The following is a 230,686-nucleotide window of genomic DNA, read 5'->3' as shown; positions in this document are numbered from 1 at the left end:
CTTCTGCTGCCACGATATCGTGGGTTGCCGAGTCCACCGCCAGATGTAACTTGCGCCACACTCGCCGCTTCTCGGCGCCGTGTTTTCTGACCTTCCCTCGCCTTCGCCAAATACCTTCAGGCCAGTAGAGTCGATGACCAGGGAACTGGGAACGATTCATACGCCCCTTGGCGGGTTGTCGATAGGCCACCGTCACCGTGCGTGCTCGCTTGCTGACACATAGCTATAGTCCGGCGCGCACAGCGGTAAGTTCATCAACTCGGACAAGGAGTCGAGTAGCCCCTGAGTTGCGCGAAGCTTGAGGCTGAAAATCCCTTTGGGCATCAGGAAAGTAGGGATAGTTTGGTCGGTGTAGAGCTGGCTGCGTCCCCGTCGTCAGTGATGGGGTGAAGCGATGCGCCCATGATGCAGAGTTGAAGAGGGATGGTAGTGATCAGATCACAGAGCCCTAAGTTAGTTCCATTCAATCTGCATCAATTTGGGCAACAACTCCGACTGGCTGGAATGCCAGGCATGACTAATGATGGCCCTCTGAGATGCGGCTCCGTATGAGTGTCAACATCTTATGTCAGATACTTGTTTACACCTTTCTTAGCTCCTGAGGTATCGGCCAATTTTCCTTAAAATCCATAAATTCGGCAACAAACGAAGCCATCAGGCTCTTAACAAATTCATCATATACGGATTGATTGATAGTAACATGTAGGAATGACTCCACTCTCAAGGAATCTCCTACTGCGGCTAGGAAATCCGCATCTTGAAAGGTTAGTGTCACTGTGCCACTTTTTTGATTCTGGCTCAGAACGATCTGCTGATTAGACATTTTCCACCTCAGAATGATGCTTATATGCAGTGTCATTATATGCGTGTACTCACAGCCGTGTACAGTGCGCCGTATAACGTAGACCATAGATCCTCTAGTGAGGAGATAAAATGGATTCTGACGAGTTTGAGCTGGCGATGCTCGCAACTGCATTCGGTAAAAATGTACGAGAACTGCGGTCTGCACGAGGTATGCAACAGGAAAAACTAGCGCTAATTGCTGGTATAGACCGTGGTCATATGGGAAAAATCGAACGTGGGGAGACTAGGGTAACCTTGGAGAAAGTTTATCTGATCGCCAAAGCCCTTGGGGTCTCGCCTGCATCATTGCTGCCATAGCCATAGCCATAGCCATAGCCATAGCCATAGCCATAGCATGGCTGTTGCTCTTACCCAATGGCCCGCCCTGGATTTGCAATAAACTCGAACACGTCAAACACCTCACCTTATCACTGCATACAAACCGCCCTGAGCTGGTTTGGTACAGTTTCAGCTCTAGGCAGACCCATACGAAACCACACTCGTTGTCATCAGACGCATCAGGGAGATGCGTCACATTCGGCCAGAAGTTTGCCCACAAACGCTACATCCGGTGCTCCGTCGACCCTCACAGAGTAGCGATGATACTAGGCAGTCCTCTCATGAGGCCTGTAGGGAAAGGAGACCTTATTTAGGAAATCGTCGGTGTCACAACTCACAAACGCATCGCCCAGACAGCCGATTAGGAAGCCAGCAGGTATCTCAATCCTCTCGTTGTGACTACAACAAAACCGTTGAAAACAACAACCCTGTGCCTGGGAGATATTCTGAAAAAATCGCTGATACCGAGATTGATGTACTGTAAGCATTTCACGATACTTATAATGCAAATGCCTGCGGGCATTGATGTACTGATCACTCCGTTGTCAGCTGACAATCGCCATCGCTGGACAGGACGAGTTCCATCTCACGCTACCGATAATCCATCTGCCAGAAAGCACCGAGCCGAAGATCGGCCAGCAGCCAGGATTTCATTTCACGATACCGATAATGGGGTCGCCAGCGACTACTGAGGTGCAGATCACCTCGTTGTCAGCTGACAATCGCTGCCAGCCAGCAGCTTGGTTTCCATTTCACGATACTTATAATGCAGATGACTGCGGGCACTGATGTACTGATCACTCCGTTGTCAGCTGACAACAATCGCCATCGCTGGACAAGCCGAGTTCCATTTCACGCTACCGATAATCCATCTGCCAGAAAGCACCGAGCCGAAGATCGGCCAGCAGCCAAGCTGATAGCTATCTTAGCAGGCGTTACGCCGCAGTTCCCGATAGACAGTGGAACGATAACACCAATGGAGTGAGCCATGGCGGCAACGGATATCCTTTGCCGATATCTGGTATCGTTGCCCTTCAGTCACCTGCTGATAACTCATGGTGATACTGCTTCTACTTTGGCGAGCTGAAGCGTACCACCGTCAGCAGTTGACTACCTCTCACCGCTTAACCATGAGTGTCGCACTTATTATCTGAATTCCCGGGCAGCTGCCTTGAAAAAATGCCTGAGGGTGGTAGAAATACCCGCTATCAGATCAAAATTTCTCTGTAACCGTTTTCGCCATCCTTACCGATAAAATCAATTTAAAAATGACCATTTATTACGGTCAAAAAATGAGTGATCACGCCACTGACATAGCTATCATCAAAACTAAAATTACGAACCTAGAAATTTACTCAAAAATAACTTTTCAAAAATCAATAATAATTTCATTGGAAGGGTTGATATCATTTTTATAATTTGCAATAATTAAAACAAGATTATTGATTTAGACTTTTCCTTGTAGCTTAACATCAATATTTATGACAGATTACACTTAAATTATTATGTTCTTGATAATTTTCCTTACCAGCTATATTTAGGTGGCTACTTATCTGGTCTTATTGTTCACAGATAGGCACAAAAACACTAATAACAACTATAAGAAGGTGTTTATGATAAAAAGGCAAAAATGGGGTAGACCCCCAAAAATAGACTCAGACAAACGCACCCTGCGAGTTCGAGTTTCGTTTACAGCGGACGAATATCAGAAATTACAGGCACGATGCCATGCATCCGGGGTAGCTAAAATTAGCGAACTCGTTCGCGCAATTGCACTCAACGAGAAACACATAGACTCGGAACCAGCTATCCGTCATGTAGAATTGATCCATTGGTTAGCTCAGCTAAATAGGCTGGCGGCAGATATCAACGAATTCATTTTGGAGTGTAGACTCCATTTACATTCTGATGAGGTCAAAAATAATCACTCCAAAAATGTTTTGATCCTCCAGAAAATCCAATCCGTCTATAAATTACTGATAAATATTTCAGGCGTAGCACATGCGGAGGGCAAACATGATCGGTGAGGTTTTTGATCTGACGCCAGGTTTTTCTGGGAGACTAAATTATATATTCAGGAATTCTCCATTCAAAAATCCTAACAACAAAAAGAAAGACCATAAAAAACAGACCCCAACACAGATAAATTATCTTGGCGGAAATGTATTCAGCTACCCAGAGTTGGCGCTCACTGAAAGCGGTAAAAACTATAATGTCAGTGGGCTGCTCACAGAACTAGAGCAGCAGGCGAATTTGTATTTGGGTTCTGGAGAAATGAAATGTGCGCATTATTCAATTTCGTTACCTGCTGGTGATAGCCTCAGCCCATATCACTGGTTCATGTCAGCTCGAATTTTCATGGATCGGATGGGATATGGAAATGACACGAAATGGACCTCTGTAATACACAATGACGCTCATTGCCAACATATCCATATCGTTGCATGTCGCGTAAAACTAGATCGCACTCTAGTCAATACCTACAACGATTATGACCGTTGCATACAGGCGGTACGAGATATAGAAAAAATTCTTGGCCTCGTTAAACAAAAAAATCCTAATGAAAACTGGGGAATTGAATATTCTATCACAGACATGAAAACCGGCATTGGTAGAGGAACATTGTCAGCCCAGCAAGATCCAAAAAATCTTATAAGATCTGTTTTAGATAGAGTGTTTGAATGTAGACCGAGCACCATCTCAGGACTCGTAAAAAAATTGCGGTGCTATAATGTGATGGTTACCGTGCGTAGAAAAAATGGTGTCCCAACAGGCATTATGTACAGTGTTGATGGACTGATATGGATTTCAGGAACGCATGTTAAACGCCGCCGTGCGGCCTGGGGCAGGCTATTAGAACAGGGTATTACATACTCACCAACTAGAGATGATAAAATTTTAGAGTTACGTACTCACAATTTAGAGGAACAAAAAATAAAAATTGAACTTCAAAAATACAATAAAATTTCACCAGAGCCAAATTTACATTTAAAACAAACCATCCCTATAGCATCAAAGGTTAGTTTAAATGAAAGAAAACATAACCAAAAATCACTAACATCTAAATGTGACACTTATATAGAAAATTTCATAGCATTGGTTCGCTGTACTCAAAAGCAATATAAGAAAATTATAGGTAGGGTTAAGTCATACATATACAGGGATAAACGATTTAACGCTCATAGCCTGCTACAACTGAATTTTTCATGTGAATGGAAAGAAAAACCTTCCGATTCAGTGATTGAGGAGTTCTTAGCCGCGATAACGGCTGCATTAAAACGTATATTCAAGAATGGTTTTGAGTCAGTTAATCACGGATTGGAACCAAATCTACCCGATGGGTACGTTATGGATGCAGAGACACAGGCGCCAAACATCGTTGTGATTACATCATCCAATCAGGAGAAGTTAGTCACGTCAATTCACAACGCTAACAAATGGATTGATGATTGGACTGGAAGAACCATCCCAAATGGCATTGAGTTATTAAAGATAAAATAATAAAAACAATAAATTATGAGGTTAGTTATATGGCAATAGCAAGATTGAATTCAAATTTAAAAACAATCACATTCAGTACAACAATCAGCATTCAAGAAAATTTAGAACTCAAGGACGGAACCATTAGGTCAATATATAAATCCAAACATGAGCACCTTGGCACTGTTGATATAAACTCTGATTACTCACTCATTTCAAGTCTAACACAGGATGAAGTGATAAAATTTACCGAATGGGCTAAACAGCAACAAAATGACGTTAAAAATTCCTATCTCGCGAATCATGCCAGAGGGTTTTGGGGTGGTTATCCCGTTATAAAAAGATCAGTTTCCGATGATGAAAAATATCGCGATGAATTTGGGTTTATTCAAAATAGACGTATAGGTGAGTTCATAGGTGTTATTGCTGATCCGATAAAAATAAACCACCTCCCCTCGACATCAGAAAATGGTAATTCATTAAATTTCCACCTTATACGTAAGGATGGGACACTGGTCGACATGCTAAGTCCGTTGTGTGATGAAATTATCAGATCTCACAAAAAAACAAAATTAAACATTGAGGAAGCTAAGAATATTTTCCAGGGATTGAAACCCATTACCTACCTGATAACTGAGGTTATTGGATTTAAACAATCCGACCTAGAAAAAAAACTACCTCCTGGTTACAGAGCAAAAACTGTATCATTGTTAAAAAATAAAACTAACGGTAAGTTTGGATAGTAAATACCGATAACAGGTCTGTCTAAAAACTAAAAAAATGATGAACAACGGATTGTATGTACGCAGGCATATTAAAATAATAGTATTTTATTATACTGGCATCCTGCCGTTGACTAACGGCAATTTAAAAAATTCTACACTGTGGGCATAGCGTCAAAACTTGCCCACTATTCAGCTGACAGACGGCGATTGTTAGGGAAGGTGCGAACAAGTCCCTGATATGAGATCATGTTTGTCATCTGGAGCCATGAAAAAGGGTTCATCATGAGTCATCAGCTCACCTTCGCCGACAGTGAATTCAGCAGTAAGCGCCGTCAGACCAGAAAAGAGATTTTCTTGTCCCGCATGGAGCAGATTCTGCCATGGCAAAACATGGTGGAAGTCATCGAGCCGTTTTATCCCAAGGCTGGTAATGGCCGGCGACCTTATCCGCTGGAAACCATGCTACGCATTCACTGCATGCAGCATTGGTACAACCTGAGCGATGGCGCGATGGAAGATGCTCTGTACGAAATCGCCTCCATGCGTCTGTTTGCCCGGTTATCCCTGGATAGCGCCTTGCCGGACCGCACCACCATCATGAATTTCCGCCACCTGCTGGAGCAGCATCAACTGGCCCGCCAATTGTTCAAGACCATCAATCGCTGGCTGGCCGAAGCAGGCGTCATGATGACTCAAGGCACCTTGGTCGATGCCACCATCATTGAGGCACCCACCTTGGCTTCAATTCCAGAGCCTATTCAACGTGCTGTAGGGGGTTATCCTTGCACACCTTTCCCTGTTGGTCAGCCTGCTCCTATGCATCCTCTAAAGCCCAATGAGCTCGCCTGGGGAGTGGTCATATCTCTAAATCCGATTTAACTGAATAAACTGATGCGTTTTTATACATAGAACCATTTGTGGATAGGATAGAGATGGCAAGAATCCTGATGACTCCCGCCCTTGATGGCCACGGTCATATCTACGATTCTCGAGAATGTCAAACTGTCTCTGACCAAGTGGTTTCTGGGAAAGCCGCGTGAAAAGATTTAACGGTATCAACGTTATTTTAAGCCTAACCGTTTAGCCAGTTTATGTAAATTACTTGGGTCAAGAACTAACCGACGAGCCACATTAGCCCAATTGCCCTGACAGGCATCCAAAGTCTGACTTATAACCTTACGCTGATAACCATCCACGGCAATCTTTAGCGATACAGTCTGTTCATCATGCGAAACCTGTGACAACAGTATATGTTCGGTTTTTGTCGAACAAATCGCGTTGGCATCCAATGCCAGATGCTCTGGTTCCAATGTGACAATTTCTGTTCTGACAGCTCCCCGACTGAGTGCACGCAAAGCAGCCCGGCTGATCACATGCTCTAGTTCGCGTACATTGCCCGGCCAGTCATAAGTAAACAAAGCCTGTTCTGCTTCGCGTGATAATCGCAGGCTACGAAAACCAAGACGGGCACGGTTTAGCTCTAGAAAATTCCCTGCCAGTAATAACACATCGTTATCACGCTTCCGCAGTGGAGGGATCGGCACTGGATAAACCGACAACCGATGGTACAAATCAGCCCGGAATTGCCCTTCTCTTACCTGCTCATGCAACTGTCGATTGGTTGCCGCAATGATCCGAACATCGACTTTCTGCTGCTGATCTGTACCGAGTCGTTGGATCTCGCCATTCTGTAACGTGCGTAGCAATTTAGCCTGCACAGTCAGTGGTAATTCACCAACCTCATCGAGAAAAAGCGTACCGCCATGTGCTGCTTCAAATCGACCGGGGCGATCGCTTATCGCACCAGAAAATGCACCTTTAACATGACCAAACAGTTCACTTTCCGCGAGTGACTCTGGTAATGCCGCACAATTGACATGGATCAGCGGTGCAATATGTCGTGGTGATTTACTGTGTAAGCGGCGAGCAAATAGCTCTTTTCCTACACCAGTCTCGCCCAGCAACAACACGGGAAGTTCGGAATCTGCTACCACATCCAGCTCATGCAATAACTTCAGCAAAATCGCACTTTGCCCAATGATTTCACCATCACTAGTATTTTGTTCACCCAGCAATAACGCTTCTGATGCTCGATTACCAACTCGTAACGCTAGAATCTCTTCTTCTAAACGGCTCATACGTATCACCACTTCAGTCAGAGAAGCACTGTGCGTTAATTTATCAACTGCTTCATCGTCAAAAACAAAACCCTCAAAAGCATCTAGCGTTAATGCGCCCCACAATTGCCCTCCTAGATAGAGGCTGATCCCCATGCAATCATGTACGGGTAATGGCAGCCCACGTTGTGAGTCCAGTAAACCATCATATGGATCAGGTAACAGACTTTCCGGTTCAAATCGCACTGCTGAACGACTGGATAAAATAGTGGCCAGACGAGGGTGCTGTGCCACGACAAAACGGCGCCCCAATGTTTCATGCACTAAGCCATCCACTGCCACAGGACAAAGGCAATCACCATCCAATTTCAATAAACCAACTGCACTACAACCAAAATTAGTTCGAATCGCGGAAACCAGCCGCTCCTGTCGAACGGAACGCGGTAGTTCAGTAGTGAGATCAAGTAACAATGATGTTTCAAACATGGTATTTATTACCAGAAATGGTTTTTTTAACCCTATCAGGAGATGGTAAAAAACACCACAAAAATATATAATCCATATATTTCAATGTGTTAGATATGGCATGATTTATGCTTTTACTTATCGAGATAAAATTACTCTATTATTTATCAAGGAGCGCTTTCATGGTCTTACTCGAACAAACTATTGCCAATATTGCTTGTGAAATTCCTGGTGCAACACGAGTATTCCACAAATTTAAACTAGATTTTTGCTGCGGTGGTCAACAACCGTTAAAAGATGCCATCGCTCACCGTAACCTCGATGCCACGCTGGTTATTACTGAATTAGAGCAAGTACAACAGTTACCAAGCCACGAAATTGATTGGCGTACTGCAACACCTTCTGCGCTAATTGATTTTATCCTGGAACGCTTCCATGCTCAGCATCGAATTCAATTACCAGAACTGATCCGCCTTACAAATCGAGTGGAACATGTCCATGCGGATAAAATAGGCTGTCCGTTAGGTCTGGGGGCTCATCTGGTTGATATGCTGCGGGAGCTGGAAGGTCACATGCAGAAAGAAGAGCAGATCCTATTCCCTATGCTGAAAAAGGGTCTTAACAACTCAGTACAAGGCCCAATTGCTATGATGCGTATTGAACATGAACAGCATGGTGAATGTTTGGACGAAATAATGCACCTGACCAATGACATTACGCCTCCGGTAGACGCTTGCGTGACATGGCGTGCACTCTATACCGGCCTGACACAATTGCGAGAAGACCTGATGCAACATATTCATTTGGAAAATAATATTTTATTCGCAAACGCCACCACCAATTAATGACCAGTCATCTATTATTCTCGGGGATATCTGCATATCCCCGTGGATTTGGTAGTCGCGTATTTTGGTTATGTTGACTTTGTGAGAAAATAAGAGAAAGCATTTGTTCAATGCATGTTCATCCATAATATCGAACTTAAAAATAGGTTTAATCGGAAACGAGAATTAAGGTTGGCAGCAAGAATCTCTTGTGGTCTCTTGTGGTAGTTATTGTTCATAAAGTAGGTAATGTTTACGATCCATCTTTTTTATCTATCAGTATCGCTCATAAACACACTTGCTTATATTGTCAACAAAAATATATATCTAATCAACTAATATGTTTATCACATTTGAATCCGTGCTGTATTAAAAATCACCCTACCTGGGCGGCTTCTGGATAGGCTGGAACCCATTTTTATTGTTTAGAACGCGCATAAATCACTTCATTTTATCTACGTTTCATAGTTTAATTGGCAACGTGAATGTTTTTAAATGCGCATTATTTTTTTCGAGGTAACTTATGTTTGGCTTAAAGCTTAAACAACAATATCAGATCTTATCTGATGAAAATCAGATGCTAAAAGAAGAGATAGAGCAGTTACAATCCAGCTATAAGATAGCATGCGAAGAAAGTCAAGAAATTCAGATAAGGCTAAGGAATACACAATCTAGAGAGCGATTTTTCCTTGGAATGTTTACCAATATTGCAAATTTTGGGCAATCACTACATGGGCTCGGTGATTCTTTTTTGGGCCTAGCTGTACAGCTGAATCAACAAAAAATAACTGCTATTTCATCCTCTCGGGAATCAGAAACAAATCGTCTTGCTTTTCAGCAAATGGCTAACAATCTGCACACGATGTTTGAACAAATTACGGCAGCCTCAGAAAATGTGGCCTCGCTACATGAGCGCGCTAGTCAAATCAATGGTATTGTTCAATTAATAAAAGGTATTGCCGATCAAACAAATTTATTAGCGTTAAATGCAGCAATTGAAGCCGCCCGCGCTGGCGAACAAGGGCGCGGATTTGCTGTAGTGGCTGATGAGGTTAGAAGTCTGGCGGAGCGGACCAGCAAAGCGACAACAGAAATTGCTGGGTTGGTGAGCGAAATCCAGTCCGATACCCAACAGGCCAAAAACGTTATGGAACAAGGCGCCATCAATGCTCGTCGTTACAGTGCAGATAGTCTTTCTGCAACTAATGGCATGTCGCAATTAACGGAGCTTTCGCAAAATTTAGAGCAATCAATTACAGGAGCTTCGCTGCTTTCCAATGCGGAATTAGCCAATCTGGAAGAACTCAGTCTTAAATTAGAAGTGTATAAAGTATTAATGGGATTATCCAACCTAACTGCGGAGCAGCTTCCTGATTACACTGAGTGTCGACTCGGCCAGTGGTATTACGCTGGTGAAGGTAAAGCCAGTTTCTCTAAATCATCAGGTTATCGCGAGATGGAAAAACCACATCAAGCTGTACATGACAATGCCAGAAATGCGGTAGCTCGTTTCCATAGTGGCGATTACGATGGGGCACTTTCTGCTTTAGCTGCAATGGAGCAGGCAAATATAACGGTCATGAAGGGTATGAGCCATTTTCTAAAATTATAACTCTAACAACGATTCCTGATTACCCATGATTAGCAGTCACTCCGAACGGCGTTGCTTCCCAAATCAGTCGTAAAAACGTAGCTTCCCCAGCCCCAAGTGACCGTTACACTTGGGCTTTCTGACCGGCAGGCCAAGGTCGTCAGTTTGTTTATCACACTCACATACGCCATCACTTCCCCCACTTGGTCGTTGTAGTTTCGTTGACTGATTCTTCCCACCATCAGCTGTTTGAACCGGGACATCGCCGTCTCTACCAACGAGCGACGGAGATCTCGCCTGGATGCTCAAGCACAAGCTGCTGCAAGCGATGAAGGAGTCTGACGACAAGCATCCCATCAGCGGTATCATTCAACTCGATGATGTCTACTGGGGCAGTGAACGCCGTGGTGGCAAGCGGGGTTGTGGTACCGTTTGCAAGACACCTTTGTGGCGGCAGTGTCCCTGAAGAAGGAAAGAAATCCAATCAAAATGTGGATGACGGTGGTTGATGGGTTCAAAACTAAGACCATTGGCAAGTGGGCTAAACGACATCTTGCTAACGGGAGTGCCGTGATATCTGATGAGTTATCCCGTTTCAGGGCAGTCAAGGAAGCCAACTGTGAGTACCTGAGTGTCGTCACTGGAGGCAACCTGGATTTACTGGAGCATCTTGCGTTCAACTGGGTAAGCACGATAATAGGGAATGTGCAGAACTCGCTGCGGAGCAGTTGCCATACGCTTGGAACCAAGCCTCTACCAAATCATCTGACGGAATGATGCTTCCGATTTAAGCATCGTTTTGGCATCAAGAGCATGCTGGTTGAATTGAACCACACGATAGAGGAAATCCATCTGATACCATATCGGGAAGATCATGGGTAATCGGATAGGTGGTGACCCCATATCTATAGCCACGTATGAATAATACATACCGATAAATTTGAGGAGCAACCTCTTATAGAAGAGTTAATAACTGTGCGATTTCAAAAACAAGCCTATCCGCTTCATCAGAATCAAAATCTGTTTTCTGAAGTTTTTTGACTCCATGCTCATTCAATAAGACATGATTTGTAGGAGTGAGATTGTGAATAGCCAAACAACTTTTGACACATTGTAAAGGACATCCATCGATAGCAATGATCGATCTACCAGACTTTGCTATACGGACTAAATGCTTTACGTTTCCACCAACACCTGCAATGCAGGACATTTCTGCATCACCTCGTTTATCTAGCTGAATAGCCATATAGTTTGCCATCTGCGCTGCACTTGAACAACCAGAGCATGAATAAACCAATGGTAAAGAACGTAAACATTCACTCATAAAACATCCTTTAAAAATCATAGTCCCATGAAGATGCCCTTAATAAATAGGGCATCTGCGAAATCAATTATCAAATTTAAAGTTTCTACCAATAGCGCTGGTAATTCCGTGGTAACTCCTGAAATTATAAATCAGAGGGCTCCACAAATCCGCGTCAATAACGTCATCTTTTTTAAGTAAAGATGCATCTGCATGCACATGAGTGGCTCGCAATTCAACGATAGCAAAATTATTGCGCTTTGTTATATGTTCAACTACACACTCGACCTGAATTAAACATTCTTGGATACGAGATGGTTTAACGGTACAGGACGCCAGCTCTGTAAATCCACCAAGAGCAAATTTATTACCACAATAACTGAAACCTATCTTTTCAGATGGGACAGGATCCTTTCCGGTCAATTTGGCAATAGATTCAATTCTATCCGAAAGGTTGTCTGATGCAACATTCAATACGACTTCTGGACAATTCTCAATGTTTTCGATAGCCTTTGAATTTAGACTGAGGCCGATGACAATATTATTCGAAAGAGACCAACTCGATGATATTGGTGTAATGTTAGTTGTATCAGTATCATCGATGGTACTCAGTAGAATTACGGTGTTTCCCCAATAAAGTGATTTTGGGTGAACTTGCTTATGCATTGCCATCTCCTTTGTAACAGAAACACTACAAATTATATATCACAATGTGATATAATTGAACTTATTGTATTTCACCTAAGAAGTCAACAACCGAGTAAGCTATGTTAACAAAAGCTCAATTTGAGGCACTTTCTGAGTTTCGCTATCAGTTAAAGCGTTTTCTTCACTTCAGTGAAACTGCGGCCAAGGAGCTCGGGCTCACACCATTACAGTATTTATCCCTCCTGCACATTCAAGGATACCCAGGGCGCAACTGGGCAAGCGTGGGTGAACTAGCGGAAAGGTTACAAATGAGTCATCACGCTACCGTAGCTTTACTTACGCGATGTGAGGAGTTGGATCTCGTTGAACGGCGGAAAAATGAAAATGACAAGCGCAAAGTAGATGTGCATCTAACAGATAAAGGGAGAGAATATTTACAGCAATTGGCACAGCAGCATAAAACAGAATTGCAATCGCTTCAAAATACTTTCCAAGTGGCACGTATTACAGCACTGAATGAAAACTATGATGCTGACCAATAAAAACCTTATTTACTAAAAGTATGAGCAAGTGAATTGCTCATACTTAATGGTCAGAATACTCTAGTCATAATTCACATTGAACTGTTTACAATAAAATATGACTTGTGAATATATTTTTTCGTGGTCTTCAAAAAGAATTAAGTCAATAGTTTCGTTATCAGGAAGTATATGTAGCACTCTAGAGCCAGGCTTGCTTTCAATTAACTTAATTAAAGATATTTGGCGCCATGAGAAAAAAAGGTGTTTTTTATGGCAATGAAACTCAATGCCACTGAAACTCAATTCTAATTTTACTTTTCTTGCGATATAAATGTATCTTATATCTATTGCCGCCGTAATAATGAATATTAGCAATGAGAATAAAATTGTATTGCGATATAACTCTTCGGTTATTGGTAAACCAGTAACTTCAGATGCCAACAACAGCAGAGTTGGCCAGAAAATTGCGACAAAGAAAGGTTCGACTAACTTAGTCACAAACTGCTTATTTGATACGTGATATACCATACTACACCTGATAAATAGTAGTCGCAGTTTACACTGCGACTACTACCCTAATCATGTTACCGACGAGACCTTACGATCTGGATGCGTCTAGTTAAATATTCGAGCGGTACACTCCAAACGTGTACCAATCGACAGAATGGAAAGACAACAAACAAAGTCATACCTAAAATCATATGAATTTTGTAGATAAACGATACCCCTTCTAAATTTTTAGATGCCCCTGTTTGGAACGTTACAACATCTTGTGCCCAACTTACGAGCTTCATCATGACACTTCCATCAAGATGGAAAGCAGAAAATGGAATTGTCAGAAGACCAAGCGCTGCCTGGGAAACTAATAGCACTAAAATCAAAATATCCGCAGTCGATGATGTTGCTCTGATCCTTACGTTTGTCAGACGCCGCTTTAAGAGCAGATAACCACCGTACAACGTCATTGCACCAAAGATACCGCCAGCACACATCGCTATGAGTTGTTTTGCTTGCAATGATAAGAATGACTCATATACCCAGTGAGGTGTCAGCAAGCCAAAAAAGTGGCCGAAGATGATACCAAGAATGCCAATGTGGAACAGTCCAGATGCCAGCCTCATATTCGAGTTATCAAGCAACTGGCTTGATCCTGCTCGCCAAGTGTACTGCCCATAATCGTAACGAACCCAACTACCAAGTAGAAAAATGGTAACTGCAATATATGGGTATATATCAAAGAAGAAGCTATGAATATAGTTCATTTGTTTGCCTCACCAATTTCAAGGTACTGTGGTACGACTGCATTCTTAAATCGGTTGCTATGAATCGATTGAATTGAACTGGGACATGATTCTCCTCCTAAAAACTTCACCTGCTCTTCCTCCCAAACAGCATCTAACGCAGCGGGTGTTGCATCATCAGCCTCTTTCATAACTTGTGTGCTTATAAGAGCGCTATCGTACTCTGTCATGGATAGATCAATTAGAACCCCAAATAGAACATGATATTTGCTTTCTCTTTTGAGTAGCCTCTCTTTAAGCAACCCCAAGATCGGAGTGATAAAACACAACCCCTCTATAATTTCAGCGTTATTTCTTGTTGAAAGGTATTCCAAGTAAACAGGAAGAAAATCCGGTAATTCTCTTTTGTTAAGAGAAAATCCTGCATCTTCATATTGCTTAAGCAGGTCTACCATTGCTTGTCCGCGATCACGCGACTCACCATGAACATGCTCAAAAAGAAGCAGAGAGGTGGAACGGCCACGGTCGAAGATATCACAATATATTTCTTGGAATGAAAGTAGAGAACGATCAAACGCATATGTTACAAAATCACATATTGATGATTTTTGTGCCGATGTCAGCTCATTACATTCAGCTATGCAATCAAAGATTTCATCCTTGTTTTCCCACAGATCAATATCTGGGTAGTCCAAGAGGATTGATATGATCTTTAAAGATTTCATTTTTTATCCTCACTTGGATTTGTAGATACATTAATGGCATTAATTCTCTGGCTATTAAACAGGTTGTACTTAGTGTCGCTACCTTTACAACCATCACCAAAGCTAAAGCCACACCCTTTAGCTTCAGGAAATGCTTCTCGTGCTAGCTCGCGATGACTGGAAGGAACTACAAAGCGGTCTTCATAGTTAGCTATAGCCAAATAACGATACATTTCCTGCGCTTGGTGTTCAGTTAAACCAACCTGCTCTAATGCGCTGGTATCCACCTTTTTATCTACAGTTTCAGCTCGCTTATAATGACGCATTGCCAACATACGATTCAGTGCACTCTTAACAGGTGCTATATCGCCAGCGGTCAACAGATTCGCCAAATACTGTAAAGGAATTCGCAAGCTAGAAATATCTGGTAGAACACCATCATCACCTAAATAGCCTGCATCTTTGGCTGATTGGATAGGGGAAAGAGGTGGTACATACCATACCATCGGTAACGTGCGATACTCTGGGTGTAATGGGAGTGCAAGCTTCCATTCCATCGCCATCTTGTACACAGGTGACTTCTGAGCAGCATCTAGAACATTTTGAGTGATGCCTTGCTTTAAGGCTTCTTCAATGATAGCAGGATCATGTGGATTTAAGAAAATCTCCAACTGCTTGTTGTATAAATCCTTGTCATTTTCAGTTGATGCTGCTTGCTCAATACGATCTGCATCATAAAGGATTACTCCCAGATATCTAATTCGTCCTACACATGTTTCAGAGCAGACGGTTGGTTGACCAGACTCAATTCTGGGGTAGCAGAAGATACATTTTTCAGATTTACCACTTTTCCAGTTAAAGTAAATCTTCTTGTAGGGGCAACCAGTAAGACACATACGCCAACCACGACATTTGTCTTGGTCAATAAGGACAATGCCATCTTCTTCACGTTTATATATTGCCCCACTAGGGCAAGTAGCCACACATGCAGGATTCAAGCAATGCTCACAAAGCCGAGGGAGATACATCATGAACGTATTTTCAAACTGTCCATACATCTCCTTTTGGATGTGGTTGAAATTGTAGTCTTGTGAACGCTTAGTGAATTCCCCGCCCAAGATTTCTTCCCAGTTTGGGCCATTGTTGATCTTGTCCATACGTTGACCAGTGATCAGTGAACGTGGACGTGCTATTGGCTGATGCGCACCTTGTTTAGCATTATGTAAATGCTCATAGTCAAAGGTGAAAGGCTCATAATAGTCATCAATAGTCGGCATGTCAGGGTTGTTAAAAATCTTGGCTAAAACGCCAATCCGGTTACCCATTCTTGGAACGATTTTTCCATTGATATTTCGAACCCAGCCACCCTTCCATTTATCCTGATTTTCCCAATCGTTTGGATAGCCCACGCCTGGCTTGCTTTCTACGTTATTAAACCAGGCGTATTCCATTCCCTCGCGACTTGTCCATACGTTCTTACAAGTAACAGAGCAAGTATGACATCCGATGCATTTATCGAGGTTTAGCACCATTCCAATTTGCGCACGAATTTTCATTTTTACTTCTCCCCTGCCTTGTTACTGTACATATTGTCAGCCTGTGTATAGTCATTATTTTCGTCATCAAGCCATTTAACCTGATTCATGCGGCGGACGACAACAAACTCATCACGGTTAGAGCCCACTGTGCCATAATAGTTGAACCCATAAGCCTGATGTGCATATCCGCCAATCATATGAGTTGGTTTAGGACAGACACGAGTAACGGAGTTATGAATCCCACCACGTTGTCCTGTTATTTCGGAGCCTGGAATATTCACCAGGCGCTCTTGAGCGTGATACATCATTACCATTCCAGCAGGGACGCGCTGACTCACCACTGCACGAGCAGTTAATGAACCATTGATATTAAATGCCTCTATCCAGTCGTTATCCTCAATTTTTAGATCTTTAGCATCATCTTCACTTATCCAAACAATTGGCCCACCCCGAGACAGTGTAAGCATCAACAAGTTTTCGCTGTATGTTGAGTGGATACCCCATTTCTGGTGCGGAGTGATCCAGTTCAGAGCTTTCTCTTTGTTACCGTTACCCTTCTTACCCATAATATTTTTAATAGTCTGGGTATTGATTGGTGGTCGATATGAAATGAGACTTTCGCCAAAATCACGCATCCATTGGTGATCCTGATACAGCTGTTGACGACCAGTAATGGTTCGCCATGGAATTAGCTCATGAACGTTTGTATAACCTGCGTTATACGAGACATGCTCGTCTTCCAAACCAGACCATGTTGGGCTAGATATGATTTTTCTCGGCTGAGCCTGAATGTCACGGAAACGAATTTTTTCCTCTTCCTTGTTGATAGCAAGATGTGCATGTTCTCGGCCAGTCAGCTTACTTAATGCATTCCAAGCCTTAACAGCCACATGACCATTAGTCTCTGGGGCTAAAGTAAGAATTACTTCAGCCGCATCAATTGCAGTGTCAATCTTTGGCCGCCCAGCATTCGCGCCATCATGGTGTGTGTAGTTAAGTTTTTTAAGAAGGTCTACTTCGGTTTCTGTGTTCCAATTAATACCCTTGCCACCATTTCCTTGCTTATCAAGGAGTGGGCCTAACGATGTAAATCTTGCGTAGGTGTTAGGATAATCGCGCTCAACGGTCATTATATGTGGTGCAGTTTTTCCTGGAATGAGATCACATTCACCCAATTTCCAGTCTTTTACTTCAAACGCTTGGGCTATTTCTGCTGGAGAGTCATGCTGCATTGGCAATGTAACCACATCGGTTTCAACGCCAAGATGTCCTTTACAGAGCTCAGAAAACGCTTTTGCAATTGCCTTATAAATTTCCCAGTCGGATTTTGCTTCCCAGGCTGGATCTACAGCTGCTGACAATGGATGGATGAATGGATGCATATCCGAGGTATTCATATCATCTTTTTCATACCAGGTTGCAGTAGGCAACACGATGTCTGAAAACAGACAGGTACTCGACATCCGAAAATCTAGAGTCACAACGAGATCAAGCTTGCCTTGGGTTGGGGTATCTTTCCAATCAACTTCAGATGGTTTGCTATCACTGAATGAGCCGAGATCTTTTCCTTGAATGCCATGTTCTGTGCCCAACAGGTACTTGAGCATGTATTCATGACCTTTACCTGAAGACCCAAGAAGGTTTGATCTCCAAATAAACATATTGCGTGGATAATGATCTTCGGGACACTCAGCAGCAAAACGAATACTGCCGTCCTTCAGCGAGTTAACCGTGAACTCTACAGGGCTTACCCCAAGCGCTTTTGCCTGTTCAGCAATACTCAGTGGATTAGTATTCAGCTGAGGGCTTGAAGGAAGCCAACCCAGCCGCTCTGCTTTCACGTTCATATCAATGAGATGCTTACTATATTTACTTGCATCAGCTAAAGGTGAAAGCAATTCTTGGGCATCTAACTTCTCATATCGCCATTGACTAGAGTGGTTATAGAAGAAAGACGTACCATTCATGTGGCGTGGAGGCTTTTGCCAATCTAGGCCAAATGCCAACGGTTGCCAGCCCGTCTGGGGACGAAGCTTCTCTTGCCCTACGTAGTGAGCCCATCCACCACCGCTCTGTCCTACGCAACCACAGAATACCAGCATGTTAATCAAACCACGGTAATTCATATCCATGTGATACCAGTGGTTCATGCCTGCACCAACGATGATCATTGAGCGCCCATGTGTTTTGGCTGCATTGTCAGCAAACTCACGAGCGATGCGGATAATCTCATCTTGTGGTACACCCGTTATTTTTTCTGCCCAAGCGGGTGAATATGCCTTCACTTCCTTATAGGTATGTGCGCTGCTAGGGTCATCAAACCCTCTTTCTACACCATAGTTAGCCACGGTGAGATCGTAGACGGTGGTCACAAATTCTTGGCTTCCATCTGCCAACACGATGGATTTAGCTGGAATTTTTCTTCTGATAACTTCTTCTAATTCAACAGGTGTGAAATGCTCACTTTCCAATCCACCAAAATATGGGAAAGCCACCTCAACTAAATGTTGAGGTTCCTTTATTCCAACAGACAAAGTGACTGGTGTCTTGGACTGCCCAGCGGTCTCTTCAAGATTCCACTTTCCATCCTCTCCCCATCTATAGCCAATCGACCCTTGTGGCGCGACCAGATCACCAGAAACCTCATCAATCGCTATGGTCTTCCATTCAGGGTTGTTCTGTTCACCTATGTTATTGACCAAATCTGATGCTCTCAGGAAGCGTCCTGCTTCATAGCTACCATCTGGTCGTTTGGTCAATCTGACCAACATCGGAAAATCGGTATATTTCCTTGCGTAACTAACAAAATATTCATTTTTATGTTGAACGTGGAACTCGTTCAAAATGACATGGCCCATAGCCAATGCTAACGCGCTGTCTGTACCTTGTTTGGGGTTAAGCCAGTGATCACAAAGCTTAGCTACTTCAGCATAATCTGGAGTTATGGCGACAGTTTTGGTGCCTTTGTATCTAACTTCAGTAAAGAAGTGAGCATCAGGAGTACGAGTCTGAGGAATATTTGAGCCCCAGGCTATGATGTATGAGGAGTTGTACCAATCTGCTGACTCTGGTACGTCTGTTTGCTCTCCCCAAGTCATCGGTGATGCGGGAGGAAGATCACAATACCAGTCATAGAAGCTAAGGCAAGAGCCACCGATGAGCGATAAATATCTTGCACCTGCGGCATAGGAAACCATAGACATCGCTGGAATTGGTGAGAAGCCAACAACGCGATCTGGGCCGTGCTCTTTTACGGTGTAAACGTTTGCCGCTCCAATGATCTCATTAACTTCATTCCAGGTGCTACGAACAAAACCGCCTCTACCTCGGGCAGCCTTATACTTTTTGGATACATTCTGATCGGAAGCAATCGCACCCCATGCTAGAACAGGGTCTTTGTGCTTACTTTTTGCGTCTCGCCAAAGTTCAATCAACGCTTTCCTGACCATTGGGTACTTCAGTCGATTGGCGCTGTACAGATACCACGAGTAGCTTGCCCCTCTTGGGCAGCCGCGAGGCTCATGGTTTGGGAGATCTGGCCTGGTCCTAGGGTAATCAGTTTGCTGCGTTTCCCATGTAACCAAGCCGTTTTTTACATAGATTTTCCAACTACATGAACCAGTACAGTTCACGCCATGTGTTGAGCGTACAATTTTGTCATGTTGCCAGCGGTCTCTGTAACCATCTTCCCAATCTCTGTTCGTATTGTACGTTTGGCCGTGTTCACCAGAAAACTTTTCACCTAATGTCTTTAAATAGTTAAACCTGTCAAGAAACTTGCTCATTTTACTGCTCCATATGCATATGCATTAATAGTAACATTCTATTTATTGAGTTCTTTTCCATATACAAACCATGTTATTAGCCCACAAATAACATAGAAGACTAAAAAAGCTTTCATCGCATTAATTGGTGTTCCGCTGAGAGCTATTGATAAGCCGAATGCGTTTGGAATAAAGAAACCACCAATTGCACCTATTGCTGAGATGAACCCTAATGCTGTTGCTGTATCATTTGCTGATTTTTTTAAGGCTTGAGCTTCTGAATCATATCGCTGTAGATTCCTTTTTATCATCATCCCCCTAAACAAAACGGCGATCATTTGAAATGTAGAACCACTCCCAACTCCTGCGCATGAGAACAAAGCCATAAAGACAGCTAGAAAATAGGTGAAGTTGCCATGCCCTGCATCTGATGGAAGAGTTGAAAACAAAAACGCAACTAACGTAGCCATTAAGCAAAAGCTAACAAAGGTGACTTTAACACCGCCCAGCTTATCTGATAAAACGCCACCAACTGGCCTCATCAATGCGCCGAATAATGGCCCTATGAAAGCATATTTCATTATTTCAATATCAGGGAATTGAGTTTTAGCGAGCATTGCAAACCCCGCAGAGAATCCAATGAATGAACCAAAGGCAGCCAAATATAAAACACTCAAAATCCAAAGATGTTTTTGTTTTAACACTACCCATTGCTCTTTAAACGAGGCTTTGGGTGCTGCAATATCATTCATAAAATGCCACGCTGCAATACTCAATATCAATATTACTGGTATCCATATTAAGGATGCATTGCTGAGCCATATTGATGCATCAGGATTTCCTTGACCTAAACCGAAAGGGCCAAAGATATTTACAGAAATTACGATAGGTACAAGCATCTGCATGACACTGACACCCAAGTTACCTAGCCCCCCATTTAAACCAAGAGCCTTTCCTTGTTGAGTTTTTGGATAAAACAAGCTGATGTTAGCCATACTAGATGCAAAGTTGGCACCACCAAACCCACATAACAAAGAAATTATTAGAAATGTTGAATACGGCGTTGTGGTGTCTTGCACTGCAATGGTCAACCATGACATAGGTATCATAAGCAACAAGGTACTGAATGCTGTCCATCTCCGGCCACCAAAAACTGGGATCACAAATGAGTAAGGAATCCGTCCTAAAGCTCCAGTAAGTGACGGGAGTGCAGTCAGCAGAAACAGCTGGTCTGTTGTAAAGGTGAAACCAGCTAAAGGCAAATTCATTGCTACTACGCTGAATATCATCCACACAGAGAATGAGATCAGTAGACAAGGGATAGATATCAGTAGGTTTCTTCTGGCAATATGAGAACCATTCTCAATCCAAAAGCACTTGTCATCAGGATTCCAGTCAACGAGCGTTTTGCTGTTATTTCTTTTATTTGTGTGACTGTCTTCACATCCATCTTTGTATTTTTGATATATGGACATTTTGCTCACCGGTAAGTGTTGGGGTACACAATGTCCAATAAACAATTTAAATGGATATTTTTTATTGACTTAGATCAACTGAACATATGTATTACAAAAGATGAATATTTCGATAACTACCTATTACAGGGGGGGCGGGTTGAAATTAACCACAACAAAATCATGCACTTAGCTTCAACAAGACTTTCTTTATCATGAGCTGGCTAATGTCTGGAATATTGTAGGTATTTACTTTGAGGTATTTTTATTAGGGTATCTAAAAGGTATAAACATCAGTAGTGACAATCTTAGGAAGTGTCAAATTCGTGAACATACTATTGAAGTATTGGAAGAAACTGTCTATTACAATTTCTATAACGTCAATTATATGTACACTATGCCTCATATCTATATTTAATATGAGTGCATCGATTTATTTGTCATCAAGCATCCAAGGGAATGCATATGTGATAAATAGTATTGGTTCAATTAGAATGAAAGTCTATGCACTCCTCTCAGGAACACTGTCTGTTGATGAAAAAGTGCAAGCGGTTAATAGCGTTGAATCAATTCTGCATGATCCTTTTTTTATTAACACGGCTGAAAAGCACAACCTTAATAAAGAATACATACAACTCAACAGTTTGTGGGATCCAAAATTAAAAAACATTCTTTCCCACTTAAAATCTGGTGATGTAGCAACACCATTAAGCATTAACCGCTCTAAAGAGTTTATTAGTTTGCTACAGAAGATAATCAAAAGCATTGAGAACAAAACAGAATCTAAGATCGTAGTGATTAATGGCCTTCAAAAAGCATCTTCTTTTATTGTTATATTGTTTTCCTTCATCGCAATTTATAGCTTAAATAAGCGTTTCTTTAGACCGTGGTCAAAATTATTGTTAATGGCTAAAAACATTCAGCATGGTGATTTTAGTTCAAAATTTGATTCTGAATCACATGATTACCGCGATGAGATGTGGCAGCTTGGCAATGCATTAAACAATATGTCAGAGGTTGTTAAGCATACCTACAGCGATCTGGAACAGATGGTAGCTGAAAAAACGCATAAACTTAACTTGCAGAATTTGCATTTAGAATTCCTTTATCGCAGTTGTAGATTATTTCAAAATCAAGAATTCAACTGCAAAGTTTTAGCTCCTTTCATGAAAGAATTAATCGGATACACTGGGGCTGGAAAAATAAAAGTATATATTCATGATCCACATAAAAATTCGGTCAAACATTTATACACCTTTGGTGAGAACGTGAGGCCATTACATTGTGCCTCTATGCGTTGCTCATTATGTATTAATAATGCAGATGTCACATCCCCTATTGAGAGTGAATATAATAATAGGTTATGGAACATTGGAGATGCGCATAATGATTATGGTTACATAGAATTTTTCTTTTCAAATGAAGTCACTATATTACATGATACAGAACAATTAATATTTGCATTTTGCAACTTGCTGTCTCAATCCTTATCTCTTTACTACAAAGAGCAACAACAACAACAACTATTATTATTTAAAGAAAGAAACACAATTGCTCAAACACTTCATGATTCGATAGCACAGTCTTTATCATACTTAAAGATAAAGATTAGCCTTCTTCAAAGGGATCCAATCATCATTAGTTCTTCTCAGGTTGATAATGTTTCAGAGATGAGGTGTGAGTTAAATGAAGCTTACTCAAACATCAGAAAACTAATTTCTACTTTTAGAATTCCATATAAGAAAATCGAAACGTTAATTTTATTAAAAGATGCGATAGCAATATTTAATGACACATATGGTTTTAACATTAGGTTGGAATATAAAGATTTTTATGAGGACTATTCGCATGAGCAGGAAATACTCATACTGAACTTCTTCAATAAATTATTCGAATGTTTAAGGATAAGTATGCCTCCATCACGGATTGAGCTGCATATAAAATCCCTAGCTGAATATGTCATTATCATCCTGAAGGGTGAAGCTGAGTTCGAGGATTCAATATCGAGCTTAGTTGTTTTTCTAAAATCAGAAAATATTTCATTCATTAATGAACGGACGCAAGTGAAAATTGATCTTCACGTAGTTTGAGGAACACACATGGAAAAAGCTTTAACAACCAACGCAGATGTTTTTTCAATTTTACTAATTGATGATCATCCTGTCCTACGGAGCGGGATTAAGCAACTTTTACGTACAAATCCCTTTTTAACTATTGTAGCTGAAGCCAGTACAGGACAAGATGGTGTTCAGCTAGCATTAGATTATGAACCTGACTTAATTTTGTTAGATCTTAATATGCCTGAGTTTAGTGGTATAGACACATTAAAGTCATTACGAGCGCATAATGTATCTAGCAGAATCGTAATCTTCACAGTATCAGATTATGAAGATGATGTTTCGGATGCTATCCTTGCTGGAGCAGATGGTTATCTACTCAAAGACATGGAACCTGAAGACCTGATTAGCTCGATTGAACAGGCGTGCATGGGAAAACTTGTGATAAGCCCAAAACTAACTGCAATCCTTATTGAAAGTATGCAGTCAAGAAGAAAAAACCGCCTTAAAGACAAAAATCTCCAAGTGTTAAGCCATCGCGAAATAGATGTTTTGAAATTTATTGCTCAAGGCTTGCCTAATAAGGTTATATCAAGACGTTTATTTATTTCTGAAGGAACAGTTAAAGTTCATGTAAAAAACATTCTTAAAAAATTAAATCTTCATTCAAGAATTGAAGTTGCAGTGTGGGTTCATAATGAGAAGATTATTTTCGACTAGTAGTGATAACTATTGCGTTATTGAATCATTTGCAGAAATAAAGCGTCACCGAAAAGTGGCGCTTTAATAACTATCACTCTAATGTGAAAGGCCAGGAAGGATTTCCAATAGATAACGGCGCTGTTCTAATGGTGTGTTGCTTGTCCAAAAATCGAAAATCACATGAGCTAGCAATGGCATTAAGAGAAGTAAAACACACAACATTGCAAGTAGCGTTCTTGCAGAAATCTTTTTATTCGCAGTGCCAAAATGAATAGCATTAGCTTGTTTTGGGCATGCAGAGATACAAGTTAAACAGTTTGTACACTCAAGATTTCTGACTGATATAAGTTCATGAACCTGTATACTTGATGGACATGCTCTACTGCATTTATCACAATCGTATCCCTTGCTTCGTAAACAGCTGCTGGAAGACCTGCGAATACGTAATGGTGTCAGAAGCCCCAGCAAGGAAAGCCATCCACCATAAGGGCATAGGTATCTACAGAAGCCTTGCTTGAAAAACATCGTGATACTTAATACCCAAACAACAAAAATACCTGATATAAAGTTCAAGTTGAAAAAGAAGGCTCCCATTTTCATGTCAGCAGCTTGGTGATAATGGCTCATCAAGTACCCTGGCAGTGCAACATTTGGAACAGCAAGAATAACTATGAACATCAGAAATGATAGAACTAGAAATTTCTGAGATTTGAGCAGTAGGTCTAACCATTTTGGCGGAGCCCACTCACCTGGTAGCAGCAAATTTCGAAAATGATGCAGCCATTCACCGACAACCCCAAGAGGGCAAAACCATGAGCAGAAGGCACGACCTAAAATGAGTCCAGATAAGGAAATAACCAAGACTGTGATTGTTGCAGCTGGATGGTGGTAATCAGTAATGCCCAAACTCAACAACGCCCGCAAGCCAAGACCGCCCGCTATAGGTAGAAAGCCATCTACGATATCAGGTCTAGACAGCCAAGGTAGGTCACCCTGGTGGAGTTGAAAAATATAAACACCATACTGTATTGTTACAAATCCCCACGATGTAACTAAGAAATATCTAACTAAACTACGAAGTTGTTGATCTCTTGAATCATAAAATGCGGATATTAATTTATATCTATAAAGCATGACAATAGCGACAGCAAGCACGATTAAACTACTTAGTGGTGGCTTGGCTGCTACCGTCAACCATACAGCGGCGGTTAGCATCAGGGACAGCTGCCAAGACCAACCTGAACGCTCATGCCACTGGAACAACAACAGATACACCAAGCCACTCAGCATGGTTATGGTTTCAATCCCACTCATCTAGCCAACTCCCATCGCAAAAACAGCCAATCATAAACAACATTACAGTTATTCATTTTGATCTGGATGGGCAGTTGGCCTAGTTTGTGGCGATGACAAGATTGTAATTTATTCTCTTGTCTTAATGAGTGGGGTGTCTGAGCTTACGTTTTCAGCCCAAAAATGGATATTGAATCTAGCATCTTCAGACAGTTCAACCCTGTGCCAATACTGAGGTGGGCTGGTTGCAAACTCTCCGGCTCGGATTACAAGCGTAATTTCAGGTATCTCCGCTGTTTCATCAGCAAAACCGTAATATGTTACCGTCCCCTCCATTACACATAACTGACCGAATACGCCAGCAGCTGTATTGTGATGGGTTAATAGAGCCTGTGGTACGTTTTCATTTGTAAAGAATGGGGTTGAACGGCGAACAACCCAATGAGCTGGTATACTATGCAGTAGCGACATGTTTTATCCTTAATAATCTATGAAATTAAGTAAGGCTGAGCATATGCTCAGCCAGCAATTATTCATCTAGAAAGAAGGCGTAGAAGTGGGAATGCAGCTCCCATTTGGTCTCCACCTACGACAAAGCCGCACATTTCACCATCCTCGCTGCGAGCTTCTGCGACCATTCCATTTTTATTCCACTTAAACTGCCATGAAAGGTCTGTACCTTTTGTTCTACCAGCTAACTGCAAAGGATATTGAAGTGTTTTTACCTTCACTAGCATTGGAGGAAGCGTTAGTGGTGTTGGCTTACCAATCAGAGTTTTAGATAATGCATTGGCACCGAGAACAATTGGCTGCAAAAAGGGGCGTAATTCACCTTTCCACTCAACGCAATCACCAAGCGCATAAATGTGCTCACTCGATGTTCTCAGGTATTCATCCACTACAATTCCACGCCTTACAGCCAGTCCCGCATTCATCGCTAAGGATAGATTCGGTTGTAGACCTATAGCTGAAATGACAAGATCCTGTTCACTGAAACTGCTGTCAGTGAGCTCTATCGTAAAGGATTCGTTGGCATCTCCTCTTTGTATCGACTTGATACCTCGACCAAGTTTTAGGTCAACCCCCTGCTCCCGTAAGGCTTGCAGTAACGGTTGACTCAATGCAGCTGGCATTAATGTACTTAGGGGGCTGTCCGCCAGATCTACAAGCGTCACAATTCGGTCTTGGCCCACCATATCCATAGCCAACTCACAGCCGATCAAACCTGCTCCGAGTACCATAATGCGTTTTGCATTCTTAATTAATTGTTCGGCATTGGCATAATCATTTTGGCTATTGAGGGTTACCATTTTATCCGAGTTGGGAACGGGAGGCAGTATAGAACTGGCCCCAGTTGCCAGCACTAGCTGGCCATAAGAAAAATCGCCATTATTTGTGTGTACCATTTTGTTATTCGGACTAATGCTATGCACAATCGTATTAGGTGACAGAATGATACGTTGCTGTTCAGCAAATTGAGCCCCCGTCAACTTTGTCATTGCGCTGGCGGTGTAACCACGACTGACCACATGACTCAAGTCCGGTTTGTTATATTCATTGCCATTATCAGCGGTAATAAGACGGATCGGTCTTTCACCATCTAATTTACGCAAGCTTTTTACCAACTGCTGAGCGGCAAAGCCGCTACCGATGATGACTATATCCTGGCTGGAACCAGCATAATGCTCATTTAATGCGCTCATACACATGCCTCCACTGCGCATGGTTCGAATACCTCCTTGCCGATGCCGCAGCCAGGGCAAAGGAAACTCTCCGGTACAAGGCTCCAGGGAGTGCCAACCGCAACCAATTGATCCGGTTCACCTAAGGCGGGGTCATAAACCCACTGGCAGACTGTGCAAAGCATTGCTTGCTCATCGTCTACTCCGGCTACAACTGACTGTGTGGTCTCCTCTACAGGGGAGATATCAACAGTGAATGGCACTTGATGGGCTGCTTTTTCTGGGCGAGGCACCTCAATAGGATGTAACGCCCATTGACGAGCGAGCTGGCGTCCATGCTCTCGGCACTCTGCCAGTGCAGAACCATCTGGTCGCCATTTGGCTTTCAGAGAAATGCTGATATCAAAGCCTGCATCCATCAATCGGGTCTGGATACGATCTACTGCACCACCAGTCCAGCCGTAACTGCCGAATGCAGAAGCACGCTTGTTTCTAAAGCGCAGGCCAGTTATCTCCTCCAGCATGCCTGCCACCTTAGGCATCATGACGTTGTTCATTGTGGATGAGCCCACGAGTATTCCCTTGGAGCGGAACACTTGTGTCAGGATCTCGTTCTTATCGTGGCGGGCTACGTTGTAGATCTTGACTGCGACCCCAGGGTCAACTTCGTGAATACCCTGTGCGATGGCATCGGCCATCATACGGGTGTTGTTTGACATCGAGTCATAGAACAGGGTGATACGATCTTCTTGGTAGTGGTCTGCCCACTCCAGATACTTGAGAATAATTTGGGTCGGATCCTCACGCCAGACAATACCGTGGGAGGTTGCCACCATGCTTACTGGCAGGTTGAATCCAAGCACCTCTTTGATTTTAGCTGTCACAAGTGGGCTGAATGGGGTGAGGATATTTGCGTAGTACCGTTGGCACTGCTCCATCAATTCGGTTTGATCTACTTCGTCATTGAACAGATGCTCATCACAATAGTGTTGACCGAAGGCATCGTTAGAAAACAACACTGCGTCCTCAGTCATGTAGGTCATCATGCTGTCGGGCCAGTGCAGCATAGGTGTTTCAATGAACACCAGCTGCTTGCCATTACCGATGTCGAGACTGTCGCCTGTTTTGACTGGATGGAAGTTCCATTCAGGATGATGATGGTGTCCCGTGATTGAGTCGATAGCGTTGTGAGTGCAGTAAATCGGAGTGCCTGGGATACGAGCCATCAATTCGGTCAGTGCCCCTGCGTGATCTTCCTCAGCATGGTTGATCACCACATAATCGATAAGGTTTAGGTCGATCTCTGCTGCAAGGTTTTGAACGAACTCTCGGCTGAACTTATGATCGACTGTATCAATCAGCACGTTCTTCCCTTCACGGATGAGATAGCTGTTGTAGCTCGTCCCCTTGTTTGTCTTGTACTCAGTACCATGAAAATCTCGAACTTCCCAGTCCCGTTGGCCGACCCAGTGAATGTTGTTTTTGACATGAATGGTCATCTGGCAATTCCTCAGTATGTAATAGTTGGTATTTCTTGATATCAACTATTGCAGCTAACATGCCAACTCATAACTCATTGTTTTTATGAGACTTAGTTTATTTTCTTGTTAAAATGACATAGTATTGATATTGTTTAAATGACAGCATCAATGTCATTTGGACACTAACAATGATTTCGACAGACAGTTTGGCTCGTATTGCTATAGACATACAGCTGGGGATTTCACATCAAGACAGATTCCACCGCCTTATCCAGAGTATTCGCAGCCTACTGAACTCAGATGCGTCAGCCTTGCTACGGTACGAAGGAGGCCAGTTCATCCCGCTCGCCATCGATGGCTTAATGCAGGACGTATTAGGACGCCGTTTCGCCATCAAGGAGCACCCACGCATGGAGGCAATTGCCCGTGCTGGTGACGTAGTACGCTTTCCGGCAGATAGTAGCTTGCCAGACCCCTATGATGGCTTGATCCCTGATCATGCAGAATTTAAGGTGCATGCTTGTGTTGGTTTGCCTCTGTTCTCCGATCAAGTCTTGATTGGTGCATTGACCATAGATGGAATGAATCCTGCTCAGTTTGATGACATTAGCGATGAAGAGTTGCGTTTAATTGGTGCGCTAGCGGCAGCGGCGTTAAGTAACTCATTACTACTAGAGCGTTTAGCTCGCCAGAGCAGTGAGCCATTAATACCTTCAACACCAACAGGTGCAGATAGGTTCGAGATAATCGGGCATTCTCAGGCGATGCAGCAGCTAAAGCATGAGGTAGATATAGTTGCTAATACTGATTTAAACGTCCTGATTTTGGGCGAAACGGGTGTAGGTAAGGAGTTAATAGCAAAAGCTGTACATCTTGGCTCGCCACGTACAGATCGAAAATTGGTATATCTCAATTGCGCAGCCCTACCGGAATCAGTAGCAGAGAGTGAACTATTTGGGCATGTAAAGGGAGCGTTTACAGGCGCTATTCATAACCGTGCGGGTAAATTTGAACTAGCGGATAAAGGCACGTTGTTCCTGGATGAAGTTGGAGAATTATCCTTATCATTGCAGGCAAAATTGCTACGTGTCATTCAATATGGAGACTTGCAGCGGATTGGTGATGATACCCCACTGAAAGTCAATGTACGTGTGCTTGCTGCAACGAATCGAGACTTGAAGAAAGCGGTCATCAATGGCGAGTTTCGATCAGACCTCTATCATCGCCTGAGTGTTTTCCCTATACATGTACCAGCCCTGAGAGACAGAGAGGATGACATCTCCTTGTTGGCTGGTTACTTTTGCGAATGCTGTCGAGTGAGTATGGGATTAGAGCAACTGCGGATCCAACCTCAAGCACTGCATCTTTTGAAGGGCTATGGCTGGCCTGGTAATGTGCGCGAACTGGAGCATGCCATTCATCGTGGTGCTGTATTGGCGAGAGCAGAGCAACGAAGTTCGGTTCTGACGCTTGCAACCCATCACTTCAGTATAGCTATACCACCAATGCCTCAATCTGGCATAAGTCCTACCGAAAATATTGATGACTTCGCCACTAACCAAATGGGTTTGAGAGCATCAACGGATGCATTTCAGTCTGCGCTAATTACAAAGGTACTAGCAGATCATAATGATAATTGGGCTGCAACAGCACGAGCCTTAGATATTGATTGTGGTAATTTACACCGCCTAGCCAAGCGGTTGGGACTGAAGTAAATATCAGTATTTTTTACATTTTTGAAATTTCGATTTGAAATCAGAGCATTAATAATATAATAGAGCCCTAGTTATGGATAACATTGAATCAAACAGACCACCATCGCCACTAAAAACTTTATTGATTGATGATCATTCCATTCTACGCAGTGGAATAAAAGAGCTTTTATCTACAGATCCTGACATTAAAGTCGTTGCAGAAGCAGGTGATGGCCAACAAGGGCTAGAGCTGGCAATTACTTACGAGCCGGATGTAATAATATTAGATCTTGATATGCCCATACTGAACGGTCTTGAAACGTTAAAAAAAATAAAGGCACATGGGTTGAAATGCAAAGTCATAATTTTCACATGTTCCGACCTTGAAATGGATGTAATTGAGACTTTCAGGGCAGGAGCAGATGGATATTTGCTCAAAGACATAGAGCCATCTGATTTTATAATGTCAATAAGATCAATTTATTCTATTTCATTTGTGGCGAGCCCTTCAATATTAAAGATTTGTAATTCAGATCATTATATTAAGCAATCAAAAAAAGCAGCTAACTCGATAAATTCTTTAAGCCATAGAGAAATAGATGTGCTAAAGCTTATGTCAAACGGTTTTTCAAACAAGCTAATCGCTCAAGAATTATTTATATCTGTAGGAACAGTCAAAATTCACGTGAAAAATATACTAAAAAAATTAAGCTTGAAATCAAGAGTGGAAGTGGCAGTGTGGGCACATAATCGAACTATAAACTAGGTGTATGGGATAGCCCCCTATATTTCCTATAAAATATCACATCATATGTATGCCTTGTATTGGGTTAAGAAGAAATCACCACTTGGCATACATAATATTATGCACCAAGTGATGATTTATCTAACATTGCTTTTATTAGTTTCATTATAACTTTAATACAACCATCCTGTTCTGAATGAAACGCCTACAAAAACGAATAGGATAGATATGATCGTCACTGCTCGAATGTGCCATCCCATTAAAGCTAAATTAGACTCATTTAAATTCGGAATTACACGAAATCTAGCATTTATTGCAAAACAGGTAGTGAGTGTAAGTAATGCCAATTTAATGAGAATAACATTTGTAACCCTGTTATCAACGTTAAACCAATTTAGTACATCACTCTCAATGTTCAATGCCAGGTAAATACCCGTGACTATCTGCGTTATTAAGGCAGGCATTCCAATTCTCTCGTATACAGATTCAAAGTCTAGTAATATTTTCGTTGACGATTCCTTTAGTGCTTTAGGGAGAACTATTAGAGCGAGTATAATATGCCCGCCAGTCCAGATTGTTGCACCTAAAATATGCAAAAATAACGCAACTCCATGCATGTCAAACACCTTCGATGTTACACATTAAATTGGCATTCAGGATGTTCATTAAAGCACTTTTTGCTAATGATTTCTACTAAAAAAATTCAGTAGTTAGTAACTGATTTAATTAAAATCACAGTAAGTGTGATGCATTATTATTGATGCTCTACATCACAATGCAAGATGTCTCTGAAAGATACATCTTGCATTTGGATGCAATGTATTTAATTGCACTCTTGATTTATATTTTTATATGATGGAAAAAAATTTTTATATTAAAGTGGGATTACATTATCAAATGAGATCTTTGCCATTTTCTTTTAATATTCAAAATAAAATTAATACGGCTAGATTTATAACAAAACCACCTACACAAAGGAATAGAAATAGTATGGCAGCAAGAATCAAAGGTTTTACACCCGCTTGATGTATTGCACCAATGTGAGTACGTAATCCAAGAGCGGCCATAGCCATTGCAAGCAATATACTGTCGATATCAATCAAGTAATTGACAATGTGTGGAGGTATAATGTTAAGGGAATTTATTCCACTGGCGACAATAAATAATACCGCAAACCATGGTATAGTAATGCTATTGCTTTTATGGGACGTATCATGAGTCTCTTTACCGATGCATGTAGATAATACTATTAAAAATGGTGCGAGCATCATGACACGAATCATCTTAACAATCACGGCCGTATTTGCTGCATCCTCGCTGACACTACGGCCTGCTGCCACTACCTGTGCGACTTCATGAATTGTTGAACCAGCAAACATGCCGTATTGTTCAGCACTTATATCTAAATAGGGATAAATTAGTGGGTATAGAAACATAGCAATAGTTCCAAATACAACCACCGTAGCAACAGCAACTGAAACCTTATGAGCTTGGCCCTTGATCACAGGTTCAGCAGCCATTATCGCAGCTGCACCACAAATGGAACTTCCTGCACCAATTAGCATTGTTGTCTGTTTATCAAGTCTTAATAGTTTTGTTCCAATATAATAAGCCAAGATAAACGTACAGCTGATCATTAATATGTCTATGATAATTCCTGCCCAGCCTATCCCCTCTATTTGCTGGAAGGTTATTCTGAAGCCATAAAGAACAATGCCAACTCTAAGTAATTTATTTTTAGCATAATCTACACCTATAGCAGTATGATTTGCTACACGAGGGAAGAAGGTGTTTCCAATAAAAATCCCAAATACAATAGCCAAAGTAAGCGCACTAAGGCCCATATGAGTTGCAACATCCAGTTTACTAGCTAAAATACTCATTGCGGCAATTATCGCTACGAGTATGATGCCTAGCCACCACTGGTAGCTTTTTAGGCTACTTTTCAAAAACGAATTATTATCATGTACAACAGACGAATGAGGCATTGAGTGGTCTTCTATACTTATTTACTGTGTTATAGCATTATATGCCTTGATAATTGATAATAAAAATACATAATAATTAACAATGGATAACCTACAGTTATGGTTATAAACCTACACCTTTTGCGCATTTTTTATACGGTTTCAAGTGAGGGCGGTTTTTCCAATGCAGCCACACATCTTTGTATTAGCCAGCCAGCGGTATCAAAAGCAGTTAGTGAGTTAGAGCGTCAGATAGGGCTTCCATTACTAGAAAGAGGTTCAGGTAGAAGCCGAAAAGGGATTCATTTGACTGAGCATGGGCAAGTGCTATTTGACCATGCGCATGCAATATACATGTTAGAGCGTGCTGCCATTGATGATATGCAAGCCAGAATTGGAATGAAGAAAGGGCGCTTGACAATTGGAGCAAGTAGCACAATTGCTGGGTATTGGTTTCGACCATATTTATCAAAACTTATACAACGTTTTCCTGATATTGACCTAAAAATAACTACGGGAAATACGCAGTATATAGGACAGCAGTTATTAGACTGTCAAATCGATATCGGATTGGTCGAAGGAACACTGAGTGATCCTCGCCTCTTATCATGTCATTGGCATGATGATGAGCTTTGTCTTATTACATCCCTAACATCAGATACATATGAACATGATTGGGCACAACACACTTGGTTGTTAAGAGAACCTGGTTCAGGAACGAGAGAAGCAACAGAGTTATGGTTAGAAAATCAAGGCATTATCCCTATACGGTGCATTGAATATGGTAGTACTGAAGGAATAGTCAGAGCTGTTGCTGAGGGACTAGGAGTTTCGCTGGTGTCTTCTCGGGTGGTGCGTGAATCAGGATATGCTGATGATGTTTCTGTTATGCCTATTTCTATTAGATTTCGCCCATTATTTATCGTTTTATTGAAAGACAGGCCGATTTCTCCTCTTGTAGAAAAATGTTATAATATCTTGATGAGTCAAAGTTGATATGTAATCTTCAAGCTAATAAGCGTTGTAGAATTTCCTACTCTATCTGCGTTGACGATTTTTCTAAAAGAAATAATCTATCGCATAAAGAAATCCATATTTCAATCCAAGGTGTGATTTGAGCCGGAATATATAGTCATTACTGCTATTTCAAGATCTTTTAGGTGGTTTTTTAGCTTCATGCGGACTGTAACATCTAATATGATATAAGTAGATATGTATACTTATTGGAAAGCTGCTTATAGATACTAATTTTCTATAGCTTGCATTTCTAGACTAATTCCATGTCTTAAATTCAGTATCACCGCACTTAATCACACTATATTATTTTGTTTTTTTAGTTTCTCTACAATCCATGCGCAGGCTTCATCAATTCTTAAAAAACTTTTTACTTCATGCAGCTTAAGTGACGGGAGCCTACTTATCGAAATTGAGTACAACGTTGGTGAGGATATTACATGCGCCTGGCACACTAGCATGCTATTTCCCAACCATTGATGAAAACTATCTGCCGCTTCAAGGGCGTCTTCTGTCGCACCAGCATAATGTCTTACATCAATAAGTAGGCCAAATGGTTTTTCTTTTATTGTTTCAATAGTCGAATGCATTTCTAAAATCCATGCTGCCACACCCTCCTTATTGAATGTACCTATTAACTCACATATGACGATACAATCAGCATGAAGCTCTATTGAATAACGTCCGTGTTCGAGTTTTTTAGACATAATATCTCCAATGCATGAAACACCACTTTATGCGTTTTACACTAAGTAATTGCATTTGCAAACGGTTATTAAGAGGGGACATGCGATACTTATCAAATTGTTAGGTACAACAGTCAAAGATAGCATATCCTGATCTCGTGCTAGTATGGTAAATATGTACTATTAGGAATCCATATAGAATAGGAATTATTTATAATATCCGTAATGTAAGAGATGAGTGGTTGTTCCACTCATCCTTTTTGTATTTAGCGCACGACTAACTATCTTAACAGCAGTATGCTTCTTTCCGCCATTTTTAAAATGGCCGTTGTCGTACTTCCAACAATAAATTGCCTAATGCGCGAGTGACCGTAAGCCCCCATCACAATAAGGTCGCAGCCTACCTCTTCTGCATGCTGGCAAACAACTGGCACCACCTCTCCTTGCAGCAGCATTGCTTCAACCCTGATACCCGCACTCTTCAACAACTGTTTGGCTTGTGCCAGCTGGCGCTCGTGCTCATCACTCGGTTCGCCGACCATCACCAAGTCACACTCCAGCCCCTTGAGCAGAGGACTGCTTGCGATCAATTCCAGCACCTTCTTGGTGGTCGGGCTGGCGTCATAGGCAAACAGGAAGCGGCTTGGGGCCTGAAAGCCCGGCTGCACTACCATGATGGGATTAGCCAAGGTACGGATGACGTTCTCGATATTGCTGCCAATCAGTTCGTGGGCATGGGCGGTGCCCTGCTTGCCCATGATCAACATCCGCATACCGGATGAGAGTTCCAGGGTCGTCTCGACCAACTGGCCGTGGCGTTGCAGGGCCTCGACCCCTGACACCCCCAAGCCAGCCAGATATTCCTTGCCACTGTCCAGCAGAATGCGCCCCTGTTCATGGGCGAGACGGCTGCGTTGGTGATCCAGCTCGGCGAGCTCCTTGAGCAAATGCTCGCGGCTGCCCAGGCCGATGTTGCCGGAGAGATCGGCTTGTCCTTCAAACTCATTTTTTTCCAATACGTGCAGTAGAGTGACAGGTAACCCAGTGTTGGCTGCGGCCCATGCCGCAGCATCACACACAGCTGTCATGGCAGGTGAACCATCGATACAGGCAAAAATGTTTGTCATGGTAAATTCCTTCTTGTGATCAGTGTCCAGCCAGCAGCTTTTCAACTTCTTCCGGTTTATCGTGAACGCCAAAGCGGTCAACGATAGTGGTACTCGCTTCGTTCAAGCCAATCAGCTCGACTTCGGTGCCCTCGCGGCGGAACTTGATGACCACCTTGTCCAGTGCGGTGACAGCGGTGATATCCCAGAAGTGGGCATGGGTGAGGTCGATCACCACTTTCTCTACCACCTCCTTGAAGTCGAATCCGGCAAAGAACTGTTCGGCACTGGCGAAGAACACCTGGCCCCGAACCAGATAGGTACGCACCTCACCTTTGCGCTCGCAGTCGCTCTTGACCAGCATGAAACGGGCAACCTTGTTGGCAAAGAACAAGGAGGCGAGCAGTACCCCGACAAATACCCCAAGTGCCAGGTTATGGGTAGCAACGACCACAGCCACTGTTGCCACCATCACGATATTGGTGGAGAGCGGGTGCTTTTTGAGGTTACGCAGTGAATCCCATGAAAACGTTCCGATAGAAACCATGATCATCACGGCCACCAATGCGGCCATGGGGATTTGGCGGATCCACTCATCCATGAAGACAACCATCAGAATGAGTAATGTGCCTGCGACAAAGGTAGAGAGGCGGCCACGACCACCGGATTTGATGTTGATGATGGACTGACCAATCATGGCGCAGCCCGCCATGCCACCCATCAGGCCCGCACCAATATTGGCGATCCCCTGGCCCTTGCATTCGCGATTGCGGTCGCTGCTGGTATCCGTCAGGTCATCGACAATGGCCGCCGTCATCATGGATTCGAGCAGACCGACCACAGCCAGACCTGCGGAGTATGGGAAGATGATCGCCAGCGTCTCCAGATTGAGCGGCACTTCGGGCCACAGGAAGATGGGCAGAGTATCGGGCAGCTCGCCCATATCGCCTACAGTACGGATATCGATGCCCATGGTGATGGCGACTGCCGTCAGGATGACGATGCAGAGCAGCGGAGAAGGCACTAGCTTGCCAACCACCGGAATAAGCGGGAACAGATAGATGATGCCAAGACCAGCTGCTGTCATGGCATAGACCTGCCAGGTGACGTTGGTGAGCTCAGGCAACTGGGCCATAAAGATGAGGATCGCCAGCGCATTGACGAAGCCGGTGACCACGGAACGGGAGACAAACCGCATCAGGCTGCCGAGCTTCAAGTAACCAGCCGCGATCTGGAGTACCCCAGTGAGCAGAGTTGCTGCCAGCAGATATTGCAGGCCATGCTCTTTGACCAGGGTCACCATCAGGAGTGCCATTGCGCCTGTGGCTGCCGAGATCATGCCTGGACGACCGCCAACAAAGGCTATGACCACGGCGATACAGAAGGAGGCATAGAGGCCGACTTTGGGGTCTACTCCAGCAATAATGGAGAAGGCGATGGCTTCTGGGATCAGCGCCAGGGCGACCACGATTCCGGCTAACAGGTCACCACGGATGTTGGAGAACCATTCTTGTCTTGCACGTTCTAGCATGGGGAGATTTTCTCGCTTGTTTAGGATCCATAGCACAACGCACCCATCGGCTTGGGGGTCAGATGGAGTTCGGGCAGGATCAGATTGTTGTATTGGGATCTAATGGGTGTAAGAAAGCGCTCCGGTTGTGACAACCAGAGTCAGGCGGCAGGAGCCGCAGAGGGAGGGGTTAGGGCAGCGTTACAGTCACACCAGTATGCGATTTGTTCATGGGCTGCGGATGATAGCAGAGAAGCGCTTGCACAGGTAGGTTTATCATGCTTTGCAAAAACGCCTTTTTAATTTTCCGCCCTACAGGGCGAATATAGCCACATTTTTATTATGCTTTAACTTCTATTTTCTGCTTTCTGTTTTCTGTTTTCTGTTTATATGAATATAATTTATTACTGAGTGATGGAGCATTGATGTCTTAAGCCAAGTTAAGGAACTTTAATTTATCAGTGCTCTTTAAATTTAATTTATTTAATAAAATAGCTTATAGGGGGTAATAAAACTGGTTTCTCTTCGCTGCGCAGCAGCGGAATGTTGAAATGGAAAAAATTAATTTATAGCTCTCATAATTAGTAAATGGACAGTTTTCCGAATTTTTCAAGTGGGGGGATGTGAAAAAGTTTGAAAATAATTCTGTTTGGTGGAAATTTGGCCAATCTGGATGGTTTTATTCTCACCGCCCCCCGACTTATTGCTTATACGCACACCCCATGCTGAATCCGTCCCACCAAATTCACAACAGCCTGAACCCCCATCGGTGTATTCAGCAATGTGGCTGGAGCCACGCCACCGAGGCCCCAGGCTGGTCTGTTTAGCCATGACAACGCCTTGGCAGTATCGTTCTTGTTGAGGGATAGTGCCGCATCGAGGGCCTGTACAACGCCGTATACCCTGGCACCCTGAGAGATTGATAGGGGAGCCCCAATCCTCAGCTTGCGAGCAACAGTGTGGCGGCTAATGCTTACTAAGCGGCATATCAAACCTATGTCTGCACTCATCAATTCAGCCAGTCGATGAATGCTGCCAGGAGCTACGCCAGCCACGATCCATAGATGTGCCCCCAACGGGTCACTCGGTATGCCAAGAGAGTCAAATATTGTCTTAGTAGAGGCCGTAGCCTTACCTGGATGATAACTCGCATAGGACATGATGAAATTTCCCCTGAACCTACGATACCAGATTACCTTATCCTATCTGTTCCATGTGGCGATGGCGATGGGTCTGAGGACTTTGTTGGATGAGGCACAGGATACAGAGGTTGAAGCGCCCCATTCGGGCAATACCAACTTTTTCGTGAATCTCTGGGCATAATTCTATCTGGGGTCTTTATGAGACTTGAATTCTCATATATTTACTATGCTATAACCAAGCTAGCTAGCCGAGAGAACATTCAGTGACCATCAATTTTGATTATCGTTGTGGAATCTTAGAGGCAGCCGACACAAAAACTGGCCGAGAATGGTGTTGGTACAAATGCGACCCCGAGGTTACCAGAACTGAAAATGGCGAGTTATTGAGTTCGATAGATGTTCCTATCGGTGCCACTGTTGTCGAGGTGAAAGCTCTCATTCGCATGGATACCAAAAAGTAACTAAAAACAGGTTGCACCATATATAGTCAGTCCGCGTATGATAACTCCTATTCTCATCAGATTAGGAGCTTAGCATGCTCGTAAAAGAAATTGTGCCAACAGAACAGGTCGTTGACATTCTCTGTGATGTCTGTGGTCGTAGTACAAAAACGAATTTTGGAACCAATCAATACGGCTCGTTATCGGCGGATTTTGGCTATGGTTCCTGTCACGATGGTGAGCGTTATCTGGTGCATCTGTGTGAAATGTGTTTTTTCGGTATACTCGCAACAATGAGGGAGATGCATCGCGGGGATCATATGTTTGACGATGACTATGAGGCCGCAGACCCAAATACATTTGGGCGTGATTATTCTAATAGGGAGATAATCTGAATAGTATGCCCCTATATTCGAGGTTGTGTGGAGAGAACTATTTCCTATCATCGACTCATTCTGTGAGCCAATGATATTCTCCAATCGGCTCATTTCGTGAGCCGATCAAGATCGTTCATCGGCTCATCTGGTGAGGTGGTCTCAACGCTCACTACCACCTAGATTTAATTTTTGGTTACATAGTTTCATTGCAGGTTGGAGCTAGGCCACTAAACAGATCCGAACGCGATTTCGCTCACGTCTTTTTGAATAATGCTACTTCTACAATCGTCTTGGTGCCAAAAACAGTGGTGCTAATGCTGGGGTTGAGAGATAATTTCACTGATATAAAAGTGTGATACATGAGGATAAAAATGAACGATTTTTTGAAAACTTTGTTGAATATCCGTAGTCTGCGAGCTGCATTGCGTGAGTTGTCATTTGAGCAACTGGTCGAAGTTAAAGAAAAATTGGATGAGGTTTTTGCTGAGCGTGAGCAGCAAGAAACCAAATTGAGAGAGGAATCTGCCGAGCGCCTGCAAAAACTGGCTGAGTTTGCCGAGCTGCTGAAAGGCGCTGGCATAGATCCGAGTGAGCTGGTTGGTACTGCAACCACTGCAAAAGCAGAGGGTACAGTAAAGAGCAAGCGCGCTCCCCGTCCTGCAAAATACAAATACATCGAAGATGGCCAGGAAAAGACCTGGACTGGTCAGGGCCGCATGCCCAAGACCATCTCAGAAGCAGTGGCTAATGGTCGAGCATTGGAAGAGTTCTTGATCTAGTGCTGAGAGCCCATGCCTGCTCGGCGTGGGCCTTTAATTCTATCTGTAGTAGGAGCACCGTATGGGGAGGACATTAGAGGATATCATCGAGTCGGAATCATCCGAGGTAGTCCAGAGAGCCAAGGAGCATGCCGAAGAGCTGCGAGTTCGTATCGCTGTGACCAAACTGCTTTCAAATATCGGGGCGGGTGATGTTCCTGAAATTGATGCCGATGTTCTAAATAGTTTATTGTCGCTCAAAAGGTCTGTTGAGAGATATGACTGTCGGCTGAGTTTACTCGTTCATATGCCTGACGGCACTCATCATGGTGTCAACATTTAACTAAAGAGCGTCATTGGTACGTCAATCGCAGATCTCATCTACCAAATGAAATTAACGCCCCCATGGCGATGCTTTTTCAAACCCCCTCAGTGTGCAAGCGGATCTGGTAGCGTGTATTGCGTCCGCCACCAGGTAATTTCTCAATGCACCCCCTCTCCACCAATTCAGCCAGATGGCGTGTAGCCGTCGCCTTGCTGACTCCGGCGACTTTTTGATATTGACTGGCGTTGATGCCATTTTCAAAACCCTGTTGGCCGCCATCCAATAAACGGTTAACAACCTTGGTTTGCTCTGGACTGAGACCGTCATGACCTTAACCATCCCCTCATATGAGCGAGGCGTGGCGCGGCTTCTGAGGTATGATCGCCATCCTTGACCAGCTAATACCCAACAGACTATCCCCATGTTTAACCACGAACTAATCCTCAACCACATCGACGATATATTTGGACAGGACATGCATGCTAAGCGTGTTCTTTCCCTCGCCAATGCTACCCTCGGGGTTATCGAGTCAGGTTCACTGGCCATCCACGCCATCGGTAGTGGCCTCTCCTTGGCCAACGGTCTCGAACGTAAACATGCGGTTAAACAGGTGGATCGCCTGCTCACTAACACCAAGCTCAATGTCTGGAGCCTCTTTGACGATTGGGTGCCCTATGTGGTCGGTGAACGTACCGAGATCGTAGTCTCCATGGACTGGACCGAATTCGATGCCGATGATCACAGTACCTTGGTTATCAGCCTGCAAACCAACCACGGTCGCAGTACTCCGCTGCTGTGGAAAACCCATCGGAAATCGTTGCTCAAAGGGCAACGCAATGCCCATGAGAAAGAGCTGCTCACCAAGCTCAAGCAGACGTTGCCAGAGGGTATCTTCGTGACGGTAGTAGCTGACCGCGGCTTTGGTTACATGGAGCTGTTCGAACGCCTGGAGCAAGAGCTAGGCTTTGCTTATCTCATTAGATTTAAAGGAAATGTTTTGGTTGGTTACCCTGGTGTAGAGCAGGTTCCAGCTCGGGACTGGCTAACGCCGACCGGGCGCACCCGAACCCTCAAAGCGGTGGAGCTAACTGGGCAGCGACAGCCTGTCGAACGGGTCTATTGTTGTCATAAGAGTGGCATGAAAGACGCGTGGTTTCTGGCCAGTAACCGGACCGACCTGAGCGCCGCCAAGGCGTTGCAACTATACGGCCAGCGCTGGGGTATCGAGACCAGTTTTCGTGATATCAAAGATTACAAATTCGGCATGGGTATGGGAGATGTGCACATCAGTAATCCGGTCCGGCGCGACCGACTGTTTTTATTCAGTGCCCTGGCCATCGTCTTGCTGACGCTGCTGGGTAAGGCTGGAGACAGTGTCGGTCTAGAGAGAACGATCAAGGTCAATACCAGCAAGAGCCGAACCTATTCGTTCTTTCGGCAAGGGGTCATCTATTACCAGTTGTTACCTAAAATGAAAGAAGCCAATGCGGTCTTGTTGATGGATAAATTTATCTACTACCTGAAGCAACACCGCTTATATACCCGCACACTTGGAATTATTTGAGTCTCTAAAAATGAGGGGATCTCTGAGCGTCATGACAGTGCCGCAACCAGAAATGTGTCTTGGCAAGAGAACGGTCAATAACCTGTAATGCCAGTTCTAGGGTGTAATCCAGCGTATCGAGAAACCAACAGATCCAGGAGGTAATATCTAGCGAGCCCCTCTGCGCTGACTCAAGCGCTCGATAGTAGTCACCCCGCAGCTCTAGAATCGCAACTGACATGGCATACAGCCGGATGCTGTGGCTGTCAGCCTGTGACAGCGCGAGATCGGTCAATGCCCGCGTGAGCCGCCCATTGCCATCATCAACGGGATGCAGGGTCACGAACCAGAAATGACAGATCGCCGCACGAAGCAGTGGATCCATCGTGGGGTCATGCTGAGTCTGGTTAAACCAGGGGATGAACTCGGCCAGTTGATCGTCCAGAGCGGCTCTGGGTGGAGCCTCAAAATGCACGGTAGGGCGATCAACACGCCCAGAGACAACCAGCATCGGCTCATCTCCTCGCAACTGCCCTACGTTCATTGGCTGTACCGACCATTCGTTGACAGGGAACAGCCAACGATGCCATTGGTAAAGTCGTTCAATTGTCAGTGGTTGTTCATGGTTGTCGATGGCATCCAGCATCATGGCCGCGAGCCCCTCTGAGCGCTCTGATACTGGATAGGACTGAGTTTGTGAGCTCCCTAACCGCCTAGCCAGGGAAGATCGCACGGATTGGGCATTGAGACGTTCGCCTTCGATAGCGGACGAGGCGATGATGTTAGCCAATAACGTGTCCAACGTTTGGTCGGGGTTCCCCAACCTGGAATGACTACCGATTAGAATTCCCTGTCTGCGTTGAACCTGCCGTAATCTGGGCAATATCTCGCTATCCCGCCAACGAAAATGGGGCCAGTCGGCTTGTTGCCAAATCCAAAATGGTTCCATCATTTCCTCATTCAACGTGCCAGGGTTTCAATAATGAGCCGACCCCGCCCATCATTCAACTCAATGTTTGAGCCGAATATAACACATGCAGCAGACCAACAGAGCTGGTAGTGATGATGCAGTCCCAGGGAAAACTCAGGCCGTCTGGTTGTGTATAGCAATAGGGACACACAGGGCAATCTGGTAGCAGGTCATTAATGGGAGGGGCAAACTGGGCTGCTGCAACCGCGCTGAGCAATATGTCTTTGTCGAACAAAGAGTTGTGGGAACAGGGTAAGGAGATGTTGGAAAACTTGGGTATCCATGATGAATGCCCTCAAGGTGATGACCTATTCCAAGACTAGCCTTCCAACACGTAATTGGGACTGTGCCTAATTTTAATGCCTAGAATCATATGAAAAAATCAGTATTGAGGCCATCATGAAAGACGACCTTAATATGAAGTAAGTATTATGCTTGCACTGTAACAGGTACGTGGACTGGTAGTTGATTATGAACCCAGTTATTCAACTGTAACGCCCTAATCCCGTCAGAATGGACATTAGGATCGCCATCTAGAGACCTTAGTGTAACGATAATTGAAACAGGCAAAGCATCTTTTAGAGGTGCTTCAAAAGCTCGTAATGTTAGTCCTGCTTGAAGAGCCCAGTTTTCCCCTTCACACCCTCTTGGGAACCTTTTTCTATGAATTTTAACTGGAGACCACTTTCCTCCATGCTCAATCTGAGCGATCTCGTAACCACTGTCACCATCCTCTCCTTCCATTGGAACCCTTCCCGTTATATTGTCGCCATCTAAAACACCAAAGCTTAGCTCAACATTCGCTCTAACATATTCACTCCCTGCACTAGGGTCTAGAGGTGGTGCATAAGTGGCAGTTATAACTATTTCCCCACGAAACTTTCCATCTTTTATTAGTGAGGATGGGATAGGATAATTTGGTTTTCGCCATCTCATTCCAGGAATAAGATTTGCTTCGAACACAAGGGTGAAACTGTCGTCACTATCAAAAAGTACACCCATAATGTCATCTGGTCTACCAGAGCCGAAGTATCGGCGTTCAAAAGGGCTATAATCTGGTGATGATAATTGAGCTGAGTGAATCATCAATGCTTTGATTAATGAAGGGTTAGGAGTTAACTCCGGATGCTCAGAAATGGCTTGCCATGCATGTGCCGCCATGCTGGAAGCAACAGGTGCAGCAAAGCTAGTACCAAAATTACCTGCGAGTTGATTGTATGGTGTTAACACATTCAAGCTGCTTGAGCCAACAGTCCATGGGGTGTGTACCCCACCGCCCACATGACATATATCAGGTTTAGGTGTAAATACTGGACCAGGACCACGACGTGAATAGGGTGCCGGTTCTCCAACCATGGATAATGCTCCAGAACCATCAGCATGTGTTATTGATGCAACCGTCAATGCCCTCACTGACTCACCAGGGCTTGATACTCGATCAGTTTTTATCGCAGGATTAGGCCAACTTCGGCGAGGAATATCAATATAATTCCCCGCAGCAACGACAAATAAAATCCCATATTCATCACTGAGTTCGTCAAGTAACATAGAAAAATCACTAAACTCAGTCTCGCTGCAAGCCTGTGCGCCGAGAGACAAATTCCAGACCTTTATTTCTGGTTTTTTTCGTACTGCATCACGTAAACGAAGCTCAAGATCACTCATGGAAGATCCATTTACTTCCAGTGCAATAACATCATGTACTGTACACTGAGTATTCGGGAGCCAAGAATTTCCTTTATTAAAATGAGAACCCGCAGATACCAAAGACGCAACTGCTGTACCATGAGCATAATCAGTATCTGGCGGAAGAATATATGTATCTTTAGATATAATCCAATCTGATATAGCGCTCGCATTAGGGCTAACACCAGTATCAAAAACTGCAACAGTAGGTGTCATTGACAAATTAGGTATTGATGAACCTGCTTTCAGGTCAGCATTAAAATCATTAGATGTAACCGTTGACGACCTAAAGATTGGCTCAGCAATAATCTGCCTCATTCCTGGATATGTTAGAAGAAACTCAAGTTTATCTTTATCTAAAAGATCTAGTTTATCCACAGAGAAAAGTGGAAGCCCACGGTGACGTTGCAATTCACAACCCTTTATCCCCAGATAACGGAATAGGCTAATAGCTCCATTGTAATTACTTACGTTAAAATCATCCTTCGCATACTGAAACAGTCTTATTATCGCCCGCCCTCTTTCTAACAAATAGTCAACGCCTTCTGGGTTGCGTTTCTGACGAGTCCAAGGTTCAATGGTCTCAATAGCACTCAGATTTGCTTGAATCGCTTTGGTATTTCTCTTAAGAATTACATTTCTTAATTTATCAAGCGACTCTCTACCACCCGAAACTAGCATTTCATTTAATGCAGCATGACCTGCTGAGGCAAGTCCTGACTCAGCAGTTACGGTTATAGGTCTATGAGTCTTAGCTATACCAATATCTCTGAGTTTAAAAATAATAGTAGACTGATATCCTGGGTGCTGCCTTTGTTCATCCAAAAGATGACCTGCTGCGATATCCAAGCTTTTGGCAAGATTCTGTCTATAGTTATCATTTATCTCAACGAGAATCTTTCCACCACCGCCACCACCTCGATCAATTGAACCAAGGTCTTGGCTTGAAAAGGGAATATGTATAAATGGGTTTTCTACTTTTGCTTTCAACCCTTCTCTAGACGGTGGAGCAGATTTCTTCGCCATTTAAGTTCATCTCCTTAAGAACATTGGTAACATGGCGAGTGGAGATCTTATAGAGTTTAGCTAGACTCCTATAGGAAAATCTCTTTGAATCCCAAGCTCTCAGCCATCTAATTTCAGACTCAATTGTTGATAAGAGAATTCCATTAGCTAGTGCAATCGTCAATCCCAAGCGACGAAAAAGTTGAGCTTCATCAATTTCTGATGCTCCAGAAAGAACTACATTACGTTTTACATCTAAGCATATCTGCTCGATATTGGCACCAGTAACTCCTTCGGAAGCAACTACAAGCCCATCCATGTCTAATCCAGTTGGTGCAAATGGCTTCAAAAATTGCTCCCATAGCAGACATCTTAGTGAGTCATCAGGAGCTGGCATTGGAATGCGAAAGCCAAAACGCCGCCAAATGGCTGGGTCTAGTAACTGATCATGATTTGTGGCAGCAACCAAGATTGTTGAATCAGGAAGGGCATCAATATTCTGCAACAAAGCAATGACTACTCGTTGTAGTTCACCAACATCCCTTTCATTACCGCGAGCTCCAGCGAGTGCATCAAACTCATCGAGAAAGAGGATGCATGGAGATTGCTGGGAATATTCAAACACTCTGCGTAAGTTACGGCTTGTTTGTCCCAGTAGGCTACTAACCAATGTATCGCACCGAACAGTTAGAAGAGGAAGTTCAAGCCGTGCAGCAACATAACGAGCGAGTCTAGTTTTCCCTGTGCCTGGAGGGCCGTACACAAGCAGCCTGCTCGGCATTGCTACTCCAGCTTTAGCCAAGTCATCATAGTGATTGATATTGACTAAATATTCAGATACTCGTTCTTCAATTGCACTGGGGAGCAACAAATTCGTCTCGCCTAGTATCGGATGGCTAACGTCAACAGTGTGTAAGCGACTTTCCCCATCAACTGGCAAGTTACCAAAGCTGATCCCTCTAGATGCATCCTGAGCACTTGCAAGAGCTGCTGGAGCCCGCGCTAGTCGCTCTCTTATCATGAGAGCTTGGCGAGTCTCTCCACTCTGCTCAAGTTTATCAGCCAATAAGCCCGCATAGTTTGTAGCCATACTTGCATTTGCTTTCAGCGCTCCATCCAGAATTTTAAGAATCTCAGATAAATGTTCCATAACAAATGAATCTCAGTCGTCGTATCGTTTCATTGTAGCGCACTCCTGCCACGAAATTCTCGGATTTTGTTTCAGTTTTTCTGTGTTTTGTTTCGAATTTTGGCTTGATAGTTCCGCTTGAGTGACATCGGCTGGAGCAGGCTAATCCTAGACACTCAGCTTACAGGCACATCAAACAAGCCTCGATTAAGGCTCTCCATCGATCTAGAAGCTTTTTATTGACCAGAAAGTCACGAGAGCTTGAAGGTTAGGACTTGACAAACACGCCAAAAATAAGAATTGCTGTGATAAGAATGAAGGCTACTTGATTTAGAGCATGATAAGGAATATCGCGTCTTTCGAGGCCGGTTAGCCGTCGTGGAGGATATGCTGAAGTATTGATTTACTAGGGACCTAGTTCAGACATAGGTTGTGAGACGAGCCATTTAGTGGATACTCATTTTCGTTTCGGAGGATTCTTGTGATCTTGCAGCTTACGCTGCATGGGGCCACACCCAAGAGACTGCCATTAGGGTATCTCTTGTCCCCCATAACTACCTGTCGTTGTCACATTTCAGTTTAACTCACTGTCCGCAAAAACAAATATTGACCCTACCCATGAGACTAATCGTGCCTGTTGATCTCGAATCAGCTAGTTACTCCTTTCCAAATAGCTCATGGTTGTCGGTGATGATGAGCTGATGAATCAGGATAGCACGGAGGGACTCACACAGACCCACTCATCATGTCATGTTGCGACCTAACGCTCTGCTAGTACAGTTGCACCGAAATCAACTCAGCAAAGCTGTGTACTGTTGGGTTTGGTGGTAAAATATTTATGGTTTGGAAACCCCCGACTACACACGGCTATACACTATAAAAAATACGTGATAAGCCATTGTTTAATAGGAACTATTAGGTAGTTCCGTCCTGATTTGCAATCAGATATAAAGAGTCCGCCATGTTTAAACCAGAATTGCTCTCCCCCGCAGGTTCCCTCAAGAACATGCGTTACGCCTACGCCTATGGCGCCGATGCCGTCTATGCCGGCCAGCCCCGCTACAGCCTGCGGGTGCGCAACAACGAATTCGATCACGAAAACCTGCAGCTGGGCATCAACGAAGCCCATGCACTGGGCAAGCAGTTCTATGTGGTGGCCAACATCCAGCCCCACAACTCCAAGCTCAAGACCTTTATCCGCGACATGCGCCCTGTGGTGGAGATGAAGCCGGATGCGCTGATCATGTCCGACCCAGGTCTCATCATGATGATGCGTGAAGCCTTCCCGGATATGCCCATTCACCTCTCGGTGCAGGCCAACGCGGTCAACTGGGCCACGGTGAAGTTCTGGCATCAAATGGGCCTGACCCGCGCCATCCTCTCCCGCGAGCTGTCGCTGGACGAGATCGAAGAGATCCGCATGCAGGTACCGGAGATGGAGCTGGAAGTGTTCGTTCACGGCGCGCTGTGCATGGCCTACTCCGGCCGCTGCCTACTCTCCGGCTATATCAACAAGCGTGACCCCAACCAGGGCACCTGCACCAACTCCTGCCGCTGGGAGTACAAGGTGCACGAAGGTAAAGAAGATGACGTGGGCCAGATCGTCCACCGTCAGGAACCCATCGCAGTGCGTCCGGACAACACGCTAGGCCTTGGCAAGCCGACCGATGCCCTGGTGCTGCTGGAAGAGTCCAACCGCCCGGGCGAGTACATGAGCGCGTTCGAGGACGAACACGGCACCTACATCATGAACTCCAAGGACTTGCGCGCGGTCGAGCACGTCGAGCGACTGACCAAGATGGGCGTTCACTCCCTGAAAATCGAAGGGCGCACCAAATCCTTCTACTACTGCGCACGTACCGCTCAGGTTTACCGCAAGGCCATCGACGATGCGGTAGCGGGTCGTCCGTTCGACCGCAGCCTGATGGGCACCCTCGAAAATCTGGCCCACCGCGGCTATACCGAGGGCTTCCTGCGCCGTCACAACCACAGCGAATACCAGAACTACGACTACGGCTACTCCGTCTCCGACACCCAGCAGTTTGTCGGCGAGATCACCGGTCGCAAAGGTGACATGGTCGAGGTCGAGGTGAAGAACAAGTTCCTGGTGGGCAACAACCTGGAGCTGATGACCCCGCAGGGCAACGTCCGTTTCAATCTGGAGCAGATGGAGAACCGCAAAGGGGAGCTTATCGACACCGCGCCGGGCAACGGTCACGTAGTCTATGTGCCGGTCCCGAAAGATCTGGATGTGAACTACGGCATCCTGCTGCGCAATCTGGGCGACAGCCAGGATACCCGCAACCCGCACACGGCGGCCTGAAATGGCGCTGCTCATCACCGACAAGTGCATCAACTGTGACATGTGCGATCCCGAGTGCCCCAACCAGGCTATCAGCCTGGGTGAGGAGATCTACGAGATCGACCCCAGTCGCTGCACCGAGTGCGTCGGTCACTATGAGAAGCCGACCTGCATCAGTGTCTGCCCTATCGACTGCATCATCTGGGATCCAGCTCATGTGGAAACCGAAGATCAGCTGATGGAGAAGTTTGTGCGGATGCACAGGCAATAAAACGAAAAAAGGCCGAGCAATCGGCCTTTTTTGATCCTGCGTGCAGCGGCTGGCCATCACTTGCCGACCAGCCGGATCAGTTTGTCCAGCTCCCGCTGGGCCTCCAGCATCCGGGTCTGGGACTCCTCCAGCCTGGCCTGCCGCTTGGCAATCTTCTCCGGTTTGCCACTGACTCTCGCCTCCTGCAGCTCGAGCAGACGCTCATCCACCTCGCCACGCAGTTTGTTAACCCGCTCTTTCTGCTCCTTGAGCAGACCTTCATCGGTACAGTTGGCCTTGATATTGCGCGCGGCCTGTTCCAGCCCGGCAATCTGCCCGGCATTGTTGTGTGCTTTGGCAAACACCAGCTGGTCGTTGACGGCCTGCAGACGGGCCTTGCAACCGACCGCCTCACTGCCAAAGGCCTGACCCGCCAACAGCAGCAAGCCGGCTCCCAATACTTTCCACATCTCGATTCATCCGGTCTTGTTTGCGAGCTGACCATAAAAACCTCGATCAGCAGCAGGGTCAAGCAAGCGGGAAAAAGGTGCGACAGAAGTTGTGCAACATCACGCAATTGGCACCCTGTTGGTTCTACAATGGCGCTCTTTCCAATCGGGAGTCTGTTATGAATCAACAAATTGTGGTCATTGCCAACGGTGCCCCCTATGGCAGCGAATCCCTGTTCAACGCCCTGCGTCTCGCTATCGCCCTCAACGAACAGGGTGGTGCCAGCCTGAAGCTGTTCCTGATGTCCGATGCGGTGAGTGCAGCACTGGCCGGTCAGGCACCGGCCGAGGGATACAACCTGCGCCAGATGCTGGAGATCCTGCTGGCGCAAGGCGTCACCATTCGCCTGTGCAAGACCTGCACCGATGCCCGTGGCATCACCGCCCTGCCGCTGATCGAGGGCATTGAGATCGGCACCCTGCCGATGCTGGCCCAATGGACCTTGGCGGCCGACAAGGTGCTGACGTTCTGACCTCCCCCTCCGGATCTCTTGCCCCTTTAGCCCTCATCTGACCCTCCATGGCCCCCGCCATACGGGGGCATTGCGCGCGCCGCCAGCCTCACTGACTACACTATCAGTTGCCACGCCTGCTTGTTTGTCCCACCTCACGGACAGCGTAACGCCCAGTAATAAACCGAGGACGACGATGAATCCGACCGAACAGACCCTGCTTGAGCAGATGAGGATCACCGACTTCGAAATTGCCCATCGCAAGGAGTTATTGCTGCTCAATGAGCAGGATGTGGCGCGGCTGGCGAGTTATTGCAGCAAGATAGAACCACGGATCGACGCCCTGGTGGATCGCTTCTACCAGCAGCAGACGGCCATCACCGAAATCGCCCTGTTGATCGGGGATGCTGATACCCTCATACGGTTGCGCACCGCGCAACGGCGCTATGTGCTCGATCTCTTCAGCGGCCATTACGATCTGGAGTACGTCAACAACCGGCTGCGGATCGGGTTGGTTCACAAGCGGATCGGGGTCGAACCCAAGCTCTATCTGGCCGCCATCAACACCCTCAAAGCCCTGCTGATCGAGGATATGTTCGAGCAGATCCACGATGAGCCGGAGCGCCTCGTCATGCTGGCCGCACTGGACAAACTCTTTCTGTTCGACATCACTCTGGTCTTCGAAACCTACATTCGCAGTCTGGTGTCGGAAATAGAGTCCTCCAGAGAGAAGTCGGAGAACTATGCCAAGAGTCTGGAGCAGAAAGTACGCGAGCGTACCAAACAACTGGAGGAGCTGAACCGCACCGATGCCCTGACCGGATTGCTCAACGTTCGCCACCTCAACGAGCTGTTGCTGCTGAGCCTGCGCACCTGTCAGCGCCGTGCCGAACCCATGGCCATCGCCTATCTCGATATCGACAACTTCAAGCAAATCAACGATACCGAAGGTCATCAGCGCGGAGACGAGATCCTGCGCATCGTTGGCAACTGCATCCGTCAGGTCTTTCGCGCCGAAGACAGCTGCTTTCGTTATGGCGGAGATGAATTCTGCCTGATCCTGCCCAACTGCAACGAGAGTCAGGCGCGGGATATCTATCTCAAACGATTGATCAACACCGTCAAGGAGCAGCTGGGCGATCTCACCCTCAGTATCGGCATAGTGCAAACCGGGCCGGAGCACTACGACGACGGGCTAAACCTGATCCGGCTCGCCGACGAGAGGATGTACGCAGCCAAGAAGGCGCTCAAAGAGAAGACGCCGGGTAGCACGCACTGAACATTCAGCATCACAGATCCCCGCATTAACCGGGTCAGCTCCGCTCAACCACAGACGAGGCCACAGCGGGACGCTGTACTCTGGCCCCCCACTCATAGAGCGCAAAAATCGCCACACAAAGCAGCGCCATCAGCACATAGAGCAACTGCCCGCTCCACTGCTCGAGGATCCAGCCTCCCAGCAGGGCGCCTGCGGCCCCTCCCAACCCGGCCAGTGCGCTGGCACCAAAGTAGCTCCCCTTGAGGTGGGTAGGAGCCATCTGGTCGATCAGCACGTTGAGCAGGGGGAAGAGGATGGTCTCGCCGATGCTGAGCAACAGCACGGCACCAAACCAGTGGCTGCGCACCATCGGGTCCCCCAGCGCGAAGAGCAGCTGGGCCGCCAGAAAGAGCGCCATGCCGATATGAAGCCGCACCCGCACCGGCCAGCGTGACAACAACCGCAGCAGCGGAAACTGCAGCAGCACCACGGTCAGGGCATTGGTCGCCACCAGCAGGGCAACCAGCTCGGCCACCTGCGGCATACCGGCCCTAGTCAGGTATTGCACCAGCGGCGAGTGAAACTGGGAGTAGACCAGCACCATCAGGAGATTGGCCATCACCAGCAGCAGGAAGGCGCGATCCGCCAGCAACACCTTGATGGCATCCCGCAAGCCGGGCCCGGCAGTCCCCGGCTTGCCTGTGCTGCCAGCCCGGCAAAAGCCCCAGCCAAAGGCCAGCGCCAGCAGCAGATAGCTCACCACCAGAAACAGGAAGGTCTCCTGCTGGGCGTTGATCCCGAGGGTCACCCCGAGCAGCGGCCCCAACGCAGCCCCCAGGTTGAGCAGAAAATAGCGCAGGTGCAGTGCCAGCTCCCGCGCCTTGGCCGAGGCCAGACTGTCGGCCATCAGTGCCTTTCCGGGGGCATCGATGAGCCCTGACGAGAGGCCGCTGCCCATCACCCCAACCCCGAGCCAGAACACCTCGTGCGAAAAACCGAGCAGGCCGAAACAGATCATCGCCACCAGACAACCGGCCAGCAGTATGCTGCGCAGCCCGAAGCGATCAGAGAGCCAGCCGCCGTAGAAGCTGACCAGGGTAGAGAGGGCCATTGAGCCCCCCAGCAACAGGCCAATGAAGGTGGCCGAAAGGTCATACTCCCGATAGAGCAGAATGGAGAGGAAGGGCCACACCATGTAGTAGCTGGTACGCACCATAAAGGTGCCCAGAATGACGATCCAGACCAGCGGGGTAAATTGCCTGAAGGTGCTCCATGACATCGCTATGCTCCATGCCCCGCAGCTCTTACCACAAGATCCTGTCATAAACGGGGAAAGCATTCAGTTGTAACAGAGGGCCTCAATAGAAACAACCCTCGCTCACCAGCAAGGTGCAACCGGATGCAAAAAGGCCAGCCGGTGGGCATCGGCTGGCCTTTTTATCGCGGGATTTCCCTCTGGCTAACGCCAGAGGGCCAGGCTTAGCGCCAGGGGCTCTGCTGCCACAGCTGCCCTAATCCCGCTTCGAGCGCCTGCGCACCCTGCTGCCCCAGCTTCTGGGTCAGGCTTTTTGGCTTGCGATAGCTGATGCCGATCACCTTGTGGTGGCTGGCCTGCGCCAGCAGATAGTCATCGCTGGTGCAGAGGGTATCCACCAACCCCAGCCCCTTGGCCTGACTTGCCAGCCAGTGTTCACCGGTCGTGACCTGATCGATATCGAGTTGCGGGCGATGTTCGGCCACAAAGGCCTTGAAGCGCTCGTGGATCGCCGCCAGCTCCTCACGAAACTTCTCGCGCCCCAGATCATCGTTCTCGCCGAACATGGTGATGGTGCGCTTGTACTGCCCTGCGGTGTGCATCTCGAATTCGATATCGTGCTTTTTTAGCAACTTGTTGAAGTTCGGCAGCTGGGCGATCACCCCGATGGAGCCGACGATGGCAAAGGGGGCAGCCAGGATCTTGTCCGCCACACAGGCCATCATGTAGCCACCGCTCGCTGCCACCTTGTCGATAGCCACGGTGAGCTTGATGTCACGATCGCGCAGACGCTGCAGCTGGGAAGCGGCCAAGCCGTAACCATGCACCACGCCGCCACCAGATTCGAGCCGCAGCAGCACCTCGTCGCCGGGCTGGGCGACGCCAATCACCGCGCTCACCTCCTCGCGCAGGGAGGCCACCTCTTTGGCATCCATGCTGCCATTGAAATCGAGCACAAACAGGCGACTGCGCTCATCCCCCGCCTTGGCGCGCTTCTTCTGCTCCTCTTTCTGCTGCTTTTCCATCACCTTGCGCTCGGCCTTGCTGGCGAGCGCGCTATTGAGCGCAAACTGCCCCTGCTCCAGCTCGCTCGAGAGATCGGTCACCACCAGCTCACCCTTGCGCGCTTTCGGCTGGCGAGTGCTGACAATCATCAGGATGATGGCGCCGATGGCCAGCAGGAAGGTCACTGTCTTGGCCAGAAACAGGCCATATTCGGTCAGAAATGTCACGATGGACTCCAGAATGGATCGGTTTTCGTCACATTCTAGGGAGTTTGGTGAATGCGCGCAAAAAATCGCAGCCAGTGCCCGGAAAAACCAACCCGAGCATCACAACCTCTCTATTTTCTTCACATTTTTCTTGCCGCTGGCTGGTCAAACAGGCGCGCGGATCAGTACACTTGGCGCCGATTGCCATGCACTTATGGCCGGAATTTGTTAACAGGAGTTGTCATGCTCGATTATCAGGCGCCCCGCGATCTGCTCAAGGATAAAGTCATTCTGGTCACAGGTGCCGGCGACGGGATCGGCCGCGAAGCCGCCCTCACCTACGCCGCTCACGGTGCCACCGTGATCCTGCTCGGCCGCACCAGCGCCAAACTCGAAGCCGTGTATGACCAGATTGAAGCGGCCGGTTATCCGCTGCCAGCCATCGTGCCGGTGGATCTGAAAGGGGCCACCGCCGCCCACTACCGCGGCATGGCCGAAACCTTCGCCCAGCAGTTTGGCCGCCTCGACGGCGTGCTGTTCAACGCCGGTCTGCTCGGCACCCTCTCTCCGTTTGAACACATTCAGGAGAAGGAGTGGGACGAGGTGATGCAGGTCAACGTCAAATCGGAATTCCTGCTGACCCAGGCGCTGCTGCCGCTGCTGCGCCAGACCGCCAAGGCGCAGGGCGATGCCTCCATCGTCTACACCTCCTCCAGCGTGGGGCGCAAGGGGCGCGCCTACTGGGGCTCCTATGCCATCTCCAAATTTGCCATCGAGGGGATGATGGAAGTGCTGGCCGACGAGCTTGAGAACACCGGTGTGCGGGTCAATACCCTCAATCCGGGCGGTACCCGTACCAAGATGCGCGCCAGCGCCTTCCCGGCGGAAGATCCCATGAACCTCAAGACTCCGGCCGACCTGATGCCGCTCTACCTCTACCTGATGGGGTCGGACAGCCGCGGCAAAACCGGTCAGACCTTTGTGGCTCAGCCAAAATAAACAGGCGGCTCAGCCCAAATAAATCAATAAAATACCCAGAGTGTTGTGCGGCAGGGGTTAAATTGAATAGGGGGCACAGGCTCCCTGTTCGAACCACTGACCATCCTATCTCCAATCAGGTTGAACTATGTTTCGTCCCAAGAGCACGTTTGAGCAATGGCGGATCTTTCAGGCGGTGGTCGACTGCGGCGGCTACGCCCAGGCGGCCGAGGCGCTGAACAAGAGCCAGTCCTCCCTCAATCATGCGGTTGCAAAGTTGCAGCAGAGTCTGGGGGTGCCCTTGCTGGAGGTGCGCGGCCGCAAGGCGGTGCTGACGCCGGCGGGCGAGATCTTCCTCAAGCGGGCCCGTCAGTTGAGCCAACAGGTGGAAGAGCTGGAAAATCTGGCCAACAACCTGGAGCGGCAGTGGGAGCCGCAGATCAACCTCTATGTCTCGGCGCTGCAGCCAAGGGATCGCCTCTATCGGGCGCTGGCCAGCTTCTATCCTCGCAGTCGGGGTTGCCGGGTCAACCTGCACGAACGCATTCACTGCCACTTCAACGCCCTGCAACCGGGGGATCTGATGCTCTCCGAGCACCTGCCCGGCGATCGCACCGGTCTGCTGCTGGACGAGGTGTGCCTGCTGCCGCTCTGCGCCGCCAGCCATCCGCTGGCACAGGAGGAGGGGGCCATCCGCAGCGATGTGCTGACCGGCCACAACCAGATCAGCCTGCATCCCCCCATTCACCGCTCGGTGGACTGGAACGATGCGGATGACACCGGCTGGAAGGCGACCCACTACCACGAAGTGCTCGCCATGCTGCGCCTTGGCCTCGGCTATGCCTGGCTGCCGCGCCATCTGGTAGAGCGGGAGCTGGCAGAAGGGTCACTCATACAGCTGGATCTGGAGAGCGGCAACGAGCGCCACCTCTACACCTACTTGCTGACCCTCTCCCCCGAATCCCTCGGCCCAGCGACCGAGCTGCTGCTGCGCTGCCTGCGCAACGAATATCAGGGCGAATCATCGCTACTCCCGCACGCCCAGCCCCAGCACGACAAATAACAGCCAGCCCCCCGTCAGACGTTGGGCACCCGCCAGCTGGCGGCCAGTGCTACCAGTGCCAATCCCAGCGCAACCATAAAGACCCCGTGGAAACTCCACACCTCCGCCACCACACCGGCGATGGCCCCCGCCATGATGGAGCCGGTGCGGATGCTGTTGGCAAACAGGGTGGTCGCTACCCCGGCCCGCCCCGGCATCAGATCCTGAAAATAAGACATGCCGATCCCCGCCACGATACCAATGAAGATGGCGTTGAACAGCTGCAAGGCGATCAGGGCGTATTGATCGGTGAGGGTCACCAGACCGGTGTAAAAGGCCGCGCCAGCCAATACCGCCAGCAACATCATGGGGCGCTTGCCAAAGCGCGCCGTGTAATAACCCGCCAGCAGCATGAAGGGGATCTCCAGCGCCGCCGCCGTACCCATCAGGATGCCGGCAAGCTTCTCATCCATCCCCAGTTCCCGGGTGATATAGAGCGGCATATTGATGAGGTACATGCTGTTGCAGGTCCACATCAGGGTGGAGGCGATAAAGAGCGCCCGCACCGCCGGATCCCGCCAGCTGCTGACCCGCTCTGTCTCTTCGGCCATTTTGGGCAGCGGCAGAGAGGGCAGCCAGCGCCACACCACCAGGGCGCAGAGCACGTAGGCCAGTGCCGAGGCCAGATACATCAACTCAAAACCGTAGCCGATGGCCAGCGCAAAGGCGATGGGCGGGCCTATGACCCAGGCCAGCGAAAATTGGGCTCGCATCACCGAGCTGAACATGTCCGCCCGTCGGTTGCGGCTGTCGGAGTACTCCCGCGCCAGCGCAAACAACTGGGGGCTGGCAGTGGCCGCCAGCGCCGCCAACATGACCCCCAGACTCGCCAGTAGCCAGTAGTTGCGGTTCCAGGCAAACAGCAAGGAGAGCGCCACCCCGGCAAAGCAGCAGCGCAGGATCAGTCGCTTGCGATCCCCCTTGTTGTCGGAGCGGTGGCCCAGCCATTGGCTGACCAGAATGCCCACCACCGCATTGATGGTATAGAAGAGCCCGACCAGAAAGGGGCGCACCTGCACCTCTTCGGCCAGAAACAGACTTAAGGTAGGCACCTGCAGTGCCACCGCGACGCCGGTCATAAAGGTCACGGCAAGAAATGAAAGAGAGACGGGGTCCGGGCGTTTGACCGCCGCTATCGACAAGCTCATAGGGTTACCACTGATTGGAAGGACGATACGGGCTAACGGGCGGCAGCCGTATGAAAATTCGGCGCCTATCTTATGTCACTATCAAGAGCGGGCTCAAGGATGGCATAAGCGGGTGTGCGCCTTGCGAGGGAGGCCGCGACCCCGTAGAGTGAAAGCCCATCCTGCCAGCACAAGGAGTTCGCATGTTTGATTTTGATCAGGAAGTAGACCGCAGTGGCACCATGAGCCTGAAATGGGACAAGTACAAGGGTCAGGATGTGCTGCCCATGTGGGTTGCCGATACCGACTTTGTCTCCCCCCGTCCGTGATCGAGGCGTTGACCAAACGGGTTGCACACGGCATTTTCGGCTATTCACGCCCCTCGCCGCGCCTGATCGAACTCATTATCGAACGGATGGCGACCCGCTATGGCTGGACCATCGAGCCCGAATGGCTGGTATTCCTGCCCGGTGTGGTGCCGGGGCTCAACCTTGCCTGCAAGGCGTGGAGCCAGCATGGCCGCGGTATCATCACCCCCAAGCCGGTCTACTACCCCTTCCTGCAGGCGCCGGGCTTCAATGATCGCCCCCTACTCACCGTGCCGATGATTGAAGAGGCCGGTCGTTGGGTGCTGGATCTTGAAGAGCTGGAGCGTCAGGCTCCCGCCGCAGACCTGCTGCTGCTCTGCAACCCCCACAACCCGGGCGGCACCATCTTCACCCGTGACGAGCTGCTGGCCATCGATGCCATCGCTGCGCGCCACAATCTGGTAATCTGCTCCGATGAAATCCACTGCGATCTGCTGCTGGATAAAAACGCCCGCCACATTCCCTACGGCGCCATCAGTGCACAAGCGGCCGAGCGCTGCGCGGTGATGATGGCCCCGAGCAAGACTTTCAATATCGCCGGTCTCTGCTGCTCCTTCGCCATTATCCCCAACGCCCGTCTGCGCTTCAGGCTGCAGCAGGCGATGCGCGGCATCAGCGCCGACGTCAACCTGCTGGGCTTTGTCGCCGCCGAAGCGGCCTATGAGGGTGGCGAACAGTGGCTGACCGAGCAGCTCGACTATCTGGCGGCCAATCTGGCCCTGATCCAGCAGGCGGTTGCCCGCTGGCCCGGCGTCAAGCTGGCCAACCATCAGGCGACGTATCTGGCCTGGATCGATGTGAGCGCCCTTGGCCTTGCCGATCCCATCGCCTTCTTCGAGCAGGCCGGCGTTGGTCTCTCCCCCGGCGCCCAGTTTGGCGACGGTCAGTTCGTGCGGCTCAACTTCGGCTGCACCAGGGCACGGCTGACCGACGCGCTGGCGCGGATGGAGCGGGCAATCCTCAATAACAAGCCCTGATCAGCCAGCAACGGGATGGGCAAGCCCCATCCCTTTTTCCCTGTGTCACCAGCCAGCGGTCAACTCAGTCAACGGTCAATTATGTCTCTACGGATCTTGCATCACCTTCTGCTCCCCCTCTGTGCACTCTCTGCGCTGCTCTCCTTTGGCAGCCAGGCGCTGACTATCGGAACGGGCCCGCTCAATGGGGTCTACTACCCGACCGGTGGCGCCATCTGCCGGGTGCTCAATGCCGGCCATGCCCTGCATGGGGACAGCTGCACCGTGCAGAGCACCCGTGGCTCGATGGCCAACCTCAAGGCACTCGACAAGGGGGACGTACAGCTGGCGCTGGTGCAGTCCGATGTGTTGCACCACGCCCTGCACGGCACCGGCCCCTTCAGCGGGCAGGGGGCCAACAATGAGCTGCGCAGCCTGTTTCGCCTCTATCAGGAATCGTTGACCCTGCTGGCCGCCCCCAATAGCGGCATCACCACCCTGGCAGATATCGAAGGGAAGCGGGTCTATCCCGGCAACAAGGGCGCCGGTGAGCAGATCACCAGCCAGGCCCTGATGGCAGCCATGGGATGGCAACCCGGGCAGTTTGCTGCCTATCAACTCAAGTCGGACAGCGAACCGCTGGAAGGGCTGTGCGATGGCTCGCTGGATGCCGCTTTTGTGGTGGCCGGTCACCCCAGTCTGGCGGTCGGCGACCTGATCAGCCGCTGCAAGGTGCGCCTCATCCCCATCGAAGGGGAGCAGATCGACACGCTGCTCAAGCAACACCCCTATTACCAGCGCAGCCGCATCGCCGCCAACCTCTATCCGGGACAGACCACCGCCATCAACAATATCGGGATGAGTGCCGAACTGGTGGCGCTGGCCAGTCTGCCGGATCCCATCGTCCGTACCGTGCGAGATACCCTGCTGGCCCGGGTCAAACAGTTCAGCCGGCTGCATCCGGCCCTGAGCAAGGTGACCCCCGAGCAGTTGCAGGCGCAAACCGAGCTTCCCCTCCATGCGGGGATGTCGGATCGACCGCCAGCCCCCTTGCCACTGCCCCCCGAGCAGTTAACCGCGGAACAGCTGACGCCGGAGCCGTTAACACCGGCACCATCGGCCTCGGAGGCGGCGCCCACGACAGAGCCGGTGAGTGCCACCAGCGGGGCGACTACGCCCTCTGACGCGACCGCCACCAGCAGTGCCGCAGTGGCAACAGAAGCCACAGAGGTTAATCCCTTGCCCGAAGAGGCACTTGAGGTCACCCCCGAGCTCACTGCTACGCCGACCACAGAGGGGGAAATAGTTGCTCCCTCTGCCGCAGCGTCAACTGCGCCAGCACCATCGGCTGCCGTTCCAGCTCAGTTGCCGCAAAGCGCCTCTGCGGCAACTGCGCCGCAAGAGCAGGCAACCCAGCCTGCCAGCAGCGCAGTTGCTGACGAAACCCCACCGCAGGATAAGGCCGACACGTCACCCTCCCCTGCCACCAGCGCAGTCACGCCGCCGCAACCCTGAATGGTCAGCTCCCACAAATGCATCAGGGCAGCCTCAGCTGCCCTGATTATTGATATGCGCTCGACAGTGGCGAAATCAATTGGCCTGCTCACCTTGCCGTACCACTACGGCTCAATCACCCGGGTCAGATAGGGGTTGGGCTTCTGGATCTCCTCCTCCACCCAGTGCAGCAACTGCTTGATGGCGCGCGACAGCACCTGATTCTGGCGCACCACATAACCCAGGCTGGTGCCCGGGAAATCGGTCAGGCTGGCAACCGGCGCGGTCAGGTTGAGGCGAGGATGCAGGGAGAAGTCGGGCACGATGGCGACACCAAACCCGGCTTCGGCCCAGTCCAGCTGGGCGTCCACGCTGCCCACCTCCATGATGCGGCAGGGGGGCAAGGCCAGCAGCGGCAGGGACGGGTCGATCAGCGCTCGGGTACGGGTGTCGTGACCGAGCAGGATCAGGGTCGGCTCGTCGAGGGGGTCGCTCTCTCCCGCCACCGCCCGCGCCTGCCAGCGGGCAAGGCCGTGGCCCAGCGCGCACCAGGTCACCTGTTGCAGCTCGGTATAGAAGAGCGGCTCGCTGCGCTTTTGCGCCATGACAAAACCCAGATCCGCCTTGCCCGCCTTGACCAGCTCGGCGGCCTGATCCGAAGTGGTGTTGAACAGAGTGAGGTCGATGCCGGGAAACTCCCGCTTGAAGCGCTGGAACGGCTGGATCAGCAGCAGGCGGGAGATGATGTCGCTGGCGGCGATGGCCAGCGTCCCCTGACTCAGCTGGTTGAGGGCATTGAGATCGGACTGGCAGAGCTGCAACTCGGCAATCGTGCGCTCGGCGCTTTGCAGCAGCCGCTCCCCCGCCTGCGTCAGGCGAAACGGGCTGCGCTCGATCAGCCGCACCCGGGTCGCCTGCTCCAGCCGCTTGATATGCAGGCTGACATTGGGTTGAGTCATGTGCAGTTCGGTGGCGGTCTGACCAAAATGTTGCAATCGGGCCAGAGTGACAAAGGTTTGCAGCCAGTGAATATCCAGCATAAGAGTCCCTCAACCCGCGAGGTGCGGGGCTTGCCAGGCAAAATCGGACGGTTTGCCGCTTAATTGGCCATAATTATATGGTTTTCTTATCGGAATTATAAAGATAATTAATTTTTCTAATCCGCATCAGGCTCCTAGGATGGACGCCTAACGTCTTAGGAGAAAGAGTCATGTCGTCTATCGTAGTCGTAGGTGCTAACTGGGGTGATGAAGGCAAAGGCCGCATCGTGGATTATCTGGCAGGTCAAGCTGGCGCCAGCATTCGCTTCCAGGGCGGCAACAACGCTGGCCACACCGTGGTCAACGACCTTGGCACCTTCAAGCTGCACCAGGTTCCGAGTGGCGTATTCAACCCGGATTGCCTGGTTGTCCTCGGCCCGGGCATGGTGATCAGCCCCGAGAAACTGACCGTCGAGCTCGACGAAGTCAAAGCCTCCGGCGTGACTCCGAAGCTGGCCATCTCTGACCGCGCAACTCTCTGCCTGCCGCTGCACGCACTGGAAGATACCCTGGAAGAGCAACGTCTGGGTGACGGCGCCTATGGCTCCACCCGTCAGGGCATCGCTCCTGCCTACGGCGATCGCGTCATGAAGAAAGCGATCCTGGTCGGCTGGCTGAAACAGCCAGACGTACTGGTCGAGCGCATCCAGTTCATGCTGGACTGGAAACTGCCGCAGATGAAGGCTATCTACCCCTCCTTCGAATTCACCCAGACTGCCCAGGAGATGGCCGACTGGCTGCTGGAAGTCTCTGCCCCGTGGATCGACGCCGTCTGCAACGTCAGCATGCCGCTCAAAGCGCTGCAGGCGGAAGGCAAGACTCTGCTGTTCGAAGCGCAGCTGGGCGCTGGCCGTGACCTGATCTACGGCGAATACCCCTGGGTGACCTCCTCCCACGTATCTGGCGCCTACGCCGGTATCGGTGGCGGTCTGCCGGGTCTGCGCCCGGAGCGCGTCATCGCTGTGGCCAAGGCATTCAGCTCCTCTGTCGGTACCGGCACTCTGCTGACCGCCATGGAGAACCAGGACGAGTTCCGCAAGATCACCAACGAGTTCGGTGCCACCACCGGCCGTCCCCGTGATGTCGGTTACTTCGACGCGGTCGCCACCAAGAACGGTGTCGAGCTGCAAGCCGCCACCGAAGTGGCACTGACCAAGCTGGACTGCCTGACCGGTCTGCCGGATCTGAAGATCTGCGTGGCCTACGAAGGTGCCCACACCGAGAACCCGATTTGGCCGCAAACCGCTGCCCTGAAGCCGGTTTACGAGCAGATGGAAAGCTGGAGCGAAGACATCACCGGCTGCCGCACCTTCGAAGAGCTGCCCAAAGCGGCCCAGCAGTACGTGCTGCGTATCGAAGAGCTGCTCGGCGTACCGGTTCCGATGGTTTCCGTCGGCCCGGGCCGTGACGAGATGATCCTGCGCTAAGCCGCACCTCTTATCGTCAAACAAAAAACCGGCATCCCTGATGCCGGTTTTTTTATGGCTGCTATTTACCTTATCGCCATGAAAACCACCAAAAAGCTCAATTAACTCACCAATTGACCTCACATTGAGCCGTTCTGCAATAACATTCTACCCTGCCCTCGTTAAAGTGAACCCGTTACCACACGAGGAGTCACCCGATGAAATTGCTCAAACAGAGTGCCCTGTTGCCACTGCTCTGCCTGACGGCCATGCCGGCCTTTGCTATGACCCTGAAGAGCACGGACATTCACGAAGGCCAGTTGATGGACAAACAGTTCAGCTTCAACGGCTTTGGCTGCAGCGGCGACAACCACTCGCCCCAACTTAGCTGGCAGGATCTGCCGGCAGGCACCAAGAGTGTTGCCATCACCGCCTATGACCCCGATGCCCCTACCGGCAGCGGTTGGTGGCACTGGCTGGTGGTTAACCTGCCTGCCACCCAGAGCGAGCTGGCCAGCAATGCCTCCGGCAAGCTCAAGCAGGGATTGGAGATCCGCACCGACTTTGGCAGCCAGGGTTACGGCGGCCCCTGCCCGCCCGCTGGTCACGGCATGCACCGCTATCAGTTCACCGCCTGGGCCCTGCCCCATGATCTCGAGGTGAAGGCTGATACCCCGCCCGCTATGGTAGGCTACATGCTCAACAGCATGGCGCTCGGCAAGGCCACCCTGACCGCCACCTTCGTCACCCCCTAGGAGCCAAACGGATGAGCACTCCCCTGCTGCAACAGAGCCACTATCTCGGGATCCGCCAGCAGCCCCTGCATCGGGTGCTCATCTACGCCCCGACCCTCATCTGGGTCACCCAGGGGAGCAAGCAACTATGGTGGCGCGAGCGACGTCTGTCGTTTGACAGGGAGCGGTGGCTGCTGATCCCGGCAGGCCACCAGCTCACCTTCGTCAATCAGCCGGAGCAGGGCAAATTTCGCTCCCACGCCATCACGCTGCTCACTCCGCCGCCACCAGAATGGCTGGCCGAGTCAGCCCCTTCCCACGCCGATTTGGAGGAACCCGCCGTCAAGGTCACCCCCGGGCTCGCCTTCTGCTTTGAACTCATCAGCACCATGGCCGAACGGGGACTGAGCGAGGCAACCCAGGCCGAACTGCTGCGCGGCTTCTATGCCGAGCTGCGGGCCGCCAACGCCCTAGGGTTACTCTTTCCCGCCAGCACCATGACCCTCGCAGAGCGGCTGGCACGCTACCTGGCGGTGGAACCCGGCATCGACCACACCCTGGAGGTGGTGGCCCCCCACTTCTCCATGAGCCGCGCCTCCATGGTGCGCAAGCTGGCCGCCGAAGGTCGCAGCTTTCGCCAGTTGCTGGCTCAGGTGCGCATGAGTCACGCCCTCAACCTTTTGCAACAGGGCCTGACCCCGCTGGAGGTCGCCCTCGCCTGCGGTTATGACTCCCCCAGCCGTTTTGCCGCCCGCTTCAAACAGGAGTTCGGCCTGACGCCCCACCAATACCTGCACACCTGCCCTGCCAGATTGGCGAGCAATGGCAAGTAAAATATTACTTAAAGCCAATCTTATGTAACCTGATGTAACCCGGTGATCCCGCTCACATTGCCGCCTCTTCAGAGTGTGATCTCGCGCCAACGCTCCCTTTTCTCTTGCCATACAATGGCTACCGAACACCTTTTCACTAAAAATAAGCGTAAAAAATCTTCCTTTTAACCTACATAAACGGAATTGGAGCGAGCAATGTTTCGTAAAACTTTACTCTCGGTAGCCCTCGGCACCGCCCTGTTCGGACTGACTGCCTGCAACGATAACCAGACAGAGAGCAGCACAGTCGCCAAACCGGAGCAGGCCATCCAGTACAAGGACGTGATCGACCGTCGGGGAACACCGACCCAATTCCGCGACTTTGACAGCTACTCCAACCTCAAATACAACCCGCTGCTCGATCTGGGGGCCTGGCACGGTTTCCTGCTGCCTGCCAGCGACAAGGAGTGGGGGGGCTTTACCGGCCCCATGGTCATCTCCGAGGAGTACAGCCTCTTCTTTGCCAGCGAGCTGGACAAGCTCACCCTGAGCGATGCGAGCGGCCGCCCGTTTCCGCTCACCAGCGCCCGCAAGCAGGAGGTGTACGCCATTCCCGGAGCGCTGGTGCAACGCTTCGAGTTCGAGCCCTTTACGCTGGAGCTGGAGCTGCGTTATGGCGATGCCCGCACCGCTCTTATCCGCACCCGACTCATCAATCAGACCGATGCACCGCTCACCCTCAACCTCAACTGGCAGGGCGAGTTGCTCAATCAATGGGATGCCAAGGATACGATTGCCAGCAAATATCCAGGCTGGACACGCACCATCAGCGAGAGCGACAAAGGAATCGAATTCCAGTTCGGTAAACTGCGCAGCACCTGGAACATCATGCAGAGCGGCAGCGCCCGCTATCGAATCGACCGCACCCTGCCAAGTCGCACCACCCTCGACCAGAAGACACTGGGCTACCAAAGCGACGCCAGCATTACCCTGGCCGCCAAGGGAAGCGAGGATATCTACACCCTGCAGAGCTATCTCCACTCCGCAGATGACGCCAGCCGCCATCAACAGAGCCATCAGGCCCTGCTGGCCAACCCGGCCAGCTATTTTGCCGACTCCATCCGCCGCTGGGAGGGCTACCTTGCCAAGGGGCTCTCCAATCAGGGTATCCCCGAGTCGGAGCGCCGCATCGCCGTCAAGGCGATGGAGACCCTCAATGGCAACTGGCGATCCCCGGCTGGCGCCATCCTCCACGATGGGGTAACCCCCTCCAATACCGCCCGCTGGTTCGATGGCGTCTGGGCCTGGGACAGCTGGAAGCACGCCTATGCCATGGCACACTTCAACCCTGAGGTAGCCAAGAATAACGTGCGCGCCATGTATGACTATCAGGTACAGCCGGATGATCCGGTACGACCGCAGGATGCGGGCATGGTGATCGATGCCGTCTTCTACAACAAGCTGGCGGATCGCGGTGGCGATGGCGGCAACTGGAACGAGCGCGACACCAAGCCGCCCCTCTCCGCCTGGGCCATCTGGGAAATCTACAGCGCCACCAAGGACAAGGCCTTTATCGCCGAGATGTATCCCAAGCTGCAGGCCTACCACGACTGGTGGTACCGCGCGCGGGACAACAACCGCAACGGCATCATCGAATATGGCGCCACCAAGCATGTGGAGCACAACGACGAGTACGGCAATATCACCTTCAAGGTGCAGTACTCCAACGGCATTCCCGCCGGGCTGGATCTCTCCAGCTGTACCAGTGAGGGGGATGGCTGGTATGCCTGCGCCGGTATGCCGCTCTATCAACAGGTGTTGAACGTGGGCGGTTACAGCGACATGGATATCGGTGCCCAGCACGGCGCCGGTTGGGAGTCAGGCATGGACAACGCCGCCCGCTTCGGCTTTATCGAACCGGGCCAGCTGCAACGTTATGCCGACAAGACCTATGGCGGAGATTTGGCCAAGGCGCGTCAGGACTGGAACGTCGCCTTCTTTGAAAACCATCAGGACAATGGCGATTTGATCGGATTCTCCATCGATCAGGAGTCGGTGGAGCTCAACGCCTTCCTCGCCAAGGAGAAACGCATTCTGGCCGACATGGCCGACCTGCTTGGCAAACCGGACGACGCAAGCCGCTACCGCGATGGCGCGACCCAGCTGGCTGGTTACATCAATAGCTGCATGTTCGATGAGGCATCAGGCTTCTATTACGATCGCCAGATTGCTCAGGGGGATGTGGCTGACGGCAACGGCTGTGTCGGCAAATTGCTGACCGCTCGCGGCCGTGGCCCGGAAGGGTGGAGCCCGCTCTGGGCAGAAGTCGCCGACAAGGAGAAAGCGGCGCGGGTGCGCGAGGTCATGCTCAACGCTCAGGAGTTCAACACAAAGATCCCGCTGGGCACAGCCGCGCTGACCAACCCGGCCTACGACCCCAATATCTACTGGCGCGGCCGGGTATGGCTCGATCAGTTCTACTTCGGGGTGAAGGGGCTGGAGAACTACGGCTATCGCAGCGATGCCGAGGCACTGGTCAACAAGCTGTTCAACAATGCCGAAGGACTGGCGGGCAGCGGCCCCATCCGCGAAAACTACAATCCGGAGACCGGCGCCATGCAGGGGGCCAGCAACTTCAGCTGGAGCTCGGCCCACCTCTACATGCTCTATCGCAACTTCCTGAAACCACAGGCGTAAGCTTGCTCCAACATGCAAAAGGCCTCCGGATGGAGGCCTTTCTGTTTTCACTCAAGTTGCACTCACACAATACCCGCCACACGGCAGGTACGGGCTAGTCTTAGCCGTTCGTGAGCGGCAAAGAGAGGCGTTTGGCCAGTGCCTGAAAGTGCTGGCTCACCTCAGCCCCGAACAGGGGGTCGCCAATGGCGCGGTTCTGCCAGTTTTGCTCCAGATGACGCCAGTCATCCTCGGTCAGGGAGTCACGCAGATGGGGGAAGATCACCCCCTCTTCATAGTTCATGTGTGCCTCTTGTAATTCCACGAAGCGCTCCAGCTTGGTAGTGAACTGATCGAGGGGGATCACCGCATCCATCAGGATCATCTCCACCATCTCCTTGAGATCGGCCCCGGCCTCCAGCAGCTTGACGTGCTCCTCCTGCAGGCGGTTGGCGACTTCACCCTCCACCACCCGATATTTCAGGTAGTAGTCATAGATGAGGTCTTCCTTGGGATGGTGGTACTTGTCAGAGACCTCCCGCAGGTAGTCGATGACATCGCGCACCAGAAAATAGCTGATGGGCTCTTCGGCACGGATGGCTGCCAGCTTGTGCTTGAGCAGCTCCAAAAGTCGGGCGATGTTGAGATGGTCCTTGTGCAGACTGGATAACATGGGCACTCCTTGGCTCTGAATTAATCTTATGTCCCTGAGTATACGGTCATTTGTCGCCCGAACTTTGCACTCAATCAAGTGGGATGCAGACAGATTTCCACTCTATCGGACTCTTGTCCTGTTGTTCCAGCAAGCGATTGGTCTCGCTAAAGTGACCGCAACCGATGAAACCGCGGTGGGCAGAGAGTGGGCTCGGGTGCGGCGCGGTCAGGACATAGTGGCGCTGGCGGTCGATGAAACGTCCCTTCTTCTGGGCGTGGGCACCCCACAGCAGGAACACCACCCCCTGACAACTGGCATTGATCTGCTCGATGACCCGATCGGTAAAGGTCTCCCATCCCAGATGGGCGTGGGAATGGGCCTGACCGGCCTGCACCGTCAGCACAGTGTTGAGCAGCAAGACCCCCTGTTTGGCCCAGGATTCGAGAAAGCCGTGATTGGGTGTGACGAAACCTGGCAGGTCACGCTGCATCTCTTTATAGATGTTGACTAGTGAGGGAGGCGTACGCACGCCGGGCAGAACGGAGAAACAGAGGCCGTGCGCCTGATTGGGGCCGTGGTAGGGGTCCTGGCCCAGGATAACCACCTTGACCTGATCCAGCTCGGTCAGCTTGAAGGCATTGAACACATCGGTAGCTGGCGGGTAGATCACCTTGCCCGCTTCCCGCTCGGCTCTGACAGTTGCCAGCGTACTCTTGAAATAGTCCTGCTCTTTCTCAGAGCCAATCACATCACTCCAGGTCAGCACCCCGGCCTCCTCACTTGATACGGCGAAGGGCTCAGGATAGGGGGCCAGCCCGCAAGACGCAACCGTGGCTCACGCTTTCCAGAGCCTGGCTAGGCGCCCTGAGCGCTCCAGCTTGCGCAGGCCGGTATTGAACAGCAGCATCAGACGGCGCGCCTCGGGATCGACCTTGCGCATCAGCAGGTATCCCGGTTGCGACCAGATGGGGTCGGCGGCACCGGTCAGTGACAGCGATTGGGGATGACGAACGAGCGCCTGCTGGAACAGGGTCTGTGCCACCTGCTCATCCATCACCAGATAGTGGATCCGCCCGTCGAGCAGCTTGCCCATGCTCTCCTCATCGGAATCTGACCACTCGAGGGTGAGCCCGGCTTGGCGAGCGGCAAAACCATCGCCATAGAAGTAGCCACGGGTCACCCCGACCGGCTCGTGTTTCAGCTCACCCAGATTGACCGCGGGCGTACCGGTCAGCGTCATCAGGCGAGTGGTGAAATGGCCGAGCGAGGCGGAGAGATAGAAAAGCTGCTCCCGCTCGCGGGAGCGAAACCAGGGCATGGTGACCACATAGCGCCCCTCCAGAGTCAGTCGGTAAGCCTCGGCCCAAGAATAGAAGTGAAAGCTGACATCGAGCCCCTCTTCGGCAAAGGCCTGGCGCACCACCTCACAGAGAAAGCCCTGATTGGGCAGCGCCTCACTGATATAAGGTGGCCACTCGCCCACAGCAATACGCACCGTCTCGGCCCGCACCGCAACACTGCTTGCCCAGCAACAGAACAGGGCCAGCCATGCCCACTTTCGCCACCCATTATTCACCCGGCACTCTCCTCGCTTTTTTTGCTGAGTGTAGCCAACCCCTCAATTAACCTCAGAAAAAAGTCCAAAAGATGTAGTTAAATTACTAGATTAACGAGATAAAAGATGCATAATTTGGATATCTTACAAAATCAGAAAAATGACCTATTTTTGATTCAACTCAAGAATTTAATCCCATTGAAATGGCGCTTTGTCGGATTTTCTTGATCTAGATCAATTTTTGTAATATTACCACCGTGGTATATATGACCCCATCAAAGAAAAGGTGTAAGGCAAGGGCCCTTTAAGTCATCGCCATCGACGGTAGCTTAAATACATCAGGGTAATTTCCTTACAGTTGGATTCGCGTTCCCATTGAGGAGTCATACCATGATCAAAGGCATTCAAATCACCCAGGCCGCCAACACCGCTCTGCTGAACTCTTTCTGGCTGCTGGACGAAGAGAAGCAACAAGCTCGCTGCATCTGCGTCAAAGGCGATGCTTTCGCTGCCGATCAAGAAGTGCAACTGGCTGACCTGGGTCAGTTCGAATACCGCGAACTGCCGGTTCAGGCTGAGCCTGCTGTTGAAGGTGGCCAGCACCTGAACGTCAACGTGCTGCGTCGCGAAACTCTGGAAGATGCTATCGAAAACCCGGAGAAGTACCCGCAGCTGACCATCCGTGTATCTGGCTACGCAGTGCGTTTCAACGCCCTGACCCCGGAACAGCAGCGTGACGTGGTTACCCGTACTTTCACCCAGAGCCTGTAATCAGCGCCCTGCAGTGAAGAGCTGATACTCGCTGTATCGGCACAAAAAAACGGCCAATCGGCCGTTTTTTTATGCGTGCTTGTCACCGCATCCTTATCAAAAAAAGCCCCGCATTGCGGGGCATTTTCATCAGGCATGACAGCGTCGGGATCAGGCCGAGGTATCGAGAGGTTCGAAGCCCTTGATCAGGTCATCGATAGCCTTCATCTGTTTGAGGAAGCCTTCCAGCTTCTCCAGCGGCAGGGCACTCGGGCCATCGCAGCGGGCAATTTTCGGATCCGGGTGGGATTCGATAAAGAGACCGGCCAGACCGACCGCCATGCCGGCACGCGCCAGCTCGGTCACCTGCTCGCGACGGCCACCGGAGGCGGCACCCAGCGGATCACGGCACTGCAGGGAGTGGGTCACGTCAAAGATCACCGGATAGCCACCGGTGCTCTTCTTCATCACGCCCAGACCCAGCATGTCCACCACCAGGTTGTCGTAGCCGAAATTGGCACCGCGCTCGCAGAGAATCAGCTGATCGTTGCCGCACTCCTCAAACTTGTCGGTGATGTTCTTCATCTGGCTTGGGCTGAGGAACTGCGGCTTCTTGATATTGATGACGTTGCCGGTGCGGGCCATGGCTTCCACCAGATCAGTCTGGCGCGCCAGGAAAGCGGGCAGCTGGATAACGTCCACCACCTCGGCGACAGGCTTGGCCTGATGGGGTTCGTGCAGATCGGAGATGACCGGCATGCCGAAGGTCGCTTTCAGCTCCTGGAAAATCTTCATCCCCTCTTCCAGACCCGGACCGCGGTAGGAGTGGATGGAGGAGCGGTTGGCCTTGTCCCAGCTCGCCTTGAAGACAAACGGGATGCCCAGCTTGCTGGTCACTTCCACGTACTTCTCGCACACCGCCATCGCCATGTCGCGGGATTCCAGCACGTTCATGCCGCCAAACAGCACGAACGGTTTGTCGTTGGCAACGTCGATCTGGTTGATCTTGATATTCTTCTGTTCCATCTAAGACATCCTTAATAAAAGGGCCTGAAGCCTAGTTAATCCGTTGCGACCGGACGCAGCGGCCTTGATATTCGTCTGTTTCAGTTTCAAGCCGCCCTTAATGGAGGGGCTTGGGGCTCAGATCCAGCGCGGCCAGCTGCACTTTCAGCACATCGGCGACCGGATCGTCCGGGCATTGTTCAATAAAATATTCAAAATCGTCGGCGGCCTGGCGCGGGCAATCGAGCTGCTCGTAGATAAAGCCGCGATCCCGCGTCTCCAGCGGATCGCCGGGCTTCATCCGCAGCAACAGCTCGCTGCAACGCAGCGCCTCGGGCATGCGATCTTCCCGCAGCAGGGCACCCTTGCTGACGTTGAGCAGCCGTTCGATGATCTCCCACTGGCCGGAGGGCTGCAGGTAGTCAGGGGTCAGGGTCGCCAAGTCCCCCAACGCACCGCGCAGCAGCAGCTCGATGCGGGCCAGACTCAGCTCGTCGCCGGTAAAGGGGTCGACATAGACCTCCCCCTCGCCACCGGCAAAGCTCACCAGGAAGTGGCCGGGGAAGCAGATCCCCTCCACATCGAGCCCAAGCTTGCGCCCCAGCTGGATGATGAGAATGCCGAGGCTGACCGGGATCCCTTTGCGCTGAACCAGCACCTGATTGAGATCGCAGTTGTTGGCAGAGAAATAATCCTGCCAGTCGCCATGAAAACCGAGGCTGTGGTAGAAGCCCTGCAGCAACTGCTGGCGCACTTCGTCGCAGGTGCCCTCTTCGATCTGCTCATCCAGCCACTCGTCCAGCAGGTTCAACTCGCGGATCCCCTCCTCGACCGAGCCATAAATCTCGTCGCTGACTGACAACGCCAGCTCGGTGATGTCGTGGGCTTCGAAATCGGTCCATTCGTCTATGTGTAACATTCTCTTCATGCCTTAGCCGAACACACTCGTCTGTTTGAGCACTGCCAACTTGGCAATAAAGTAGATCCAGCCGAGCGCCCCCAGAAAGGAGCACCAGCGCACCAGATTGCTTTTGGCCAGCCGCAGCGCCATCGCCGCCAGAAATACCAGCACCAGAATGACCATCAGCTTCTCGCTGAGCCAGGGCGTTCCGTTATTGAGCGGGTTGAGATCCAGCACCATGCAGAGCAATACGCCGGAGAGCACCACCAGACCGTTGAGCCAGCCGCTGACCTTCATCACCGGCGCGCTGTAAGCTCGGCCAGTGGCGGTCTGTACCCAGTAGAAGCGGAGCATAAACATCAGCACGGCCCCGGCAATCAGGGTGAGGTGCAGGTGTTTGAGCACAAAAACCATATTCAATCCTTGCATGGGGGCGCACAGGCAACCCGCCGATTAACAGTGAGGAACCGTCAGCGCAGCGGGCAGAGGCCCAGCGTCACCCTGTCGTTATCCCCGTAATCGCGCACCGTGGCTACCTCGCGGTAGCCGCCATCACGCAGCAACTGACGCACCGCCTTCCCCTGATCCCAGCCATGCTCCAGCAGCAACCAGCCATCGGTCAGCAGATAAGCGGGGGCATGGGCCACGATGTGGCGGATATCGGCCAGCCCGGCGTCATCGGCAACCAGCGCCGAGCGGGGCTCAAAGCGCACATCACCCTGCTCGAGATGGGGATCGGCGCCATCAATATAGGGGGGATTGGAGACAATCACCGCAAATCGTGGTGTTTGGTCGCGATCCGGCTCGCCAAGGGGCTCGAACCAGCTGCCATCGCGCACCTCGATCGGCAACCCCAGCGCGGCGCTGTTCTCGCGGGCCAGCGCCGCGGCATCCGCCATCCGATCCACCGCCCACACATCGACCTCGGGCCGCTCGGACTTGAGCGCCAGCGCGATGGCGCCGGTGCCGGTGCCCAGATCCAGCACGGCGCAAGGCCCTTGCGGGATTCTGGTCAGCGCCTGCTCGACCAGCACCTCGGTATCGGGGCGCGGGATCAGGGTCGCCGGGCTCACTTTCAGCGGCAGCGACCAGAACTCCCGCTCGCCCACCAGATGGGCAATGGGTTCGCCATTGAGACGACGGGCCAGCCACCCCTGCAGGGTGGCCTGCTGGGCGGCATCCAGCTCACGCTCGGGCCAGGTCATCAGATAGCTGCGACGGCAATCGAGCAGATGACAGAGCAGTACATCGGCGTCGGCGCGGGGGGATTCTCCCCCAGCCAGCACGGTCATGATATGGGCGCGGGCCTGCTGGATCTGCATCAGTGCCACTCCACCTTATGGGCAGAACACTTAATGCGAGCTTGCCGGATCACCATTTGCATTAGTTGTTCTCGGCCAGCGAGGCGAGCTGATCGGCCTGATACTCCTGCACCAGCGGTGTGATGACGCAGTCCAGATCCCCTTCCAAAATTTCGGAGAGGCGATAGAGGGTCAGGTTGATGCGGTGCTCGGAGAGGCGACCCTGCGGGTAGTTGTAGGTACGAATGCGCTCGGAGCGATCGCCGGAGCCCACCAGATTGCGGCGGGTGCTCTGCTCGGCGGCGCGGTGGCGCTCATCCTCGGCCGCTTGCAGGCGGGCGGAGAGCACCGACATCGCCTTGGCGCGGTTCTTGTGCTGGGAGCGCTCGTCCTGGCACTCCACCACCAGACCGGTCGGCAGGTGGGTGATGCGGATGGCCGAGTCGGTCTTGTTGACGTGCTGACCACCGGCACCGGAGGCGCGGAAGGTGTCGATCTTCAGGTCGGCCGGATTGATCTCGATCTGCTCGGCTTCCGGCACTTCCGGCAACACGGCGACGGTACAGGCGGAGGTGTGCACACGGCCTTGGGATTCGGTCTCCGGCACCCGCTGTACCCGGTGACCACCAGATTCAAACTTGAGACGGCCATAGACGCGCTCGCCGTCGATCTTGGCGATCACCTCCTTGTAGCCTCCGTATTCACCATCGTTGCAGCTGACGATGGAGACGCGCCAGCCCTGACGCTCGGCAAACCGTGAATACATGCGGAACAGGTCACCGGCAAAGATGGCCGCTTCGTCGCCACCGGCACCAGCGCGGATCTCCAGATAGCAGTTGTTGTCATCCTTGGGATCCTTGGGCAGCAACATCAGTTGCAGCTCCTGCTCCAGCGCCTCCAGATTGGCCTTGGCGAGCGGCAGCTCCTCCTGCGCCATCTCGCGCAGGTCGGCATCCTCCTCCTCCAGCATCATCTGGGTGGTATCAAGATCATCCTGCGCCTGACGGTAACGCTGGAAGGCGTGAACGATATCTTCCAGCTGGGCATATTCGCGGGTCAGGGCGCGGTAGCGATCCTGATCCGAGACCACGTCTGGCTCGCCGAGCATGGCCTGTACTTCTTCGTGGCGCTCGATGAGGCCTTCCAGCTTTCTGATCAGTGACGGATTCATAACTCTTGCATTCTCAATGGAGGACGGGACAACCGGCAGGTTGCCCGAAAATTATGGCTCTTGTGACAACCCCAGCGCCTGCCGCAAGCGGGAGAGCTCGCTCTGATCCCCCTGGGAGGCAGCCTGGCGCAACGCCTGGGTCGGCGCGTGGATCAATTTGTTGGTGAGGCGATGGGCCATCGCCTTGAGCGCCTGTTCGGCACTCTCGCCCTGCGCCAATGCCAGCAGGGCCCGTTGCAACTCTTCATCAGCCACTTGCTGTGACTGATGGCGGTAATCGCGAATGAGATCGACCGAGCTCTGGCCGCGATACCAGCCCATAAACTCGTCGCGCTCTTCCTGCACGATCACTTCCGCCTGTGCGGCAGCCCGTTTACGGGTTTCGAGGTTCTGCTCGATGATCCCCTGCAAATCATCCACCGTGTAGAGATAGGCATCGGAGAGCTCATCGACTTCGGCTTCGATGTCGCGCGGCACGGCAATATCCACCAGAAACATGGGTTTGAAACGGCGGGCCTTTAGCGCGCGCTCCACCATCCCCTTGCCGATGATGGGCAGGGGGCTGGCGGTCGAGCTGATGACAATATCCGCTTCGTGCAGATAGTCGGGGATCTCTTCGAGCGTCATCACCTGGGCGCCGAATTCGGCCGCCAAGGTCTGGGCGCGCTGCAGGGTGCGGTTGGCCACCATCATCTTGGTGACGTTCTGCTCGCGCAGGTGACGGGCCACCAGTTCGATGGTCTCCCCCGCCCCGACCAAGAGCACCTTGGTCTGGGAGAGATCGGAGAAGATCCGCCGACCCAAGCTGACGGCGGCAAACGCCACCGACACGGCACTGGCGCCAATCTCGGTATCGGTACGCACCCGTTTGGCCACCGAGAAGGATTTCTGGAACAGCCGCTCCAGCGCCCCCTTCACCGACTCCGCCTGCTGGGCATGAGCGTAGGATTGCTTGATCTGCCCCAGGATCTGCGGCTCCCCCAGCACCAGCGAGTCGAGCCCGCACGCCACCCGCATCAGGTGGCGCACCGCCTCTTCATCGTGATGCTGATAGATGGCAGTGACCAGTTCGGCCGCGTCCAGCCCGTGGAACTGCTGCAGCCAGCGCAGCACTTGCTCCTGCCGCTCCTCCTCCAGATTGCAATAGAGTTCGGTCCGGTTGCAGGTGGAGACGATCACCGCCTCGCTGACACCGGGTTGGCTCACCAGCTCACGCAAGGCGCGATCGATGCAGTCCGGGCCAAAGGCGACCCGTTCCCGCAAGGCGACACTGGCGGTGTTGTGGTTGATTCCGAGGGCAAGCAAACTCATGAGTGGGCGACGATCATTTCATACGCTGGGTGCAAAGGCTGCCAATTGTACGAGAAAGGGTAAGTCTTTAAAAGCAATACGGCCGCCCCGTATACTGTGGCAAATTCCTCTCTCTGGAGCCGTCTCTTGCTGCTACGTATTTTTACCCTCACCTGCCTGCTGTTGCTGGCCGGTTGTGCCACCACCCAGCCCCAGCGTGACCAGGTGAACTGGAACCAGGAGCGGACCCGCCTCGAGCAGCTGACCCATTGGCAGCTATCCGGCAAGATGGCCATCATCACGCCACAGCAAAAGGGCAGCGCCCGTCTCAACTGGCAGCAGGATGGGGAGGATTATCGCCTCAACCTCACCAGCCTGATTGGCACCAGCATTCTGGAGCTCTCCCGCAGCAAAGGCGAGATCACCCTGCTCGACAGCGACGGCAATCGCCACCAGAGCCAGGATGCCGAAGCGCTCATCTATCAACTGACCGGCTGGAATATTCCGGTTGCAGGATTACCGGAGTGGATCAAGGGGCTGCCAGGTCAGGCAGAGTTTGAACTCAACCCCGACAGCAGTCTGGCCAGCGTGCGCGACGGCCAGTGGCAGATCGTTTATGGCGATTATCGGGATCAGGATGGCTACCGCCTGCCACACCAGCTGACCATGACCGGCCAGAACAGCCGCCTCAAGCTTCAGATCAACCAATGGACTCTTGCACGTTAATGGCTTCCACACGCTGGCCGGCACCGGCCAAACTCAACCTGTTTCTACACGTCAATGGCCGTCGTCCCGATGGTTATCACGAGCTGCAGACCCTGTTTATCTTCCTCAACCACAGCGACTGGCTCGAGTTCGAGGTGATTCAGGGTAGCGACACTCTCACCCTGAGCCCGGCCATTCCCGGGGTGCTGGATGAACAGAATCTGATTATCCGGGCGGCACGCCTGCTGCAGGCAACCCTGCCGAGCCCGCAAGGTGCCCATATCCGGCTGGAGAAGGTACTGCCCATGGGCGGCGGCATTGGCGGCGGTTCGTCCGATGCGGCCACCACGCTGGTGGCGCTTAACCACCTCTGGCAAGCCGGTTTGAGTGAAGATGAACTGGCAGCGCTTGGCGTCCAGTTGGGGGCCGATGTGCCGGTGTTTGTCCGTGGCAAGGCGGCCTTTGCCGAAGGAGTGGGCGAGCGCCTGCAACCGGTCGAACTGCCCGATGCCTGGTATCTGGTTCTCAAGCCCGATTGCCATGTAGCGACCGCGGCCGTATTCCAGGATCCGGACCTGCCGAGAGCCACACCGAAAATGGCGCTGGACAACCTGCTGGAAGGCGAGTGGAAAAACGATTGCGAATCACTGGTGAAAAAGCGCCACCCCGAGGTTGCCAATGCGCTCGGCTGGTTGCTAGAATACGCGCCGTCAAGAATGACGGGCACAGGAGCCTGCGTCTTTGCTCAATTTGAAGACGAAGTGACTGCTCGGGAAGTGTTGGCCTGCGTGCCGAAGGGACTTGATGGGTTTGTCGCCAAGGGCGAAAACATATCACCTCTCTTCTCCACATTGCAACAGTTCAAATGATTGGGGTATCGCCAAGCGGTAAGGCAGCGGGTTTTGATCTCGCCATTCCTAGGTTCGAATCCTAGTACCCCAGCCAATTTTCGAGCATCGGTAATTTAGCTGTGATAAACGGTGACTGATCTTTGATCTCGTCAACGTGCCTAGGTTCAAACCCTGGTATCCCAGCCAATTTTACCGAACGGTATTGATGATGATTAACGTGGCCGGTTTTGCACTCGGCCACGGATTCGGGTTACCGGTATCATCACAATCATTGGGCAGCAGACACCTTGTACGTTATCTTGATAAATCGTTTGCCCCAAAACGATAGGGTCTGATTTCAGACTCCCCCACATACTGGATGCAACCCCGAGGTTTCAAACCGTGCCTGACATGAAGCTGTTTGCTGGTAACGCAACGCCGGAACTAGCCCAGAAGATCGCAGATCGCCTGTTTATCAAACTCGGCAATGCTGCCGTAGGTCGCTTTAGCGACGGCGAGATCAGCGTACAGATCAATGAGAATGTACGTGGTGGCGATATCTTCATCATTCAATCCACCTGTGCCCCGACCAACGACAATTTGATGGAATTGATCGTCATGGTGGATGCTCTGCGTCGTGCTTCAGCTGGCCGTATCACTGCCGTTATCCCCTACTTTGGTTATGCCCGTCAGGACCGCCGCGTCCGCTCCGCCCGCGTACCCATCACCGCCAAGGTTGTCGCTGACTTCCTCTCCAGCGTCGGTGTGGATCGCGTGCTGACCGTTGACCTGCATGCCGAGCAAATTCAAGGTTTCTTCGACGTTCCGGTAGACAACGTGTTCGGTAGCCCGGTGCTGCTGGAAGACATGAAGTCCAAGAACCTCGAGTCTCCTGTCGTTGTCTCCCCGGACATCGGTGGCGTCGTGCGTGCCCGCGCCATCGCCAAGCTGCTGGATGACACCGACATCGCCATCATCGACAAGCGCCGTCCCCGCCCGAACGTCTCCCAGGTCATGCACCTGATCGGTGACGTTGCCGGCCGCGACTGTATCATCGTTGATGACATGATCGACACCGGCGGCACCCTGTGCAAAGCCGCAGAGGCCCTGAAAGAGCGCGGTGCCAAGCGTGTATTCGCTTACGCTACCCACCCGGTCTTCTCCGGTTCCGCCGTCGAGAACATCAAGAACTCCGTGATCGATGAACTGATCATCACCGACTCCATCCCGCTCACTGCGGAGATGAAAGCGGTCGGCAAGGTCAAGCAGCTGACGCTGTCAACTGTACTGGCCGAAGCCATTCGTCGCATCAGCAACGAAGAGTCCATCTCTGCCATGTTTGAGCATTGATAGATTCAGCAATAACGAAAACCGCCATCAGGCGGTTTTCGTCTTTCTGGACCTTCTCTTTCCAACTTTCTGCTATCTGGTACGACCCTGCCCCCGGCAGGCTTAAGGATTTACCCATGAATTGCTTGCGTCCCCTCCTGCTCGCGACCCTCACCTCCGCCCTGTTCGCCTGTCAGCCCGCCAAAGAGAACCCGCCCTTCGTGCTGGCTCTTGCTCACATGAACGACACCCACTCCCAGTTTGATCCGGTCAATGCCGAGATCAAAGGGCAGATCTTTGCCCAGCAGGGGGAGACGGACACCCTCTATACCCGCTTTGGCGGTTACCCGCGCCTGCTGACCATGGCGAAAGCCTATCAGGCCGATGCGCTGGCCAAGAACCAGCCCTTGCTGCTGCTGCACGGCGGTGATGCCTGGCAGGGCAGCGGCTACTTCAAACTCAACGAGGGGATGGCCAACGCCGAGTTGCTGAGCCAGTTCGGCCTCGATGCCATGGCGCTGGGCAACCACGAGTTCGATCTGGATAACCAGAAGCTGGCCCGCTTCATCGAGGGGGTCAACTTCCCGGTGCTGGCCGCCAACCTCGACACCAAGGCCGATCCGGCCCTCAGCAAGGCTGACAACCTCAAGCCCTTCGTGGTCTACGCCTTTGACGGCAACCAGAAGAGCCCGGTCACCGATCTCGACAACCTGCCGCAAGGCAAACAGCTGGTCGCCGTCATCGGTCTGGTGCTGGAAGACATGGGCAATATCGCCCCCAACGTCGGCAAGCTGCGCTTTGGCAAGGAGGTCGCCTCGGCTCAGGCCACGGTCGACATGCTGCAAGCCAAGGGGATCCACCAGATCGTGGCGCTCACCCACATCGGCAACGAGCGGGATCTGGCGCTGGCGGCCAAGGTAAACGGCCTCGATGCCATCGTCGGCGGCCACTCCCACAGCCTGCTCGGCGATTTTCGCAATATCGGCTGGGGCAAGACCGGCGATTACGCCAAGCTGGTGACCAATCCGGATGGCATCGGCAAAACCTGCGTGGTGCAGGCGGGCTCCTACGCCCAGGCCATCGGTCTGGCACAGGTGACCTTTGACAGCCAGGGTCAGGTGACCGACTGCCAGGGCCACAACAGCCTGCTGGCCAGCCGCGACTTCTTCGCCGATGCGGCGCGCAAGCAGGCGCTCGACGACGCCCGCAGCAAAGAGGCGAGCCAATTTGTCGACAACCAGCCCAATCTGGTGACCGTGGATGAAGATCCGCGCCTGCGCGGCATCATCGACAGCCACTACAAACCGGCGCTGGAGAAAGCCTACGGCCCGGTGATCGGCACCATCCCCGAGCAGCTGCAAAATGCCCGTCGCCCCGGTGACAACGGCAGCGACAGCCATGGCTCCGACGTGGCGCCGCTGGTTGCCGAAGGGGAGTTCTACTGGGCCAATACCCCAGCAGTGCAAGATCTGACCGGTGGCCCGGTCGATTTTTCTCTGGTGGCGGTGGGTGGCGTGCGCGCCGACCTGCCTGCTGGCGAATGGCGCGAGGGGGATAGCGCCCTCACCCTGCTGCCGTTCAAGAACCAGCTCGCGGTGCTGACCCTGACCGGCGCCGAGGTACGCGCCCTGCTGACCGAGACCATCACCGCCACCCTGCCCGCCAGCGCCCATGCCGGCAAGTTCCCCTATGGCGGTCACCTGCGTTACACCTTCCAAGAGACCGACGCAGGCAAAGCGGGCACCCTGACCCAATTGCAGCGCAAGACCGCAAGCGGCGAGTGGCAGGATCTGGTGGATAGCCAGCGCTATCGGGTAGTGATGAACGCCTACAGCGCCAACGGCAACGATGGCTGGCAGGCACTGGCCAATGCCCAGCGCCACCAGAGCGAGCGGGTCGACATCGCCAGCGTCAATGGCAAGTTGACCGCCTTCCCGGTGTTGAAGGTGGCACAAAACGGTGAACTGCTGAGCGCCGTCTATGCCCCGGGCCAGGCCCTCGATTGCAAAGCCAGCGGCGTGGATTGCGGCACCGATGCAGCCTCTTTCGTGGAGTATGTCCGCGATGCCCGTCCCACCCTGACCGCACTGGATGAAGAGACCGTCACCCTGCTGCGTGCCAAATAACGACGGTAGTCAACCGGGCACAATCCATCGGTAAGCTGAAACGGGCCTCATGCAAGAGGCCCGTTTGCCCACCGTTAGCCACCCATTGGCCGCAATAATGCTGCAAATCCCGCCATAACATGCGCATTGGTTGAGTGATCGCCACTCGGCGGCTAGAATATTGCGTCCTATTGCCCTGGGTAGTGTGCCCACGGCAGCTGCGAGTGAAGACATCAAGCGTGACAAGCGAAATCAAACTGATCGTCGGACTGGGCAACCCCGGCCCGGAATATGCCAAGACCCGCCACAACGCGGGCGCCTGGTATGTGGAGCAACTGGCCCGCTGGCACAATGTCAGCCTGCGTGAAGACCCCAAGTTCTTCGGCCATACTGCCCGCATCCTGGTCGAGGGGCAGGATGTGCGGCTGCTCATCCCGAACACCTATATGAACCTCTCTGGCAAGGCGGTGGCCGCACTGGCGCGTTTTTATCAGATTGAGCCGGAAGCAATGCTGGTGGCCCATGACGAACTGGATCTGCCGCCTGGCATCGCCAAGTTCAAGCAGGGTGGTGGTCACGGTGGCCATAACGGCCTCAAGGACATCATCGCCAAGATGGGCAACAACAATAACTTCTTCCGGCTGCGGCTCGGGATCGGCCATCCCGGCAGCAAAGAGCAGGTGGCTGGCTTCGTCCTGACCAAGGCCCCCAGCAGTGAACAGAACCTGATCGACGCCGCGCTGGACGAGTCCCTGCGCGCCACCGATATCCTGTTCAAACAAGATATGACCAAGGCCATGAATCGCTTGCACAGCTTCAAGGCTGAAAAGGGTTAGGTCGGTTTGACCCTGTACGGGCATTGTGCCGGTACATGAGCAACGACCAGAACAAGCATGACATGGGCCGCCTGCGGGCGACCCCCAACAGCATCCATCAAGTAAGGTAACAATCCATGGGTTTTAAATGCGGTATCGTGGGCCTGCCCAATGTAGGCAAATCCACCCTGTTCAACGCGCTGACCAAGGCCGGTATCGAAGCCGCCAACTTCCCGTTCTGCACCATCGAGCCGAACACAGGTGTGGTGCCGATGCCGGATCCCCGCCTCGATCAGCTGGCTGCCATCATCAATCCGCAGCGCGTTGTGCCGACCACCATGGAATTCGTCGACATCGCCGGCCTGGTTGCCGGTGCCTCCAAGGGTGAAGGTCTGGGTAACCAGTTCCTGGCCAACATCCGTGAAACCGAAGCGATCGGCCACGTTGTGCGCTGCTTCGATGACGAGAACATCATTCACGTTGCCGGCAAGGTCTCTCCCGCTGACGATATCGAAGTGATCAACACCGAGCTGGCCCTGTCGGACCTGGACGCCTGCGAGCGCGCCATTCACCGTCAGTCCAAGCGCGCCAAAGGCGGCGACAAGGATGCCAAGCTGGAAGTGGAAGTGCTGGAGAAGATCAAGGTCGCGCTGGAAAATGGTCAGATGATCCGCGGCATGAAGCTGGATAAAGAAGAGCTGGCCGCTGTCAGCCACCTCAACTTCCTGACCCTGAAACCCACCATGTATATCGCCAACGTGGCGGAAGATGGCTTCGAGAACAACCCCTATCTGGACAAGGTGCGTGAAATCGCTGCCGCCGAGAACGCGGTCGTAGTCGTGGTCTGCTGCGCCATCGAAGCGGACATCGCCGAACTGGACGATGAAGATCGCGCCGAGTTCATGGCTGACCTTGGCATCGAAGAGCCGGGCCTGAACCGTGTTATCCGCTCAGGCTACCAGCTGCTCAACCTGCAGACCTACTTCACCGCCGGTGTGAAAGAGGTGCGCGCCTGGACTATTCCGGTCGGTGCCACTGCCCCGCAAGCGGCAGGCAAGATCCACACTGACTTTGAAAAAGGCTTTATTCGCGCCCAAACCATCGCCTTTGAAGACTTTATCAACTACAAGGGTGAGCAAGGCGCCAAGGAAGCGGGCAAGATGCGCGCTGAAGGGAAAGATTACATCGTCAAAGATGGCGATATCATGAATTTCCTGTTCAACGTCTAATCCCATGACAGGCCAGCATTTGCTGGCCTGTTTTTTATCTGCCATTGCCCGGGCAATAATGGCAATGTCTTAAAAAAAACCAGATTGTTGGGCTTTTGCGCAACAGAGACCAATAACTGGTCAAACGCACTCAAATTGCGTTTTTCTGGCAAAAAAAGGGTTGACGCCCCAGAGCCAGATACGCATAATTCGGCCCGCACGGTGACGAGGTAACGACTCACCGGAAGCAAGGTTGGCTATGTAGCTCAGTTGGTTAGAGCATCGCACTCATAATGCGGGGGTCACAGGTTCGAATCCCGTCATAGCCACCATCTCTAGTTGGGGTATCGCCAAGCGGTAAGGCAGCGGGTTTTGATCTCGCCATCCCTAGGTTCGAATCCTAGTACCCCAGCCATTTTTAAAAGTTCTTTGCCAGTCTCGCGACTGTTGAGGAACGCTGTTGGGGTATCGCCAAGCGGTAAGGCAGCGGGTTTTGATCTCGCCATCCCTAGGTTCGAATCCTAGTACCCCAGCCATTTTTAAAAGTTCTTTGCCAGTCTCATGACTGTTGAGGAGCGCTGTTGGGGTATCGCCAAGCGGTAAGGCAGCGGGTTTTGATCTCGCCATCCCTAGGTTCGAATCCTAGTACCCCAGCCATTTTCTGTTCTCTTCCACATCAGTGGTCGATAACAAACGGCTATGTAGCTCAGTTGGTTAGAGCATCGCACTCATAATGCGGGGGTCACAGGTTCGAATCCCGTCATAGCCACCATTATTTCTGTTGGGGTATCGCCAAGCGGTAAGGCAGCGGGTTTTGATCTCGCCATCCCTAGGTTCGAATCCTAGTACCCCAGCCATTTTTCTGTTCTCTTCCACATCAGTGGTCGATAACAAACGGCTATGTAGCTCAGTTGGTTAGAGCATCGCACTCATAATGCGGGGGTCACAGGTTCGAATCCCGTCATAGCCACCATTAATATTGCGGAAGTGGCGAAATTGGTAGACGCACCAGATTTAGGTTCTGGCGCCCTAGGCGTGAGAGTTCGAGTCTCTCCTTCCGCACCATTAATAGCAGTACCAAACAGACCAGCTCACGCTGGTTTTTTTGTATCTGAAATTTGCCTCTCCCTAGTTTTTCTCTCGCTCCTCTATTTAACCAATCTCCACGTTAATTCCCGTCCACATCACTCTTCACTGATTCCGAGCACGCCTTGCCACTCTTGTCTCCCGGCCATAAAAAAGCGGCCCGCAGGCCGCTGGTGCACACATTCATCATCCCGGTTATCAGAACGGGAAGAACCAGGGGATCGCTACCACGCTCACCGCCATCACCAACAGGGTGAATGGCACCCCGATACGGATAAAATCGGCAAACTTGTAGTTGCCCGGCCCCAGCACCAGAGTATTCACCGGTGACGAGACCGGCGTCATAAAAGCGGCCGAGGCGGCGATGGCAATGGTCATGGCAAACGGATAGGGCGATACCCCCATCTGCTGGGCCGTGCCCAGTGCAATGGGCGCCATCAGCACAGCTGTCGCGGTGTTGGAGATAAAGAGCCCGATCACGGCGCAAAGGGCAAACAGGCTGGCCAGCATGACCCGCGGCCCCATCTCCCCTACCGCATTGATCAGACCACCGACGATCAGATCCACCCCGCCGGTTTTTTGCAGCGCCAGCGCAAAGGGGAGCATGCCGACGATGAGGATCAGGGTCGGCCAGTGGATCGACTTGTAGGCACTCTCCATGTCGATGCAGCGAAACTTGCCCATCAGCAGACAGGCGATCAGCGCCGCAATCACGTTGGGCACCGGATCGGTCACCATCAGCAGGATCATCACCCCGAGGCAGATAAGGGCATGGATCGCCTGACTGCGGGCGGGGGCCATCTCGTCCACTTCGGCGGGCAGCCCCATCAGCAGAAAGTCGCGGCTATGGGTCTGCAACTGTCTGATATGGCTCCAGTTGCCCACCACCAGCAGGGTATCCCCCATCTGCAACGGCTCGTCTACCAGCTTGCCTGCCAGCGCCTCACCGTCGCGGCGCAGCCCCACCACGCTCAGACCATAGCTGGAGCGGAAGGTCACCTCACGCACGCTTTTACCCAGCAGCTTGGACTCGGGGATCAGCGACACCTCGGCCATCCCCACCTCCCGCGCCTGATCGGAGAAGTACTCCCCGCGCAGGATCATGGGTTCGAGCCGCGCATCGCTGCAAAACGCCCGCACATCCACCTCGGGGTCTGACATGTCGATCAGCAGCACATCCTTCGCCTGAAATTCACTGATCCCCGACACCGGCACCATCACCCGGCGAAACTTGCGCCAGCGCTCCACCCCGATGACGTGGGCACCATAACGGGCGCGTAGTTGCAGCTCGTCCAGGGTGTGACCAATCAGCGGGGAGTCAGGCCGCAGCGCCAGACGACGGGCACGACCGGCCAATCGGTAGTCTCGGATGAGATCGCGCAGGGTGCGGCGCCCGGTCGGCTTGCCCTTGCCCTCTTCCCCTTCGCCCACCAGGGAGCCGCGCACCAGCAGCATGTAGAGGATGCCCAGCCCCAGGATCAGCACGCCCATGGGGGTGAAATCGAAGAACCCGAAACCATGTATGCCGTGGCGCATCAGCTCGCTGTTGACCACCATGTTGGGGGGCGTGGCCACCAGCGTCATCATGCCGCTGATCAGCCCGGCAAAACCGAGGGGCATCATCAGGCGACCGGCAGGGATCCCCATCCGGTTCGCCACACTCAGCACCACCGGGATAAAGATGGCCACTACCCCGGTGCTGCTCATCACAGCCCCCAGACTCGCCACCGCCACCATCAGCAACACCAGCAGCTTGGTCTCGCTGCTGCCCGCCACCTTCACCAACGCATCCCCCACCTGATAGGCGATGCCGGTGCGCACCAACCCCTCCCCGACAACAAACAGGGCGGCTATCAGAATGACGTTGGGATCGCTAAAGCCCGCCAGCGCCTCCGGCAGGGTGAGGGTGCCGCTCAGCACAAAGAGGATGATGATCAACAGGGCGACCACATCCATCCGCACCTTGTTGGTCATAAAGAGATAGATGGCGCCAGCCAGCAGACAGAGCACCCAGACAAGCTCGGAATTCAATGCAACCTCCTTTTATCACGTGATTCTCCTCCCGGAGAGTGGACTCTATCAGACCACAGCCATGGCGCTATCATCTTGCTACATATCAATAAAGTCCGGCCAGCGGGGGCACCATAACCCATCACCGCTGGAATAACCGGGCAGCAGCGGCGATTTCTTTGATATGGGCCAAGTACGGGGCGGACAAAAGTCCTGCCCGGCAGCAGCCGCACCACCTAGAATGGCACCCTCGCATACTAACCCTCATGCCCAAGGATCAGAAAATGAGCATATTCGAGCTGTTCAGCATCAATAACACCCTGGTGACCATACCGCTGGGCGGCGGCTACGCCATGTCGTGGATTGAAGCCATCGGTACCCTGTTCGGGCTGGCCTGCATCTGGTTCGCCAGTCAGGAGAAGACCATCAACTACCTGTTCGGTCTGATCAACGTCAGCCTGTTTGCCATCATCTTCTTCCAGATCCAGCTCTACGGACTGTTGATGCTGCAGCTGTTCTTCTTCTGCGCCAACGTCTACGGCTGGTACGCCTGGACCCGCCCGGCCAACGATCAGGGGGATACCCTGCAGATCCGCTGGCTCAGCAGATCCAAACTGATGGTGACCGCCGCCGTGAGCGTGCTGGCCATCGCTCTGCTGACCCGCTATATCGACCCGGTCTTCGCCACCCTGGCACGCACCTCGGTCTCCCTGCTCAACCTGTTTGGTGCCAACCTTGCTACCCCCGAGCCCTCCCCCGATGCCTTCCCGTTCTGGGATGCCAGCATGACGGTGCTCTCGGTCGTCGCCCAGATCCTGATGACCCGCAAATACGTGGAGAACTGGATCCTCTGGGTCGTCATCAACATCATCAGCATCGGTGTCTATGCCGCGCAGGGCGTCTACGCCATGTCGCTGGAGTACCTGATCCTGCTGTTTATCGCCGCCAACGGCACTCGCCTCTGGGTGATTGCCGCAAAGCGCCAGCCACAAGGTCTGTAAGCCATGAGTCTGTTACCCCATCTCCAGTGCCGCCCCGACCAGATTGCCGAGCGGGTGGTACTGTGCGGCGACCCGGCCCGGGTCGATCGCATCGCCAGCCAGCTTGAAGAGTGTGAGGTGCTGGGGCAAAACCGGGAGTTTCGCCTCATCAACGGCCGCTATCAGGGGCTGCCCATCACGGTTTGCAGCACCGGCATCGGCGGTGCCTCGGCCATCATCGCGCTGGAGGAGCTGGTGCAAGCCGGTGCCCGCTCGCTTATTCGGGTCGGCTCCGCCGGTGCCCTGCAGCACGACATCGGGCTCGGCGACCTTATCGTGGTGGAAGGGGCGATACGCAATGAGGGGGCCTCGCAGGCCTATCTGCCCGCCGAGTACCCCGCCTGCGCCGATATCTGGCTGCAGGCCGCCTTGCTCAACCATGTGGCAACCTGCAGCCAGCCTCATTGGCACGGGCTGGTACGCTCCCACGACAGCTTCTATCGAGATGATGAGCAGGAGGTGTGCCGCTACTGGCATGCCCGTGGCGTGCTCGGCGCTGACATGGAGACCGCAGCCCTGCTGACCGTGGGTCGCCTGCGCAAGGTGCGGGTTGCAGCCGTGCTCTGCAACGTAGTGCTGTTCGAGCAGGATGTGCAACAAGGGGTGGCGGATTATGCCAGTGCCGAACAGGCGATGATGGCCGGTGAGCAGCACGCCATCGCGGCTGCCCTCCACGCCCTGGTGCAATAAACCGTAAACCGTTAACTGCGGCACATCCGCTACCGTGCGGGCTGGTATCCGGCCCGCACTCTTGCTAGCCTCATGGCCCTCGTCATCCGGTGCGACAGGCAAGTCATGCAGCAACAGCCCTACCCCCTCGGCCGTTTTCACGCCGAACTCCAGCAGCTTGAACCCCGCTTTGCCGCGGCGCTCGACGCCTGCACCCTGTTTCTGCGCCGCTACCTGCCGGGCGAATTGATCATGCGCCAGGGGGAGCAGAGCGAGCAACTCTATCTGGTCGAACATGGCCGGGTCTCCCTCAACAGCACAGTGCACTCGGGCCGCCGCTTCCAGCTTGGCGAAATTGAGTGCCACAGCCAAATCTTCGGCGAGATGGAGTTCTTCAGCGCCACCCCGGTACAGTGGAATGTGGTGGCCGAGACCGAGCTGGATGCCCGGGTCATCTGCGCCCACAAGCTGGCCCAGCGCCTGCTGGCCGAGCCTGAGCTGACCCTCTTTTTCGCTGCGGCGCTTGCCAGCGACTATCTCGACACCCTGGAGATCACCACCAGCCGGCTGCTCCACCCCATCGCCTACAACATCGCCTATGAGCTATGGCGTGAGCGCCAGCGCACTCCGATGCTGGGATCGCGCAAGCGGGCCCATGAGGCGGCGCGCTTCGGCACCACCGAGCGGGTTTACCGCCGCGCCCTCAAGGAGCTGGTCGAACAGGGCATAATTGCCGACAGCAGTGACGGCCCCGTTATCGCCGATCTGGCCAGGCTGCGCGCCTATCTCGATCTTTGATTTCCATTCATCCCATTTCGATTCACCCAGTCAGGAGTCACCATGTCTGCTCATTCCTATCCCGAATTCACCTTCTTCAGCCGCTTCGTTGCCGACATTCAGGCGGGCCGCAAGACCATCACCATCCGCGACGAGAGCGAGGCCAACTGGCAGCCCGGCCAACGTCTGGCGCTGTTCACCAACCCGGAGCACCAGCCCTTTGGCACCATAGAGGTGCTCTCGGTCAAGGCGGTCGCCTTCGATGAACTGAACGACGAGCACGCCCGTCAGGAGAACATGACCCTCCCCGAGCTCCAACAGGTGATCCGCGATATCTACCCCGATCTGCCGCCGCTCTATGTGATTGAATTCGTGCTGATTGAAGCCTGATTTTGTGAGCTGCCTCAGCTAACGCCGGTTGCGCTCTCTGGCTAAAAGCGCAAAATAACTGTTTTTATATACAGTTATTGGTGCGTTATGGATATACAACTTGAACCGGCCATTGCGGCCATGGTGACACAGTTCATTGCCGCAGGCCGCCCCAAGGCGAGCAGCCTGAGCTGGCAGGAGCGGCGTGAAGGCTATCTTGTTTCAGCCGTATTGGGTGGTGAACGGGAAAAGGTTGGCGCTGTCGAAGAGTGGCAAAACGGCCATTATTCCGTTCGCCTCTATCAACCAGCGCCCACCTCAAGTACAAGCCGTCCGGCCCTGATCTACTTTCATGGCGGCTGTTTTGTCAGCGGTGAGTTCGACACTCACGACCGCCAGATGCGGATGCTGTGCAATCGCGCCGAGGCACTGGTGTTCGCGGTACATACCCGCCTTGCCCCTGAACACACCTATCCTGCAGCACATGACGATGCACTGGCAGCCACGCTCGCCATCATGGCCGATGTGGAGAAATGGCATGGGGATCCGGCAAGGATTGCCCTTGCGGGCGACAGTGCCGGCGGCCACCTCGCCCTGATCACCACCTTGCGACTCAAGGAGCAAGGCGCACCCTTGCCTGCAGCCCAACTGCTCATCTATCCGATGCTCGATGCTGCGGGCGACAGTGACAGCTATCGGCATCTAGGGGATGACTACCTCATCACCCGCGACATGCTGTTAAGCGGTTTTCACGCCTATCTGGGGGAGCTGCCCGTCACTCACCCCGAAGCCAGTCCGCTCCATCATCCCGCCCTGTCAGGATTGCCGCCGACCCATATCGTAACGGCGGAATATGATCCGCTGTGCGATGAAGGGGAAGCCCTCTATCGCAAACTGCTGCAAGCCGGTGTCACGGCGACCTGTCAGCGGCAACTGGGCGTTATACACGGCCTCTTCCAACTGGTCGGAGTCAGCTCCGCGGCGCGTCAGCTCATTGAACAGCTCTCACAACTCATTAGAAGGCTCTGATTTGGCCTTTGCCGAGCGATGTGTTAATAGTGTCCTCTTTTGAATCATGGAGGTGACCCGAGTGTTTGAGATAGCGAGCCTGAAAGAGGGGATGATGCACGGGGTCGAGCTGTTCCAGCTACTGCTGGAGATCATCTCCATCGCCTGTGTGGTGATAGGGCTTGGCAAAACCCTCTGGCTGGCGGCAAGAGTGCGGGATCACCAGCCCGGCTTTCCGCGCATTCGTCTCTGCTTTGGCAGCTGGCTCATTCTGGCGCTGGAGTTCCAGCTCGCCGCTGACATCCTGGCCACCACGGTCGCGCCAAGCAAGGAGGAGCTGATCCGCCTCGCCATCATCGCTGTGATCCGCACCTTCCTGAACTACTTCCTCGGCAAGGAGCTGGAAGCACAGACCGAACACCAGCAGGAGCAGCGCAGCGAGCAGGCCAAGGCTGCTCAATAACCTGTATTCCTGCATAGCATCAACGCTAAGTGCCGTGCCATCCCGACCACAGCCGTGGCCCGGGATGGCACCTTTGTGACCCTTCCCGCACTTTTGGCAATCAGCCAACTATGGAACCCTTTTCAAGGTTTCCCCTGCCCTGTCGAGTACCCGTTCATCTGCGTAAGATAGAAAATCTTCTCCCCCAACCGGCCAAGCTGATGAATACGCACTCCCTTCACACGCCCGATATCGACCTCGATAGCTGTGTCATCTACCAGATCTACCCCATGAGTTTTCAGGACAGCGATGGCGACGGCATGGGCGATATCAACGGCATCCGTCAGCGCCTCGACTATCTGGCCACCCTCGGGGTCGATATGCTCTGGCTCACCCCCATCTATCGCTCCCCCAAACGGGACAACGGCTATGACGTGGCGGACTACCGTGCCATCGACCCCGCCTTCGGCACCCTGACCGAGATGGAGCAGCTGATAGCCGAAGCGGCCGCCCACGGCATCGGCATCATGATGGATATCGTCGCCAACCACACCTCCACCGAGCACGAGTGGTTTATGAAGGCACTGGCCGGGGATCCGCGTTATCAGAGTTATTACGTGTTTCGCGACCAGGCCTTCGTTGACGCTCACCCCATTACCTCGATTTTTGGCGGCAGCGGCTGGCAGTATGTGCCAGCGCTTGATCGCTACTACCTGCACAACTTCGATCCCAGTCAGGCCGATCTGGACTGGGATAACCCGGCGGTGCGGGCCGAAATGGCGGCGGTGATCAACTTCTGGCTGGGCAAAGGGATCAAGGGATTTCGCTTCGATGTGATCGACATGGTGAGCAAGGAGTGGGACCGGCTTGCCATGAGCAACGGCCCGCGCCTGCACGACTATATCCGCGAGCTCAATGCCGCGAGCTTCGGCGGCAAGGGGATCATCACTGTGGGGGAGACCTGGGGGGCCGATCTCGCCCATATGCAGAACTATTCGAACCACGATGGCAGCGAGTTCAGCATGGTGTTCAACTTCGAGCATCTGGGGCTCGGCAGTGACAAGTGGTCATCCCGCTTCGATCCCCTCGCCTTCAAGCGAGCCATGGCCCGCCATCAGCAAGGTCTGCACGGGCGTGGCTGGAACAGCCTGTTTCTCGGCAATCACGACCTGCCCCGCGCCGTATCCCGCTTTGGCGATGACAGGCCAGAGTGGCGGGAAACCAGCGCCAGGCTGTGGGCCATGGTGCTGCACCTGATGCAGGGCACTCCCTTCATCTATCAGGGGGAGGAGCTGGCCATGACCAACCGTCACTGGCAGCCGGACGAGCTACGCGATGTGGAGGCGATCAACTACCGCGCCAGCCAGTCAGAGCTGGCTCCTGCCGAGCTGAGTCGGCGGCTCGATGCCATCAGCCGCGACAACGCCCGCACCCCGATGCAGTGGGACGCCGGCCCCCACGCCGGATTCAGCACGGCCACGCCCTGGATTGCCCTCAATGCCAACCACCTCGAGATAAATGCTGACGAGCAGCTGGCCCGCCCCGACTCGCCGTTTCACTGCTATCGCCAGCTTATCGCCCTGCGCAAGGCCCACCCGGTCGTTCGCCACGGCAATTTCGAACTGCTGGATGGGGATGATCCCAAGCGCATCGGCTATCGCCGCCACTGGCAGGATCCGGCCAGCGGAGAGCGGCACACCCTGCTGCTACTCGCCAATCTCACGGCGAACCCCTTGCCGATGCCCCACTTCGACAAGGTGGCAGACGGAATGCGGTTGCTGCTGGCCAATTACCCAGGCGAACCACTGCCACTCTTCGCCCCTTATCAGTGCGCCATCTGGCTGCAAGTGGAGCAGGGTTAACCCCGTGCTGACGGGCCATACCAATGGCCCGTCAATCGCCCCACGTTGGCTACCAGCAGAAAATCACGCTCCCACGCAACGGGATTAAATTAACCACTATTACTGACTTATTAATTGATTATTTATCTCGTTTGATACGCTCTCATTGCCCCTCTTACTATGCCTGCGACCTATCCATTGCCGATGCAACTATCGGCCTTCAAACTGGCATAGCAAAGTGGAAAACAGATGATCACCACAGACGGGAATAACGCAGTCGCCTCGGTGGCGTACCGCACCAGCGAAGTCATCGCCATCTACCCCATCACCCCCAGCTCGGCCATGGCTGAGCAGTCGTCGGCCTGGTCGAGCGAACGGGGCAAGAACCTGTGGGGGGATGTGCCCCGGGTTGTCGAGATGCAGTCGGAAGGGGGCGCCATCGCCGCCGTCCACGGTGCCCTGCAGACCGGCGCGCTGGCGACCTCGTTTACCTCGTCGCAGGGTTTGCTGCTGATGATCCCCAACCTCTACAAGCTGGCGGGTCAGCTTATCCCCTTTGTGCTGCATGTGGCAGCGCGTACCGTGGCGACCCATGCGCTATCGATCTTTGGCGATCACTCGGACGTGATGGCGGTGCGCCAGACCGGCTGTGCCATGCTCTGTGCCAGCAATGTGCAGGAGGCGCAGGACTTTGCCCTGATCTCCCAGATAGCGAGCCTCAACAGCCGCCTCCCCTTTATCCACTTCTTCGACGGCTTTCGTACCTCTCACGAGATCGCCAAGATAGCGCCGCTCGCTGACGACACCCTGCGTGCCCTGCTGCCCGCAGATGCCATCCGTGCCCATCGTGACCGGGCGCTCACCCCCGACAAACCGGTCATTCGCGGCACCGCCGCCAACCCGGACACCTACTTCCAGTGCCGGGAGGCGAGCAACCCCTGGTATGACGCCGCCTATAGTCATGTGAGCGAGGCGATGCAGGCATTTGGCGAACAGACCGGCCGCCACTACCGGCCGTTTGAATATGTCGGCCACCCGCAGGCGGAGCGGATTGTGGTGCAGATGGGCTCGGCGATTGGCACCTGTGAAGAGGTGATCGAGCGCCTGCTGGCCCAAGGTGAGAAGGTTGGGCTGGTGAAGGTGCGGCTGTTCCGTCCCTTCTCGGCCGAGCACCTGTTGGCCGCGATTCCCGAGAGTGCCCGCGCCATCGCCGTACTGGATCGCACCAAGGAGCCGGGCGCACAGGCCGAGCCCCTCTATCTCGACGTGATGACGGCGCTGGCCGAAGCGGTCAGCCGGGGCGAACGGGCAAGCCTGCCGCGGGTCATCGGCGGTCGCTACGGTCTCTCCTCCAAAGAGTTCGGCCCCGCCTGCGCGCTGGCGGTGTTTGCCGAACTGGTGCAAGAGAACCCGCGCCCGCGCTTTACCGTCGGCATCTTCGATGACATCACAGGCCTCTCGCTACCGCTGCCCACGCTGGATTCGCAAAGCCCCATCCACAACCAGCAACACAAGCTGGAGGCACTCTTCTACGGTCTTGGCAGCGATGGCACCGTCTCGGCGGCCAAGAACAGCATCAAGATCCTCGGCAACCACACCGACCTCTATCCGCAGGGCTATTTCGTCTACGACTCCAAGAAGGCGGGCGGCCTCACCGTCTCTCACCTGCGGGTGGGCGAGCGGCCGCTGCAATCGGCCTATCTGGTGGAAGAGGCGGACTTTATCGGCTGCCATCAGTGGCAGTTTGTCGACAAATACCGGATGGCGGAACGCTTGAAAGCGGGCGGCATATTCCTGCTCAACACCCCCTACAGCGAAGCGGAGATCTGGCAGCGCCTCCCCAGCGAGGTACAGCATGCCCTGCGCGAGAAAGAGGCGCGCTTCTACATCATCAACGCCGCCAAAATTGCCCGCGACTGCCAGCTCGGTAACCGCATCAATACCGTGATGCAGATGGCCTTCTTCCAGCTCAGCGCCATCATTCCCCCCGCAGAGGCGACCAGCCTGCTGAAGCAGGCCATCGTCACCAGCTATGGCAGCAAGGGACAAGCGCTGGTCGAGCGCAACTGGATGGCACTGGAGGCAACCTGCGCCGCTCTGACCCGGGTGCCACTTGGCGAGCAGGATCCCGCCAGCCGCCCGCGCCCGCCGGTGGTTTCCGCCAAGGCCCCCGACTTTGTCCAGACCGTCACCGCCGCCATGCTGGCGGGGCTGGGGGACAACCTGCCTGTCTCGGCCTTCCCGCCGGATGGTACCTGGCCGGTCGGCACCACTCGCTGGGAGAAGCGCAACATCGCCAAGGAGATCCCCATCTGGGAGGCGGAGCTCTGTACCCAGTGCAACTACTGCGTCGCCGCCTGTCCCCACTCGGCCATTCGCGCCAAGGTGGTAGAACCGGATGCACTGGCCGCAGCTCCCGCCACTCTCGATGCGCTGGATGTGAAATCCCGTGACATGCGCGGCCAGCAGTACGTGCTGCAGGTGGCGCCGGAGGATTGCACCGGCTGCAATCTCTGCGTCGAGGTGTGCCCGGCCAAGGATCGCAGCAACCCGGATCGCAAGGCGATCAATATGGCTTCGCGCCTCGATCACCTCGACGAGCAGAAGGCCAACTACGACTTCTTCCTCGACCTGCCAGAGCGCAGCGCCGAGCAGCTGGAGCGCATCGACATCCGCACCTCCCAGCTCATCTCGCCGCTGTTTGAATACTCGGGCGCCTGCTCCGGCTGTGGCGAGACTCCCAATATCAAGCTGCTGACCCAGCTCTATGGCGATCGGCTACTGATTGCCAACGCCACCGGCTGCTCGTCCATTTATGGCGGCAACCTGCCTACCACCCCCTACACCACCAACGCCGACGGGCGCGGGCCGGCATGGGCCAACTCGCTGTTTGAAGACAACGCCGAGTTCGGACTGGGCTTCCGTCTTACCGTCGATCAGCACAGGGAGCGGGTGCGCCGTCTGCTGGCGAGCCTGGGCGACACCATACCGGCAGCGCTGCGCGAGGCGCTCGGCGACGCCACTCTGCCGGTTTCCGAGCAGCGGGCCCATATCCAGCAGTTGCGAGCGCTGCTGCAAGAGAGCAAGACTCCGGAGGCCCTTGAGCTGGCTCGCGATGCAGACTATCTGGTGGAAAAATCGGTCTGGCTCATCGGCGGCGATGGCTGGGCCTACGACATCGGCTTTGGCGGGCTCGACCATGTGTTGAGTCTGGGGGAGAACATCAATGTGCTGGTGCTCGATACCCAGTGCTACTCCAACACCGGTGGCCAGCAATCGAAGGCGACGCCACTCGGTGCCATCACCAAGTTTGGCGAGCAGGGCAAACGCAAGGCACGCAAGGATCTCGGCGCCAGCGTGATGATGTATGGCCACGTCTACGTGGCACAGATCTCCCTCGGTGCCCAGATGAACCAGACGGTAAAAGCGATCCAGGAGGCGGAGGCCTACCCTGGCCCCTCGCTCATCATCGCCTACAGCCCCTGCGAGGAGCATGGCTACGACATGGCCGAGAGCCATGAGCAGATGAAACAGCTGACCGCCACCGGCTTCTGGCCGCTCTACCGCTTCGACCCGCGCCGCGCTGACGAGGGCAAACTGCCGCTGGCGCTCGACTCGCGGGCCCCCAATGCCTCGCTGGCCGAGACCTTGCGCCATGAGCCCCGCTTCCAGCGGCTGGAGCGCCAGCTGCCGGAGGTGGCCAGCCAGCTCTATGAAGAGGCGGAGCAGGAGGCCAACCGCAGCTTCGCCTGGCTGAGCCAGCTGGCGGGCAAGGAGAGTCCGGCGCAGGAGTAACTCGCGCATGGCTTGATGGCAACAGCCACGCTATTCGCCAAATAACAATCAGGGCTCCCCGCGGGGAGCCCTGATGCTATCTATGGTGAGCCAATGTTGGCGCTGGCCAAATCAGGCGCTGATTGAGGCCAACTCGTGGCACTTCAACGCCAGCAGTGTGATGAGCAGCGCCAGCGTGGCGATCAATGCCATGCCGATATAGGTCGCGCTGAAGCCTGGGGCCAGCAGATCGGGGGCGAGCCGGCTCAGATCGCCACCGCTGCCGGCTGGCAGGCGGAAATGAAACAGCATGGAGCAGATAGCCACGCCGACGGCACCGCCAAGCTCCCGCCCGAAGTTGAACAGCGACATGCCGATGCCGCGATCCTGCCGTGGCAGGGCGTTCTGCACCACCACCGAGAGGGCAGGCAGCACCAGACCGAGACCAATACCGGCAAACCCGAGGGCCAGCTTGACCCAGGCATCGAAGTGGATCTGCCAGAGCGCCACCGCCGCGAGGCCAAAGCCCACCGAGACAAAACTCTTGTAGTGACCGGTACGGCCAATCAGCTTGCCGCCGACAAAGGCGCCGGCAGTGATGCAGATCATGAAGATGACCATGATGGCGCCGCTCTCGCTGGCGCTCATCCCCTTCTGCCACTGCATCTGCAACGGCAGATAGACCAGCACGGCAAACATCAGCAACTGGGAGAGCATCACCAGCAGCACGCTCACCAGATAGCCGGGCAGCCGCGCCAGATGGGCGGGCAATATGGGGTCGTGGGCACGCCGCTCAATCAGAATGAGCAGCAGCAACGCGACGCCCAGCGCCGCCGAGAGCCAGACTGCAGGCAGCGCCGCTTCCGGCGAGAGCAGCAACAGGGTGAGCGTGGTGACGGTAATCAGCAGACCCGCCCCCTTCCAGTCGAAGCGACTGTGGCGACGTACGTTGAGCTGCTTGAGGTTGCGGTTGATGAGAAAGACCGCCAGCGCCCCGAGCGGCAGATTGATCCAGAAGATCCAGCGCCAGCTGAGCTGCTCGGTGAAATAACCGCCGAGCAAGGGGCCCGCGATGCTGGAGACCGCATAGACCGCCGAGATGTAGCCCTGATACTTGCCCACCTCCCGCGGCGGAATGGTGTCGGCAATCACGGTAAACGCGAGGGCAATCAGACCTCCGCCCCCCAGCCCTTGCAGCACCCGCGCCGCCAACAGGGTCGGCAAATCCAGAGAGAGCGCGCAGGCCACCGAGCCCGCCAGAAACAGGCCGATGCCGATATTGAGCATCCGCACCCGGCCAAAGAGATCGCTCAACTTGCCGTAGAGGGGCAGCACGGCGGTAGCCGCCAGCAGATAGGCGGTCACCACCCAGGTGAGGGCGGCCCCAGCGTGCAGCTCGGCGCCAATCATGGGCAGCGGGGTGGTGACTATGCTCTTTTCCAGTGAACCGAGCGCGATCACCAGCGCCACACTGGAGAAAATGGTTTTGGGGGATATTTTCGAGGTCATAAGCGGACTCGCAGATCTGATATGCCAAAGTATCCGGCAATGAACGGATTATTGTCTCACAAATCAGCAAGAGATAGAAAAAACGGCGGCCACAATCTGCCCAACCATGAGGCCGATCCCACAAAATGCCGACCGTTTCTGCTAGCCTGCTCTATTTGATTCGAGGAGCCCCCATGAGCGAGCGTGAGCAGTACGGGTTTGATCACTACGATGCCCTGATTTTCGATATGGATGGCACTTTGGTAGATTCCATGCCCCTTCATCTGGATGCCTGGGAGCTCACCTGCGCCGAGTTCGGCATCCCCTTCGAGCGGGATCAGCTCTATCAGTACGGCGGCATTCCCACCCGCAAGATCATCGCCATGCTGGCCGAGCAGCAGGGGCTGACGGTGGATGTCGAGGCTTTTACCCGTCGCAAGATTGCCCTCTATATGGAACATATCGACAAGGTCAGCGTCTTTCCCAAGATGTGGGAGCTGGTCAGGCACTATCACGGCAAGGTCAAGATGGGGATTGGCACCGGCTCACCGCGCAGTCAGGCGGAGTCGATCCTGAAGAGTACCGGGCTCGATGCCTATATCTCTGTGGTGGTCAGTGCCGATGATGTCACCAACCACAAACCGCATCCCGACACCTTCTTGCAGGTGGCCGAACAGCTGGGGGCCAATCCGGCCAACTGTCTGGTGTTTGAAGATACCCGGATCGGGCTTGAGGCTGGCAAGGCGGCAGGAATGGATACCGTGCTGGTTATCGAAGGTGACCTGCACCAGCGCTAAACGGCTCAGGGGCAAGCAGGCAAACCGATAAGATGGTGCCATCACAGTGGCACCATTTTTTATTCACGTGAGCATGGCAGTAGCGTCAGTGCCCGGACAGAGTTGCGATCGCCGCCGGAATAGCGGCAACCGTCAAACAAAGGGCGTTGGCCTCGTCCTGTAGTGCCTGATGAGTGCGAAGCAGCTCAAGGGCTTCGGCAGGGGTATCTGCAAAGGTGGGGGCGGCGATGGCGGCAAATCCCTGTTCGACCAGTTGACGACGCTCATCGCTATAGCTGGGTGCATTGGCATCTAGATAGGTAAGCGCCTGACCCTGCTTAAAAAAGTGATAATTAGGCATCGATTGGCCCCGCAAAAATAAAGCGCCATTCTACTCCTTTTTGCTCCGCCGCCAGCGTCAATCTGTGTCGTCTCAAGTGATCTCGTTCACATTTTTATCAACAAATTTTCACCTATCAGGCGCCGTCCAAATCCCCTCTTCACGCGGCGTCAGATAACACTCGCCACCGTCACTCGGCGCCAAACAAAACGCCTCCACGAGGAGGCGTTGCGACTGAAACAGGGTGGCTCCCGTTACATGGCATTCGTCGATTCGAAGATCTTGTCGGCGGAGGCCTCGACAAAGCCCGGATAGAGCACGCCATCGGCCTGCGGATAGCGCAGGGCAAACTCGTAGAAGCAGCTCGGGATGGTACGCACCCCATCGCTGAACGGCACCTCTGCTTTGTCCGCCATGGTGGAGGATTGCTCCAGCATCACCTGCGGATCCCCTTTCACCTCGCCACCCACGCTGTTGAGCACGAAACCCGCCGCCTTGAGCGCCGCATTGACCTGATGGATGGTGTCGAAATCCTTCAACTTGTTGATATTGACCGTGAAGTGGTTGGCACGATAGCCCCAGGCGGCCATCCAGGCCGCGTACTCGCTCTCAGCCAGCAGGGTCTGATAATCGGCATAGGAGACCTGCCAGGGGGCACCGGTGTAGAGAAATGCCGGGGTATCTGTCAGATGATCGGGCACCTGATCCGCCAGCTTGTGGATGATAGCCTGGGCAGCCGGAGAGAGCTCTTCCACCTTCAGCTCGCTGATAAATACCTTGGGAGCGTCCGGATCCTGATGCTCAAAGTGCTTGGCATAGAGCTTCTTGACCTTGAAAACGTACTCGCCCTTCTGCTCGTAACCGAGCGCCAGAAAGTGGGCAGCCAGCTTCTCCAGCCCCAGCTTGGGCAGGTTGTAGGTACGAAACGCCACGTGATCGTTGACGATGGGCTCGCCGCCACCCAGCAGGGTGTGCACCTTGAGGGCGCTCGGGGTCACCTTGATGTAGTTGTCCCACAGATGGCTGAACAGGGTGTCGATATCCTTTTGCATCTCTCTTTCCTTTGATTGCGGGTACAGATGGGGGCACCGCTGGATGCCCCGTGTCGTTATTAGAAGTGCAGGCCGGGCGACAGTTGATCCGGCATGGCGGCCTTGCTGTCTTCAACGGAGGAAACTGGGTAAGCACAGTAGTCAGCAGCGTAGTAGGCGCTCGCTCTGTGGTTGCCGGAGGCGCCGATGCCACCAAACGGCGCGGCACTGGAGGCACCGGTGATGGGCTTGTTCCAGTTGACGATACCGGCGCGGATCCGCTTGAAGAAATGGTGCCAGTCCGCCTCCTTGTCCCCCAGCAGACCGGCCGAGAGACCGTAGCGGGTGGCGTTGCCCTGATCGATGGCGGCATCGAAATCGTCATAGCGAATGAGTTGCAGCAACGGGCCAAAGTACTCTTCGTCCGGCAGTGCGACAACTAGGGTCACGTCGATAATGCCCGGAGAGACAAAGCCGGTGCCCGCTTCCAGGTGCTTGAGGGTAAGCAGGCTCTCGCCACCGAGGCGCTGCAGGTTGGCTTGCGCCTCGACCATGCCCAGTGCTGCCTTCTCGCTTATCATCGAACCCATGAAAGGCTGCTCGGCTGCATCATAGAGGCCGACCTTGATCTGGCTGACCACCTCGATCAGTCGCTTGACCAGCGCATCGCCGCGCTCGCCGCGCTCGACAAACAGACGGCGGGAACAAGTACAACGCTGACCGGAAGTGATGAACGCCGACTGGACGATGGCATGGACGGCGCCGTCGATGTCGCTCACGTCTTTCACGATCAGCGGGTTGTTGCCGCCCATCTCCAGCGCCAGAATTTTGCCCGGCTGACCGGCAAACTGCTGATGGAGGAAATGACCGGTGCGGGAAGAACCAGTAAAGAAGAGGCCGTCGATGTCGGGGTTGCCAGCCAGCGCCTTGCCAGTCTCGACCTCCCCTTGCACCAGATTGAGCACCCCTTTGGGCAATCCGGCCTGCTGCCACACCTTGACCATGGCTTCCGCGACCATGGGGGTCAGCTCGGAGGGTTTGAACACCACGGCGTTACCCGCAATCAGCGCCGGGACTATATGGCCGTTGGGCAGATGGCCCGGGAAGTTGTAGGGGCCGAACACAGCTACCACACCGTGGGGCTTGTGACGGACAAACGCCTTGGCGCCTGGCATGGCATTTTCAACGGTGCCGGTGCGCTCGTCGTGCGCACGGATGGAGATGGCAATCTTGCCCTGCATGGCGGCCACTTCGGTACGGGTCTCCCACAGCGGTTTGCCGGTTTCGCGGGCGATGGTCAGGGCCAGTGCCTCTTTCTGCTCGCCGAGCAGGTCGGCATAACGACGCACTATGGCCAGACGATCCTCAAGGCTCATGTCCGCCCAGTGGTAAAAGGCAGCACGGGCGGCCTTGACGGCGGCATCCACCTGCGCCGCACTGGCGGCAGCCCCCTGCCAGATCACCTCGTTCTTGGCCGGATCGGTTGACTCGAACGGCTTGCCTTCACCGGCAAGCCACTGACCGTCGATAAATTGCACTAACTGGCTCATCCATTCACTCCCTGTCGCTGGCAGGCAGCCTCGGCTGCCTGTCTGATAATCGGTTTGCTTGTCCTGTTTGCCTCAGTCGAGGTCAACCACCCGCACCATGTCGCCATCCTGCACCTTGAGTGCCGCCGCCATCTTGGGCGGGATAATGGCTTCATGCTTGTCGAGATCGACCCGGATATTGCCGTAGCAGGCGCGGTAATGCTCGAAACGGCTGTTGCAGATAAGGTGGGTCTTGCCACCGATGGGCTCGCCCACCAGCACCCGCAGCTTCTTGCTGCGGCGCACGCTGCGGATATTCTTCACGTCGCACTCGACGGTGGGGCCCGCATCGAAAATATCGACGTAGCCACGGTTCACAAAGCCCTCGTCCTGCAGCATCTTGATGGCCGGGCGGGTCTTCTCGTGGGTCTGGCCGATAACGGCCCGCGCCTCTTTGCTCAGCAAATTAACGTAGATGGGGTACTTGGGCATCAACTCGGCGATAAAGCGCTTCTTGCCGATGCCGGTCAGATAGTCGACGGTGGGAAAATCCATCGAGAAGAAGTGGGTTTGCAGCCACTCGTAGAAGGGACTGTGGCCGTTGGCATCGGAGACGCCGCGCATCTCGGCGAAGACGGTCTCGTCAAACAGCTCGGGGTGCTCGGCCATAAACAGAAAGCGGTGCTTGGAGAGCAGGCGGCCGTTGAGCCCCTCGCGGGCACATTCGCGCAAAAACAGGGTGCAGAGCTCGGAGTTGCCGGTGTAGTCGTTGGAGAGGGTCAGGGTTTCAACGACGTTGTAGATGCCAAGCTTGGGAGAAGAGTGCACCACCTTGCCGATGTGGTAGTTGTAAAACGGCTGGGAGAGGCCAACCGCAGCATCGATGGCACAGGTGCCGACCATCTCGCCGGTCTCCAGATCCTCGGCCACAAAGAAGTAGAGGCAGTCCCCCTTGCCGGCGGGCTTGTCGGAAAAAGTCTGGGTAGAGGCATCAATCTTGCGCTGCAGCAGCTCATCGTTGACGGGCAACGAGGTCATGCCGGTACCGGACTCGATGGCGCAGGTCTTGAGCCCGGCAAAATCTTTTTGCTCGATGGGACGGATAACCAACATAAATGACAACTCCCTTTCATTGACGACAGGTGGGGTCCCGGCTCCTGCCGGGAGAGCTCCCCACCTCAATTTGGAATCAGGCGTTAACCACCTGGGCAACCGCCTTCTCGAAGCGGGCCAACCCTTCCTTGATGTCCGCTTCCGGGATCACCAGTGAAGGGGCAAAACGAACCACGTTGGTACCAGCCACCAGTGCCATCAGCCCCTGATCGATGGAGGCCAGCAGGAAGTCGCGGGAACGCCCCTTGTAGGCATCGCTCAGGGCCGCGCCCAGCAGCAGACCCTTGCCGCGGATCTCGCTAAAGCAGTGGTATTTGGCGTTGATTGCTTCAAGACCATCGCGGAACAGCTGTTCGCGCTGCTTGATGCCAGCCAGCACCTCCGGAGTATTGATCACATCGATCACCACCTCGGCGACCGCACAGGCCAGCGGGTTGCCGCCGTAAGTAGAGCCGTGAGTGCCCACTTTCAGGTAAGAGGCGATTTCGTTGGTTGTCAGCATGGCGCCGATGGGGAAACCGCCCCCCAGCGCCTTGGCGCTGGTGAGGATGTCCGGCGTGACGCCCAGCCCCATATAGGCATAGAGATCACCGGTCCGGCCGACCCCTGACTGCACTTCGTCATACACCAGCAGGGCATTGTGTTTGTCGCACAGCTCGCGCACCCCTTTGGCAAACTCGTCGGTAGGACGAATGATGCCCCCCTCCCCTTGCAGCGGCTCCATCACCACGGCGCAGGTGTTGTCGGAGATCACCTCGGCCAGCGCCGCCAGATCGTTGTAGGGTACGTGGGTAATGTCACCGGGCTTGGGACCGAAGCCATCGGAGTAGGCTGCCTGGCCACCGACGCTGACGGTAAAGAAGGTACGACCGTGGAAACCCTGATTGAAGGCGATGATCTGGGTCTTCTGCTCGCCAAACTTCTCGATGGCGTAGCGGCGAGCCAGCTTGAGAGCGGCTTCGTTCGCTTCGGCGCCGGAGTTGCAGAAGTAGACCTTGTCGGCGAAGGTGGCGGCGACCAGCTTCCTGGCCAGACGCAGGGCCGGCTCGTTGGTCATGACGTTGGAGAGGTGCCACAGCTTCTCGCCCTGGGTTTTCAGGGCCTCGACCAGCTTGGGATGACAGTGACCCAAACCGTTGACGGCGATGCCACCGGCGAAGTCGACATACTCGCGCCCTTCCTGATCCCAGACACGTGACCCTTCACCACGCACCGGGATGATCTTGGCGGGCGCATAGTTGGGAACCATCACTTCATCAAACACTTCACGTGTCACTGCCAACAACTCTGACATATAGCTCTCCTTCGATTCGGCGACAGAATAATCCACCGCCCAAAAGTTAAATCCGTGTAAACGTGACGGGATTATCACAGAAATAAAGTAAAAAGTCTGTAACAAGACGGCCTATAAGGAACAATGTTCGATTGCTCTTGAGATTTTAGGCAACCGCATTGCATAACGACTCAGGGGGGCTTGGCAAGAGATAATTTGGGCAGGAGAGGGGGTGAATAAAGTGTCAGGGAAATTTTTTTTGCCTTCTCTCGAACTTGAGAAGGCGATCACAACTTTTTATGAACGCGCCAGAAAGTTGGCCAGCAACTGATGGCCCTGCTCGCTCAAAATACTCTCCGGATGGAACTGAACACCCTCGATGGGGAGCGTCTTGTGGCGCAGCCCCATGATCTCGTCAAACGAACCATCGGCATGCTCGCTCCAGGCGGTGATCTCGAAGCAGTCGGGCAGCGTGTCGCGCTCCACCACCAGCGAGTGGTAACGGGTCACCCGCAGCGGGTTGTTGAGCCCCTTGAACACCCCCTCATTGCAATGGCGGATGAGCGAGGTTTTGCCGTGCATTACCTGACGGGCACGCACTACGCGGGCGCCGAAGGCCTGCGCCAGCGACTGATGACCGAGACAGACGCCGAGAATGGGCAGCTTGCCAGCGAAGTGGCTGATAGCGTCGAGAGAGAGCCCCGCCTCATTGGGCGTACAGGGACCGGGAGAGATCACCAGAAAACGGGGGGAGAGCTGCGCTATGGCATCGAGCGTCAGTTCATCATTGCGCTTGACCACAACCTCTTGCCCCAGGGCGCCGAAATATTGCACCAGGTTCCAGGTAAAAGAGTCGTAGTTATCGATCAACAACAGCATGAGATAACCAACAGCGGAAAATTAACGATCGAGATAACGACCCTGTTCCATTTCCCGTTCACGCTGACACTCGGCCAGATAGATGGCGGCAGCAACGGCAGGGGTTTTATGGTGCTTGTCGATGGCATTGGAGACCATCAACTGCAGGGTATTGAGGTTTTTCGCCTTGCGAAATTTACGTAGCCAGTGACCTTTGTCACTCAGCTCTTCAGCAGAAATAGTTGGTTGAACAGGCATGCTTTCTCTTGGGGATATTACCCAGGTTGAAATAAAGAAATTAAACAAAATAGCTAGGCAGAAAATAAAGAAAGCCAGGCAAATACCCAGCTCTCTTCTACTACACCTTCCCAGTATGTCAGGCTCGAGGAACGAAGCCGACTACATCATATACGCTGGTCAGGGTTTTTTCAGCTCTTTCGCGCGCCTTTTGTGCTCCTTCTGCCAGAATCGCGATCAGATGGGCCTCATCCTGACGCAACTCGTGGAAACGGGCCTGGATCGGTTCCAGCAGCGCAACCACGGCTTCGGCGGTTTCGGTCTTGAGGTGACCGTACATCTTGCCTTCGAAGTGCTGCTCCAGCTCGGGGATGGAGCGACCCGTCACCCCGGACATCAGGGTCAGCAGGTTGGAGACACCCGGTTTGTTTTCCGGGTCGAAACGCACCACCGCCGGCTCGTCGGAGTCGGTCACCGCACGCTTGATCTTCTTGACGATCTGCTTGGGATCTTCCAGCAGGCCGATGAAGTTGGCCTCGTTGTCATCCGACTTGGACATCTTCTTGGTCGGATCCTGCAGGCTCATCACCCGCGCCCCTTCGGTCGGAATGAAGGGCTCCGGCATGGTGAATACCTCACCATAGAGGTTGTTGAAACGGGTGCAGATGTCGCGGGTCAGCTCCAGATGCTGCTTCTGGTCGTTGCCGACCGGCACCTGATTGGCCTGATAGAGCAGGATGTCGGCCGCCATCAGCACCGGATAACCGAACAGGCCGACGTTGACGTTGTTCTCGAAACGGGCGGACTTGTCCTTGAACTGGGTCATGCGCGACAGCTCACCCATCTGGGTGTAGCAGTTGAGGATCCAGCCCAGCTCGGCGTGCTGCGGCACGTGAGACTGGATGAAAACGGTGCTCTTCTTGGGATCGATACCAACCGCCAGATAGAGGGCGGCTGCGTCCAGACAAGCCTTGCGCAGGGCAGCCGGATCCTGACGAGTGGTGATGGCGTGCAGGTCGACGATGCAGTAGAGGCAGTCGAACTCATCCTGCATGTTGACCCACTGACGCAGGGCCCCCATGTAGTTGCCGATGGTCAGTTGACCGGAGGGTTGTGCTCCGCTCAATACGATTGGTTTAGTCATGAGAGTGTTAATCCTTGTTATTCAGCCAGCCCAGCTGCGCTATTAGACCAAAAGTGCATCGAGCTGGGCAAACTGCTCGAATACCCAGTCTGGATGGGAGTCGGCGATGGGGCGGCCATAGTTGTAGCCGTATGTAAGACCCACCACCTTCATGCCAGCCGCCTTGGCCGCCAGCACGTCATTTTCTGAGTCGCCCACCATCAGGGTGCGAGCCGGGCTCACCCCCAACTCCTGGCAGGCGTGCAGCAAGGGCTCCGGGCTCGGCTTCTTGACCGGCACGCAGTTGCCACCAAGCCAGAGTTCGAAACAATCGCTGATGCCGAGGGCATCTAGGATAGGGGCCACGAAATCGCTCGGCTTGTTGGTGACGATCGCCTGCTTGTAGCCCAGGCTTTGCAAGCGACGCAGACTCTGGGCCACCCCGTCATACATCGCCAGCCCTTGCAGCAGGCAAGCGTTGTAGTGCTGGAAAAAGATCGGTCTGGCCTTGGCAAACAGCTCGGGATCGGCCTCGCGATAGGCGAGCGCCCGCTGGATCAGCTTGTCGGCCCCGTTGCCAACCCAGGTACGGATCACCGCTTCATCAGCTTGCTCCAGACCCAGATCGGTCAGCGTCAGATTGACCGCCAGCGCCAGCTGGGCGGCGCTGTCAATCAGGGTGCCGTCCAGATCGAACAGCACCAAATCAAAAGCGCGCTCAGCGTGTGACATGAGCCAGCTCCGCACGCATCTTATCGATCACCGCCTTGTAGTCAGGCTGGCTGAAAATGGCCGAGCCGGCGACAAACATGTCGGCGCCCGCTTCGGCGATCTCGCGAATGTTGTCGACCTTGACCCCACCATCGATCTCGAGGCGGATATCGCGGCCGCTCTCGTCGATCAGACGACGCACCTGACGCAGCTTGTCGAGGGTTCCGGGGATGAAGCTCTGGCCACCGAAGCCCGGGTTGACCGACATCAGCAGGATCACGTCCAGCTTGTCCATCACATACTCGAGGCAGGAGAGCGAGGTAGCAGGATTCAGCACCAGACCCGCCTGGCAGCCCATCTCCTTGATGAGGCCCAAAGAGCGATCAACGTGATCGGACGCTTCCGGATGGAAGGTGATGAGGGAAGCACCCGCCTTGGCAAAATCAGGAATGATGCGATCCACCGGCTTGACCATCAGGTGCACGTCGATGGGGGCCTCGATACCGTAGTCACGCAGCGCCTGACAGACCATGGGGCCAATGGTCAGGTTGGGGACATAGTGGTTGTCCATCACGTCGAAGTGAACCACGTCGGCACCGGCAGCCAGTACCTTGGCTACATCTTCACCCAGACGGGCAAAATCGGCAGAGAGGATCGAGGGGGCAATCAGAAAGTCTTTCATCAGCATCATCCATTGGCAGCCAGGGAGAAAAAGCGGCGCAATTTTAACGTAAAAGGCGGGCGAAAACGACTCGAATGCGGGGTAAATGGGGCAATCACCTCCCCTCCCCCAGCCACCCGGGTTTTGCGGCATCGGCACGGGCGCGGACTTGCCCATAAAAAACGGCGCCCTTGGGCGCCGCATGGTCTGTTACGTCAGTGGCAGCAGTTCACTGTCGCTGGGATAGTAGCCCTGCTCCGGTTCGATTCCGGGGGGATAGAGCGCCAACAACTCGGCCACCTTGTTGCGGGTGCCGCCGTTGCGACTGATGGTGCGCTTGACCAGGATCTCGTCGAGGCGGGCACCGCGATAAAGCTCACGAGTCAGCTCAATATCGTGGTTGCTGATCAGCACTGGCACCCCTTTGTGAGCAGCTGTGTGACGGGCCAGTCGCGCCAGGATCGCCTGATCATCCAAAGTAAACCCGCCGGAGGCATAGGTGGTGAAGCTCGCCGTAGTGGAGAGCGGCGCATAAGGAGGATCACAATAGATAACCCAATCCTCTTCGGCACGCTTGATGGCATCGGCGTAGCTCTCGCAGATAAAGGTCGCCTTCTGCGCCTTTTCGGCAAAGGCCCACAGCTCTTTTTCCGGGAAATAGGGTTTCTTGTAAGAACCGAACGGCACGTTGAAGCCGCCCTTCTTGTTGTAGCGGCACAGTCCGTTGAAACCATGACGGTTGAGAAACAGGAACAAGAGTGCCCGCTCGAAGGTGGTCTCGGTCTGATTGAACTGGGTACGCAGCCGGTAATAGGCCGCCTTGTGGTTGTGCTCTGCCACAAACAGCTTGCGCGCCTCGGCAATGAAACTGTCCGGCGTCAGCTTGAGATGGTTGTACAGGCAGATCAGATCCGGATTGATGTCGTTGAGCACATACGCGTCGTAGTCGGTGTTGAGAAACACTGACCCGGCCCCGACGAAGGGCTCCAGCAACACACGCCCGGCCGGCAGGCGCTCGGCAATCTCTTCAACCAGGGAGTATTTTCCCCCGGCCCATTTTAAAAAAGCGCGTGTTTTTTTCATGGAAATCCGGTGTGTAAGAAGGCAAGACCCAAAAAGGGGGACGATTCTACCCCCTTATCCGGTATCAAGGCTATTGCTTCAGCTCTTTTTGTACCTGTGCAAACGACTTGGGCCAGGGCTGGCCTTTCAGCAAGGCTGGCGGAAGCTTGCGAATGGCACTCTTGGCCTGGGTCAGACCGGCATAATCCCCTTGCAGCACAACGTACCAGGGGCTGCCACGGAATTTGGTTTGATAGACCCATACCTTGCCCGCCAGACCATGCTCGGCGACAAACTGATCCACCGCCTTGGTGTTGCTCGCCCCCATCAGCTGAACGCTGTAGTGGTTGCGCGGCTTCTTGTTCAAGGTGGCGACCGGTGTCAGGGCCACTTTGGGTGCTGGCGCGGCAACCGGCTCGTTACTGGCTGTTTTGGTGGTGGCCGCAGGCGTTGCGGTTGTCGCCGGATTCAGTGCCTTGGCGGTACTGGCTGGCGCCGTGGTTGCGACTGCACCACTGGGAGCTGTGCCACTCGGGTTCTTGCCGGTCAGCTCGTCCACCACGTCAGTAGGCAGTGCACCGCTCACCTTGGGTTCGGTCATCAGCTTTTGCACGACCTCGTCAGAGATCACCACCCGACGCCCTTCGTAATTGGTTGATTCGGTGGTCACAGTTTCGCTCTCCACCGATTTGGGCAGCACTTTCGCCTCCGGCTGCCAATCTTTCACAACCCCGTTTGGATTGCTGGCTGCATCGCTGTTTTGCGCGCCTTGTGCAGCGGCATCGGTGTTCGAACCGCCAGCGGTGAGGGGATCGCCTCCCGTTACCGGGATCGGCAATGCCGTGTTCTGCGCCGGATCCTGCAGTGCCGGTTTGCTTTCATTGTCAAACAGCGCTGGCAGCAGGTAGCTCAACGCCAGCAGGCCGCCAGCGACCAGCGCGATAGCGGTGGCAATCTTCTTGACGGGCAACTCCGCCTGACGCTTCTTGGGCCTTCTGTCGGTCATGATATCCTCCAGTAACTGCATGATGGTGGACGGATGTCCGTTCGCCGTTTTCAGGATCTCCTCCACTTGCGGCTTGGGCAAGAGGGTCGCCGGGATCTTGAGCTCTTTGGCTTTCTCATACAAGAAGATGCGCTGCTCGGGCGGGCTCAGTGGCGGCACTTCCAGCTCAAGGGCTGGCATGGCACGCCCTTTGAGCTGCGGTCGTTGGGTACGACACCAGACGTCACTGCCCGAGACGATAATGGCCAGCTGATGGGGCGCCGCTAGGGTATCGTTATGACGGATGATCGCCCACAACTCTCCCAGCAATTCGGCTGGCAACTGATCGGCCCGCTCTATCAGCAGCAGCAGGGTGGCAGGCTTGCTCCCCTCCAGCATGCGAAAGAAGCTCTCCGCCAGCGCATCCTGTGGATTGAACAGCGGGCGCGCCACCACCTGTGGCAGCAACAGCTGGCGCACATCCACCATCTTCATGGCAGGTGTACCAATCAGGCTCACCACCCGCACTTTTTCCGGCAACACGCCGAGCAGGGATTCGCACAGGGTACCGCGACCACAACCGGGTTTACCGGAGAGAAAAATGAAAGGGTGATTGAATTCAATCAGATGCAGCAGCCGGTCAACCAGCTGCCGCTGGGAAGGAAGTTTTAGCAGTTTATTCGTCACGACCAGACTCGATCACCGCCAGCAACTCGGCATCGGACACATCCCCCACCACCTGCGCATGGCCGATACCAACCGGCAACACCAGACGCAGCTTGCCTTCCAGCACCTTCTTGTCACGGCGCATATGGCGAATAAAGGCGGCGAAATCCATCTCGGCAGGCGCATGAATGGGCAGATTGGCGGCCAGCAGCAGAGCGCGCACTCGCGCAACGTCCTCTTCGCTCATATCGCCACGGGCCTGCGCAGTCCAGGCAGCCAGCATGGTGCCAGCGGATACTGCTTCACCGTGCAGCCAGTTGCCATACCCCTGCTCAGCCTCGATGGCATGACCAAAGGTGTGACCCAGATTGAGCAGAGCACGGACGCCGTGCTCGGTCTCATCTTGACCGACCACATCGGCTTTGATCTCGCAGCAGCGTTTGATGGCGTAGGCCAGCGCGGCAGGTTCCAGCTGTTGCAGACGCACCATGTTCTGCTCCAGCCAGCTGAAGAAATCAGCATCCCAAATGATGCCGTACTTGATCACCTCGGCCATCCCTGCGGCAAATTCGCGGGCGGGCAAGGTACTCAGACATTCGGTATCGATAACAACTTGTTTGGGCTGATAAAAAGCCCCAATCATGTTCTTGCCGAGGGGGTGGTTGACAGCGGTTTTACCGCCAACAGAGGAGTCAACCTGGGAGAGCAGGGTGGTCGGGATCTGGATAAAAGGAATGCCACGTTGATAGCTTGCTGCCGCAAAGCCCACCACATCCCCGATCACGCCGCCCCCCAGAGCGATCAGTGTCGTATCGCGCCCATGGTTGGTTTCAAGCAGAGCAGACATGATCTGCTCAAAGGTCGCCAGGTTCTTGTATGCCTCACCGTCAGGCAGGATCAGGTGTTCAACCTGAAAACCCGACAGCAGAGCGGTTACCCGTTCAAGATAAAGCGGAGCAACAACCGTGTTGGTCACTATCATCACCCGCTTGCCCTTGATGGTCGATACCAGCACCTCGGGGCGCTGCAACAACCCGGCAGCTATCTCGATGGGATAGCTGCGTTCACCCAGTTCGACCTTCAACCGTTCCATGGACGTCCTCTAGATTACATACCGATCAGCTTTACAATTTGATTGGCAACGATTTTTGCGCTCTGGTCATCTGTGTGCACAACAAAGTCGGCAACCTCTTCATACAGGGCATTGCGCTCTTGTGCCAGACGTTCCAGCACTTCGCGTGCCGGTTCTTCGGTCTGTAGCAGAGGGCGGCGTTTGTCTCGCTGTGTGCGCGCCAGCTGCTTTTCGATAGTGGTTTCGAGGTAGACCACGATGCCACGAGCAGACAACTTGTTGCGGGTTTCGCGACTCTTGATGGCACCGCCACCCGTCGCCAGCACGATACCCTGCTGCTCTGACAATTCGCCGATCACCTTCTCTTCGCGAATCCGGAAACCTTCTTCGCCTTCAACATCGAACACCCAGCCGATATCAGCACCACTGCGGCGCTCAATCTCATGATCTGAGTCGAAAAACTCCATATGCAGTTGTTCTGCCAGATGTCTACCTATGGTGCTCTTGCCCGCACCCATGGGACCTATCAGGAAAATATTGCGTTTCTCAGCCATGTCTTTTCGTTAGTAATTACAAACTGTACGACCCCGATGAATACTGGATCGGGGTACCTATGAACCTTATCTTGCGATGGATCAGGAGGGGGATTATCTCAATAGATATCGGGACTGGCAACCGCAGCCCTTACGCCCCAGCCTCATTGGGGCGTAAGGTTATATGTGTTTTACCCTCACATGTAAAGCATTCAGAAGGCGTCGGTGACTATCTTGGGCGTCACGAAAATCAGCAACTCCCGCTTTTTGTTCTCATTGGCCGTCTTGCGGAACAAGGCCCCCAATCCGGGGATATCACCCAACAGCGGCACCTTGGTGACATCCGTCTTGATAGTCTGCTGATAGATACCACCCAGCACCAGGGTCTCGCCATTATTGACCAGCACCTGAGTGGTGATGGATTGGGCATTAATGGATACTGCCGGGCCAGTAGGCGTATCGACAGTCTCTCCCTTGGTATCCTGAGTGACGGTCAGATCGAGAATCACCCGATTATCAGGGGTGATCTGCGGCGTGACTTTCAGGCTCAGTACCGCCTTCTTGAAAGTGACCGAGGTGGCGCCACTGGAAGAGGACTCTACATAGGGGATCTCGGTACCCTGCTCGATCAGCGCCGGTTTCTGGTTGGCAGTAGTCACCCGGGGACTTGCGATAATTTCCGCCTTATTCTCACGCTCCAGCGCAGAGAGCTCGAGATCCAGCAGGGTGCCATTAGCTAATCTGGCGACCTGGAATGCCAAGGTTCCGGCCGCTCCGGTCACCGGCAGGTTGACGTTCATACGGTTACTAGCATCTGGTCTAGTCATATTGGTAATGATGTTGCCATTATTATCAAGATTGCCGTTTCCCGATGCATCATTCCCTTCAATAGAGCCTGAAGTACTGTTGCCATGACCATCATTCTTGGTCACCCCCCACCGCACCCCGAGCGCTTCATCAAAACCGTCATCAATGGTCACCATCCGCGCCTCGATAACCACCTGCTTGACCGGAATATCGAGAATATCGAGCATCCGTTTGATGCTGCTGATGACATCGGCGGTATCCTTGACCACCAGCACGTTGGTTCGCTCGTCCACGCTGACCGCACCACGGGGTGACAGCAACTTGGTACTTTCGGAAGAGAGCAGGGCAGCCACTTCCGAGGCCTTGGCATAGTTTATCTGCAGATATTCGGTATAGAGCGGAGCCAAATCTGCGACCTGATTTCGGCTCTCCAGCTGTTGCTTCTCGCGTGTTGCGATCTCTTCTGCAGGCGCTACCAGCAAGATGTTGTTATCCAACCGCTTATCCAGACCCCGCACCTTCAAAATAATGTCGAGCGCCTGCTCCCACGGCACCCCATCCAGACGCAGGGTAATATTGCCTGCTACCGAATCTGTGGTTACCAAGTTAAGGTTGTTGAAATCGGCAATAAGCTGCAATACGGTACGGACTGGAATATCCTGAAAGTTCAATGAGATGGGCTTTCCCTGATACTGCTTGGATGCCGTGGCCGTCGTCCGCTTTTTCACCTCGATAATGAAGAGCTTGTCTGCCTGATCGTAACGGTAATCAAACTGACCATTGATCGACAATTCAAACAGGGTATCGCTGCCCTGCCGGGAGACTTCAACCTGAGAGACCGGCGTTGCAAAATCCTGCACATTGATCAGATTAAGCAAGCCATCCGGAACCCGAGTACCATGAAACTTGGCCAGTACGGTCTGGCCGCGACTGCTCACATCGACGGCGGCCGAGCTGTTATCCAGCGTGACCAGAAACTCCCCCTGGCCATCTTTACCACGACGAAAATCCACACCGGTAACCGTGTTGAAATAGGCGCCGCCCCCACTGCTTTGATAGTTGTTGAGCACCGGCTTGCTGGCAGGCTGTGTGGCTACCGGCGTAGTCACGGGCGCAACAGGCATCGACCGGGCGACGACCTGAGGATTGAGCAGTGCCGAAGGAGAGGGTGTGGCCGCCATCGAAGAGGGCGCTGGCACAGGAGTAGCCGAGGTTGCGGGTGCAATCAGCGCGCTCTCACCATTGATGAGCCCGGAAGAGGCCCCCTCGCCCAATGACACCAGTAATTTGTTCCCCTGTTGCTGAACCTGATAGGGGGCCAGCTGATCGAGTGCGATCTTGATATCCAGACCTGCGCCCTTACCCTCAACCTTGATATTATCTACCCCCAGGCGCTGGATCGGCAGCGGGTTCACTTTCAGCGCCCCTACCGCACCGGGAACATGCAACAACAGCTGATTGGGTTGGTAAGAGAGACGATCGGTAAAGCCCGTGACCGGCTCACTGAAACTGAGCTCCACCAGCAATTGATCGGCAAGCAGTGGATTGACCTTGATCTCCTGCAGGGTTGCCACTGCCCACGCCTGACTGAGGGCGCTGGCGCAAAACAGCAAAGCCACTTTGGATACACTCTCTATTGTTGTTCTCATTGCTGTTCGTCCCTGATTATTGTTTTTCTTGCACATTGGCCATTGCCAACTGGGTTTCTCTTGTTACCCAGCACCCCTTCCCGTCCGGAATGGTTTCCAGCAAATCCACGGCAGTGTCAGTGATCTTGATGACCCGACCCTGATCAAGCCCCATATACTGGTTGAGTCCGACCCGCATCGATTTGCCATCCGGGGTGCTGATCAAGGCCCACAACTGACCCGCCTTACCCAAAGAACCATGCATCGACAGACTGGCCAGCGAATAATTTTCCAGCACCTCTTTCTCACGGTCCATCAGGGTCTGAGCACAATCCGGCTGGGCCTTGGCAGTGCTTGTACTTGCGACCGTCGTCTCAGGCTGGGGAACCATGAAGGGGCTGCGCAACTCGCGTTGCTGGTAGTGCATAGGGGCAAAAGGCTTCAGCTCGGGCAAGGGCTCGATAGGTATGGGCGGCCTTGCTTTGGTCTGGGCGACATAGCTATCCATGTCCTCCTGGCCACCACAGGCCGCCAGCAAGAGGGCAGACAACAACCAGCAGATGCGTCTCATTGTTTCGGCTCCACTGTTTTACCATTGTACTTGTAGGTCTTGGCCAGCATCGACATCGAAATCAGCTCCCCTTCATCCTTGCTCTGACCCAGAGTGAAAGAGTCAAGAATGACGATACGGGGCAAGGCAGCCATGTCAGCGGTAAACTTGCCAATTTCATGGTAAGTGCCCACGACTTCGATACGCATCGGTAGCTCTGTCGAAAACTCGTGCTTGACCTCGGGTTCCCAGTTGATCCGGTTCAATTTCAAGCCATTGTCGGTAGCAATAAAGCTGATATCGTCCAGCAGACCGGCGACCTCATGGGTATTGGGCAACTGCTTGAGCTGGGTATCAACCAGTTGCTCAAGCTGAACCATTTGCGCCTTGTATGCCCCCAGGTTGGCAGCCAGCATCGCCTTGCTTTCAAACTGGGCTTTCAGTTCGGTCTCCTTCCCCGCTTCCTGAGTCAAACTGGTCAGTGAGTTGGCAATCACGTAGTAGTAGATGGCGCCACCGGTCAACACGCAGCAGAAAAAGATGAAGACCCCTTTTGCCCATTTTGGCCAGCTTGCTATGTCATTGATATCCAACTCGTTGAGTTGCTGAAGATTCATTGTTGCTCCTTGGCCACATTCCCTGCAGCCGCAGCATTGTTGGCGATCAGGAACATCATGGAAAACTGGCTCAATGACACTGGCGCAACATCAGCCGCAAAAATAGTGCTTATCTTTGCCTGCCCCAACCAACCGGAACCATCAATCCGCCGCATCATGCTGGCCACCCGACCATAGGCTTCGGTCTTGCCATTAACATCAATAATATTGTTCTGCATCGAAAGGGTGTTGAGGTAAACCCCGTTGGGTACCAATGAAGGCAGTTGATTAAAGAGGCGAACGGGCACATTGCGTCGCATCTGCAACTGCTCGATGAGCTGCATCCGATCGATCAGTTCCTTGCGACGCTCTTTGAGCAGACGGATCTCCCCCAGCTGGGCATCGAGAATAGTCATCTCCTGAACCAGCCGCTGGTTGCGCTGCTGCTGGGCGACGATCTGGCGATCAACGAGCCAGTTGGCAAAAAATCCCAGCGCGACCGTGGCCAGCACAAAAATCCCCAGCAAGGCCCCGAACTGTTTCTTTTGGCGCTGGGCCCGGGCTTCACGCCAGGGCAGAAGGTTTATATTTGACATGGTGTGAAACTCCTCAGAGCCAACCCGAATGCCGTCATATATTTAGCACCATGTACCAGCTCGGCTTCCCCTTTCGGCTTGCCAAACAGGGCGAACAGATCCGGGTGCAACACCTCGCAATTGACCTCTTCTTTTACCTGTACCAACAAACCGGGTAGCAGACTGCCTCCCCCCGTCAGCACCAGTTTTGCGATGTCGCGATAACCGGATGAACTGCAAAACAGCTGGATATTGCGCCGCACTTGCTGCAGCAGCGAGTTGATGTGGGGCATCAGCACATCCAGCTCATGGTCAACTGGCAAGGTACCTTTGGTTTTAGCCTGCTCTGCCTCATCGAGCGTCATGCCATAAAAGGAGGAGAGCGCCTGGCTGTACTGATCGCCGCCGAAGTTTTGCAAGCGGGAGTAGATCACCTCTCCCTTGACCAGCGCCGCAAAGGTCATGGCACTGGCACCAATGTCGATCACTCCGATGGGCCGTTCACTCTCCAGCAATTCGGGCAGGCAGGCCACCACGGCACGGCCCAGCGCATGGGCGCCCACATCCACCACCTTGACGGCAATACCGGCTTCGGCAAGGGCGCTGACCCGGCCGTTGACACTCTCGGTGCGGGCTGCGCTCAGCAGCACATCTTGACGATCTTCGCTATTGTTGGTGCTCAGCACCTCAAAATCGAGACTCACTTCATCGAGGGGGAAGGGAATGATCTGCTCGGCCTCCAGCTGCACCTGACTCTCCAGCTCCTTGTCGCTGAGGCGGGCATCAATCTGGATCACCTTGGTTATCACGTTGGAGCCGGTCACCGCAGTGGCGGCATAGTCGCTGTGAGTTGGGATCAGGCGCTTGAGAGTCTTGAGAGATTGGCTGACGCGCTCGATATCCTGCAATTGATAGTCAACCAGCGTCCCTTTCGGGGTGGCGATATCGGCGACAGATTCGAGATGAAGCTTGCCGGGTCGGCCACTGAGGGTAACGGCCTTGATGGTCTGGCTGCCAAAATCAATGCCCACCAGAGGGAGGAGGGATCCCTTGTTAAAAAGCCCAAACATATACACATCCATGCGTTATTTGGTTTTATTCCTGAACAGAGTGTAGGACACCCGATCAGAGGAGTGCTTCACTCATCCTAAATGCTCTAACTATCAATGTCATAAAGTTTATGTCGAAAAGTGACCCATCTCGCTTTCTTCATGGCAAGTGGCCCTCCTTGGTTATTACTCCCCGTAGTGCTAACCTCTCGCATCCTTTTGAGGTGGGTGGCTCGCCACAGGAAAACCTCGAATTCCCAATGGCAAAAGGGCTATACTCTGCGCCCGTTGGCTAATTTTAAGACGATTGGTAGTTCTTCCATGCTGAAATGGCTCGTTCGCCTGTTTATTGTCATGATGCTGGGTGCAGTGCTGGGTGTTGCCAGCCTCATCGGTATCTACTTCTATATCAAACCCCAACTGCCCGATGTCACCGCACTGCGTGACGTCAAGCTGGCAACCCCGATGCGGGTTTACAGCCGGGATGGGGAGTTGATCGCCCAATATGGCGAAATTCGTCGCATTCCGCTGCGTCTGGACGAAATTCCGCAACCCATGATCGATGCCGTACTGGCGACCGAAGATGCACGTTTCTATGAGCACCCGGGCATTGACCCGATAGGTATCATTCGAGCCGCTTCCGTCTGGGCTGTTTCCGGCCATGCCCGTCAGGGGGCCAGTACCATCACCCAGCAGGTTGCCCGCAACTTCTTCCTGAGCAATGAGAAGACCATCATCCGCAAGATCAAGGAGGTCTTCCTTGCCTGGCGGATCGAGCAGAATCTCTCAAAAGATGAGATCCTCGAACTCTACCTCAACAAGATCCCCCTCGGTTATCGCTCCTTCGGGATCGGTGCTGCGGCACAGGTTTACTTTGGTAAAGAGGTCAAGGATCTGGGACTGGACGAGATCGCCATCATTGCCGGTCTGCCGAAAGCCCCCTCCATGCTCAACCCCATCCGCTCCCCCGAGCGGGCCTTTGCTCGCCGCAACGTGGTACTGGGCCGGATGCTGGAAACTGGCAAGATCACCCAGGCCCAGTTTGACGAAGCGTCCAAAATGCCGATCAAGGCCCGTTTTCACGGCGCCGAAGTGACCCTGCACGCCCCTTATCTGGGGGAAATGGTGCGCCAGAAGATGGTCGAGCAGTTCGGTGAAGATGCCTACACCATGGGCCTGCACGTCTACACTACCGTCTCTGCCGAACGTCAGCGGGCGGCAAGACAGGCGCTGCTGGATGGCGTCTTTGCCTATGACATGCGTCACGGCTATCGTGGCCCGACGGATCAGTTGTGGAAGGCAGGCGAGACAGCCTGGGATTACGAGCAGATTGTCGCTCACCTTGGCAAGCAGCCCACTTATGATCCGCTGATGGCGGCGGTCGTGACCAAGCTCGGTGATCGCAGCGCCACGCTGGTACTGAAGAATGGCAAGGAAGCAGAGCTCGGCTGGAACGGCATTAAATGGGCCCGCTCCTTTATTACCGACGACCGTCAGAGCTATGCCCCGAAATCGGCGCGCGATGTGCTGAAAGTCGGCGCCCAGATCTGGGTGCGGGAAGAGGGCGAAGAGTTGCTGCTGGCCCAAATCCCGGACGTCAACGCCGCGCTGGTTGCCATGAACCCGAAAAATGGCGCGCTGGAAGCAGTGGTTGGCGGCTTCAGCTTCGAACTATCCAAATTCAACCGGGTCGATCAGGCGCGTCGCCAGATCGGTTCAAATATCAAGCCTTTCCTCTATGCGACCGCGCTGGAGCACGGCTATACCCTGGCGTCGCTCATCAACGATGCGCCGATCAACCAGTGGGATCCGTCAAAAGGGCCCATGTGGCAGCCCAAGAACTCCCCGGCCGTTTATGATGGTCCCACTCCGCTGCGTCTGGGACTGGCCAAGTCCAAGAACGTGATGTCGGTTCGACTGATGCGCGCCATCGGTCTGGATACCTATATCGACGGTCTGACCCGCTTTGGCTTCCCCCGCGACTTCATCTCTCCCCATGAGTCGCTGGCGCTGGGCGCTGCCGAATTCACCCCCCTCGAAGTGGTACGTGGTTACTCGGTACTGGCCAACGGTGGCTTCCTGGTGACCCCATACTTCATCGACAAAGTGACCGACAGTCTGGAGAACACCCTCTATCAGGCCAATCCTGCTATTGCTTGCACCACCTGCGAACAGCAGGCAGCACCCGAGCAGAGCACACTGCCGGAGCCAACTGTTGATGGAGCCGCACAAGATGGCACGCAGACCCCTCTCGCGCCAATCATCGCACCGCATACCATCAGTGCCCAGAGTGCATTCTTGATCACCGACACCCTGAGCACAGCCATCTGGGGTGGCAACGGCTGGCGTGGTACAGGCTGGCGTGCAGCCCGTGACCTGAAACGTCACGATATCTCAGGCAAAACCGGTACAACCAACGAATCGCGGGATGCCTGGTTCTCCGGCTACACCCCGGACATCGTTGCCACCTCCTGGATCGGTTTTGACAACCACCAGCGTGGCCTTGGCCGTGCCGAGTTTGGTGGCGGCGCCGCGCAGCCTATCTGGATCGACTTCATGAAAGTCGCCCTCAAAAAGCTGCCGGAGCACAAAATGCCGGTTCCCGAAGGGATCATGACGGTGAAGATTGATAGCGAAACCGGCCTGCTGGCAACCAGTGGCGGCACCGACGAATACTTCAAGGAAGGGACCGAGCCGACCCGCTACGCAGCACCGAGCTCGGATGGCAATCAGGTCTACGGCGGTGACAACCCCGATGTGGAAGGGCCTGTCTCAACCGACGATATCTTCTAAGCTGCTCTCGCGGCAGAAGCAAAACCGGCAGCCTTGGCTGCCGGTTTTTTATTGGGCCAACTGCTTGCTCATCAGCGTAGCGATCGAGGCGGCCAGCTCGTTGAAACAGGGGCGACGCACCGAGTAGTGGCGATAGAGCAGCGAGATGGTACGCCCCGGCACAGGGTCAACCACCGGCCGATAGCTCACCCCTCCCTCATCATGATCGGCAGGTACGGCCAGCTTTGGTACCAAAGTCATGCCGCTACCGGCGGCCACCATGTTGCGCAGGGTCTCGAGACTGGTCCCCTTGAAGCGTTGATCCTCACCTATCCCGCCGGCGAAACAGAATCCCATCGCCTGATCCCGCAAACAGTGGCCATCGGCCAGCATCAGCAATTTCTTGCCCTTGAGATTGCCAAGCGGCACCTGTCTGGCCTGTGCTTCGGGGTGATGGCAAGGCACCGCCAACCACATCGGCTCATGATAGAGCTGGATTGAACCAAACCCCTCCATCCCCGGCATCTCGGCCAGAATGACGCAATCCAGCTCCCCCTCTTCCAGCCGTTTGAGCAGGGTTTGGGTCTGCTCCTCATAGAGGTAGAACTCCAGCTGGGGAAAACGCTCACGCAGGGTCTGAATAATGCGGGGCAACAGGTAGGGGCCCACGGTCGGAATAAAACCGATATGGATCTCCCCAGACATCGGCTCGGAGAAGTGCTGACCGATGCTCTTGAGCTCGCGCACCTCCTTGAGCACCCGACGCGCCTGATGGGCCATGGCATCACCAGCCGGAGTAAACAGCACCTTGCGCGAGGTACGTTCGATCAGAATGACCCCGAGTTCATCCTCCAGCTTGCGCAGCTGGCCGCTCAGGGTGGGTTGACTGACAAAGCAGCGTTCAGCGGCTTTGCGAAAATGTTTTTCCTCATCCAGCGCCACCAGATATTCGAGATCACGAAGATTCATACAGCAAGAGTCCTGCCTGGAAAATGGGCCATCAGCATGCACAATATCGTCCGGCGGGACAAGTCATCAGCTCGCGGTGAACCTCTCCGGCTGCCCTTCCAAAACAGAAAAAGCCCGATCACCTTGTGGTAATCGGGCTGTTTGACTCACCGAGGGATTACACCCTGAAACGGCGCACCATATCTTGCAGTTGGGTAGCCAGATGGTTCAGCTCGTTGCACGCCTGAGCCATCTGGGTGGCACCGGCGGCCACCTCTTCGGAAGCATGGCTGATATTGACCACGTTGCGGTTGAGCTCCTCGCTCACCGCCCCCTGCTCTTCGGTGGCCGTTGCAATCTGGATATTCATGTGGGAGATGCTGCTGACCGAGCCACTGATCTGGGAGATAGACTCGCCCGCTTCCCGCGCGGTAGCAACCGTGGTATTCATCAGCTCCTGACTCTGTTGCATGGTACTGCCCGCCTGTTCGGCACGCTGCTGCAACTCGGCAATGATGGTATTGATCTGGGAGGTGGAGTCCTGAGTGCGCTTGGCCAGAGTACGCACCTCATCGGCCACCACCGCAAACCCCCGTCCCTGCTCACCGGCACGGGCCGCTTCAATGGCGGCGTTCAATGCCAGCAGGTTGGTCTGTTCGGCAATGCCGCGGATCACCTCCAGCACCATGCCGATATTGCGACTGTCATCGCCCAGTTGGCGGATCACCACCGCGGTACTCTCGATGGCACCGGCGACCCGTTCAATACGTTGAATGGAGTCATTCACCGTTTGCGCACCAAGTTCGGCCGTCTCACTGGCCGAGGTGGCGGCACTGGCCGCATCGCTGGTATTGCGAGAGACCTCCTGCACCGTGGCTTGCATCTCGTTCATCGCCGTCGCCAGCTGGTTCAGCTCATGTTGCTGAGCATTCATATTGTTGGCTGACTGCCTTGCTACAGCACTGATCTCCTCTACCGCAGAGCTCATCTGTACAACAGAACCGGATACCTCCCCAACCAGTTTGCGCAAGTTTTCTTGCATCTGCGCAAAGCCTTTCGCCAGTTGTCCTAATTCATCCTGATTAAACGCATTCAACTCCACACGATGAGTCAAATCACCAGCCGCGACGCTACCAACAAGTTCCAGCAAGCGATTAACGGGTCGTTTGATTTGTTGACTCAAATACCATGCAATCAACACCACGAAGATGAGAGTCGCTGCGCCAGTCAAGATACTGAGGAATTTGGAGCTGGTGTATGCCTCTTCACCTTGGGCATCCATCTCCTTGCCAATACGCTCATTTATCTCACGCAAATCCATCGTTAATTTTGTTGCCTGCTCCAGCGTGGTTCTGAGATTCCCTTGCAAAATCTCTCTTGTCTTGTCACTACTCTGTTTCACCGCCTGATATAGCGGGTCATGCGCAGTAAAAAAGGCATTTCCGGCAGTCTTCAACGCGTTAAAGGTTTGCTCTTCATCAGCAGCATTAAAAGCCAATCCGCCGTAATTAGCCGCAGCCTGCTCAAAACGTGCCTTTGAATCCATCACACCTTGTTGGGTTCGTTCAATATCCGCACTGTCGTTGTAGCCCATCGCGATCACCATAGATAATTGGAAACGCCGAGCATCAAGCAGTGCGATATGCATCTGACTTGCATAGCGAACAGAAGGGATAAGGTTCTCTGCCAATACAGTGTTTTGTTGATTGAGATACGACAGTCGTGAGACGCCATACCCGGCAAGCAGGCATACGCAAAGTGCCAGCACCGCAAAGCCAGTACTCAACTTCTGACCTATGGACATATTCTGGAGCATAGATTCATCCTTAACTGCGTGTCATCGTTTAATGTCGGTTTTGATAGGAGCTATGTGTTCATGTTTTTGTAATTGAGCATAGCCGTAGGGCTGTGCTTTTGTAGTTTGCATAAGCACCATATATCGCTATCGACACGCAGAGAGGGCCACTTTAACTACCGCAGACTATTAACGGTTTACTCTATTGCCCGCAACAGTCGTGGGATCAGCAACTCCGGCTCCCCCAGATACTGGTTGACCTCTATTCTTTCGAGTTTTCCCCCTCGCTCTATACCCAAAGTAGGATAACCCTGACCGCCTAGCCGTTTCATCCAGCCCTGGCTATCTGCCAGATGTTGCAGCAAGGGGGCCTGCAGATAAGCTTGCTGGAATGCCTCGGCTGAAATCCCCTGCTCTGCCGCCAGCGTGGCTAGAAACGCTGGCTCACCAATCCAGATCCCGTCCCGATAGTGGGATTGCTGGATCCGGTGCAACATGACCAGCCCATCGCCCCCCAACGCCGTGACGGCCAAAACCGCACGGATCGGCAGCTCGGAGTCCAGCAGACACCCTTCCCGCAGCAGCAGTTCGTTAAAGTAGCGTTCGCCAAAATGCTGGCCGGTCAGCGCTTCAATCCGTTGATCATGGGGGCGCACATAATCACGCAATGCCTCGCCCATCGGCTGACGGCGACTGCCCAGCCAGAGGCCGCCCGCATGCAGCTCGATCTTGAGTCCGACAATGGTAGCTGCCGCCTGCAGCAGGGGGGCGGCACCATAGCACCAGCCACAGAGCGGGTCATAGACATAATGGAGGGTGGTTTGTTGTTCGCTCATCTTCATTCTCACGTCAATCTTGGATAAAAAACCGGGCCCTTAGGCCCGGTAAAAAAACACAGGGAGAGCAGGCTCAGTGGCTTACCACTTCATCTCGCCGGTATTGACCTTGGCACCAATGGCCAGACCATCGTCAACCGGCAGTGCCGGATAGGCCTTCTTCAGGGCCTCGATCAACTCACCGGAGTTTTTCGCCTTGGCCAGCTCCTGCTCGAAACGCTGTACATAGTCACGGGTAAAGGTCACAGCGGCACTGCCTTTGGGCGCAGTGCCCAGGAAGTGGCCCGGTACCACGCGCTCGGGTTTCAGGGCCAGCAAGTTGTCCAGCGCCTTGACCCAGTTGCTGCGGGCCGCTTTGGTCTGGCTGTCCGCCATCCAGACATGCACCCCGTGGTAAACCGGCACACCACCAAAAGCAGTCTTGATGGAAGGGGCCCAGAGGTAGGCATTAGGAGTGTTCATCTCTTTGATTTCAATCTTCTCGCCATCCAGCGTCAGGTGGCTGGCAGTCATCACTTGCGGCACGGTCAGGCTCTTCGGTGCGCCCTTGCCCAGGATCGGGCTCCAGTAGCTCAACTTGGCATCCTTGGTCTGGTTGATATGGTCAACCACATGCTGGTCGGCCAACACTTTGACATCCGGGAACGCAGCCATGACCGGCTCCAGACCGAAGTAGAAGTCGGGGTCACCGGCACTGATATAAACAGTGGTCAGCTTCTTGCCGCTCTTCTTGATCATGTCGACCAGCGCCTGGCCATTTTGCACGTCGAACTGGGCATCGATCAGGATTGCCTCTTTGTCACCGGTCACCAGTGAGGAGGAGACCGGGAAGATCGCCTTCTCGCCAGGGTTGTAGACGGTCACGCTCAGGGGGGCGGCCAGTGCGGCGCCGCTGAGCAGGGTGGTAGCCAGAGTCAGGTTGCGGATCAGGGTGTTGTTCATCATCTATTCCTCATTAAGTATTCGGGGGGTCATTTGATGGACACAGTGTATTGGATCATTTAGGGTGCAAATACAGCACTAACAGCGCATCACTGTTGCACATACCGAACATATAGAGAGCTATACATGGATCGACTGACCGCATTGCGGGTCTTCGTCAGCGTAGTCGAACAGGGAAGCCTGAGCGGCGCCGGAGAGAAACTGGATATGTCGCGCGCCATGGTGTCGCGCTATCTGGCCGAGCTGGAGAGCTGGATGGGCGCTCGCCTGCTGCACCGTACCACCCGGCGTCTTAGCCTGACTGGCCCAGGTGAGGAGGCACTGAACCGTGCCCGCGCCATGCTGGCGCTGGGCGAGGAGATGGAGCAAATCGCCGTAAAGAGCGACGATGCCCCCAAGGGGCAGCTCAGGATCACCAGCAGCTACTCCCTGTCGGAAGCCTTGCTGGTCGGGGCTGCAAACGACTATCTGGCGCAATACCCGGGGACGGCCATCGATATCCTGCTGCTCGACAGAACCGTCAATCTGGTGGAGGAGCGGATCGATCTGGCGGTGCGCATCACCAACGACCTCGACCCCAATCTGGTGGCGCGCCGTCTCGGCACCTGCCACTCGGTGGTCTGCGCCAGCCCGGCCTATCTGGCCCGTCATCCGATGCCGCACAAGGTGCAGGATCTGGCGCTGCACAACTGCCTCACCTACACCTACTTCGGCAAGAGCCTGTGGGAGTTCAATGGTCCGGGTGGCCCCGAGTCAGTGCCGGTCAGCGGCAACCTGAGCGCCAATATCTCCAACCTGCTGCTGGAAGCAACGTTGGAAGGCGCAGGGATCAGCCTGCAGCCACGCTACTCGGCACAACCCTATCTGGAGCGTGGGGAACTGGTGCCCCTGCTGACCGACTGGCAGCCCAAGCGCCTCGGCGTCTACGGGGTGTATGCCACTCGCAAGCAGATGTCGCCACTGCTGCGCAGCTTCCTCGATTTTCTGCTGGCCCGCATGGCGGCGGATCCCATCTGGCAGGAGTAAGCACTCCGCACACCCAAACATAACGAAGGGGCCGCTGCGGGCCCCTTCTTCACTCTGATCCCTTGCTCAGGCTTCAAATCCGAATGGTTCTGAGTGCGGCGCTTCCGGCTGCGCACTCTCGTCCAGGAAAATATCCTGATAAGCCACATAGATGGAGTAGTTGAGCGCCGGGATCACCACCAGCAGACCTACCAGCAACAGCACAGCGCCAAACAGCAACAAAATGGCTGAGAGCAGCCCCCACCAGAAGAAGGGAAAAATATTGCGCCAGCAGCCGAAGAAGCTCAGCCGTACCGCCTGAATGATGCCGATATCGTGGTGGTAGATCAGCGCAGGAGCAAAGATGACCCCCATCAGCACGGGAATGATAAGCAGCATACCCACCAGCAACACCAGCAGCAGTTGTTGCAACTGGCTGGCAGAGACCACCATGCTCTCGGGATCCTGCGTCAGCAGCGGGAGCAGCCCCCACATGGAGAGCAGACCGAGACAGACGAGGCCCACCAGGCTGAACAGCAGCAACACCAGCAGACCGCCTAGCATCAGCGGGGTCAGCTTGTGGCGAAAACCGGCGAAGAGATCGGCAAACTGCAGCGGCTCCCCCCGATAACCCCGAGCGGCGACCGCCACCCAACCCGCGCCCCACACCATGTAGAGCAGCTGGGAGATAAGGCCACCCGCTGGCAGTTGCTCCAGCAGCATGCCCACCATAAACCAGACCAGCACCATGGCCACGCTGATCCCCATCCCCTTGTTGAAGATATCGAACCCGCTGCGAACCCAGAGCCAGCCACGACCTGTCGTGTACCGGGCCGGTGTGGTGCGCAAAGGGGGTAATCCGTTCATATCGTCTCCTCGGAGTGTCGGTGGCATCAGTGCCGGAAGCCGATTCTAGAGCCAGGGCGGGGGCGACTCAATGGCGAAGCGGCCCGACTACGACATAAAACCTGACGCAGCTATACACAAAAGGGGCGTCAGCCACGCCTCGCCTCTGGCTGCCCCGACCATAACGAGGCACAATCTGCTCCCTCCCCCAACCGCTACTGTCGTGGCCTACGTGTCGTGCTCACCCTTTAGTGATCGACGAATACCGGACAGAGGGTTGTCATCCCGCCATCCCGGGCGCTTTAACATCGAGTGGTATCGTCATGAGAGTTGTGTGTTGTCTGTTGTTGTTACTGGCCAGCCAGTCAGCCCTGGCCGAGGGTTTTATCAGTCGCCTGCTCAACCATCCGGTGCCGGGTGGCGTGGCCGTCGTGCCCCTTGGCAAGGCATCCACGGCGCCACAAGCCCATTATCAGGGCAAGCCCGTACTGGTCGTGCAGGAAGATGGCCAGTGGATCGCCATCGTCGGCATCTCCCTCAAGAGCCCGCTTGGGGCCCAGCAGCTGACTACCGGTGATGGGCGCACGCTTGGCTTCACCGTCACCCCCAAGCACTACCGCGAGCAGCACATCAAGCTCAAGAACAGCCGTCAGGTCAATCCGCTCGCCGAGGATATGACACGTATCAACCGCGAGCTGGCGGAGCAGACCCGGGCTTACCAGACCTTCAGCCCCAACCAGCCGAGCAACCTGATGTTCGACAAGCCGGTCAACGGCCCCCTCTCCAGCCCGTTTGGCCTGCGTCGTTTCTTCAATGGCGAGGAGCGCAATCCCCACTCCGGCCTCGACTTCGCAGTGGGCGCCGGCACCCCGATCAAGTCCCCCGCCGCAGGCAAGGTGATCCTGATCGGCAACTACTTCTTCAATGGCAATACCGTCTTTGTCGACCACGGTCAGGGGCTCATCAGCATGTTCTGCCACATGTCGAAGGTAGATGTGAAGCTCGGCCAGAGCCTGCCGCGTGGCGGCATCGTCGGGCGAGTCGGTTCGACCGGCCGCGCTACCGGCCCCCATATGCACTGGAACGTCAGCCTCAACGACACCCGGGTCGATCCCGCTATCTTTATCGGCGCCTTCAAGCCCTGAATCGGCAGAGCCCGTTAACAAAACATCCTCTAACAAAACAGGCAGCCCATGGCTGCCTGTCTGCTATCTGCACGTCGAACCTGATTACCTATCCGGCCAGCGCGTGGGCGCCGGACTCCCGACGCATCGCCCGCCACATCACCAACACCAGCAGCGAGCTGCACGTTGGCAATGCCAGCCAGACCCCGGGCACGCCCCACAGGGTCGAGAATCCCCACAAGAAACCGCCGATCAGCACCAGCTTGCCACCGGTGAGCAGGGAGGCGATGCGGGCCCGATTGATGGCCTGGAAGTAGGTGGCCCCCACCAGCAGCAAGCCCTCCATCGGCAACCCCCAGAAGTAGAGCCAGATCCCGAGGCTCGCCACCGGCAGCAAGGTAGCGTTGTCCCCGGCAAACAGATAGACCGCCGCCTCCGGCCACAGATAGAGCGGGAACATGGCGCACAGGGCGATCCCCAACGTCACTCCGAGTGCCAGGTTGCGGATCCGCAGCACCCGCCGCCAGTGACCGGCGCCCGCGTTGAAGCTGGCGATGGGCTGGATACCCATGGCGATCCCCTCAAACACCAGATAGAAGAAGGCCTCGGTGTAACTGATCACCCCGTAGGCCGCCACATGCAGCGAAGTACCCACCGCTAGCAACGCCTTGTTGTGCAGCGCCAGCACCACAGAGAGATAGAGGTACATCAGAAAACTGGAGACCCCGAGGCGCACCGTTTCGCCCATCAGCCGCAGATCAGGGCGCAAGGTGTCCCAGCTTATCCGCAGTTGGCTGCGCGGCGTGAAGAAGTGCCACAGGCAGGCGAGGCCCGTCACCGCCTGGGAGAGCATGGTGGCCGTCGCCACCCCGGCCAGTCCGAACGGAAACACCACCATCAGCAGATAGTCGAGCAGCACGTTGAGCAGCCCCCCGACTACCATGATGAGGGTGACAAATCCGGGGCGGCCATCGTTGCGCAGCAGCGAGCTGAACGCCATCGACAGCACCGCAAAGACGCCAAGCCAGGCGTAGGCCTGCAGGTAGGAGAGCCCGGCGGTGAAGATATCCCCCTCCGCCCCCATCCAGGCCAGCATGGGCTCGCCATAACGGATCCCGATAAAACTGAGCAGTGCCGAGGCCAGCAACACAATCACCAGGGCATTGCCGACGATATGGCGGGCTTTGGCCGGATTGCCCTGCCCCAGATAGAAGGAGACCAGCGACGAGGCCCCCATGCCGATCAGCGCCCCCACCGCATAGAGCACGGCGCAGATGGGATAAGCCAGCATCAGACCGGCCATGCCATCCTGACCCAGCACATGGCCAACGAAGATGCCATCGATGGTGACATAGATGCCGGTGATCAGCATGGCCGCCACGGTCGGGGTTACGTAACGCCAGAAAAGGCGAGATAGCGGGGCTGTGCCCAGATCAACAGCTGACATATTCGACTCGGTGGAGAGAAAGCGGCCGGGATCATAGCGAAACGGCAGCACGACTTCCTGTTATTTGTGTTATGAATCATTAATATAGACTGCTTTACCCGCCTCCCTGCCCTGTTTTAGGCTAGGGCCACCTCTTCTGAACGGAAACGAGCCTCATGTTGCAACGCCTGCTCACCCTCTTGCTGCTCTCCCTTCTCTTGTTGCCGCCAACCGTGCGCGCCGACGATGCCATTGCCCAGGCCGAATCCCTGTTGCAAAGCGTGCCCAAGAGCGATACCCCGGAAAACCAGAAGCTGCGGGAGAGCTACCAGCAGGCGCTGCAATTTGCCAGAGAGGCCGAGCGCTATCGGGAGCAGAGCAAAGCCTATCAGCAGATCCTTATCGATTACCCCAAGGAGTCGGCACGGCTCAAGGAGAGCCTGCACAACTATCAGCCCGCAGCTCGCCCGCCGCTGGCGAGCCTCCAGGAGGAGGCGCTGCGCCAGGCCATAGGCTTGAGCAGCAACCGCCAGCTCAACCTGCGCAAGGAGCGGCAGGGGGTGATGGATAGCCTCAACCAGCTGGAGAGCACCGGGCAGGAGTATCACCTGCGGGTGGATGATCTGCGCAAACAGCTGCAACTGACCCGCAGCCAGCTAGAGCGACTGAGCTTCAGCAGCGAATCGGATCGCCAGCAGGAGGCACAGCTGCTGCTGACCAGAATGAAGGAGCAGAGCCTCTCCGACCGGATCCAGATGCTGGAGCTGGAGCAGCTCTCGGCCCAGCAGCGCAACGATCTCGGCAAGCTGAAACTGCAGGAGCTCAATCTGGCCATCGCTGACGAGGATGAGTGGCAAGCCAGCCTGCTGACCCAACAGAACCAGCTGCGGCGGGAGAAGACCGAGCAGGCGCTGGAGGAGAGCGAACGGCTGCGCAAACAGCTCACCACCGACATGCCGCTACTGCTGGAGCAGCAACAGCAGAATCAGGCACTCTCCATCCAGCTCGGCACGCTGGAGGATCAGATTGAGCGGGTGCAGGACGAGCAGCGCAGCGTCGACAAGAATCTGTTTGAACTGAATGAGCTGGTCAACTCGGTGCGCGAACAGCTGGAGTGGCTGCAGATCAGTAATGCCTACGGCGAGAACCTGCGCAGCAAACTCTCCGATCTGCCCCCCCAGTTCCCCCTCGACAAGCTGGAGTCCGCCATCGTCAGCGCCCGTATGGCCAAGTACCAGTACGAGAGCGAGCAGGATGGGCTCAAGGATACCCGCCAACTGCGCGACAAGCTGATGGCCGAAGAGGAGGTGACGCTGGATCGGCCACAGCAAGCGGTGCTCGACAACCTGCTCAAGGCCCGGCGCCAGCTGCTGACCCGGCTCAACGACGCCTCCGACACCCTCATTCAGGAGCAGACCCGTCTCAAGCTGCTCTACAGCCGCCAGAACAGCAAGATCGACGAGATCCGTGAAATAAGCGCCAGCCACCTGTTCTGGATGCCCGATGTGCGCCCCTTTACCCCGCAGGTCATGCTCGGCATTCCCGCCGCGCTGACCTTGGCCTTCAACCCGGACAACTGGTTGCAACTGCCCTACGCCATCGCCGAAAACAGCCCGCTGAGCCTCACGCTAGCCGGTATTGGGCTGCTGGTGCTGGCCTGGAGCTGGTTCAAACTGGCCCGTCACCTGAGCCTCTATTGCGACCATATTGCGCCACGGATCGGCAAGGTAACCCAGGACAAATCAGCCTCACCAGCCGCTTGCTGCTGCGCTCCCTGCTTGCCGCCCTCCCCTTGCCCGCCATGGTGCTGATGGTGCGCGGCCTGCTCGAAGGGGCCTGGCAATACCCGTTTGCGGTGGCGGTGGCACGCGGTCTTGGCGAGATCTGGTTTCTGCTGCTGGCGCTGGTGATGGCCCGCCATCTGACGCTGGAGCGGGGGATTTTGATCCACCACTTCCGCTGGCCCCGGGAACAGGTGCAAAAGGTGTGGGGACAGTTTCGCACCCTGCTGCTGGTGCTGATCCCGAGTTTCTTCGTGCAGGGGATGGCCAACAGCTATCAGGAGCACGCCTTCTACGACTCCCTCGGCCGGATGGCCTTCATGATCGGTGCACTCTGGCTGCTGCTCTTCTTCGCCCGCCTAAACCGGGAGCGATTGCCGCTCACCTGGGGCCAGACCGACATGACCAAGCCCCATCTACTGCACCACTTCATCTGGAATAGCCTGATGCTGGCGCCACTGCTGGCGGTGATTGGCGCCCTGTTTGGCTACTTCTATACCTCGCGCACCCTGCTGCGCCAGCTGGAGCTTAGCCTGCTGATGGGGCTGGGTTGCCTGCTGGTCTACTATCTGGCCAGACGCTGGATGCTGATCCAGCGCCGCCGCCTCGCCTTCGAGCGTGCCAAGAGCAAGCGGGCCGAGATCCTGGCCCAGCGCGGCCGGGAAGAGGGGCATGACGAGCTCAGCTCCGAGACCCCGGACGTGGTGGAAGAGACTGAGCTGGATCTCGATACCATCAGCGCCCAGTCGCTGGGGCTGGTGCGCACCCTGCTGATGCTGGGCTTCACCATGCTGGTGGTGGTGCAATGGTCGGATCTCAACTCCGCATTCAGTTTCCTCAGCAATATCGAGGTGTGGCAGGTGAGCAGCAAGATTGGCGGCATCGAGCAGCTCTCGGCCATCACCTTGCAGGATCTGATGCTGACCGCCTTCGTTTTCATTCTGACCGTGGTGACTGCCCGCAACCTGCCGGGGCTGATGGAGCTGACCCTGCTGCAACACCTCAGCCTCTCCCCGGGTACCGGCTTTGCCCTCACGACCACCAGCAAGTATCTGGTGATCCTGATCGGTGCCCTCACCGGCTTCTCCATGCTCGGCATCGACTGGTCGAAGACCCAGTGGCTGGTCGCCGCCCTCTCGGTGGGACTGGGTTTCGGTCTGCAGGAGATCTTCGCCAACTTTGTCTCCGGCCTCATCATCCTGTTTGAGAAGCCAATCCGGCTCGGTGACACCGTCACCATCCGCGATCTCACCGGCACCGTCACCAAGATCAAAACCCGGGCGACGACTATCGTGGATTGGGATCGCAAGGAGATCATCGTGCCCAACAAGGCTTTCATCACCGAACAGTTCATCAACTGGTCGCTCTCCGATGCCATCACCCGGGTCAAACTGCGGATCCGGATCGGCCTGACCCGGGATCCGAAACTGGTGCAACGCATTCTGGAAGAGTCCATCCAGGCATCGACCCTGGTATTGGAGACGCCGACGCCCGAGGTCTTCCTGATCGAATTCACCGACTCGGCACTGATCTACGAGATCCGCCTCTACGTCAACAACATGGATCACCGGATGCCCATCACTCACGAGGTTCACTCGCTGGTGCTGGAGAAGATGCAGCAGCAGGGACTTACCCTGCCCCATCAACAGATCGACATTCACCTGAGCCGCGGCTGATCCGCGAGGTAGAAGGAGCAGAACATGCAGATTATTGCCCATCGTGGCGCCAGCGGTCTGGCACCGGAGAACACCCTAAAGGCGATGGCCAAAGCGCTGGAGCTGGGAGTATCAGCCATCGAGATCGATGTGCAGGCGGCCGATGGCGAGTTGTGGGTCTTCCACGACCGGCGGCTGGAGCGCTGCACCAATGGCAAGGGGGTACTGACCGAGCAATCCTGCTCCTATCTGGAGCAGCTCGATGCCGGTGAGGGAGAGGTGATCCCGACCCTGTGGCAGGTGATGGAAATCATCGCCGGACACTGCGAGCTGCATATCGAGCTCAAGGGGGCTCATACCGCCGATGCGGTGGCAGCCCTGACCCGACGGGCAGAGGCCGAGCTGGGCTTTACTCCCGGCCAGTGGGTGGTCTCCTCCTTCCATCACCCGGAGCTGGCCCGATTTGCCGCCTCGCGGCCCGATATCCGGCTCGGTGCCCTGACCGCCAACCTGCCGCTCAACCTGGCGCAGTTTGCCGACGAGCTGGGGGCCTGGTCCATCAATTGCGATGTTGATTTCATCGACGCCGCGCTGGTCGATGATGCACATCGCCGTGGACTCAAAGTTCTGGTTTATACCGTTGATTATCCAGAAGATTATGAAACGCTCTCTAGCATGGGGGTCGATGGAATCTTCACCAATCGACCAGATCGTTTTCTGACACAGTGAGGGGGCGATACGCGCATGGATAACCACTGATTTAGGCACTAACTTTAAATAGCTGACCGGGATACAAAGAGTTCAACTTCAGCCGATAAACAGAGGCTCATAACAATAACTAGATTCCACACACACTTCAGACTAACGCTCACAGGGATGTCACTATGAACTTATCCATTAAAAACAAGCTGGTCTTGGCTATCGGGATCATCATCCTGGTGATCACCGGCCTGCAAGTCTGGTACAACACCTCACAACTGCGCACTGAAACCCAGAGACTGGTCTGGAGCATCATTGACGAAAGCTCCATGGCCAACGTCAAGGGTATCTCCAACTGGGTCGATGCCCGCATCAGCATGGTCAGTACCACCAAGGAAGCATTCACCAAAGAAGATGAACCCATCAGCCATCTGGCCCAAGCCATGAATGCCGGTGGCTTTGAGGGGGTCTATGCCGGTACTGCTGACGGCAAGATGCTCGAGAGTACCCCCTCCGGCCTGCCAGCCGATTATGACCCCCGTCAACGCACCTGGTACAAGGATGCAGTTGCCGCCGGTAAACTGGTCATCACTGCGCCCTACGCCGATGTCTCTAACGGCAGTTTGATCGTCACCATCGCCGAGCCATTCCAGCGTGGCAACACCCAGGGGGTTATCGCCGGAGATGTCTCTATCAGCGCCCTTATCTCGGACATTCTGACGGTCACTACCGAGGGGACTTACGCCATTCTGGTCGACAGCAACGGCACCATCATCGCCCACCCCGATGCCTCCCTGAGTCTGAAACCCGCCACAACGCTAGCCCCCGAGTTGACCGCGTCTTACATCAATCAGATCGCTCATGACGGTACGATCAACGAGCTGGTGATCAGCGGTAAGAAAGAGGTCTTTGACTTTAACGCGATCCCCAACACCAATTGGTATTACGGCATGATGGTGGATGACGAAACCGCTTACCAGTCGGTACGCCGCATGGTCACCTCCTCACTTATTCAGGGACTTATCACCATATTGATCGTGGCTGGCTTCTCCTATGTCGCCATCAACAGCTCGCTAGCGCCTCTGAAAACCCTGGGCGAGGCAATTGCCGATCTCTCCCGTGGCAACGGCGATTTGACCCGCCGCCTCAAGATCGAGCGTGAAGATGAGGTGGGCGCGGTTGCCAAACACGTCAATACCTTCATTGAGCGGCTCCATGCGATGGTGCAGGACATTTCCAACTCCTCCGGCCAACTCAACCAGCAGGCCAAGTCCTCCCACAGCATGGCGGAGAAGGCCAATGAGGGGCTGGCTCGCCAGCAAAACGAGATCACTCAGATCGCCACTGCGGTCCATGAGATGTCGGCAACTGCGGTCGATGTTGCCAGCAACGCCGAGCAAACTGCCGAAGCGGCCCGCAGCTCCTCCAGCAGTTGCGAGCATGGCAAACAGGTGATCGCCCGCAACCAGCGCTCCATCACCGATCTGGCCACCCAGGTGGAACAGGCCTCCAACATCATTCAGGAACTGGAGAAAAACGCTCAGGAGATCAACACCATCCTCTCCACCATTCAGGGCATCGCCGAGCAGACCAACCTGCTGGCGCTCAACGCCGCCATCGAAGCGGCGCGGGCCGGTGAACAGGGCCGTGGCTTTGCGGTAGTGGCCGACGAGGTGCGCGTTTTGTCACAACGTACCCACAGCTCGACTGTCGAGATCCGCAGCATGATCGAAACCCTGCAACGCAATACCCAGGGAGCGGTCAGCACCATGCATGAAGGCCAGCAACTGGCCCAGAACAGCGTGGATGACGCCAACAACGCCACCCATGCGCTGGAGCAGATCACCACTTCGATCAACCAGATCTCCGATATGGCGACCCAGATCTCCAGCGCAGCCGAAGAGCAACGGGCCGTCACCGACGAGGTAAGCCGCAACATTCAGGCGGTCAAAGATGTCTCGGACGAACTGGCAGTGGATGCAGACAGTTCGCGCCATCTCTCTGAACAACTTAAAAACATTTCGGGTGAACTGAGTAATCAGGTCGGCATGTTCCGCATTTGAGCATGAGCAAAAGGGGCCGTACAGGCCCCTTTTATTTTTCTAAATAGCGCTTAATTTTCAGTGAGTAATCTCACATTACCCGCCAAATACCCCGCCTTGAAATCCTTGTAATTCGTCTGGGATTATCAGATCACCGCCGTAGTCACCGCAGCATTTCGGATTACCTATTTCTATCCGAATAGATAAATGCCAATAATTCTCATTAAAAAATTACAATAAAAAACTTAAAATTTTTTTCGCGAGTACCTAAAAAGAGAGGTGATTCGCATTTTATTGAAAGAAAACTACGTACAATCCAGAAGTTAAAGTGCTCGTAGCTAGGTGTTCAACTGCTCAGTAACACCAATAAATGACGATAATAACGACATTTTCATCCAGGGATTTGGGTGTTTTATAGAAAAATAACCAATAAAAAGGGAATAAAACCTAGCAGTTTGACTTGCATCAAGCCTGAATTTTTTTCATAGAGCAAAATCGTGCCCAGCAAATCTATCCCTAAGGAGGCAGATGTGGATATTATCAAGACCGATGTGGCCATCATCGGTGCTGGCGGTACCGGCTTACGCGCCGCTATCGCTATAGCCGAATCACAGCCAGACCTGGACATCGCCCTGATTTCCAAGGTTTACCCGATGCGCAGCCACACGGTTGCTGCCGAAGGCGGCGCCGCCGGTGTCGTCCGTGATGACGACTCCCTCGAAAACCACTTCAACGACACCGTCTCCGGTGGTGACTGGCTGTGCGAGCAGGACGTAGTGGAATACTTCGTCAACAACGCGACCAAAGAGATGATCCAGCTGGAGCACTGGGGTTGCCCCTGGAGCCGCAAGCCGGATGGTAAAGCCAACGTGCGTCCGTTTGGTGGCATGAAGGTTCCGCGTACCTGGTTCGCCGCAGACAAGTCCGGTTTCCATATTCTGCACACCCTGTTCCAGACCTCCGTCAAATACCCGAGCATCAAGCGCTTCGACGAGCATTTCTGTCTTGATCTGATCGTGGACGACGGCCGCGTTCAGGGCGTACTGACCTTCGACATCCAGAACGGTATCACCCGCTTCATCCAAGCCAAATCCGTGATCGTGGCAACCGGCGGCGCTGGCCGTGTCTATCGCTACAACACCAACGGTGGCATCGTCACCGGCGACGGCATGGCACTGGCCTACCGTCACGGCGTACCGCTGCGTGATATGGAGTTCGTCCAGTATCACCCGACCGGTCTGCCGGGCACCGGCATCCTGATGACCGAAGGTTGTCGTGGTGAGGGTGGCGTCCTGCTGAACAAGGATGGCTACCGCTACCTGCAAGACTACGGCTTGGGCCCGGAAACCCCGATCGGCCAGCCGAAGAGCAAATACATGGAGCTGGGTCCGCGCGACCGCGTTTCCCAGGCATTCTGGCAAGAGCAGCAGAAAGGCCGCGTCATTCAGGGCCCGATGGGCGATGTGGTTCACCTCGACCTGCGTCACCTTGGCGAGAAGTACCTGAAAGAGCGTCTGCCGTTCATCTGCGAACTGGCCAAAGCCTACGTCAACGTGGACCCGGCCAAAGAGCCTATCCCGGTACGTCCGACTGCCCACTACACCATGGGTGGTATCGAGACTGACAACAAGTGTGCCACCCGTCTGCCCGGCCTCTACGCCGCGGGCGAATGTGCCTCCGTCGGTCTGCACGGTGCCAACCGTCTGGGTTCCAACTCCCTGTCCGAGATCGTGGTATTCGGCAAGCTGGCCGGTGAGCAGGCAGGTGAATTTGCCAAGACTCAGAAGCATGGCAACACCGAAGCGCTGGCCGCCAAGGCCGAGGCGCTCATCAAGCAGCACCTCTCCCTGATGGACATAGACGGTACCGAAAACCCGGCCGATATCCGCAACGAGCTGGGCATGTCCATGGAAGCCGGCGTCGGTATCTACCGTACCGAAGAGCTGATGCAGGGCACCATCGACAAGATCAACGAGCTGAAAGCCCGTTACAAAAAGGTCAAAATCAACGACAAGTCCTCTGTCTTCAACACCGATCTGCTGTACGCCATCGAATTGGGTTACATGCTGGACGTGGCTGAAGCCATGGCGCACTCCGCCATCAATCGTAAAGAGTCCCGCGGTTCCCACCAGCGTCTGGATGGTTACGAAGAGCGCGATGACGTGAACTTCCTCAAGCACACGCTCTCGTTCTACAAAAATGGCGAAACGCCCTCCATCGATTACTCCGATGTGAAGATCACTAAGTCCCAGCCGGCAAAACGCGTGTACGGCTCCGAGGGTGAGAAACAAGACGAGGCTAAGAAGAATGGCTGAGATGATTGAAATTGAGATCCTGCGCTACCGTCCGGAACAGGATAACGAGCCCTGGATGCAAACCTTCCAGGTGCCATACCAGAGAGAGATGTCTCTGCTGGACGCCCTGCAGTACATCAAGGATCACCTGGACTCTACCCTGAGCTTCCGCTGGTCCTGCCGGATGGCGATCTGCGGCTCTTGCGGCATGATGGTCAACGGTGTGCCCAAGCTGGGTTGCAAGGCGTTCCTGCGCGACTATCTGCCGGGCAAGATGACCGTCGAGCCGCTCAACAACTTCCCGATCGAGCGCGATCTGGTGGTCGACATGTCCGACTTCATCGAGAAGCTGGAGAGCATCAAGCCGTACATCATCCCGAGCGAGCCTCGCAGCCTGTGTGATGGCGAGTACATCCAGACTCCGGCCCAGATGGCGCAGTACAAGCAGTTCTCCCAGTGCATCAACTGTGGTCTCTGCTACGCAGCCTGCCCGCAGTACGGCATCAACAAGAAGTTCACCGGTCCGGCGGCACTGGCTCTGGCCTATCGCTACAACGTCGACAACCGTGATGCTGGTGCCAAAGAGCGTATGCGCATCATCAGCCAGGACGAAGGCGTCTGGGGCTGTACCTTCGTGGGCTACTGCTCCGAAGTGTGCCCGAAGGGCGTCGATCCGGCGGCGGCCATCCAGCTTGGCAAGGTCGAAAGCGCCAAGGACTACATGATCGCCATGTTCAAGCCAGATTGAGAGCAGGATTGAGACCATGAACAACACTGATAGCAAACGTAAACCTTACGTCCGCGAAATGAAGAAAGACTGGTGGCTGAAGAACGCCTTCTACACCGGTTACATGATCCGTGAAGGCACCAGTATCTTCGTCTCCATCTACGCCGTTGTGCTGATGTGGGGCCTGATGCGCCTGGTTCAGGGTCAGGAAGCGTTCAACGGCTGGCTGGAATCCCTGCAAAGCCCGATCGCCATCCTGTTCCATGTCGTCGCTCTGGCGGCGTGCCTGTTCCATGCCAAAACCTGGTTCGCCCTGGCGCCGAAAGCCATGCGTATCTTCCGTGGTGAAGACCTGGTACCGGAGAAGCCGATCGTTCTCGCCCAGTATGTGGCGCTGGCGGTGGTGTCCCTGCTTGTCCTGATCATCGTGGCCTGAGGAGAAAACAATGAGACGTTCTGACGAACCAATTTACTGGGGTCTGTTTGGTGCGGGTGGCATGGTCGTTGCCATGCTGCTGCCGGTCATTGTCCTCATCACCGGTCTGCTGGTGCCCATGGGCATCATGGACGTGGAAACCATGAGCTATGACCGCGTGCACGCGTTCGCCAGCTCTTGGTGGGGTGCCTGCATCCTGCTGGTGATCATCGCCCTGCCAGTCTGGCACGGCATGCACCGTATCTACCACGGTCTGCACGATCTGGGGATCCACACCACCAAGCTGCACCACTATGTATTTTATGGCTTTGCCTTCCTGGTATCTGCCATTACCGTCGGCCTGCTGATGGTGCTGGTACTCCAGTAATCACATCTGACTGATTGAGCAAACCGGGCCTCGTGCCCGGTTTTTTATTGCCCCGCTATCCCGCCTCTGCTTTTTACTCACTCAAATAATTCGATAAAAACCAGATTATCGTCCAAGCATATGGCGATCGCAGTCACATAACCCCAATACATTCGTCATTTGTAGCAAACCATTTTGACCACCATCAATTTAGTGATATCCATATCAATTATAATTATTCAGATTAAATAATTATTCATATGGAGCTAGCTAATGACAGACAAAACACGCTCGGTGAGCATAGGCAGTTACCTGGCACTGGCCTTCGCCGTGGTCTTCTTCTCCGGACTGTTGCAATCCGGCGAGTGGTACGGGGTATTCGATTTCACCACGCTGAACGGCTCGTTCGGCACCATGGTCCAGAGCGTCAGCGAGAATGGTGACGGCATCAAGACCGCCATGACCGACATGCGCGGCAAGGGGGGCAACGGGGCGAGAGACGGCTTTCTGTTCGCCCTGACCCTGATCCCCACCGTGATGTTTGCCCTTGGCATGATCAATGTGCTGGAACACTACGGCGCGCTGGAAGCGGCCCGCAAGTTGCTGACCCCGCTGCTGCGTCCGCTGATGGGGATCCCGGGCAATACAGGTCTGGCACTGATCGCCTCCCTGCAGAGTACCGATGCCGGTGCCGCCATGACCCGTCAGCTCAAGGATGAAGGGCTCATCACCAAGCGTGAAACCGACGTGTTCACCATGTTCCAGTTCTCCGCTGGTGCCACCATCGTCAACTTCTTCTCCTCCGGCGCCGTGCTGTTCACTCTGACGCTGGCAGATGGCAGCCCAGCGGTCAGCTCCTCCATTGGTCTGGCTGTCATCGTGATGTTCGCCTTCAAATTTGTCGGGGCCAACCTGTTTCGGGTCTACCTCAATATGAGCGAAGGCAAGCAGACCGATAACAACACCCAGCAGACTCTCAACACTCAGGAGCAAGCCAAATGAGCCAGGCCAACATCAAGAAACCCATCGTCACCGATATCTTCGTCGAAGGGGCCAAGAAGGGCTGGGTCATCGCCACCACCTCCACCGTTCCCAACGTACTGATGGCCTTCGTCATCATCAAGGCGCTGCAGATCACCGGCGCGCTGGATGCCATGGGCGCCATCTTCTCCCCTGTCATGGCCATCTTCGGGTTGCCCGGTGAGGCGGCAGCCGTGCTGATCGGCGCCTGGATGTCGATGGGGGGCGCAGTCGGTGTGGTCATCACCCTGTTCGATCAGGGGATCCTCAACGGCACTCACATCGCCATTCTGGCGCCAGCCATCTACCTGATGGGCTCCCAGGTGCAGTACATGGGCCGCATCCTCGGCTGTATCGGCACCGAAGGGCGTTATATCCCCATCATGGTCGCCATCTCGGTACTCAACGCCTTCGGCGCCATGTTGGTGATGAACATCCTTCTCTGACCCGAACCTGATAGTGGAGCAAGCAATGACTTTTTCTCTGGATCAATACCTGACCGAACTGGCCCCGCTGATCAATCTGGATTGCGGATCCCTGCACCAGCCGGGCATTGCGGCAGTGGCCGACCTGATGGCCGCCAAATATGAGGCGATGGGCGGCTGGCAGATCAAGCGGGTCGACTGCGGCGCCGCGGGGGTGGGGCTGGAGATCCGCAACCAGCCTGATGCGGCACAGATCGATGTAATGCTGATCGGCCATATGGATACCGTCTTCCCCCTCGGCACCGCCGCCGCCCGCCCGATGAGCATCGATGGTGAGCGCGCTTACGGCCCCGGTGTCTCCGACATGAAATCCGGCCTGCTCAACATCGTCTATGCCCTGCGTGAACTGCCCCGCGAGGTGCGCGATCGCCTGAACATCTGCGTCTGCATGAACCCGGATGAGGAGATCGGCTCCCTCCACTCCAGCGACTGGCTGACAACAGTGGCCAAACAGGCAAAACAGGTTCTGGTGGCCGAAGCGGCCCGCGCCGATGGCTCGCTGGTCAAGGCGCGCAAGGGGATGGCCCGTTATCGCATCGATTTCACCGGCAAGGCGGCTCACGCGGGCAACGAACCGCAGAAGGGGCGCAGCGCCATCACCGAGTTGGGCCACTGGATCCTGGCCATCAACGCCCTGACCAACTTCGAGAGCGGCACCACCCTCAACATCGGCATTGTCGAGGGGGGCAACGGCGCCAACATAGTGCCGGCCCATGCCAGCGCCGTGGTAGACGTCCGCTTCTGGGACAATCAGGAGTACCACCAGATCAACGATCATCTGCTGACCCTGGCCGAGCGTCCCCATCTGGATGGCGTCACCATCCAGCTGACCCGCGAGGCCCACAAACCGGCCATGGTGCCGTCAGAGGGCACCCAGGCACTGATGAAGCTGGTGGAGGAGTGTGGCGCCGAACTGGGACTGCCAATCAGCTGGCAGGAGGTGGGGGGCGGCTCCGATGCCAACCTGACCGCCGCCCTCGGCATCCCCACTCTGGATGGACTGGGCCCTATCGGTGCCGGTTTCCACAGTGACGAGGAGTATCTGGATCTGGCCAGCATTGCCCCGCGCATCGAGCTGCTGGTGAAGGTACTGACCCGTCTGGCGGCCTGACAGCCTCTCACGTAAAAAAGGGCCAGCCGGTTTGCACCGGCTGGTCCTCTGTTTATCTGCTCCCCCTGAATGACAGCAACCCTTCGCTATTACTCCATCGGCGGCAAGAAGCGGCGCATCACCTCATCCGTATGCCCCCCTTCCTGAAATGCCAACAGCGACTGATTGAGGATGTTCACCAGCTGGTGGCCGCGGGGGGAGCCCTTGCTCACCAGCAGATAGAATCCCTTGCGACTGGGCAGGGCGAGATTGAGCAACCCGCTCTCGCTGCGGTAGATGCCAAGGCTGATGCCTGCCACCAGAGGTTCGATTTCGCTCGGCAGAAAGTCGCAACGATCCCGCTCCAGCATATCGAGCGCCTGCTGCAACTGTTTGACCCGGCGTGGCTCCTGCGCAAGCCCGTAGGGTGTGTAGTTGTAGCCAATCACCCCGCACACCCGGGAACGATTGACCGTCTGCAGATCCGGCGGTTCGGGGTAGCGGCGCTTGAGATAGAAGAAACCGAGGTGGGTGTAATATAGGGGGACGCTATAGAAGGCAAACTCGGCACGCTCCGGCTTGTAGCTGGCATCCCAGGTCAGCTCGCACAGACCATTCTGGCGATAATCCGCCAGCTCCTGCTGCACCCGCGCCCAGGGCAGATAGCGGATCTGGTGCGAGAGCCCGCTCTGTTGTAATGAATCAAGCACCAGCGTCGTCGCCGAACCGGTCAGGCGGCTGGTATCGGGCACACCGTCCTTGCGCTCCCAGTAGGTAAAGGGGGCCCACTCGTTGCCCTCCCCCAGACAGACCTTCACTGGTGGCTCTTGCCCCCATAGCGCGGGGGACAAGATGGCCATCGCCAATCCCGCCCACCATGTTCCCGCTCGTTTCATCTCCCGCTCCCGGACTGTTTATCCCTCTTGCAGCTTAGCCCAGAAGGGATTTTGCTCACTTTGCAGGGGCGCTTTCATGCCACAACGCCAGCAAATTGGCCGGAATGGCACCATAACGAAGCTGCGGTGTCTGGTGCCAGTCAGCCAGCTTTTGCAGGGCTTTCGCCAGATCCTGTGCAAGCTGGCGGGTCACTCTCACACCAGCTTCCAGATAGAGGCTCTTGATCTCGAAGATCCCCTGCTGGCGATGGGCCTTGGCATCCATCCTGCCCACCAGCTTGCCGCGATGCAGCAGCGGCAACACGAAGTAACCGTACTGACGCTTCGGCGCCGGGGTATAGCACTCGATGCGATAGTCAAAGTTGAACAGTTCACTGGCCCGTTTGCGATCCCACACCAGCGGGTCAAACGGCGACAAGGCCGTGGTATGGGTTGCCTTGAGGGTGCCCGCCTGTGCCCTTGCCAGCTCATCGGCCAGCGAGGCGTGCACAAAAGCGCCGTGCTGCCACCCCTCCACCCGTACCGGCAACAGCTCCCCTTCGTCCGCCAGCTGATGGAGCAGGTCATCGTATTTGCCGCGCCGCAGCCGGTAGTAGTCCGCAACCCAACCGGTTTTGACCAGCCCCAGCGCCCGGCAGCTGGCGCGCACCATATCCCGCTGCGCCTGCTCAACGCTCGGCAGATCCCGCTCATCACACCACTCGGGGAGCACCCGCTCGGCCAGGTCATAGACCCGCTGAAAGTTGCGCCGCTCCCGCACCATCAGCTGACCGGTGGTAAACAATACCTCCAGATGACGCTTCTCCGGTTTCCAGTCCCACCAGCCGTTCCCCTTGCCGGTTGTGCGTTCAAAGTCAGCCGCCCGCACCGGGCCGCGCTGACGAATACGCTCGATCAGCTGACCGATCTCCTGCTGATGGGTAGCGAGCCAGTTGGCCGAAAACTTCCACCCCATGGCGGCAGGATCAAGCATTCGGTGGCGCAGCAGCCGGTAATCCTCGCGGGGCACAAAGCAGGCCTCGTGGGCCCAATATTCGAAGATCTCGCCGTCGGCCAGCAACTGCTCCAGCCAACGCGGTTCGTACTGGCCAAGGCGGCTGAACAGCACCAGATAGGGGCTGCGCGCCACCACTGAGATGGTATCGATCTGCAGCAGCGTCATGCGGCGAATGGTGGCCAACAGATCGGCCGGGGTCGCCTTGCAGCGACGGGGGGCAAGCAGCCCCTGCGCCGCCAGTTGCAGATGACGGGCATCCTGCAGTGAGAGGTGGGGTATGGACATGAAAACAGGGCATCCGTTCCAGAAGTCAGGCGATCAGCATGCCCAATCCATGATCAAATGAATACACCCTGTTCAGGTTTGGTGAACACCGCCACATCGGCGTGGGGGAAGCTGAGCTCGGCCTGCCAGCTGGCGGCCAGCACCTGAAACGATGCCTCGGCAAAGAAGACGATGTGGGTCGGGTCGTGGCGATAGCGCCAGTTTTTAAACCGCTCGTCACCGAGCACCCGCTGGGTCTGTAGCACCAGCATGCCGCCGGGCTTGAGACAGGCCCACAACCGGTCAAGCACGGCACGCGGTTCGGCAATGTGCTCGATCACCTCGGTACTGGTGATGAAATCATACTGACGCGTCAGCAACTCGGGAAAGTCGGCATAGAACTTGTCATACCCAACCATGTCGTAACCCGCCTCGCGTCCCATCGCCACCAGCGCAGGGCCGGGACCGCAGCCAAAATCGAGGCCACTGGCAGGGGTTGGCACCCGACTCAGTACCTCGCCAAATGCCCGCATCAGAAAGGTGCGATAACGGGGATCATCAACCTGGTTATCGTGGCCGTCGTAGACCGCCTTCTCCGCCGCCTCATCCAGATGATCGGCCTCATCCAGCCAGACCAGCTCGCACGCGAGGCAGCGATGATAGCGCTTGCCCGCCACCGGCAGGGGATAACTGCGATGGCTGGCACACAGGGGGCAGCTGACGGTGGATGACATGGCTATTCCTCTTGGGGGATTCCTGTTGGATAACAGCGGCGCAGATTGCCTGCCCGCTGCCTCGCTGACAACTTTTTTTGCTCCTTAAGGGTTTCTTAAGTTTGCCCTTTTACTCTCAAACCATCGCAAGAGAAGGAGTCACCCATGACCATCGAGATCCAGGCCCCCTACCGATTGCTGCTAGCCAAGTCCCCGCAGCAGGTCATGGCGCTGCAAACCTATATCCAGGCCGCCTACACCCTCGAATTCAACGCCCGCATCCCCCATTTTCTCCCCTGTCTGCTGGGGCTATATCGGGCGGACGGGACGCTGGTCGGTGCCTGTGGTCTCAATCATGCCAGTGAAGGGCCTCTCTATCTGGAACAGTATCTGGAGCAACCCATCGAGGCCGCCATCAACACCCGCCTCGGGGTCTATCCGGCACGCCACCGCATTATCGAAGTGGGCAATCTGGCCTGCAGCGAACCGGGCAATGCCCGCCTGATGTTCGCAGCCCTGTGTCGTCTGCTGTGTGAAAACACCCTCGACTACGTGGTCTTTACCGGCACCGCCAAGCTGCGCAACAGCTTTGCCCGGCTGCAACTCAACCCGGTGGAGCTGGCCCCCGCACAGGCCCATCAGGTGGGGGCCGACGCCGACTCCTGGGGTGAGTACTACCGTTGCCAACCCAAGGTGATGGTGGGCGACATCAATCAGGGGCGCGAGGTGCTGGCCAAGAGCAGCCTGCTGCTCAATCTGCTGGCCCCCATGCCGACCCTGTTTGAGGATGCCGGCGAGAGCAGTGATAACCAGCCCCATCAAAAAAGGTGCGCCCAATGAGCCTGTTCGACGCCATCGCCAAACATGCCCACGAGCATCCGCAATCCCCTGCGCTGCTGAGCAACCAGCAGCGTCTCGATTACCAGACCCTGTGGCAACAGATCCAGCGTCTGGCCAGCCAGCTGCAACAGCTCGACATCAGCCGTCTGGCGCTGCAACTGGACAACGGCCTGCCCTGGGCGCTGCTGGATCTCGCCTGCACCCGCGCCGGTATCGTGGTCATTCCGGTGCCCCACTTCTTCAGTCAGGCCCAGCAGGCCTGGTTGTTGGAGAGCAGCGGCGCCGATGCGCTGGTGGGCCCACATCATCAGGGGTGGCATGCCGCCGAGCCACTCTCGCTGATCACCGGCGAGCTGCCGCTCTGGCGCCATACCCCGACCAATCGACCAGCGCTGCCCAAGGGCACCGCCAAGATCACCTACACCTCCGGCACCACGGGCCAGCCCAAGGGCGTCTGCCTGTCACTGACCCAGATGATGGCGGTAAGCCATGCGCTGGCCGAGCGGGTCGCGCTAGCCAAGGTGGAAAAACACCTCACCCTGCTACCGCTGGCGACCCTGCTTGAGAACATCACCGGCCTCTATGTGCCGCTACTGACCGGCGCCTGCAGCCGCATTCCGTCCCTCGGGGAGCTCGGTTTCACCGGATCCAGTTCGCTCAATCCAGCCATGCTGGGGGAGGCGCTGCTGCGCTGGCCGACCCACAGTCTGGTGCTGGTGCCCGAACTGCTGCGCCTGCTGCTGGTGCTCTGCACCAGCACACCGACGCTGGCCCAGCAGCTCAAGAGCCTGCGCTTTATTGCCGTCGGTGGCGGCAAGGTAGCCCCAGACCTGATCAAACATGCCCGCCAGCTCGGCCTGCCGGTGTATGAGGGATATGGCCTCTCGGAGTGCGGCTCCGTGGTGGCGCTCAACAGCCCGGATGCTGACAAGCCCGGCAGCGTAGGCCGCCCCCTGCCCCACTGTCAGGTCACCATCGCCAGCGACGGCGAAATTATGGTGAGCGGCAGTGCCATGCTGGGCTATCTCGGCAGCAACGAACCGGCTCCCGAACAGATCGCCACAGGCGATCTGGGTCATCTGGATGAAGAAGGCTACCTCCATATCACCGGGCGCAAGAAGAATGTCCAGATCACCGCCTTTGGCCGCAACTTCTCCCCCGAGTGGGTGGAAGCCGAGGCCCAGCTCTGCCCCGCCATCGCCCGCATCGTGGTGTTTGGCGATGGCCAGCCTGCCAACGTGGCGCTGATCCAGCCCCTGCCGGGCAAAGAGGCGGATCTGCCCCACCAGATCGCCGGTCTGAACCAGCGGCTGCCCGATTATGCCCGGCTGCACCACTGGTTGCCGGTGGCGCTGGATCAACATCCCGGGCTGCTGACCGCCAACGGGCGCCCCCGTCGCAACGAGATTTACCAACACTTTTCCCGGCAAATCAGCCAATGCCTTACAGGAGAATCGTCATGAGCTTCTACCAGACTCTGCAACAAGCCACTGCCAGTGAGCGTGAGCATCTGTTCAACGCCCCCATTATCGAAGCCTGTCGCCGTGGCGATATCAGCCGTGACACCTATCTCGCCTTTCTGGCGCAGGCTTACTACCACGTGCGCCACACAGTTCCGCTGCTGATGGCAACCGGCGGCAAGCTGGGTCAGGAGTACGAGTGGGTGCGCGGCGCCATTGCCGAATACATCGACGAGGAGTATGGCCATCAGGAGTGGATCTTAAGCGATATCCGCGCCTGTGGCGGTGATGCCGAGGCGGTGCGCCACGGCCAGCCCGGGCTGTCCATCGAGCTGATGGTCGCCTTCCTCTACGACCAGATCCAGCGCGGCAACCCCATGGGCTTCTTCGGCATGGTACAGGTGCTGGAAGGCACCAGCGTGGCCATCGCCCTCACCGTCGCCGACCAGCTGAAAAAGGGTCTCGGCCTGCCACCCCAGGCGATGAGCTACCTGAGCTCCCACGGCGCCCTGGATCAGGAGCACCTCAAATTCTTTGAATCCCTGATGGATCGGGTCGAGAGCCCGGCAGATCAGGCCGCCATCATCCACGGGGCCAAGGTGGTCTACCGCCTCTATGGCGAGATGCTCTACAACCTCACCGCCACACCGTAAGTCGGCAGCAGACAGCAAAAAGGGAATCCATACCATGAACCTTGAAGGGAAACTCGTGCTGCTCACCGGCGCCAGCGGTGGCATAGGTGAGGAGCTGGCACAGGAGCTGGCCGCCCAGGGGGCCCGCCTGCTGCTGCACGGACGTCGCGGCCCGGCACTGGAGCGGCTGTGCAAGTCACTGCCTCATCCCGAGCGCCATCAGGTGGTGCTCGCCGACCTCGGCTCTGCACAGGAGCGGGCCAAGCTGTTGCAACACCCGGCGCTGGAGCATGGGATCGACATCCTGATCAACAACGCTGGCTGCAACCAGTTTGCCTGGCTGGAAGATCAGAGCTTTGAGCAGGTGGAGCGCCAACTGCTGCTCAATATCGAGGCGCCCATCCAGCTCACCCGTGCCCTGCTGCCAACCATGCGCAAGCCGGGGATCATCATGAACATGGGCTCGAGCCTGGGCAGCATCGGCTACCCCGGTTACAGCGTCTACTGCGCCAGCAAATTTGCCCTGCGCGGCTTTAGCGAAGCGCTGGGACGGGAGCTGGAGGGGAGCGGCATCAAGGTGCTGCACTTTGCCCCCCGCGCCACCCGCACCAAGCTCAACTCCGAGGCTGCCTACGAGATGAATGCAGCGCTAGGCACCCAGACCGACAGCCCGCAGGAGGTGGCCGAAGAGGCGGTCATCGCCCTGTGCAACGAAACCCGCCGCAGCTGGCTCGGCTGGCCGGAAAAACTGTTCGTGCGGCTCAATGCCATGCTGCCCGGCATTGTCGACAAGGCGCTGGCCAGACAGCTGCCGATCATCAAACGTTATGCCCGTCATCTTCAGCCAGGGACGGCTGATGCTGGCGCCAACAGCGCGCCACAACCAGACTTGTCCCGCCCGATCCCGACCAAGAAGGAGCATTAATATGAACTTTTTCCGTCAATCAGTGACCTCTTGTGCCATCGCCATCCTGCTGGGATCCACCTCAGTCATGGCCGCGGGTGATGCCCTCGTCCCCATCCAGCAACAGTGGGCCGTCTGCCAGTATCAACAGAGCGGCAAGGCGAAAGAGAGCTGCCTCGAAACCCTGAGCACCCAGGCCGAAGCGGCCAGCGCCAAGGAGCCTTTTCGCGCCGATCTGCTGATCTGGTCGGCCATCGTCAAGAGCACCTGGGCGGGGGCCAAAGGGGGGCTGGGGGCACTGGGTCTGGTGAAAGAGGCCAAAGCCAAGCTGGAGCTGGCGCTCAAGCAGGATCCCAAGGCGCTGGACGGCTCTGCCTACACCAGTCTGGGCTCCCTCTACTATCAGGTGCCCGGCTGGCCGGTCGGCTTTGGCGATGACGAAAAGGCAGAGCAGCTGCTCAAGCAGGCGCTGGCCATCAATCCGGATGGCATCGACCCCAACTTCTTCTATGGCGACTTCCTGCTGGATCAGGGTCGCAAGGCCGAGGCCAAAACCTATCTCGACAAGGCGCTGGCCGCCCCGGCTCGCCCGGGCCGCGAAGTGGCCGACGAAGGGCGCAGAATGGAGATCCGCGATCGGCTGGCCAAGCTATAAAATCCTGATGGATCAAAGAACTATTTAAACTCTGCCCACCAGCTTGCATACTGGTGGGCAGGGTTGTTTATGCCACGGCACGCCCTGGCGCTGAGCCAGATCGCCACACCCAACAAACAGGGAGAAAAGAATGCGGATCCTGCTGGTGGAAGATGATGTGATGCTGGGGGATGGTATGCAGGATGCACTGCGCCATAGCGGCTACACGGTGGACTGGCTGCAACAGGGGTTGCCCGCTCTGGCAGCCCTCAAGAGCGACGAGTTCGCCGCCCTGATCCTCGATCTCAACCTGCCCGACATCGATGGCCTCAGCCTGCTGCGCAAGTTGCGGCGTGAAGGCCACCAGTTGCCGGTGCTGATCCTCACCGCCCGCGATGCGCTGGACGATCGGGTGGTCGGCCTTGATGCCGGCTCCGATGACTACATGGTCAAGCCCTTCGCCCTGCAGGAGCTCAACGCCCGCCTGCGCGCCCTGGTTCGCCGCAGCAAGGGGCAAGCTCAGGCGGTGCTGGAGTATGGCGATATCCTTATCTATCCCGAATCCCAGCAGGTCACCTATCAGGGGGAAGCGGTCAAACTCACCCCCCACGAATACAAGTTGCTGCAGGAGCTGATCAGCCAGAGCGGCCGGGTGCTGAGCAAGGATCAGCTGCAACAGAGCCTCTACGGCTGGGATGAAGGGGCCGAGAGCAACGCGGTGGAGGTGCATATCCACCATCTGCGCAAGAAGTTCTACAGCGACCTCATCCGCAATATTCGCGGGGTCGGCTACATCATTCCCCAACTCGAACAGCCAAGCCGGACACCCGCACGATGAAACGCCCGCGCTCCATTCGCCGCTTTCTGCTCACCGGTATCCTGACGCTGGTGAGCCTGAGCCTCACCATCAGCGCCTTTATCGGCTACATGGAGGCGAGCCACGAGATGGAGGAGCTGTTTGATGCCCGCCTCGCCCAGTCGGCCCGCATCACCAACCAACTGCTGGCTCGCTATTTGGCCCAGCAGGGGCAGTTGCCCGCCAACGGCACCGTCTATCAGGAGTGGGAGGCACAAAATCCCGATGAGTGGCAAAAAGACCCCAGCCTCAACCTGACCGGCGAGGATCGGGAGATCACCCCCTACGGCCACGAGTTCGAACGCAATCTCTACTTCCAGCTGCTCGATGAAAAGGGCGGCTTGCTGCTGCGCGCCCCCAGCGCCCCGGATCAGCCGCTGGTCACCCTGGCCATCGGCTTCGACACGGTCGAAAAAGATAATCACCAGTGGCGCACCTTCACTCTCTACAACCAGCAGGAGCAGACCTGGCTGGTGGTGGCCGAGCGGGACGACGAGCGCAGCGAACTGGCCAGCAAGATGGCCACCCTCACCATGCTGCCGCTGCTGATCACCCTGCCCTTTCTGCTGGCCCTGCTTTGGTGGCTCATCACCCGCGGGCTGGCCCCCCTGCGTCAGCTGGCCCAGGCCATCAGCGAACGTCACCCCGCCAACCTGAGCCCCCTCAGCCTCAAGATAAGCGCTCAGGAACTGACCCCCCTCACCAACGAGATCAACCGGCTGATGCAGGCGCTGGCGGAGACCATAGAGCGGGAGAAACAGTTCACCAACGAAGCGGCCCACGAGCTGCGCACCCCGCTGGCGGTGCTGCGGATCCACAGTGAAAATGCCCTTGCGGCCGATGATGACGCCAGCCGCCAGCAATCCCTGCACAAGATGCTGCAGGCCCTCGATCGCAGCGATCGGCTGATCCGCCAGCTGCTGACCCAGGCCCGTATCGACAACCAGCAGGGGCTGGTATTGACCGAGCTGGAGATAGGCCACCTGCTGCAAGGCACCCTCGCGACCCTGGCTCCCATTGCCCTCAAGAAGGATCAGCAGCTGTCGCTGGAGTGTGAAGTGCCGCAACTGGTGATGGGTCAGGCCACCCTGCTCGAGCTGCTGTTCAGCAATCTCATCGACAATGCGCTGCGCTATACCCAGCCGGAGGGCGAGATCAGGGTGCGGGTACTGCGAGAGGGCAACCGGGTGAGGGTGGATGTGAGCGACAATGGCCCCGGCATTCCCGCCAGCGCCTTGCCCCGGCTGTATGAACGCTTCTTTCGGGTCAATCCCCAGCAGGGGGATGGCGTGGGGCTCGGCATGGCCATCGTCTCGCGCATCGCCCAGTTGCACGGCGCCGACCTCGATGTCCACAACCGGCCGGAAGGGGGGCTGGAGGTGAGCGTGTTACTCCCGCTCCCGCCGGCAAGATAAGCGATAAGTAAAGAGCCCGCGATGCGGGCTCTTTACTTTCAATGACAATCTGGCTGCACGGTAAAGGTTCGACTGGCATCCACCGGGCCCAGCTCCGCCAGCAGACGTCGGCCCAGCAGCACCGGATAGATCATCTTGCTGCGATCCCGCAGGGTGAACCACTCCTCATACACCTTGTCCCCCAGACAGATGGACATGGTCACCGTTGGCCGCTGCTCCATACCGCCCGCCCCGCGCACCGTCACGCTGCGCTCGACCCGCCGCTCGAACTGCTGCTTGACCAGCTTGCCGCTGTCGGCATCGGTCACCACCAGCATGAAGCGCACCCAGGGCTTGCCATCCCGTTTGAATCTGGTGATGGCGCGCGCATCGAGGGAAGAGGTGAGCGCCCCGGTGTCGAGTTTCATCTTCACCGCCACGCCGGTGGGCAAAATAAGCCCCTTCTCGATCCAGCCATAGCTGGTCGGGGTCTCAGCCAGCGCACTGCCACACAGTGCCAGCATCAAGGCGATCCCCACCATCATCTTGCCCATTTTACTGCCCTGCCTTGTCAATCCTGCGCTCAGATCTACCACAGTCCCATTGTGGGTCAATCCGATTTATTTCAGCTACTTGGATAATATCTGGCGGGTCAGGAGAGAGACGACAAGGGGTGGCCGAACGGCGGCCCAAGCGGGAAGGAATATCGAAGGAGAGCAAGGCACTGAACGGTGCTGGATGAAACTGGTGGTTAACCTCAGGTTGTGACGCCAAAGGCTACCACAAGGATTTACAAATTATCAGTCTTGTTCTGAAGGGATTTTTGCCTACACTGTTGTAAACCGGAGGGCCTGAAAACCACCGGTTTTTTTGCGCCTGCCGAAAATTTGCCACTGCAAAAGTGACTTTCAACAAGGCTCAATAAGGAATTTGTAATGCGTATCGAAGAAGACTTGAAGCTCGGTTTCAAGGATGTCCTGTTCCGCCCCAAGCGCTCTACTCTCAAGAGCCGTTCCCAAGTAAGCCTGACCCGTCAGTTCACCTTCAAACACACTCAGACCCAATGGCAAGGCGTACCCGTTATCGCCGCCAACATGGATACCGTCGGCAGCTTCGCCATGGCGCGCACGCTGGCCGGTTTCGAGATGATGACCGCGGTACACAAGCACTACAGCCTTGAGCAGTGGCAAGCTTTCGTCAACGAGACCGACCCGGCGCTGCTGGGCCATGTGATGGTCTCCACCGGCACCTCGGCTGAAGATTTCGCCAAGACCCGCCAGATCCTCGCCATGTCCGAAGCGCTGCGCTTCATCTGTGTCGACGTGGCCAACGGCTACTCCGAACACTTCGTCGAATTCGTGCGCAAGATTCGTGAAGCCTGCCCTAACCACGTCATTCTGGCGGGCAACGTGGTGACCGGCGAGATGGTCGAAGAGCTGATCCTCTCCGGCGCCGACATCGTCAAAGTCGGCATCGGCCCGGGCTCCGTCTGTACCACTCGCGTCAAGACCGGCGTCGGTTATCCGCAGCTCTCCGCCATCATCGAGTGTGCCGATGCGGCCCACGGCCTCGGCGGCCAGATCGTCGGTGACGGCGGCTGCACCTGCCCGGGCGACGTCGCCAAAGCCTTCGGCGGCGGCGCCGACTTCGTGATGCTGGGCGGCATGCTGGCAGCCCACGAAGAGTGCGGTGGCGAGATCGTCGATGTAGACGGCGAACCCTTCATGAAGTTCTACGGCATGAGCTCCTCCAGCGCCATGGACAAGCACGCCGGTGGCGTCGCCGAATACCGCGCCTCCGAGGGTAAAACTGTACTGCTGCCCTACCGCGGTCCGGTCGAGAACGCCGTGCGCGACATTCTGGGCGGCGTGCGCTCCACCTGTACCTACGTCGGTGCCAGCCAGCTGAAAGAGCTCACCAAGCGCACCACCTTTATCCGGGTACGCGAGCAAGAGAACAACGTCTACGGCAAGGAGTAACCTGCCACAGACCGCCGTCACACGCTGACGGTTAGAAGCCAGTCAACCGGTGTGCTACCCTGCGCACCGGTTTTTTTGCATCTGGGATCCCGAGCCATGACAACTCCCCTGCCCCCGTTTGACTGGGACATCTTCTGCTGCGTCGTCGACAACTTCGGCGACATCGGCGTCACCTGGCGACTAGCCCGCCAGCTAAAACGGGAGGGGAATATAGCGGCACATGGCGATGAGGTTCAGGTGCGGCTTTGGGTCGACGATCTGACAAGCTTCTCTCGCATCTGCCCCGGGCTCGACCCGGCGCAGGATGGCCAGTGGATCGATGGCATCTATATCCAGCACTGGCATGAGACCCTGCCGACCGACATGACACCGGCCAGGGTGGTGATCGAAGCCTTTGCCTGCGAGCTGCCCGCCCCCTTCATTGAACGAATGGCCGAGCAGATGGCGAGCCAACCCAGCCCCCCATGCTGGCTCAATCTGGAATACCTCTCAGCAGAGAGCTGGGTCGAGGATTGCCACGGCCTCGCCTCGCCCCAGCGGGTTGGCAATAAAAGCCTCAACAAATACTTCTTCTTCCCGGGCTTTACCGCTAAAACCGGCGGCCTTTTGTGCGAACGCGACCTCATCACCGAACGGGAACAGTGGCAGCAAGATGATGCGGGACTTACCGCCTACTGGGCCAGCCTCGGTTTGCCGCCCAAGCAAGAGCACGAACTGCGGGTCAGTCTCTTTACCTACGAGAGCAATGCGCTGAAGAGTCTGGTCGAGAGCTGGTGCCAGAGCGCCACCCCCATCACCCTGCTGCTGCCGCTGGGCCGCTCGCTGCAGGATGTGCTGCGCGGCGCAGGCCTTGAAGAGGCCATCACCACCGCCAAGGCGGGGGATCTGCTCCACGCGGGCAACCTCACCATCAAGCTGCTGCCGATGACCGATCAGGCCGGTTACGATCGGCTGCTGTGGAGCTGCGATCTCAATCTGGTGCGCGGCGAGGACTCCTTCGTGCGGGCCCAGTGGGCAGCTCGTCCTTTCCTCTGGCACATCTACCAGCAGGAAGAAGAGGCTCATCTGGTCAAGCTGGAGCAGTTCCTTGACCACTACTTATCAGATCTACCCGCCGAGTGCGGCCAATGGCTGCGCCGGTTCAATCTGGCTCTCAACCGTGGCGAAGATTGCGGCGAACTTTGGGCCCAATGGCCCCGATATAGCGCCATTTGGCAGCAACATGGGCGAAGCTGGTCACAGAAGTTGCTCCGGGATGGGGATCTCGTCACACGGTTGGTGAAATTTTTAGAAAGCCGTATATAATCTGGCAGTTTTTATCCGTCCGTTTCACGAACAGGAATTTTTTACATGAAAACCGCACAGGAAATCCGCGCTGGTAACGTAGTCATGATCGGCACCGAGCCGATGGTGGTTCAGAAGGCTGAATTCAACAAATCCGGCCGTAACTCCGCCGTGGTCAAAATGAAGCTGAAGGGCCTGCTGAACGGCAGCGCTACCGAGACCGTCTTCAAGGCCGACGACAAGCTGGACGTAGTTCAGCTGGAACGTAAAGAGTGCACCTACTCCTACTTCTCCGATCCCCTGTATGTCTTTATGGACACCGAGTACAACCAGTACGACGTAGAGAAAGACAACCTGGGTGACGTGCTGAACTACCTGGTAGACGGCATGGAAGATCTGTGTGAAGTGACTTTCTACAACGAGAAAGCCATCTCCGTAGAACTGCCGACCACCATCGTGCGCGAAGTTGAGTACACCGAGCCGGCTGCCCGTGGCGACACCTCCGGTAAAGTGACCAAGCCTGCCCGTCTGAAAGGCACTACCTACGAGCTGGCTGTTGCCGCTTTCGTAGAGATCGGTGACAAGATCGAAATCGATACCCGCACCGGTGAATTCAAGCGTCGCGTCAACTAATTGACCACGTTGAATTGATTGCAAAAAAGCGAGCCTCCGGCTCGCTTTTTTATTGCCTGTTCGCAGCCTAACGCCGCCTCTCCCTTCAGAAAATCCCACCGCCGCCGCTAACCCAGATAACCGGGGGAGCACACTATGGCCAAATTATCCTTATCACTGCTGTTATTGACCATGCTGGCTGGCCATGTCGCGCAGGCGAGCGACGTTGCACCGCCCATCGCGGAGCCACTCCCCCTCGATCACTGGCAAGCGAGCGACTGGAAAGGGCAACCCGAAGCCACCCAGATCGACAAGCAGACTGTGCTGTTTGCCAAGCACGACAGCGACAACTATGTGGGGCTTGCCATCCTGCTGCCCGACTGGCAGCGCAGCGGCCAGCTCTGGCAACTGACCCGCGCCCTCGGCCGACTGGGCTTTGATACCCTGCTGCTGCTCCCCTCTCCCCAACAGACCGAACTGGACCCAGCCGCCGAGAAAAAAGCGAAAAACAGCGATGAGTTTCGCAAGCAGTTTGCCGAGCGGATCAACAAGCTGGCCGATGCCAAGCTGCAGGAGGGGGGCTTCAAGCTGATCCTGGCGCAAGGTACCGGCGCTGCCTGGACAACCAACCTCATCGCTAGCGAACAGTTGCCCGCCCCCGATGCACTGGTGCTACTCGATGGTTTCTTCCCCAATCAGCAGAGCAACCAGACCCTGGCCAAACAGGTGGCTCAGGCGGCCATCCCCACACTCGATCTCTATCAGGAGGATGGCGGTCGCTGGCCCCTGCTGGCCGCCGAGGCCCGCAAAAGCGAGAGCCGCCGCAGCAACAAGCTCAACTATCGCCCCTACGCCCTGATGGAGCTGGAGGAGACCCCCACCCGCATTCAGGGCTGGCTCAACCATCTGGGCTGGCTCTAAACCGGCCGCTAGCGTGGCGCAATAAAGCGCGCAAGCTCACATCTGCCGGATAAAGCCCAGCCATGACACAGCGGCAGGCTGGCCCTGACTGCATCCTCTTTGGCATCATGGCCTCTCGAACCTGAACAATGGCAGGAAGGCCCATGCAGCAGATTGTGTTTCTCGACAGCGATACCCTGGATGCGGGCATCACCCTGCATCACCCCGACTTCCCCCACCACTGGCAGAGCTATCCAAGTACTACCCCGGAGCAGGTGGTGGAACGGCTCAAAGATGCCAGCATCGCTATCATCAACAAAGTACGGATCGGCGCCGCCGAACTGGCCCAGCTGCCGGAGCTCAAACTCATCGCCCTGGCCGCAACCGGCAGCGACAACGTGGATCTGGAAGCGTGCCGCGCCGCCAACGTCGGGGTGTGCAATATCCGCAATTACTCGGGCCCCTCGGTGCCGGAGCACGCCATGGCGCTGATGCTGGCCCTGTCGCGCAACCTCTTCTGCTGGCGCCAGTCGCTGCTGGAGGGACGCTGGCAACAGAGCGGCCAGTTCTGCTTCTTCGACCACAACATCATGGATCTGCACGGCAAGCAGCTTGGTATCATCGGCAAAGGGACGCTCGGACAGGCGCTCGGCGAGCGGGCCAAAGGGATGGGGATGACAGTGCGTTACGCCCAGAGCCAGGTCGGCGCCAGTCACGACGAGGATCGCCTACCCCTCGACGAGTTGCTGCAAAGTTCGGATGTGATCAGCCTGCACTGCCCGCTCACCCCCTACACCCGCAACCTCATTGGCGAGCGGGAGCTGGATCTGATGAAACCGGGCGCCCTGCTGATCAACGTCGGCCGTGGCGGACTGGTGGATGAGGAGGCGCTGCTGCAAGCGTTGGCCAACGGCCGCCTCGGTGGCGCCGGTTTCGATGTGGCGAGCGTCGAACCCCCGCCCCCCGACCATCCCTTGATGAAGGCGCTGCAATACCCCCACTTCATTCTGACCCCTCATGTGGCCTGGGCCAGCGAGGAGTCGATGCAGCGTCTCGCCGATCAGCTGATCGACAACATCAACGCCTTTGCCGCCGGTCGCCGCCAGCACCGGCTGGTGTAACCGCACGAGCGAGTAACCGCAAAATCGAGTGACTACACCATGCAAAACGGGGCCAACAGGCCCCGTTTTGCATGGTGTAGTCACTGCGCGCACATCAATCGTCGTCGTGCCATCTGTGCTTCTTGTGCTTTTTGTACTTCTTGTGGTGCTTGTGATGGTGATGATCGTCGTCATCATCGTAATAGCGATCCTGGCTCTTGTGGCCATCGCCGGTCTTGGCACCGATGGCCGAACCGCTCGCCCCGCCGACCCCGGCGCCGATCAGCTGACCGGTATCACCACCGACACTCTTGCCGATGGCGGCACCGCCCAGCGCCCCCACCGCGCCGCCAAGGGCCGCTTCATTCTTGTTGCCCTTGTTGGCCGTCGCCGCACCACCGGCTGCACCGCCCAACGCAGCCCCCACCAGCGCACCGGTATCGCCACCCAGCTCCTTGCCGATCATGGTGCCCGCCACACCACCTGCACCGCCACCCAAAATGGTATTGAGGGTCTCGGAGGCGTGCACGGTCGTGCTGCCAGCCAGCAAGGCGCCCAGCAGTGCCAGTGCGCGAAGAGCACGCGAATTCATCTCCATGGGTACTCCTGTCAAACCTGATTAATATTCAGCGGCACTATACAAAGCGCCACGGGGTTCGCCAGCCAGCAGAAATGAGGGATGCGACAGTCAATGGCCGCACGGCCACCGCCCAAAATGGAAGAGTAAGTTCAAGCAATTGAATTTAAAGATTAAAATTACCAAAAAGCCAAACTATTACGGCAGGGTGACCCACAATCTGGTTGTCGTGTCCCGGCACAGACCCGCCGCGCTGGGACAAAAGCTGTCAGTCAGCAGCCTCATCCGCCAAATGCCAGCAGTCCCGGCCAGCCTCCTTGCTACGATAAAGGGCTGCATCAGCACGCTCGAAGATGGGGTCGGCGACGGGTGAATGGCAGGCGCCGCCGATACTCAAGGTGACCTGCCCCTTGTGCTCACGCCACTGTTGATGTCGCACCACGTCAAGCAGACAATTGAGCTTCTCCGCCAGCTCATCCTGTGGCGGTTGCAACAGAGCGGCAAACTCATCGCCCCCGATCCGGTAAACCGTGCTCACCCCCAGCACATCAGCAAGGCAATTTGCCACCCGACACAGCACCTGATCGCCGAAGGCATGACCCCGACTGTCATTGAGTCCTTTGAAGTGATCAATATCAAACAGCAGCAGCCAGAAGCGCTCCCCCCTCAGCTCCAGCGCGCTCTTGTGCTGCTCGAAGGCTCGCCGGTTCATGATACCGGTCAGAGGGTCCCGCAACAGCGCATCCTGCCCCTTGAGGAAGCTGGCCCTGACCTGATCGATCTCGTTCAGGCTGCGTCGCACAAACCAGGTATTGGCCTTGGTGATGGGGGGAGAACTCTCCAGATTGCGCACGATACCGGTCAGTGAACCCGACACCAGCGCCTGCTCCTGGCGGAAGATCCGCACCAGCAGACTCAGTGTGCAACACCAGATGGCAAACAGGGAGATCAATGGCAAAACCACCATCTGCAGCGCCTCATAGAGGCTGTTGCGAAACAGCACGGGCGGCTGATAGATATTGAGATCCCAGCCAATGTCCGCCAGCTCGCGCTTAAGGAAAGTGCCATGACACAACACATCCAGACCGAGCCACTGCTGGCCCTGATGCTGCTCGATGGGGTGATCTGCCAGCAGATCCATATTGCTGCCCACCACCAGCTGGCCGCTGTCGCGCAAGGTAAGATAAAGTGCAGCCTGATTGCCACCAACCGTCCGCTGTAGCGCCTGCTGCAGCGAGTCGAACGACATGTCGACCATCAGCAGCCCCAGCAGTTGCCCCTGATCGTCCCGCACCCGTTTGATCAGGCTGAGTATCAGTTTATTGGTATTGTATTCAGGATAGGGGCCAAACCAGACGAGCTCGTCGCCCGGCATGGTGGTCACCTGATACCAGGGTCGCAGCGCCGCCTGATAACCGGGGGGCGGTAGCCAGTCCGGGTAGCTGTCGATACGATCCGCGTTCAGGTTGTAAAAGTAGATGTAGTGGTTACCTGGTTTGATCTTGTGCGCAATGGCCCAGATGGGGGAGTCGGCCAGCCCGCCGCGAGCGATCTTCTCCTTGTCGAGCGAAGCCTCCAGCACTGCCAGTTGCCGCTCATTGACCTTCACCATCTCGTGGATCAGGGACGCTTCAACGGAGGATGCCATGTGGCCGAAACCGGATACCGTCATGTCGATATCCCTCAGATAGCTGGCAATAGCCATGATGATCGTCACTATCAGGATCATCAAACCAATCAATGCAGAGAGGGGGACCAGCACATAGTAGCGTTTATTGAGATACGAACGGCTCACATCACATCCGAACCAAGAAAACATACGGGGATTGTGGGAGAGAAAGGAGAGTGAATCATTGATTAATATCACTTTCGCGCCCCTTAAATGACATTTCCAACATTAACGAAACTTCAAGGTTCGCAAACGAATATCAACTGACAGGAAAAACGCTAGTTACCCCGGGTTAACCCCGCTCTGCATCGCGGGTGTTATAGTCTATACCTGATTCGGCAGGCGCTGGACAAACCGTCCATCACCGGCTGCAACGCCAAGCAGAACAAGGAGATGTTATGAGCAGTCCGTTTATCGAACAGATCAAAGCACGTCGTACCATCTATGCCCTGGGCGACCAGGTGTCCCATACACCGGAGCAGCTGACGGCCCTGATCCAGGATGCCATCAGGCACAGCCCCTCCTCCTTCAACTCCCAGAGCTCCCGTGCCGTCATCCTGTTTGGCGCCCAGCATCACAAGCTGTGGGATATCGTCAAAGCCGAGCTGAAAAAGATTGTGCCGCCGGAAGCCTACGCCCAGAGTGAGGCCAAGGTAGATGGCAGCTTTCGCGCAGGCTTTGGTACCGTGCTGTTCTTCGAAGACACCGACGTCATCAAGGATCTGCAGCAAAAATTCGCCCTCTACGCAGACAACTTCCCCATCTGGTCGGAACATGCCACCGGCATCGCCCAGTTTGCGGTCTGGACAACGCTGGCGCAGGAGAAAGTCGGTGCCTCCCTGCAGCACTACAACCCGCTGATCGACGAGGCGGTACGCAAGGAGTGGAACCTGCCCGCCAGCTGGCTGCTGCGTGCCCAGATGCCCTTTGGCAGCATCAAGCAACCGGCCGGCGACAAGACCTTTATCGACGACGCTACCCGTTTCCGTGTTTTCAAATAACCGTTGAGAAAGCAAAACGCCCCCGCATCTCGGGGGCGTTTTTATTGCGGCATACAGTGTTGATGGCGATGGTTCATACCGCAATCTGCGGTCATAACGCGCTCTATCCACCGCTCAGGTGGGCAGCGTCACCAGCAGGGACGCCTCCCCCGACTCCACCTTCACCTCGCACCAGTCGCAGATCACCGCCACCACCGCCGGATTGAGCGGCGCATCGCCCCCTACCTGCACCACGGTGCAACCTGCACGCAGGGCACTCTCGATACCGGCCGGGGCATCCTCGAACACCAAGCAACGAGCGGGCGAGACGCCAAGCCGTTCAGCCCCCAGCAGATAGGGCTCGGGATCGGGTTTGCCATTGACCACCTCTTCGGCCCCCACCAGTACGTGGGGCAGCGGCAAACCGGCACAACTCAGGCGATGGCGGGCAACCCGCTCACTGGCGGAGGTCACGATGGCCCAAAGCTCTGGCGGCAAACAGTGCAGCAACTCGCCAGCCCCAGCGATGGCGTCTCCGCCGGTATGCAGCATCTCCAGCTCGTCGAGCCGCGCCGCTTCCAGCTCCACATCCAGCTGCGGGGCCAACGCCCGGATCACCTCACGTGAGCGCATACCGTGGCACATCGCCAGTACCGGCTCGGGGGCAAGCTGATGATGCTGACACCAGAGCCGCCACACCTTCTCCACATCGCCTATCGAGCAGACCAGGGTGCCATCCATATCGAGCAGCAGGGCGGATACCGACAGGGTGATCGTGTTCATGTCGGTAATCATGCCGATACTCCCGCCAGCTCAGGCTCAGCCCCCTGCTGCGCATCGGCAAAAGCCTGCTGCTGGGCGGCACGTTCATAACAGGCGAGCGCCTGTTCGGCGCTGCCTGCCCACACCTGCAGCGGGCCGACCACAAACCCCTGTTGCAACAGGCTGGCGAGCAGCTCCCCCGTCTCCGGGGCCGCCAACGGCTGAGCCAGCACCAGCTTGCCCTTGATCAAAAAAAGATAACGTTGAGTGGACATGATATGGCTCCTTGTTCCGGTTCAGAGGAGGACGATTCCCCCCTTGCCGAGCCATTAGAACAAGGCGATTAGATAATTTATAATCAATAAATCGCCACTTTGGATAACAAATTGGAATGAAATTCGACTTGAGGCAACTGCAGGCGTTTGTGACGCTGGCCGACACCGCCAACTACCGGGAAGCGGCCAGCCGCCTCTTTATCACCCAGCCGGCCCTCACCAAGCAGATCCAGGGGCTGGAGCAGACGCTGGGCTGCACCCTGTTCAAACGGGGCCGCCACGGCGCCGAGCTGACGGCGCTCGGCGCCCAGCTGCTCACTCAGGCAAGCGCACTGGTCAAACACGGCAGGGAGTTTGAACGTCACGCGCTGGCGGTGGCGAGTGGCGTGGCCGGTCGGCTCAAGATTGGGTTTGGCCTGTCGAGCTTTGCGCTTGCACCCTCGCTGGTCGCCCGCTTCAAGCAGCAGGTCCCGGACGTGATGGTCCATCTGCAGGATATGCCCTCCGCGATCCAGCAGGAGCAGCTGCTCTCCGGCCAGCTCCAGCTTGGCTTTATGCGCCGTCCCGAGCTGCCGCAGTTGCGCGAGCACAGGTTGCTGATCGACCGGCTGGTGCTGGCGGTGCCGACACGAATGACCGAACCAGACCCGGCCGCATTCGACGTCCAGCAGGCACTGACCAGTCAACCCCTGTTGCAGATGGTGGGCCACCGCTGCCCCGGGCTCAGCCAGCAGATCGCCGGTTTTCTCGGCGCCAATCGGCTGACCGGCATGGTCCAAGAGGCCGAAGATATCCAGACGCTGGTGGCGTTGGTTGCGGCGGGCATCGGCAACGCCATCCTGCCACGCAGCGTCAGCTTTATCGCAGGGCCCGATGTCACCCTCTATCCTCTCTCTGGTCCCAGCTCCGAGTGGGAGGTCAGCATGGTATGGAATCCGGACTTTGCCGACCCCATCCGGGATCACTTCGTCAGGCAGGTGATCGCCAGCCATCCCCTGCCGATGTCGGCCACGCCCGAGCGCTGAAACCAACGCTCGCTGGTAGCTAACATCGTGCCACGTCAAAACAGTGCTCCCCCATCAAGGGGGCGCATGCAGGACAAAAGCGGCAATGCGGCTCAACAGCTGGCGCAGTGGCTACGGTTTTTACCCGCCCCCTTGGCGCAATAAAGCGCCGCATCGGCCGCGGCCAGCAACGCCCCTTCTCCCTCCAGCAGTTGCTCAGCCGTGTAGGTGGCAATGCCAATGCTGGCGCTAAGCTGAATATTATTTGCCACCACGATGTCGAGATCGTTGATGGCCTGGCGGATCTCCTCTCCAATCCGCTGGGCCGCATCTCTATCAGTATTGCCGAGGATCAGGGCAAACTCGTCACCACCAAAACGGCAGGGCAGATCCGCCGGACGCTGGCAGAAGGATTGCAGAAGATGGCCCACCAGCTGGAGGGATCCATCCCCCATCTGATGACCAAGATGGTCATTGCACGCCTTGAAGTTATCCAGATCCAGCATGATGAGGGAGAGCGGGGTATGTTCACGCATGCTGCGCCGCCACTCGTTATGCAAAAAGCTGTTGAACAGCCGCCGATTGGCCAGTCCGGTCAAGGGATCATGTTGGGAGAGGCTGGCAACTTCCAGCTCCAGCAGCTTGCGCTCGGTGATATTGATATGGGCGATGGAAAAATACTCGGCGTCAAGTCCGGGTACCGGCGCGACTCGCATCATAAACCAGCGATGGGTGTCGGGGCTGTGGCAGGGGTATTCCAGATAGAACTTCTCCTGCTGATGACGGATAACCCGGAGGATCCCCTCCACGGCAGCCAATCCCGAGGGCTCGGATTCAGCGTCACAAGCCCCCATGTAATTGACCCCAATCCAGTTATATCCCTTGGGCATGCCGTTTTGCTCGGCAAACAGATCCCAGGCGAGATTGGTGTAATGGATCACGCCATCCCGATCTATCACCGATATCTGGTCTTCCAGCGAATCCAGCAGCGCAGCCAGATAATGAGCCCGCTCGGAGAAGTGACTTCGCGGCCTCTGTATATCATCCACCATGATGGCCATCCTGTGGCAAAAGTGGCATACCGCCATCTATTAACAATTAAGTTAGCAGATAGAGTAAAGCACCCCGTTCCCACTTAGCCAACTGAGACCAAATTTCACCATCGAACATCATCCGGCAAGGTTTCAGGCCAGTTTCCCTGTTCCGGATAACAAGAGCACATCATGATCATATGTATCTGATAAGTCACATTTAATGACCACACCACTGATTTTCACAGGGGATGCCATCTCCTTCCCCATCCATCTTGGTACCAGGGCAGTTTTGTAAAAACCAGGTTGCCTCCTCGCAGGAGGTCATCTGGGAGCAATGTTGCCGACCATCACACTGGCGAATAAAGGTCGTTGCCTGTGGCGTGCTGACCTCCTCCTGATTGAAAGAGGAGACCGGCAATGGCGCCATCGACTCGGCCGAGAAACGGGAATAGATGGAAAAGAGGCCGACGAGCACCAGCAGAGGGATCAATTTGCCACTCCAGCTGCTCTTGCGACGTCGATAGGGGTTACTCCGCTCTCTGGTAGAAGTGGGTCGTGGCGGCTGACTTGCCGCCCGAAACGATGGCGCCGCCGATGATGCGGCCGACGGCACGGCATCCGCCAACGTGAGCGGGCGATCGGGGAAAAAGACCTGTAACGCCCTCGGTTTGCCATCCTGGCCACTGCCGATCAGATAGGTGACACGCTCCCCCGGCTCTGGCACGCGGCCATCTGATTGCAGCGCCGTAACATGCACAAACAGCCCTGCACCGCGTGATCCATTGATTGTCTGCTCGGCGCCATTTTGCTCCGGCGTAATAAATCCAAAGCCGCGCGCCTCGTTCCAGCTCGCGATCCGTCCCTGATAACGCATCTGTCCATCCTTGTTGTTATCCATGTAGCACTATATTGCCCGACAATCATGTTGCCCAAAAGCGCTGCGGCCCGACAGGGGGCCGCAGAGTCAATCTCAACACGGTGATCGGGCGCAGCCTGCGTTAAGGATCAAGCCAGCTGGGACACCTTGATGATCTCGGCGATGCGACCCAGCATCCGCAGCGAGGTGTGATGCTCGGTGGCATCTGCGGCGGCGCAGGCATCCTCCAGAATGGTGATGGCGTAGTCGCGATCGTGACCATCCCGCGCTGCCGCCTGAATGGCCCAGCTGGTGCTCACCCCGCACAGATAGAGGTGGTCGATGTGATTGGCCCGCAGCGCAGGCTCCAGCGCCGTGCCATAGAAGGGACTGACCCTCGGCTTGGTCAGCACCAGATCGCCGGGCTGCACATCCAGATCAGGATGAAAGTCGGTGCCGCTGTCAGCCAAAGAGAGCGCCCCCAACTGGTGAGCGCGACCAAACATGGGAGACCCCTTGGGTTGCAGCTGATAGCCGCCGTCAAAGCCCACCTTGATCAGCACTACCAGCCAGCCGTTGGCGCGGGCATGGGCCAGCGCCTGATTGGCATGCGCAATGGCATTCTGCTCCAGCACATGGGCTGCGGAGGCGGCAATGCGCCCGTCGGGGTGGGCAATATCGTTGATAAAATCGATCACCAGCAGTGCCTTGTTCATCACCTTTGCTCCTTCGCGCATTCAGCCCGTGCTATCTGGTTTCTACCTGTCAAACCAGCCCCAGTGCATAGCGCAGCGCCATCTCCTTTAAGGGGCCAGCTTTATCCGCCAGATTGAGTGCCAGATTGCGGGCCAGCTTGAGGGGGCCAATCTCGTTGCTGAACACCCCGTAGAAGAGATCCATCCCCGACTGCATCAGCAGGTTGTCGGGACGGCGCCGCTGCTCGTAACGCTCGGCCAACGCCAGTTGATGCCAGTCGGCGCCAGCTCCTTGCAGCAGATCAGTCCAGCAGGCCACATCCTTGAAGCCAAGGTTGACCCCCTGCCCCGCCAGCGGGTTGATGGTGTGGGCAGCATCGCCAAGCAACACCACCCGACCGGCGTGATAGTCGTTGGCGTGGCGGCGCACCAGCGGGAAGCTCCCCTTGCCGCTGACGGTAAATCCGCCGAGCCGGCTTGGGAAGTGGCGGCGCACTTCGGCTGCAAGCCCTTCGTTGCTCATGGCCGCCAGCGCGCGGATACGGGCCGGGCTGTCATACCACACCAGAGAGCCGTGCTGGCCTGGTAGTGGCAGGAAGGCGCGCGGGCCGCTCGGGGTGAACTGCTGCCAGGTGATATCTTCCTGCGCAAAGTCGGTGTCGATATTGATCAGCATGCAGTGCTGGCGGTACTCGAAGCGCGATACGCCGATACCAGCCAGCTTGCGGGTGTGGGATTCGGCACCGTCGCAAGCCAGCACCCAACGTGCGGCCAGCTCGGTGCTGTCGTCCAGAGTCAGCACAGCTTCATCCGCACTCTGGCGCAGGCTGGTCACCGCCGCCGGGGTGTGGGTCTGGATGGTGGGAAAATCCTCCATCCGTTTGAGCAGGGCGAGCTGCACCAACCGGTTTTCGATGATGTAGCCGAGCTGGGGCAGACCGAGATCGGCGGCATTGAAGCGGGTGGCAAATCCGTCCAGCTCCCAGGTCTCCAGCCGGCGGTAGGGGCAGAGCCGCATCTGTTGCAGATGGTGCCAGGCACCGGCCTGCTCCAGCAGCGCCACCGAGGCCTGACTGATGGCGGAGACCCGCAGATCCAGCGGCTGCTCCGGCGCGTAATGCTCCGGCAGTTGGGTCTCGATGACCCGCACCGAGAGGCCCTGAGCCGCCAGCAGACAGGCGGTGGCGGCGCCCACCATGCCGGCGCCGACGATGGCGATATCACACTGTTCCATACATTTATTCCTGAAAGGGTGCGTCCGGCGACAACGCCCGGACGTGAACCGGATGGCTGCATGATAGCGCAAGGGCGGCTGATAAACAGTGAGACAAACGGGGAATTGCTGCGTCAAATCAAGGAGAAAGCTTATTGAGCTTGCTGGCAACAGGTATCGGGTGAGCACCATTGCCAGCTGGATATTAGCTAGGCAGTATCCAGATTGCGGAGTAAAATGCGCGGTCCTTTGACCATGCCGATTTCAAAACAAGTCAAGAGAAGCAATGAGCAAGAAACTTCACATTAAAACCTGGGGTTGCCAGATGAACGAGTATGACTCGTCCAAAATGGCCGACCTGTTGGATGCCAGCAATGGCTACACCCTTACCGAAGAGCCCGAAGAGGCAGATGTCTTGCTGCTCAATACCTGCTCCATCCGCGAAAAGGCGCAGGAGAAGGTGTTCCACCAGCTGGGACGCTGGAAAAAGCTCAAGGCCAAAAAGCCCGGTCTGGTGATCGGCGTGGGTGGCTGCGTTGCCTCTCAGGAGGGCGATGCGATTCGCCAACGCGCTCCCTATGTGGATATCGTGTTCGGCCCGCAGACCCTGCATCGCCTGCCCGCCATGATCAAGGAAGTGCAAGAGGGCCATGGTGCCCAGGTTGATATCGCCTTCCCCGAGATCGAAAAATTCGACAGCCTGCCCGAACCGCGCGCCGAAGGGGCCACCGCGTTCGTCTCCATCATGGAAGGCTGCTCCAAATACTGTACTTACTGCGTGGTGCCCTACACCCGCGGTGAAGAGGTGAGCCGTCCGCTGGACGACGTGCTCTACGAAATCGCCCAGCTCGCCCAGCAGGGCGTGCGCGAAGTGAACCTGCTCGGCCAGAACGTCAACGCCTACCGCGGCCCGACCTTTGATGGCGGCATCTGCACCTTCGCCGAGTTGCTGCGTCTGGTGGCCGCCATCGACGGTATCGATCGCATTCGCTACACCACCAGCCACCCGATCGAGTTCACCGACGACATCATCGAAGTCTACAAAGACACCCCTGAAGTGGTCAGCTTCCTGCACCTGCCGGTGCAGAGCGGCTCCGACCGTATTCTGACCATGATGAAGCGCCCGCACACCATCCTGGAGTACAAATCCAAGATCCGTCGCCTGCGTGCCGCCCGTCCCGACATCACCATCAGCTCCGACTTCATCGTTGGCTTCCCGAATGAGACGGACGAAGACTTTGAAGCGACCATGAAGCTGATCGAGGATGTGGGTTTCGACATGAGCTTCAGCTTCATCTTCAGCCCGCGCCCGGGCACCCCGGCCGCCGACATGCCCGACGATGTCGACATGGAAGTGAAGAAAGCCCGTCTGGCCCGCCTGCAGCACGTCATCAACAACCAGGCGATGCAGATTGGCCGTGCCATGCTGGGCACCACCCAGCGCATCCTGGTGGAAGGGCCCTCCAAGCTCGACCCGATGCAGCTGTGTGGTCGCACCGAGAACAACCGAGTGGTCAACTTCGAAGGCCAGCACACCCTGATCGGCGGCTTTGCCGACGTGGAGATCACCGAGGTGCGTCCCAACTCCCTGCGCGGCAAGTTCATCCGCGGCGAGAGCGAGATGAACCTGCGGATCGCCACCGCACCGAGCGAAATCCTGGCCCGTCGCCCGGATAACGTACCGGACGAGCTGGGCGTTGCCGCCTTCACTCCCCATTAATCCCCTCCTCCCCATTCGCCCGGCGGATGGGGAGCGCCTTGAGACGAGGATATTTTGAGCCGACACATCTCGACCCTGAATCTGCATCTGGAGCCCGCCGACAACCAGCGCCTTGCCAGCCTGTGCGGCCCCTTCGATGACAACATCAAGCAGCTGGAGCGCCGCCTCGGCGTCGAGATCAGCTACCGTGACAGCCACTTCCAGTTGGTGGGCAAACCGGCCCAGCTGGATGCCACCGCCGTCATCCTCAAGCACCTCTATGTGGAAACCCAGCCCCTCAAGGGTGGCAAGGTGACCGACATCACCCCCGACATGGTCCATCTGGCCATTCAGGAGTCGCGGGTGCTGGAGCAGGATGACGAACCGGCGCCGAGCATCCCCTATGGCAAGGAGGTGACGGTCAAGACCAAGCGCGGTCTCATCAAACCACGCAGCCCCAATCAGGCCCAATACATCGCCAATATCGTGCGCCACGACATCTGCTTCGGCATCGGCCCGGCCGGTACCGGCAAGACCTATCTGGCGGTCGCGGCAGCCGTGGATGCCCTGGAGCGTCAGGAAATTCGCCGCATTTTGCTGACCCGTCCGGCGGTGGAAGCGGGGGAGAAGCTGGGCTTCCTGCCCGGCGATCTCTCCCAGAAGGTGGATCCTTACCTGCGCCCCCTCTACGACGCCCTGTTCGAGATGCTGGGCTTTGAGCGGGTCGAGAAGCTGATGGAGCGCAACATCATCGAGGTGGCGCCGCTCGCCTATATGCGCGGAAGAACCCTCAATGACGCCTTTATCATTCTCGATGAGGCCCAGAACACCACCACCGAGCAGATGAAGATGTTCCTCACCCGGATCGGCTTCAACTCCAAGGCAGTGGTCACCGGTGACATCACCCAGGTAGACCTGCCGCGCAACGCCAAATCCGGCCTGCGCCACGCGCTGGAAGTGCTGCCAGGGGTCGATGGTCTGTCGTTCAACTTCTTCGAGTCCAAAGACGTGGTGCGCCACCCGGTGGTGGCCCGCATCGTGCAGGCCTATGAGGCATTCGACGCCAAGCAGGCAGCCGAGAAGGTGGCCGGCCAAGCAAACACCAGCAAAGAGAGCGAGCAATGAGCGTAACCCTGGATCTGCAACTGGCCAGTGCCAGCACCGACGGCCTGCCCACCGAAGCCCAGTTGCAAGGCTGGCTCGACGGCACCATTCTCGGCTTCCAACAGGAGGCAGAAGTGACGGTGCGTATCGTCGACGAGGCGGAGAGCAACGAGCTCAATCTCACCTATCGCGGCAAGGACAAGCCCACCAACGTGCTCTCCTTCCCGTTCGAGGCGCCACCCGGTCTGGAGCTGCCGCTGCTCGGCGATCTGGTGATCTGCCGTCAGGTGGTAGAGCGCGAGGCCGAGGAGCAGGGCAAGCCCTTGATGGCCCACTGGGCCCACATGGTTGTGCACGGCAGTCTGCATCTGCTAGGTTATGACCATATCGAGGATGAGGAAGCCGAAGAGATGGAAGCGCTTGAGCGCGACATCATGCAGGAGCTCGGTTTTGCCGATCCTTATCTGAACGACGAAGAGTAAAAGGCCGGACGGTCATCGTCTTGAAACAGCAGATGACCATCCTTATATAACCCGAACTATTTCAAGTGTGTTCATACGAGTAACCAAGAGAGAAAATGACCGACGATCACCCTAGTACCGGCTCGCCGAAGAAAACCTGGCTCGACAAACTCAGCCAACTCTTCCAGGGCGAGCCAAAAGACCGCAATGATTTGGTAGACGTGATAGCCGATGCCGAAGAGCGCGACCTCATCGATCAGGACACCAAGGACATGATCGAGGGGGTGCTGGAGATCGCCGATCTTCGCGTGCGCGATATCATGATCCCCCGCTCCCAGATGGTGACCATCGAGAAGTCCCAGCCGGTGGATGCAATACTGCCGGTGATCATCGAGTCCGGCCACTCCCGCTTCCCGGTGATCAACGAGGACAAGGATCATGTGGAGGGCATTCTGCTCGCCAAGGATCTGCTCCCCTTCGGGTTTGGCGGCCATCACGCCAGCGAGCCGCTGCAGCTCGAGAAAATCTTGCGCCCCACGGTGATCGTGCCGGAAAGCAAACGGGTTGACCGTCTGCTCAAGGAGTTCCGTGAAGAGCGCTACCACATGGCCATCGTGGTCGACGAATTTGGTGGCGTCTCCGGTCTGGTGACCATCGAAGACATACTGGAACTGATCGTTGGCGAGATCGACGACGAGTTTGACGACATCGAGGATGAGCCGGACGAAATCCGCCGCCTCAGCAAGCGGGTCTTCTCCATCAGTGCCCTGACCGAGATCGAGGATTTCAACGACTTCTTCGGCACCAAATTCAGCGATGAAGAGGTGGATACGGTAGGCGGTCTGGTGATGCACGCCTTCAGCCACCTGCCCAAGAAGGGCGAGGAGATCGAGCTGGATGGCTACCTGTTCAAGGTGATGCATGCCGACCGGCGCCGTCTGCAGCAGCTGCAGGTGAAGATCCCCGAGCACCACGCGGCGGCGCAATCCGAGCCGCAATAGGCAGATCCGCTCGATGTGTGAAACAACGCCCCGACCTCGGGGCGTTGTGCTCTCTGCCACCGGCATCGAGGCTCGCCGTTGCCCCGCTTACAGGTTAAGATACCGGCCATTCGACCCCAGTTTCACACCAAGACGAGCACCATCGCCCGTGAGATTATCCCCTGTTACTTCCAAAATTCTGTTAAGCCTCAGTGCATTGGCCTCTGGTGCCATCGCCGTGCTGGCCTTCTCCCCCTTCGGCTACTGGCCGCTGGTGATCCCTTCCCTGCTCGGCCTCTACGCCCTGCTGGACAAAGCCACGCCGAAACAGGCCGCCTGGCGCGGTTTTGGCTACGCCATGGGACTCTTTTTGCCGGGGCTGTGGTGGATCCACGTCAGCATGACCGAGTTTGGCGGTATCCCGCTGCCGGTCGCCTTCGTGCTGCTGGCCGGGCTCTCCGCCTATCTGGCCCTCTACCCGACGCTCGCCTGCTGGGTCTTTGCCCGCTTCTTTGGCGGCCGTCACTGGAGCCGCTGGCTGCTCGCCTTCCCGGCCCTGTGGTTGGTGGCTGACTGGCTACGTGGCTGGGTGATGACTGGCTTTCCCTGGCTCTGGTTTGGTTACAGCCAGATCGACGGCCCCCTCAAGGGCTTTGCCCCCATTCTCGGGGTGCAGGGCATCACCCTCGCCCTGTTGCTGTCCACCTCCGCTATCTGGCTGGTGTGGAAATCCCGCTCCCCGCTCTGGCTGGCGGTGCCTGCCCTGCTGGTGGCAGGTGCTCACGGTCTGATGCAGCTCAACTGGGTGACCCGTGGCGAGCCGGTCAAGGTGGCACTGGTGCAGGGCAATATCGCCCAGTCCCTCAAGTGGGATCCAGAGGCGCTGGCCCCCACGGTGCGCACCTATCAGGACTTGAGCCGCGAGAATCAGGATGCCGACATCATCATCTGGCCAGAATCGGCGATCCCGGCCATCGAGAAGGCGATGGGTCCCTATCTGGAGAATCTGGACAAGGCGATGAAGGTGAACGATACCGGCCTGCTGGCGGGGATCATTCACTACGACGAGCAGCAACAGCGCTTCTACAATACCGTGCTCGGCATGGGGGTGCAGGATGCGGATGGAAAGGAGTCCTACTTCTACAACCACTCCAACCGCTACAACAAATACCACCTGCTGCCCATCGGCGAGTTCGTGCCGTTTGAAGATCTGCTGCGCCCCATCGCCCCCTTCTTCAACCTGCCGATGTCCTCCTTCAGCCGGGGTGACGAAGTGCAGCCCAACCTGATCGCCAAAGGGCTCAAGTTTGCCGCCGCCATCTGCTACGAGATCATCTTCCCGGAGGAGGTGCGCCGCAACGTCAATGCCGATACCGACTTCCTGCTGACCGTCTCCAACGATGCCTGGTTCGGTACCAGCATCGGCCCCTGGCAGCATATGGAGATCGCCCGGATGCGCGCGCTGGAGCTGGCTCGTCCGCTGCTGCGCGACACCAACACCGGCATCACTATCGTTACCGAGATCGACGGCAGCATCATCGGCCAGATCCCGCAGTTTGAAGCGGGCGTGCTGCGCAGCGAGGTGCGTCCCGCCCACGGCGAGACCCCCTACATGCGCTTTGGCAGCTGGCCCCTCTACGGCCTGACCGTGCTGCTGCTGGGTCTGGCGCTGGCGCTGCGTCCCAAGGCTCACCCCTGGGCCCGCGAGCTGTAATGGCCACCCCCAACCCCCGATAAACAACGAGGCGCCCACAGGCGCCTCGTTTTTTTACGACAACTTATCACGCATCTTTTTGCAGGCAGCAGATCACATAGCCGTAACTGCCAAGATATTGGCGGTGGATGGCTACTTCCCGGCTCAAATCCTGCCAGGCGGCACTCTCCCCCAGTTCGTCACGATAGCGCACCAGATTGACCTCGATAGGGTCCAGATAGTTGTTCCAGGCGCTCATCGGCAAGGGAGTGTGTGACAGGCAGCGGTAGCCTGCCGCTTGTATCGTCTCAAGCAGGCCCGCCAGCGTCTGCATGGCGGGATAATCCTGCTGCCAGAATGCCAATGCCTCCTCGGGCGGGTTATCGGTCAGCCAGACCGCATCACTCAGCACGATGCAAGCCTGTGGGCTCGCGAGCAGCGGGCGCCACGCCTTCAGTGCATTGGCAACCCCCATCACGTAAGCGCTCCCCTCTGCCCAGATGAGGTCGGCTGGGGCCAGATCGTCCGGCAGTGCCGCCATGTTGGCGCAGAGGGTGGAGACATGCTCAAAGCCTGCTGCACGGGCGGAGTGCGCCACGGCGGCCAGTGCCTCCTCTTCCAGATCGATGGCTACGATAGTGGCATCGGTCACCTGAGCCAGCGCCATGGTCGAGGCACCGCGCCCGCAGCCCATGTCGAGGATCCGGCGCGGCCGGATGGGCAAGGCTGCAAACTGCTGCTGGGTGAAGGCGCGATCCCCCGGCCCCCAGTAACTCATTCCATCCAGCAGCTGGATAAAGTCCTTGATGTAACGCTCATGTTCATTCATGTCTTTGCTCAACCATTGCAAGTGGTAGCGATCTTTCTCGCTAAAACCCTGTTTCATCACCCACGCGAAGTAGGCCTCCGGTGCCTCGCGCTGCAGTTGCAGCTGCCAGGCCTTGAATTCCTCACCGGAGCGCGGGCGCAGCCCTGCCAGATCCGCCAACAGATCCCGGGCGCGCTGCATCCGCGCCAGCTCCTCATCCAGCTCCCTGACCCGGGCCTGCAATGCCGCTTGATCTATCTCGCCAGCCAGACAGGCGAGGCACTGCTTGAGGCTGAGACCACCCGCCTGCAGGGCCTGAACCATCTGCAGTCGCTGCAGATCCCCCTCGTCATAGTGGCGATAGCCGTTGGCGGCCCGGGTACCGGCAATCACCCCCAGCTTCTCGTAATAGAGCAGGGTGGAGCGGGCGAGACAGCAGCGGCGGGCCAGTTCGGATATTTTCATGGCAATCACTCACGGTGCGGGCCCTCAGGTGACCCGATAGAGACGAGCTTAAACTGTGAGGCTATAGACAGGTCAACGCCCTTTTCCAGAGATCCGCCAACAAAAACGGCCACCCGAGGGTGGCCGTTGTCAGCGATAGGGCTGCGATGCTCTTGACTCAGAGACCGGCCGCTTCCAGATGCTCCACCAGCAGCTGCACGCTGCGGTTGCCGCGCCACTCGTTGACGTCAAGCCGGTAGACAAGCCGCACCCGCTTGACCGAGGCATCGGGCCAGCGCTTGAGATCGACGCCAAAGGCGATGGCATCCACCGCGTGACCGGAATCGGTTGTCAGCATCATCTTGAGGTGCTTCTCCCCCACCAGCCGCTGCTGCACCAGCACGAATTCGCCGTCAAACAGTGGCTCGGGGAAGGCCTGACCCCAGGGGCCGGAGGCGCGAATCAGCTCCGCCAGCTCGAGGTTGAGCTCGTCTGGCAACAACTCGCCATCGGTGAGCAACACCCCGGTCAAAAGCTCCGGTGTCACCAGCTCACTGATGACCGCCTCAAAGGCCCGACCGAACGCCTCAATGTTGGCCTTGGGCAGGGTCAACCCCGCCGCCATGGCGTGGCCGCCAAACTTGCCCATCAGGCCCGGATGGCGGGTATCGAGCAGTTCCAGCGCATCGCGCAGGTGCACGCCGGGGATGGAGCGGCCGGAGCCCTTGAGCTCGGTCTCGCTGCTCTCGGCAAACGCGATGACCGGGCGGTAGTACTTCTCCTTCACCTTGGAAGCCACCAGCCCCACCACCCCCTGATGCCACTCGTTGCGGTGCAGCACTATGCCCGACGGCACCTCGCCATCGCGAAAACGGATCTGCTCCAGAGTGGCGAGGGCCTCCTGCTGCATCCCCTGCTCGATCTCCTTGCGCTCCTGATTGAGGCTGTCCATCTCGGCCGCAAGCTGGCGCGCCAGATTGAGATCATCGCAGAGCAGACAGGCGACCCCGAGGGACATGTCATCGAGGCGCCCTACCGCATTGAGGCGTGGCCCCAGCGCAAAACCGAGGTCGGCGGCGGTGAGGCGGCGACCATCGCGGCCCGACACATCCACCAGCGCCTGAATGCCGGGGCGACAACGGCCGGCCCGGATCCGCTGCAACCCCTGATGGACCAGAATGCGGTTGTTGCCATCGAGCGCCACCACGTCGGCGACCGTGCCGAGGGCCACCAGATCGAGGTAATCCGCCACATTGGGGGCTCGCAACCCTTGCCGTTCGTACCAGCCAAGCTGACGCAGATGGGTGTTGAGGGCCGCCATCAGGTAGAAGGCCACCCCAACCCCGGCCAGCGACTTGGAGGGGAAATCGCAACCGCGCTGGTTCGGGTTGACGATGGCATTGGCGTCAGGCAGCTCCTGACCCGGCAAATGATGATCGGTAACCAGTACCTGCATGCCGGCCGCCTTGGCTGCCGCCACCCCAGCGATGCTGGAGATGCCGTTATCCACCGTGATGAGGAACTCGGCGCCACGGGCCACCGCCAGCTCGACAATTTCGGGGGTGAGGCCGTAGCCAAACTCGAAGCGGTTGGGCACCAGAAAATCGATGTGGCGACCGCCCATGGCGCGCAGGGCCAGCACACACAGGGCCGAGCTGGTGGCACCATCGCAGTCGAAGTCGCCGACGATAAGGATCCGTTTCTGGGCAGTCAGGGCCTCCGCCAGCAGCGGCACCGCCTGCTCCATCCCATAGAGGCGCTGGGGCGGCAACAGCTGGCTGGCGCTGCGCTCCAGCAGGGCGGGGTCCTCTACGCCACGGCTGGCGAAGATTTGGCGAAGCAGGGGATGCAGGGTGGCAGGCAGATGGGAATCATCAACTCGCGGACGACGACGGATTTGCAGGGACATCAATATGATCCAGTATCTTGAGCAGCTGTTCGGGGCTGATACCCGCGCACCAGATCCCCGTCAGAGGAGACCCAGGCCGGCAGTACCTTGACCCCCAACCATTGGCTCAGGCCAATATTTTGGATAAGGGTCTCACTACATGCCGTTTGAGGCAAATAGGCTTTTAACGGATCATTTTGCAGCAGGGGATCGCTGCACCAGTCGGCGGCCCGTTCGGCGTGATCAATCACCGGATAGAGTGCCACGCTCACCCCGGATGCCTGCAGGTGTTGCAAGGTGCCGGAGAGCTGACGGCGCTTTGCGTCCTGCTCGCCGAGAAACAGCGCAACCCGGTGACGCTCATCCCGGGCCTTGAGCACGACGGGGGCATGGGCCACCTGTGCCAAGCCAAGTCGGCGCTGCTCGCGCATACCCGAGATGGTCAGGTTCTTCATGTCACGGGTCATATCCAGCATGACCCCCTGCACCACATAATCCCCTTTGGCATCGCTGTAGAGCACCCCCTGCGAGGTGCCCAGCATATACAACCCCGCGATCGGGGTCGGTTCAACCAAATAGACGGGGACCCCCAGCCGGGCTGTGATGGTCTGTTTCAAGGCTTGGGTATCCATCCCCGCTCTGGCAGCAAATGTGCACAAAAGCATCATTCCCAGTAGTAAATACTTCACTTGTTTACTCACGTGGTATGAATGAATCGACCCAGCAAACTACAGCAGCACAGCTCATCATTCAACCAGCTACTTACCAAAAAATTAATATCACTTTGTACCAAAAAAATGGTTCCCCCCGATTGCCAAGGACTCATAACGCCCGCAAGCTAGTCAGGACGACAGGAACAACGCGGCTTAGCCTCTGTTTTTCCTGACAAGAGTTCGCCCTTTGGCAAGGGTAATCAACGCGCTATCTTGTTTAATTTCGGAGGAAATAATGAGTCTGATTCAAGAGTTCAAAGCCTTTGCCGCTCGCGGCAACGTCATCGATATGGCGGTCGGTATCATCATTGGTGCCGCCTTCGGCAAAATTGTCTCCTCTTTTGTCGGTGACGTGATCATGCCGCCCATCGGCCTGATCCTGGGCGGCGTGGACTTCAGCGACCTGGCGGTCACCCTGAAGGCCGCAGAAGGTGCAACACCCGCCGTGGTCATCGCCTATGGCAAGTTCATCCAGACCATCATCGACTTTCTGATCATCTCCTTCGCCATCTTCATGGGACTGAAGGCCATCAACACCCTGAAGAAGAAGCAGGAAGAAGAAGCCGCCGCCCCGGCAGGCCCGACCAAGGATCAGGAGCTGCTGACCGAGATCCGTGATCTGCTGAAATCCCAGCAAGGGAAATAAGCGCCATCTCCTGTCGTGTAGAGATAAAAAAACCGCCTGCTGGCGGTTTTTTGTTTTTGGGAGGCCAGCCACTCAAGCTCTGGGGTGGTGCTCCCCGTGCAGCGCCTTGAGTCGCTCGTTGGCCACATGGGTGTAGATCTGAGTAGTGGAGAGATCCGCATGGCCCAGCAGCATCTGTACCACCCGCAGATCGGCGCCGTGGTTGAGCAGATGGGTGGCGAAGGCGTGGCGCAAGGTATGGGGGGATAGCTCGCCGTTAATCCCGGCCCGCAGGGCATAGAGCTTGATGCGATGCCAGAAGGTCTGGCGGGTCATCATACGGGCCTGCTTGGAGGGAAATACCACATCCGAGCTGGAGCCCCCCAGCAGCAGGGTGCGGGCCTCCCGGTAGTAACGCTCCAGCCAGTGCATCGCCTCCTCGCCCATCGGCACCAGCCGCTCCTTGTTACCCTTGCCCACTACGCGCACCAAGCCCTGACGCAAACTGACATGCTCGGCGGTGAGCCCCACCAGCTCGGAAACCCGCAAGCCGGTGGCGTAGAGCAGCTCCAGCATCGCCTTGTCCCGCAACTCCAGCGGGTCATCCACCAGCGGCGCACTCAAGAGTGCCTCCACCTCCGTTTCGCTTAAATCGGAGGGGAGTTTTTTCGGCAGCTTGGGCCCCTCCAGCAGCACGGTCGGATCGTCGATGCGCAGCTTCTCACGGTTGAGATACTGGTAAAAACGGCGCAGGGCCGACAGGAAGCGGGCGGTGCTGCTCGCCGCAAACTGGTGATCGACCCGCCAGGCGAGGTAGTGCTGGATCTCGTCCATCCCCGCCAGCAGCAGCGAGCTCCCCTGCTCGTCGAGCCAGATGGAGAACTTCTCCAGATCGCTGCGATAGGAACTGACCGTGTTGTCAGACAATCCCCGCTCCAGCCAGAGGGCGTCGAGGAAGGGTTCAATCAGGGGATGGGGGGCGGGTTTGCTCATGGTGCGCTGCAATCAGGGGATCGATGGCCCATTGTAACGCGCCAACTCCTTGGAAAGACAAGGCACTTTCATTGGAAAGATAAGGCACGTTTGCCACGCCCCTTGCCGGGCGGTGAAGGTCGAATGGCAATCTGCTAGACTGGCGCCCTCCCCTTACGTTACCCATCGTGTTGCCAACATGGCGCAGCCCACACGAGCATGCGAGAACGCGCCAAAAGCAAGCGAGAAAGCGCCAACAGAGAGTAGAGCGATGAAGATTGGTCTGTTTTACGGTTCCACCACCTGCTACACCGAGATGGCTGCCGAGAAGATCCGCGCCCTCATCGGCCCCGAGCTGGTGGATATTCACAATATCAAGGATGTCTCCCTACGCCTGATGGAGGATTACGAGATCCTGATCCTCGGCATCTCCACCTGGGATTTCGGCGAGCTGCAGGAGGACTGGGAGTCCCGTTGGGAAGATATCGTTGATCTCCATCTGGAGGGACGCATCGTGGCCCTGTTTGGCCTCGGCGATCAGCTCGGTTATGGCGAATGGTTCCAGGACGCCCTCGGCATGCTGCACGATCAGCTGGTGCCAAAAGGGGTCAAGCTGGTGGGCTACTGGCCCAACGAAGGGTATGAGTTCGATGCCTCCAAGGCACTGATCGACGATGGCCGTCACTTCGTCGGGCTGGCCCTCGATGATGCCAACCAATATGACCAGACCGATCCGCGCATCGAGCAGTGGGTCGAGCAGATCCTGAGCGAAATTCACGCCCTGCTCTGATCTTTCCCACGTTTTGGCAAAACGACCCTGAGCGCCTGGCCCTGGCCCTGGCCCTGGCCGCCGGGCGCAGTTATCGCACCGATTTTCTCAATCGGTATCATCGCATGACGCTATAGCGACTTTTTTGTGCTGGTCTGCAACAATGGACTCGACATCCCATAACAATCAGAGCCGGATGTCGGAAGCAAACGGACAGACCAGAAAAGGATATTCTATGACCCCATTCTCCCTGTTGGCCCCCGCCATTGCCCGTGACGTGCTCGATCACGCACTGGCGCTGGGTGCCGATTTCGCCGAGCTGTTTGTGGAGCGCAAGCGCCGCAGCCAGCTCAGCCTGCTCTCCAGCCAGATAGAGAACATCAGCGGTGGCCTCGATTTCGGCATCGGCGTGCGCCTCTGTTACGGCCACAAGGTGCTCTACGGCTACACCAACCAAGCCAGCCGCGACGAACTGCTGCGCATCGTCACCCTGCTGGCGGCCAAAGACCGCCGCGACCCCGTGGTGACCGCCACCGCCTTCGATTTCACCCGCCTGAGCGATCGCAACCCGGTCGCGCTGCCCCTGTCGGCAGACAAGCTGCTGGAGCAGAAGATCGCCTATCTGCACGCCATGGATGCGGCGGCCCGTGCTGAGAGCGACAAGGTGAGCCAGTTCTCCGGCAACGTGCTGGGCTGGGAGCAGGAGGTGGAGATCTTCAACAGCGAAGGGGTGCAAGTGGCCGATCGCCGCCACTACAACCGCATCATGGCCCAGACTATCGCCATGGAAGGGAGCGAGCAGAGCGTCGGTTACGAGGCCCCCGGCGCCCTGATGGGGTGGGAGCATGCCGATCGCATCGATCCGCGCGATCTGGCGCTCACCGCCACCCGTCAGGCACTGGTGAAGCTGGGCGCGGCTCCCTGTCCGAGCGGCACCCTGCCGGTCATCATGGAGAACGGCTTTGGCGGCGTCATCTTCCACGAGGCGTGCGGCCACCTGCTGGAGACCACCTCGGTAGCCAAAAAGGCGTCGGTGTTCCACGACAAGATGGGCCAGCTCATCGCCAATCCGGTGGTCAATGCGGTGGATGAAGGCTTGCAGAGCAACGCCTGGGGCTCCATCAACGTCGATGACGAGGGGATGGCGACCCAGCATACCCAGCTCATCAAGGACGGCGTACTGACCGGTTTTCTGGTGGACAGAATGGGGGCCCTCAAGACGGGCTACGCCCGCACCGGCTCCGGGCGGCGCGAATCCTACAAGTACGCCCCCACCTCGCGCATGCGCAACACCTATATCGAACCGGGCAACCATAGCCTCGATGATATGCTGGCCACCGTCGAGCATGGCATCTACGCCAAGAAGATGGGGGGCGGCTCGGTACAGCCCGGCACCGGTGAATTCAACTTCAATGTGCAGGAGGCCTACCTCATCGAGCACGGCAAAATCACCAAGCCGCTCAAGTCAGCCACCCTGATCGGCACCGGCCCGCAGGTGCTGAAAGAGATCTCCATGGTGGGCCGCAATCTGGCGCTGGCCGCCGGTATGTGTGGCTCGGTCTCGGGCTCGGTGCCCACCTCGGTGGGCCAGCCGGCCCTCAAAGTGGACAACATTCTGGTGGGAGGGAACGCCTGATGAGCCAACTCGACATGAACCAACTGCTCACCCGCCTGCTGGATAAAGTGGCCGACCTTGGTGCCGAGGCAGACATCATCGCCAATCAGGAGAAGGCCTTCTCCCTCAAGGCAGACAAGGGCGAGCTGGGTGAATACAAGGTCACCAGCAGCCAGCAACTCGGTATTCGCCTGATAAAAGAGGGTCGGGTCGGCATCGCCTACTCGGAATCCCTCGATGAGCTGGCGCTGGATACCATGCTGCAGGATGCGCTCGATGCCAGCCGCTTTGCCAAGGTTGACCCGGATCAGCGCATCTCGGTGGCCAATAGCCGGATCACCACAGATTGCGCCGAGATCAACCAGCCCGATACCACGCCGGTTGAGGAGAAGATCGCTCTGGCCCTGCGCCTGGAATCTGACATGCTGGCCATGCCCGATGTGAGCGGCGCTCCCTACAACAGCTTCTTCGAAGGGGAGAGCCAGCTCTGGCTCGCCAACAGTCAGGGCACCCTCTGCCAGCACGGCGAGTTCAGCGTCGGCTGCTACACCTCGGCGCTGGTGGAACGGGATGGCCGCCAGTCGATGCACTCGCAGGGCCAGTATGGCCGTCGCTTCGACGAGCTGGATAGCCAGGCCCTGATCGAGCAGATCTACGCCATCGCCGATGGACTACTGCCCGGTGAAGCGGTGCCGAGCGGTCGCTACAGCGTCATCTTTAGCACCAACTGCTTCGCCAGCCTGTTTGGCTGCTTTCAGGGTGTGCTGTCGGGCAAGTGGGCCCAACAAGGGATCAACCCCTGGCGCAGCAAGGTCGGCCAGAGCGTGGCGTCACGCTGGCTTACTCTGGAAAGCCGGGTCTATATGCCGGGCGGCATGAACATCAAGGCGTTTGATGGCGAGGGGGCGGCCAGCTCGGATCTGCTGCTGATTGGCGAAGGGGAGCTGAAGACCCTGCTCCATAACAGCGCCACCGCCCGCCACTTTGGTGTGGCCAGCAACGGCTCGGCCGCCCGCGGTGCCCGCAGCGCCCTCGATGTGACCGCTCGCCACCTAGTGTTTGGCGCGGGCCCTCACTGCGAAGGGGAAGTGCAGAGCGGCGACTATCTGGAGCTGGTCAAGCTGGATGGCCTGCATTCGGGTGCCGATGCGGTGAGCGGCGACTTCTCCTTTGGCGCGTCGGGCTTCCTCTGCCGCGATGGGGTGCGACTGCAGCCGGTGCGCGGCATCACGGTAGCAGGCAACTTCTACCGCCTGCTGGGCGAGCTGGAAGCGGTCGGTGATACCCTGCACCACAACGACAGCAAGGGCTTCTACGCCCCGCAGATCCGTTTTGGCGGCCTCTCCGTCGCGGGCAAGTAAACGCCCCGACGAAATCTGCAAGCAAGAAAAAGGCGCCTGATGGCGCCTTCTTGCTATTTATCTCATTCTACAAACGCTGCGGATTTTTTAGCAGATTACTTTTGTGCCCTTTCTATTGCGCCCAGAAACTCAGGGATTGCATCGGCATAAGACATTCCACCACAAGGATGTTTAACGCATGCCCATTCCACAGGCAATTCAGGCAACTGCTCCCACATTTGATGCCCCAAAACAAGGATCACATCTGGCTGTAGTTCCTGCACAACCTCTTTCAAAGCACAAACAGCCTTCTCCCACATTGCAGTAGTTGGTCGGATACGGCCTGCATCCCCAACAAACTCTTGAATGTAGTTATAAAAAGCAACATGCCTCCAGGTTTCATGCCGCTCTTCAATATTTACCGCTCCAGCTTCACAGCGTAATAGTTTCGTGAGCTTAGTGAAAAAAGGCGATCCAGCACAAAAAGCATGTTCGTTAACAACAAACTGTGTGTAGTCGGAAGAAAGGTCTTCCGCATCACCATAATGAGATTCACCAAGAACCATGACTCGCACGCCGTAACAGCTTTCGTAATACTTATCGCCAATATACGGCCTGAAAAAAATCTGCGTCACTGCACTGTATCCTCACATTGTGTTTTCTCAATTCACACCAACGCTGCGGTATCGAACTACGTCGTTCAATAAGCTTTTCAAACTCAGGGCGAGAGCGGCTCGCGATGATACTCGGCGCAGCCGCACTCGGGGCAAGTATCGAGCTGCTGGGGATGCAGCACGGTATGGCGCCAACCACACTGGTCGCACACCATGACCCCGAGCCCCACCCAGTCGCCCGCCTCATAGACGCCCTTGTGCTCCAGCTCGTCGGCCAGCTCGCGCCACTCCACCTGGGCGCGGTCAGTCACATCCGCCAACCAGGACCAGGCGGTATCTTTGAGCGCCAGCATAAAGGCAGACTCCTCCACCTGCTCATCCTTGCGCCCCTCGTCATAGTTCCCCAGATCCCGCTTCACATACTCGGCGATCAGCGCCAGCTCGTCCTGAGTGAGGTCACTGGCCGCTTCCAGATAGGCCTGAACGCGGGCAATCATCCGGTTGAGGCGCTCCCCCTGGAACTGCTCTGTCTCTTGCCACTGCTTTTGCAGTTCGGCAATGAAGGTTTCATACCCTTTTTGACGTTTGTCCATGGCTGTTACTCCTCTGCTAAATCCCTTTCTGGCCCGGCTTCAGGCTTGACGGATGCTGGCGGTTGTTGCCGCCGCAGGATATGGGTATTCTATTGCGATTTCCCAGCTGATTTATCTATTCATTTCACAGATCCGGATGTCACCAATGCAAGAGCAATACGTTCCCCAATCAATCGAACCAGCAGTGCAGAAGCACTGGGATGCCAAGAAAACCTTCAAGGCCGTGGAAAAAGTAGACAAAGAGAAGTTCTACTGCCTCTCCATGTTCCCCTATCCGTCTGGTCGTCTACACATGGGGCACGTTCGCAACTACACCATAGGTGATGTGATCTCCCGTTATCAACGCCTCAATGGCAAGAACGTGCTGCAACCCATAGGTTGGGATGCGTTCGGTCTGCCGGCGGAAAACGCCGCCATCAAGAACAACACGGCGCCGGCCCCCTGGACCTACGAAAACATCGAATACATGAAGAACCAGCTGAAGATGCTGGGTCTGGGTTATGACTGGGATCGTGAAGTCGCCACCTGCAAACCGGATTACTACCGCTGGGAGCAGTGGTTCTTCACCAAGCTCTACGAGAAGGGTCTGGTCTACAAGAAGACCTCCTCCGTCAACTGGTGCCCGAACGACATGACCGTACTGGCCAACGAGCAGGTTGTCGACAACTGCTGCTGGCGCTGTGACACCCCGGTGGAGCAGAAAGAGATCCCCCAGTGGTTCATCAAGATCACCGACTACGCCGAAGAGCTGCTGAACGATATCGACAACCTCGAAGGCTGGCCGGAGATGGTCAAGACCATGCAGCGCAACTGGATTGGCCGCTCCGAAGGGGTCAACATCAGCTTCGCCATCGAGGGTCAGGCTGATCAGCTGGAGGTCTACACCACCCGTCCGGACACCTTCATGGGCGTCACCTATGTCGGTATCGCCGCTGGCCACCCGCTGGCCCTGCAGGCCGCCGAAAACAATCCGGAACTGGCAGCCTTTATCGAAGAGTGCAAGAACACCAAGGTAGCCGAAGCCGAACTGGCCACCATGGAGAAAAAGGGCATGGCCACCGGCCTCTACGCCATTCACCCGCTGGATGGCCGCAAGGTACCGGTCTGGGTCGCCAACTTCGTGCTGATGAACTACGGCACCGGCGCCGTGATGGCGGTTCCGGCCCACGATCAACGTGACTTCGAATTCGCCACCAAATATGGCCTCGACATCAAGGCGGTCATCAAGCCGGTTGATGGCGACGTCGACGTGAGCGAAGCCGCTTACACCGAGAAGGGCGTGCTGTTCAACTCCGGCGAGTTCGACGGTCTCGACTTCCAGGGTGCCTTTGATGCCATCGCCAACAAGCTGGAAACACTGGGCAAGGGCAAGCGCACCGTCAACTTCCGTCTGCGCGACTGGGGTGTCTCCCGTCAGCGCTACTGGGGTGCCCCCATCCCGATGCTGACTCTGGCTGACGGCACAGTGGTGCCGACGCCGGAAGACCAGCTGCCGGTACTGCTGCCGGAAGATGTGGTGATGGACGGTATCCAGAGCCCGATCAAGGCCGATGCCGAGTGGGCCAAGACCACTTACAACGGTCAGGAAGCGTTCCGCGAAACCGATACCTTCGACACCTTCATGGAGTCCTCCTGGTACTACGCGCGCTACTGCTCTCCGGACTACGACAAAGGCATGCTGGACCCGGCTGCTGCGAACCACTGGCTGCCGGTGGATCAGTACATCGGCGGCATCGAGCACGCCTGTATGCACCTGCTCTACGCCCGCTTCTTCCACAAGCTGCTGCGTGACGCAGGTCTGGTCAACAGCGACGAGCCGTTCAAGCGCCTGCTCTGTCAGGGCATGGTGCTGGCCGACGCCTTCTACTACAAGGACGAAAAAGGCGGCAACGTCTGGGTCAGCCCGACCGACGTCAAGGTAGAGCGTGACGAGAAGGGTCGCATCACCAAGGCCATCGACAACGAAGGTCGTGAGGTAATGCACTCCGGCATGACCAAGATGTCCAAGTCCAAGAACAACGGCATCGACCCGCAGCTGATGGTCGAGCGTTACGGCGCCGATACCGTCCGTCTGTTCATGATGTTCGCCTCTCCGGCAGAAATGACGCTGGAGTGGTCCGACTCCGGCGTAGAGGGTGCCCAGCGCTTCCTGCGTCGCCTGTGGCGCGTCACCTTCGAACACGTTTCCGGTGGCGCCGTTGCCGCACTCGATGTAGCTGCTCTCACCAACGAGCAGAAAGCGGTACGCCGTGAACTGCACAAGACCATCGCCAAGGTGAGTGATGACGTGGGTCGCCGTCAGACCTTCAACACCGCCATCGCCGCCATCATGGAGCTGATGAACAATCTCTCCAAGCTGGGCAACGACGAGCAGGATCGCGCCCTGATGCAGGAAGCGCTGGAAGCCGTGGTAGTCATGCTCTACCCCATCACCCCGCACATCGGCTTCGAGCTGTGGAAGATGCTGGGCAAGGGCGACGACATCGATCACGCAGCCTGGCCGGTGGCCGATGAAGCGGCCATGGTCGAGACCGAGAAGCTGGTGGTGGTACAGATCAACGGCAAGATGCGCGGCAAACTGACCGTGCCGGCCGAGATCAGCCAGGCCGACGTCGAGAAGCTGGCGATGGCCGATGCTTCCGTGCAGAAGTTCACCGACGGTCTGACCGTGCGCAAGGTGATCTATGTACCTGGCAAGCTGCTCAATATTGTCGCTAACTAATTGGCTGCCAACTGATTGGTTACCAACTGATCATTGCCAATCTGTAACAGCAAACGGATGATAACGGCGGGCCCTGCGCCCGCCGCTTTCCCTTAATGCAAAGAGGATTTTCTATGGGCACCATCTTCACCCGCTGGATGGCCATCGTGCTGGCTGGTCTGCTGCTGCAAGGCTGCGGCTTTCACATGCGCGGCAACGGCATTCCGAGCGAGCTGATGACCATGAAGGTCGTGGGCGACAACAAGAGCGACTTCTACCGGATGGTTACCACCCGCCTGAAGGCCTCTGGCGTGACCCTGGCCGACAAGGAGGGCATTCCGGTGCTCACTCTGGGCGGCGTAGGCAGCACCAGTCAGGTCGCCTCGGTCAACGCGCTGGGGACGGACACCGAATATGTGCTGGGCTTTGGTACCCAGTTCACCATTTCGGTGCCGGGCAAGCCGACTCAGGTCTTCCCCATCAACTTCAACCGCAGCTTCCTCAACAAGCCGGATGCAGCGCTCGCCTCCTCCCGTGAGCAGGAGCAGCTCAACCGCGAGATGCAGGAGCAGGCGGCCAATCAGGTGATCCGGCAGTTGAGTCAGGTCAGCTTCTGATGCGAGTACTTTGATGAGAGTCTACCCTGAGCAATTTGGTGACCACCTCAAAGCAGGGCTTCGGCCCTGCTATCTCGTTTTTGGCGACGAGCCCCTGTTGCGACTGGAGGCCATCGATGCCATCCGTCAGGTCGCCCGCAAGCAGGGTTTCGATGAGCGCCACACCTTCGTGGTGGAACAGGGGCTGGACTGGAATCAGGTCTACGATGCCTGTCAGGCCATGAGCCTCTTCTCTGCCCGCCAGATCATCGAGCTGGAGCTGCCCGCCAAGGTGGACAAGGATCTCGCTGCCCGCATCAGCGAAATTGGCAAGCAGCTTCATCCCGACCTGCTGCTGGTGCTGAGTGGCGGTCGCCTCAACCAGACCCAGATGAAGGCAGCCTGGTTCGACAAGCTCTACCAAATTGGCACCTATGTGCCGGTCAACCATCCGGAGCCCAAGTTCTTCCCGCGCTGGATGAGCGCCCGTTTTGCGCGTTTCGGCCTCAAGGCGCTGCCGGATGCCATCAATTTCATGTGCCACTCCTACGAGGGCAACCTGCTGGCCGCCAGCCAGGAGATCGAGAAGCTGACCCTGCTCTCGCCGCCCCAGCCCATCAGCGTCACCTATCTGCAAGAGACCATTATCCGCCACGCCCACTTCACCCCGTTCCAGCTGGTCGATACCCTGCTGGAGGGCAAGGTGAACCGGGCCCAGCGCATTCTGGCCGCCCTGCGGGCCGAAGGCACCGAGCCGGGGATGCTGGCCTGGACCCTCTGCCGCGAGCTGGAGCAGCTGACCGAGCTGTCGTTGGCGATGCGCAACGGCCAGCCGCTGGGGGAGCACTTCAGCCGCCTGCGCATCTGGCAGAGCCGCCAGCAGCTCATTCAGCAAGCTCTGACCCGTCTGCCGTTTGCCAAGTTGCAGGAACTGTGGCAACTGATGGCCCAGCTGGACGATGCCCAGCGCCGCTTCGATACCGAACAGGCGTGGCTGATGCTGCAGACCATTGCCCTCGGCTTTCGTGATGGCACCCCGCTGCCGCTGGTGATGGAGAGTGCGCCATGCTGAAGGCGCCTGTCGGTTTGCTTGGCGGCACCTTCGACCCCATCCATATCGGTCATCTTCGCCCGGCCATCGAGGCGCGCGATGCCCTCGGGCTGGCCGAAATACGGCTGATCCCGAACCATATCCCGCCCCACCGTGCCAATCCGTTCTGCTCGAGCGAACAGCGCCTCGCCATGGTTAAACTGGCGGCAGCAGAGAACCACCACTTTGTGGTGGATGAGCGGGAGCTGAGACGGGACAAACCCTCTTACACCATCGATACCCTGATCGAGCTGCGTCATGAACTGCCCGATACGCCGCTCTGTTTTCTGATGGGGATGGATTCCCTGCTGAGCCTGCCAAGCTGGCACCGCTGGCAGGAGCTGCTCGACCATGCCCATCTGGTGGTGAGCGTGCGGCCGGGCTGGCAACCGGATTATCCAGCCGAGGTGGCGCAGTTGCTGGCGTGCCATCACACCACGGATGCCAACGCGCTGCATCAGCGTCTGGCCGGTCATATCTGGCTGGCGGACAACCAGCCCATCGAACTGTCAGCCACCCGACTGCGAGCCTTGCTGGATGAGGGGCAAGACACCCGCTACCTCTTGCCCGAGTCGGTTGCGCACTATATTGATCAACAGGGGCTCTACCGCGCCAACCGCCGCTAGCCCCTGTCGTAATCCTGCCCCACCCGATGGGAAACGGGAGTGACCATGATATAATCCGCCGCCCTGACGCAAACGCTGCGCGCCGGAATACAGGAGAGACTCATTGCAAGGCCAAGAATTGCATGCCTTTATCATCGACAAGATCGATGACATGAAAGGCCGCGACATTATCACCCTCGATGTACGCGGCAAATCCAGCATTACTGACACCATGATCATCTGTTCCGGCAACTCAAGTCGTCACGTCAGCGCCATTGCCCACCATCTGGCCAGCGAGGCCCGCCACGCGGGTCTGGATCTGCTGAGCGTGGAAGGGCAACTGAGCGGTGAATGGGTGCTGGTAGATATGGGCTCGGTGATCGTGCATGTGATGCAGGATGAACATCGTGACTTCTACCAACTGGAAAAGCTGTGGAGCGGTGCCGCTCAAATGAATACGCAATAAGAGCACAAGTGTAACGACCATGAAGATCCAGTTGATTGCGGTGGGCACCAAGATGCCCGCCTGGGTAGAGCATGGCTTCGAAGAGTATCGTCGCCGCTTCCCCAAAGACATGCCGTTTGAACTCGTCGAGATCGGCGCAGGCAAACGGGGCAAAAATGCCGACATTCCGCGCATCCTGCAGAAGGAAGGGGAAGCCATGCTGGCGGCTGCGGGGCGCTCGCGCATCGTCACCCTCGACATTCCGGGCAAGCCCTGGACCACGGAGCAGCTGGCGACCCAGCTGGAGGCGTGGAAACTCGATGGCCGCGATGTCGCGCTGCTGGTAGGCGGGCCGGAAGGCTTGTCCCCCGAGTGCAAAGCTGCCGCCGAACAGAGCTGGTCACTGTCACCGCTCACCCTGCCCCATCCGCTGGTGCGGGTGCTGGTGGCCGAGAGCCTCTATCGGGCCTGGAGCATCACCACCAATCATCCGTATCATAGAGAGTGAGCCATGCGTCTCTGGAGTCTCACCTCTCATATTCACCCCTATCACAGAGAGTGAACAATGCAGTTCCTGCTCTTATTGCCCCCAAGGGTCTTGAGGTAAAGGCATGCTGAAACAACGCATCGAAATGCGCGATCACAGTGCCGAGGGCAATCTGTTCTTCCGGCGCACCCTGGTAGCCTACATCGGCATCGTCGTGCTGATGCTGGTGCTGCTGGGCAATCTCTATTATCTGCAGGTCGAGTCCTACGACACCTACCAGACTCGCTCCAACTCCAACCGTATCCGCGTGGTACCGGTGGCGCCACCACGGGGCCTCATCTATGACGCCAACGGCGTGCTGCTGGCGGAAAACCGCCCGGTCTACAGTCTGGAAATTGTGCCGGAAGAGACCAAAGATCTCGAAAAAACTGCCGACCAGCTGATCACCCTGCTGGGTCTGCCAGAGGGCACCAAGGAGAAGTTCCTCGCCGAAGTGAAGCGCCAGCGCCGCTTCAAGCCGGTCCCCCTCTACGAGAAACTGACCGAATATCAGGTAGCCCTCTTCTCGGTCAACCAGCACAACTACCCGGGCGCCAGCATCGAGGCCTACCTCAAACGCTACTACCCGTTTGGTGACACCCTCACCCACGCTTTGGGCTATGTGGCCAAGATCAACACCCGTGACGTGGAGCGCCTCGAGAAGGAAGAAAAACTCGCCAACTACGCGGCCACCAAGGATATCGGCAAGCAGGGGGTGGAGAAGTATTACGAGGATGAGCTGCACGGCGTGGCGGGCTATCAGGAGGTCGAGGTGAACAACCGCGGCCGGATTGTCCGCACCCTCAAGTTCCAGCCGCCTATTCCCGGCAAGGATATCTACCTCAATATCGACGTCCGGATGCAGCTCAAGGCACAGCAACTGCTGGCTGGCCAGCGCGGTGCCATCGTGATGATGGATCCGAGAACCGGCGCCATCATCGCCATGGAGTCGAGCCCCAGCTACGACCCCAACCTGTTCGTGACCGGCATCTCCAGCGCCAACTACTCGGCGCTGCTCAACGATCCGGCGCGGCCGCTGGTGAACCGCACCACTCAGGGCATTTATGCCCCCGCCTCCACCGTCAAGCCCATGATGTCGGTAATGGGGCTCAACGAGGGGGCCATTACCCCGGGCTATCGCTATTTCGGCGGCCCGAGCTTCTCTATTCCCGGTACCACCAAGAAGTTTCGCGACTGGCGCCGCTGGGGACACGGCTGGCTCGATGTCTATCGCGCCATCGAGGTCTCGGCAGATACCTACTTCTACGATCTCGCCTATCGTGTCGGCATCGACAAGATCCACAGCTACATGACCAAGTTCGGCTTCGGTCAGTACAGTGGCGTCGACCTCTATGAAGAGACCAAGGGGGTCATGCCGTCCCGTGACTGGAAAATGGCCCGCTGGCGTCAGCCCTGGTATCAGGGGGACACCATCTCCATCGGTATCGGTCAGGGTTACTGGAGCGCCACGCCAATCCAGCTGGCCAAGGCGATTAGCATCCTGACCCAGAATGGCCACGATGTGACCCCGCACCTGCTCAAGAGCACCGCCTCTCAAGCGGGAGTGGTCGATGCTCCGATCAACCCGAACATGGCGCTCAAAACCAAGAGCGACAGCTACTGGCAGGTGGCGCGTGAGGGGATGTGGCGAGTGATCAACGGCCACGAGGGTACCGGCCGTCGCGCTTTTGCCAACACCCCCTATGTGGCGGCAGGCAAGTCCGGCACCGCCCAGGTGGTCAACATGAAAGAGAATCAGGTCTACAACGCCAAAGCCATGAAAGTGGAGCACCGCGACAATGCCCTGTTTGTCGCCTTTGCTCCCTATGAAACCCCCAAGGCAGTCGTGGCTCTGGTTCTGGAGAACGCCGGTGGTGGCAGTACCAATGCGGCACCCGTTGCTCGCCAGATGCTGGATGCCTATCTGCTGCCCCCTGATCCGCAACTGCCACCGGCACCGGAAAAGCCGTCCCAACCGAGTGAGGTCGCCCCCAATGAGTAATTCTGCCCGCCAGCAGAGCATCTGGTACAAGCTGCATATCGACTTGCCGCTGCTGCTCGGTCTGCTGGCCGTGATGACCCTCTCCATGGTGGTGCTCTACTCCGCCTCCGGTCAGGATATGGACTCCATCGTGCGCCAGCTGGTGCGCGGCGGTCTCGCCTTTGCCCTGATGATCGGCCTGGCCCAGCTGCCCCCCTCCCTCTACGCTCGCTGGTCCGTGCCGCTGTTCGCCGTGGTGGTGCTGATGCTGATTGCGGTGGACGTGTTCGGCCACATCGGCAAGGGGGCCCAGCGCTGGCTCGATCTGGGCTTTATGAAGTTCCAGCCCTCCGAGGTGATGAAGCTCTCCATGCCAATCATGGTGGCCGCCTGGCTCAGTCGCCACTCGCTGCCCCCCAAGTTCAGCCATGTGGTGATCGCCCTCATCATGGTGCTGCTGCCCACCCTGCTGATCGCCGCCCAGCCTGACCTTGGCACCTCCATTCTGGTGGCCGCCTCCGGCTTCTTCGTCATCTTCCTGGCGGGGCTCAGCTGGTGGCTGATCGGCTTGGCGGTCCTGCTGATGCTGGCCTTTATGCCGGTGCTCTGGTTCTTCCTGATGCACGACTACCAGCGCCAGCGGGTGCTGATGCTGCTCGACCCGGAGAAAGACCCGCTCGGCCGCGGCTATCACATCATCCAGTCCAAGATTGCCATCGGCTCCGGCGGCGTCTTTGGCAAGGGGTGGCTGCAAGGGACCCAGTCCCAGCTTGAGTTTTTACCAGAACGGCATACCGACTTCATCTTCGCGGTATTTAGCGAGGAGTTCGGTCTGGTGGGGGTTGCCCTGCTGCTGGTGCTCTACCTCTACGTCATCAGCCGCTGCCTGTTTATCTCGATGCAGGCCCAGAACAGCTTCGAGCGACTGCTGGGCGGCGCCATCACCCTCACCTTCTTCGTCTATGTGTTCGTCAACATGGGCATGGTGAGCGGCATCCTGCCGGTGGTGGGGGTACCCCTGCCGCTGGTGAGTTATGGCGGCACCTCCATGGTGACCCTGATGGCCGGCTTTGGCATACTGATGTCCATCCAGACTCATAGAAGACTACTCGCCTGATGAGACGGGTTGGATTGCTGCTCTCGCTCGCCACCACGATGGCGACCGCCGCCGTGGCGCCGGATCGGTTGGCCCTGCTCGCCGACCAGCAGCAGGTGCCACTGGCGGAGCTGCAGGCTGCCGTCGCCCGCGCCCAGTTACGGCAGGAGGTGCTCGACACCATCAGCAAGCCGTGGGAGGCCAAACCCTGGCATCGCTACCGGCCGCTGTTTGTTACCCCGGAGCGCATCCGTGACGGCCAGCAGTTCTGGCAGCAACATGCCGAGACGCTGGCTCGCGCGGAGCAGACCTATCGGGTGCCCGCCTCGCTCATCGTGGCCATCATAGGGGTAGAAACCTTCTACGGTCGCCAGATGGGCCGTCATCCGGTGCTCGATAGCCTCTACACCCTGGGGTTCCACTACCCGGAGCGCAGCGACTTCTTTGCCAAGGAGTTTGCCCAGCTGGTGGTGCTGGCCAAAGAGGAAGGGTGGCAACTCGATGCCCTCAAGGGCTCCTATGCCGGCGCCATGGGGATGGGGCAGTTCATGCCCTCCAGCTACCGCCACTACGCCGTCGATTTTGACGGGGATGGCAAGCGGGATCTGTTTGCCAACCCGGTCGATGCCATCGGCAGCGTGGCCAACTATTTTGCCAGCCACCAGTGGCGCTGGGGCGAATCCGTGGTGGAACCGGCCCAGATCGGGTTGATGGCAGTCGAACCTCTACTCAGGCCTGAGCCCGAGTTAACACAGCAGTGGTCAGAACTGGCGGCGGCAGGGATTGAGCTCGCCACGCCGCTGGCCCCACAGACGCCGGTCAAGTTGCTGGCGTTTGCCCAAGCCGATGGACCGGAATACTGGGTCGCACGGCATAACTTTTATGTGATCACCCGTTACAATCGCAGCCCACTCTATGCGATGGCGGTGTATCAACTTAGCCAAGCCATTCAGGAAGCGTATGCATCTTCGTCACAAACTCCTCCCGCTCAGCCTGAGCTTGTTGCTGGCCGCCTGTAGCAGCCAGCCGGAACAGTCCGCTCCCGTCGAGCCACAAGCACCGGTCAGCAAGCCACCCGTTATCGAGATCCCGCAAGCCACCGGCGCCATTCCGCACCCCGAGCCCCTGAGTGCCAGCGGCAACCGGGACTACTGGATCGGCAAGCAGAAGCACGAGGTGTGGCGCGACATCAAACACTACAGCGAAGAGGGCACCGCCAGCTGGCTGTCGCCGGATCTGGACGGCCAGAAAACCGCCAACGGCGATGTGCTGGACAGCAAGCTGTTCAGCGCCGCCCACCGCAACCTGCCCATCCCGAGCTATGTGCGGGTCACCAATCTGGACAACGGGCTGGAGACCATAGTGCGGGTCAACGACCGCGGCCCGTTCAACAGCCCGCGCCTGATCGACCTCTCCTACGCAGCGGCCAAGCAGCTGGAGATGGTCGATAGCGGTGAGGCCCGAGTACGGCTGGAGCTGATCAGCGACACCCCGGATCAGATGGTGATCATGGAGCCAATGAAGCCCATCGAAATGACTCCGACCACTCCGGCTGCGGCCTCCAGCACGCTGTCGCAAGATGGCTTCCTGGGTGAACCGACTGCGCTGGCGATGACCACTCCCACTGCCGAACCGACTCCCGTCAAGGCGCCCGCGGCCACGCCCGCCAAAGCGGCACCGGTCAAGCCAGCACCAGCCAAGGCTGCAGCGCCCGCCAGCAGTGGGGATGGCAAGATGATCCAGGTACTGGCCAGCGGCTCCCGGGATCGGGCCGAGGCGATGGGCAAGGTGATGACCCAGCGTTACGGCGTGCCTTACCGGATCGATGCTCATGGCGCCATTTTCCGGGTGCTGATTGGCCCGGTCGCCGCCGACCAGCAGGCAAGTGTGCTGGAAAAAGTACGTCAGGGCGGGCTGGAACAGGCCTTTATCGTGCCCTGAGCGCCCCACTTTGCCGCGGATGTGACTAACCGCTTACTCACTGTCATCACGTCGTTTTATGGCGTGATGACAGGGAGTGATGGATAAAAAACCAGTTCTGATCGCCATCTCGGGCTATAACCTGCGGGCGCATCTGGTATAGTTAGGCCCGCATTTTATCCCCATCTGGCTCGCAGGAATTTCAAGATGTCCAAATTTGCCCGTTCAGTTCTTCTGGCCTCACTGATCAGCGTAACCGCCCAGGCCAATACGCCGGTGCCGACACCGACCCCGAATGCCATGCCCATGGTGGTTCCCGCCGCGCCGGAGATCTCCGCCAAGGCCCATATTCTGATCGACTACTACTCCGGTCAGGTGCTGGCCGAGCAGAACGCCGAAGAGCGTCTGCCGCCTGCCAGTCTGACCAAGATGATGACCTCCTACATCATCGGCCAGGAGCTGCTGAAGGGGAACATCAAGCGCACCGACATGGTGACCATCAGCCAGAACGCCTGGTCCAAGAACTACTCCGACTCCTCCAAGATGTTTATCGAGGTGGGCAAGCAGGTCTCCGTCGATGACCTGAACAAGGGCATCATCATCCAGTCCGGCAACGATGCCTGCGTCGCCATGGCCGAGTTCCTGGCGGGCAGCACCGACTCCTTCGCCAGCCTGATGAACAGCTGGGCCGCCAAGCTCGGCATGAACGACAGCCACTTCATGAACCCGCACGGTCTGGATGCGGAAGGTCACTACAGTACCGCTCACGACATGGCCCGTCTGGGTCAGGCGCTGATCCGCGACCTGCCGGAGGAGTACAAGATCTACTCCCAGAAATCCTTCGTCTTCAACGGCATCACCCAGCACAACCGCAACCGCCTGCTGTGGGATCAATCCCTGCAAGTGGATGGCATCAAGACCGGCCACGTCAGTCAGGTCGGCTATAACCTGGTCTCCTCTGCCACCAACAACGAAGGCATGCGCCTGATCGCCGTGGTACTGGGCGCCAGCAGCGAAGCCTCCCGCGCCGCCGAGAGCAAAAAACTGCTCACCTACGGCTTCCGCTTCTTCCAGAGCCTGACCCCGTACAAGGCAGGCACCGAGCTAGTTACCCAGAAGATCTGGATGGGCGACAAACCGGAAGTGAAACTGGGCGTCGACAAAGATGTCTCCGTGCTGGTCACCCGCGGTCAGGGTAACAACCTGAAGGCTGATTTCCAGCTCGACAGCGAGCTGAAAGCGCCGCTGGCCAAGGGGCAGCGCGTCGGTACCGTGTTCCTGAAACAGGGCGACAAAGAGATCAAGCAGGTGCCGCTGGTTGCCCTGGAAGAGGTGCAGGAAGGTGGCTTGATGAGCCGTCTGTGGGACTATCTGGTACTGCTGGTCACCAGCTGGTTCAAGTAATCCAACGCACAATCCTCACCAAACAGCGGCGCCAACAGGCGCCGCTGCTGTCTGTGACCGGCAAAGGCAGTGAATAACCCTGTAAACTGCAGGTTCCGCCTCACCCTGATTTGTGGTAAAAAGCAGCACTTCCATCCTTGTCTGACCGATCCTGGCCTTGATCCCGGTCCGGGCAGCGCCCATATAGTTATGAGCCGTGCCCATATAGACTTGAAATGGCGGCCTCCACGGGCCATCGGCCACTAGCCATCCAAGATGAAGTCATCCCGGTGATGACGCAAAAGGTGAGTAAATGAATACCAAGTTTGATGAACTGCTGGAGTTTCCCTGCAAATTCCCGTTCAAGGTACTCGGCGTTGCCGACCCGGCACTGCCGGAAATGGTGGTTGAAGTGCTGCAGCAGCACGCCCCCGGCACCTACAGCCCGACAGTCCAGCCCAGCTCCAAGGGCAACTACCACTCGGTCCGCGTGACCGTGACTGCCCAGAGCAAGGAGCACATCGAAGCGATGTACCACGCCCTTGGCAAGATCGAGCTGGTGAAATACGTACTGTAATTTCTCTCTCGCCCCGTTCTGCGGGGCGACTGTTTTTGGCCGCAGCACGCCGCGAGGACGCCATGTCATCCCAGATCCCCGCCCAGTCCAGCCTGATTGTCAGGCAGCTGGGTCGCCGCCCCTACCAGCCGGTATGGGACGCCATGAAAGCCTTCACCGACAACCGCACCAGCGACACCCCGGACGAGTTCTGGGTGGTCGAGCACGATCCCGTCTACACCCAGGGCCAGGCCGGCAAGGCCGAACACCTGCTCAATCCGGGCAGTATCCCGGTGGTGCAGAGCGATCGCGGCGGTCAGGTGACCTATCACGGCCCGGGCCAGCTGGTGCTCTACGTACTGGTGGATGTCCGCCGCTGCAAATTCTCGGTTCGCGAGCTGGTGACCGCGCTGGAGACAGCCATCATCAACACCCTCGCCAAAAGCGATATCCAGGCTTATGCCAAGGCCGATGCCCCCGGGGTCTATGTGAAAAATGACCTTGGCATGGAGGCAAAACTGGCCTCGCTGGGTCTGCGCATCCGCAAGGGGTGCTCGTTCCACGGGCTGGCCCTCAACATCAACATGGACATGACCCCCTTCCTGCACATCAATCCGTGCGGCTATGCGGGCATGGCCATGACCCAGACCAGCGCTCTGGGCGGCCCGCAGAGCGTGGCCGAGGCGCAATCCATTCTGGTGGCCGAGCTGGCCCGCCTGATTGGCTATCAAACAATAACAAACACCGAGAGTGAATCATGAGCAAACCCGTTCGTATGGAGCCGGGCGTCAAGCTGCGCGATGGCGACAAGATGGCCCTGATCCCGGTGAAATTCATGCCGGATCCCAACGAAGAACTCCTTCGCAAGCCGGACTGGATGCGGATCAAGCTGCCCCCCTCCAGCCAGAAGATCGAACACATCAAGAGCACCTTGCGCAAAAACAAGCTGCACTCGGTGTGTGAAGAGGCCTCCTGCCCCAACCTGGCGGAGTGCTTCAACCACGGCACCGCCACCTTCATGATCATGGGCGCCATCTGTACCCGCCGTTGCCCCTTCTGCGACGTGGCCCACGGCCGCCCGCTGGCACTCGATCCGGAAGAGCCGAAGAAGCTGGCGCTGACCATCAAGGAGATGAACCTCAAGTATGTGGTGATCACCTCGGTGGACCGCGACGATCTGCGCGACGGCGGTGCCCAGCACTTCGCCGACTGCATCCGCGAGATCCGCGAGCACAGCCCGCAGACCCGCATCGAGATCCTGACTCCGGATTTCCGTGGCCGGATGGAGCAGGCGCTGGAGGTGTTCCGCGAAACCCCGCCGGACGTCTTCAACCACAACCTGGAAACCGCGCCGCGCATGTATCGCGTCGCCCGCCCGGGTGCCGACTACAAGTGGTCGCTGGAGCTGCTGCGCCGCATCAAGGAGATGCACCCCCACGTACCGACCAAATCCGGTCTGATGATGGGCCTTGGCGAGACCAACGAAGAGATCGTCGAGGTGCTCAAGGATCTGCGCGCCCACGGCGTCAACATGCTGACCCTGGGTCAGTATCTGCAGCCGAGCCGCCACCACCTGCCGGTCAAGCGCTACGTGCCGCCAGCAGAGTTTGACGAGCTGAAAGATGTCGCCATGGAGCTGGGCTTTACCCACGCCGCCTGCGGTCCTTTCGTGCGCTCCTCCTACCATGCTGATCTGCAAGCCAAGGGCGAAGAGGTCAAATGATCTCGCACGACAGAGTGGCCAAGTAACCGCCACCCTCGCAATAAAAAAGAGCGCCTATTGGCGCTCTTTTTGTTGGTGTCACTGACCGTTGCGGCTTGATGTACTCATCAGCCGTGGTCGAAGATCCCCTGCTGATGCCAGCGTTGCAGCTGGGCCAGCACCCGGGTCTCTCGCGCCGTCCACTGGGGACAGGGCCCCGCCAGCTGGGTTTTGTTGGTCTGCAGCGCCTCGTCGAGGGCAAACCAGCCGGGCACGAAGCCAAGGCGGATCTCGTAGGGCTGCGGCTGCGGGGCCACCAGCTGATCGCCAATCCGGCACAAGTAGTAGAGCGAGCGGATGCAGTAGGCATCGAACCCCGGCTCGCGGGCGGCGCGATATTCACGGGTCTCGCCAAGCAGGCCCCCCACTTCCCGCAGCTCGGCACCGCACTCCTCCAGCAGCTCGCGAGCGAGCGCCACATGGTGGCTCTCCCCCGCTTCAATGCCGCCCCCGGGGAACATCAGATCGCCATTGACCCGGGAGTGCACCAGCAGCAGCTCGTCACCACGGGGCACCACGGCGCGCACTGTGAGGCGCTCAAGCGTGAGGCCATCGGTACGTACCTCGCCATGAACGAAAGAGAGATCGAACGGATTGGGCCAGCAGCTGGCCGGAGAGAACGTCGTCATCACTGCATCAGGGCCGGTAGTTGCCATGCTTTAGCTGCTCGACAATTTCGGCAGCCCGCACATCGTAACCATCCTGCTCTGTCTTGCTCAGGGTGTGGTAGATGCCAAAACGTTTGGCTGAGACCTCGGGGCTATCCTGAAACGACTCGCTCACCTTGCCCCACAGATAGGCCAGCCCGTACTGTTTCTGGCCCATATAGAGGGTGCTGAGGGAGGTGAACATGCGGCTGTTCACCTTGTCCCCCTCCTGATAGAGGGAGAGACCGTGCTGCAGGGTGGCAATGGCCTTTTCGGGGTCGCTCTTGGCGTAGATACCGCCGAGCGCCAGTTGCAGCTCGGGTTCATCCAGCGCCTTGGTGCCTTCCAGCGCCATAAACTGCTGGCGAGCCAGCTCGTTGGTGTTGTTGGTCCAGTGCCAGAGCAGCAAGTAGGGATCTTGTGAATTGCGGGTCGCCGCATCGAGCTGGGCCAACTGATCCCCGGCCGCCAGCATGCCCTCGACCCGTGGACTCTTCTGCTCGCGGGCATTCTTGTATTCAATGCTGGTGGAGCGCTCGGCACACTTGAGATAGCGCTCAAGGTTGCGCATCAGCTCGTACTTGCGCCGATCCGTCCCCTCCTCCTTGAGATAGAAGCGACTGCGGATCACATCGGTACGCTCGTAGCGGCACCAGCCATCGTCCACCAGATCCTGACAGAGCTCGGCATGGTTGCTGCAGATATTGTGGATCCGGTCGTCATTGCAGCCAGCCACGGCAAGGCCGACTGAAAGCATGATGAAGGTCTGTCGCAGGGGGAAATTGGCCATGGTTCACATCTTGTTGGTAACGCGGGTTGATAACAATTGGCGCCTTTGCGGGCCACCTCCGGCTAGCAAACCGGTTACATATCCATTACAATGCGCGCGCCATATAAGGCCGCGACTGCAGAATAATATAACGAAATATACACCCCTACACTGATCTGCATTCGACGAATTTTCTATTTACACCAACAACGTGAAATAAAGGATCTGGTCAATGACCCACGAGCACTACTTGCAAGCGTGGCAGGAGAGCCAGGAGCTCGCCGAAGCCATGCAGCCCTTGATTGGTCGCCTCTACCGACAACAAGGGGTCGAGATCACCCTCTACGGCCGCCCGCTGCAAAACGCCTCCACCATCGATATCCTCAAGGCCCACCGGGTCGTCCGCCGCCACCAAGGCGCTCCCCTCCCCATCCAGCAAAGCTTCCCCCTGCTTCAGGCCATCGTTGCCCTCAAACCCACCGCCGCCGAGGTTGACCTTGGCAAGCTGGCAGTCGGCTACTGGCAGGATCATCAGGATGAAGCGGGGATCGAGGACTATCTGCAAGCGCGACTGGCACCGGCCCTTGGCCGCAGCCAGATGCCGCAGCCGACCGACGTGGTGCTCTACGGCTTTGGCCGCATCGGCCGCCTGCTGGCCCGTCTGCTGATCGAGCGCACCGGCGCTGCCAATCCGCTGCGTCTGCGCGCCATCGTGGTACGCGGTGGTCGCGACGGGGATCTGGAAAAACGTGCCAGCCTGCTGCGCCGCGACTCGGTGCACGGCCCCTTCAACGGCTCCATCGAGGTGGATGTGGAGCGCAGCGCCATCATCGCCAACGGCACCTTCATTCAGGTGATCTACGCCAATAGCCCGGCCGACATCGACTACACCGCTTACGGTATTCACGATGCGCTGATCGTCGACAACACCGGCGTCTGGCGTGACGAAGCAGGCCTCTCCGAGCACCTGAAAGCGCGCGGTGCTGGCAAGGTGCTGCTGACCGCCCCCGGAAAGGGGGAGATGAAGAACGTGGTGTTCGGGGTCAACCATGAGGTGATAGGCCCGGATGACAGGATCATCTCCGCCGCCTCCTGTACCACCAACGCCATCACCCCGGTGCTCAAGGTAATGCAGGAGCGGTTCGGCATCCGCCACGGCCACGTGGAGACGGTCCACTCCTACACCAACGATCAGAACCTCATCGACAACTATCACAAAGGCGAGCGCCGCGGTCGCAGCGCGGCCCTCAATATGGTGATGACCAGCACCGGCGCCGCCAAGGCGGTGGCCAAGGCGCTGCCGGAACTGAAGGGCAAGCTGACCGGCAACGCCATCCGGGTGCCGACCCCCAACGTCTCGCTGGCGATTATCAATCTGTCGCTGGAGCAGGCCACCGATCGGGAGAGCCTCAACGCCTATCTGCAGCAGATGGCGCTAAGCTCGGCCCTCCATCGCCAGATCGACTTCAGCGCTAGTACCGAGCTGGTCTCCTCCGACATGGTAGGTTCCCGTTATGCGGGCATCGTCGACTCCCAAGCGACCATCGCCGAAGGGGATCATTGTGTGCTCTACGTATGGTATGACAACGAGTTCGGGTACAGTTGTCAGGTAGTGCGGGTGATGGAGCAGATGGCTGGCGTAGTCCGCCAGGATCTACCTGCATAGCCCGCCAGGATCTGCCGGGCTGACCCCGAAGTTTATGGCTCAATAGTTCAAGGAGAAGGCCGGATGTCGTTTCAACAGGGTGAGTTTTTGCAAGCAATCAGGCAGATGCCCGCAGAGGTGTATGAGCGGCTCAAAACCGCAGTCGAGCTGGGCAAGTGGCCTGATGGCAAGCCCCTCACCGACGAGCAGAAGGCCACCTCCTTGCAAGCCGTGATGGCCTGGCAGGCGATGCATCTCGACAATCCCGAACATATGAACATAGGTCGTGACGGCGAAATCGTGATGAAGAGCAAGAGCGAGCTCAAGCGTCAGTATCGCGACGAGGAAGAGATAGTGCGGGTCGACCTCAACCACTGAGTCTTACCCGGCAGGCCGCTCTCGGCGGCCACAACAGAGAGGGGAGCCATGATGGCTCCCCTCATTTTTCCTAACTTATCACCCCTCGTCACCGGTGCAATGCGCTGCGCTTATTGCACCCTACCGCGAGGGTTATCAGGGCGTCAGCTCCCCACGCAGGGACTGCTGCATCAACTCGCGAATGCGGTGGGAGGGCAAGTCCTGGCTCAGCAGGAAGTGCAGCTTGGTGAGCGCCGCTTCGGCGGTCATGTCAAAGCCCGAGATCACCCCGGCCCGCGACAGGGCGTTGCCGGTGGCATAGCCCCCCATGTTGACCTTGCCGTGCAGGCACTGGCTCAGGTTGACGATGATGACGCCGCGGGCCGAAGCCTCGGAGAGCAGCGCCAGCATGGCCGGGTTCTGCGGCGCATTGCCGACCCCGAATGACAGCAGGATCAGCGCCTTCACCGGCTGTTGCAGGATGTTGGCGATCACCTCGCTGGAGATCCCCGGATAGAGGGTCACCACGCCGATGGGCTGGGGGGTGATGTCGTGCAGCACCAGCGGCCGCTCGGAGGGCACACCCAGCTCACCCGCTTCCAGCGAGATGGCAATCCCGGCATTGAGCAGCGGCGGATAGTTGGGGGAGTCGAAAGCGTGGAAGCCGTCGGCGTGCACCTTCTTGCTGCGGTTGCCGCGATAGAGCTGGTTGTTGAAGAACAGCGTCACCTCGTGGATCGGGTAGTTGGCCGCGATGTAGAGGGCGTTGAGCAGATTCTGCTGGCCGTCGGAGCGCAGCTCGGCCAGCGGGATCTGGGAACCGGTGATGATGACCGGCTTGTGCAGATCTTCCAGCATGAAAGAGAGCGCCGAGGCGGTGAACGACATGGTGTCGGTGCCATGCAGGATCACGAAGCCATCGTATTTCTCGTAGTTGTCGCGAATGTCTTCGGCGATGCGCTGCCAATCCGCCGGGGTCATGTCGGAGGAGTCGATGAGGGGCGCATATTCGTGGATATGGTAATCCGGCATCTCGGGGCGGTGGAACTCGGGCATACGCGCCAGACAGTCTTCCATAAAGCCCGCCATCGGCACGTAGCCGTGATCGGAACGCTGCATCCCAATGGTGCCGCCTGTGTAGGCAATGTAGATAGACTTCTTCACACCCTCTCCTCTTGATGAAGTGAACACCGCCGGAATATGAACCATGTCGGGGTGAACCACAATGTCAACGCCCGCCAGCGCCTCTGCGTGCAGCGGAAACCGGCGAATTATAGAGACTGGCGCCCCAAATGACAGCCGTTCCATGCACCCTTTTCGGCTTTTCTGCCCTCTACCTACATAGTGTTAAATGTCACAATAAACCACTAAAACGAGCATTAATACGACAAAGATGGAATTAAACGATGCTTTTTGCTACAATCCGCCGGATTTTACTAAAATCTCATCTGGATGCCTGAGCATTTCAGGCCCGCACAAGCCCCATCTTTCCTGGGGCGGGGAGATGTTTCCCCTTCTTTGCTGGCACATAAGCCACACTGTTTTCATCCCGGCTGAATCTGTAAGTCTTTTGCTATGAAAGACACAGCCAATCAACATGGGAGTACTGAATGTTACAACTTGATTCCTACGCAACGCTGGTCGCTGCCACTCTGGTATTGCTGCTTGGCCGGGTGTTGGTTACCCGAGTCGGGCTGCTGCGTACCTTCAACATCCCCAAACCGGTAGCCGGCGGCCTGGTGGTCGCGCTGGTACTGCTGCTGCTGCGCTCCACCCTGCAGATGGAGCTGCAATTTGATACCAGCCTGCAAACCCCGCTGATGCTGGCCTTCTTCGCCTCAATCGGTCTCTCCGCCGATCTCGCCAGCCTGAAACGCGGCGGCAAGGCGGTGGTTACCTTCCTGATGGTGGTCACCGGCCTGCTGCTGGTGCAAAACAGTCTGGGTGTCGGTCTGGCGACCCTGCTCGGTCTGGATCCCCACATGGGGCTGCTGGCAGGCTCCATCACTCTCTCCGGCGGCCACGGCACCGGGGCGGCCTGGAGCGCAACCTTCTCCGAGAAGTACGGCGTGCAATCCGCCGCTGAGCTCGCCATCGCCTGTGCCACTTTTGGTCTGGTGCTGGGCGGCCTGATCGGTGGCCCAGTCGCCCGCTATCTGGTGAAGAAAGTGCAGGTGCCCGGTGAGGAGCACAATCAGGATGAGGCCCCCCAGGGCTTCGAAATGCCGGATATGGAGCGCCCCCTCACCACTTTCAGCGTTATCGAGACGCTGGCGCTGATCGCCATCAGCCTCAAGGGCGGCGAGCTGCTCTCTGCTTCCCTCAAAGGGGGCGCCTTCGAGCTGCCGATCTTTGTCTGCGTGCTGTTTGTCGGCGTGCTGCTGCGCAACGTCCTGACCCTGCTGAACTGGCATGAGGTGAGCGATCGCGAGGTCTCCCTGCTGGGCAACGTCAGCCTGTCGCTGTTCCTCGCCATGGCACTGATGAGCCTGAAACTGTGGGATCTGGCCAGCCTGGCGCTGCCCATCTTCATTCTGCTGGCCGCCCAGACCGTGGCGATGGCGCTCTACGCCATCTTCGTCACCTTCCGGGTGATGGGTAAAAATTACGATGCGGCCGTACTGGCAGCAGGTCACTGCGGCTTTGGCCTCGGGGCCACCCCGACCGCGATTGCCAACATGCAGGCCATCACCCAGCGCTTCGGTCCCTCCCACCTGGCGTTTCTGGTAGTGCCCATGGTGGGGGCCTTCTTTATCGACATCATCAACGCCATGGTGATCAAGCTGTTTATGGCGATGCCATTCCTGTAATTCCCTTTCCGTCAGACGTATATGATCAGAGCCCACCTTTCGGTGGGCTCTTTGTTTGTTCTCTACTCGCCAGCTGACGCAGGGGCACGTATCCGGCACCAGGATGACCCGCGAGCAACCCGAACTACCCGGAATCCCCCGAACAACAAAAAGCCCCGCACTCGACAGAGGGCGGGGCTTGTTTATCTCAGCCGGAACAGGCCGAGAGTTGCACTTTACAGGATAAAGGTCGACACCTGCTGGTTAAGGTCAGCAGCACGCCCTTTGAGGCTGTGGGCCTGATCCAGATCGCGCATGGCAGATGCGGTGATCTCGTCACTCACATCCTTGATGGCGGTGGTGTTCTGGGTGATCTCGCCGGTCACCTGGGTCTGCTCCTCGGCGGCTGTGGCGATCTGACCCGCCATGTCGGAGATGAGGGAGATGGCGCTGGTGATCTCTTCCAGCGCGCGCACCGCCTGATCGGCATCCTGCACGCTGTTGTCCGCCAGCCCCTGACTGGTCTGCATCAGGCTCACCGCACGGGCAGTGGTCTGTTGCAGGGTCTCGATGGTGGACTGGATCTGCTGGGTGGAGTCCTGAGTACGGCGCGACAGCACCCGCACCTCGTCAGCGACCACCGCAAAACCACGACCCTGCTCACCGGCGCGAGCCGCTTCGATGGCCGCGTTCAACGCCAGCAGGTTGGTCTGCTCGGCAATCCCCTGAATGGTGGAGAGGATGCTGGTGATCGCCTGCGCGTGGCGGCTCAGCTCGCCGATCACCTCGGTCGCCTGCCCCACCTCTTCGGCCAGACCATTGATGGACTGGCGGGTCTTGTTGACCAGCATCTTGCCCTGCTCACTGCTCTGGGCAGATTGCTGGGCAGCGGCGGCGGTGTTCTCGGCGTTGCCAGCGATCTCCATGGTGGCGCTCGCCATCTCGGTGACCGCCGTGGCGACCATGGTCACCTCCTGCTGCTGACGCTGCAACTCGTCCACCGCGGCCTGGTTGGTCACCAGACTGCGCTCGGCATCGGCGTTCAACTCGTTGGCCAGCTGACGGATATTGCCGATCAGCTGATGCTGGCTGCCGACGAAACGGTTGAAGCTGTTGGCCAGTTGACCCACTTCGTCGTTGGCGTCGATCTTGATGCGCTGGGTCAGATCACCGTTACCATCGGCAATGCGGGCCAGCGCCTGGGAGACCTTGGTGAGCGGGCCAAGCAGCATGCTGACCAGCCAGGAGATAGTGAGGATGCTACCCACCAGCACCAGCAGCGCCATCCCCAGCTGGGTCATCAGCAGGGAGGAGAGCGGCGCTTCCAGCGCGGCCTTGTCCAGCACCAGCACCAGCTCCCAATCCGTGTCGGGGATATCGGCCGCCCACAGCAGCTTGTCGCGACCTTCGTTGTCGAAGTAGGCCGGAACCAGATCCTTGCTCGACTTGCTCTGCTCGATCAGCGCGTTGGTCAGATCGTTGTCGATCTCGCTGGCCGGTTTCATCGCCTTGGCAGCATCCTTGTAGGCGATGATGGTGCCATCCTTGTGCATCATGATGGCGAAACCGTCGGCAGGCAGCTGCATCTTGGTCACGTCTTCCACTAGCGAGGCGATAGAGAGGTCACCACCGACTACCCCGCCAGAAACCGGCTGGGCCAGGGTCACCACCATGATGTTGTAAGCCACATCGAGATAGGGTTTGGTGACAATCAGGCCACCTTTGCTCATCGCCTCCTGATACCAGCCACGGGAGCGCGGGTCGTAGCCATCGCGGTTGATGGAGGGATCGGAGTCATTCATCTTGCCGCTGCTCTCACCGAAATAGGTGAGCTGGAAACGGCCGGAAACTTGTGCCTGTTGCAAGGCATTGAGGGGTTCGGCACCGGCCTTGTTGCCGAGCGCCTGGATCACGTCGCGACGGGCGGCGAGCCAGTCGCTGACACGCTCGGCCTGCTGGGTACCCAGCCGTTGCAACTGCTCCTGGCTGCCTTGCAGCAACAGGGACTTCTGGCTGCTATAGCTCTGCCAGGAGAGCAACAAAATCACCAACGAAAGGGCGATCACCACTGACAACAGTATCTTCTGCTTGAGTGACAGGTTTTTCATCATGTGTTCTTCTTATTGAGGTGAGGAGCGGGTTTTTCCCTAAATTGCACAACACTACACGTAGTCATTAGCGACCCGAATGGCCAAAACTGAACCTGAAAATGGGTCTGCGGGCGATATTTTCTACCGAGGTGGAGAAAAGTGCACCAGAAATTGACGGCATGAGCCGCACAAGCCAAGGCAACCCTGTTTATTCCTTCCACAATTGGCTAGAATATCCCGTTTTTAAATCACATCGACCCTGAGAGTTTTCACGATGTTCGAAGTTAATCCCGTATTAAATAAACTTAAGGAGCTGTCTGAGCGGACCGAGCTTCTTAGGGGGTACCTTTGACTATGACGCCAAGAAAGAGCGTCTAGAAGAGGTCAACGCCGAGCTGGAACAGCCGGACGTATGGAATGAGCCCGAGCGCGCACAGGCGCTGGGTAAAGAGCGCGTTGCGCTGGAAAACGTGGTCGGCACCATCGACACCCTGACCCAGGGCGTGGATGACGTCGAGATGCTGGTGAGCCTGGCCGTGGAAGGGGAAGACGAAGAGACCTTCAACGAAGCCATCGCCGAATCCGAACAGCTGGAAGCCAAGCTGGTGGATCTCGAGTTCCGCCGCATGTTCTCCGGTCAGCACGACGGCTCCGACTGCTATATCGATATTCAATCCGGCTCCGGTGGTACCGAAGCACAGGATTGGGCCAACATGGTACTGCGCATGTACCTGCGCTGGGGCGATGCCCACGGCTACAAGCCCGAGCTGATTGAATGCTCCGAAGGCGACGTGGCTGGTATCAAATCCGCCACCATCAAGTTCACCGGCGAATATGCGTTCGGCTGGCTGCGTACCGAAACCGGCGTACACCGTCTGGTTCGCAAGTCCCCGTTCGATTCCGGTGGCCGCCGTCACACCTCCTTCTGTTCTGTGTTCGTCTACCCCGAGATCGACGACGATATCGATATCGAGATCAACCCGGCGGATCTGCGGATCGACGTCTACCGCGCCTCCGGTGCCGGTGGTCAGCACGTTAACCGAACCGAATCCGCGGTGCGTATTACCCACGTTCCGACCGGTGTCGTGGTACAGTGCCAGAACGACCGTTCCCAGCACAAAAACAAAGACCAGTGTATGAAGCAGCTGAAAGCCAAGCTCTACGAGCTGGAAATTCAGAAGCAGAACGCTGAGAAACAAGCCCTGGAAGAGACCAAGTCTGATATCGGTTGGGGCAGCCAGATCCGTTCCTATGTGCTGGATGACTCCCGTATCAAGGATCTGCGCACCGGCGTCGAAACCCGTAATACCCAATCGGTGCTCGACGGTGACTTGGACAAGTTTATCGAAGCCAGCCTGAAATCAGGTCTGTAAACAAGCAGGAATCACCATGTCTGAACAAACCATCACTCCGGAAGTCGACCAAACTCTCGAACTCAACAACGAGATGACCGAGCGTCGTTCCAAGCTGGCCGCCCTGCGCGCCCAGGGTAATCCTTTCCCCAACGACTTCCGTCGCGACAGCCTCTCTGGCGATCTGCACGCAGAGTTCGACGACAAAAGCGCCGAGGAGCTGACGAGCCTGGGTAAACGGGTGAAGATTGCCGGTCGCATCATGACCCGCCGGATCATGGGCAAGGCTTCTTTCGCCACCCTGCAGGACATGGCCGGCAAGATCCAGGTCTACGTTACCCGTGACGACCTGCCGGAAGGTTTCTACAACGAGCAGTTCAAGAAGTGGGATCTGGGCGACATCGTGGGTGTCGAAGGTACCCTGTTCAAGACCCAGACCGGTGAGCTCTCCGTTCACGTTTCCGATATCCGCCTGCTGACCAAGGCACTGCGTCCGCTGCCCGAGAAGCACAAAGGTCTGACCGACCAGGAAGCTCGCTGCCGCCAGCGCTACCTGGATCTGATCGCCAACGAAGAGTCTCGCAAGACCTTCATGATCCGCACCCAGGTGGTTGCCGGTATCCGCAAGTTCTTCAACGAAAAGCGCTTCATGGAAGTGGAAACCCCGATGATGCAAGTCATCCCGGGTGGTGCCTCCGCGCGTCCGTTCGTCACTCACCACAATGCGCTGGACATCGACATGTACCTGCGTATCGCTCCGGAGCTCTATCTGAAGCGTCTGGTGGTCGGTGGTTTCGAGCGTGTCTACGAGATCAACCGCAACTTCCGTAACGAAGGTATCTCGGTTCGTCACAACCCCGAGTTCACCATGATCGAGTTCTACATGGCCTACGCCGACTACATCGATCTGATGGACCTGACCGAAGAGCTGCTGCGCACCCTGGCGCAGGACATTCTGGGCGACACCAAGATCCGTTACGCCAAAGAGGGCGAAGAGGGTCTGACCATCGATTTCGGTCAGCCGTTCCAGCGCCTCACCATGGTCGAGTCCATCCTGAAGTTCAACCCGGATGTAACCCTGGACGATCTGGCTACCCTCGAGAGCGCCAAGGCCGTTGCCAAGCGTCTGCACATCGATCTGATGAAGGGATGGGAACTGGGCCACGTGATCACCGCGATCTTCGAAGAGACCGTGGAGCACATGCTGCTGCAACCGACCTTCATCACCGAGTACCCGGCTGCCGTTTCTCCGCTGGCCCGCCGCAACGACGTGAACCCGGACGTAACCGACCGCTTCGAGTTCTTCATCGGTGGCCGCGAGCTGGCCAACGGCTTCTCCGAGCTGAACGATGCAGAAGACCAGGCCAAGCGTTTCCAGGATCAGGTTGATCAGAAAGAAGCTGGCGACGACGAAGCCATGTTCTACGACGCAGACTTCGTCACCGCGCTGGAGCACGGCCTGCCGCCGACTGCCGGTCAGGGCATCGGTATCGACCGTCTGGTAATGCTGTTCACCAACAGCCACACCATCCGTGACGTCATTCTGTTCCCGGCCTTACGTCCACAAAAGTAAGATCCGCAGAAGTAAGGCCCACAGAAGCCAGCTAAATCCCTTGGGTCAATCCCGAGCGTGATAGCCAATAAACACGCCCCGCAACTGCGGGGCGTTTTTCTATCTCCTTTACCGCCAAATCACTTTATAAATTCAATAATGGAATAAAGAAGATATTTTTATTCTTTGTTGTTAGCCAACACGCCCTTTAATCTGGCCAAAAATCAGACCATGGAAGACGCGTGTGATGCAATTGAAGGATTCCCCATTCAACCTCTCCCCCTCTCTGACGAGCAGCAACGTCAGCTGGGTCAGGTAATCTCGACCCTCAATACCCAGCAACTGGCCTGGGTGAGCGGATATCTCTACGGCCTCTCCCAGAGCGGTCACCAAGGCGTTGCAACCAGCGCCGCCGTGGCTGCGCCCAGCGGTAGCCTGACCATTCTCTACGGCTCCCAGACAGGCAACGCCAAAGGGGTCGCCACTGCCATCAAGGCGCAGGCCGAGGCCCGAGGCCTCCCCGTCACCCTCGCGTCGATGGCCGACTACAAACCCAAGCAGATCAAGAAAGAGAGCCACCTGCTGGTGGTAGTGAGCACTTACGGGGAGGGTGAACCGCCGGAGAGCGCCGTCGATCTGTTCGAGCAGCTTAAAAAAGGCAAGATCGGCAAGCTGGACGGCCTCAAGTTCGCGGTGCTGGGGCTGGGTGACAGCTCCTACGAATTTTTCTGCCAGACCGGGAAAGATTTTGACAACTTCCTCGCCAGCGCTGGGGCCGAGCGCATTTATGAGCTCGCCAGCCTCGATGTGGATTATCAAGATGCAGCCAAGAGCTGGAGCGAACAGGCACTTAATGCCATTGCAGCGACGCTCTCTATCGGTGCTGCCAGCAGCGTAGCCAGCGCGGTGCAGCAGGCGGTTGGCCACAGCCAGTACAGCAAGGAGAATCCCTTCCCTGCCCGTCTGTCGGTCAATCAGAAGATCACCGGCCGGGATTCCACCAAGGATATCCGCCATATCGAGATCAGCCTCGAGTCCTCCGGACTCGCCTATCAGCCGGGTGATGCCCTCGGTGTCTGGTTCGACAATGACGCCGAACTGGTGGGCGAAGTGCTGGCCCTGACCGGCCTCTCTGGCGATGAAGCCACGGCCCACGGCACCTTGCGCGCGGCCCTGACCAGTCACTTCGAACTGACCCGGCTGCACGGCGGCTTTATCACAGGGCTCGCTGACATATCGGATAATGCGGCGCTGAAAGATCTGGCTGGCGACAAGGCCCAGGTCAATGCACTGGTCGCCTCTGCCCAAGTGGTGGATGTACTGAAACGCTTCCCGACCGCGCTCACGGCCGAGCAGCTGGTTGGCCTGCTGCGCCCCCTCACCCCGCGCCTCTACTCCATCGCCTCTGCCCAGAGCGAAGTGGAAGAGGAGGTGCACCTGACCGTCGGCGTGGTGCGTTACCCGCAGGAAGATGGCACTGTGCGCTCTGGCGCCGCCTCCTCCTATCTGGCGGATCGGCTGATTGAGGATGGCGAGGTGCGGGTGTTTGTCGAGCACAACGACAACTTCCGCCTGCCTGCCAACCCAGATACCCCCGTCATCATGGTGGGCCCGGGCACCGGCATCGCCCCGTTCCGCGCCTTTATGCAGGAGCGGGAAGCTCAGGGCGCGCAAGGCAAGAACTGGCTCTTCTTCGGCAACCCCCACTTTACCCAGGATTTCCTCTATCAGGTGGAGTGGCAGCGTTATGTGAAATCGGGGCTGCTGTCGAAGATCTCGCTAGCCTTCAGCCGGGATCAGGCCAACAAGATTTATGTGCAGGACCGTCTGCGTGAGGCAGGGCTTGAGCTCTACCAGTGGCTGGAAGCAGGCGCTCACTTCTATGTGTGTGGCGACGCCAACAAGATGGCCAAGGATGTACAGGAGGCCCTGCTGGATGTAATTGCCGAACACGGTCACAAGAGCCGTGAGGAAGCAGAAGAGTATTTGAGCGAATTGCGTCGTGCCAAACGTTATCAAAGGGATGTCTATTGATGAGCAAACAACCTCTTTCTCACCCAAAAGCGGGACCGGTCGAAGGGCCGCTGGCCGACAACGAGCGCCTCAAGCGCGAGAGCAACTTCCTGCGCGGCACCATTGAGCAGGATCTGCAGGATCCGCTCACCGGCGGCTTCAACGGCGACAACTTCCAGCTGATCCGCTTTCACGGCATGTATCAGCAGGATGACCGCGACATCCGCCCGGAGCGCGCCGCCCAGAAGCTGGAGCCGCTGCACAACGTCATGCTGCGTGCCCGCCTGCCGGGTGGGATCATCACCCCGGCCCAGTGGCAGATCATCGACAAGTTCGCCGAAGAGCACAGCCTCTACGGCAGCATCCGCCTGACCACCCGTCAGACCTTCCAGTTCCACGGGGTGTTGAAGCGTGACATCAAGCTGATGCATAAGACCCTGAGCAGCACCGGCATCGACTCCATCGCCACCGCAGGCGACGTAAACCGCAACGTGCTCTGCACCAGCAACCCGGTGGAGTCCGAGCTGCATCAGGAGGCCTACGAGTGGGCCAAGAAGATCTCCGAGCACCTGCTGCCCAAGACCCGCGCCTACGTGGAAATCTGGCTGGACGGTGAAAAACTGGGGCAGGATGAGGAGCCGATCCTGGGGTCCAACTACCTGCCGCGCAAATTCAAGACGACCGTGGTGATCCCGCCTCACAACGACGTGGATATCCACGCCAACGATCTCAACTTCGTGGCGATTGCCGAAGGTGGCAAGCTGGTTGGCTTCAACGTGCTGGTGGGCGGGGGTCTGGCCATGACCCACGGCGACACCAGCACCTACCCGCGCAAGGCGAGCGACTTTGGCTTTATTCCGCTCTCCCACGTACTGGAGGTGGCGGCCGCCGTGGTCAGCACCCAGCGCGACTGGGGCAACCGGGTCAACCGCAAGAACGCCAAGACCAAGTACACCCTTGAACGGGTTGGCGTCGAAGCCTTCAAGGCCGAGGTGGAGAGCCGCGCTGGCATCCAGTTCGGGCCGGTTCGCCCCTATGAGTTCACCAGCCGTGGCGATCGCTTTGGTTGGGTCGAGGGGATCGACGGCAAGCACCACCTCACCCTGTTTATCGAGAATGGCCGCCTGCTGGACTTCCCGGGCAAGCCGCTCAAAACCGGCATGCTGGAGATCGCCAAGGTGCATCAGGGGGATTTTCGCCTGACCGCCAACCAGAACCTCATCATCGCGGGCGTGCCTGCCGGTGAGAAGGCCCGCATCGAAGGGCTGGCGCGCCAATACGGCCTGCTGGATGACGGCGTGAGCGAGCAGCGCAAGCAGTCCATGGCTTGTGTGGCCCTGCCCACCTGCCCGCTGGCGATGGCCGAGGCTGAGCGCATGCTGCCCGCCTTTGTCACCGACATCGAAGGGCTGCTGGCCAAGCACGGCCTGGCGGATGACGCCATCATCTTCCGGGTCACCGGTTGCCCCAACGGCTGCGGCCGCGCCATGCTGGCGGAAGTGGGTCTGGTGGGCAAGGCGCCCGGCCGCTACAACCTCCATCTGGGGGGCAACCTGGAGGGGACCCGCATTCCGCGCCTCTATCAGGAGAACATCACAGAGCCGCAGATTTTGGCCGAACTGGACGCGCTGATCGGCCGCTGGGCCAAAGAGCGCAATCAGGGTGAGTGCTTCGGCGACTTCGTGATCCGGGTTGGGGTGATTGCCCCCGTTATCGACTCTGCGAGGGACTTCTATGCCGCTTAATCTGCCGCTTAATGTCGCTGAAGATGGCCGCCTTGACCTGCAGGCACTGCTGGCCCTCGGCCGTGAGGAGCAAGTCGAGGCACTCGCGCCCCTCAACCGCGAGCTGGATACCATGAGTGCCTCCGAGCGGGTGCGCTGGGCCCTGGCCAATCTGCCGGGGGAGCATGTGCTCTCATCCAGTTTCGGCATTCAGGCGGCGCTGATGCTCCATCTGGTAAGCCGCGAGCGGGCCGACGTGCCGGTAGTGCTGACCGATACTGGTTATCTCTTCCCGGAGACCTACCGCTTTATCGACGAGCTGACCGAGCGCCTCGCGCTCAACCTGAAGATCTACCGGGCCGAGCTCAGCCCGGCCTGGCAGGAGGCGCGATTTGGCCTCCTGTGGGAGCAGGGGGTGGAGGGGATTACCCGCTACAACCAGCTCAATAAGGTGGAGCCGATGGACCGCGCCCTGCGCGAGCTGGGGGCCCAGACCTGGTTCTCCGGCCTGCGCCGGGAGCAGTCCGGCAGCCGTGGCAAGCTGCCGGTACTCGGTATCCAGCGCGGCCGCTTCAAGTTCCTTCCGGTGATCGACTGGAGCAACAAGGACGTCTTCTACTACTTCAAAGAGTTCGACCTCCCCTACCACCCGCTGTGGGAGCAGGGTTATCTCTCGGTGGGCGATGTCCACACCACCGCCAAGTGGGAGCCGGGCATGAGCGAGGAGCAGACCCGCTTCTTCGGCCTCAAGCGCGAGTGCGGTTTGCACGAGGAAAATGGCGAGAACGACGGCTCAGGCATCTAATCCAGTCTTGAAATCCATCAGAACAACAAGGGCATCCGAAGATGCCCTTGTTGTTATTTGCCCATTAGCATTCGCCCGTCAGCGGTGCTGCCAGGTCTCGAAGCTATAGGGGTGCGGGTTCTTCTCATCGGCAGGGTGGCTCTCGCACGCAATGCGTTGCCACTGGCCATCGTCAAAAGCGGGGAAACGGGTATCCCCCTCCACCGCCAGATCGATGCGGGTCAGGTAGAGACAATCCGCGCTCGGCAACATCTCGGCATAGAGATGACCACCACCGATCACCATCAACTCCTCCACCGAGCTACCAGCCAACAGCGCCAGCGCCGCCTCGACGGAGCCCACCACCTCAATGCCCTCAGCCTGATAGTCGGGATTGCGGCTGATCACCAGATTGCGCCGTCCGGGCAGCTGTCGACCGATGGATTCAAAGGTTTTGCGCCCCATCAATACCGGTTTGCCGAGGGTGACACGCTTGAAGTGAGCCAGATCGGCAGGCAGATGCCAGGGCATCTGGTTGTCCTTGCCGATCACCCTGTCGTGGGCCATGGCGGCAATCATGGAAATCTTCATGGGGCCTCTCACCGTCTATCAGATTATGGGGCGGTTACGGTACACGACCAGAGAGGGGATCGCCAAACCGAAACTGAGGGCACCGACGATAAAGAGCGCCTTGAGGCCGTTCTCCACCGCACTCTGGATCAACTCCATGGTCACGCCGTTGATATTGAGCTCTACCACCGCAATCATGGTTTTGAACGCATAACTGCCCGGGATCATCGGAATGATGGAGGCAACGCTGAACACCGGACGCGGTGCCAGCAGACGGCGCGACCAGTAGACGCAGACAAAGCCGACCGTGGTTGCCGCAGCCAGCGTCGCCCACTCGATGGGCATGCCATAGTGGATCAGCAGGGTACGCAGGCTGTGGGCCAGCGCGCCGCCCATGGCGCAATATTTCAGCATCCGTGGTGGCACGTTGAACAACATGGCAAACCCCACCGCCGGGATGGAGGACCAGAAGGCATCCTTGGCCAGTAGCCAGAGCAAATCCATCATACTTTCCACCCCCAGATACCGGTGACCGACATGGCCAAAATGATACCTATGGCGGCGCTGATGGTCAGCAGGGTCGCGGTCCCCCAGCGGGCCAGCCCCATGTTGAAGTAGCCCTTAACCATGTCGGAGACCGCATTGATCAGCGGAAAGCCCGGCACCAGCAGCAGCACGCTGGCCGCCATGGCGAGATAGGGCTGGTCACCCCAGTTGAAGAAGGTGGCGCAGGAGGAGAGCAAGGTGGCAATAAAGCCGGTGGCGGCAAAGTTGATGAGCGGGCTGTGGTGATGGCGGGCCATCAGCTGGCGCACCCGCATCGCCACAGCAGACGAGAAACAGGTCACCAGGAAGATGGGCCAATCACCGCCAAACAGCAGGCTAAAGGCGCCACAGGAGAGCCCCACCATGGGGACCACCAGCCAGGGGTGATAGTGGAAGGGGACGATGGCCTCGAGCCGCTGGCGCACTTCACGGGCACCGATCAGCTCTTTTTCCGCCATGATGCAGATCCGCTGGATCTCGCACACCACCTGCATATTGATGCCATGTTCGCGCACCCGCCGGGTAGTGGTGACGCAACCCCCCTGATAGAGACTGGTGAGCACGATGGCACTGGAAGAGATGGCCATTTCGACACTCTCCAGCCCCAGCGCCATCCCCAGCCGCACCGTGGTCTGCTCGATGATCCGGCTCTCCGCCCCGAACTGGGCCAACATCTGACCTACCTTGACGATAATGCGGGTGATCTCTGTCTGTTGCTCCCGCGACAACACCCGTCTTGGTGTGATACTTCTCATAATCCCTTCGAGTCGTAGCAATAAAAATTTCGGCCATATTAGCCTAACTTTTACTGTTATTCATCCACCCCTATCACAACCTGACTAATTAGTTATTACAAGAAGGAGAAAAGAAATTACATCACAAATACATTACGACTAACATTAAAAACCATAACAATCAGGTCGCCAGCAATTCCCTTTATCATGGCCTCACCGATTTGGCTGAAATATCAACCAAGGGGGTTGTTGTAGATTATTTGCGACGTCGATAGTCCGCCAGATGGATTATTTTACCACTGCCATCGCTTTCAGACGGAGGGTCCCCCTCTTCCCTGAACTGGCTCATTTCGCTGCGCATCAAATAAAAAGATTCCCGCATCATGTTGGTAATCCGGATACAGCTATCAAGATTGTTTTTCGCCAGCCGGCGCTGACCATCAATCTTGAACTGCAACCCGCGCAGACGGCGCTGCTGATCGGGGCTCGCACGGGCCATCAACTGGTCGATCTGCTGCTCCAGAATCGCATCCAGCCGGGAGGGCTCACTCGCAGCCAACTCCTTCAGGGTGTCAAAATCAGGCAACTCCATATGCCCTCCTTGGCGACTATTGCTGGCAACACACTGCGGTACCACACCATCACGTCCCAGCCATATAAATCTTTATATACGACGCGGCTAAAAAGGGTTCAATCCATCCACTGGCGACTAAACCGGACAATGGTCACTACGAGGGTGTCTATTTATTTTAATTGTGTTTGGAAACAAGCGATTGTTTTTAATTCAGGCGAGATAAAACACTTATACATTTTAGGTTGTGATTTTCTGTTTTTTATTGCAAATAAAAATCCGGGTGGCCTTATTTTGCTTCATTCGACACTTTATTCTTCCCTCACCGACCCGCGTCATCTCCTGACGATTTAACATATCTCACTGATTATGTTATTTTAATTGCCACTTTTATCGGACATTCAAGAGCAGACCATGAGCAAGGCAAAAATCGGTATCGTCACCGTCAGCGATCGTGCCAGCGCGGGCATCTATGAAGACCTCTCCGGCAAGGCCATCATCGACACCCTGAACGCCTATCTGACCTCGGAGTGGGAACCTGTCTATCAGGTGATCCCCGATGAGCAGGATCAGATTGAAGCGACCCTGATCCGGCTGGCGGATGAGGAGCAGTGCTGTCTCATCGTCACCACAGGCGGCACCGGTCCGGCCAAGCGGGATGTCACGCCGGAAGCGACCGAGGCGGTGTGTGATCGCATGATGCCGGGCTTTGGCGAGCTGATGCGGGCCGAATCCCTCAAATTTGTGCCGACTGCCATTCTATCGCGCCAGACTGCCGGGCTGCGCGACGATACCCTGATCGTCAATCTGCCGGGCAAGCCCAAATCAATCCGCGAATGTCTGGATGCAGTCTTCCCCGCCATCCCCTACTGTATCGATTTGATGGAAGGGCCGTATCTTGAGTGCGATGAAACTGTCATCAAGCCGTTTCGGCCGAAAAAATAGCGAACCCGACCATAAAAAATAATGGCGAGCCACGGCTCGCCATTATTTTTAACTCATCTGTTTGCGCAGAAAAACTGCATCAATTATTTGCGGCCGAATACTTTTACGCCCGCTTTGCTGCGCTCTGAATTACCGTACACTTCGATTTTTTTCACACAACGGCGCGAGCCCAGTGATTTCCACTCGGTCTCTTTATCACTGCTCATTTCCCGATCGAAACGAATGGTCTTGGTACGATCACCACCATAGGTCACCACCACCCGATCCAGGGTCAAATCACGCTCCGCCTTCACCTTGATATATTTGGTCTGACGGCAAACCACCAAAGGTATTGTCGCACCATGATCACCGGCTCCCAGCAAAATAGTCCGCCCCAGCGTGAACTGATCGTCACCGGCATGGCTGGCTGACGCCACCACCAGCAAGGCACCCCCCAGCAAGCTGCGTGCAGAAAAACGGGAATTCCAGATAGACATCAAGGACATAACACCTCCAATAAAAAATGGAGTGTGATGATAAGGGTTAAACCATAACGGAAGCTGTATCACGGCTGAATTTGCTGCGAATGTGCGGGGATCAACAGAGAAAACAGCACGACTTTTCGGCAAAAAGAGAAGAGCCGCAGATAGCGGCCCTTGCGGCAAGAGAGCGCTTAGCGCTCCATGATTTGGGTCACGTCATCTTTCTTGATCATTACCTCGCGCCCTTCATGATCGTAATAGCGATACATGCCGGTACTCTCATCCAGCTTGGGTTTGCTCTCTGTGGTGATCATCTTGCCATCCTTGGTGCTCATGATGTATTGGGAGCTGCATGCCACCAGCCCCAGGGCACACACCAGGATCATCATCAGTTTTTTCATTGCGGCCTCTTCTGCGATCATCCTCACAACGAGGATGTTTCTTGAAGCCTAGTTCAATCGCACGGCACGGGATGACGAGATGAGCAAAGCGGGATCGCCGTCAATAATCAGCGACTTAGCCTCGCTATCTGGCCGGGTGGTGAGCGCAATGAAAAAGGCCGGACATCTCTGTCCGGCCTCTTCTTTTCAGCGCAAGAACGCAATCATGACTTGGCAGGCTGACGCTCACCGGTCACGGTCGGGTTCTTGGGATCGGAACTCCACTCGTACCAACCGCCGTCGTAGACGCTGATCTGTTTCCAGTCCATCAGCCAAGCGTAGAAGAAGGCCTCGGAGGCCCGCCAGCCGGTACCGCAGTAGAACGCCGCCTGCTGGGTCGGCTCGATGTTCCACTGGTCCCACATGGCGAGGATCTCGCGGGCCGGCTTCATGGTGCCGTCAGGGTTGTGGAAATCACTCATGCTGTTGGCATCGACGCCGCCGTGACCCCACTTGGCTCCCGGGATATCGCCCTTCGGCTTGATATAGCTGTAACCTGAGGTGTTGCCGACAAACTCGTCCCAGGTGCGCACGCTGACCAGTGCGCTATCGGGCTGCTTGAGCAGCTCTTTCGCCTGACTTAGCGTGGTGTAGTACTCGGGGTGAGCGGGAATGGCCACGCCAAACTCCTTCACCGGCTCATATTTGTTGGGCAGACCGGTTTCGGTGCGCAGGTGCTGGATAAACCAGGCATCCAGACCACCGTCCAACAGGCGTACATCTTCCACCCCCGCATACATCATCAGGTGCGCGGCACGGGCAGCCGCCATGGTGTTGCGACCATAGAGGATAACGGTGGTGTCGTGACGGATGCCGTTATCCAGCAGCAGCTTCTTGAGCGCTTCGTCAGAGACCTTGTTCCACAGCGGCTCCTCTTCGAGGCTGTTGGTATCGATATAACCGGCCCCCGGGATGTGGCTGATGAGGTAGGCCTTGGGTGAACCCCAATCCACTTCAAACAGCTTCCAGTCCCCCTTGGGCGCCGCGGCAACCGGCTTGCCCTCTTGCAGGTCCGCCAACCAGCGCGGATAGACCAGCTGCTGCCAGCGTGCCAGCGACTCGCGCGGTGCAGCTTGCCACCCTTGCAGCTCGAACAGCTGCTTGATCCCCTGCTTGCGCAGCAAACGGGCCACCTCGGCCACTTCGCGGGACGCACCGTAGAGGGCAACCGGACGATCGGCCTTCAGCCCCTTGATCTCGAGCGCATTTGGCCACTCTTCATCGCTGTATTTCCACTCGGCAGAGAGGTTCTCGGCGCCCGCCACATGGCCGCCCTGCTTCTCCCCTTCCATCGGCCACCCCTGATAGAAGTAGCTGGCGCGGGTATCCAGGATGACAGCCTGTTTGGCCTTGGCATCGGCCAGCGAGAGCGGTGGCAACTCCCCTGCCACGGCGGGCAGGGCACACCAGAGCAGTAAGGTCGCCAGCGCGGCCTGCAGGAAGCGAAGATGTCGTTTCATGGTGATTTCTCGATTCATAGTGAACAAGGTTAAAAAATGGAGCGACCCAGCCGCTCGGCCAGCAGCTCCAGCGCCGCCGTGCCCGCCAGCGAGTTGCCGGCTTTGTTGAGCTCGGGCGACCAGACACAGACGCAGAGCTCGCCCGGGATCAGGGCGATGATACCGCCGCCGACACCCGATTTGCCCGGCATGCCGACACGATAGGCAAAATCGCCCGCCTCATCATAGAGACCGCAGGTGGCGAGCAGGGCGTTGACCTGTTTGGTGGTGCGGGCGGGCAGCAGCGGCACGCTCTCACCCAGTGGCACACCACGGTTGGCCAGATAGATGAATGCCCGCGCCAGATCGACGCAGCTCATGCGAATGGCACAGGCATTGAAGTAGCTTTGCAGCACCTTGTCCACTTCGTTTTCGAAGTTGCCGTAGGCCTTCATCAGATAGGCGATGGCGGCGTTGCGGGCAGAGTGCTGATATTCGGAACGGGCGACCACCTGATCCGCCATGATGGCCGGATTACCGGAAAGGCGGCGCACCAGCTCAAGGGTACGTTGACGCGGTGCAGTAAGGCGGGTCTCCAGCAGATCGCTCACCACCAGCGCCCCGGCATTGATAAAGGGGTTGCGGGGGATCCCCTGCTCGAACTCGAGCTGCACCAGCGAGTTGAAGGGCTGGCCGGAGGGCTCCTTGCCAACCCGGGCCCAGATCTCCTCCTCCTGATAGAGGGTGAGTGCCAGGGTCAGGCTCAGGGCCTTGGAGATACTCTGGATGGAGAAGGGTTCAAAAGCGTCACCAGCGGTGAACAGCTCCCCATCGACGGTACAGACTGCGATACCAAGCCGATCGGCCGGTACCTGAGCCAGTGCCGGAATGTAGTCGGCCACCTTGCCTTGTCCCAGCAACGGGCGCACCTCTTCAAGGATGCTGGCCAGTAATTCGGATGACAACACCATAAGCAATAAGCGATTCCATGACTAAAACAGCGGTGGAGATCCCATCCCCACTGACAAAAATCCCGCCAGCGGCGGGATTTTTCAGTTACCCACAACAAGGCGCCAGATGCGGCAGCCTTGTATCAGGCCGGTTCACCGTACCAGAGGTCGAACAGCTCGGTAACGACCACGGCTTCCATCCCCTTGCCTTCCAGCCAGGATTTGACGGCAGCGCGGTCTTCTTCGGTACACTTGCCCAGTTGCTGGGTGCAGATCATCCCTTCCCAGGCCAGGTGACCGGAGCCGGCAAAAGCCAGTTTACGGGGTTCAACAACCTCATCGATCATCGCATCGACTACCGCATCGATGGTCTCTTCGGCAGTGCCGACCGGGAAGTTGAAACTGATGTCGAAACCCATTTCCTGGAATTCATCGACGCGCAGTTTCTTGCGCAGGCGGCGGCTACGATTGGCCATGATAGCTCCTCAAGTTAGTTGATACGCTAGGTGTGTTGACGTGCCAGCTTAGCTGACACGCTTGAAAATCAGATCCCAAACCCCGTGGCCGAGACGGTGGCCACGTTGTTCAAATTTGGTCAGCGGACGCCAGTCCGGACGAGGCACCCAGTTGCCGGTGGCAGAGGTATTCTCGTAACCCTCGGCGGCGCTCATCACTTCCAGCATGTGCTCGGCATAGTTTTCCCAGTCGGTCGCCATGTGGAACACGCCACCGATGGCCAGCTTCTGGCGAATATCCTGGGCAAACGCAGGCTGTACGATGCGGCGCTTGTGGTGACGGCTCTTGTGCCAGGGATCCGGGAAGAAGAGCTGCAGGCAGGAGAGTGAACCATTCGGGATCATGTGCTCCAGCACCTCGACCGCATCGTGGCAGATCACTTTCAGATTGGTGACGCCCGCTTCCTGAGCGGTACCCAGACAGGCGCCCACGCCCGGGGAGTGCACTTCGATGCCGATGAAGTTCTTCTCGGGGGCATTCTTGGCCATCTCAACCAGAGAGGCGCCCATGCCAAAGCCGATCTCCAGCACCACAGGTGCCTCGCGGCCAAACAGTGCGACCAGATCGAGCTGCTTTGGCTCGAAATCGATGCCCATGACCGGCCAGAGCTCTTCCAGGGCCTTCTCCTGCCCTTTGGTCAGGCGGCCTTCGCGACGGACAAAGCTGCGGATCTTGCGCATGAATTTGCCGTCTTCGTTAAATACATCTTGGGTCACAGGCATAATGTGTCTCGTTATTTCATCAATCCGGGTAATACATCTTGTGTCCGATCCCGAGCGGGACCGCTCGCGGCTCGGCATTTCATCGACCCGCGAAAACAGGGGAGCGAATTATCCCAAGATAGGCCCAAGGCGCAAGTGTTTCGCGCAACAAATATTCCGGCCATCCACTTCCCTGCCCCCTCACTGGCATCACCATACCGACTAACCGTCCAATATAATCCGCAGCAGAGTCGTTCCAGCCCTTTTTTGGCGATTTTTGTGACAATCATTGCCTCATTTCTGAAATCTGATACAAACGGATAACCTGGCGGTCGAATGGAGCGACCGCCCACATGCCGAGAGAATTGTCTATGCAGCCGTTTTTTGCCCAGCGCTTCGAGAAGGTTGAACCTTCCTTTATCCGTGAAATCCTCAAAGTTGCCGCCAATCCGGAGATCATCTCCTTCGCCGGTGGCCTGCCCAATCCCCACCTGTTTCCGGTCAAGGCGATCGATCAGGCCTGTCAGGATGTGCTGCGCGAACAGGGGGCTGCCGCCCTGCAATATGCGGCGACCGAAGGCTTCGCCCCGCTGCGCCAATATATTGCCGACCGCTATCTGGCCCGCCACGGCATGCAGATCAATCCGGACAACATCCTGATCACCAGCGGCTCCCAGCAGGCGCTGGATCTGCTGGGCAAGGTGCTGATCGACGAGGGTCAGGATCTCATCATCGAAGAGCCGGGTTACCTTGGCGCCATTCAGGCTTTTTCTGTCTACCAGCCCACCTTCAAGCCGATCACCCTTGAAGAAGAGGGACTGGATCTGGCGGCGCTGGATGCGCTGCTGGCAAGCGGATCCAATGCCAAGCTGCTCTACGGCGTGCCCAACTTCCAGAACCCGAGCGGTGTCTCCTACAGCCGTGCCAACCGCGAGGCAGTGGCCGAGCGACTGGTGCGCCACGAGCTGTTGATGGTGGAAGATGATCCCTACGGCGAGCTGCGCTTCGAGGGCGAGCATCTGCCCCCCATTGCCAAGCTGGCGCCAAACAATACCGTGCTGCTCGGCTCGTTTTCCAAAACCGTGGTGCCTGCCTTCCGTCTGGGCTGGATGGTGATGCCGGAGTGGCTGCGCAAGAAGGTGACCATCGCCAAGCAGGCGACCGATCTGCACAGCAACGCCTTCAGCCAGCAGGTGCTGCACCGCTTCCTGACCGACAACTCCCTCGACGCTCACTTGGAGAAGATCAAGGAGGTCTATGGCCGCCAGCGCGCCGCCATGGAAGCCGCGCTGGCCCGTCACTGCCCGCCCGGCGTCAGCTACACCCGACCGGAAGGGGGTATGTTCCTCTGGCTGACCCTGCCAGCCCACATCAGTGCCATGGCGCTGTTTGACGAGGCGATCAAGGAGAAGGTGGCTTTCGTACCCGGCGCCCCCTTCTACGTGCGCCCCGAGATCAAGAACACCCTGCGCCTGAGCTTCTCCTGCGTCGATGAAGCGACCATTGAAGAGGGGGTCAAACGCTTGGCCCGCGCCCTCCAGCGCATGCTCTGATCGCCCAAGCCAAACCGTATTAACAAAAAACCAGCGAGTGATCGCTGGTTTTTTTATGCTCCCCATTCAACCGTTCGGCCAAACAAGGTCTTGCAAAACTGCTTCATCGGGATGGGGCGGCTGTAACGATACCCTTGCAGATAGTCAACGTGGCGCGCCCGCAGGTAGTCCGCCTGCGACTGCTTCTCGACCCCCTCCGCGATCAGGATCAATTCAAGCCGTTTCGCCAGATCAATCACGTTCTCGACGATATGGCTGGAGAGTGCATCCGTACCGATCATCTCCACAAAGCTCCGGTCAATCTTGAGTGCATCGACCTGAAACTGTTGCAGATAGGTGAGACTGGAGTGACCGGTGCCAAAATCATCGATAGAGATCAACACGCCCAGTTTGCGTAATTCGGCAAACATCTGAGCCGTTGTCTCATCGGCCACCAGCAACTCCCGCTCCGTCAGCTCCAACCCCAAATCAACAGGATTCTCCTTGAAGGCGTCGAGAAACGCCTTGCAGTCAGCCAACAGGTCGAGATCCTGAAAGTGTTTGGCGCTGATATTGAAGCAAAAATGAAACTTTGCCGGCAGCTTGCGGGCATAAGGGGAGAAGTGGTCGCGCACCTGGGCCATCAACAGGCTGGTCATGGGCACGATCAGCCCGCTATCTTCCGCCAGCGGAATAAAGCGATCCGGCGAGATCATCCCCTGCTTGGGATGCTGCCAGCGCATCAGCACCTCACAGCCACGCCACTGCTCGTCATCGCCAGAGACCACCGGCTGCAGGTAGGGGATAAACTCCTCCTCGATCAACGCCCGCTTGAGCTCCTCCGCTGGTGAGCTGCTACGCCCCATCAGCCTGAAGGTGCCGAATCCAATCAGCAGCGCCAGCAACGGAGAGAGGAACAAGGTATATCTGGAGTAGCGCCATGCGTGGCTCCAGTAGTCATGCACCGTGACCCGGGTGACGACCTGATAGGGGAAATCGGCCGAAGCGAGGGCAATATAACCCTCTTCTGCCGGAGAGGGCGCCGCCCCGACCTGACCTGAGCCAAACAGAGCCCTCTTCCCCACCACCAGAGCCATCGGGGAGTTCTTGCTGGAGATCTCCAGGGTATTGCGCAGGTAGTAGCCATCTACACCGATCAACACACACCCCTTGTCAGTTTCATGACGCAGCACGATCAACGGGCGATCCGGTGTGACCTCATTGCCAGGCAGCAGTTGCAACCTGCCATCCACATAGCGGTCGGGATTGAAGGGGCCATCGTAGTCACCATAGAGCGAAGTGCAGTAGATGTGACTGCCGACAGCCAGATTGGCGGAACGGACATAAGGCACCGTGGCCACCTGTTCGCGCAGCAGCTGTGCCGCCTCCTTGCAGGAGTGACCAAGCATCCCCTCCACATTGATGGCCGCTTGCCGGGCATGGCCGATGGTGCGATCAAACATCATCCGGGCATGCTGCAACCGTGAATCGGCATCACGCTCTATCTCCGTCACCGTCTGCCAGATAACGGCAACAACCCCCAGCAGCAGGATCCCGCCCCCCATCAGCAGCGCCACCAGAATCCTCGAGTAAAGCTGGCGAAGTTTCAAACGACGAAATGGCATGGCGGCCTCTTTGATGCTCGGATGATGGGTGACAGCCTCTTTGGACAGGCGAAAAGGGTCGCCATAATAGCGATTGATCAACAAATGTCCACCCAACAAAAATCAATCAATTCAAACTATTGTTCAACAATATGTCGTATGAAGAGGATAGAGTTAACAAACGTCAAACAGAAAACTCCCGAAGCACGTCTCACTTGTTGAAGGGAAGCCACACCATTAAAGTTGAGCAAACGGCAGCAGGAGCATGCAGCGATGAAGATTCTTATTACCGGAGGGACCGGCTTTATCGGCCGCAAGCTGGTTGCCCATCTCAAGGTCAATCACGAGGTCGTGGTATTGAGCAGGCAGGGGAGCCGCGCTTACTCCCTGCTCGGTCACGATATCAAGGTATTGGATAACCTCGACCGGCTCGATGACCTCAATGACGTGGACGCGGTGATCAATCTGGCCGGTGAACCCATCGCCGCCGGACGCTGGAGCGAGTCGCGCAAACAGCTGCTCTGCGATAGCCGCTGGCTGTTGACCGAGCAGCTGGTGGATCTCATCAAGCTATCCAGCACGCCGCCTAAGGTGCTGATCAACGCCTCCGCCATCGGCTGGTATGGCAGACAGGGCACCGAAACCCTCGACGAGCAGTGTCGCTCTCCCAACGACGAGTTTACCCACCAGCTCTGCCAGCAGTGGGAGACCCTGGCGCAGGAGGCCCAGAGCCGCCAAACCCGGGTCTGTATCGTGCGGATCGGGCTGGTGCTTGGCATGGATGGGGGCGCCCTGCCCAAAATGCTCCCTCCCTACCGACTCGGACTCGGCGGCCCCATGGGGTCAGGCAGCCAGATGATGAGCTGGATCCATGTGCAGGATCTGGTGCGCGCCATGCTGTTCTTGCTGGATCACGAAGAGTGCAGCGGCATCTTCAACGGCACTGCGCCCCATCCGGTCAGCAACCGGGAGTTCAGCCAAACCCTTGCCACCACGCTGCACCGTCCACACCTCTTCTTCGTCCCGGCGCCGCTGTTGCAACTGGTGATGGGGGAGGCGGCAGATCTGCTGCTGACCGGACAAAAGGTGATACCAGCACGGCTGCAACAGGCCGGTTTTCACTTCAGCTATCCCGAGCTGCCGAGCGCCCTCGCAAATCTTCTGCGTGAGCCCCGCTAACTCACACCCGCTCGCTGCGTCCACTCGTCAGCGCCCCACATAGCAAGCAGCCCGGCCAATGGCCGGGCTGCTTGTTTATGGTGGCTGCGCTATTGCACCTTGTGTGCATCGGCTCGCGCTGGCGGGATTACAACAACCCCTGACCCAGCCCTCGCAGCCGATCGCTCAGGGTGCCAGCCAGCAGCTGACGCTGCATCCCCTGCCCCGCCAGCGTCACCAGCAGTGCCCCCAGTGTCGGCAGGCCGAGCCAGATAGCCCAGTGGAACTGCCACTGCCCCTCGAACCACCACCACTGCAGGCCAAAAGAGCAGAGCTCCACCACCATGGCGGCACAGAACCCCGCCAGCGCACCACTGGCCACCAGCTCCCAGCGCAGCATCTTCCTGAGCAGATCGCTGCTGGCACCCAGGGTGCGCATCAGCAGCAGCTCGCGCCGACGCTGAGCCATGCTGGCCTGGGTCTGGGTCAGCAGCACCAGCAGCGCGGCCACTGTCACCAGCCCCAGCATCAGCGCCAGCGCCCGGCTCACCTGCTCCGAGACCTGAGTGAGCCGCGCAATCAGGTCATCCACATCGATAAGACTCACCGTGGGGTGACGGCGGATCAACTCCACCTCGGCAGTGCGCCCCGCATCGGGCAATCGGTAACTACCAAGCCAGGTACGGGAGAAGGGTGCCAGCAGATCCTCGGAGAAGATCATGTAGAAGTTGGGACGCATATTGTCCCACTTGATGCTGCGCAAACTGGTGACCCTAGCGCCGAAGCTGCGCCCCTCGATGGTAAAGGCGAGCATGTCCCCCAGCTTGATATCGAGTCGCTTGGCTAACTCGCTATCCACCGACACCTCGCCGGGCCCGGCAAGCCATTTACCGGCCACCAGCTTGTTGTCGATTGGCAGGGTTGCCGTGGTAGTGAAGTTGAGCTCCCGATCGACCCCTTCACGACCACTGCTGGCCCCCTCGCCCACCGCCTCACCGGCGATATGGGTCAGCCTGCCGCGCACCATGGGGTAGAAGTCGGAGGTGTTGGCCCCGGCTGCCGCCAGCTCGCTCAGGATCCCCTCCCGCTCGTTCTCGGCCACATTGACCAGAAAACGGTTGGGCGCATCGACGGGAAGACGTGCCGAAAACTCATCCAGCAGATCGACCCGGGCCGCCCATAGCAAGCCAAAGAGCATCAATGCCAGCGCAAAGCCCGCCAGCTGGAACAGGCCGCTGTTGCGCTCGCGCGACAGATGGGCCAGCGCCAGCCGCAAGGCATGAGGCCCGCTCACTCTTGCCCCCAGCCGCAACATCAGCGCCGCCAGCAGGGCCAGCAGCCCCATCAGCAAGCCCATGCCCCCCACCAGACCCAGCGCCAGCCGTACATCGGCGGTAAAGCCCCAGACCAGCGCAAACAGCCCGAACAGGCCGACCGGCAGAGCCAGCCAGGGGGGAATCCCCGCCTCCAGCTCCCGGCGCAATACCCGCAGCGGCGGCACCTTCAGCAGCCGCAAGAAGGGCACAAAAGCGAGCAGCAGGGTGATAAAGAGCGCTACCGCCACCCCCAGCGCAAAGGGGCGCCAGGAGGGGGGTGGCAGATCCGGCGGCAGCAGGTCCCCCAACAGTTGCAAGGTGATCCACTGCATGACGGTGCCCGCTACCAGACCCAGCAGCGCACCGATCAGCGTCAGCGACAGCAGCAGGGTTCCCATCAGTTGCCAGAGCGAGCGACGGGATGCCCCCAGCGTCTTGAGCAGCGCCACCATATTGGTCTGGCGCTCGGCAAAGTGGCGCACCGCAATCCCCATCGCCAGCGCCCCCAGCAACACCCCGCTTAACGAGGCAAGCCGGAAGAAACGCTCGGCATTGGCCAGCGAGCGACCCACTTGGGATTCGCTGTCATCCGGTTTGATCCACTTCTGTCCGGCCTGCAATTGCGGCAACAACCATTGCTCGTAACGGGCCAGCGACTCTCTCGGCCCCTTGAACAGATAGCGCCACTGCTGGCGGCTGCCGGGGAGCAGGGCACCGGTCGCCTCGATATCGGCACTGTGGATCAGCGCCCGCGGCGCCAGCAGGAAGGGGCTGAAGCCCTGATCCGGCTCCTCGCCAAGCAGGCCTGCCACCTTGAGCACCGTATTGCCTACCTCCAGCTCATCCCCCGTTTTGGCCTTGAGCAGCTGCATCACCCGGGCGGAGAGCCAGATCTCGCCGGGAGCCGGGGCACGGGCAGGTTCCAGAGTGAGCTTGCCATAGAAGGGAAAACCATCGGGCACCGCCCGAATGGAGGCGAGCTGCAGGGCGTCGCCGTGAAACAGCATGCTGTTGAAGCTGACGGTGGTCTGCACCGCCAAGCCATCCTGTTTAGCCCGGGCTAGCCAGCCATCCGGCAGGGCGGCGGCGGTGCGCAGCACCCGATCCGCTCCGATAAAGTCGCGGCCCGACGCCTTGAGTCCGGCATCGAGCCGATCCGCCACCAATGCCACACTCAAGACGCACGCCACGCTCAGGGCCAACGCCAGCACAAACCAGCGCAGCTCGCCGCTGAAACCTTCCCGGCGCAGCAGTCGCCATCCCAATCGCCACTGCATCATCCCTTGCATCTCCCGCTTGACCCGCAGCTCACCCCGTTACACCACATCATGGGCCACCTCGCGATCCAGCCGACCCGCCGTCATGACCAGTTGCCGCTGGCAACGCTCGGCCAAGTGATGGTCATGAGTCACGACCACTAGCGTGGTGCCATGCTTGCGATTGAGTTCAAACAGCAGCTCGATCACTTTCTCGCCGGTCTTGCTGTCGAGGTTGCCGGTCGGCTCGTCTGCCAATAGCAGGCTGGGACGAGTCATAAAGGCGCGGGCGATGGCCACCCGCTGCTGCTCACCGCCGGAAAGCCGTGGCGGCAGATGGTGCAACCGCTCGCCAAGCCCGACCGCGGCCAGCAGCTCGCGAGCTCTTGGTTCGCAATCACGCTCGCCGCGCAGCTCGGCGGGCAGCATCACATTCTCCAGCGCCGTCATGGTCGGGAGCAGCAGGAACGACTGGAACACAAAGCCGATCTGCTCGGCGCGCAATCGGGCCCGCCCCTCCTCATCCAGCTCGCCAAGGGATTTGCCGAGGATCTCGATATCTCCCTGACTCGGCAGATCGAGCCCGGCCAGCAATCCCAGCAGGGTGGACTTGCCGGAGCCGGAGGCACCGACCAGAGCCACCGTCTCGCCACTATTGACTTGCAAATCGATCCCTTCAAGGATGGTGAGGCTTTCCTGGCCGAGGCGAACCGATTTGCCGAGGCCCTTGACGACAATAATGGGGGTTGAACTCATGCTCTGTATCCTTTGTTCCAATTCCTTGATGACAATCCATAGCGGGAGTTGAATTGATGGTGCGTATTCTGTTTGCCTTGTTCGTTGGCCTCGGCAGCCTGCTCTCGTCGGCTCAGGCCCAGACCCTGCTGGTGCTGGGAGACAGCCTGAGCGCCGGCTATCAAATGCAGGTTGAGCAGAGCTGGCCTGCCCTGCTCAACCAGAAATGGCAGGAGGAGGGGGAAAACACACCCTGCTCAATGCCAGCATCAGCGGTGAAACGACACAAGGGGCGCTGGCCCGTCTGCCCGCTCTGCTGAAGGAGCACAAACCGGACTGGCTGCTGATCGAACTGGGAGGCAACGACGGCCTGCGCGGCTTCGCACCGACCATTACCCGCCAGAATCTGGCCAGCATGATCGCGCTCGCCAAGGAGCAGCAGACCCGTGTGGTGTTGACCCAAATCCAGCTGCCCCGCAACTACGGTGCCCGCTATCTGCGCCAGTTCGAACAGATCTTTCCCGAGTTGGCCCAGGCTAACGATCTGCCCCTGCTGCCCTTCTTTATGGATGATATTGCGCTGCGCCCTGAACTTATGATGAACGATGGTATTCATCCCACCCCGGCGGCCCAGCCCCAAATCCGCGATAAAGTCGCCCGCTTTATGGAGCCGCTGCTCAGCCAATAAGCCCGCCGTCTATCACCAATATCCCATAACAAAATATCCCGCCAAAATCGGATGTTTTGAATGGTCGACGATCTCTGCTTGGCACCTTGATTCACCCAATCCATCGCCAATACCCAATAACAACACATCCCGCCGAAGCGGGATGTGTTGTTATTGATTTAGCATAACCGGCAGGCAGTTTCTCAGCTTTCCAGCACCTGACGCAGCCGCTCCTGGGCCACGCCGACCAGCAAGTCGGGCTGGAATTTGGAGATAAAGCGGTCACACCCCACCTTCTTGACCATGGCTTCGTTGAAGTTGCCGCTCAGGGAGGTGTTGAGGGTGATAAAGAGATCAGACATGCGCGGATCGCTGCGCACCTCGTGGGTCAGGCGGTAGCCGTCCATCTCCGGCATTTCGGCATCGGTGATCATCAGCAGGATCTCGTCGGTCACCTTCTTGCCAGCATCGCACCACCCCTTGAGCAGGGTCAGCGCCTGCAAACCATCCTGACACTCGATCACCTCAAGCCCAAGCTGGCCCAGGGTCTCGCGCACCAGATTGCGGGCGGTGCTGGAGTCATCGACGATCAGCACTTTGCGGCCATGCATCTCGGGCAGGATCTCCCGATCCAGCACCTCTTCAGAGATCCGGATGTCATAGGTGATGATCTCCGCCAGCACCTTCTCCACATCGATGATCTCGACGATCTGATCCACTCCATCTTCGGGAATGCGGGTGATGGCAGTGAGGTAGTTGGCGCGCCCGGCGGAGCGTGGCGGCGGCAGTATATCCTTCCAGGTCATGTTGACGATGTTGGCCACCTGCCCCACCAGAAAGCCCTGAATGGTGCGGTTGTACTCGGTGATGATGAGGTTGGATTCACTGTCGATGGGCATGGGACGCATGCCGATGGCGCTGCGCAGGTTGATCACCGGGATCGAGGTACCGCGGATATTGGCCACCCCGCTGATATTGTGATGGGAGCCCGGCATCTTGCTCAGATGGGGCAACTTGACCACTTCCCGTACCTTGAAGACGTTGATGGCGAACATCTGACGGGTGCCGAGACGAAACATCAACAACTCGAGTCGGTTTTCACCCACCAGTTGAGTTCGTTGATCAACGGAATCCAATATACTCGCCATACGCTGATATCCATCTGATTATTAATCGACTCTATTATAGAGGCTGCCCGCCAGGAAAGGCAGGCGCATTTTCAACCAGAGCGACCAACCAGACAAAAAAAGTGAGGCCGAAGCCTCACTTATCTCATTGATTTTAAAATCAATAGCTACAGACAGACTTCCAGCTGCCATCGGTTGCCTTGGGCTCGCTGCTGGTCCACCAGTTCGCCTGCCACACCACCTTGTTATGGGTAATGCGATCGCCGCCATTGGCATGATCCCCCTGTGGCCAGCTCGGATAGGCCTTGTAGGCCGCCGGATTGACGTTCTGGCTGCTGCAGCTGGTGCCCGGATTCTCGCCGCCACCCGAACCCAGCACGGCCTCCGGCAAGGTCGGGAACTCGGCCTTGAGACCAATGGTCTGGCTGCCGCTGATGATGCGCATACCGCTCGGCACGCCAGCGGCGGGCAGGTAGTAGGTCATGGCGACTTCAATCTCGGCCCCCGGCGCCAGAGTCTGCCAGCCCGGCAGGTTCATGGCGACCTTGTGGAAGTCCTTCTCGCCCGCAATGCCTTCCGAGTTGTCGTTGCCACCGCTCTCCACCACTTTCAGGCCCATGCCACTCTGATCCGTGATGGTGTCAGAGGTAGAGGTGGGCACCAGAAACTCGATGCGCGCGCCGCCCGGAATGGTCTGGGTCGACTTGTTGACCAGCTTGAGTTTCGGGTTGATCGGATAGTTGGAGTCCCCTTCCTTGAAGCCGGAGAGGCTGACCTGGATGTCGAGCTGGGCGCTCGGCGCGGCCAGATCGTTTTGCTTGGTGTTGTACGGGGTTGCCTTGGCAAACTTCTCATAAGCCAGGGTGGTCAGGGTACTGCCCATGCCGTACTCGTTCTTGGCCGGATCGAAGGCGTAATCACCCGCCATCTCCCAGAACATCACGCCACCCAGACCGCGCTTGATGATGTAGTCGAGCTTGTGGCCCATGGACTCTTCATCTTCGGTTGAGAGGAACACCTTCTTCTCTTCATTCCACAGCCAGGGCGCGTGGGCCTTGTCATCGTAGTAACGCACATACTTGCCCTGCATCACGTGAGCCGGATTGTTGGGATCCAGACCCCAGGCAGTGCCATAACTTGGCAATGTGGTGATGCCGAGGCTGGCCGCATTCTCCAGGTTTTTGGCATGCCACATGGGCACGGCGCCACCGCCGATCTCTTTGCCGTTCTTGTCGAGATCATGCCAGATGTTGTCGATGCCGACCGCCCCGTTGCCGCACGGAATGGTGCTGCCACCTGTGCCCGGCTGGCACTCGTTCTGGCTCGGCAGGGCTGCCTTGCCACCCAGCCCGTGACTGCCACCGCTTACCCCCTGCCAACCGCGGGTGTAATAGGGCACGCCAACGTTGATCTTGCCAGCCGCCAGCGCACCGCGGAAGTAGTGGGCAGACCAGGCGGCGTTGAGGTAACCGATACCGCCAAACTGGGTCTGGGTATAGACGCCCCAATGGGAGAGCTCGGGGTCAGCATTGTTGTCGAACAGGGCCGCGTTGTGACCGACAAAGTGGTTCCAGGCGCCGTGGAAGTCATAGGTCATCAGGTTGACGTAGTCGAGATACTGGGTGACCTGGAAGTTCTCCATCCCGCGCAGCAGATAGGCCGAGGCCGGTGAGGCGATGGTCAGCATATACTTGCGGCCATCTTCGTTACCGGCGTTGTCGAGCCGCGCCCGCAAGGTCTTCATCAGCACCTCGTAGTTGGCAAACAGCTTGGCCCGGCACTGGTTGGAGAGCGGGAAGTCGTTGGGGTTGCCCGCATCC

202 protein-coding genes, 9 tRNA genes and 12 pseudogenes (2 of these 223 cut by a window edge) are annotated in these 230,686 nt (G+C 56.4%); 118 read left to right on the top strand and 105 right to left on the bottom strand.

Annotated features, from left to right (window positions below; translation table 11 throughout):
* Both ACTG2U_RS18730 and ACTG2U_RS18725 read right to left on the bottom strand, forming a co-directional pair.
* Window positions 1–375 (bottom strand): annotated as a pseudogene (locus ACTG2U_RS18730) (IS5 family transposase) (its annotated part extends 211 nt beyond the left edge of the window); the annotation flags it as partial.
* A 205-nt stretch (window positions 376–580) separates the two neighbouring features.
* Window positions 581–823: a hypothetical protein gene (locus tag ACTG2U_RS18725; protein WP_043851850.1), complete on the bottom strand. Its 243-nt coding sequence runs from the start codon at window positions 821–823 to the stop codon at window positions 581–583.
* A gap of 110 nt (window positions 824–933) precedes the next feature.
* Here ACTG2U_RS18725 and ACTG2U_RS18720 point away from each other — a divergent pair, with 110 nt between their 5' ends.
* From ACTG2U_RS18720 to ACTG2U_RS18700, 5 genes and pseudogenes are all read left to right on the top strand, one after another.
* Entirely contained in the window at window positions 934–1,161 is a 228-nt protein-coding gene (locus ACTG2U_RS18720) for a helix-turn-helix domain-containing protein (RefSeq protein ID WP_081043428.1), read from the top strand.
* Between the two features lie 1,634 nt (window positions 1,162–2,795).
* On the top strand, window positions 2,796–3,209 hold the full coding sequence (locus ACTG2U_RS18715; protein WP_069555994.1) for a plasmid mobilization protein: 414 nt from the start codon (window positions 2,796–2,798) through the stop codon (window positions 3,207–3,209).
* Window positions 3,199–4,683, top strand: a complete 1,485-nt coding sequence (locus ACTG2U_RS18710; protein WP_439974911.1) for a relaxase/mobilization nuclease domain-containing protein — start codon at window positions 3,199–3,201, stop codon at window positions 4,681–4,683. Before ACTG2U_RS18715 ends, ACTG2U_RS18710 begins: the two co-directional genes overlap by 11 nt.
* A gap of 29 nt (window positions 4,684–4,712) precedes the next feature.
* A complete protein-coding gene (locus tag ACTG2U_RS18705; RefSeq protein WP_127908188.1) occupies window positions 4,713–5,405 on the top strand; it encodes a hypothetical protein in 693 nt (230 codons plus the stop codon).
* A 264-nt stretch (window positions 5,406–5,669) separates the two neighbouring features.
* Window positions 5,670–6,122 (top strand): annotated as a pseudogene (locus ACTG2U_RS18700) (IS5-like element IS5B family transposase); the annotation flags it as partial.
* 326 nt (window positions 6,123–6,448) lie between these two features.
* On the opposite strand, the gene norR (ACTG2U_RS18695) reads toward ACTG2U_RS18700, so the two are convergent.
* Window positions 6,449–7,990 (bottom strand): nitric oxide reductase transcriptional regulator NorR, encoded by a 1,542-nt coding sequence (gene norR / locus ACTG2U_RS18695; protein WP_042655827.1) that lies wholly within the window; start codon window positions 7,988–7,990, stop codon window positions 6,449–6,451.
* 161 nt (window positions 7,991–8,151) lie between these two features.
* Between norR (ACTG2U_RS18695) and ytfE the strand changes: the two genes are divergently transcribed.
* The 3 genes and pseudogenes from ytfE (at window position 8,152) to ACTG2U_RS18680 (ending at window position 10,405) form a co-directional block, all read left to right on the top strand.
* Entirely contained in the window at window positions 8,152–8,814 is a 663-nt protein-coding gene (ytfE, locus tag ACTG2U_RS18690; RefSeq protein WP_017408664.1) for an iron-sulfur cluster repair protein YtfE, read from the top strand.
* 502 nt (window positions 8,815–9,316) lie between these two features.
* Window positions 9,317–10,003: pseudogene (locus tag ACTG2U_RS18685) on the top strand (methyl-accepting chemotaxis protein); the annotation flags it as partial.
* On the top strand, window positions 10,004–10,405 hold the full coding sequence (locus ACTG2U_RS18680; RefSeq protein WP_371317204.1) for a CZB domain-containing protein: 402 nt from the start codon (window positions 10,004–10,006) through the stop codon (window positions 10,403–10,405).
* Between the two features lie 63 nt (window positions 10,406–10,468).
* On the opposite strand, the pseudogene ACTG2U_RS18675 reads toward ACTG2U_RS18680, so the two are convergent.
* Window positions 10,469–10,671, bottom strand: a pseudogene (locus ACTG2U_RS18675) (hypothetical protein); the annotation flags it as partial.
* A 2-nt stretch (window positions 10,672–10,673) separates the two neighbouring features.
* Between ACTG2U_RS18675 and ACTG2U_RS18670 the strand changes: the two are divergent.
* Window positions 10,674–11,266 (top strand): annotated as a pseudogene (locus tag ACTG2U_RS18670) (IS1595 family transposase); the annotation flags it as partial.
* Between the two features lie 73 nt (window positions 11,267–11,339).
* Here the strand turns inward: ACTG2U_RS18670 and ACTG2U_RS18665 are convergent.
* Window positions 11,340–11,708, bottom strand: coding sequence for a putative zinc-binding protein (locus ACTG2U_RS18665; RefSeq protein WP_050555278.1), 369 nt, complete (start codon window positions 11,706–11,708; stop codon window positions 11,340–11,342).
* 63 nt (window positions 11,709–11,771) lie between these two features.
* A complete protein-coding gene (locus ACTG2U_RS18660) occupies window positions 11,772–12,353 on the bottom strand; it encodes a flavin reductase family protein (protein ID WP_160320685.1) in 582 nt (193 codons plus the stop codon).
* Between the two features lie 101 nt (window positions 12,354–12,454).
* Here ACTG2U_RS18660 and ACTG2U_RS18655 point away from each other — a divergent pair, with 101 nt between their 5' ends.
* On the top strand, window positions 12,455–12,877 hold the full coding sequence (locus ACTG2U_RS18655; RefSeq protein ID WP_050555279.1) for a MarR family winged helix-turn-helix transcriptional regulator: 423 nt from the start codon (window positions 12,455–12,457) through the stop codon (window positions 12,875–12,877).
* Window positions 12,878–12,937: 60 nt separating this feature from the next.
* Here ACTG2U_RS18655 and ACTG2U_RS18650 read toward each other — a convergent pair whose 3' ends face one another.
* From ACTG2U_RS18650 to ACTG2U_RS18625, 6 genes are all read right to left on the bottom strand, one after another.
* A complete protein-coding gene (locus ACTG2U_RS18650) occupies window positions 12,938–13,354 on the bottom strand; it encodes a hypothetical protein (protein ID WP_127908189.1) in 417 nt (138 codons plus the stop codon).
* A gap of 86 nt (window positions 13,355–13,440) precedes the next feature.
* The gene (gene narI / locus ACTG2U_RS18645; RefSeq protein ID WP_042655830.1) at window positions 13,441–14,118 is read right to left on the bottom strand and encodes a respiratory nitrate reductase subunit gamma; all 678 of its coding nucleotides are present in this window, start codon (window positions 14,116–14,118) and stop codon (window positions 13,441–13,443) included.
* Window positions 14,115–14,822 (bottom strand): nitrate reductase molybdenum cofactor assembly chaperone, encoded by a 708-nt coding sequence (gene narJ, locus ACTG2U_RS18640; protein WP_042024867.1) that lies wholly within the window; start codon window positions 14,820–14,822, stop codon window positions 14,115–14,117. Before narJ ends, narI begins: the two co-directional genes overlap by 4 nt.
* Window positions 14,819–16,357 (bottom strand): nitrate reductase subunit beta, encoded by a 1,539-nt coding sequence (narH, locus tag ACTG2U_RS18635; protein ID WP_042084597.1) that lies wholly within the window; start codon window positions 16,355–16,357, stop codon window positions 14,819–14,821. Before narH ends, narJ begins: the two co-directional genes overlap by 4 nt.
* A 2-nt stretch (window positions 16,358–16,359) precedes the next feature.
* Window positions 16,360–20,124 (bottom strand): nitrate reductase subunit alpha, encoded by a 3,765-nt coding sequence (locus ACTG2U_RS18630; RefSeq protein ID WP_042024866.1) that lies wholly within the window; start codon window positions 20,122–20,124, stop codon window positions 16,360–16,362.
* Between the two features lie 38 nt (window positions 20,125–20,162).
* The gene (locus tag ACTG2U_RS18625) at window positions 20,163–21,578 is read right to left on the bottom strand and encodes a NarK family nitrate/nitrite MFS transporter (RefSeq protein ID WP_042655832.1); all 1,416 of its coding nucleotides are present in this window, start codon (window positions 21,576–21,578) and stop codon (window positions 20,163–20,165) included.
* 446 nt (window positions 21,579–22,024) lie between these two features.
* On the opposite strand from ACTG2U_RS18625, the gene ACTG2U_RS18620 reads away from it, so the two are divergent.
* On the top strand, window positions 22,025–23,647 hold the full coding sequence (locus ACTG2U_RS18620) for a histidine kinase (RefSeq protein ID WP_236563325.1): 1,623 nt from the start codon (window positions 22,025–22,027) through the stop codon (window positions 23,645–23,647).
* Window positions 23,648–23,656: 9 nt separating this feature from the next.
* Entirely contained in the window at window positions 23,657–24,334 is a 678-nt protein-coding gene (narL, locus tag ACTG2U_RS18615; protein ID WP_017408671.1) for a two-component system response regulator NarL, read from the top strand.
* Window positions 24,335–24,412: 78 nt separating this feature from the next.
* Here the strand turns inward: narL and ACTG2U_RS18610 are convergent, their stop codons facing one another.
* From ACTG2U_RS18610 to norV, 4 genes are all read right to left on the bottom strand, one after another.
* Window positions 24,413–25,630 carry a 4Fe-4S binding protein gene (locus tag ACTG2U_RS18610; protein WP_439974910.1) on the bottom strand — a complete coding sequence of 406 codons (1,218 nt, stop codon included), beginning with the start codon at window positions 25,628–25,630 and terminating at the stop codon, window positions 24,413–24,415.
* A gap of 108 nt (window positions 25,631–25,738) precedes the next feature.
* Complete coding sequence (locus ACTG2U_RS18605; protein ID WP_017408673.1) at window positions 25,739–26,080, bottom strand: DUF1971 domain-containing protein; 342 nt, start codon at window positions 26,078–26,080, stop codon at window positions 25,739–25,741.
* A gap of 62 nt (window positions 26,081–26,142) precedes the next feature.
* The gene (gene norW, locus ACTG2U_RS18600) at window positions 26,143–27,312 is read right to left on the bottom strand and encodes an NADH:flavorubredoxin reductase NorW (protein ID WP_042024864.1); all 1,170 of its coding nucleotides are present in this window, start codon (window positions 27,310–27,312) and stop codon (window positions 26,143–26,145) included.
* The gene (norV, locus tag ACTG2U_RS18595) at window positions 27,309–28,790 is read right to left on the bottom strand and encodes an anaerobic nitric oxide reductase flavorubredoxin (protein ID WP_017408675.1); all 1,482 of its coding nucleotides are present in this window, start codon (window positions 28,788–28,790) and stop codon (window positions 27,309–27,311) included. The genes norW and norV overlap by 4 nt, the downstream gene beginning before the upstream one ends.
* 170 nt (window positions 28,791–28,960) lie before the next feature.
* Between norV and norR (ACTG2U_RS18590) the strand changes: the two genes are divergently transcribed.
* Together norR (ACTG2U_RS18590) and ACTG2U_RS18585 are read left to right on the top strand one after the other, a co-directional pair.
* A complete protein-coding gene (gene norR, locus ACTG2U_RS18590; protein WP_139442186.1) occupies window positions 28,961–30,487 on the top strand; it encodes a nitric oxide reductase transcriptional regulator NorR in 1,527 nt (508 codons plus the stop codon).
* Window positions 30,488–30,560: 73 nt separating this feature from the next.
* Window positions 30,561–31,232, top strand: a complete 672-nt coding sequence (locus tag ACTG2U_RS18585; RefSeq protein WP_080768714.1) for a response regulator — start codon at window positions 30,561–30,563, stop codon at window positions 31,230–31,232.
* A gap of 152 nt (window positions 31,233–31,384) precedes the next feature.
* Here the strand turns inward: ACTG2U_RS18585 and ACTG2U_RS18580 are convergent, their stop codons facing one another.
* Window positions 31,385–31,828 (bottom strand): CopD family protein, encoded by a 444-nt coding sequence (locus ACTG2U_RS18580; protein ID WP_082034777.1) that lies wholly within the window; start codon window positions 31,826–31,828, stop codon window positions 31,385–31,387.
* A 309-nt stretch (window positions 31,829–32,137) separates the two neighbouring features.
* On the bottom strand, window positions 32,138–33,199 hold the full coding sequence (locus tag ACTG2U_RS18575; protein WP_439974909.1) for a YeiH family protein: 1,062 nt from the start codon (window positions 33,197–33,199) through the stop codon (window positions 32,138–32,140).
* Window positions 33,200–33,298: 99 nt separating this feature from the next.
* On the opposite strand from ACTG2U_RS18575, the gene ACTG2U_RS18570 reads away from it, so the two are divergent.
* Complete coding sequence (locus tag ACTG2U_RS18570; protein ID WP_080768715.1) at window positions 33,299–34,174, top strand: LysR family transcriptional regulator; 876 nt, start codon at window positions 33,299–33,301, stop codon at window positions 34,172–34,174.
* A gap of 314 nt (window positions 34,175–34,488) precedes the next feature.
* Here ACTG2U_RS18570 and ACTG2U_RS18565 read toward each other — a convergent pair whose 3' ends face one another.
* The 4 genes from ACTG2U_RS18565 to ACTG2U_RS18550 all read right to left on the bottom strand — a co-directional run bounded on the left by ACTG2U_RS18565 (window position 34,489) and on the right by ACTG2U_RS18550 (window position 38,654).
* Entirely contained in the window at window positions 34,489–34,899 is a 411-nt protein-coding gene (locus ACTG2U_RS18565) for a hypothetical protein (protein WP_128815196.1), read from the bottom strand.
* A gap of 260 nt (window positions 34,900–35,159) precedes the next feature.
* A complete protein-coding gene (locus ACTG2U_RS18560) occupies window positions 35,160–36,005 on the bottom strand; it encodes a universal stress protein (RefSeq protein WP_042024862.1) in 846 nt (281 codons plus the stop codon).
* Window positions 36,006–36,024: 19 nt separating this feature from the next.
* Complete coding sequence (locus ACTG2U_RS18555; protein WP_236563323.1) at window positions 36,025–37,515, bottom strand: SulP family inorganic anion transporter; 1,491 nt, start codon at window positions 37,513–37,515, stop codon at window positions 36,025–36,027.
* Between the two features lie 686 nt (window positions 37,516–38,201).
* Entirely contained in the window at window positions 38,202–38,654 is a 453-nt protein-coding gene (locus ACTG2U_RS18550) for an antitoxin Xre/MbcA/ParS toxin-binding domain-containing protein (RefSeq protein WP_236563322.1), read from the bottom strand.
* 517 nt (window positions 38,655–39,171) lie between these two features.
* Here ACTG2U_RS18550 and ACTG2U_RS18545 point away from each other — a divergent pair.
* From ACTG2U_RS18545 to ACTG2U_RS18535, 3 genes are all read left to right on the top strand, one after another.
* Window positions 39,172–39,471 carry a hypothetical protein gene (locus ACTG2U_RS18545; RefSeq protein WP_236563321.1) on the top strand — a complete coding sequence of 100 codons (300 nt, stop codon included), beginning with the start codon at window positions 39,172–39,174 and terminating at the stop codon, window positions 39,469–39,471.
* 353 nt (window positions 39,472–39,824) lie between these two features.
* Entirely contained in the window at window positions 39,825–40,232 is a 408-nt protein-coding gene (locus ACTG2U_RS18540) for an H-NS family histone-like protein (RefSeq protein WP_139441704.1), read from the top strand.
* 61 nt (window positions 40,233–40,293) lie between these two features.
* A complete protein-coding gene (locus tag ACTG2U_RS18535) occupies window positions 40,294–40,554 on the top strand; it encodes a hypothetical protein (RefSeq protein WP_042020035.1) in 261 nt (86 codons plus the stop codon).
* Between the two features lie 76 nt (window positions 40,555–40,630).
* Here ACTG2U_RS18535 and ACTG2U_RS18530 read toward each other — a convergent pair whose 3' ends face one another.
* The gene (locus ACTG2U_RS18530) at window positions 40,631–40,819 is read right to left on the bottom strand and encodes a hypothetical protein (protein ID WP_439974908.1); all 189 of its coding nucleotides are present in this window, start codon (window positions 40,817–40,819) and stop codon (window positions 40,631–40,633) included.
* A 138-nt stretch (window positions 40,820–40,957) separates the two neighbouring features.
* Here ACTG2U_RS18530 and ACTG2U_RS18525 point away from each other — a divergent pair, with 138 nt between their 5' ends.
* A complete protein-coding gene (locus ACTG2U_RS18525; protein ID WP_041204923.1) occupies window positions 40,958–42,100 on the top strand; it encodes an IS4-like element ISAs18 family transposase in 1,143 nt (380 codons plus the stop codon).
* Window positions 42,101–42,104: 4 nt separating this feature from the next.
* Here the strand turns inward: ACTG2U_RS18525 and ACTG2U_RS18520 are convergent, their stop codons facing one another.
* The 4 genes and pseudogenes from ACTG2U_RS18520 to iteA all read right to left on the bottom strand — a co-directional run bounded on the left by ACTG2U_RS18520 (window position 42,105) and on the right by iteA (window position 46,890).
* The gene (locus ACTG2U_RS18520; RefSeq protein WP_439975135.1) at window positions 42,105–42,728 is read right to left on the bottom strand and encodes a Fic family protein; all 624 of its coding nucleotides are present in this window, start codon (window positions 42,726–42,728) and stop codon (window positions 42,105–42,107) included.
* Window positions 42,729–42,794: 66 nt separating this feature from the next.
* Window positions 42,795–43,028 (bottom strand): annotated as a pseudogene (locus ACTG2U_RS18515) (DUF4172 domain-containing protein); the annotation flags it as partial.
* Between the two features lie 450 nt (window positions 43,029–43,478).
* Entirely contained in the window at window positions 43,479–45,761 is a 2,283-nt protein-coding gene (gene iteS / locus ACTG2U_RS18510; RefSeq protein WP_139442192.1) for a S8 family anti-phage peptidase IteS, read from the bottom strand.
* On the bottom strand, window positions 45,733–46,890 hold the full coding sequence (iteA, locus tag ACTG2U_RS18505) for an anti-phage ATPase IteA (RefSeq protein WP_118854724.1): 1,158 nt from the start codon (window positions 46,888–46,890) through the stop codon (window positions 45,733–45,735). Before iteA ends, iteS begins: the two co-directional genes overlap by 29 nt.
* A gap of 940 nt (window positions 46,891–47,830) precedes the next feature.
* Here iteA and trhP point away from each other — a divergent pair.
* Together trhP and ACTG2U_RS18495 are read left to right on the top strand one after the other, a co-directional pair.
* Complete coding sequence (gene trhP / locus ACTG2U_RS18500) at window positions 47,831–49,192, top strand: prephenate-dependent tRNA uridine(34) hydroxylase TrhP (RefSeq protein ID WP_005334895.1); 1,362 nt, start codon at window positions 47,831–47,833, stop codon at window positions 49,190–49,192.
* A gap of 1 nt (window position 49,193) precedes the next feature.
* A complete protein-coding gene (locus ACTG2U_RS18495; protein WP_005334896.1) occupies window positions 49,194–49,442 on the top strand; it encodes a YfhL family 4Fe-4S dicluster ferredoxin in 249 nt (82 codons plus the stop codon).
* 56 nt (window positions 49,443–49,498) lie between these two features.
* On the opposite strand, the gene ACTG2U_RS18490 is transcribed toward ACTG2U_RS18495, so the two are convergent.
* Window positions 49,499–49,891 carry a DUF1090 domain-containing protein gene (locus tag ACTG2U_RS18490; protein ID WP_005334898.1) on the bottom strand — a complete coding sequence of 131 codons (393 nt, stop codon included), beginning with the start codon at window positions 49,889–49,891 and terminating at the stop codon, window positions 49,499–49,501.
* 158 nt (window positions 49,892–50,049) lie between these two features.
* On the opposite strand from ACTG2U_RS18490, the gene ACTG2U_RS18485 reads away from it, so the two are divergent.
* Both ACTG2U_RS18485 and ACTG2U_RS18480 read left to right on the top strand, forming a co-directional pair.
* Window positions 50,050–50,403 carry a DsrE/DsrF/TusD sulfur relay family protein gene (locus ACTG2U_RS18485; protein WP_041210722.1) on the top strand — a complete coding sequence of 118 codons (354 nt, stop codon included), beginning with the start codon at window positions 50,050–50,052 and terminating at the stop codon, window positions 50,401–50,403.
* A 175-nt stretch (window positions 50,404–50,578) separates the two neighbouring features.
* Complete coding sequence (locus tag ACTG2U_RS18480; RefSeq protein ID WP_159144170.1) at window positions 50,579–51,661, top strand: diguanylate cyclase domain-containing protein; 1,083 nt, start codon at window positions 50,579–50,581, stop codon at window positions 51,659–51,661.
* Between the two features lie 34 nt (window positions 51,662–51,695).
* Here the strand turns inward: ACTG2U_RS18480 and ACTG2U_RS18475 are convergent, their stop codons facing one another.
* Window positions 51,696–52,919, bottom strand: a complete 1,224-nt coding sequence (locus ACTG2U_RS18475; protein WP_439974907.1) for an MFS transporter — start codon at window positions 52,917–52,919, stop codon at window positions 51,696–51,698.
* Window positions 52,920–53,119: 200 nt separating this feature from the next.
* On the bottom strand, window positions 53,120–54,127 hold the full coding sequence (gene sohB, locus ACTG2U_RS18470; protein WP_439974906.1) for a protease SohB: 1,008 nt from the start codon (window positions 54,125–54,127) through the stop codon (window positions 53,120–53,122).
* 222 nt (window positions 54,128–54,349) lie between these two features.
* Between sohB and ACTG2U_RS18465 the strand changes: the two genes are divergently transcribed.
* Both ACTG2U_RS18465 and ACTG2U_RS18460 read left to right on the top strand, forming a co-directional pair.
* Window positions 54,350–55,105 carry a YciK family oxidoreductase gene (locus ACTG2U_RS18465; protein WP_439974905.1) on the top strand — a complete coding sequence of 252 codons (756 nt, stop codon included), beginning with the start codon at window positions 54,350–54,352 and terminating at the stop codon, window positions 55,103–55,105.
* 127 nt (window positions 55,106–55,232) lie between these two features.
* A complete protein-coding gene (locus ACTG2U_RS18460; RefSeq protein WP_108612094.1) occupies window positions 55,233–56,147 on the top strand; it encodes a LysR family transcriptional regulator in 915 nt (304 codons plus the stop codon).
* A gap of 14 nt (window positions 56,148–56,161) precedes the next feature.
* Here the strand turns inward: ACTG2U_RS18460 and ACTG2U_RS18455 are convergent, their stop codons facing one another.
* Window positions 56,162–57,334, bottom strand: coding sequence for an MFS transporter (locus ACTG2U_RS18455; RefSeq protein WP_439974904.1), 1,173 nt, complete (start codon window positions 57,332–57,334; stop codon window positions 56,162–56,164).
* A 182-nt stretch (window positions 57,335–57,516) separates the two neighbouring features.
* Here ACTG2U_RS18455 and ACTG2U_RS18450 point away from each other — a divergent pair.
* Both ACTG2U_RS18450 and ACTG2U_RS18445 read left to right on the top strand, forming a co-directional pair.
* A pseudogene (locus ACTG2U_RS18450) lies at window positions 57,517–58,658 on the top strand (MalY/PatB family protein).
* Window positions 58,659–58,739: 81 nt separating this feature from the next.
* Window positions 58,740–60,152, top strand: a complete 1,413-nt coding sequence (locus tag ACTG2U_RS18445; RefSeq protein WP_429153779.1) for a TAXI family TRAP transporter solute-binding subunit — start codon at window positions 58,740–58,742, stop codon at window positions 60,150–60,152.
* Window positions 60,153–60,256: 104 nt separating this feature from the next.
* Here ACTG2U_RS18445 and ACTG2U_RS18440 read toward each other — a convergent pair whose 3' ends face one another.
* Window positions 60,257–61,171: a LysR family transcriptional regulator gene (locus ACTG2U_RS18440; protein ID WP_429153780.1), complete on the bottom strand. Its 915-nt coding sequence runs from the start codon at window positions 61,169–61,171 to the stop codon at window positions 60,257–60,259.
* Between the two features lie 170 nt (window positions 61,172–61,341).
* On the opposite strand from ACTG2U_RS18440, the gene ACTG2U_RS18435 reads away from it, so the two are divergent.
* The 4 genes from ACTG2U_RS18435 to ygjK all read left to right on the top strand — a co-directional run bounded on the left by ACTG2U_RS18435 (window position 61,342) and on the right by ygjK (window position 66,820).
* Window positions 61,342–62,598 carry an adenylosuccinate synthetase gene (locus ACTG2U_RS18435; RefSeq protein WP_005334922.1) on the top strand — a complete coding sequence of 419 codons (1,257 nt, stop codon included), beginning with the start codon at window positions 61,342–61,344 and terminating at the stop codon, window positions 62,596–62,598.
* Between the two features lie 197 nt (window positions 62,599–62,795).
* Window positions 62,796–63,332 carry a YbhB/YbcL family Raf kinase inhibitor-like protein gene (locus tag ACTG2U_RS18430; RefSeq protein WP_005353872.1) on the top strand — a complete coding sequence of 179 codons (537 nt, stop codon included), beginning with the start codon at window positions 62,796–62,798 and terminating at the stop codon, window positions 63,330–63,332.
* Window positions 63,333–63,343: 11 nt separating this feature from the next.
* A complete protein-coding gene (locus ACTG2U_RS18425; protein WP_439974903.1) occupies window positions 63,344–64,144 on the top strand; it encodes a helix-turn-helix transcriptional regulator in 801 nt (266 codons plus the stop codon).
* Between the two features lie 195 nt (window positions 64,145–64,339).
* Complete coding sequence (gene ygjK / locus ACTG2U_RS18420) at window positions 64,340–66,820, top strand: alpha-glucosidase (protein WP_064340865.1); 2,481 nt, start codon at window positions 64,340–64,342, stop codon at window positions 66,818–66,820.
* Between the two features lie 100 nt (window positions 66,821–66,920).
* On the opposite strand, the gene ACTG2U_RS18415 is transcribed toward ygjK, so the two are convergent.
* From ACTG2U_RS18415 to ACTG2U_RS18405, 3 genes are all read right to left on the bottom strand, one after another.
* Complete coding sequence (locus tag ACTG2U_RS18415) at window positions 66,921–67,472, bottom strand: hemerythrin domain-containing protein (RefSeq protein WP_005362195.1); 552 nt, start codon at window positions 67,470–67,472, stop codon at window positions 66,921–66,923.
* A 70-nt stretch (window positions 67,473–67,542) separates the two neighbouring features.
* Complete coding sequence (gene ung, locus ACTG2U_RS18410; protein ID WP_005334934.1) at window positions 67,543–68,220, bottom strand: uracil-DNA glycosylase; 678 nt, start codon at window positions 68,218–68,220, stop codon at window positions 67,543–67,545.
* A 69-nt stretch (window positions 68,221–68,289) separates the two neighbouring features.
* The gene (locus tag ACTG2U_RS18405; protein WP_263716896.1) at window positions 68,290–69,030 is read right to left on the bottom strand and encodes a substrate-binding periplasmic protein; all 741 of its coding nucleotides are present in this window, start codon (window positions 69,028–69,030) and stop codon (window positions 68,290–68,292) included.
* A gap of 369 nt (window positions 69,031–69,399) precedes the next feature.
* Here ACTG2U_RS18405 and grcA point away from each other — a divergent pair, with 369 nt between their 5' ends.
* A complete protein-coding gene (gene grcA, locus ACTG2U_RS18400; RefSeq protein WP_005334936.1) occupies window positions 69,400–69,780 on the top strand; it encodes an autonomous glycyl radical cofactor GrcA in 381 nt (126 codons plus the stop codon).
* Window positions 69,781–69,930: 150 nt separating this feature from the next.
* Here grcA and kdsA read toward each other — a convergent pair whose 3' ends face one another.
* From kdsA to hemA, 6 genes are all read right to left on the bottom strand, one after another.
* On the bottom strand, window positions 69,931–70,785 hold the full coding sequence (gene kdsA / locus ACTG2U_RS18395) for a 3-deoxy-8-phosphooctulonate synthase (protein WP_005334937.1): 855 nt from the start codon (window positions 70,783–70,785) through the stop codon (window positions 69,931–69,933).
* A gap of 97 nt (window positions 70,786–70,882) precedes the next feature.
* Window positions 70,883–71,683, bottom strand: coding sequence for a SirB1 family protein (locus ACTG2U_RS18390; protein WP_005362204.1), 801 nt, complete (start codon window positions 71,681–71,683; stop codon window positions 70,883–70,885).
* A 12-nt stretch (window positions 71,684–71,695) separates the two neighbouring features.
* Window positions 71,696–72,079: a SirB2 family protein gene (locus ACTG2U_RS18385; RefSeq protein WP_439974902.1), complete on the bottom strand. Its 384-nt coding sequence runs from the start codon at window positions 72,077–72,079 to the stop codon at window positions 71,696–71,698.
* A 56-nt stretch (window positions 72,080–72,135) separates the two neighbouring features.
* Window positions 72,136–72,987 (bottom strand): peptide chain release factor N(5)-glutamine methyltransferase, encoded by an 852-nt coding sequence (prmC, locus tag ACTG2U_RS18380; RefSeq protein ID WP_439974901.1) that lies wholly within the window; start codon window positions 72,985–72,987, stop codon window positions 72,136–72,138.
* 61 nt (window positions 72,988–73,048) lie between these two features.
* Window positions 73,049–74,137 carry a peptide chain release factor 1 gene (gene prfA / locus ACTG2U_RS18375; protein WP_439974900.1) on the bottom strand — a complete coding sequence of 363 codons (1,089 nt, stop codon included), beginning with the start codon at window positions 74,135–74,137 and terminating at the stop codon, window positions 73,049–73,051.
* A gap of 51 nt (window positions 74,138–74,188) precedes the next feature.
* Window positions 74,189–75,448, bottom strand: a complete 1,260-nt coding sequence (gene hemA / locus ACTG2U_RS18370) for a glutamyl-tRNA reductase (protein WP_005362209.1) — start codon at window positions 75,446–75,448, stop codon at window positions 74,189–74,191.
* Window positions 75,449–75,574: 126 nt separating this feature from the next.
* Between hemA and lolB the strand changes: the two genes are divergently transcribed.
* The 15 genes and pseudogenes from lolB to ACTG2U_RS18295 all read left to right on the top strand — a co-directional run bounded on the left by lolB (window position 75,575) and on the right by ACTG2U_RS18295 (window position 83,484).
* Window positions 75,575–76,153, top strand: a complete 579-nt coding sequence (gene lolB, locus ACTG2U_RS18365) for a lipoprotein insertase outer membrane protein LolB (protein ID WP_005353907.1) — start codon at window positions 75,575–75,577, stop codon at window positions 76,151–76,153.
* Window positions 76,153–77,023 (top strand): annotated as a pseudogene (gene ispE / locus ACTG2U_RS18360) (4-(cytidine 5'-diphospho)-2-C-methyl-D-erythritol kinase). The gene lolB and the pseudogene ispE overlap by 1 nt, the downstream one beginning before the upstream one ends.
* Window positions 77,003–77,077: transfer RNA gene (locus tag ACTG2U_RS18355), tRNA-Gln, on the top strand. The pseudogene ispE and the gene ACTG2U_RS18355 overlap by 21 nt, the downstream one beginning before the upstream one ends.
* 287 nt (window positions 77,078–77,364) lie before the next feature.
* A complete protein-coding gene (locus tag ACTG2U_RS18350) occupies window positions 77,365–78,312 on the top strand; it encodes a ribose-phosphate pyrophosphokinase (protein WP_005343846.1) in 948 nt (315 codons plus the stop codon).
* Window positions 78,313–78,428: 116 nt separating this feature from the next.
* The gene (locus ACTG2U_RS18345) at window positions 78,429–80,417 is read left to right on the top strand and encodes a bifunctional metallophosphatase/5'-nucleotidase (RefSeq protein WP_439974899.1); all 1,989 of its coding nucleotides are present in this window, start codon (window positions 78,429–78,431) and stop codon (window positions 80,415–80,417) included.
* 218 nt (window positions 80,418–80,635) lie between these two features.
* Window positions 80,636–81,232 (top strand): aminoacyl-tRNA hydrolase, encoded by a 597-nt coding sequence (pth, locus tag ACTG2U_RS18340; RefSeq protein ID WP_439974898.1) that lies wholly within the window; start codon window positions 80,636–80,638, stop codon window positions 81,230–81,232.
* Window positions 81,233–81,348: 116 nt separating this feature from the next.
* A complete protein-coding gene (gene ychF, locus ACTG2U_RS18335) occupies window positions 81,349–82,440 on the top strand; it encodes a redox-regulated ATPase YchF (RefSeq protein ID WP_005353921.1) in 1,092 nt (363 codons plus the stop codon).
* 234 nt (window positions 82,441–82,674) lie between these two features.
* Window positions 82,675–82,751 (top strand) — tRNA-Met (locus ACTG2U_RS18330).
* An 8-nt stretch (window positions 82,752–82,759) separates the two neighbouring features.
* Window positions 82,760–82,834 (top strand) — tRNA-Gln (locus ACTG2U_RS18325).
* 46 nt (window positions 82,835–82,880) lie between these two features.
* Window positions 82,881–82,955 (top strand) — tRNA-Gln (locus tag ACTG2U_RS18320).
* A 46-nt stretch (window positions 82,956–83,001) separates the two neighbouring features.
* Window positions 83,002–83,076: transfer RNA gene (locus ACTG2U_RS18315), tRNA-Gln, on the top strand.
* Window positions 83,077–83,114: 38 nt separating this feature from the next.
* A tRNA-Met gene (locus tag ACTG2U_RS18310) sits at window positions 83,115–83,191 on the top strand.
* Window positions 83,192–83,201: 10 nt separating this feature from the next.
* Window positions 83,202–83,276 (top strand) — tRNA-Gln (locus tag ACTG2U_RS18305).
* 39 nt (window positions 83,277–83,315) lie between these two features.
* Window positions 83,316–83,392: transfer RNA gene (locus ACTG2U_RS18300), tRNA-Met, on the top strand.
* Between the two features lie 8 nt (window positions 83,393–83,400).
* Window positions 83,401–83,484 (top strand) — tRNA-Leu (locus ACTG2U_RS18295).
* Between the two features lie 219 nt (window positions 83,485–83,703).
* Here ACTG2U_RS18295 and ACTG2U_RS18290 read toward each other — a convergent pair.
* On the bottom strand, window positions 83,704–85,536 hold the full coding sequence (locus ACTG2U_RS18290; protein ID WP_429031640.1) for an SLC13 family permease: 1,833 nt from the start codon (window positions 85,534–85,536) through the stop codon (window positions 83,704–83,706).
* A 263-nt stretch (window positions 85,537–85,799) separates the two neighbouring features.
* Between ACTG2U_RS18290 and pnuC the strand changes: the two genes are divergently transcribed.
* From pnuC to nifJ, 8 genes are all read left to right on the top strand, one after another.
* Window positions 85,800–86,516 (top strand): nicotinamide riboside transporter PnuC, encoded by a 717-nt coding sequence (gene pnuC / locus ACTG2U_RS18285; RefSeq protein WP_100645328.1) that lies wholly within the window; start codon window positions 85,800–85,802, stop codon window positions 86,514–86,516.
* A gap of 3 nt (window positions 86,517–86,519) precedes the next feature.
* Window positions 86,520–87,245, top strand: a complete 726-nt coding sequence (locus ACTG2U_RS18280; protein WP_429013148.1) for a nucleoside phosphorylase — start codon at window positions 86,520–86,522, stop codon at window positions 87,243–87,245.
* 105 nt (window positions 87,246–87,350) lie between these two features.
* Entirely contained in the window at window positions 87,351–88,022 is a 672-nt protein-coding gene (locus ACTG2U_RS18275) for a Crp/Fnr family transcriptional regulator (protein WP_236396684.1), read from the top strand.
* Window positions 88,023–88,064: 42 nt separating this feature from the next.
* Complete coding sequence (gene yqfB, locus ACTG2U_RS18270; protein ID WP_439974897.1) at window positions 88,065–88,391, top strand: N(4)-acetylcytidine aminohydrolase; 327 nt, start codon at window positions 88,065–88,067, stop codon at window positions 88,389–88,391.
* Between the two features lie 87 nt (window positions 88,392–88,478).
* On the top strand, window positions 88,479–89,399 hold the full coding sequence (locus tag ACTG2U_RS18265) for an alpha/beta hydrolase (protein WP_439974896.1): 921 nt from the start codon (window positions 88,479–88,481) through the stop codon (window positions 89,397–89,399).
* A 61-nt stretch (window positions 89,400–89,460) separates the two neighbouring features.
* Window positions 89,461–89,841 (top strand): DUF1622 domain-containing protein, encoded by a 381-nt coding sequence (locus ACTG2U_RS18260; RefSeq protein ID WP_429013153.1) that lies wholly within the window; start codon window positions 89,461–89,463, stop codon window positions 89,839–89,841.
* Between the two features lie 200 nt (window positions 89,842–90,041).
* The gene (locus tag ACTG2U_RS18255; protein WP_429013155.1) at window positions 90,042–91,682 is read left to right on the top strand and encodes an alpha-glucosidase; all 1,641 of its coding nucleotides are present in this window, start codon (window positions 90,042–90,044) and stop codon (window positions 91,680–91,682) included.
* Between the two features lie 228 nt (window positions 91,683–91,910).
* Entirely contained in the window at window positions 91,911–95,456 is a 3,546-nt protein-coding gene (nifJ, locus tag ACTG2U_RS18250; protein ID WP_439974895.1) for a pyruvate:ferredoxin (flavodoxin) oxidoreductase, read from the top strand.
* A 111-nt stretch (window positions 95,457–95,567) separates the two neighbouring features.
* On the opposite strand, the gene ACTG2U_RS18245 is transcribed toward nifJ, so the two are convergent.
* Window positions 95,568–96,944 carry an MDR family MFS transporter gene (locus ACTG2U_RS18245; RefSeq protein WP_439974894.1) on the bottom strand — a complete coding sequence of 459 codons (1,377 nt, stop codon included), beginning with the start codon at window positions 96,942–96,944 and terminating at the stop codon, window positions 95,568–95,570.
* Between the two features lie 173 nt (window positions 96,945–97,117).
* Here ACTG2U_RS18245 and ACTG2U_RS18240 point away from each other — a divergent pair, with 173 nt between their 5' ends.
* Window positions 97,118–97,720: an HAD family hydrolase gene (locus ACTG2U_RS18240; protein ID WP_439974893.1), complete on the top strand. Its 603-nt coding sequence runs from the start codon at window positions 97,118–97,120 to the stop codon at window positions 97,718–97,720.
* Between the two features lie 85 nt (window positions 97,721–97,805).
* Here the strand turns inward: ACTG2U_RS18240 and ACTG2U_RS18235 are convergent, their stop codons facing one another.
* The 19 genes from ACTG2U_RS18235 to tapM all read right to left on the bottom strand — a co-directional run bounded on the left by ACTG2U_RS18235 (window position 97,806) and on the right by tapM (window position 116,119).
* Window positions 97,806–98,060 carry a hypothetical protein gene (locus ACTG2U_RS18235; protein WP_129503486.1) on the bottom strand — a complete coding sequence of 85 codons (255 nt, stop codon included), beginning with the start codon at window positions 98,058–98,060 and terminating at the stop codon, window positions 97,806–97,808.
* A 233-nt stretch (window positions 98,061–98,293) separates the two neighbouring features.
* On the bottom strand, window positions 98,294–99,091 hold the full coding sequence (locus ACTG2U_RS18230; RefSeq protein ID WP_439974892.1) for a DUF1338 domain-containing protein: 798 nt from the start codon (window positions 99,089–99,091) through the stop codon (window positions 98,294–98,296).
* A 59-nt stretch (window positions 99,092–99,150) separates the two neighbouring features.
* Window positions 99,151–100,620 carry a succinylglutamate-semialdehyde dehydrogenase gene (gene astD, locus ACTG2U_RS18225; protein WP_439974891.1) on the bottom strand — a complete coding sequence of 490 codons (1,470 nt, stop codon included), beginning with the start codon at window positions 100,618–100,620 and terminating at the stop codon, window positions 99,151–99,153.
* Window positions 100,621–100,692: 72 nt separating this feature from the next.
* Window positions 100,693–101,712, bottom strand: coding sequence for an arginine N-succinyltransferase (gene astA / locus ACTG2U_RS18220; RefSeq protein ID WP_005334994.1), 1,020 nt, complete (start codon window positions 101,710–101,712; stop codon window positions 100,693–100,695).
* 76 nt (window positions 101,713–101,788) lie between these two features.
* Window positions 101,789–103,006, bottom strand: a complete 1,218-nt coding sequence (locus tag ACTG2U_RS18215; RefSeq protein WP_439974889.1) for an aspartate aminotransferase family protein — start codon at window positions 103,004–103,006, stop codon at window positions 101,789–101,791.
* A 276-nt stretch (window positions 103,007–103,282) separates the two neighbouring features.
* Complete coding sequence (locus ACTG2U_RS18210) at window positions 103,283–103,864, bottom strand: aminodeoxychorismate synthase component II (protein ID WP_439974888.1); 582 nt, start codon at window positions 103,862–103,864, stop codon at window positions 103,283–103,285.
* 21 nt (window positions 103,865–103,885) lie between these two features.
* Window positions 103,886–104,101 carry a hypothetical protein gene (locus ACTG2U_RS18205; protein ID WP_005334997.1) on the bottom strand — a complete coding sequence of 72 codons (216 nt, stop codon included), beginning with the start codon at window positions 104,099–104,101 and terminating at the stop codon, window positions 103,886–103,888.
* A 118-nt stretch (window positions 104,102–104,219) separates the two neighbouring features.
* The gene (gene trpS, locus ACTG2U_RS18200) at window positions 104,220–105,224 is read right to left on the bottom strand and encodes a tryptophan--tRNA ligase (RefSeq protein ID WP_005362251.1); all 1,005 of its coding nucleotides are present in this window, start codon (window positions 105,222–105,224) and stop codon (window positions 104,220–104,222) included.
* Window positions 105,225–105,266: 42 nt separating this feature from the next.
* Complete coding sequence (locus tag ACTG2U_RS18195; protein WP_058059216.1) at window positions 105,267–105,935, bottom strand: phosphoglycolate phosphatase; 669 nt, start codon at window positions 105,933–105,935, stop codon at window positions 105,267–105,269.
* Window positions 105,922–106,596 carry a ribulose-phosphate 3-epimerase gene (gene rpe, locus ACTG2U_RS18190; RefSeq protein WP_110302575.1) on the bottom strand — a complete coding sequence of 225 codons (675 nt, stop codon included), beginning with the start codon at window positions 106,594–106,596 and terminating at the stop codon, window positions 105,922–105,924. The genes ACTG2U_RS18195 and rpe overlap by 14 nt, the downstream gene beginning before the upstream one ends.
* 189 nt (window positions 106,597–106,785) lie before the next feature.
* Entirely contained in the window at window positions 106,786–107,658 is an 873-nt protein-coding gene (locus ACTG2U_RS18185) for a Dam family site-specific DNA-(adenine-N6)-methyltransferase (RefSeq protein ID WP_005335008.1), read from the bottom strand.
* Window positions 107,659–107,728: 70 nt separating this feature from the next.
* Window positions 107,729–109,309 (bottom strand): SPOR domain-containing protein, encoded by a 1,581-nt coding sequence (locus ACTG2U_RS18180; protein ID WP_439974887.1) that lies wholly within the window; start codon window positions 109,307–109,309, stop codon window positions 107,729–107,731.
* Window positions 109,299–110,381, bottom strand: coding sequence for a 3-dehydroquinate synthase (aroB, locus tag ACTG2U_RS18175; RefSeq protein WP_421327600.1), 1,083 nt, complete (start codon window positions 110,379–110,381; stop codon window positions 109,299–109,301). The genes ACTG2U_RS18180 and aroB overlap by 11 nt, the downstream gene beginning before the upstream one ends.
* Window positions 110,382–110,395: 14 nt before the next feature.
* Window positions 110,396–110,914 (bottom strand): shikimate kinase AroK, encoded by a 519-nt coding sequence (aroK, locus tag ACTG2U_RS18170; RefSeq protein WP_005335014.1) that lies wholly within the window; start codon window positions 110,912–110,914, stop codon window positions 110,396–110,398.
* Between the two features lie 191 nt (window positions 110,915–111,105).
* Window positions 111,106–113,349: a type IV pilus secretin PilQ gene (pilQ, locus tag ACTG2U_RS18165; RefSeq protein WP_439974886.1), complete on the bottom strand. Its 2,244-nt coding sequence runs from the start codon at window positions 113,347–113,349 to the stop codon at window positions 111,106–111,108.
* 16 nt (window positions 113,350–113,365) lie between these two features.
* On the bottom strand, window positions 113,366–113,899 hold the full coding sequence (locus ACTG2U_RS18160; RefSeq protein WP_439974885.1) for a pilus assembly protein PilP: 534 nt from the start codon (window positions 113,897–113,899) through the stop codon (window positions 113,366–113,368).
* Window positions 113,896–114,495, bottom strand: coding sequence for a PilO family type IV pilus biogenesis protein TapO (gene tapO / locus ACTG2U_RS18155; protein WP_019446350.1), 600 nt, complete (start codon window positions 114,493–114,495; stop codon window positions 113,896–113,898). Before tapO ends, ACTG2U_RS18160 begins: the two co-directional genes overlap by 4 nt.
* Window positions 114,492–115,070, bottom strand: a complete 579-nt coding sequence (gene tapN / locus ACTG2U_RS18150) for a PilN family type IV pilus biogenesis protein TapN (protein ID WP_005353997.1) — start codon at window positions 115,068–115,070, stop codon at window positions 114,492–114,494. The genes tapO and tapN overlap by 4 nt, the downstream gene beginning before the upstream one ends.
* Window positions 115,058–116,119 carry a PilM family type IVa pilus assembly protein TapM gene (tapM, locus tag ACTG2U_RS18145; RefSeq protein ID WP_162516418.1) on the bottom strand — a complete coding sequence of 354 codons (1,062 nt, stop codon included), beginning with the start codon at window positions 116,117–116,119 and terminating at the stop codon, window positions 115,058–115,060. Before tapM ends, tapN begins: the two co-directional genes overlap by 13 nt.
* Window positions 116,120–116,419: 300 nt before the next feature.
* Here tapM and ACTG2U_RS18140 point away from each other — a divergent pair, with 300 nt between their 5' ends.
* Complete coding sequence (locus ACTG2U_RS18140; protein ID WP_213389591.1) at window positions 116,420–118,891, top strand: penicillin-binding protein 1A; 2,472 nt, start codon at window positions 116,420–116,422, stop codon at window positions 118,889–118,891.
* A gap of 48 nt (window positions 118,892–118,939) precedes the next feature.
* Here the strand turns inward: ACTG2U_RS18140 and oxyR are convergent, their stop codons facing one another.
* From oxyR to ACTG2U_RS18120, 4 genes are all read right to left on the bottom strand, one after another.
* Window positions 118,940–119,839: a DNA-binding transcriptional regulator OxyR gene (gene oxyR, locus ACTG2U_RS18135; protein WP_005354003.1), complete on the bottom strand. Its 900-nt coding sequence runs from the start codon at window positions 119,837–119,839 to the stop codon at window positions 118,940–118,942.
* A 157-nt stretch (window positions 119,840–119,996) separates the two neighbouring features.
* A complete protein-coding gene (locus tag ACTG2U_RS18130; RefSeq protein ID WP_021229786.1) occupies window positions 119,997–121,634 on the bottom strand; it encodes a methyl-accepting chemotaxis protein in 1,638 nt (545 codons plus the stop codon).
* A 176-nt stretch (window positions 121,635–121,810) separates the two neighbouring features.
* The gene (locus ACTG2U_RS18125; protein WP_439974884.1) at window positions 121,811–122,455 is read right to left on the bottom strand and encodes a DsbA family protein; all 645 of its coding nucleotides are present in this window, start codon (window positions 122,453–122,455) and stop codon (window positions 121,811–121,813) included.
* Window positions 122,456–122,530: 75 nt separating this feature from the next.
* The gene (locus tag ACTG2U_RS18120) at window positions 122,531–123,391 is read right to left on the bottom strand and encodes a Vmh family MBL fold metallo-hydrolase (protein WP_439975134.1); all 861 of its coding nucleotides are present in this window, start codon (window positions 123,389–123,391) and stop codon (window positions 122,531–122,533) included.
* Between the two features lie 126 nt (window positions 123,392–123,517).
* On the opposite strand from ACTG2U_RS18120, the gene ACTG2U_RS18115 reads away from it, so the two are divergent.
* On the top strand, window positions 123,518–124,417 hold the full coding sequence (locus tag ACTG2U_RS18115; protein ID WP_439974883.1) for a LysR family transcriptional regulator: 900 nt from the start codon (window positions 123,518–123,520) through the stop codon (window positions 124,415–124,417).
* A gap of 66 nt (window positions 124,418–124,483) precedes the next feature.
* Here the strand turns inward: ACTG2U_RS18115 and ACTG2U_RS18110 are convergent, their stop codons facing one another.
* Window positions 124,484–125,263, bottom strand: coding sequence for a BPSS1780 family membrane protein (locus tag ACTG2U_RS18110; protein WP_439974882.1), 780 nt, complete (start codon window positions 125,261–125,263; stop codon window positions 124,484–124,486).
* A gap of 302 nt (window positions 125,264–125,565) precedes the next feature.
* Between ACTG2U_RS18110 and ACTG2U_RS18105 the strand changes: the two genes are divergently transcribed.
* Window positions 125,566–126,387, top strand: coding sequence for a peptidoglycan DD-metalloendopeptidase family protein (locus tag ACTG2U_RS18105; RefSeq protein WP_374995454.1), 822 nt, complete (start codon window positions 125,566–125,568; stop codon window positions 126,385–126,387).
* Between the two features lie 88 nt (window positions 126,388–126,475).
* Here the strand turns inward: ACTG2U_RS18105 and ACTG2U_RS18100 are convergent, their stop codons facing one another.
* A complete protein-coding gene (locus tag ACTG2U_RS18100; RefSeq protein ID WP_421268978.1) occupies window positions 126,476–127,813 on the bottom strand; it encodes an MATE family efflux transporter in 1,338 nt (445 codons plus the stop codon).
* A 155-nt stretch (window positions 127,814–127,968) separates the two neighbouring features.
* On the opposite strand from ACTG2U_RS18100, the pseudogene mscM reads away from it, so the two are divergent.
* From mscM to ACTG2U_RS18050, 10 genes and pseudogenes are all read left to right on the top strand, one after another.
* A pseudogene (gene mscM / locus ACTG2U_RS18095) lies at window positions 127,969–131,249 on the top strand (miniconductance mechanosensitive channel MscM).
* 24 nt (window positions 131,250–131,273) lie between these two features.
* On the top strand, window positions 131,274–131,957 hold the full coding sequence (locus tag ACTG2U_RS18090; protein WP_302245417.1) for a glycerophosphodiester phosphodiesterase: 684 nt from the start codon (window positions 131,274–131,276) through the stop codon (window positions 131,955–131,957).
* Window positions 131,958–132,112: 155 nt separating this feature from the next.
* A complete protein-coding gene (locus ACTG2U_RS18085) occupies window positions 132,113–133,990 on the top strand; it encodes a methyl-accepting chemotaxis protein (RefSeq protein ID WP_042083552.1) in 1,878 nt (625 codons plus the stop codon).
* 509 nt (window positions 133,991–134,499) lie between these two features.
* Entirely contained in the window at window positions 134,500–136,284 is a 1,785-nt protein-coding gene (gene frdA / locus ACTG2U_RS18080; RefSeq protein WP_047437968.1) for a fumarate reductase (quinol) flavoprotein subunit, read from the top strand.
* Window positions 136,277–137,011, top strand: a complete 735-nt coding sequence (locus tag ACTG2U_RS18075) for a succinate dehydrogenase/fumarate reductase iron-sulfur subunit (protein WP_005335057.1) — start codon at window positions 136,277–136,279, stop codon at window positions 137,009–137,011. Before frdA ends, ACTG2U_RS18075 begins: the two co-directional genes overlap by 8 nt.
* Window positions 137,012–137,027: 16 nt before the next feature.
* Window positions 137,028–137,426: a hypothetical protein gene (locus ACTG2U_RS18070; RefSeq protein WP_005335058.1), complete on the top strand. Its 399-nt coding sequence runs from the start codon at window positions 137,028–137,030 to the stop codon at window positions 137,424–137,426.
* Window positions 137,427–137,436: 10 nt separating this feature from the next.
* A complete protein-coding gene (gene frdD / locus ACTG2U_RS18065) occupies window positions 137,437–137,793 on the top strand; it encodes a fumarate reductase subunit FrdD (RefSeq protein WP_040066869.1) in 357 nt (118 codons plus the stop codon).
* Window positions 137,794–138,045: 252 nt separating this feature from the next.
* Entirely contained in the window at window positions 138,046–138,774 is a 729-nt protein-coding gene (locus ACTG2U_RS18060; protein WP_005335061.1) for a nucleoside recognition domain-containing protein, read from the top strand.
* The gene (locus ACTG2U_RS18055; RefSeq protein ID WP_005335063.1) at window positions 138,771–139,238 is read left to right on the top strand and encodes a YjiG family protein; all 468 of its coding nucleotides are present in this window, start codon (window positions 138,771–138,773) and stop codon (window positions 139,236–139,238) included. Before ACTG2U_RS18060 ends, ACTG2U_RS18055 begins: the two co-directional genes overlap by 4 nt.
* Before the next feature lie 25 nt (window positions 139,239–139,263).
* Complete coding sequence (locus ACTG2U_RS18050) at window positions 139,264–140,388, top strand: M20 family metallopeptidase (RefSeq protein ID WP_439974881.1); 1,125 nt, start codon at window positions 139,264–139,266, stop codon at window positions 140,386–140,388.
* Window positions 140,389–140,477: 89 nt separating this feature from the next.
* On the opposite strand, the gene ACTG2U_RS18045 is transcribed toward ACTG2U_RS18050, so the two are convergent.
* The 3 genes from ACTG2U_RS18045 to ACTG2U_RS18035 form a co-directional block, all read right to left on the bottom strand.
* Window positions 140,478–141,227 carry a substrate-binding periplasmic protein gene (locus ACTG2U_RS18045; protein ID WP_439975133.1) on the bottom strand — a complete coding sequence of 250 codons (750 nt, stop codon included), beginning with the start codon at window positions 141,225–141,227 and terminating at the stop codon, window positions 140,478–140,480.
* Window positions 141,228–141,318: 91 nt separating this feature from the next.
* Window positions 141,319–142,545 (bottom strand): winged helix-turn-helix domain-containing protein, encoded by a 1,227-nt coding sequence (locus ACTG2U_RS18040; protein WP_439974880.1) that lies wholly within the window; start codon window positions 142,543–142,545, stop codon window positions 141,319–141,321.
* A gap of 53 nt (window positions 142,546–142,598) precedes the next feature.
* Window positions 142,599–143,258 carry a class I SAM-dependent methyltransferase gene (locus ACTG2U_RS18035; protein WP_429013190.1) on the bottom strand — a complete coding sequence of 220 codons (660 nt, stop codon included), beginning with the start codon at window positions 143,256–143,258 and terminating at the stop codon, window positions 142,599–142,601.
* A 144-nt stretch (window positions 143,259–143,402) separates the two neighbouring features.
* On the opposite strand from ACTG2U_RS18035, the gene ACTG2U_RS18030 reads away from it, so the two are divergent.
* The 7 genes from ACTG2U_RS18030 to ACTG2U_RS18000 all read left to right on the top strand — a co-directional run bounded on the left by ACTG2U_RS18030 (window position 143,403) and on the right by ACTG2U_RS18000 (window position 149,978).
* Window positions 143,403–144,077, top strand: a complete 675-nt coding sequence (locus ACTG2U_RS18030; protein ID WP_429013192.1) for a thermostable hemolysin — start codon at window positions 143,403–143,405, stop codon at window positions 144,075–144,077.
* Entirely contained in the window at window positions 144,074–145,540 is a 1,467-nt protein-coding gene (locus ACTG2U_RS18025) for an AMP-dependent synthetase/ligase (protein ID WP_439974879.1), read from the top strand. Before ACTG2U_RS18030 ends, ACTG2U_RS18025 begins: the two co-directional genes overlap by 4 nt.
* Entirely contained in the window at window positions 145,537–146,190 is a 654-nt protein-coding gene (locus ACTG2U_RS18020) for a TenA family transcriptional regulator (RefSeq protein ID WP_216953041.1), read from the top strand. The genes ACTG2U_RS18025 and ACTG2U_RS18020 overlap by 4 nt, the downstream gene beginning before the upstream one ends.
* A 34-nt stretch (window positions 146,191–146,224) precedes the next feature.
* Window positions 146,225–147,094 (top strand): SDR family oxidoreductase, encoded by an 870-nt coding sequence (locus ACTG2U_RS18015; protein WP_216950293.1) that lies wholly within the window; start codon window positions 146,225–146,227, stop codon window positions 147,092–147,094.
* Window position 147,095: 1 nt separating this feature from the next.
* Window positions 147,096–147,728: a tetratricopeptide repeat protein gene (locus ACTG2U_RS18010; protein WP_216950292.1), complete on the top strand. Its 633-nt coding sequence runs from the start codon at window positions 147,096–147,098 to the stop codon at window positions 147,726–147,728.
* Between the two features lie 130 nt (window positions 147,729–147,858).
* Window positions 147,859–148,545 (top strand): response regulator, encoded by a 687-nt coding sequence (locus ACTG2U_RS18005; protein ID WP_005335091.1) that lies wholly within the window; start codon window positions 147,859–147,861, stop codon window positions 148,543–148,545.
* Window positions 148,542–149,978: an ATP-binding protein gene (locus ACTG2U_RS18000; protein ID WP_439974878.1), complete on the top strand. Its 1,437-nt coding sequence runs from the start codon at window positions 148,542–148,544 to the stop codon at window positions 149,976–149,978. The genes ACTG2U_RS18005 and ACTG2U_RS18000 overlap by 4 nt, the downstream gene beginning before the upstream one ends.
* Window positions 149,979–150,016: 38 nt before the next feature.
* On the opposite strand, the gene rloA3 is transcribed toward ACTG2U_RS18000, so the two are convergent.
* Window positions 150,017–150,511 carry a retropepsin-like aspartic peptidase RloA3 gene (gene rloA3, locus ACTG2U_RS17995; protein WP_236357112.1) on the bottom strand — a complete coding sequence of 165 codons (495 nt, stop codon included), beginning with the start codon at window positions 150,509–150,511 and terminating at the stop codon, window positions 150,017–150,019.
* A gap of 381 nt (window positions 150,512–150,892) precedes the next feature.
* On the opposite strand from rloA3, the gene ACTG2U_RS17990 reads away from it, so the two are divergent.
* From ACTG2U_RS17990 to ACTG2U_RS17970, 5 genes are all read left to right on the top strand, one after another.
* A complete protein-coding gene (locus ACTG2U_RS17990) occupies window positions 150,893–151,936 on the top strand; it encodes a GMP reductase (RefSeq protein WP_005348017.1) in 1,044 nt (347 codons plus the stop codon).
* A gap of 96 nt (window positions 151,937–152,032) precedes the next feature.
* Entirely contained in the window at window positions 152,033–153,241 is a 1,209-nt protein-coding gene (gene earP / locus ACTG2U_RS17985; RefSeq protein WP_439974877.1) for an elongation factor P maturation arginine rhamnosyltransferase EarP, read from the top strand.
* 45 nt (window positions 153,242–153,286) lie between these two features.
* Window positions 153,287–153,853: an elongation factor P gene (gene efp, locus ACTG2U_RS17980; protein WP_005335100.1), complete on the top strand. Its 567-nt coding sequence runs from the start codon at window positions 153,287–153,289 to the stop codon at window positions 153,851–153,853.
* A gap of 135 nt (window positions 153,854–153,988) precedes the next feature.
* Window positions 153,989–154,753: a DUF3530 family protein gene (locus ACTG2U_RS17975; protein WP_429013204.1), complete on the top strand. Its 765-nt coding sequence runs from the start codon at window positions 153,989–153,991 to the stop codon at window positions 154,751–154,753.
* A gap of 143 nt (window positions 154,754–154,896) precedes the next feature.
* The gene (locus ACTG2U_RS17970; protein ID WP_005362328.1) at window positions 154,897–155,853 is read left to right on the top strand and encodes a D-2-hydroxyacid dehydrogenase; all 957 of its coding nucleotides are present in this window, start codon (window positions 154,897–154,899) and stop codon (window positions 155,851–155,853) included.
* A 94-nt stretch (window positions 155,854–155,947) separates the two neighbouring features.
* Here ACTG2U_RS17970 and ACTG2U_RS17965 read toward each other — a convergent pair whose 3' ends face one another.
* The gene (locus ACTG2U_RS17965) at window positions 155,948–156,430 is read right to left on the bottom strand and encodes a YMGG-like glycine zipper-containing protein (RefSeq protein WP_005354064.1); all 483 of its coding nucleotides are present in this window, start codon (window positions 156,428–156,430) and stop codon (window positions 155,948–155,950) included.
* Between the two features lie 247 nt (window positions 156,431–156,677).
* Window positions 156,678–158,228 (bottom strand): diguanylate cyclase domain-containing protein, encoded by a 1,551-nt coding sequence (locus ACTG2U_RS17960; RefSeq protein WP_439974876.1) that lies wholly within the window; start codon window positions 158,226–158,228, stop codon window positions 156,678–156,680.
* 248 nt (window positions 158,229–158,476) lie between these two features.
* Between ACTG2U_RS17960 and ACTG2U_RS17955 the strand changes: the two genes are divergently transcribed.
* Window positions 158,477–159,079, top strand: coding sequence for a nitroreductase family protein (locus ACTG2U_RS17955; protein ID WP_005348028.1), 603 nt, complete (start codon window positions 158,477–158,479; stop codon window positions 159,077–159,079).
* A gap of 114 nt (window positions 159,080–159,193) precedes the next feature.
* On the opposite strand, the gene ACTG2U_RS17950 is transcribed toward ACTG2U_RS17955, so the two are convergent.
* Together ACTG2U_RS17950 and ACTG2U_RS17945 are read right to left on the bottom strand one after the other, a co-directional pair.
* Complete coding sequence (locus ACTG2U_RS17950; protein WP_257687032.1) at window positions 159,194–159,841, bottom strand: HAD-IA family hydrolase; 648 nt, start codon at window positions 159,839–159,841, stop codon at window positions 159,194–159,196.
* Window positions 159,842–159,849: 8 nt separating this feature from the next.
* Complete coding sequence (locus ACTG2U_RS17945; protein WP_257687033.1) at window positions 159,850–160,095, bottom strand: hypothetical protein; 246 nt, start codon at window positions 160,093–160,095, stop codon at window positions 159,850–159,852.
* Between the two features lie 116 nt (window positions 160,096–160,211).
* Between ACTG2U_RS17945 and ACTG2U_RS17940 the strand changes: the two genes are divergently transcribed.
* Entirely contained in the window at window positions 160,212–161,120 is a 909-nt protein-coding gene (locus ACTG2U_RS17940) for a LysR family transcriptional regulator (protein ID WP_257687034.1), read from the top strand.
* Between the two features lie 92 nt (window positions 161,121–161,212).
* Here ACTG2U_RS17940 and ACTG2U_RS17935 read toward each other — a convergent pair whose 3' ends face one another.
* The 4 genes from ACTG2U_RS17935 to ACTG2U_RS17920 all read right to left on the bottom strand — a co-directional run bounded on the left by ACTG2U_RS17935 (window position 161,213) and on the right by ACTG2U_RS17920 (window position 164,918).
* Window positions 161,213–162,151: a diguanylate cyclase gene (locus ACTG2U_RS17935; protein ID WP_439974875.1), complete on the bottom strand. Its 939-nt coding sequence runs from the start codon at window positions 162,149–162,151 to the stop codon at window positions 161,213–161,215.
* A 199-nt stretch (window positions 162,152–162,350) separates the two neighbouring features.
* A complete protein-coding gene (locus tag ACTG2U_RS17930) occupies window positions 162,351–163,007 on the bottom strand; it encodes an excalibur calcium-binding domain-containing protein (RefSeq protein ID WP_429013235.1) in 657 nt (218 codons plus the stop codon).
* 131 nt (window positions 163,008–163,138) lie between these two features.
* Window positions 163,139–163,705 carry a cysteine hydrolase family protein gene (locus ACTG2U_RS17925; RefSeq protein ID WP_429013217.1) on the bottom strand — a complete coding sequence of 189 codons (567 nt, stop codon included), beginning with the start codon at window positions 163,703–163,705 and terminating at the stop codon, window positions 163,139–163,141.
* Window positions 163,706–163,754: 49 nt separating this feature from the next.
* The gene (locus ACTG2U_RS17920) at window positions 163,755–164,918 is read right to left on the bottom strand and encodes an FAD-dependent oxidoreductase (RefSeq protein ID WP_429013220.1); all 1,164 of its coding nucleotides are present in this window, start codon (window positions 164,916–164,918) and stop codon (window positions 163,755–163,757) included.
* Between the two features lie 265 nt (window positions 164,919–165,183).
* On the opposite strand from ACTG2U_RS17920, the gene miaB reads away from it, so the two are divergent.
* From miaB to lnt, 5 genes are all read left to right on the top strand, one after another.
* Entirely contained in the window at window positions 165,184–166,617 is a 1,434-nt protein-coding gene (gene miaB / locus ACTG2U_RS17915) for a tRNA (N6-isopentenyl adenosine(37)-C2)-methylthiotransferase MiaB (RefSeq protein ID WP_108614268.1), read from the top strand.
* 54 nt (window positions 166,618–166,671) lie between these two features.
* Window positions 166,672–167,721: a PhoH family protein gene (locus ACTG2U_RS17910; protein ID WP_429013222.1), complete on the top strand. Its 1,050-nt coding sequence runs from the start codon at window positions 166,672–166,674 to the stop codon at window positions 167,719–167,721.
* A complete protein-coding gene (gene ybeY / locus ACTG2U_RS17905) occupies window positions 167,718–168,182 on the top strand; it encodes an rRNA maturation RNase YbeY (protein WP_005354089.1) in 465 nt (154 codons plus the stop codon). Before ACTG2U_RS17910 ends, ybeY begins: the two co-directional genes overlap by 4 nt.
* Before the next feature lie 95 nt (window positions 168,183–168,277).
* Entirely contained in the window at window positions 168,278–169,162 is an 885-nt protein-coding gene (gene corC / locus ACTG2U_RS17900) for a CNNM family magnesium/cobalt transport protein CorC (protein ID WP_005354092.1), read from the top strand.
* A gap of 148 nt (window positions 169,163–169,310) precedes the next feature.
* A complete protein-coding gene (lnt, locus tag ACTG2U_RS17895) occupies window positions 169,311–170,855 on the top strand; it encodes an apolipoprotein N-acyltransferase (protein WP_236316855.1) in 1,545 nt (514 codons plus the stop codon).
* 67 nt (window positions 170,856–170,922) lie between these two features.
* On the opposite strand, the gene ACTG2U_RS17890 is transcribed toward lnt, so the two are convergent.
* From ACTG2U_RS17890 to ACTG2U_RS17880, 3 genes and pseudogenes are all read right to left on the bottom strand, one after another.
* Window positions 170,923–172,107 carry a MerR family transcriptional regulator gene (locus tag ACTG2U_RS17890; RefSeq protein WP_439974874.1) on the bottom strand — a complete coding sequence of 395 codons (1,185 nt, stop codon included), beginning with the start codon at window positions 172,105–172,107 and terminating at the stop codon, window positions 170,923–170,925.
* A 157-nt stretch (window positions 172,108–172,264) separates the two neighbouring features.
* On the bottom strand, window positions 172,265–173,995 hold the full coding sequence (gene recJ, locus ACTG2U_RS17885) for a single-stranded-DNA-specific exonuclease RecJ (RefSeq protein ID WP_227095140.1): 1,731 nt from the start codon (window positions 173,993–173,995) through the stop codon (window positions 172,265–172,267).
* Window positions 173,961–174,606 (bottom strand): annotated as a pseudogene (locus tag ACTG2U_RS17880) (disulfide isomerase DsbC N-terminal domain-containing protein). Before ACTG2U_RS17880 ends, recJ begins: the two are co-directional and overlap by 35 nt.
* A 316-nt stretch (window positions 174,607–174,922) precedes the next feature.
* Between ACTG2U_RS17880 and mscL the strand changes: the two are divergent.
* Window positions 174,923–175,333 (top strand): large-conductance mechanosensitive channel protein MscL, encoded by a 411-nt coding sequence (gene mscL, locus ACTG2U_RS17875; RefSeq protein WP_047438040.1) that lies wholly within the window; start codon window positions 174,923–174,925, stop codon window positions 175,331–175,333.
* A 72-nt stretch (window positions 175,334–175,405) separates the two neighbouring features.
* Here the strand turns inward: mscL and xerD are convergent, their stop codons facing one another.
* On the bottom strand, window positions 175,406–176,305 hold the full coding sequence (gene xerD / locus ACTG2U_RS17870) for a site-specific tyrosine recombinase XerD (RefSeq protein WP_167565030.1): 900 nt from the start codon (window positions 176,303–176,305) through the stop codon (window positions 175,406–175,408).
* A 250-nt stretch (window positions 176,306–176,555) separates the two neighbouring features.
* Between xerD and fldB the strand changes: the two genes are divergently transcribed.
* The 3 genes from fldB (at window position 176,556) to ACTG2U_RS17855 (ending at window position 180,029) form a co-directional block, all read left to right on the top strand.
* On the top strand, window positions 176,556–177,074 hold the full coding sequence (fldB, locus tag ACTG2U_RS17865) for a flavodoxin FldB (RefSeq protein ID WP_439974873.1): 519 nt from the start codon (window positions 176,556–176,558) through the stop codon (window positions 177,072–177,074).
* Between the two features lie 214 nt (window positions 177,075–177,288).
* Window positions 177,289–178,689, top strand: coding sequence for a TldD/PmbA family protein (locus ACTG2U_RS17860; RefSeq protein WP_064340805.1), 1,401 nt, complete (start codon window positions 177,289–177,291; stop codon window positions 178,687–178,689).
* Window positions 178,689–180,029, top strand: a complete 1,341-nt coding sequence (locus ACTG2U_RS17855) for a TldD/PmbA family protein (protein WP_439974872.1) — start codon at window positions 178,689–178,691, stop codon at window positions 180,027–180,029. The genes ACTG2U_RS17860 and ACTG2U_RS17855 overlap by 1 nt, the downstream gene beginning before the upstream one ends.
* Before the next feature lie 95 nt (window positions 180,030–180,124).
* Here the strand turns inward: ACTG2U_RS17855 and ACTG2U_RS17850 are convergent, their stop codons facing one another.
* Together ACTG2U_RS17850 and ACTG2U_RS17845 are read right to left on the bottom strand one after the other, a co-directional pair.
* Window positions 180,125–180,643, bottom strand: coding sequence for a hypothetical protein (locus ACTG2U_RS17850; protein WP_439974871.1), 519 nt, complete (start codon window positions 180,641–180,643; stop codon window positions 180,125–180,127).
* Window positions 180,644–180,726: 83 nt separating this feature from the next.
* On the bottom strand, window positions 180,727–181,215 hold the full coding sequence (locus ACTG2U_RS17845; protein WP_421273926.1) for a zinc ribbon-containing protein: 489 nt from the start codon (window positions 181,213–181,215) through the stop codon (window positions 180,727–180,729).
* Window positions 181,216–181,360: 145 nt separating this feature from the next.
* Between ACTG2U_RS17845 and leuS the strand changes: the two genes are divergently transcribed.
* The 14 genes from leuS (at window position 181,361) to lipA (ending at window position 195,837) form a co-directional block, all read left to right on the top strand.
* A complete protein-coding gene (leuS, locus tag ACTG2U_RS17840; protein ID WP_439974870.1) occupies window positions 181,361–183,937 on the top strand; it encodes a leucine--tRNA ligase in 2,577 nt (858 codons plus the stop codon).
* 113 nt (window positions 183,938–184,050) lie between these two features.
* Window positions 184,051–184,533, top strand: a complete 483-nt coding sequence (locus ACTG2U_RS17835) for an LPS-assembly lipoprotein LptE (RefSeq protein ID WP_005335160.1) — start codon at window positions 184,051–184,053, stop codon at window positions 184,531–184,533.
* A 13-nt stretch (window positions 184,534–184,546) separates the two neighbouring features.
* A complete protein-coding gene (gene holA, locus ACTG2U_RS17830) occupies window positions 184,547–185,584 on the top strand; it encodes a DNA polymerase III subunit delta (protein ID WP_439974869.1) in 1,038 nt (345 codons plus the stop codon).
* A complete protein-coding gene (gene nadD / locus ACTG2U_RS17825) occupies window positions 185,578–186,228 on the top strand; it encodes a nicotinate-nucleotide adenylyltransferase (RefSeq protein ID WP_439974868.1) in 651 nt (216 codons plus the stop codon). Before holA ends, nadD begins: the two co-directional genes overlap by 7 nt.
* Before the next feature lie 103 nt (window positions 186,229–186,331).
* Window positions 186,332–186,673, top strand: coding sequence for a ribosome silencing factor (gene rsfS, locus ACTG2U_RS17820; protein WP_005335165.1), 342 nt, complete (start codon window positions 186,332–186,334; stop codon window positions 186,671–186,673).
* A gap of 19 nt (window positions 186,674–186,692) precedes the next feature.
* Complete coding sequence (gene rlmH, locus ACTG2U_RS17815) at window positions 186,693–187,160, top strand: 23S rRNA (pseudouridine(1915)-N(3))-methyltransferase RlmH (RefSeq protein ID WP_005335166.1); 468 nt, start codon at window positions 186,693–186,695, stop codon at window positions 187,158–187,160.
* A 103-nt stretch (window positions 187,161–187,263) separates the two neighbouring features.
* Window positions 187,264–189,180, top strand: coding sequence for a penicillin-binding protein 2 (mrdA, locus tag ACTG2U_RS17810; RefSeq protein WP_129503437.1), 1,917 nt, complete (start codon window positions 187,264–187,266; stop codon window positions 189,178–189,180).
* On the top strand, window positions 189,173–190,276 hold the full coding sequence (rodA, locus tag ACTG2U_RS17805) for a rod shape-determining protein RodA (RefSeq protein WP_005335170.1): 1,104 nt from the start codon (window positions 189,173–189,175) through the stop codon (window positions 190,274–190,276). Before mrdA ends, rodA begins: the two co-directional genes overlap by 8 nt.
* Entirely contained in the window at window positions 190,276–191,274 is a 999-nt protein-coding gene (gene mltB, locus ACTG2U_RS17800) for a lytic murein transglycosylase B (protein ID WP_236296957.1), read from the top strand. Before rodA ends, mltB begins: the two co-directional genes overlap by 1 nt.
* Window positions 191,216–192,196 carry a septal ring lytic transglycosylase RlpA family protein gene (locus tag ACTG2U_RS17795; RefSeq protein ID WP_439974867.1) on the top strand — a complete coding sequence of 327 codons (981 nt, stop codon included), beginning with the start codon at window positions 191,216–191,218 and terminating at the stop codon, window positions 192,194–192,196. Before mltB ends, ACTG2U_RS17795 begins: the two co-directional genes overlap by 59 nt.
* 186 nt (window positions 192,197–192,382) lie before the next feature.
* Window positions 192,383–193,579: a D-alanyl-D-alanine carboxypeptidase family protein gene (locus ACTG2U_RS17790; protein WP_005335176.1), complete on the top strand. Its 1,197-nt coding sequence runs from the start codon at window positions 192,383–192,385 to the stop codon at window positions 193,577–193,579.
* Window positions 193,580–193,871: 292 nt separating this feature from the next.
* Window positions 193,872–194,135 carry a DUF493 family protein YbeD gene (gene ybeD / locus ACTG2U_RS17785; RefSeq protein ID WP_005335178.1) on the top strand — a complete coding sequence of 88 codons (264 nt, stop codon included), beginning with the start codon at window positions 193,872–193,874 and terminating at the stop codon, window positions 194,133–194,135.
* A 62-nt stretch (window positions 194,136–194,197) separates the two neighbouring features.
* Window positions 194,198–194,875, top strand: a complete 678-nt coding sequence (gene lipB, locus ACTG2U_RS17780; RefSeq protein WP_151286084.1) for a lipoyl(octanoyl) transferase LipB — start codon at window positions 194,198–194,200, stop codon at window positions 194,873–194,875.
* Window positions 194,872–195,837, top strand: a complete 966-nt coding sequence (gene lipA / locus ACTG2U_RS17775; RefSeq protein ID WP_005335190.1) for a lipoyl synthase — start codon at window positions 194,872–194,874, stop codon at window positions 195,835–195,837. The genes lipB and lipA overlap by 4 nt, the downstream gene beginning before the upstream one ends.
* A 107-nt stretch (window positions 195,838–195,944) precedes the next feature.
* On the opposite strand, the gene ACTG2U_RS17770 is transcribed toward lipA, so the two are convergent.
* Both ACTG2U_RS17770 and ACTG2U_RS17765 read right to left on the bottom strand, forming a co-directional pair.
* Window positions 195,945–196,505, bottom strand: coding sequence for an NUDIX domain-containing protein (locus ACTG2U_RS17770; RefSeq protein ID WP_236367844.1), 561 nt, complete (start codon window positions 196,503–196,505; stop codon window positions 195,945–195,947).
* 7 nt (window positions 196,506–196,512) lie between these two features.
* On the bottom strand, window positions 196,513–197,313 hold the full coding sequence (locus ACTG2U_RS17765; protein ID WP_163129317.1) for a DUF2989 domain-containing protein: 801 nt from the start codon (window positions 197,311–197,313) through the stop codon (window positions 196,513–196,515).
* Window positions 197,314–197,524: 211 nt separating this feature from the next.
* Here ACTG2U_RS17765 and ACTG2U_RS17760 point away from each other — a divergent pair, with 211 nt between their 5' ends.
* Window positions 197,525–198,958: a glyceraldehyde-3-phosphate dehydrogenase gene (locus ACTG2U_RS17760; protein ID WP_021229728.1), complete on the top strand. Its 1,434-nt coding sequence runs from the start codon at window positions 197,525–197,527 to the stop codon at window positions 198,956–198,958.
* 63 nt (window positions 198,959–199,021) lie between these two features.
* Window positions 199,022–199,315, top strand: a complete 294-nt coding sequence (locus tag ACTG2U_RS17755) for a YeaC family protein (protein WP_011707127.1) — start codon at window positions 199,022–199,024, stop codon at window positions 199,313–199,315.
* A gap of 135 nt (window positions 199,316–199,450) precedes the next feature.
* Here the strand turns inward: ACTG2U_RS17755 and ansA are convergent, their stop codons facing one another.
* Window positions 199,451–200,458 (bottom strand): asparaginase, encoded by a 1,008-nt coding sequence (gene ansA, locus ACTG2U_RS17750; protein ID WP_005335195.1) that lies wholly within the window; start codon window positions 200,456–200,458, stop codon window positions 199,451–199,453.
* 446 nt (window positions 200,459–200,904) lie between these two features.
* On the opposite strand from ansA, the gene gltS reads away from it, so the two are divergent.
* Complete coding sequence (gltS, locus tag ACTG2U_RS17745) at window positions 200,905–202,104, top strand: sodium/glutamate symporter (protein ID WP_005348115.1); 1,200 nt, start codon at window positions 200,905–200,907, stop codon at window positions 202,102–202,104.
* A gap of 215 nt (window positions 202,105–202,319) precedes the next feature.
* On the opposite strand, the gene ACTG2U_RS17740 is transcribed toward gltS, so the two are convergent.
* Complete coding sequence (locus ACTG2U_RS17740; RefSeq protein ID WP_193860223.1) at window positions 202,320–204,191, bottom strand: methyl-accepting chemotaxis protein; 1,872 nt, start codon at window positions 204,189–204,191, stop codon at window positions 202,320–202,322.
* Window positions 204,192–204,447: 256 nt separating this feature from the next.
* Here ACTG2U_RS17740 and prfB point away from each other — a divergent pair.
* From prfB to ACTG2U_RS17715, 5 genes and pseudogenes are all read left to right on the top strand, one after another.
* Window positions 204,448–205,546, top strand: a protein-coding gene (gene prfB / locus ACTG2U_RS17735; protein WP_100645262.1) for a peptide chain release factor 2 whose coding sequence is annotated in 2 segments (ribosomal slippage) — window positions 204,448–204,522 and window positions 204,524–205,546 — 1,098 coding nt in all. Because the reading frame shifts where the segments join, the coding sequence is not laid out codon by codon here.
* Between the two features lie 16 nt (window positions 205,547–205,562).
* A complete protein-coding gene (gene lysS, locus ACTG2U_RS17730) occupies window positions 205,563–207,098 on the top strand; it encodes a lysine--tRNA ligase (protein WP_127005945.1) in 1,536 nt (511 codons plus the stop codon).
* A gap of 226 nt (window positions 207,099–207,324) precedes the next feature.
* Window positions 207,325–209,111 (top strand): annotated as a pseudogene (locus tag ACTG2U_RS17725) (assimilatory sulfite reductase (NADPH) flavoprotein subunit).
* Entirely contained in the window at window positions 209,111–210,835 is a 1,725-nt protein-coding gene (gene cysI, locus ACTG2U_RS17720) for an assimilatory sulfite reductase (NADPH) hemoprotein subunit (RefSeq protein WP_439974866.1), read from the top strand. Before ACTG2U_RS17725 ends, cysI begins: the two are co-directional and overlap by 1 nt.
* Window positions 210,825–211,619, top strand: a complete 795-nt coding sequence (locus ACTG2U_RS17715; protein ID WP_439974865.1) for a phosphoadenylyl-sulfate reductase — start codon at window positions 210,825–210,827, stop codon at window positions 211,617–211,619. Before cysI ends, ACTG2U_RS17715 begins: the two co-directional genes overlap by 11 nt.
* Window positions 211,620–211,697: 78 nt before the next feature.
* Here the strand turns inward: ACTG2U_RS17715 and folA are convergent, their stop codons facing one another.
* The 4 genes from folA to ACTG2U_RS17695 form a co-directional block, all read right to left on the bottom strand.
* On the bottom strand, window positions 211,698–212,189 hold the full coding sequence (gene folA, locus ACTG2U_RS17710) for a type 3 dihydrofolate reductase (RefSeq protein WP_182963357.1): 492 nt from the start codon (window positions 212,187–212,189) through the stop codon (window positions 211,698–211,700).
* Between the two features lie 18 nt (window positions 212,190–212,207).
* A complete protein-coding gene (locus ACTG2U_RS17705; RefSeq protein ID WP_026035076.1) occupies window positions 212,208–212,675 on the bottom strand; it encodes a threonine/serine exporter family protein in 468 nt (155 codons plus the stop codon).
* Window positions 212,672–213,469, bottom strand: coding sequence for a threonine/serine exporter family protein (locus ACTG2U_RS17700; RefSeq protein WP_042054756.1), 798 nt, complete (start codon window positions 213,467–213,469; stop codon window positions 212,672–212,674). Before ACTG2U_RS17700 ends, ACTG2U_RS17705 begins: the two co-directional genes overlap by 4 nt.
* Window positions 213,470–213,704: 235 nt before the next feature.
* Window positions 213,705–214,040, bottom strand: a complete 336-nt coding sequence (locus ACTG2U_RS17695; protein ID WP_231720113.1) for a DUF3135 domain-containing protein — start codon at window positions 214,038–214,040, stop codon at window positions 213,705–213,707.
* 393 nt (window positions 214,041–214,433) lie between these two features.
* On the opposite strand from ACTG2U_RS17695, the gene mog reads away from it, so the two are divergent.
* A complete protein-coding gene (gene mog / locus ACTG2U_RS17690; RefSeq protein ID WP_005354170.1) occupies window positions 214,434–214,964 on the top strand; it encodes a molybdopterin adenylyltransferase in 531 nt (176 codons plus the stop codon).
* Window positions 214,965–215,047: 83 nt separating this feature from the next.
* Here the strand turns inward: mog and ACTG2U_RS17685 are convergent, their stop codons facing one another.
* The 6 genes from ACTG2U_RS17685 to trmB all read right to left on the bottom strand — a co-directional run bounded on the left by ACTG2U_RS17685 (window position 215,048) and on the right by trmB (window position 219,492).
* Window positions 215,048–215,449: a DUF2541 family protein gene (locus ACTG2U_RS17685; protein ID WP_005335217.1), complete on the bottom strand. Its 402-nt coding sequence runs from the start codon at window positions 215,447–215,449 to the stop codon at window positions 215,048–215,050.
* A gap of 167 nt (window positions 215,450–215,616) precedes the next feature.
* Window positions 215,617–215,826: a YgdI/YgdR family lipoprotein gene (locus ACTG2U_RS17680; RefSeq protein ID WP_005335219.1), complete on the bottom strand. Its 210-nt coding sequence runs from the start codon at window positions 215,824–215,826 to the stop codon at window positions 215,617–215,619.
* 203 nt (window positions 215,827–216,029) lie between these two features.
* Complete coding sequence (locus ACTG2U_RS17675) at window positions 216,030–217,325, bottom strand: sulfurtransferase (protein WP_439974864.1); 1,296 nt, start codon at window positions 217,323–217,325, stop codon at window positions 216,030–216,032.
* Between the two features lie 29 nt (window positions 217,326–217,354).
* Entirely contained in the window at window positions 217,355–218,275 is a 921-nt protein-coding gene (gene glsB, locus ACTG2U_RS17670) for a glutaminase B (RefSeq protein WP_040066779.1), read from the bottom strand.
* 122 nt (window positions 218,276–218,397) lie between these two features.
* Window positions 218,398–218,730, bottom strand: a complete 333-nt coding sequence (locus tag ACTG2U_RS17665) for a YggL family protein (protein WP_005348158.1) — start codon at window positions 218,728–218,730, stop codon at window positions 218,398–218,400.
* Window positions 218,731–218,778: 48 nt separating this feature from the next.
* Complete coding sequence (gene trmB, locus ACTG2U_RS17660; RefSeq protein ID WP_005335228.1) at window positions 218,779–219,492, bottom strand: tRNA (guanosine(46)-N7)-methyltransferase TrmB; 714 nt, start codon at window positions 219,490–219,492, stop codon at window positions 218,779–218,781.
* Window positions 219,493–219,842: 350 nt separating this feature from the next.
* Here trmB and ACTG2U_RS17655 point away from each other — a divergent pair, with 350 nt between their 5' ends.
* Complete coding sequence (locus ACTG2U_RS17655) at window positions 219,843–221,024, top strand: aminotransferase-like domain-containing protein (protein ID WP_182963355.1); 1,182 nt, start codon at window positions 219,843–219,845, stop codon at window positions 221,022–221,024.
* 53 nt (window positions 221,025–221,077) lie between these two features.
* Here ACTG2U_RS17655 and ACTG2U_RS17650 read toward each other — a convergent pair whose 3' ends face one another.
* Window positions 221,078–222,628, bottom strand: a complete 1,551-nt coding sequence (locus tag ACTG2U_RS17650) for an EAL domain-containing protein (RefSeq protein WP_439974863.1) — start codon at window positions 222,626–222,628, stop codon at window positions 221,078–221,080.
* A 252-nt stretch (window positions 222,629–222,880) separates the two neighbouring features.
* On the opposite strand from ACTG2U_RS17650, the gene ACTG2U_RS17645 reads away from it, so the two are divergent.
* A complete protein-coding gene (locus ACTG2U_RS17645) occupies window positions 222,881–223,786 on the top strand; it encodes a TIGR01777 family oxidoreductase (RefSeq protein WP_139439928.1) in 906 nt (301 codons plus the stop codon).
* 127 nt (window positions 223,787–223,913) lie between these two features.
* On the opposite strand, the gene ACTG2U_RS17640 is transcribed toward ACTG2U_RS17645, so the two are convergent.
* Window positions 223,914–226,361, bottom strand: a complete 2,448-nt coding sequence (locus ACTG2U_RS17640; protein ID WP_182963828.1) for an ABC transporter permease — start codon at window positions 226,359–226,361, stop codon at window positions 223,914–223,916.
* A gap of 36 nt (window positions 226,362–226,397) precedes the next feature.
* A complete protein-coding gene (locus ACTG2U_RS17635; RefSeq protein ID WP_439974862.1) occupies window positions 226,398–227,093 on the bottom strand; it encodes an ABC transporter ATP-binding protein in 696 nt (231 codons plus the stop codon).
* Between the two features lie 56 nt (window positions 227,094–227,149).
* Between ACTG2U_RS17635 and ACTG2U_RS17630 the strand changes: the two are divergent.
* Window positions 227,150–227,760: pseudogene (locus ACTG2U_RS17630) on the top strand (arylesterase).
* Window positions 227,761–227,942: 182 nt separating this feature from the next.
* On the opposite strand, the gene ACTG2U_RS17625 reads toward ACTG2U_RS17630, so the two are convergent.
* Window positions 227,943–228,887, bottom strand: coding sequence for a chemotaxis protein CheV (locus tag ACTG2U_RS17625; RefSeq protein WP_005335238.1), 945 nt, complete (start codon window positions 228,885–228,887; stop codon window positions 227,943–227,945).
* 139 nt (window positions 228,888–229,026) lie between these two features.
* Window positions 229,027–230,686: the 3' portion of a glycosyl hydrolase family 18 protein gene (locus ACTG2U_RS17620; protein ID WP_439974861.1), read on the bottom strand. It continues 1,370 nt past the right edge of the window; the window shows 1,660 of its 3,030 coding nt (coding positions 1,371–3,030); its start codon lies beyond the right edge, outside the window; it ends in the stop codon at window positions 229,027–229,029.

Origin of the sequence: Aeromonas sp. 95A (genome assembly GCF_051919235.1) — a bacterium.
GTDB lineage: Bacteria > Pseudomonadota > Gammaproteobacteria > Enterobacterales > Aeromonadaceae > Aeromonas > Aeromonas veronii.
Note: the sequence above shows the minus strand (reverse complement) of the source record. Positions and strands in the feature narration are given on the sequence as shown.

Coding starts and splice junctions, on each gene's coding strand:
- ACTG2U_RS18725 (WP_043851850.1), bottom strand. CDS start 823: ATGTCTAATCAGCAGATCGTTCTGAGCCAGAATCAAAAAAGTGGCACA.
- ACTG2U_RS18720 (WP_081043428.1), top strand. CDS start 934: ATGGATTCTGACGAGTTTGAGCTGGCGATGCTCGCAACTGCATTCGGT.
- ACTG2U_RS18715 (WP_069555994.1), top strand. CDS start 2,796: ATGATAAAAAGGCAAAAATGGGGTAGACCCCCAAAAATAGACTCAGAC.
- ACTG2U_RS18710 (WP_439974911.1), top strand. CDS start 3,199: ATGATCGGTGAGGTTTTTGATCTGACGCCAGGTTTTTCTGGGAGACTA.
- ACTG2U_RS18705 (WP_127908188.1), top strand. CDS start 4,713: ATGGCAATAGCAAGATTGAATTCAAATTTAAAAACAATCACATTCAGT.
- norR (WP_042655827.1), bottom strand. CDS start 7,990: ATGTTTGAAACATCATTGTTACTTGATCTCACTACTGAACTACCGCGT.
- ytfE (WP_017408664.1), top strand. CDS start 8,152: ATGGTCTTACTCGAACAAACTATTGCCAATATTGCTTGTGAAATTCCT.
- ACTG2U_RS18680 (WP_371317204.1), top strand. CDS start 10,004: ATGTCGCAATTAACGGAGCTTTCGCAAAATTTAGAGCAATCAATTACA.
- ACTG2U_RS18665 (WP_050555278.1), bottom strand. CDS start 11,708: ATGAGTGAATGTTTACGTTCTTTACCATTGGTTTATTCATGCTCTGGT.
- ACTG2U_RS18660 (WP_160320685.1), bottom strand. CDS start 12,353: ATGCATAAGCAAGTTCACCCAAAATCACTTTATTGGGGAAACACCGTA.
- ACTG2U_RS18655 (WP_050555279.1), top strand. CDS start 12,455: ATGTTAACAAAAGCTCAATTTGAGGCACTTTCTGAGTTTCGCTATCAG.
- narI (WP_042655830.1), bottom strand. CDS start 14,118: ATGAACTATATTCATAGCTTCTTCTTTGATATATACCCATATATTGCA.
- narJ (WP_042024867.1), bottom strand. CDS start 14,822: ATGAAATCTTTAAAGATCATATCAATCCTCTTGGACTACCCAGATATT.
- narH (WP_042084597.1), bottom strand. CDS start 16,357: ATGAAAATTCGTGCGCAAATTGGAATGGTGCTAAACCTCGATAAATGC.
- ACTG2U_RS18630 (WP_042024866.1), bottom strand. CDS start 20,124: ATGAGCAAGTTTCTTGACAGGTTTAACTATTTAAAGACATTAGGTGAA.
- ACTG2U_RS18625 (WP_042655832.1), bottom strand. CDS start 21,578: ATGTCCATATATCAAAAATACAAAGATGGATGTGAAGACAGTCACACA.
- narL (WP_017408671.1), top strand. CDS start 23,657: ATGGAAAAAGCTTTAACAACCAACGCAGATGTTTTTTCAATTTTACTA.
- ACTG2U_RS18610 (WP_439974910.1), bottom strand. CDS start 25,630: ATGAGTGGGATTGAAACCATAACCATGCTGAGTGGCTTGGTGTATCTG.
- ACTG2U_RS18605 (WP_017408673.1), bottom strand. CDS start 26,080: ATGTCGCTACTGCATAGTATACCAGCTCATTGGGTTGTTCGCCGTTCA.
- norW (WP_042024864.1), bottom strand. CDS start 27,312: ATGAGCGCATTAAATGAGCATTATGCTGGTTCCAGCCAGGATATAGTC.
- norV (WP_017408675.1), bottom strand. CDS start 28,790: ATGACCATTCATGTCAAAAACAACATTCACTGGGTCGGCCAACGGGAC.
- norR (WP_139442186.1), top strand. CDS start 28,961: ATGATTTCGACAGACAGTTTGGCTCGTATTGCTATAGACATACAGCTG.
- ACTG2U_RS18585 (WP_080768714.1), top strand. CDS start 30,561: ATGGATAACATTGAATCAAACAGACCACCATCGCCACTAAAAACTTTA.
- ACTG2U_RS18580 (WP_082034777.1), bottom strand. CDS start 31,828: ATGCATGGAGTTGCGTTATTTTTGCATATTTTAGGTGCAACAATCTGG.
- ACTG2U_RS18575 (WP_439974909.1), bottom strand. CDS start 33,199: ATGCCTCATTCGTCTGTTGTACATGATAATAATTCGTTTTTGAAAAGT.
- ACTG2U_RS18570 (WP_080768715.1), top strand. CDS start 33,299: ATGGTTATAAACCTACACCTTTTGCGCATTTTTTATACGGTTTCAAGT.
- ACTG2U_RS18565 (WP_128815196.1), bottom strand. CDS start 34,899: ATGTCTAAAAAACTCGAACACGGACGTTATTCAATAGAGCTTCATGCT.
- ACTG2U_RS18560 (WP_042024862.1), bottom strand. CDS start 36,005: ATGACAAACATTTTTGCCTGTATCGATGGTTCACCTGCCATGACAGCT.
- ACTG2U_RS18555 (WP_236563323.1), bottom strand. CDS start 37,515: ATGCTAGAACGTGCAAGACAAGAATGGTTCTCCAACATCCGTGGTGAC.
- ACTG2U_RS18550 (WP_236563322.1), bottom strand. CDS start 38,654: ATGTCCTATGCGAGTTATCATCCAGGTAAGGCTACGGCCTCTACTAAG.
- ACTG2U_RS18545 (WP_236563321.1), top strand. CDS start 39,172: ATGCTCGTAAAAGAAATTGTGCCAACAGAACAGGTCGTTGACATTCTC.
- ACTG2U_RS18540 (WP_139441704.1), top strand. CDS start 39,825: ATGAACGATTTTTTGAAAACTTTGTTGAATATCCGTAGTCTGCGAGCT.
- ACTG2U_RS18535 (WP_042020035.1), top strand. CDS start 40,294: ATGGGGAGGACATTAGAGGATATCATCGAGTCGGAATCATCCGAGGTA.
- ACTG2U_RS18525 (WP_041204923.1), top strand. CDS start 40,958: ATGTTTAACCACGAACTAATCCTCAACCACATCGACGATATATTTGGA.
- ACTG2U_RS18520 (WP_439975135.1), bottom strand. CDS start 42,728: ATGATGCTGGATGCCATCGACAACCATGAACAACCACTGACAATTGAA.
- iteS (WP_139442192.1), bottom strand. CDS start 45,761: ATGGCGAAGAAATCTGCTCCACCGTCTAGAGAAGGGTTGAAAGCAAAA.
- iteA (WP_118854724.1), bottom strand. CDS start 46,890: ATGGAACATTTATCTGAGATTCTTAAAATTCTGGATGGAGCGCTGAAA.
- trhP (WP_005334895.1), top strand. CDS start 47,831: ATGTTTAAACCAGAATTGCTCTCCCCCGCAGGTTCCCTCAAGAACATG.
- ACTG2U_RS18495 (WP_005334896.1), top strand. CDS start 49,194: ATGGCGCTGCTCATCACCGACAAGTGCATCAACTGTGACATGTGCGAT.
- ACTG2U_RS18490 (WP_005334898.1), bottom strand. CDS start 49,891: ATGTGGAAAGTATTGGGAGCCGGCTTGCTGCTGTTGGCGGGTCAGGCC.
- ACTG2U_RS18485 (WP_041210722.1), top strand. CDS start 50,050: ATGAATCAACAAATTGTGGTCATTGCCAACGGTGCCCCCTATGGCAGC.
- ACTG2U_RS18480 (WP_159144170.1), top strand. CDS start 50,579: ATGAATCCGACCGAACAGACCCTGCTTGAGCAGATGAGGATCACCGAC.
- ACTG2U_RS18475 (WP_439974907.1), bottom strand. CDS start 52,919: ATGTCATGGAGCACCTTCAGGCAATTTACCCCGCTGGTCTGGATCGTC.
- ACTG2U_RS18465 (WP_439974905.1), top strand. CDS start 54,350: ATGCTCGATTATCAGGCGCCCCGCGATCTGCTCAAGGATAAAGTCATT.
- ACTG2U_RS18460 (WP_108612094.1), top strand. CDS start 55,233: ATGTTTCGTCCCAAGAGCACGTTTGAGCAATGGCGGATCTTTCAGGCG.
- ACTG2U_RS18455 (WP_439974904.1), bottom strand. CDS start 57,334: ATGAGCTTGTCGATAGCGGCGGTCAAACGCCCGGACCCCGTCTCTCTT.
- ACTG2U_RS18445 (WP_429153779.1), top strand. CDS start 58,740: ATGTCTCTACGGATCTTGCATCACCTTCTGCTCCCCCTCTGTGCACTC.
- ACTG2U_RS18440 (WP_429153780.1), bottom strand. CDS start 61,171: ATGCTGGATATTCACTGGCTGCAAACCTTTGTCACTCTGGCCCGATTG.
- ACTG2U_RS18435 (WP_005334922.1), top strand. CDS start 61,342: ATGTCGTCTATCGTAGTCGTAGGTGCTAACTGGGGTGATGAAGGCAAA.
- ACTG2U_RS18430 (WP_005353872.1), top strand. CDS start 62,796: ATGAAATTGCTCAAACAGAGTGCCCTGTTGCCACTGCTCTGCCTGACG.
- ACTG2U_RS18425 (WP_439974903.1), top strand. CDS start 63,344: ATGAGCACTCCCCTGCTGCAACAGAGCCACTATCTCGGGATCCGCCAG.
- ygjK (WP_064340865.1), top strand. CDS start 64,340: ATGTTTCGTAAAACTTTACTCTCGGTAGCCCTCGGCACCGCCCTGTTC.
- ACTG2U_RS18415 (WP_005362195.1), bottom strand. CDS start 67,472: ATGTTATCCAGTCTGCACAAGGACCATCTCAACATCGCCCGACTTTTG.
- grcA (WP_005334936.1), top strand. CDS start 69,400: ATGATCAAAGGCATTCAAATCACCCAGGCCGCCAACACCGCTCTGCTG.
- kdsA (WP_005334937.1), bottom strand. CDS start 70,785: ATGGAACAGAAGAATATCAAGATCAACCAGATCGACGTTGCCAACGAC.
- ACTG2U_RS18390 (WP_005362204.1), bottom strand. CDS start 71,683: ATGTTACACATAGACGAATGGACCGATTTCGAAGCCCACGACATCACC.
- ACTG2U_RS18385 (WP_439974902.1), bottom strand. CDS start 72,079: ATGGTTTTTGTGCTCAAACACCTGCACCTCACCCTGATTGCCGGGGCC.
- prmC (WP_439974901.1), bottom strand. CDS start 72,987: ATGCAGATCCAGCAGGCCCGCGCCCATATCATGACCGTGCTGGCTGGG.
- prfA (WP_439974900.1), bottom strand. CDS start 74,137: ATGAATCCGTCACTGATCAGAAAGCTGGAAGGCCTCATCGAGCGCCAC.
- hemA (WP_005362209.1), bottom strand. CDS start 75,448: ATGAGTTTGCTTGCCCTCGGAATCAACCACAACACCGCCAGTGTCGCC.
- ACTG2U_RS18345 (WP_439974899.1), top strand. CDS start 78,429: ATGAATTGCTTGCGTCCCCTCCTGCTCGCGACCCTCACCTCCGCCCTG.
- ychF (WP_005353921.1), top strand. CDS start 81,349: ATGGGTTTTAAATGCGGTATCGTGGGCCTGCCCAATGTAGGCAAATCC.
- pnuC (WP_100645328.1), top strand. CDS start 85,800: ATGAGCATATTCGAGCTGTTCAGCATCAATAACACCCTGGTGACCATA.
- ACTG2U_RS18280 (WP_429013148.1), top strand. CDS start 86,520: ATGAGTCTGTTACCCCATCTCCAGTGCCGCCCCGACCAGATTGCCGAG.
- ACTG2U_RS18275 (WP_236396684.1), top strand. CDS start 87,351: ATGCAGCAACAGCCCTACCCCCTCGGCCGTTTTCACGCCGAACTCCAG.
- yqfB (WP_439974897.1), top strand. CDS start 88,065: ATGTCTGCTCATTCCTATCCCGAATTCACCTTCTTCAGCCGCTTCGTT.
- ACTG2U_RS18265 (WP_439974896.1), top strand. CDS start 88,479: ATGGATATACAACTTGAACCGGCCATTGCGGCCATGGTGACACAGTTC.
- ACTG2U_RS18255 (WP_429013155.1), top strand. CDS start 90,042: ATGAATACGCACTCCCTTCACACGCCCGATATCGACCTCGATAGCTGT.
- nifJ (WP_439974895.1), top strand. CDS start 91,911: ATGATCACCACAGACGGGAATAACGCAGTCGCCTCGGTGGCGTACCGC.
- ACTG2U_RS18245 (WP_439974894.1), bottom strand. CDS start 96,944: ATGACCTCGAAAATATCCCCCAAAACCATTTTCTCCAGTGTGGCGCTG.
- ACTG2U_RS18240 (WP_439974893.1), top strand. CDS start 97,118: ATGAGCGAGCGTGAGCAGTACGGGTTTGATCACTACGATGCCCTGATT.
- ACTG2U_RS18235 (WP_129503486.1), bottom strand. CDS start 98,060: ATGCCTAATTATCACTTTTTTAAGCAGGGTCAGGCGCTTACCTATCTA.
- ACTG2U_RS18230 (WP_439974892.1), bottom strand. CDS start 99,091: ATGCAAAAGGATATCGACACCCTGTTCAGCCATCTGTGGGACAACTAC.
- astD (WP_439974891.1), bottom strand. CDS start 100,620: ATGAGCCAGTTAGTGCAATTTATCGACGGTCAGTGGCTTGCCGGTGAA.
- astA (WP_005334994.1), bottom strand. CDS start 101,712: ATGTTGGTTATCCGTCCCATCGAGCAAAAAGATTTTGCCGGGCTCAAG.
- ACTG2U_RS18215 (WP_439974889.1), bottom strand. CDS start 103,006: ATGTCAGAGTTGTTGGCAGTGACACGTGAAGTGTTTGATGAAGTGATG.
- ACTG2U_RS18210 (WP_439974888.1), bottom strand. CDS start 103,864: ATGCTGTTGTTGATCGATAACTACGACTCTTTTACCTGGAACCTGGTG.
- ACTG2U_RS18205 (WP_005334997.1), bottom strand. CDS start 104,101: ATGCCTGTTCAACCAACTATTTCTGCTGAAGAGCTGAGTGACAAAGGT.
- trpS (WP_005362251.1), bottom strand. CDS start 105,224: ATGACTAAACCAATCGTATTGAGCGGAGCACAACCCTCCGGTCAACTG.
- ACTG2U_RS18195 (WP_058059216.1), bottom strand. CDS start 105,935: ATGTCACACGCTGAGCGCGCTTTTGATTTGGTGCTGTTCGATCTGGAC.
- rpe (WP_110302575.1), bottom strand. CDS start 106,596: ATGAAAGACTTTCTGATTGCCCCCTCGATCCTCTCTGCCGATTTTGCC.
- ACTG2U_RS18185 (WP_005335008.1), bottom strand. CDS start 107,658: ATGAAAAAAACACGCGCTTTTTTAAAATGGGCCGGGGGAAAATACTCC.
- aroB (WP_421327600.1), bottom strand. CDS start 110,381: ATGGAACGGTTGAAGGTCGAACTGGGTGAACGCAGCTATCCCATCGAG.
- aroK (WP_005335014.1), bottom strand. CDS start 110,914: ATGGCTGAGAAACGCAATATTTTCCTGATAGGTCCCATGGGTGCGGGC.
- pilQ (WP_439974886.1), bottom strand. CDS start 113,349: ATGAGAACAACAATAGAGAGTGTATCCAAAGTGGCTTTGCTGTTTTGC.
- ACTG2U_RS18160 (WP_439974885.1), bottom strand. CDS start 113,899: ATGAGACGCATCTGCTGGTTGTTGTCTGCCCTCTTGCTGGCGGCCTGT.
- tapO (WP_019446350.1), bottom strand. CDS start 114,495: ATGAATCTTCAGCAACTCAACGAGTTGGATATCAATGACATAGCAAGC.
- tapN (WP_005353997.1), bottom strand. CDS start 115,070: ATGTCAAATATAAACCTTCTGCCCTGGCGTGAAGCCCGGGCCCAGCGC.
- tapM (WP_162516418.1), bottom strand. CDS start 116,119: ATGTTTGGGCTTTTTAACAAGGGATCCCTCCTCCCTCTGGTGGGCATT.
- ACTG2U_RS18140 (WP_213389591.1), top strand. CDS start 116,420: ATGCTGAAATGGCTCGTTCGCCTGTTTATTGTCATGATGCTGGGTGCA.
- oxyR (WP_005354003.1), bottom strand. CDS start 119,839: ATGAATCTTCGTGATCTCGAATATCTGGTGGCGCTGGATGAGGAAAAA.
- ACTG2U_RS18130 (WP_021229786.1), bottom strand. CDS start 121,634: ATGCTCCAGAATATGTCCATAGGTCAGAAGTTGAGTACTGGCTTTGCG.
- ACTG2U_RS18125 (WP_439974884.1), bottom strand. CDS start 122,455: ATGAAGATGAGCGAACAACAAACCACCCTCCATTATGTCTATGACCCG.
- ACTG2U_RS18120 (WP_439975134.1), bottom strand. CDS start 123,391: ATGAACAACACCCTGATCCGCAACCTGACTCTGGCTACCACCCTGCTC.
- ACTG2U_RS18115 (WP_439974883.1), top strand. CDS start 123,518: ATGGATCGACTGACCGCATTGCGGGTCTTCGTCAGCGTAGTCGAACAG.
- ACTG2U_RS18110 (WP_439974882.1), bottom strand. CDS start 125,263: ATGAACGGATTACCCCCTTTGCGCACCACACCGGCCCGGTACACGACA.
- ACTG2U_RS18105 (WP_374995454.1), top strand. CDS start 125,566: ATGAGAGTTGTGTGTTGTCTGTTGTTGTTACTGGCCAGCCAGTCAGCC.
- ACTG2U_RS18100 (WP_421268978.1), bottom strand. CDS start 127,813: ATGTCAGCTGTTGATCTGGGCACAGCCCCGCTATCTCGCCTTTTCTGG.
- ACTG2U_RS18090 (WP_302245417.1), top strand. CDS start 131,274: ATGCAGATTATTGCCCATCGTGGCGCCAGCGGTCTGGCACCGGAGAAC.
- ACTG2U_RS18085 (WP_042083552.1), top strand. CDS start 132,113: ATGAACTTATCCATTAAAAACAAGCTGGTCTTGGCTATCGGGATCATC.
- ACTG2U_RS18075 (WP_005335057.1), top strand. CDS start 136,277: ATGGCTGAGATGATTGAAATTGAGATCCTGCGCTACCGTCCGGAACAG.
- ACTG2U_RS18070 (WP_005335058.1), top strand. CDS start 137,028: ATGAACAACACTGATAGCAAACGTAAACCTTACGTCCGCGAAATGAAG.
- frdD (WP_040066869.1), top strand. CDS start 137,437: ATGAGACGTTCTGACGAACCAATTTACTGGGGTCTGTTTGGTGCGGGT.
- ACTG2U_RS18060 (WP_005335061.1), top strand. CDS start 138,046: ATGACAGACAAAACACGCTCGGTGAGCATAGGCAGTTACCTGGCACTG.
- ACTG2U_RS18055 (WP_005335063.1), top strand. CDS start 138,771: ATGAGCCAGGCCAACATCAAGAAACCCATCGTCACCGATATCTTCGTC.
- ACTG2U_RS18050 (WP_439974881.1), top strand. CDS start 139,264: ATGACTTTTTCTCTGGATCAATACCTGACCGAACTGGCCCCGCTGATC.
- ACTG2U_RS18045 (WP_439975133.1), bottom strand. CDS start 141,227: ATGGCCATCTTGTCCCCCGCGCTATGGGGGCAAGAGCCACCAGTGAAG.
- ACTG2U_RS18040 (WP_439974880.1), bottom strand. CDS start 142,545: ATGTCCATACCCCACCTCTCACTGCAGGATGCCCGTCATCTGCAACTG.
- ACTG2U_RS18035 (WP_429013190.1), bottom strand. CDS start 143,258: ATGTCATCCACCGTCAGCTGCCCCCTGTGTGCCAGCCATCGCAGTTAT.
- ACTG2U_RS18030 (WP_429013192.1), top strand. CDS start 143,403: ATGACCATCGAGATCCAGGCCCCCTACCGATTGCTGCTAGCCAAGTCC.
- ACTG2U_RS18025 (WP_439974879.1), top strand. CDS start 144,074: ATGAGCCTGTTCGACGCCATCGCCAAACATGCCCACGAGCATCCGCAA.
- ACTG2U_RS18020 (WP_216953041.1), top strand. CDS start 145,537: ATGAGCTTCTACCAGACTCTGCAACAAGCCACTGCCAGTGAGCGTGAG.
- ACTG2U_RS18015 (WP_216950293.1), top strand. CDS start 146,225: ATGAACCTTGAAGGGAAACTCGTGCTGCTCACCGGCGCCAGCGGTGGC.
- ACTG2U_RS18010 (WP_216950292.1), top strand. CDS start 147,096: ATGAACTTTTTCCGTCAATCAGTGACCTCTTGTGCCATCGCCATCCTG.
- ACTG2U_RS18005 (WP_005335091.1), top strand. CDS start 147,859: ATGCGGATCCTGCTGGTGGAAGATGATGTGATGCTGGGGGATGGTATG.
- ACTG2U_RS18000 (WP_439974878.1), top strand. CDS start 148,542: ATGAAACGCCCGCGCTCCATTCGCCGCTTTCTGCTCACCGGTATCCTG.
- rloA3 (WP_236357112.1), bottom strand. CDS start 150,511: ATGGGCAAGATGATGGTGGGGATCGCCTTGATGCTGGCACTGTGTGGC.
- ACTG2U_RS17990 (WP_005348017.1), top strand. CDS start 150,893: ATGCGTATCGAAGAAGACTTGAAGCTCGGTTTCAAGGATGTCCTGTTC.
- earP (WP_439974877.1), top strand. CDS start 152,033: ATGACAACTCCCCTGCCCCCGTTTGACTGGGACATCTTCTGCTGCGTC.
- efp (WP_005335100.1), top strand. CDS start 153,287: ATGAAAACCGCACAGGAAATCCGCGCTGGTAACGTAGTCATGATCGGC.
- ACTG2U_RS17975 (WP_429013204.1), top strand. CDS start 153,989: ATGGCCAAATTATCCTTATCACTGCTGTTATTGACCATGCTGGCTGGC.
- ACTG2U_RS17970 (WP_005362328.1), top strand. CDS start 154,897: ATGCAGCAGATTGTGTTTCTCGACAGCGATACCCTGGATGCGGGCATC.
- ACTG2U_RS17965 (WP_005354064.1), bottom strand. CDS start 156,430: ATGGAGATGAATTCGCGTGCTCTTCGCGCACTGGCACTGCTGGGCGCC.
- ACTG2U_RS17960 (WP_439974876.1), bottom strand. CDS start 158,228: ATGTTTTCTTGGTTCGGATGTGATGTGAGCCGTTCGTATCTCAATAAA.
- ACTG2U_RS17955 (WP_005348028.1), top strand. CDS start 158,477: ATGAGCAGTCCGTTTATCGAACAGATCAAAGCACGTCGTACCATCTAT.
- ACTG2U_RS17950 (WP_257687032.1), bottom strand. CDS start 159,841: ATGAACACGATCACCCTGTCGGTATCCGCCCTGCTGCTCGATATGGAT.
- ACTG2U_RS17945 (WP_257687033.1), bottom strand. CDS start 160,095: ATGTCCACTCAACGTTATCTTTTTTTGATCAAGGGCAAGCTGGTGCTG.
- ACTG2U_RS17940 (WP_257687034.1), top strand. CDS start 160,212: ATGAAATTCGACTTGAGGCAACTGCAGGCGTTTGTGACGCTGGCCGAC.
- ACTG2U_RS17935 (WP_439974875.1), bottom strand. CDS start 162,151: ATGGTGGATGATATACAGAGGCCGCGAAGTCACTTCTCCGAGCGGGCT.
- ACTG2U_RS17930 (WP_429013235.1), bottom strand. CDS start 163,007: ATGCGTTATCAGGGACGGATCGCGAGCTGGAACGAGGCGCGCGGCTTT.
- ACTG2U_RS17925 (WP_429013217.1), bottom strand. CDS start 163,705: ATGAACAAGGCACTGCTGGTGATCGATTTTATCAACGATATTGCCCAC.
- ACTG2U_RS17920 (WP_429013220.1), bottom strand. CDS start 164,918: ATGGAACAGTGTGATATCGCCATCGTCGGCGCCGGCATGGTGGGCGCC.
- miaB (WP_108614268.1), top strand. CDS start 165,184: ATGAGCAAGAAACTTCACATTAAAACCTGGGGTTGCCAGATGAACGAG.
- ybeY (WP_005354089.1), top strand. CDS start 167,718: ATGAGCGTAACCCTGGATCTGCAACTGGCCAGTGCCAGCACCGACGGC.
- corC (WP_005354092.1), top strand. CDS start 168,278: ATGACCGACGATCACCCTAGTACCGGCTCGCCGAAGAAAACCTGGCTC.
- ACTG2U_RS17890 (WP_439974874.1), bottom strand. CDS start 172,107: ATGAAAATATCCGAACTGGCCCGCCGCTGCTGTCTCGCCCGCTCCACC.
- recJ (WP_227095140.1), bottom strand. CDS start 173,995: ATGTCCCTGCAAATCCGTCGTCGTCCGCGAGTTGATGATTCCCATCTG.
- mscL (WP_047438040.1), top strand. CDS start 174,923: ATGAGTCTGATTCAAGAGTTCAAAGCCTTTGCCGCTCGCGGCAACGTC.
- xerD (WP_167565030.1), bottom strand. CDS start 176,305: ATGAGCAAACCCGCCCCCCATCCCCTGATTGAACCCTTCCTCGACGCC.
- fldB (WP_439974873.1), top strand. CDS start 176,556: ATGAAGATTGGTCTGTTTTACGGTTCCACCACCTGCTACACCGAGATG.
- ACTG2U_RS17860 (WP_064340805.1), top strand. CDS start 177,289: ATGACCCCATTCTCCCTGTTGGCCCCCGCCATTGCCCGTGACGTGCTC.
- ACTG2U_RS17855 (WP_439974872.1), top strand. CDS start 178,689: ATGAGCCAACTCGACATGAACCAACTGCTCACCCGCCTGCTGGATAAA.
- ACTG2U_RS17845 (WP_421273926.1), bottom strand. CDS start 181,215: ATGGACAAACGTCAAAAAGGGTATGAAACCTTCATTGCCGAACTGCAA.
- leuS (WP_439974870.1), top strand. CDS start 181,361: ATGCAAGAGCAATACGTTCCCCAATCAATCGAACCAGCAGTGCAGAAG.
- ACTG2U_RS17835 (WP_005335160.1), top strand. CDS start 184,051: ATGGGCACCATCTTCACCCGCTGGATGGCCATCGTGCTGGCTGGTCTG.
- holA (WP_439974869.1), top strand. CDS start 184,547: ATGAGAGTCTACCCTGAGCAATTTGGTGACCACCTCAAAGCAGGGCTT.
- nadD (WP_439974868.1), top strand. CDS start 185,578: ATGCTGAAGGCGCCTGTCGGTTTGCTTGGCGGCACCTTCGACCCCATC.
- rlmH (WP_005335166.1), top strand. CDS start 186,693: ATGAAGATCCAGTTGATTGCGGTGGGCACCAAGATGCCCGCCTGGGTA.
- mrdA (WP_129503437.1), top strand. CDS start 187,264: ATGCTGAAACAACGCATCGAAATGCGCGATCACAGTGCCGAGGGCAAT.
- rodA (WP_005335170.1), top strand. CDS start 189,173: ATGAGTAATTCTGCCCGCCAGCAGAGCATCTGGTACAAGCTGCATATC.
- mltB (WP_236296957.1), top strand. CDS start 190,276: ATGAGACGGGTTGGATTGCTGCTCTCGCTCGCCACCACGATGGCGACC.
- ACTG2U_RS17795 (WP_439974867.1), top strand. CDS start 191,216: ATGCATCTTCGTCACAAACTCCTCCCGCTCAGCCTGAGCTTGTTGCTG.
- ACTG2U_RS17790 (WP_005335176.1), top strand. CDS start 192,383: ATGTCCAAATTTGCCCGTTCAGTTCTTCTGGCCTCACTGATCAGCGTA.
- ybeD (WP_005335178.1), top strand. CDS start 193,872: ATGAATACCAAGTTTGATGAACTGCTGGAGTTTCCCTGCAAATTCCCG.
- lipB (WP_151286084.1), top strand. CDS start 194,198: ATGTCATCCCAGATCCCCGCCCAGTCCAGCCTGATTGTCAGGCAGCTG.
- lipA (WP_005335190.1), top strand. CDS start 194,872: ATGAGCAAACCCGTTCGTATGGAGCCGGGCGTCAAGCTGCGCGATGGC.
- ACTG2U_RS17770 (WP_236367844.1), bottom strand. CDS start 196,505: ATGACGACGTTCTCTCCGGCCAGCTGCTGGCCCAATCCGTTCGATCTC.
- ACTG2U_RS17765 (WP_163129317.1), bottom strand. CDS start 197,313: ATGGCCAATTTCCCCCTGCGACAGACCTTCATCATGCTTTCAGTCGGC.
- ACTG2U_RS17760 (WP_021229728.1), top strand. CDS start 197,525: ATGACCCACGAGCACTACTTGCAAGCGTGGCAGGAGAGCCAGGAGCTC.
- ACTG2U_RS17755 (WP_011707127.1), top strand. CDS start 199,022: ATGTCGTTTCAACAGGGTGAGTTTTTGCAAGCAATCAGGCAGATGCCC.
- gltS (WP_005348115.1), top strand. CDS start 200,905: ATGTTACAACTTGATTCCTACGCAACGCTGGTCGCTGCCACTCTGGTA.
- ACTG2U_RS17740 (WP_193860223.1), bottom strand. CDS start 204,191: ATGAAAAACCTGTCACTCAAGCAGAAGATACTGTTGTCAGTGGTGATC.
- lysS (WP_127005945.1), top strand. CDS start 205,563: ATGTCTGAACAAACCATCACTCCGGAAGTCGACCAAACTCTCGAACTC.
- cysI (WP_439974866.1), top strand. CDS start 209,111: ATGAGCAAACAACCTCTTTCTCACCCAAAAGCGGGACCGGTCGAAGGG.
- ACTG2U_RS17715 (WP_439974865.1), top strand. CDS start 210,825: ATGCCGCTTAATCTGCCGCTTAATGTCGCTGAAGATGGCCGCCTTGAC.
- folA (WP_182963357.1), bottom strand. CDS start 212,189: ATGAAGATTTCCATGATTGCCGCCATGGCCCACGACAGGGTGATCGGC.
- ACTG2U_RS17705 (WP_026035076.1), bottom strand. CDS start 212,675: ATGATGGATTTGCTCTGGCTACTGGCCAAGGATGCCTTCTGGTCCTCC.
- ACTG2U_RS17700 (WP_042054756.1), bottom strand. CDS start 213,469: ATGAGAAGTATCACACCAAGACGGGTGTTGTCGCGGGAGCAACAGACA.
- ACTG2U_RS17695 (WP_231720113.1), bottom strand. CDS start 214,040: ATGGAGTTGCCTGATTTTGACACCCTGAAGGAGTTGGCTGCGAGTGAG.
- mog (WP_005354170.1), top strand. CDS start 214,434: ATGAGCAAGGCAAAAATCGGTATCGTCACCGTCAGCGATCGTGCCAGC.
- ACTG2U_RS17685 (WP_005335217.1), bottom strand. CDS start 215,449: ATGTCCTTGATGTCTATCTGGAATTCCCGTTTTTCTGCACGCAGCTTG.
- ACTG2U_RS17680 (WP_005335219.1), bottom strand. CDS start 215,826: ATGAAAAAACTGATGATGATCCTGGTGTGTGCCCTGGGGCTGGTGGCA.
- ACTG2U_RS17675 (WP_439974864.1), bottom strand. CDS start 217,325: ATGAAACGACATCTTCGCTTCCTGCAGGCCGCGCTGGCGACCTTACTG.
- glsB (WP_040066779.1), bottom strand. CDS start 218,275: ATGGTGTTGTCATCCGAATTACTGGCCAGCATCCTTGAAGAGGTGCGC.
- ACTG2U_RS17665 (WP_005348158.1), bottom strand. CDS start 218,730: ATGGCCAATCGTAGCCGCCGCCTGCGCAAGAAACTGCGCGTCGATGAA.
- trmB (WP_005335228.1), bottom strand. CDS start 219,492: ATGCCTGTGACCCAAGATGTATTTAACGAAGACGGCAAATTCATGCGC.
- ACTG2U_RS17655 (WP_182963355.1), top strand. CDS start 219,843: ATGCAGCCGTTTTTTGCCCAGCGCTTCGAGAAGGTTGAACCTTCCTTT.
- ACTG2U_RS17650 (WP_439974863.1), bottom strand. CDS start 222,628: ATGCCATTTCGTCGTTTGAAACTTCGCCAGCTTTACTCGAGGATTCTG.
- ACTG2U_RS17645 (WP_139439928.1), top strand. CDS start 222,881: ATGAAGATTCTTATTACCGGAGGGACCGGCTTTATCGGCCGCAAGCTG.
- ACTG2U_RS17640 (WP_182963828.1), bottom strand. CDS start 226,361: ATGATGCAGTGGCGATTGGGATGGCGACTGCTGCGCCGGGAAGGTTTC.
- ACTG2U_RS17635 (WP_439974862.1), bottom strand. CDS start 227,093: ATGAGTTCAACCCCCATTATTGTCGTCAAGGGCCTCGGCAAATCGGTT.
- ACTG2U_RS17625 (WP_005335238.1), bottom strand. CDS start 228,887: ATGGCGAGTATATTGGATTCCGTTGATCAACGAACTCAACTGGTGGGT.